We start from the raw sequence: 230,686 nt of genomic DNA, 5'->3' as shown, positions 1-230,686 counted from the left end.
GATTTTGTCTATGTACCATGGCGTAATGTACAATGGACCTTGACATATGACCGCATTAAATATATTGATGGAGATAAGCTAAATAATAGCTGGCAGTCAACCTTTAATTTCTTCTTCTAAATATAAAAGATTTTTGTAAAATTCATTATGTAGGCAACATCTTCCTACACAAAAAAGCGAACCCAATAAAGGACTCCGGAAAAGGGATCCCTTATTGAGTTCACTTTTTTACCTGTATTTTTGTTGAAAATAAAAAAGCTTTAGTATGAGTATATACTTAACATGATATAATATGGTAGGAAAGGAGGCATTGCTGTGAGACGCAACCTATTTCAAGTTATCATTTTTATTATGATGTTGACGATGCCTGCATTTGCGAAGGATATTACGCCGCAAGCAATGCAGCATTATCCGGTTCTAACCAAAGAAATCCCACCTTCTTCCAATGGTATGGGAAAGCAGTTGCAAGGTATTGATTCAGTGATAGAAAACGATGTTAAACGAGGATTTCCCGGAGCAGTTCTGCTTGTGGCAAAAGATGGAAAAATTATAAAAGAAACAGCATATGGCTGGGCAAAAATGTATGATCAAAAACAACTGCTCCCCGAAAAAAAGCGTCAACTTATGACTGTGGATACCCTGTTTGATATTGCTTCTAATACGAAAATATATGCTGCGATTTTTGCTTTTATGAGGCTTACAGGAGAGGGGAAAGTTCGTCCTGATGATTTGGTATCGACGTATTTACCTAAGTTTACCAGTGATGGTCGTGAGAAAATCCGCCTTTGTGATCTTATGGATCATACAGCTGGTTTTTCTCCGGAAATATGTTTTTATAAACCCCAGGCAGGCGCTTTTTATTCTTTGAATAGAGATAAGACATTAAAACTTTTAGATACTATTCCGCTTTCTTATCCTACGGGGACGAAGATACAGTATAGTGACACGGATTATATGATTCTTTGTGCGGTAATAGAAAAAATTACAAAGCAAAGACTGGATACATATACGGAGAATGTGATTTATCGGCCATTAGGGTTGACCCATACATTGTTTAATCCGCTGTGTAAAGGATTTAAGCCAGAAGATTGTGCTGCTACGGAACCTTGTGGCAATACGCGTTGGGGAATGGTAACTTTTCCCGGGATACGTACAGGCACTTTACAGGGACAGGTACAGGATGAAAAAGCATGGTACTCCATGAAAGGAGTATCCGGTCATGCGGGTTTGTTTTCACGGGCTGAAGATTTGGCTGTTTTGGCACAGCTTATACTTAACAAGGGGGGATATGGCAATTACACACTTTGCAGTCCTCACGTTATAGATGACTACATGCGCCCTCGCAATACCCGATTTGCATTGGGGTGGAATGTAAATTGTTTACAAAATCAGGAATGGGAGTTTGGTTCTTATGCTAGTTCTCAGGCTATAGCGCATACGGGGTGGACGGGAACGGATATTGTCATTGATCCTAAATATAATTTATGCATTATTCTTTTAACCAATCGGATTCACGAACCGAATGTACCAGGACAACTTAATACCTTTGTTACAGATGATTTTAAGACCGTAAGCTATGGCGATATCATTTCTATGGTATATAAAGCAGTACAATAAGAGACGGTAATTTTGTATTGACAGCACAAGGAGCGGCATGTTAGAATAGCAACAACAATTTCATAACGATATCATCCAGAGCAGTTGAGGGATTGGCCCTATGACACTGCGGCAACCTTCCGTAAGGAAAGGTGCCAATTCCAGCGAAATATTTCGAAAGATGATCGATTACGTTATTAATCTTCGTCTTTTTTGACGAAGATTTTTTTGTTAATTTTATTAAGGAGAGATGAAAATGAGATGTAAAAAAATTGTACTTGTTGCGCTTGCGCTGTTTACTGCGGCAAGCTTGTTTGCAGGATGTGGAAATCAAAGTAGCTCTGCTTCGCAGGAAAAAAAGGAAATTACTGTTGGTGTTACACCGGGTGCCAGTGAACAAATCATGGACTTGGTAACAAAAGAAGCAGCTAAAGAAGGCTTGACGGTGCATGTAAAAACTTTTTCCGATTATGTAACACCAGATCAGGCATTGGCCAGTGGAGATATTGACTTAAATTCTTTTCAGCATAAACCTTTTTTAGATGCTTTTAATGAAAAAAATGGTACACATTTAGTTAGTATAGGACAAACCTATTTAGCTCCGTTAGGGTTATACTCCCATAAATATAAAACCGTTGGAGATATACCCGATGGAGCGACGATTGCTATTCCTAATGATCCATCGAACGGTGGACGGGCGTTGTTGCTGTTGCAGAAACAAGGATGGATAACGCTGACAAAGGGAAAAGAACCAACGAAGGTAACCGTTCAAGATATTGTGGATAACCCTAAGCATCTTCGTATTATTGAATTGGAAGCAGCACAGCTTCCCCGTTCCTTGGATGATACAGCGGCCTCTGTTATTAATGCAGGCTATGCTATTTCTGCCGGTCTTAACAGTCAAAAAGATGGTATTGCCGTAGAAGATAATACGAGTCCGTATGTTAATATTATCGCTGCCCGCGAAGCAGATAAAGACAACCCGGCTTATAAAAAATTTGTTAAAGCATTTCAATCACAGGCAGTAAAAGATTATATTGACAAGGAATTTGCGGGTGTTCTTGTTCCGGCGTGGTAGAATAAAAAGGAAATCAATCTAAGTATTCGAGGTGCATGACATGAAGGTTACGAAAGATAAAAAAATGACAGCGCATTTTCAAAAAATAATTCAATGCGCTACCATATCCAATGAATATGGCAATAAAGTTGATTGGCGGGAATTTGGCAAACTGCATCAGTGGCTGCAGAAATTTTATCCAACGATTTATCGTGAATTTCGATTGACGGAAATAGGCGAAGCAGGATTGCAATTTTGTTTTAAGGCAGATAATCCGGTAAAAGAACCGCTTATGCTTATGGCGCATCAAGATGTGGTGGAGGTTGGTGATTTAGCGCAGTGGACATATGATCCTTTTTCAGGAGAATTAGTGGATGACTGCGTATACGGTCGTGGTACAACAGATTGCAAGCATTTGCTTGCCGCAGAGATGGAAGCGGTAGAAGATGTATTTGCTTCTGGTTGGCGTCCACCGTATGATTTATATATTTCCTTGGGATTTGGGGAAGAGATTTATCGGGCTGATGGTCCGGATGGTGCACGTTTATTATGCCAAAATCTGCAAACGGAAGGTGTGACGATTGGCTGTACCTTTGACGAAGGTGGTTCTATTGTCCGTGGCAAAGACAATAAGCTTGTTGCACGGATCGGGTTAGGTGAAAAAGCTTGTGTTAATATTGAAATTTATAAAGATTCCGCGGGGGGGCATGCCAGCAAACCTGGATTGGGAACCGCTTTGGGCGCAGTGGCTAAAGCAATTGTAGATATTGAAGCACATCCGTATCCGTATCGATTGATTCCATTGGCAGAAGCACAGCTTAAAGCAGCCGCGGCAGTTGAAGATGGAGATAAAAAAAGAATTTATCAAGAGCCGAAAAAATATTGGGAGGAGTTGTGTGCACTGGCACGTCAGGATCCTGAACTAGATGCTATGCTTCATACCACTTTTGCATTTACAATGGCGCAGGCCAGCAATCAGCCGAATGTCCTTCCTTCCCATGTAGGGATGACAATGAGCTGCCGCATATTGCAGGGAGATACCATAGAATCGGTCATGCAATATTTACAGCAATTTTTGCCTGAAGGAGTCCGGCTGCGCCATGTTTCAGGAGAAGATCCCATGCCTACCTCGACGCCGGATAGTGATGATTATAGAACGGTAGAAAGGGTACTTCATACGCTTTATGGGAAGAACATTATTCTTGTTCCGTTTCTTATGCTGGGAGCTACGGATACACATTATTATACACCTGTTGTCCGGCGCGTATTCCGCTTTGATGGGTTTTTGGTGGATCATCGCTGGGGTGGGGCTCATCAGGTTAATGAAAGAATTCCGGTTGATGCATTGCCGGGATCAAAACAGTTTTTCAAGACATTTTTGCTGGAATATTAAAAGCGGGGGCGGTATTTTCATGAAGAAGAAGGCTTTATTTACGGTGCTTACGGTTATAGCTGCCGGATGGCTTGCATATAGTGGTTTTACATTGTTGAATATGCTTATTCTTATTGTTATGCTAGGATTTTGTGTGGCATCTTTTTATAAATGGTAGTATGTATGATTTTATCGGCAGCGTATATTTCCTTAGAGAAAATGCGTTGCCGATTTTTAATATATTTTTATACAAGTTGCTGAGTTTAAATTTGAATAGGAAATTATATGTTAAAAAAATCACAAAGTTTGCGTTCGTAAAATGCGTTATTGTAATATATGAAAAGGATTTCTTTTTTTTTATCTGTCCGGAGAAACTTTTTTTATTATTCATAAAACCACATTTTGTATAAGTTTTTACTAAAATGTGGCATTATTACATAAGATATGCTTATCCTATAAATAAAACACATAGTTATAATGTGAATTTAACAATAAAATAGATGAATAAAATGCATAGCGTTATTGTAAAATTAACAATGAAATTGTATAATATAAGCATAATCTCAACGGAATTTATTTCAACAGAATAATTTAAGTAAGGAAAATTGCAAGATTTTTAATAGACTTGGACGTTATTGCCAAAGCCTGCCGGATGGTAGATATGTTAAACAATGTTGGCTGTACCTTATTTTTTAAGAATTGCCGATACTGCTATAGGCTTATAGGCTTTTTTATATTATAGTTTTATCTATTTTATGGACAATACGTAAAGAGACAGTTGTGATTTTACATGATAACAGTATTTAGGTGAAAGTATTAGTTGTTTTATACTACTTGTTTCTGTTGGTTTTAAATAAATTCCTTTTATTGCGTATGTTTTATTCTATATGGAGAAACGCTTTCCTCATTCTGTTGACGGGGTGAGGATTTTAGTGAGGTGGTATGGAAAAATCTACTTTAAAATTTCTTTGGGCTTGACATTTTTTTTATTTTATGTCATCCCCAGATAGAGGAATGACCTACGTTTTATCAGTGCTATTTTTATGAAAGAGGTGTGAAAATGGAAAAAGCAGATGAATTGTATCAGAGCTTTGAGGAAAAATTGACTGCCTTGAGTGGACAATGTGCACATTGCAGCAAGGCAGAATTGATTCCGACATTGAAGAAGGTATTTTCCGATAGAGGAGATACTACAGCAGCCGTTGTTCAAACAGAATACGTTAAGGAACTTGGCATTGCAGAAGGATTGAAGACTGCAGGCATTACGGTTCACACGGATCATATTCGTTTGAATTGCGAAACAGATCAGGTTGGTATTATTGATGCACAGTATGGTCTTGCAGATTTGGGATCGGTTATTCAGCTGCATCAAAATGTGGATGAACGTATTGCTGCTATTATGCCGCCGTTTTCTATTGTTATTATTAAACGGTCTACTATTTTGGATAACCTGGACACAATGATAGATATGCTTAGTGCAATGCCTGAAATGCCTAATTTTGTAGGTTTTATTACCGGTCCGAGCCGTACTGCCGATATTGAATGTGTCGGCACCGTTGGTGTTCACGGTCCGCTGGAAATTCTGGTAATTGTAGTGGATGATCAATAATAATAAAGGAGGATACTTGATATGGATAACGAAGAATTGAAGCAGGAGATCGAGTCAGCCATAGAGAATAATGCCCTGCAAAATGCCCTAACTAAATTTACCAGTGCCTATCCCGGCAATAGAGCTAAGGTTTATAAAGGGTACGATTTTGAAGCGATTCGTGAAAAAATTCATGAAGGTAAATCATATGCGGCTGAACATATTAACGAATTGGTAGATGAATTTGAAAAGAATTTCAATGCTAGAGGCGGACATGTGTTTCGTGCAGCCGATGGTGAAGCTGCGATGGATTATATTCGTAAACTGGCCAAAGAAAGAGGCGTTAAAGCCGTTGTAAAATCTAAATCCATGACGACCGAAGAAATCCACATGAATGAGTTGCTGCGTGAAGATGGTATTGATGTGCAGGAAACCGACTTGGGTGAATTTATCAATGCGATTACCGGGGATACTCCGGTTCATATGGTTATGCCGGCAATCCATCTTTCTAAAGAACAAGTAGCAGAATATTTCACGGAATACCTTCATGAACAAAATAATCCGGTTATTTTGGAATTGGTGCGTTCTTCGAGAAAATATATGAGGGATAAATTCCTAAATGCAGACATGGGAGTTTCCGGAGCCAATATTGCTGTAGCTAATACTGGTACCGTTATCACTTTTACAAATGAAGGAAACGGACGCATGACGGCGACATTGCCGCCCATCCATGTATACGTCGTAGGTATTGAAAAATTTGTGGCCAAGCTTAGCGATATCCGATATGCTATGAAAGCACTGCCGCGTAATGGTACAGCCCAGACACTTACCAGTTATGTTTGCATGTATACTGGGTCCAATGAAGTTGTAGTAAATAAAGACACAGATGAAAAGGCGCAAAAAGAATTTCATGTAATTATTTTGGATAACGGCCGCAGCAAAATTCTGGAAGATCCTGATTTTAAGGATATTTTCTGCTGTATCCGCTGTGGAGCTTGCCTCAATGTCTGTTCCGCTTTTCGCCTTGTAGGTGGTCATGTGTATGGCGGTAAGGTATACACCGGAGGAATTGGTACGTTATTAACGGCATTCCTGACTTCTCAGGAACGAGCTGAAAATATTCAGAATCTCTGTTTGCAGTGTAAAAAATGTAATGAAGTATGTGCGGGCAAACTGGATATTGCGGGCATGATTTTGAAACTGCGTACGAGATATGCAAAGCGTGATGGACTGAATCCGATTCATAAATTTGCTCTTGATACAGTGAGTGATCGTCATCTTTTCCACTCCATGCTGCGTATTGCTTCTGTTGCACAGGGAGCGCTCAGCAAAGGTGAACCGATGATTCGCCATATGCCGATGTTTTTATCCGGTCTTACAGCGGGACGAAGCTTGCCGACGGTTGCCAAAGTACCTTTCCGTGATGTTATTCTTACAATGAAACAGGACGTACCAAATCCTAAGGGCACGATTGGTATTTTTACAGGGTGTTTGCTAGACTTTGTTTATGTAGATATTGCAGAAGCGGTTGTTAAAGGGCTGAATGCATGCGGATATAAGGTGGAAATGCCTCAGGGTCAGTCTTGCTGCGGAGCCCCTGCGACTTATATGGGTGACGAGGATAATGCCAAAAAATCTGCTGTTATTAATATTGAAGCAATGGAAGCTGAAAAATACGATTATATCGTATCTGCTTGTCCGACTTGTACACATGCTTTAATTGATTATCAAAATATGTTTCAGGATGATCCGGCAATGCTTAAACGTGCAAAAGTTCTGGCTGAAAAAACTTTTGATTTTTCTAAACTTGTTTACATGCTCGGCGGTATTCCCGGTGACGGTGATGGTGTCCCGATGAAGATTACCTATCATGATTCCTGTCATATGAGAAGAACCATGAATGTTTGGAAAGAACAGCGTGAACTGCTTACGCAGACCAAAGGAGTGGAACTTACTGAAATGACCGAATGTGACAGCTGCTGTGGGTTCTCCGGGTCATATTCCATCAAATATCCAGAAATTTCGGCACCGATTTTGCAAGCAAAAATAAATCATATCCTTGAAACCGGAGCAGATACGGTTGCTGTTGATTGCCCGGGGTGTTTATTGCAGATCAGGGGCGGTCTCGATGCTCGTGGCAGAGATGATATCAAAGTTAAACATACGGCACAGATTCTTACGGAAAAACGTGGTCTTTAAAAACCAAATTTCTGGCTTAATCATTTCTGTAATAAATATACAAAATCTGTGATATTCACTGCAGAATTTCACTAAAACGAAAACATTCTCTGGAAAGGTGTACGTGAGCATATTGATGACCAAACAGGAGTTATTTGACAACAAAGTCAGCAAAGTAATGCCGATGCATATTGGGAATGTGTACGACAAGCGGATGAAAGCAGTGGAAGGGTATATTGATCTCTTTTCGGTTCATCCTTTTTCCGGATCAGAAGTGGGGACTGTATTAGATGATGTGGTTTCTACCCGGGGAAAGATGATCCGGCCCAGACTGTTATTGTTGGCAAGTGAGTTCGGATCGGCTTGCAAGACAGCTCAGGACCGGCTTTGTAAGCTGGCCGCTATTGTGGAAATGACACATATGGCATCATTGATTCATGATGATATTGTTGATGATTCGGATTACCGCAGAGGAAAACCTTCCATTCAGAAAAAGTATGGAAAAGATGCTGCCGTATATGCCGGAGACTTCCTCATGGGTAGAATCAGCTATTATATGATGAAGGAAGCTATGAATCGTGCGGGTATTGTTTTATCAAAGACCATCGAGGCGATGTGTGCCGGAGAAATAGGTCAAGCCATGTGCCGATATAAGGAAGATGTGACGGTTGAAGAGTATTTGAACAATATTCATGGAAAGACAGTTGCTTTATTTATGGCTTGCTGTCGGATAGGAGCTATGGAGAGCGGCTGTGATGAACGGATGGTTCGTAATTTGGAGTTATTCGGTGAGTGCCTCGGTTTGATGTTTCAGATTCGGGATGACCTGCTGGATTTTACATCGGATGTTTTGACCATCGGTAAATCGGCGCATAAGGACTTCCAAGAAGGTATATATACAATGCCTATACTTTGTGCTATGAAACAGCCAGGAGGACGAGAAGCGCTGATTCCATTCATGCGGCGTAATGCTGAAGGTGCATTGACATTACAAGAGATGTTTCAGATGGAAACGGCAGTAACTAGATTAGGTGGAGTCGAAGCGGCCTGGCAGGAGATAAAAAAGCGTCAATGGCAGGCAGAAGCAATTGCAGACGAACTTCCGCAATGCGAATATTCTCGGTTATTGTTAAAGTTGGTTCGCAAGCTGGGGACGGTGTGATATGGAACGATGGAATGTACTTACACCTAAGCTGGCTTTACGGCTGGCCGCACCGCATACTTGGCCTGCATCGATTTGTCCGGCTTTGTTTGGAGAACTGTATTGTGTACTGGCAGGATACGGACTACATTTTATAGTAGGGACACTGCTTTTATGTGCGTGTATATTGATGCAGTCTTCGGTAAATACGTTTAATGATTTCTTTGATTATGTTAAAGGCGTTGATAGTGCGGCAGATCATGTGGATGCCGACGATGCCGTGCTGGTGTATGAAAATTTAAATCCGGTACATGCGTTATGGTTGGCAGTGATTTATTTGGGAGCGGCTGTGCTGGTGGTCATGCCCGTACTGTTGACTGCCGGGATTGCACCTATTGTTGTTGGTGTTGCCGGTGGAGTTGCTGTTGTTTTTTATTCGGGAGGACCTTTTCCGCTTTCCTATTTGCCGGTGGGAGAATTTGTATCGGGACTTGTTATGGGCGGATTGATTCCTTTGGGAATTTTAGCAGCAATTACAGGCGATTTTCACTGGATCGTATTATTGGCAGCTTTGCCGTTTGTTTTAGGAATTGGCCTTATTATGATGACCAATAATATATGTGATATTGTAAAAGATCGTGAAGCTAAACGAAAAACGCTGCCTGTTCTTTTGGGGTATGAGCATGCCGTACGGTTGTATCGTATAGTGACGGTACTATGGATCCTGTTTCTCTGTATACTGCCGGTATGGTTGTTGGGCTTTTGGGGAATTATTTGTCCTATGCTGATGGTAGTATCGGCGCATAAGCTATTTAGGTTTTTACTTACTTCAAGCTTGACCCCCGGACAGCGTATTGTACAGATGAAAGGAATTCTTCGAGCCAATATATTCGGTAACGGTGCTTATATTGTTACGCTGGCCTTTTGCGTATTGATGGGAGCGAGTATTTATGGCTGAGGTATCAAAACGAGATCGGGTGTTTCAGGTGTTTCAGCATATTTCTCATTCTTATGACCGTGGAAATTACCGTATTAGTTTGGGATTGGAAAAGAGCTGGAAAAAACTTCTGGTTGATGCGGTTTCAAAAAGTGCAACAGGAGCGGTGCTGGATGTATGCAGCGGTACCGGTGATATTGCGATTGCTTTGGCAGCAAAGCGGCAGGATTTGCAGATTACAGGGTTGGATTTTTCTCCGTCGATGCTGGCAATAGCACAGGAAAAAGGCCGGATGTTAACTAACCTTGTCTGGCAGGAGGGGGATGCAATGAAACTTCCTTTTGCTGATGATAGTTTTTCAGCTGCTTGTATTTCTTTTGGTCTTAGAAATACGTCTGATTATGAACGGGTGCTGCAGGAAATGAGACGGGTTGTTTGCCCCGGTGGGTGGGTATATTGTTTAGATTCTTTTGTTCCTGATTCTCCGTGGGTCCGGCCTTTTTATGAGATATATTTTCGCATGATCATGCCTGTTTTAGGAGGAGGGTTTGATCATCATAAAGAGTATCAATGGCTGTGGCAGTCGACACGTAATTTTTTGCGCAGGAATCAGCTTTTGGCATTGTTTTGTAATGTAGGGCTGACGGAGGTGGGGTATAAAAGCCGTTTGTTCGGAGCCTGCGTATTGCACTGGGGACAAAAACCGTATGCTGTAAAAATGATGTAGTAACTATGTAAGAACGTATATACGCTGTAGAGATAAAAAGGAACCTGATTATACTGCGGATTTATAATGTCAACGGTTGATTGATATTAATCGTAAAATCAAGGAGGATAAGACTATGAGTGAAGAAAAGTTTGATGCCATTGTCGTAGGTGGCGGCTTGGCAGGATTATCTGCGGCCTATGCAATGGCCCAGGCGGGTCTGGATGTTATGGTTGTAGAGCGTGGCAAATTTTGCGGCGCTAAGAATTCCAGCGGCGGCCGCCTTTATGGTCATAGCTTAGAAAAGCTGATTCCGAATTTTGCAGAAGAAGCTCCTATAGAACGTAAAATCGTCAAAGAACGCATTGCTCTAATGACGGAAGAAACAGCTATGACGATTGAATACAGTTCAGGAAAATTAGGAGCACAACCTTGTGCCTCCTATTCTGTACTTCGTGCCAAATTTGATAAATGGTTGGCCGATAAGGCTGAAGAAGCTGGTGCTATGGTTGCTACGGGGCTTCTTGTAGATGATATCCTTGTAAAGGATGGACAAGCCGTTGGTATTTCCTGTGGTGGGGAAGAAGTATTTGGTGATGTGGTTATTTTAGCTGATGGGGTTAACTCTCTTCTGGCTCAGAAATTGGGAATGAAAGAAGAACTTGATCCGACGCAAGTGGCGGTGGGTGTTAAGGAAGTTATCGCTTTGGATCCACAGGTGATTAATGAACGATTCGGAGTTTCTGACGGAGAAGGGACCGCTATGATGATGGCGGGTGATCCAACTTGCGGCAACCTTGGCGGTGCTTTCTTATATACCAATACAGATAGCATTTCTCTTGGAATAGTAACAACTATAAGTGATATCGGACGAGTTGATACTAGTGTGCCAGATATGGTAGAACGTGTTAAGAATCATCCTGTAATCAAGCCCTTGATTGCTGGCGGCAAATTGCAAGAATATTCTGCGCATTTGGTAACGGAAGGCGGATATAAGATGGTGCCGGAATTGGTTAAAGACGGCGTTCTTGTAGTTGGAGACGCAGCTGCTTTTGTTATCAACCTTGGTTACACTGTCCGTGGTATGGATTTTGCTATTGAATCCGGCCGATTGGCGGCTGAAGCCGTTATCAAGGCAAAAGCAAAAGAAGATTTTTCTGCCGGTGGACTTGCTTATTACAAAACCTTGCTTGAAGATAGCTTTGTACTGAAAGAATTGAAGATGTACCAGAACTTCCCAAGTTTGCTTGAATGTCATGCGGTATTTAATGATATTCCTAAAATGGCAGATGAATTTGCATCTGAACTGCTTACTGTTGATGGCAGAACACCGATGGCGATTCCGATGATTGCTATGATGGTTCTGGCTAAAAATGGCGGGTTAGCAGGTTTGGTTGATCTTGGTTCTAAAGCATTGGAGGCGTTCTAATATGGCAAAAATGAGCATTGATGATAAATTGGGGACTCTCAAATTTACTACAAATGAGGAAAAATCCCATATCATCATTAATGAGGATTTTACTGATGAAAAAGAAATTATGCGTATTGTAAAAGCTTGTCCGGCTGAATTATACAAATACGAAAACGGGAAACTTGTTTTCAGTCACGAAGGGTGTTTGGAATGTGGGACTTGTCGTGTATTGTCGCATGGAAAAGTTATTAAAAGCTGGGAATATCCGGAATCTGGATATGGCGTAGAATTTCATCAGGGATAAAAAAAATTTCAGTAGATGTGATGGGACTGTGTGTCAAAATAAAAAAAGAAGAACTCGGGAACGTTATTGCCGAGTTCTTCTTTTTTTATAGCTATTGTCACAAAAATGTGATAATAGCGTAACAATAACGTAACATAATTGCAGTATATTGACTACGGATATATTAACTACGTATAATAACAGCAGATGTAAGCAAATCGTTATATATTTATACATAATGCTGTGATGAATACATCACATACAGGGGGAATATTATGTTAAAAAAGCCATCCAGAAAAGTATGTTTTGGAATTATGATATTTATTATGGCAGTCGGCATAGGAATAGCTAAGTCAGGGATACTGTTTCATTCTTACATACCTAAAGAGCCGCAGGCAGTAGAAGTGAAAGCCATGAAGGTAGAGGCGAAGGACACTCCGGTGACTTATGAATTTGTAGGAAAAGTAGCGTCTAAAAATGAAATCTCCATTATGTCTAAAATATCGGGAAATATCATAAATAAGATGGTTAAAGGCGGGGATGTTGTTTATAAGGGACAGCCTCTTTTTCAAATTGACGATAAGCAATATCAATCTAAAATTAATGCCGCTCGGGGAACTCTGTCAAAAGATACCGCAGCTTTACGGAGTACGCAGAGAGATTTAGAGCGGTATAAGATGTTAGCGCAAGTTCAAGGAATAGCACAGCAAACGGTAGATTCGTATGAAGCGCAAGCGGAAGAAGATCAGGCTACGGTAGATTCGGATCAAGCGTCGCTTAATGAAGCAATGGAAGATGAACAAGATACGTTGATTTTATCTCCCGTAGATGGTCGGATTGATGTGAATGATTTAAGCGTAGGACAATATGTTTCAGCTGGGTCATCGACGTTGGCGACCGTATCTTCTTTGGATCCGATATGGGTACAGTATACCATCAGCGAAAATGAATATATTACCTTAGCGCAAAATGGTCAGGCTTCCTTGCCGGAAGATTTTAAAAGTAATTTAAAGTTAATTTTAAGTAATGGCAGCGAATATCCACTGCGTGGGAAAATTGATGCAATTGATAAAGGAATCGGCAGCGATACGGGGACATTGACGATAAAAGCTGTATTTGATAATCCACAGCACTTCTTGGTACCAGGGATGTTTGCTAAAATCATTGCAACAGGAGAGATACGCCAGAATGCCGTATTAGTGCCTCAGCAATCGGTAAAAGATTTACTGGATAGCTCTTTTATATATATTATTAAGACAGATAATACAATTGAAACGAGAAAAGTAAAATTAGGGCCTAAAGTGGGTAATATGGTTATTATTGATGATGGAGTAAAAGCGGGAGAATCGGTTGTCGTGGATGGTGTGGATAAAATTAAGGATGGCAGTTTGGTAGAACCTACATTTGTTGCTGCAGATGACTTCAGTAATACGTAAACCGAAGTGAGGCGTAAAGATGGCTAAATTTTTTATTGAACGTCCTGTTTTTGCTATTGTACTGTCCGTTATTATTGTCCTTTTGGGAATCGTATCTATTTTGAATTTGTCTATTGCGCAATATCCTAAAATAACACCACCGACTGTTTCCATTAGCACATCTTATCAGGGTGCTAATGCTGAGGTTGTCAATGATTCTGTGGCACAGGTAATAGAACAAGAGGTAAATGGTGTTGACGGAATGGATAATATGACGGGAACGGTAGCTGATGACGGGTCGTATAAACTGCGGATCCAATTTGAAGCGGGCAAAGATCCCAATGTGGCAGCGGTACAAGTCCAAGATCGAGTATCGTCGGCAAATCCTTCTTTGCCTACCACAGTACAGGAAAAGGGTATTGCCAGCAGAAATTCATCAGAGGACATGGCCTTTGTTTTTCAATTATATTCTCCGAATCATACCTATGATGCAAAATTTTTGAAAAATTACGGCAGTCTATATTTAGTTGATGGATTGAAACGGATTGATGGAATTGGCGATGTCAATGCTTTTGGTGCTGATTATAGTATACGTGTATGGCTCCAACCGGATAAAATGGCAAAATTAGGAGTATCTACTAGTGACGTAGTATTGGCTATAAAAAAACAAAATTTAGAGGCACCGATAGGTGCTTTAGGAACCCGACCGACGGATGACAAACAGGCACTTCAATTTACGACGCGTATAAAGGGACGGTTGTCTGATGCGGCTCAATTTGGTAAATTAATTGTTTTGGCAAAAGCAGATGGTTCCATCGTTTATTTAAAAGATATTGCAAAAATTGAAATGGGGAGTGAAAACTATACTAATATTACCGAACAGAATGGCAATGAAAGTGCTGGCTTTGCGATTCTCTTAAATAGCAAGGCAAATACGCTGCAGTCTATTAATGAGGTAAAAAAGTATTTGGAAAATGCAAAAAAAGATTTTCCGCCGGATATGGATTATATTGTATCTGTTGATAATACAAAATTTATTCGGGAATCCATGTTGGAAGTGAGTAAGACTTTTGTGGAAGCGTTATTGTTAGTTGTATTGATCGTTTTTCTGTTTTTACAGAATTGGCGGGCTACTTTAATACCGTTGCTGGCTATACCGGTATCGCTTATTGGAACATTTGCGGCATTTATTATCTTACGATTTAATATCAATACGCTGACATTGTTTGCACTGGTTTTATCGATTGGGTTAGTAGTGGATGATGCTATCGTTGTCATAGAAGCGGTAGAGCATCATATGCGGTATGATTGTTTAAATCCCCATGATGCTACCTGTTTGGCTATGAATGAGGTATCTGGCCCTATTGTGGCCATTGCTTGTGTGTTGGCCTCGGTGTTTTTACCGGTTGCATTTTTCCAGGGTATGACAGGAATTTTATATCGCCAGTTTGCTTTGACTATTGTTATTTCTATGGCATTGTCAGCATTAGTCGCATTATCCTTGACGCCTGCTTTATGTGCAAAACTTCTTCGGCCGTATCAGCCGATTTCTGAAGAGAGTGTATTTGGTCGCTTTTTTAAAAAATTTAATGGTAAGCTTACAGCATATATAGAAAAATATGGGGTATGTCTGCGCCAATCTATGTTGAAGACTAAATTGAGTATTTGCTTTCTGGTATTTTTAGTTATTTTCAGCGGAGTTTTATATAAATTAGTCCCGACTACCTTTATACCGGAAGAGGATCAAGGACGGTATATTGTTGCGATAAATTTACCGGAAGCCTCCGGTTTGGGACGCACGAAGGAAGCTGTAGAAAAAGTTTCAAAGATGATACAACAACAACCGGGAGTCGCCCAAGTTATGTCTTTGACAGGAATGGATTTATTGGGGGGAGGTAATAAATCCAGTGCCGGAGCGGTGTTTGTTTCGCTCCATCCATGGGAAGAACGAAAAAACAGTGATTTGAGTGTCCAATCCGAGATAGGAAAAACAATGATGAGCGGAAAACATTTGCAAGAGGGTACCTTACTGGCCCTCAATCCACCAGCTTTGCCAGGATTGGGTGCTGTTGGCGGTTTTTCACTCATGTTGGAAGACCGGGCTGGCGGAACACTGAATAATTTAGATGCCGTATCGCAGCAGTTTATCGCAGCGGCTCAGAAAAGACCGGAGATTGGCCGGATTTCCTCTAACTTTAAAGCGAGTACTCCGGGATATGAATATAACATAGACAGAGATAAGGCCAAAGTATTAGGTGTATCTATCAGCGATATATTCTCTACGCTGCAAGTTTTTCTGGGAGGCAATGAGGTCAATGATTTCACACTGTTTGGGCGTAACTATAAGGTTGCTGTCCAAGCGGACGGCATGTTTCGCGGAGATGTGAGTGCTTTACAGTATTTACATGTGAAAAATGCAAGTGGTGATATGGTGCCGCTCAATACATTGATTACACCTAAGAAGGTATATGCACCATCCGTAATCAGTCGCTTCAACGGAGTAAAGGCAGCACGAATCAATGGAAGCCAGGCACCCGGATACAGTTCCGGGCAGGCAATGAAAGCCTTAGAAGAAGTTGCAGCTCAGACGCTGCCGGAAGGGTATACGTATGAATGGGCTGGACAAAGCCGGGAAGAGCAAAAGTCTTCATCTAAAGCACCTATTTTATTTGGGCTTGCATTCCTGTTTGCCTTTCTTTGTTTAGCTGCTTTATATGAGAGCTGGAGTGTTCCTTTTGCCGTTTTATTAGCTATACCGGCGGGTATATTCGGAGCTTTTTTCTTTCAATATCTGCGGGGGTTGGAGGACAGCATATACATGCAAATTGGATTGATTATGCTTGTCGGTTTGGCTGCCAAAAATGCAATCCTCATTGTAGAATTTGCTAAAATACGTGTAGATCAGGGAATGGTTGCATCCCAAGCTGCGGTAGAAGCGGCACAGTTACGAGTGCGGCCTATTATTATGACTTCTTTGACATTTATTATTGGCTGTTTGCCTTTAATGTTTGCGAGCGGGGCAGGAGCGGGAGCACGTACTTCTATGGGAACGGCTGTCGTAGGCGGCATGCTTGCGGCAACAGCAATCGGAATTTTTCTTATTCCTACTCTGTTTGTGGCAATTGAAAAGAAAACTGGAAAATTCCATTTTTGGCATAAATTATGATATTTGTCATTATTACGTAGTTACGTAAAAGGGAGAGCTAAAAGACAACATGGCTAAATTTTTTATTAATCGACCTATTTTTGCTATTGTAGTGTCTATCATTATCGTACTTTTGGGAATTGTATCAGCAGCGGGGTTGTCGGTGGCGCAATATCCTAATATTTCCCCTCCTACAATTTCTGTCAGCACTAAATACCAAGGTGCTAATGCCGAGGTTATTAATGACACCGTAGCGCAAGTAATAGAAGAACAAGTCAATGGGGTAGATGGTATGGAGTCTATGACATCTACGAGTACGGATACGGGGTTTTATACGCTGAATGTACAATTTGAAACTGGGACAAATTCAGACATGGACTCTGTTCAAACACAGAACCGCGTATCAGAAGTTAAGGCTTCTTTGCCTGATTCGGTACAGTCACAGGGGATTTCGACAACGAAATCATCAGATGATAGTGCACTGACATTTACCTTGTATTCCCCAAATAATACGTATGATGCTAAATTTTTAGAAAATTACGGAACTCTCTATTTGCTCGATGATATTAAGCGTATTAAAGGTGTCGGTGAAGTGTCCGCATTTGGAGCGGATTACAGCATGCGGGTATGGCTTCAGCCGGAGAAAATGGCGAAGTTGGGTGTATCGACAAGTGAAGTGGTTTCGGCGATTGAAAGTCAAAATGTGCAGGCACCTGCAGGTTCTCTGGGAAAGATGCCAACAGAAACAAAACAGCCATTTGAATATACGGTGCGTGTGCAAGGACGACTCATTAATGCAAAAGAATTCGGAAATATTATTATTACGGCGAAGGATACCGGTGCAGCAATACGATTAAAAGATATTGCCAAGGTTGAAATGGGAAGCCGGGATTATATTTATGATTCTAAACAAAATGGACATGCCAGTGCTGGATTTTCTATTAAATTAAACAGCGATGCCAATTCATTAGATACAATTGGGAAAATAAAAGCATTACTAACGAATGCCAAGGATAAATTCCCTGCGGACATGGATTATGCCGTTACCATTGATAATACTAATTTTATTTATGAATCTATTCTCGAAGTATGCCGGACATTTTTAGAAGCGCTGGTACTTGTTGTTTTAGTAGTATATCTATTTTTACAAAGCTGGAGAGCTACGCTTATTCCTCTTTTGGCAGTACCGGTATCATTGATTGGTACATTTACAGCTTTTACATTTTTAGGGTTTACAATCAATACACTGACATTATTTGCCATGGTATTGGCAATTGGATTGGTAGTGGATGATGCCATTGTAGTTATTGAAGCTGTTGAACGACATATCAAGGAGGATCATATGAGTCCGCGGGAGGCAACGGTGCAAGCCATGCAAGAAGTGTCTGGCCCCGTTATTGCGATCGCGTTTGTCTTGGCTTCGGTATTTTTGCCTGTAGCATTTTTTGGAGGCATCATGGGGGTGCTGTATAAACAATTTGCCTTGACGATTGCCGTTTCTATGGGATTATCGGCATTTGTGGCATTATCACTTACACCGGCACTTTGTGCACTTATCTTGAAACCGGATCGTGAATCAGAGAAAAAGAGTCTATTGAAGCGTTTTTTTAAATCCTTTAATGAACATTTGAGAATGATTACGATTCGCTATGGCAAAGAAATACAATATTTAATTCCCAGAGCAAAACGGTGTATGCTGTTTTTAGCGGGTATCTTGATTGTAACCGGATTACTCTATCAAGTTGTTCCCAGTTCCCTGGTACCAGAAGAAGATCAAGGATATTATATGGTGGGAGTCACACTGCCGGAGGGAGCCAGTTTGACTCGGACGATTCATGCAATGGATGCCATTTCAGAAAAAATCCAAAAACAGCCGGGAGTTACACAAGTTATGACCTTAGCGGGAACGGACCTTTTGACAGGGTCTTCCAAAACCAATACGGGAGAACTTTTTGTAGCATTAGCCCCATGGTCGGAGCGAACTTCTCCTTCATTACAAGTCAAATCGGAAATACAAGATACATTAGCCGATGCGTCTTCTTTTTTGGAAGGAAATGTGACAGTATTTAATCCACCGGCGCTGCCTGGATTGGGTTCAGTCGGTGGATTTTCGCTTATGATAGAAGATCGCAATGGGGGAACGCTTACGGATTTAGATAAAGTAGCGACACAATTTGTTGAACAAGCCAAAAAACGCAAGGAAATTGGAGCGGTATCCTCTAATTTCAGTACATCAACACCTAGTTATCGCTTTGATGTAGATCGTCAGAAAGCAGAAATTTTGGGAGTATCGGTAGATGATATTTTTTCCACCTTGCAAGTTTTTTTAGGTGCTGATGAAGTGAATGATTTTACGAGATTTGGACGGAACTACAAAGTTATCGTTCAAGCGGAAAGTCCGTATAGAAGTAATACTGATGCCCTGCGCTACTTATTTGTCAAAAGTGCTAATGGGGATATGATACCTCTTAACACCTTGGTTACAATGAAAAAAGTGCTGGCACCGGCCGTTATTACTCGATTTAATGGCGTACAAGCAGCTAAAATAAGCGGTACACAAGCCGGTGGCTACAGTTCAGGACAAGCCATGGAGGCATTGTCCGAAGTTGCAAAAGAAACGTTGCCGGATGGATATACTTATGAATGGACTGGTCAAAGTAGGGAAGAACAACAGTCGGCAGGACGAACTCCGATTGTGTTTGGGATGGCGCTTTTGTTCGCGTTTCTCTGTCTGGCGGCTTTATATGAAAGCTGGAGTGTGCCATTTGCTGTATTATTGGCTATTCCCTCAGGGGTTTTTGGTGCATTTTTGTTCCAATATCTTACGGGACAGGAAAATAGTATTTATATGCAAATTGGGTTGATTATGTTAATTGGTCTGGCAGCTAAAAATGCTATCTTAATCGTAGAATTTGCAAAAGTACGAGTAGATCAAGGCATGAAATTAGAACAAGCTGCTATGGAAGCGGCTCAGCTGAGGTTACGCCCGATTATTATGACTTCATTGGCTTTTATTATCGGTTGTCTGCCTCTTATGCTGGCGTCTGGGGCAGGTGCGGGGGCACGTACCTCCATGGGAACAGCTGTTGTCGGGGGGATGTTGGCGGCCACTGCCATAGGAATATTTCTTATACCTATATTATTTGTCGTTGTTGAAAACGTAGTAAGACGTTATAAATGATCTGGCGATAGACTTTGATATATTTTTTCTAAATTTTCCTCTTGTGTTTGTAGATAGGTTTTGTTGCTATCAGAACTTTCCAATGTATAAATACCTTCTACGTTAGCACCTACTTCGTGTGCCAGTGTTTGGGAAATTTTGGGACTTTCCATATCTTCTACAAAAATTGTTGAGATATGATGATTTAAGCAAAAATCAGCAAGTTCTTTTAGGCGGCGGGCACTTGGTTCACCAGAGGCAAAAACATTTTCCAGGCTATTTTGCTGCAGTCCAAAATCACGAGCCATATAAGAAAAAGCAGCGTGACCAGTAACAAATACCTTGTTCGGACTTTGGTCAAATTTTGTCTTATAGTCGGTATACAAATGATCTAGTTTGGCAGCAAATTCATCATAGTTCGCATCGTAGTAGGCCTTATTTGACGGATCTGCTTTTATAAACGCGTTATGGATATTCTTGGCTTCCCGTTTGGCACCCTGTAGACTAAGCCAGATATGTGGATCTATGTCGTGACGCTGAGATTGGTTATTCCAAAAAGCGGAAGAGGCAGTATCATAAATGGGGGTGGCGCCATTTGAGGCGATGACGAACAGCAAGTTTTTGTTTCCTGCGGTTTTAATTGCTTTTTCCGCCCATGCTTGTTCCATACCAAACCCATTGATAATAAAAACAGAGGCATTGGAAAGTGCTGTTACATCGGATGCTTTAGGTTCAAAATCGTGCGGCTCTACACCGTCGGGGATGATGGTTTTAATTTCTATTTTATTTCCGCCTATGGCTTGTGCTAATTCGCGCATGGCATTAAATGAAACGACAACTTGTAATTTTGGGTTATTTGAAGGGGCTTCCGAAAAGGGAGCCTTTTCTAGTGTACAGGAAGTTAATAGAAACAGAGAAAAAATAAATAGTAAAGCATAGACTATGCGTTTCAAGCAATCCCTTCTCTCTAAATGCGAATAACTTGCATTTGCACTTTAAAATAGGATATAATATGTTACGCAAGATGTCAAGAAAATAAAGATTTATGCATGGGGAGGGAGAACATACCATGATTTTGTTGGAACATGTATATTATGCCTATGAAACCGGAAGTCCGTATCTTCTCCGGGACTTGAATCTTATAATAAAAAATGGGGATTATATTTCTATTGTCGGTGAAAATGGCAGTGGTAAGAGCACATTTGTAAAATTGCTGCTAGGACTTTTGAAACCGGTGAAAGGAGCTTTGCGCAATGATTTTACGCGGACCGCTTATGTACCACAGCGTTTTGAATCGTTGAACAGTCAATTTCCTATTACCGTTCGGGAGGTCCTGAATTGCTATCGGAAGGTACTGCATATTAAGGATAAAGATTGCATTAACCATTATTTGGAGTTGATGGGAATGAAAGGATACGAAGAATCTCTTATCGGAACCCTTTCCGGCGGACAATGCCAAAAAGTTTTTATTGCAAGAGCTCTTATGGGGCACCCCGATCTTATTATTCTTGATGAACCGTCGACCGGGATTGATGTAAAGAGTCAAAGCGAGTTATATCCATTCTTGAAGAGCCTTAATCAAAAACACGGTATCACCATTATTACAGTGGAACATAATCTGCGTGCCGCTATTCGAAATTCCAAGCAGATGTATCATGTTGCCGGCGGCAGTGGTCATCTTTGCTCACCGGAAGAATACATCCGTGAATATGTATCCGAAAATACAGGAAGTGAAGCTTATGTTTGAATATGCGTTTATACAAAATGCTTTTATTGTAGCTTTATTAATATCTGTGGTATGTCCCTTGATTGGAATGTTTTTAGTGCTGCGGCGATATTCCATGATTGGTGATTCTTTGGCACATGCTTCTTTAGCTGGAGTAGCTGTGGGACTACTATTGAATATAAATCCGATTCTTAGCGCTTTTTGTCTTACCTCTTTTTTTGGCGTATTAATAGAAGCGTTGCGTCGACGATTTCGTCGCTACGCCGAACTTATTTTAGTAATTGTATTGTCTTTATCGGTGGGGATTGCTATTACAATTATCAGTTCCGGTTTGGTTCATGCAAATGTGGAATCTTTTCTGTTTGGAAGTATACTTACTGTTTCGCGCGAAGATGTCTGGTCTGTTTTTATTCTCAGCATTATTTCTATTTTTCTTATTTTGCGGCTGTATCCTCAATTGGTTTTTCTGACCTTTGATGAAGATGGAGCAAAAATTGCCGGAGTAAAAAGCCAGATTATTAACTATGTATTTGCGGTACTTGTAGCGGCAACAATTTCTGTTTCTATTCGAATTGTTGGAATTTTAGTTATTAGTTCATTAATTGCTTTGCCCGTAGCGACAGCACTGCAGTTGCAGCGGGGATTCCGAAGAACATTGCAGTTATCGGTACTGTTTAGCTTTATTGATATTCTTGCAGGACTTTTTGTTTCTTATTGGATAGATGCGGCGCCTGGCGGGGTAACGGCGATTGTTTCTGTTCTTCTTTTGATGATGGTTATGGCGTTTCAACAAGTCCGGTTAACTGGACATCATGCTGATATAGAAAGGGTGTGAAAATATGGTATGTTCGTTAGAGGATCATCGTGAATATTTGCATCAACATGGGATTAAAAGTACGCGGCCCCGTAATTTGGTATGGGAAATTTTGTTAACGCATGATGGAATATTGTCGGCAGAAGAAATTTATCAAACGGTCGTCCAACAGGGAGAAACTGTGAATTTTTCTACAATATATCGCGTTTTGGAACTTTTTGTTGAAAAAGGTCTTGTGGAAAAATCTTTTTTTCCCGGTACGCAGAAAAATGTTTTTTCTGTATGCCATGTAGGGCATACACACCACTTGATTTGCTTGCGCTGTCATAAGACTGTTGATATTTCACCGTGTCCTTTGTCTGATCTGGAAAAGCAGATTGCAGCGAAAACAGATTTTCAAATTGTCGGGCATCATCTTGAAATTTATGGGTATTGTCCAGAATGCAGAAAGATCATGAAATAGCGGTATAAGCCATTTCTTGTAAGTTTTTATTTTTTTGTACCTATCATACATCACGCGCAGCGAATAGTTCTTCGCTGCGCGTGATGTATGATAGGGGAGAGATATATATTGTGTTTTGCCGCAATATATATAATGTGTGGCAGTTAAAAAAATCGTATATCATATACGTGAAGATAATAATTTTTTTGTGTAGTCTTTCTGCGGATTTATAAAAATTTGTTCTGTGGAACCCTTTTCAATTAGTCTGCCATTATGCAGCACCATCGTTTTAGTACTGATCCAGCGGGCCAGACAAAGATCATGTGTAATAAAAAGACATGCAATGTGATGGTTGCAGCATATGTTTTTGATCAGGTCTGCAATTTTTCCTTGTGTGCTTACATCGAGCGCACTGGTTACTTCGTCACAAACAAGAAGTTTTGGATTAATGCATAATGCCCGCAGTAATGCTGCTCGTTGGCATTCTCCTCCACTGATTTGATGGGGGTAACGGTCTAAAAAAGAAGTATTCAGTTGTACTTCTTCGACAAGTTGATACCATGCTGATTGATTCATATGAATATGAAAATTTTGAGGTCCTGCCATGATACTTTTTCGCAAGGTTTTGCGTGGATGAAAAGATGCTATTGGATTTTGAAAAACCATTTGCATCTGGCTATATATTTTTTTGCAGTGTTGTTCAGAAATATGAGTGATATCTTGTCCATCAAAAAGGATTTCGCCCTCGTCGCTATTTATAAAACGGCATAAACATTGGGCTAAAGTGCTTTTTCCTGAACCGCTTTCACCGATTACAGCAATTATTTCTCCGGCATCTATCTGGAAAGAAATGTGATCTAACGCTTGTATCGGTTTATATTGATAATACGTTTTTGTTAAATTTTTAACAGTGAGCAGCATATTAGCAGTCCTTTCGTATTCCGGCCAAGAACAACAGCTCTTTTGTATACGGTTGCTGCGGATTTTTGATCACATTGCTGGCTTTGCCGTATTCGATCAGATGACCTTGCTTGAGAACAAGCAGTGTGTCTGCCATATAACGAGCCAAACGGATATCATGTGTAACAAAGATAATCGCCGTTTGGTGATAACGGCGCAGACGCAGTAGTGCATCCGCGATTTTTTGTTGTGTTAAACTGTCAACAGCCGATGTTGGTTCATCTGCCAGCAGCAGATGAGGAGGCATAATAAGGGGGAATAAAAGTTCCGCTCTTTGAATCATGCCGCCGGAAAACGTAATCGGATACTTGTGTAGACTTTCCTCGGGAAGTCCTAGCATTACGGCACGTTCTTTTACAATTCCCGTAAATTCCGAATGACTCATGTTCCCTGTAAGGCGTACGGCGTCCCATAATTGAGTTTGGATGGTTTGTACGGGACAAAAAGAAGATAATGCATCTTGAAACAGTATCGATAATTCATACCCGTATACTTTTTGCCAGTCGGATGGCTGCAATGCACGTCCCTTGTAACAAACTTTACCGAGTAGCTGCAGTGGAGGTGAAATCATACCGCTGGCAGCTTTTAGCAGTGTTGTTTTGCCGCTTCCTGACTCGCCGACAATAACAAGGATTTCTCCTTTACAGACAGTAAACCGGAGCGCATCTAATAAGACTCTATTTCCATCAGTGACAGTTACGTTTTGAAATGATAATATGGTAGACATTGTTAGGTATACTTCCTTATTTTATATCTAATTCAGGAGTTATTTCATAGTAGTCTGAGGGATGTGCTTCTAATCCAGTTACATTTTTTTTCATAACAAAAGACATTTTTAAAAATGCGGTGTAAATAATCGCGTTATCATCAAGAATATGTTGCTGAATCTGGACTGCTAATTCATTTCTCTTGTTAGTGTTAAATGTATTGCGCAGCTGATCACAGAGGTGGTCTACATCCGGATTATTATATGCTCCGTTATTATAAGGTGAATCAGACATGACATTAGAGGTAAAATAATATTCCGGATCTCCTGTGGGAGCAGTGACAATGGCCTTGGCATATATATCGAATTCGTTCCGTTTCAGGAAGTCCTTATAATTATCGGTAGCATTTACCTCTAACTTAATACCAATTTCTTTTAAGGCTGATTGTGCATATTCCGCGAGAAGAGGCAATTCCTGCCGGGAAGTGTAGGTAAGCCAGCGCAGTGTCAGCGGTTTCCCGTTTTTTAATACATAACCGTCAGCATCGCATTCTGTGTAACCGGCTTGTGTTAACAGACGGTGTGCTGCTTCCGGATCATACGGTGCAGCCTTAAGCTCTCGTCCGAAGGGCATATTGTCAGGAAAGGCGCCGGTGGCGGGTACGCCATTTCCATTTAATAGTACAGATACAAATTGGTCTTTATTAATTGCCATGGCAATAGCTTTGCGGACGTTGGCATTTTGAAGAACCGGGGTTCTGTAATTTATGAGTGCTTGATATACACGGGAGGTCGCTGCAGAACTGATTTTATATTTATTGGTATCTTGGAAATTTGATAAACTGGCATAAGGGAGACCCTGTGCAGCGTCTAGTTCCCCGCTTTGCATCGCCATTGAAAGTGCATCCCCGTCTGTAATGCTGCGGACAATAATCTTATCTAATTTTGGCTGCACTTTTCCCCAATAATGAGTGTTTTTCTTTAAATCAATTTCTGTGTCTGTTACTTTTTCTGCGACGTAAGGTCCCGTACCCACGACAATGCGGTCTTTTTCTCCCGCTGTCATGTCAATGATTGCCGCGTAGGGATCAGCCAGATAATGAAGTAAAGCAGGTACTTTTTCAGAAGATTGAATGGTTACCGTTTGTCCGTCTGCGATAATCTCTTTGATTTTCAAATCATGCGGAGCACGATCGTTTTTTTTCAATAAATCTTCCAAACATGCTTTTACATCATCCCCGGTTACTTTTTTGCCGTTAGAAAACATGATATCATTGCGCAGGGTAATTTTGACCGTATAATCATCTAGTTGGTTAGCAGATTCGGCTAACCAGGGTTCAATTTTCATTTCTTTGTTGAAACGGAATAATGTTTCACCAATGCCATATCGGACAGTACTCCAGCCGCAATATGTATCATGAGGATTTGTTCCGGCATCCTGCATAGCTGTTCCATATGCCATAGTGCCGTAGTGAAATATTTTTTCACTGTGGTGGGAAGTTGCCGCAGAATTATTTTGGCTGCAACCAGATAGAAGTAACATAATTCCTAATGCGGCAGTAAAAAAGATAGCTTTTTTGTTCATATAAATACCTCGCTTAATGGATATCAAAAAAATCACGCAGAGAATCTGCAAATAGCTGAAATAAAGAAACTGTGATAAATATGGCAATACCAGGAGCAAAAATAGTCCAAGGTGCTGTTTGCAATAAATTACGAGCTCCGCTCATCATTGAACCCCATTCTGCGGCTGGAGGCGCAGTTCCCAATCCTAAAAATGACAGACCTGCAATTTCGGTAATAATGGTACCGATATCGAGGGCTGCTGTAATACAAATGGGACCGATAATGACGGGCAAAATATGAAAGAACATAATTTGCCAAGAAGAGGATCCGCTCATTTTGGCGGCCTCTATGTATTCCGTCTGCCGTAAAGGTAGTGTTTGTGTACGTACTAGTCGGGTGTATTTCGGCCAGGAAACAAGCATAATAGCCGCAGCTGCATTAAACGTACCTCCACCCAGTAATCCGGCGGCGGCAATAGCAAAAACCATAGATGGAAAAGCTAAAAACACATCCGTAAGACGTAAAAGAATTGTGACTAGGCGGTTGCGATGATATCCGCAGAACAGACCGATAAGGGAGCCTAAAAAACTTGTTAGAAAGGTTATCATCAGTGCGGTAAATACCGTTATTTTAGCACCAGCAATTGTACGAGCCAGCATATCTCTGCCAAAACGATCAGTACCAAGCAGATGCGCCGTACTTGGTGGCTGCAACGCTTGCAATAAATTTTGATTATAAGCATCAAAAGGAAGAATATATTCGGCTGTCAATGAAAAAATAAGTCCGGCGGCAATCAGCAGCAAAAGAACAAAAAAGCGACGATTTTTAGCAGTGTGTATCATCTTAATGCCCCTCCTCATGAATCGTGATGCGGGGATCAATGAAACAGCAAAGTATATCGACGGCTAAATTAATAAGGACGTAGATAAGAGACATCCAAATTACATAGGCTTGAATAATAGGATAATCGCGCATAACAATGGCATCTACGGCAAGCTTTCCGATACCGTCCCAGAGGAAAATAGATTCAACGATAGCGGCGCCGCCCAGCAGAGAACCGACAGATACTCCCAAAAGTGCTAGCAGTGGAGATAAAACAGAACGCAACACATAATGAGTAAGAATATAGAAATAAGGTATGCCCCGTATGCGAGCTGCCTGTATATACGGTTTGTGCAGTTCCTCCAGCAGAATACCGCGTATTTGCCGCGTATATTTAGCGCTCATTGCAATTGCCAGTGTCAGGGCTGGAAGTATAGGAATCGTATTGCTGTCAGTACTGAAAAAAGAAAAAATAGGTATTTTAACAGCAAAAAAATAAAGAAGCAGCAATCCGATGAAGAAATCAGGCAAAGCATTGCCGGTAAAAGCTGAAAAACGTATCAAATAATCTATCCAGCTTCCTTTTTTTACAGCAGTTATCATGCCTAACGGTATTGATATAAAAAGTGTGATTAATACAGCGATAACCATCAGTTCAATTGTAGAAGGAATTTTTTCTATAATGACCGATGATACGGGTTGCCCGGATACAAATGAAGTTCCCATATTTCCCTGTAGTATATTACAAATCCAGTCACTGTATTGACCAAGAAAATCTTTATTTAAGCCAAGTGCGATTTTATGAGCTGTGATTGCGGCAGGAGAAGCACCGCCGTTTTGCTCATATAGTAAATCGACCGTGTCCGTTGAGGCTGTATGCATAAGAGCAAATGATAAAAAAGTAATGCCTATAAGTATGGGAATCAGATGGAGCAATCTGGTTTGTATGTAATGTTTCATTGCTATAAAAACTCCTTTATGTAAAACATGTTCTTTTATCATATTACATAGATGGGACTTCATGTCAATGGCGGTTTTAAATATATTTTGTTAAAAGAAGAATTTCTTGTATAATAGTACACAAAATTAAAGGAGAATCCGTATGGAACTTGATAAGCGAGTACAAAATTATTGGAATGCGCGCAGTAAAGAGTTTGGTGATACCCGGCGCGTAGAATTGGCAGGGCCTGACGCACAGGCCTGGCAAAATTTCATAACGTCCTATTTACCGAAAAAAAAGGACATCAGTGTCCTTGATGTAGGAACAGGAACTGGGTTTCTGGCTATTCTTATGGCACAATCCGGGTATTGCGTGACGGGAATTGATTTATCAAAAGAAATGCTGCGGCAAGCAGAACAAGTGGCGCAGATGAATGAAATGAGCATCCATTTTGAATGTGGCAATGCGCAGCAGCTTGATTTTGCCAGTAATACTTTTGAAGTAGTTGTTTCACGGAATTTAACGTGGAATCTGCCAAATGTAACAGCCGCATATATAGAGTGGCTGCGGGTTCTTAAGCCAGGTGGCATTATGCTGAATTTTGACTCTAATTACGGAGCTATCAATTTTGCAACTGAAGCCGAAAAAAAAGAAAATGTACATCATAAGTTAGATAAAAAAATATTGTGGGAATGTGAGAACTTGAAAAAAGGTCTTTCTATTAGTCAGGAAAATCGCCCGCAGTGGGATTTACAGTGTTTACAGCGTATCGGTTTTGTCAATTGTTCCTATCGTGCGGATATTCGTTCTATGGTACACTGTTTACAGAATATGCAATATGATACATTGCCATTGTTTGCTTTGTGCGGATATAAATCTGCACAAAGAAATATGTAAAAATTACATACGGAATATAATAAAAACAAATAAATAAACATAAACAAATTGCGAAACGTTTTTCCATCATATATAATGTTAACTGTAGATTATATAGACATAGTAAACAAGATGTTTTTTTACTGGAACAGATATATTCATTATGTTTTTTTATGGAGAATGTATTGTGAAGGAAGATGTTATCGAACAAGCAGAATTTGCAAAATACGATGGGTTGACGGGACTTTACAGCCGGCAATATTTTTTTGCACAAGCAGAAAAGGTATTATCGACTCATCAGCGGAAAGAATATATCGTTGTTTGCAGCAATATTGTCAAATTTAAATTGGTTAATGAGCTTTTTGGAACCTCTGCCGGCGATTATGTATTGAAAACACTAGGAGGAGTTGTCCGCCGTTGGCAAAGAGATTCACATGGCAGAGATGTATTTGGACGTTTTCATTCGGATCATTTTGTCGGATGTATGCCATTAGGCCGGCTGCATATGCAATCTTTTATTGGTTATTGTCAAGCGGTGTTGGAAAAACTGGATTTAAATATCAATGTTAATTTTACCTTTGGCATATATAAAGTAAACGATGAAAATATGACGGTCAAAGAAATGACGGATTGTGCTATCGTGGCTCTCCAATCCGTTACTCCGAACGGAAGTAAACCGTATGCTGTATATGATAATATTATGCAGGATAAAATACGGCGCGACCAAATGCTGGCGGCTTCAATGAAAAATTCATTGGATAGTGGCGAGTTCCAAGTATTTTATCAACCTATGTATGATTTTTCGACGAAACAAATTACTCGCGCGGAAGCCTTAGTCCGTTGGTTTCATCCTCAATTGGGGACAGTACGCCCCAACGAATTTATTCCGCTTTTTGAACGAAATGGTATGATTGTTTTACTTGACCTATATATTTGGGAAACTGTTTGCCAACATCAGCGGCAGTGCCTAGATGTCATGCGTCCCATAGTACCAGTTTCTGTTAATGTATCACGTGTAGATTTTTACCATCAGGATATTGTCGAGCGACTTACTATACTGCTGAAAAAGTATGACTTACCACCATGGGTATTGGAATTGGAAGTGACTGAATCTGTTTATATGGATGATCCACGGCAAATGCATGTTATTTTGATGCAGCTTAAAGAACTGGGCTTTCATATTCTTATGGATGATTTTGGCAGTGGGTATTCATCATTGAATATGCTGATGAATCTTCCCGTCGATACACTGAAGATTGATATGTTGTTTATTCGACAGATGGATATCTCGCAGCGGGCTGGAGATATTATCGGAAGTATTGTTCGTATGGCACAATGGTTGAATTTAGAAACGGTTATGGAAGGAGTAGAAACAAGGACACAGAGTGAATATTTAAAAAATATAGGTTGCAATACAGGGCAAGGGTATTATTTTTCGAAACCGATTTCGGAATCGGATTTTCTGCATTTGATGGATGAATATACACCGCCTGCATCGGAAGAGATTATCAATACAGATTATAATATGAGTTGTTACAAAACAATAATGGCATATGACAGAAAAATTATGGGATTGCTTGATTTGCTTAATGGCATTGGTTTATATGAACTTAAAAACAGTACATTAATTTTATTATGGGCTAATCATGGGTATGCACAAATTTGGGGGCGGCATACACTATCAACCAGTAATGATGGATGGAATCCGATCCAACCTGCCGATCAAATTATCGTGCAGCGGTCATTGGAACAGGCTAAATGGAAGAAAGAAACCGTTTCATTTACATATCACTCCATTCATTACGATGGACATTCTATGTTGATGTATGCACGGGCTCATTATTTGGGAATGCGTAATAACGGAGATGTATATTTGATAACATTTTTTGACTTGACTGATTGGAGCTGTTTGTAGATAAATCATTAAGAATTTATTGCAAATCAGATGATGTCAGATATTATAAAAGGTCCGTACCCGGTCATTTATGAAAAGGGACTTGGTTACGGACCCGTTGTGACATATTTGCTTTTTATCATTCGTTGTAATAGCTTTATTTTACATATACTACAAAATCCGATTTGCGCGGGGCTGCGGCGGGAAGCGGGCAGTCAGCGTAACCGAGGGTGCAATGGCCAACAGCTGTGAGATGTTCGGGAAGTCCCCATTTTTTAAGCAGTGTCTTGCCTTCTGGAGATTCGAATTCTTCTTTAGCGCGATTGATCCAGCAGGAGCCAATGCCGAGTGCTGCGGCAGCATTCATGAGATTACCCATGACGAGACACCCGTCGGACCAGGCGTTGACGGATTTTTTTGTATCTGTCAATACGAGGCAGATGGTAGGTGCTCCATAGAATGGATCACTGTTAGTACCCAAGATTTTGGCGTTCATAGCGGATAATTTGGCAATTAGGTCATGGTTTTGAATTACTACGATGGTAACGGGTTGCTGTCCTTTGCCAGAAGCGGCAAAGGTTCCGGCTTTGACGATTTCCTGCAATTCTTTTTCTTTTATTTGTTCAGGTTTGTACTTGCGGATGCTGCGGCGGGTGAGTAGTGTTTGAATCGTTTCATTCATAAAGGTCAGCCCCTTTCAAGGAATAATTAATAAATATTATAAACCATAATTAGTATACCATTATTTTATATTTTATGGGAAAGAAAAATGAAAGGAATATATCTGAAATATATTGATAGATTCAGAAGATTCAACAAAAACTAATGAGAAAATATAAAAATATCCGTAGTGGTACGGATATTAGAAAAGAGTTATGATATAATAAAATAATACTGGAGGGGATTTGCGTGATAGCAGCGAATATTTATGATTATTTTTTAATAAATAGAGGCGATAATGGTGAATCATGAACATACACATGGGAAATATTGCGGCATTGTGGAATTAGAAAAAAAAACCGTATCGCAGCCGAGTCTTCCCAAGGAATATATACAGCCGTTAGCGGCAATATTTAAGGTGCTTGGGGATCCTACACGATTACGCATACTTCATGCGTTAATGGAGGGTGAAATGTGTGTATGTGAAATTGCTGAACAGATTCGGATGGGGCAATCGGCGGTTTCCCATCAACTGCGGATTTTGCGGGATGCCCGGTTAGTACAATTTCGACGGGACGGTAAAGTTATTTGGTATTCATTAGCGGATAATCATGTATTTACTCTTTTGGCAGTGGGGTTAGAGCATGTTGCTGAATAGTAATACTAAAAGCGGGGAATAAACTATGTTTTTGTGTTTAATGCGTCATGGCAAAGCAGAGATATTTAAGCGTGGCAGTAATGATAGCCAACGGCATTTAACAGAAAATGGGCGGCAGCGCGTAACTACTATGGCTTCTTTGGTAAAGCGCTGGTGGCCTGCGGGAAATACGAGTATTTGGTCTAGCCCGTTGGTTCGGGCGCGTGAAACGGCGATAATTATGGGACGGGCAATCCATGCTGTTTCTATGGATATACATCCGTCCCTTGCCGTGGGAGACTTGCGGAGTTTTTATGAAGAAGTTTTAATTAAAGAAAGAAATGATGTTGTTTTAGTTGTTGGGCATGAACCTTTTTTGGGACATTGGGCTAAGGAAATAACGGGGACGCCCATAGATTTTAGAACAGGCAGTATAGCTATTTTTGAATATGATCCGGCATTAAAACCAACGGGACACGGTAAATTATTATTATATGTACAACCAAAAGCAGCAGCTTTGATTTTATAGGTACAAGGAGGATTTTCTAATGGTAATGAAACATCTTTTATCCATAGCGGGTACTGATCCCTCCGGCGGAGCGGGAGCACAAGCTGATTTAAAAACGTTTTGTGCTCATGGATGCTATGGTATGAATGTTATTACAGCAGTAGTTGCACAAAATACACAAGGTGTCATAGATTATATGGATATAACGCCGAATTTGATTGCGGAGCAGCTGGAAGCGGTGTTTGAGGATATTGTGGTGGATGCTGTAAAAATAGGAATGGTAAGCGTTCCCGAAACAATTCGTGTTATTGGTGAAAAGCTGAAACAATATAAACCACCCTTTATTGTTGTTGATCCGGTCATGGTGTCAACTAGCGGACACCGGTTATTAGCTCCAGAATCAGAACAGGTACTTAAGACCATTTTAGTGCCGTTGGCGGATGTCTTGACTCCGAATATTCCAGAGGCAGAAGTATTGGCAGGGCAGGAGATACATGATTTTTCTGATATGGAAACAGCTTGCCGCATAATTGCGGCGATGGGGGCAAAAACTGTTTTGATCAAAGGCGGGCATCGTATATCTGATGCTACGGATATATTTTTTGATGGAAATGGTTTTCATTATTTTAGAAGCCAGCATATTGAAAGTACGAGTACACATGGTACCGGATGTTCTTTATCTAGTGCTATTGCAGCTAATTTGGCAAATGGAATGGAACTGGAAACGGCAGTAGGCAAAGCTAAGGCTTTTGTGTTTGAAGGTATCAAGCATGCAGAACCTATCGGCAAGGGACATGGACCGATTCATCATTTTTATGAACTTTATAAAAAGGCTGGTTTGTTATAATTTTGCATGTTATATCAATTGTATAGGAGGTGATAGTATATGAAAAAAAAATATAGGCAGATAGTTTGTGCCGCAGCCACAGTCATCTTGATGAGCAGTGCCTGCTCGGCGGCTAATCCGGATACCGCATATAAAGAAGCAGTGCAAACCATGGCAGCTCATCCTGAAGGCGAGTATGTTATATTGCTTAATTTGAAGATGCCCATAACCTCAATAGCCTTAGCCGATACCATTGATTTGCAGGAAAAACCGTTTAAAGTCAAAAGTGTAGTCACGCTGTCTTCTTTAAATAAAACGGATAGTCCTTTTGCGGCTGTATATGTGGAACAGGACGGAGATCATCTGAATATTTATTCTGGCCGCAGTCAAATGGATAAGATGTTGTGGAATAAACAGGTACGTCCTTTGAAGAACAAGGCCCCGCTTGCGGATGCGTTTGGAACGGAACGATCTATTATGTCTGGCGTAAAAGCTGTGGATATTGTTGGTTTGAATCAGTATAAAGTTGTCTTTGATGCGCGGCGTATATATGATAACACTGATAAGGAAAACTTGGAAAAAGAAGGGCTCGGTTCACAGCAGGCGGAGATAGCAGCGCAAGCATTACAGGCTTTGCAGCAGGCGGGAGATGTTTCTTTTGTCGTGACGATCGATCCCAAAACAAAACGTATTATTCATGTCGATGGACTGTTGACTGATCAGGTACAGACAGTGGCTCGTGCGGTTGCTTCGAGAGTTAATGGGTCTGAAAAAGCTAAAGCTTTAGTAAGAGAAATGATCGATCATAGCTGTATGACAATTACCGTAGACAGCAAACCGCTTCCCGATGGTATTTCTATAGCGGTGCCGAAAATGGTACGGAAAGCTGCAGAGAAAAACTAGGAATTACATATGAAAAATAGAGAAAAATTTGAATTCGTGAAAAATCTATGCTGCTTTACGGGCAAAAAATTAAAATTAGACTAGATAATATTTGACATATAGCGTAAAATATGGTATAAGTGAACAATTGAAATATTTTTCGTTGATGTCCGTGAAAAGAACAGAGCGACAGAACCATCATGATGGTTGCGAGCGGTGTGATGGAACGGCCTGTTATAATTGGATAAGGATATAGCCGCAGCAGGAGTATGAAAGGTGCAGAGGATATTTGACTGAAAATGCGGCCGGAACGGGATATAGCAGTATAGGAGGTATATTATTTTGGCAAAAGAAAAATTATTGGTAATTCCCCTCGGTGGACTGGGAGAAATCGGGAAGAATATGACAGTTTTCCAATACGGTGAAGATATCATTGTTTTGGATGCAGGACTGTCTTTCCCCGATGATGACATGTTCGGGATTGATCTTGTTATTCCCGATATGAGCTATCTTATTGAAAATAAGGATAAGGTAAAAGCGGTTGTAATCACACACGGGCATGAAGACCATATCGGGAGTTTGGCATATCTGCTTAATGAGGTCAATGTACCTGTTTATGCAACAAAACTTGTATGTGGTCTTATTGAAGGCAAACTTAAAGAAAATCATATTACCCACTATGAACTTAATGAGGTTCATCATGGCGATGAATTCCAAATTGGAGTTTTTAAAGTGGGATTTATTCATACAAATCACTCGATTCCCGATGCGAGCGCCATATTTTTTAAGACACCGGTAGGTACGGTTGTTCATACCGGCGATTTTAAAATTGATCAGACACCTGTTGACGGGTTGGTTATGGATATCCATAAGTTTGCAGAACTGGGACATAGAGGCGTATTATTACTTATGTCGGATAGTACAAATGCGGAACGGCCTGGATATACAGAATCTGAGACCATTGTTGGCGGGGCTTTCCGCAAAGCTTTTACAGAAGCAAAGGGACGTATTATTCTGGCTACTTTTGCTTCTAATATTTCTCGTATTCAACAAGCCGTCAATACGGCGGTTCAGTTTAAACGCAAGGTTGCTGTATTTGGACGCAGCATGGTAAATAATGTACAGATTGCAATTGAGTTGGGATATCTGGATGTCCCTCAGGGAGTTATGATTGAACCGGACGAAATGAATCGCTATCCGGCAGATCAAATTCTTATATTGACTACCGGCAGTCAAGGCGAACCCATGGCGGGACTCAGCCGCATGGCTGCTAATAATCACCGCAGCGTGAGCATTATGCCAGGGGATACTGTCATTATTTCAGCTTCGCCAATTCCTGGAAATGAAACTAGTGTAGGACGCACGATTGACAACCTTATGAAATTGGGTGCGAATGTAGTAGCTGGTAAAGAAAAGAAAATTCATGTTTCGGGACATGCCAGCCAGGAAGAATTGAAAATCATGCTAAATTTAGTGCGTCCTAAATTTTTTATCCCTGTTCATGGTGAATACCGCATGTTGAAAAAACATGGTGAAATTGCAGAAATGATGGGGGTCAAAAAAGACCATATTCTGATTGGTGATAATGGACAGGTGTTTGAATTTACCAATCGTTCAGGCAAAAAAGCGGGACATGTTAATGCTGGCCGTGTATTTGTTGACGGGCTAGGCGTTGGTGACGTGGGTAATATTGTTATTCGTGATCGACAGCAACTAGCAATGGAAGGAATGGTTATTGTCGTAATGACCTTGGCTAAAGGGACTTGTCATCCTTTGGCGGGACCGGATATTGTTTCGCGCGGTTTTGTTTATGTGCGTGATTCAGAGGCGCTTATGAATGAAGCACATGATAAAGTTGCGGCTGTTTTGGAACGGTGTGAAGCCGGCAATATCCGTGAATGGGCGGTTATCAAGTCTCAGGTTCGCGATACATTGAGTCGGTATTTGTTTGAAAAAACGCGTCGTCGTCCTATGATATTGCCGATTATTATGGAAGTGTAATGGTTAACAGCCAATTCGGTATGCGACAGCGGAGGCATTACTGCCTCCGCTGTCGTGCCGTAGTGAAAGGGGAAAATTCTGTGGATCCACGCAATACAAATGTCAGAGCTATTACTACAGCAGGATGTTTTGCTGCTGTAATATTGATTTTAGCACTGCTTAGCAATTATGTTCCTTTTTTTTCTATTATAGGCTATTTTATCTTACCGGTTCCTATGGCCATTATCCATATGCGTTTTGGTCTGCGCTGGTCGCTTATGATGGGTGTTATTGTAGGAACTCTTATGGGGATGTTTATAGATCCGGTTACGGCGTTGTTGCAGATGGTGACGTTTTGCTGTGTGGGAGTAGCTTTGGGTATGGGATTCCGCAGCGATTGGCCACCGGCCAAAATGCTATTTGGCGTAACAATTGCATTGGGTGTGGGACTGGTGGCTTTGGTCGGGATGATGTATATTGTGCTCCATGTTGATGTGCTGCAACTATTGAATGGGCAATTTCAAATTCTTATGGATAGTGTTATTGAATCATATAAGGATAGCGGGATGTCGGAGGTACAGCTAGTACAGGGACGGCAGCAGATGGAGGAAGTAGCACGTCTCTTGCCGGCAATCATTCCACTTATGGTTTGCCTGGGACTCGCTATGCTGTCTTATTTAAATATACGAGTTGCACAGATTATTTTAACTCGTCTTGGCTATGCGGTGCGTCCTTTTTTACCGGTACGATATTGGGAAATTTCCAGGAGTATGCTATACTTATATGTGTTGGCAATAGTCGTCAAATATTGGGGGACGTCCAGAGGAATAGATGGATTGAGCGTTATTGGCTTGAATCTGGAACAGCTTTCCGTATTTTTTATTTGCATACAAGGTATTGCCTTTGTTCTATATCTGCTGGATCGCCATTTTAAACTTGGTTCGGTAGGTCAGGCTTGTATTGTTATTCTACTATTTATATTTCCTCTTTTCCAATTTTTAGTATTTGTTGCCGGTATCGTCGATATGGCGATGAATTATCGTAAAAAACATAACGCCGCATAACAAATACGGGAGGCAAGAAATGTTTAGAAATATGTTGGCGAAACGATATGATCAGCCGTTTATTCTGGTTATTGGAATATTGCTTCTTATTATCGCCGTTTATAACTGGATTGTGGCACTGTTGGCTCTGATTATCATAGGTGGAGTATATGTTTTGACACGTAAAAACATTATGGAGCATAATCAGGAAATGAGCCGTTTTTTCGATGCTATTTCTCAGAGTGTCGATCAGGCTTCCAGTTATGCTGTTCAGAATTTACCTATTGGTATTGCGATTGTTGATATGGAGTCGAGTTTATGCTGGGCTAATAGTGTTTTTCGCGATTGGATTGGAGATTTTGAAGATAATCAAAAACTTCAGGGAATCATGAAAAATCTTAATATTGACAAGTTTTGGGGGAAATTCGGATATTTTTTTGAGCATATCAATGATCGATATTATCGTGTAGTTTATAAGTATTTGCAAACCGATTCAGATAATGACAGTAACTATTTAATTCTTTATTTTGAAGATATTACAGATACAGAAAAACAAAAGATTGCTTGTCTCGAAGCCATGCCTGTATTCTGTGATATTGAAATTGATAATTTGGAGGAAGTTGCAAAGGGTATGTCTGATATGCAGCGAGCTACCTTATGGGCGGACGTTAATAATTGCTTATTGGATGAATTAACGGAATTGGGCGGATTTGTCCGATCTTATGGAGATGAAAACTATGTAGCTTGTTTGAGTCGACAGGCACTGGATGTGTTAAAGCATAACAATTTTTCTTTTTTGGAAAAAATTCGTGCTATTCATACGGTGAACCGTATTCCGGTTACCATTAGCATGGGAATTTCTACCTTTCCTAAAGAAATTGTAGAAAATGGTCTGTCTAATTTTAATGAATTAGCAGATAAAGCAAGAGCTGGGCTGGATTTGGCTTTGGGGCGCGGCGGAGATCAAGTTGTTGTGTATGAAGAAGATGGATCTGCTCATTTTTATGGAGGAAAAACGCAATCTGTAGAAAAAAATACCCGTGTCCGGGCTCGTGTAGTGGCACAAGCGATACGTGAGCTTATTGATTCCAGTGCGTTAGTACTTGTTATGGGGCATGAACGGGAAGATTATGATAGTATCGGTGCTGCTGTAGGTATTGCTCATATGGCTAAAATGACAGGCGTATCGGCTCATATTGTTATTAGTAAGGAAAGTAATGCTGTTATGCGCTTAGAAAAACAAATTGCGGATGTTCCGGAATTGCAGGATATATTTATTTCAGCGGATACAGCTGAAATATTGTGCAATGATCAAACCTTGTTGTTTATTGTTGACACGCATCGTTCTGATATGACGGTAGCACCTAAGTTGTTGGAAAAAACGACCCGCAGAGTGGTTATTGATCATCATCGCCGCAGTACGGATTTTATTCGACAGCCGCTTTTGACGTACATGGAAACATCAAGTTCATCTACAAGCGAATTAGTTACTGAATTATTACAATATTATAGTGATACTGTAGAACTGCAGAAGATTGAAGCAACGGCGCTGTATGCTGGTATTGTCGTGGATACGAAAAACTTTGCGGTACAGACGGGAGTGCGTACTTTTGATGCCGCAGCATATCTGCGTCGCAGCGGGGCAGATCCGCAAATTGTCAGAGAATTGTTCTGTACCGACTTAGAAACGGTTAAAATGAAATCACGACTTTTATCTCAGACTCAAATATTGGAAGACGGAGTTGCGATTGCCGTGTGTCCTAAAGATGTCAAAAATGCACCCATTGTAGCAGCCCAGTTGGGAGATATGCTGATTAATATTGATGATGTCAAGACTGGTTTTAGTTTTTATGAACTTCCGGATAATATAATTGGAATCAGTGCCCGTTCTGATGGAGATGTCAATGTGCAGTTGGTCATGGAGGCTTTAGGCGGCGGTGGTCATCGTACGGTTGCTGGTGCTCAATTGAAAAATACGACGATGGAGGCTGCGCAAAAGGCAGTTATCGATGCATTGCATGAAGTTATACATAAGGAGAATGAATAACATGAAGGTTATATTATTGCAAGATATCAAAAAATTAGGAAAAAAGGGTGAAATTATAGAAGTGTCTGAAGGCTATGGTCATAATTTTCTTTTGCCTCGTAAGCTGGCGGCACCGGGAACATCAGAAAATATTAACGATGCCAAGCAAAAACAAGCCTCGGCTAAGCATAAAGCTCAAGTAGCTTCGGAGGAGGCCGCGATATTGGCAAGCCAGTTAAAAAAGGTTGAACTTACCATCCCTGTAAAAGTAGGTGAAGGGGGAAAAATTTTTGGTGCTATTACAGGCAAAACTATCAGTGATGCTGCAAAAAAACAATATGATTTAGATTTGGATAAAAAGAAAGTAGAAATCAAAGATACGATTAAAACATTGGGTGATCATGATATTGTTATTCGGGTTCACCCTGAAATTACAAGTATTATAAAGATTCATGTTGTGGAAGGATAATATACCCTGAGGTGCGATATGAAAGAATTGTTGGATAAATTACTGCAACGTCATAAATATCTGGAACCAACGGCGGAAGAAGAACTTCGCCGTCAAGTTAATGTTCTTTATGGTGCTTTTACTGGACTTATCGGCCCGGAAAAAATGGTATTGCGTGCCAGTAAGTATTCGGCATTGTCTTATGTGCATTCCGAAGATCCGCGCCATCGCTTGGTTGGGCTTCAACGGCTCATTTATGAAGATGCTTCTTATGAAGCTATTCCTGATGATAATCAAGTTGTGGATATTTTAAATGAGTTGGAAATGGTTTTGGCTGAGATGTTGGCTCGCCAGGCGGTGGAAGAACGTTTGGAAAAGAAAATTTCTCAAAAGATGGAAGAAAAACAACAGGAATATGTACAGGAAATTAAGATGCAGGTCATTAAAGAGGAAATGAATGAAGTGGAAACACCTCAGTCAAAGAAAAAACTTCAGGATTTACAGAAACTGGATGGTATTAAACTTACAGAATCTATTATGGAACGAATGAGACCTAAGAAATTAAGTGCTATTGTAGGACAAGAGCGTGCTGTTGAGGCCATGCAAAGCAAGTTGGCGTCTACTTATCCGCAGCATCTTTTGTTATATGGTCCTCCCGGTGTTGGCAAAACTACGGCGGCACGTATTGTTTTAGATGAAGCAAAAGGACTACCTTTTACTCCTTTTGGCAATGATGCACCTTTTGTAGAAACGGACGGCACAACTTTGCGATGGGATTCCCGTGATATGACCAATCCTCTTATCGGATCGGTGCATGATCCGATTTATCAAGGTGCACGCCGTGATTTAGCGGAAACAGGAATACCTGAACCAAAGCCCGGGCTTGTCACGGAAGCACATGGCGGTATTTTGTTTATTGACGAAATAGGCGAAATGGATCCTATGTTGCTGAACAAATTATTGAAAGTATTGGAAGATAAAAAAGTAAAATTTGAATCAGCGTATTATGATGATTCTGATCCACAAGTACCGGCATATATTCGAAAACTTTTTGCTGAAGGAGCACCTGCAGATTTTATTCTTATTGGAGCGACAACTCGTGATCCATCAGAAATCAATCCGGCTATTCGGTCACGGTGCGCGGAAGTCTTCTTTGAACCTCTTGTACCGGGGGATATTCAGGAAATTGTTCGCAATGCGGCGGGAACGCTGGATGTACGTTTGGAAGAAGAGGTTCCTGAACTTATTAGTGAATTTACCATTGAAGGGCGTAAGGCCGTTAATATTTTAGCTGATTCATATGGGCTTGCTGTATATCAAGCGGGAAGTAAAGATAATATTATAATTACGAAAGATCATGTCCATCGTGTAGCACAAATTAGTCGCTTGATTCCATATGTGACGAAAAAAGCTTCGGCTATTCCTGCAGTAGGCAAAGTTTTTGGCCTTGGAGTGGCGGGATACTTAGGTTCGGCTATAGAAATAGAATCCATAGCTTTTTCAGCAAAAAATCCTGGTAAGGGATATTACCGATTTAATGATACGGCAGGTTCTATGGCTAAAGATTCAATGTTTAATGCAGCGGCGGTGGTCCGGGAAATAACGGGGCAGGAACTGTCTGATTATGATGTAAATGTTAATTTTATTGGCGGTGGGAATATTGATGGTCCTTCGGCGGGATGTGCTATTACTACGGCACTTGTATCGGCGGTAACGCAGCAGGCGGTCAGACAGGATATAGCTATTACCGGAGAAATTTCCGTTCAGGGTATGGTCAAACCGGTAGGCGGTGTTTTTGAAAAAGCTTATGGGGCACGTCAGGCCGGTATGAATGGCATCATTATACCAATGGCAAATGAACAAGATATTCCGAAAGATCATTTGAATTTGAATGTTTATCCAGTAGAAACTATTCGTGAGGTACTGGATATTATGCTTATAAAAAATATATAGGAGGATAACGATGGAACAACGCATACCGCCGCAAAATGTGGAAGCGGAGCAAGCGGTTTTGGGAGCGATGCTCATCGATCATAATGCTGTTATCGTGGCAATGGAGAAGCTTAGTCCCGAAGATTTTTACCGGGACGTGCATCGTATTATTTTTGAGGCTATGATCCAACTGCATCATGATAACAAGGAAATTGATGTCATCACGCTGCCGGAAGAACTGCGCCGGATGAAAAAACTGGATGACGTAGGCGGCATCGAGTATGTCCTCAGTTTGCCTAATATGGTTGCTACGGCAGCTAATATAGAATATCATGCAAATATAGTTGCGGATAAAGCGCTGGTCCGCAATATTATCACAACCTGTACGGATCTTACGACAGAAGCCTATGATGGTGAAAAAGAACCGGATGAATTATTGAATAATGCAGAACGTCAAATTCTTCATTTATCGGAGAATAAGGATAAAGGAGATTTTTCTTCGGTTGGTGAAGTTGTAGAAGAAACGTTTGATAAAATTACCAAGCTATACGAGAATAAAGCGGGTCTTACTGGTTTGCCTACGGGCTTTCGCGACTTAGATAAACTTACCTCCGGATTACAGCCTTCGGATTTGATTTTGGTCGCAGCGCGGCCATCTATGGGGAAGACCGCTTTTACACTCAATATTGCACAAAATGTTGGGGTGCGCCAACAAAAAACGGTGGCATTTTTTTCTTTGGAAATGTCTAAAGACCAGCTTGTACAGCGGCTTTTGTGTCAGATATCTCATTTAGATTCACAAAAATTGCGGACTGGGCAGCTTAATAGTGATGCAGAGTGGAGTAAACTTACTGACGCCTGCGATAAGCTATATCAATCACCTATTTATATTGATGATACACCAGGAATTACAGTTTCAGAAATGCGTTCTAAAGCGCGTCGGTTAAAATCGGAACATGGACTGGACCTTATTATTGTCGATTATTTACAGCTTATGCAGGGGTCATCGCGACGCAGCAATGAAAATAGACAACAAGAAATTTCTGAGATTTCCCGCTCTTTAAAGGCGTTGGCTCGCGAACTTAAAGTTCCGCTCATTGCACTGTCGCAGCTTAGTCGCAGTGTTGAAAGTCGCCAAGAAAAGAAACCTATGCTTAGTGATCTTCGCGAATCTGGGGCATTGGAACAAGATGCGGATATTGTATCTTTTCTTTATCGAGAAGGGTATTATAATCCTGAAAGTGATCGTAAAGATATTACCGAAGTTATTGTAGCGAAACATCGTAATGGACCAGTGGGTACAGTAGAACTTTTCTTTAAGAGTGAATGTACGTTGTTTATGAATCTTGATACCCATCATGGCGAGGAATGACTTGAATATAAAAAATTGATTGACAGCTTTTTCAGACTTGGAGGCTATAGATTTAATTTTCACTGTTTGCAATTGCTGATAAAATATATCTATGTCTGTAATTTTGTGAGTTGTTAAAAGACGTAATCTCTTGGGGATATATGATGGTTTTTTAAGGATGCTATGCGGGTTGTCTTTTTCTAACATAAAATGTAATTTTAATAACGGGAGGGATTAGTGGGTCTTGTTTTGATATATACAATATGAGAACCGTAAAAAATCCCGGTTTGATATATTTTTTCAATACTATGAACGATTTTTAAGTAAGTTTATTATTATATGACGTTCATATATGGCATCTGCGAATAGTTCGAGCGGAAAATTATATATATAAAAGGAGGCAATTAATATGATTATAAAGGGTGTTTATACACCGGTAATAACCATTTTGACAGAAGAAGGAAACATTGATTTCCCAAATATGTCGAAACATATTGATCATTTGGTCTCTGCGGGTATTAACGGATTATTGTTTTTTGGTAGTTTGGGTGAATTTTATGCTTGTTCTGTGGAAGAAAAGAAGAAACTTATAGATTTAGCCGTGAAAGTGGTGGATCATCGGACTCAAATTATCATTGGTGTAGGAAGTACCAGGATTGAAGAAGTACTTGAATTAGCACATTATGCAAAAAAAGCTGGTGCTGATGCTATCAATATTGTGGCACCCTTTTACTTTGGACCTACGGAAGATGCTGCGATTCAATATTTTGGTAAGATTGCTGAGCAAGTGGCCTTTCCTATTCAATTATACAATTTTCCTGCCCGTGTTGGTGCTGATTTAACGCCATATGTAGTTCGAACTTTAGCTGAAAGATATCCCAATATTATAGGCATAAAGGATACAGTTGATACTATAAGCCATACCCGTAAACTTATTGCGGCTGTTAAGGCGGTACGTCCTGATTTTTCTGTTGTGTCAGGATTTGATGAATATTACCTTGTTAATCGTGCAGCCGGCGGGGATGGTGTGTTATGTGGGTTAACTAACGTTGTTCCGGAATTATTTGTTCAATATCATCAGGCGTATGAAAATAAAGATTTTATTACGACAGAAATATGTGCCAAAAAAATATCAAAACTTATGGGCTTGTATGATGTAACACCTTTATTTGTTGTGGCAATTAAAGCTGCTGTAAAGGCGCAGGGATTAGATATTTCTACTTGTACAAGGGCACCGGGTCTTCCTATAACGGAGGAGCAGTATAAGACCGTCATCAATATTCTTGCGGAAGGATTAAGTACATAATAAGCTTGAACGATATTCAACAACGGTGTTGTCATTTTTGTTATTTACGTAAGTATTATGGGCGCTCATGCATTATTTGCGAGTTTCTTTTAAGTTGCTCGCGACATAATGTGTGGGCGTTTCTTTTATTATTATTAAAATATCTGTCGGTTAAAATTCATGCACATAGGTTTATATAAGAGTGTTTTTATGATAATAAAAAAATCATTTAACATGTTCATAGCTCCCTCATTTCTTTGTAGGTATTGCAAAACTTTGCGTTTTAATAAGGTGAGCTGTGTCGTTTTAATTGACCTGTTAGAGAAGTTGGTGATCATATATACGCATGTGAAAGACGTGTTACAATCTGATTTTTGCCCGTCTTCATCGAGTTTTTCATGTGATTTTTGATGTTTATGCCGGATATAATCGGTTCTGCTAAGGGATAGTATATAATAAATCGGCACTTGTTCATATATTTCAGTAGTATGCAGTGTTTTGATTATGAAATGGACATCAAAAATATCTGTTCTTTAGAATAGGTATAAGAAATGCGGAGAAAATGATCGGGACTGAAACGGTGAGAGACATATTTCAATGTTGCAGCCGTTTAGTATAGGCAGTATAATTTCCACGTGCAATAATTTTAGTTAAAATTAATTGCGATAAAGAACTTGCTTTATAATCCATTTGCATTTTTGTATCATCCAGCCGCTGGATGATTGTTTTAGCAGTGATAAACCAACTAACATGCAGTATGGACGCCAGGGATTTGAATGTGGTATTCAGATAGATAACCACATCGTTTTTATTAAAGACTTTGAATGGTTTGGGTGGTTTTGGTTCATAATATAAAGAACCGTAGACGTTATATTCAATGATGGGAAGTTGAAGATAGGTACAGAGTTCAATTAATTCATGCTAGAGGTTTATAGCCCGAATAAAAGAAAAATTATCTCGGAAACTTCCGGCGGATACGTGCTCCAGTTAATGGAACGATGCATAAGAAGAGTGATCAGGGATTACAGGAGACGTAGGTGTCGGTAGTATGATCTGCATCTGGCAATGTGTTCGCATATATATCGTACCATTTGTGTGTACAGCGGAATGGAAGATGTCTTATCCTTTTTTTGTATTTTTCTGCCTTGATGTGAGGAATACTCTTGTTTACTATCTAAACATGGCTATCGTTTTTTTCTTCTTCTTGTGGTATTATATGGAGTAACAAAGGAGGAATGCATATGGAACGAAAACAGAAGATCACAATTACGGCAGCTGCAGTAGCCATTATAGTGGCAGTTGTATGTTTTGCCGGTTTTTATACGAAAGCAGGTCCGGTGCATCAATTGGCAGAGAAAGGAAAAGTTGCAGTTATCCGTGTTAACGGACCTATTGTGGGAGGCGATGATGATCCCATGAGATTTAGCAGCTCTAATGTTACAACATCGGGAAGTCTTATGCGAGAATTCCGTAAGGCACGAAAGGATCAAGAGGTAAAGGCCGTTTTACTGCGTATTGATAGCCCGGGAGGCAGTGCTGCAGCAACGCAAGAGGCAGCGACAGAATTGGAGCGACTTAAAAAAAGCGGAAAACCGGTTATTGTTTCCATGGGAGATACCGCCGCTTCCGGAGCGTATTGGCTTTCTGTCTATGGGGATACGGTTTATGCTAATCCATCTACCATTACGGGCAGTATTGGCGTATACATGTCCTATTATGATTTGCAGGGTCTTAGTCAGAAACTTGGTGTTTCCGAAGAAAAAATTAAGTCGGGAGCTCATAAAGATATATTTTCTCCTTTCAGACCGATGACCGAGGAGGAACGACAGATGACACAGACTATGGTCAATGATATGTATGATCAGTTTGTAGCGGTTGTAGCAACGGGACGTCATATGGATGAAGCAAAAGTGAGAACCCTTGCAGATGGACGTGTTTTTACGGGAGCACAAGCTAAGCAACTGGGCCTCGTAGATAAAGTGGGGAATTATTATGATGCCTTGGCCGATGCGGGAAACCGAATCGGTGTAAATCCAGATGATGTGCCTACGGTGGAGTATGATCATTCGATATCTTGGAAACAATTGCTAGAAGGAAACAGTTCGTTATCACAATTTATACGTTCCCAGTTTAGTACGGATACGGCGGTACCACTGCCCTTACTTCTTATGAAAGGAGTGCTGCAGCGATGAGACCTTTGATTTTAGATACGCTGGAATATACGTATGACTTTATTACAAAGCCCAAAGTTACATTGGATAAAATCGTGAAGGAAAGGCGGCTTCGTGAAGGATTGTTGATTTGGATATTTACACTAATGCTTCCTTGTATATCAGCGATAATCCAATTGTCAGGCGCTCATATAGGGGCGGCAGTTGGGGCTTTGCTTTTTGGTGGTGTGTGTTTTATTCTGCAGATTATTTTTATCCATGGGATTTCCTGCCTTTTAGGAGGCAGCGGTACTATAAAAGCATTAGCGGCGGGTTTGGGATTTTCTAATATACCTCTCAATTTTGCTACATTAGCGGAAAGCTTACTATTTATTTTACCGTCGCTTCTGGTTCATTTCATTTCTATTGCATCTTTACTGTGGACGTTGGTACTATCTGTATTGACAGTGCGATCTACCTATGGTATGAATACTGCTCGCAGCACATTGGCGGTATGTATGCCAATGATTATTTTGGTTTGTGTGGTTGTTATTCTTGTTGTATGGTTTACTTTTAGTGTGTTGTCGTTAGTTAAGGGGTTTTAGATTTTTTATCTGTATACTCGAGATTTCGCAGTAATATTGATTTTCCCCGCCAAGCGAAAGCACGGTTTCCATACATCCTGCGGAATTGATTATTTGTCAGTGAAAGGAGATCCATCCGTTGTAATTGCAAAATTCGATTTTTGCGAAATTCTGGGATTGGAGTGATTGGAATATATTGATTATGGGGACAAACGCGCTGACATTCATCACAACCGAAAATGAGAGGAGTTTTTTTTATAATTGCAATTTCAGGCGGCGTTAAGTCGCCTTTTTTTTGTGTTAAATAAGATTTGCAGTATTCATAATCATAGTTAGAATTAATAAAACAACTTCCGGGACAGTTTTTATGACAGGCACCGCAGTGAAAACATTCTTTTGTAAGCGGTGTATCTGGAACTAAGGGTACTGTTGTCAATACACTGCCAATAAAACAATAGGATCCATAGATAGGATGTATAAAGCAATTGTTATCACCAATAAAGCCTAAGCCAGCTTGATGAGCAAGATATCGGTCGCAGAGAGGCGAGGTATCTGCACAAAGGTAATGATTGCTTTGCGGATATTCTTGTTCCATAAAATACTGGAGAAGTTTTAAGTAGTTTTGTATAATAAGATGGTAATCAATACTTTGTGTATACATAGACAAATTGCTTGGTACTTCTGTTGGTACATAATAAGGAAATAAAACGACGATAACAGCACGGCAATTTTCCAATAAAGTTTGCGGTGTATACCTATCTATACCTTGCCCGGCGGCCAGCGGACAAATTTTTTTCTCCTTTGTAGGGATGGCTAATTCGGAAGAGGCGATACCAAGACAATCCAATCCTAAGGAGCGGGCATAATCTTTAAGACGGTCACTATCCATGGATGTCTCCCTTTTCTGCGCTATGCTGCTTTTGGATTTCAGGACGGACAATGTAGCCGTATGCAGAGGTATAACAAATATCCAAGTGCTTCTCCATGGCTTTGCAGGCCCTGTCTACATCTTTGATTTCCAAGGCGTCCACGATTGCTGTATGTTCCGTAACAGCTTCGGCGATACGGCTTTTGCGGCTATATAGGGAATTTATACCGGTTCGTTTGATTTTGTCGCGAATTTCATCAATAATAGACCGCAGCATCATGTTTCCTGCAGCATCAATAATAATATTATGAAATTCTGTATCATAAAGAATAAATTTTTGATAATCGGGCATAGTCCCTTCTTTTTTCCCTGCTTGCTGAATCAACGACAGTCGCAGCAATTGAAGCTGGTCCGAGTTAATACGGGAGCAAGCCAATTTAACAGCTAAAATTTCCAAGGCGGTACGAATTTGAAAAATATGAATCAGATCACTGGCATCCATGCTTTTTACAATAATACCCTTGTTGCGGACATATTGAACCCAGCCTTCTTTTTGCAAACGCTGCATAGCTTCCCGAACGGGAGTACGACTGACATTAAGCTCTTCTGAGAGTTTTCTTTCTGTGAGAATCTGCCCGTCTTGATATATTTGATCTAATAATCTTTTTTTTATAATATGGTAAATTTGTGTTTTTAACGAATGTTGATTTGGGTTTGTCATGAATTATCCCCCTTAATGATACAAACAAATAGGTTTGCAATTATTATACCACACAAATACCACTAAAACAGACAGGGAATTCATAAATAGTGTAAAATAAAAGTGAGATATTTTAAATACATAATATAGCAAAGGGAGATCTTATGAATACATTAGGATTGATACAACGGTTTTCCTGTGGGAAAATAGAAGAAAAATATGAGAATTCCCGTATTTTTTCGATTTTTATGCAACTTATATTTACTCTTGTTGGAGCGTATTTTCTGTGGGATATGTTGCCGGAACCAACTTTTTTTTCAAAATTAGATAATATGGGTGTCCTTATTTTTTGTTTATGGCGTATTCATCGGCAGCGCGATATTATGTGCTATGTGACAGAGAAAGGAATCATTGTACGGAGACAATTTATGTCTCTTCGTGAATTTATAGATGAACAAATTCACGAAGAGAAGTCACTGATATTCATTCCTTATCAAAATATTTTTAGTATCTCAGATGATTGGCGGGAAATTCAACTGGGAGCGCCTGAAGAGGGAGGTATATCTGTATTGCCTATTCATCTGCAGTTTTTAACTTCTAAGCACAAACAGACAATTATTCAACGAATTAAAAAAGAACAGGAAAAATGAAAATAGTTTATAAAATGGAGAAAACCATCAAAAAGATTAGATAATAAAAGATAAATAGTTATAAATATATATTTTTGAATGGTAAAAATACTTTCTTGTTTTACCAAAATAAAGTACAATAATTATATTGATTCTAACAATATAAGGAGCGATGTCCTCATGAATTGGAAAAAGTTAGCTGTTGCCGGGCTTGCGGCAAGTATGGTTGTCTTTTTTGCTGTTGGCTGTGGTGATCAAAAGAATGCAGATTCTGGAGTAACGGCACAGAAGAATAAGATTGTTATCGGACTTGATGATAATTTCCCCCCTTTTGGCTTTCATAACGAAAGTGGTGAGTTGGTCGGCTTTGATATTGATATGGCTAAGGAAGCGGCAAAGCGCTTAGGAATTGAGGTTGAATTCAAGCCTATTGATTGGGATAGTAAAGAAACAGAGTTGAAAAGTAAAAAAATTGATGCGATTTGGAATGGGCTATCTATTACTCCTGAGCGAGAAAAAAATATTCTTTTTTCCCGCCCTTATGAAAATGGTCCGCAGATACTTCTGGTTCGTGCGGATTCACCCATCAAAGGAAAAGCTGATTTAGCTGGTAAAATTGTTGGTACGCAACAAGGCAGTACTGGACTTGAGGCAATTAATCAAGAACCGGAATTAAGAGATTCTTTTAAGGAGTTAAAAACATATTCTGATAATGTTACTTCTTTTATGGATCTTCAAGTCGGGCGCATTGATGCCGTTGTTGTTGCTAAGACTTCAGCAGGATATTTCATGACAAAAAATAAATCGGATTTTCGCATTATTGATGTAGGATACCCTGATATTCCGAGCGGAGTGGGTATGCGCAAGGATGATACAGAACTGAAGGCAAAGCTTGATAATGTTTTAGAAGAAATGCATAAAGATGGTACATCAACAACAATTTCGGAAAAATGGTTCGGTATGGATGTTTCCCTGTAATATAGGAGGATAATACTCATGATGAATTGGAAAAAAACGGTTTTAGCAGGTATGATTGCAGTTACTGCTGCAATTTTGATTATTGGATGTGGAAGTCAATCACAGAAACAGGATAGTCAAAAGATGCCTGATAAAATCGTTATTGGTCTTGATGATAATTTCCCGCCGATGGGCTTTCGGGATGAAAGTAACAATCTTATTGGTTTTGATATTGATTTAGCTAATGAAGCTGCAAAGCGGATGGGTGTAAAGGTTGAATTCAAACCAATAGATTGGGATAGCAAGGAAGCTGCTTTAAAGAGTAAAAAGGTAGATATGCTGTGGAATGGTCTTACTATTACAGATAGCCGAAAAAAACAAATTGCTTTTTCTAAACCATATATGAAGAATGCGCAGATACTTATTGTTCGGGCAGATTCACCGATTCAGACTAAGGATGATTTGAAAGGAAAAATCATTGGTACGCAGGAAGGAAGCAGTTCTGTAGATGCGTTGGATAAAGATCCAGATTTTAAGAATTCCTTACAAGATGTAAAATTGTATGGCGATTTTGTTGCAGCTTTGATGGATTTGGAAGTAGGACGCACGGATGGCGTGTTAGTTGATAGTGTCGTCGGTCGATACTATATGACTAAAAAGGAAGGAAAATTCCGCGTACTTGCAGGCAGTATGGGGGATGAAGAGTTTGGAGTCGGTATGAGGCAAGACGATGCGGTGTTGGTGAATAAATTAAATTCTGTATTGAAGGAAATGAGTACAGATGGTACAATGAAGAAGTTATCGGAAAAATGGTTTAAAACAGATATTACAATTCCTGTGCAGTAAATTAAAAGTATAGGTTTTGAATGCTGATAAATGAGGGACCAGACGGCCCCTCATTTAAGTATTTATAGGCTTTGCTTTTTTACCGGGATAGTGTATGTAAGGAGTGTTTACATGGATTATTTACTAAATATTGTACCTGCTGTTGCGGTGGGTTTGCAGATTACTTTGAAAATATTTGTAATAACAATTGTGTTAAGCTTGCCTTTAGGTATATTCATGGCATTGGCTCGTATTTCTGAACTGACTCCCTTGCGTAAGTTTATGGGTGCTTATATTTATGTTATGCGTGGTACTCCGCTTATGCTGCAGATTTTATTTATTTATTATGGGCTGCCGTTTATTATTGAAGGACTGAGGCTTCCTGATTTTCCGGCTGCCATTATCGCATTTGTATTTAATTATGCAGCTTATTTTGCGGAAATTTTCCGCGGCGGTATCCAATCTATTGAACGAGGACAGTACGAAGGAGCTAAGGTGTTAGGACTGACGTATGTACAAACTATGCGTCGCATTATTTTGCCACAGGTTGTAAAACGAGTCTTGCCGCCGATAGCAAATGAAACGATTAACCTTTTGAAAGATACCTCTCTGGTATATATCTTAGCAATGAATGATATTTTGCGTATTACACGTTCTATTGTACAGCGAGATTTCGACACAACGGCATTTATTGTTGCGGCCGTGTTCTATTTATTTTTTACATTCATCCTGACAAAAATATTTAGCTATTTGGAAGCACGCTATGCCGTATATGATGAATAAGAGAGGAATGTAAGTATGAGCTTAATTGAAATGGATCACATACATAAAAGATTTGGCAGTTTGGAAGTGTTAAAAGATTGTACCATGCATGTAGAAGAAGGCGAAGTTGTTTCTATTATAGGACCTTCTGGAAGCGGAAAAAGTACATTCTTGCGTTGTTTATGTAATTTGGAAATTATTGATGGAGGTACTATTACCATCGGTGGAGATGTTATGGCGCGGCAGCCGCAGGGCGTGAACAGATCCATTTATGCACCTTCTTCACAAGTGCATAAAATATGTCTTCGTATGGGAATGTGTTTTCAGCATTTTAATTTATTTCCGCATATGACGGTGCTCGACAATGTTTTGGAAGCCCCGCGTATTGTACAAGGCAAGAAGACAGAAGAAATAATGCCGATAGCAGAAGCACTGCTTAAAAAGGTGGGGTTATGGGATAAGTGCAATGTTTACCCTTCCCGATTGTCTGGGGGACAAAAACAACGAGTGGCTATTGCCAGGGCATTGGCAATGAATCCGGACATTATGCTTTTTGATGAACCGACATCTGCATTGGATCCAGAATTAACAGGAGAAGTCTTACGGACGATTAAACAGTTAGCTGATGACAATATGACGATGATTATTGTTACGCATGAAATGGCTTTTGCCAAAGAAGTTTCCAAGCGTATTTTATTTATGGCAGAAGGAATTATTGAAGAAGAAGGAACACCAGAAGAAATTTTTGAACATCCAAAATCAACACGGACTAAAAGCTTTTTAAAATCTATGCTGCGTTTTTGATAAAAAAGTGATTCGCCAATTTTGGCGAATCACTTTTTTATCAGTATACATTATTTTATTGGAGGTGTTAAAAAAAGATTAATATTTAATTGGAACTAATTTAAAAATGTCATTTAAAAATTAAAAAAATATGAAATGGATTGAATAAAACTAATATACATGATATATTGACTTAAAAGTTAAGAATAGTATATTAACAGATGTCGCATTTTTTCTGCGTGTTCCTTTTTGCTATGGTATAATAAAAGTAGAACATATCGAATGCGAAGGGTAGTGATTATATGTCGGGGATTACATTAGAAACAGGATTTGTTTTTGACACGGAAAATTTATATGGACCGGGAAAAATTACGGAAGAAGAACTGAGAAAATTTTCCCCGGTGTACACTGAGGCTCATAATACTGTAATGAATATCCGTAAAACCGGTATAGTATCCGGACATTTATCTAAAGACGGAGAACCGGAACCTGTGTTATATATGCAGCTTCCTTATATAGCTGAGGGAAATATAAACTGCCCGAAACGTATAATGGCACTTGAAGAATTAGGCCGTTCTGTCAAGGGACAAATGAATGCGGTGATTTTCTTTGGTATAGGCGGTTCATATCTTGGGGGAAAAGTTCTGTTCGATGTGCAGTGCGGTGAATTTTGGAATTTGAAAAGTGATGCAGAACGAAATGGGTGGCCTAAAATTTTTTTTGCCGGTAATAATGTCGATCCCCGTAAGCTCAGCGAATTGATTCGATATCTTAAATCGGACAGCCGCCGTAAAATCGGATATAAAGTCATGGCGGTTGTTATATCTAAGTCTGGGTCTACTATCGAGCCGATGTCAAATTTTATGATTTGCAAAAAGGAGCTGGAAGATAGTGGTATTGAACTAGAGGTTATAGCTGTTACCGATCCTCATTCTGGGAGCCGGGAAACGCTTCTTCATGAACTTGCCCGTAAATCAGGATGGCCTGTTTTCTGTGTGCCTGACGGAGTGGGCGGTCGGTTTAGTGTGTTTTCAGAGGTAGGACTTATTGTAGGTGCGTTGATTGGTTTTGACTTTCAATCTTTTCTTTCGGGAGCGCGAGCTATGGATTTGTTTTGCCAGTCTGCAGATATTTGGAAAAATCCAGCACTTCTTAATAGTGTTTTGAAATATTTGGCGGGAGTGAATCATGGACGTAATATTGAAGTTTTTATGCCCTATGGGGATTGCCTGAGATCTTTATCGGAATGGTATGTTCAGCTTCTTGCTGAATCGCTGGGAAAACGCGTAGATAAAGATGGTAATATTATTCATTACGGACGTACTCCGGTAGTAGCTGTCGGGACAACGGATATGCATGCTCAAACACAAGAACATCAGGAAGGGCCATTAAATAAAGTCGTGCAGTTTGTAGCGGTGAAAAAGTGGCAGCAAGATATAGTGGTTCCACATATTTATGATGAATATGGGGCCTTGTCTTCTTTTAGCGGCTTACCATTGAGTAGTATATTGGAGGCCGCACAAAAATCAAATGCGTATGCATTGGCAAAAGAAGAACGTTATAATGCGACATTTATTATACCGGAATTGACACCATTCCACTTGGGTGAGCTTATGTTTATGCTTTGCATATCTATTGCGTATGAAGGAGAGTTTGCCAATGTGGATGCCTTTGATCAACCGGGAGTGGAGATTTATAAATCTTTTTTGAAGCAAAAATTAAAAGAATTGCAGGAGGAATGATATAGATGCATATATTAGTGACTGGCGGGGCCGGGTATATTGGAAGCCATACTGTGAGAGCACTGGTGGCACAAGGTCATACGGTACTCGTATTGGATAATTTGTCTCGCGGACATCGTCAGGCTGTGCCGGCAGGGGTAACTTTGATTACGGAGGATATCCATCATATAGATACGGTTCGGAACATAATGGAAATGAATAAAATAGAAGCCGTTGTCCATTTTGCCGCACATAGTCAAGTTGGAGAATCAATGGATAATCCGACTATATATTATGACAATAATATTGTTGGTTCTTATTGTCTTTTGGAGGCGGTACGGCAGGCTGGAGTGAAATATTTTGTCTTTTCTTCGACAGCGGCGGTTTATGGTGAACCGGAAAGCATACCGATTACAGAAGATATGCCATATAAACCCACTAATGTTTATGGGCAGACCAAGCTTATGATTGAACACATGCTGGATCAATTTAGCCGTGCCTATGGGTTAAGGTATGCGGCGCTTCGCTATTTTAATGCGGCGGGGGCGGATCATGATGGTACAATTGGGGAAGATCATATGCCGGAAAGCCACCTTATACCACTTGTTCTGCAGACAGCGCTAGGACAAAGATCAAGCATTAAAATATTTGGAACCGATTATCCTACGGAAGATGGTACTTGCATTCGCGATTATATCCATGTGACTGACTTAGCAAATGCGCATTGTCGGGTACTGGATTATCTTAGTATGGGTGGAATATCGCAATATTTTAATCTGGGTTCACAGCAGGGCTTTAGTGTTCGGCAAATTATTGATGCAGCAAAAAAAATAACGGGAAGAGATTTTACTGTAGAAGAGGCACCGCGGCGTGCCGGAGATCCGGCTGTCCTTGTGGCGGGATCTCAAAAAATAAAAAAAGTCATCGGTTGGCAGCCACAATATAGTGATGTGGAAAATATTATTGCCGATGCATGGAAATGGCACAGCGCTCATCCTCATGGTTATGGTACTCCGAGATAAGTTACGGGCTATAATGCTTGGTGTTAAGCATTATATAGCCCGACAATATAAAAAATGGTTTCCTTATGGAGCCATTTTGATTTTTCTTATGGGCATATGCTTTTTTGGAAATGACAATTCTATAGATCTAATCCGACAGACAACAGGGGAAGTGAAACATTCAGAGAATGTTTCATCCCCTGTTTTTGTTTCCCAAGAACAACAAACAAGTTCGGAAAAGCATTATAAAAATGAAGGGATATCAGATATAGAAACTGTTGATTTGGCAATTTGCGTGTATGATGTATCTGCTGTGAGACGAAATAAACCTATGCCGGATTTGTTTGAAAAACATGTACAGCATTTGAAAAAAACAGTTAACAGCCAAACAGAAGAAAAGAATGCAGAAAAATCACAGAAAAAAATATCACAAGAGCTATTTCCTCGATATTGTGGGTTTATGGAATCTGCTGGTAGACGTTTGGTTTTGCTGCAGTCAGGAAAAGATACACGTCTTTGTGCTGTAGGAGACCAAATAGCCGATTGTACTGTGATGTATATTAATATCAATGCGATTGGATTAAAAAAAGAGGGAAAACTAATCGAAATACGGATATAGTACTAACCTACAACGGTAAATGCAGTGAAAATAAATGCATTTATTAATAAATATGACGGCGGATGACGAGAAGAATATTTTTTGTAAGAATAGGATATATAACATGCTAAAAAAGATTATATTGGCAAATTTTATTTTTTTATCTTATGTTGTTCAACTTAATGCTTCGACGATTCACATTGACGTACATGATGTACCTGTTCGATCTGTTGTAGAAGGACTTGCCCGCAGTGGAGGAATTAATCTTATTGTTGATGATACTGTACAAGGAAATATAACGATGTATCTTGTTGATGTAACTGTTGAAGAGGCATTAGCGGCTATCGCTTCCAGCCAAAATCTGTATTATGATAAAAGCGGTTATATTTACATGATAACAGCTGGCCGGAAAACAGAAGGAGGTAAAGAATTGCATACCTTTGGTCTTTCTTATACTTCAGCAGAGGAAGCACGAAAAGCGGTACAGGCGATTATATCTGATACCCATATTCGCTGTCATGGAGATACTAATTCTTTGGTTGTCCAAGGAAACAGCAGAGAGATTGCAGCTGTACAAAGTCTATTAAAAAAAATTGATATACCACCTCGGCAAGTTAATGTTGAAGTAGAGATTGCTGCTTTAAATCAAGAAGCTATTAAAGAATTAGGCATTAACTGGGATTGGCGGAATGCCGAGGGAGGGCCGGGACATGAAAGCAGTTTTGCTTATACCGCACAGATTCGGGCACTGGAAACCCAAGGAAAAGCTAAGATTTTGGCTAAACCGCATATGATGGCAAGTAATGGCAGAATGGCAAAAATTCTCATTGGAGATAAAATTCCTATACTTACAGAGCATTTACAGAATGGACAGACGACCACAACGACAGACTATACTGATGCAGGCATTAAACTTATGTATACGCCATGGATTCACGATGACGGTTCTATTACCGCACACATTCAGGCAGAAGTAAGTACGCCTGTTCTGGTGACAGAACTTAAGGCCTATCGATTCATGACTCGTCAGGCAGAAACGCAAGTGCGGATTCAACAAGGGAAAACTCTTATTATCGGAGGACTTATTGATAAAGAAGATATAGAAAATTTTCGAAAAGTTCCTATTTTGAGCAGTTTACCGTTTATAGGAAGGTTGTTTCGCAGTCATTATACATCCAGCAAGGAGACTGAAATTGTTATTATGGTCAAAGCTGAGATTGTGAAAGATTGACAAAAGTAAAATTTTAAAAACCCTCTGCCTTTATAATATGTTGATTCATAACCAATACGTATAGATGTTATCCATGATTTTTTCAATGCTGCTATACGTAATGTATGATATAATAATCGATAGATTATGGAAAGATAAGGGGATTATATTGTGGGAAGTATTAGGGTACAAAAATTAACAAAATCATTTGGTATACATACAATATTTCGAAATGTTTCTTTTGAATTGCGCCGTGGTGAACGAATTGGACTTATTGGTGCTAATGGTGTGGGAAAATCAACTCTTTTGAAATGTCTTATGGGACAAGAAGAATATGACGCGGGTGCTTTTGTCATTTCTGAAGGCGAAACGATTGGGTATCTGCAGCAAAATATAACGTTTGACACTGCAGTTACGCTGCGTCAAACAATTACCGAAGCTTGGCAGGATGTACTTCGTTGCGAAATACAGTTAAAAGAAACAGAACAAGCTATGCAGCATGAGCCGGATTCCCAGGAACTTATGAATCGATATTCCCGCTTACAGGAACGGTTTGAATGGCTTGGTGGCTATGAATATGAAGCAATGTCACGAAAAATTATTCATGGATTAGGTTTTGCGGAAGCAGATATGGATCGCCTTGTGCAAAGTTTTTCAGGAGGCCAGAAAACACGAATTAATTTGGCAAAAGCATTGGTATGTCGCCCGGATTATTTATTTCTCGATGAACCGACGAATCATCTTGATATGGAAATGCTTGAATGGTTGGAAAGCTATTTGTTGTCCTATGGGGGCGGTATCCTTATCGTATCTCATGACCGATATTTTTTGGATAGGGTAACAACCAGTATTTTGGAGATGGAAAATGGAACCATAACAAAATACAAAGGCAATTACTCCCGCTATATTCAACAGCGGGAGCAACGCCGCAAAGCGATGGAAAACGCTTATGAAAAACAGCAGGAACAGATCAAGGAAACAGAGGAGTATATTCGTAAATATAAAGCCGGTATTAAATCAAAGCAGGCTCGTGGGCGTCAATCTCAACTAGATCGTCTGGAACGCATTGAATTTACTTCAGAAAGAGATTCACTCCACTTTGCATTTAAGCCAGTAGAAGAGTGCGGACAAAAGGTACTGGTTCTGGATGATATTTGCGGTGGTTATGGAGATAAACAACTTTTTAACCATTTATCTTTACTGCTGCGTCGTGGGGAATCAGCGGCACTTATCGGACCTAATGGGACGGGAAAAACAACACTTTTTCAGATGATTATGGGTAAAAAAACGTTTGACAGCGGTCATATTACGTTGGGAAGCCGGGTGCATGTTGGTTATTTTGCTCAAGAACATACGGAACTTCATGGTACGTGGTCGGTTATGGAAGAAATTATGAACGAATTTAGTTATAGTGAAGAAGATGCTCGTGCCGTTTTGGGTAGTTTTCTTTTTCGCGGGGACGATGTATATAAACGTATTGATACGTTGAGTGGTGGAGAGCAGGCGCGGTTGGCATTGTTGGAATTGTTTTTACACGGACCGAACTTTTTGATTCTTGATGAACCAACGAATCATCTTGATATACCTACTCGAGAAATTCTGGAACAGGCACTTCTTGATTTTGGCGGTACGTATCTTGTTGTGTCTCATGACCGATATTTTCTTGATAAAATTGCTGGACGTATGCTAGTCTTGGAAAATAAAAAACTTAAGGAATATTTAGGAAATTATACATATTATCGAGAAAAAGAACAGGAAAAAGAAGAATTAGCTGCTCAAGAGTTACTAGAGAAGGCAGATAGTGTACAAAAAAAAGAAGATATTTTTCTGTCTGCTGAAAAAGATAAGAAAATAAGAGTTAAAAAAAGTAATGTAGAATCCACTGTTCGTAAGACCTCTTTGTATGGTGCAGCTAAAAAATTGGAAAATATAGAGATGAAGATCGCTGAATGGGAAGCGACTTTGAAAATGTATGATTTTCAAATGAATTTGCCTGAAAATCAAACCAACGCTGAAACAATGATGGCATTGACGGAACAGTATGAAGAAACACAAAAAAAACTCGATAAAGCCTATGAAAAATGGGAAACTTTGAGTGAGTAAAATAGAAATAAAACAATATTTTTGTAGTTTTAAGGAAGCGAGCGATATATGATAAACCAACAGATAATGTCTGCGAACGCTGTTCTTGGGCTGAAATGAATAATGATGAGTTAGAACGGATTATTGCTGATTATGGTATAGTAAAAAACAGAAAGAAAGTGTACTCTGTTCGTCAGAATGCATTGGCGGTTATTCAAATACAGAAAAAGTATGGAAGTTTTTCTTCTTATGTATGGGCCTATACTGAAAACCATATAGGTAAAGGAATCAAGGATACCGGCTAAAAACGAAATTTCGGAAAAAATAAGCAGGAATTTATACATAATATGTTATTTATAACGAGGCGATTTCAAATGAAAAATAGCAGGTGCAGTTGCCCTAGATACATTGTTATATTCACTGAGGAGCAGGGTATTGCTGCTAGTTATGCGGTGCCTCTTCCGGGGGAGTCATGGCAGCATGGATATGACGGGTATGGAGAAATCATAGACATGGATGGAGAGCGTGGTGTCGATGGCACGCTGATAATGGGGAGTGTGAATTTGTTGAATTTTTGTTTGGGATAATGTTTGGAATCCATGTGTTAATTTATAGAATTATAAATCAGATTATATTTTTAACATTAAAAATGCCATATATGAAGAAGCGCTCACCCTACAGGAATCAAAGGTGAGCGCTTCTTCATATATGGCAACATAACAAGTTTTGCAAATATAATACGCATGTATGTAAAATATAGTTGTTCAGATAATGTAAATTACAACAAATACGTGGAGTTGTTGTTTGGGAATTAATCGATATGGCGTTACTTTCATATATTAGGGTTATACATTGAAACGGAAGTACGTAATATCACCGTCACGCATAACATATTCTTTCCCTTCCAGCCTGACTAGCCCTTTTTCTTTAGCGACTGTTTCACTGCCGCAAGCAATGAGGTCATCATATGAAACAATTTCGGCACGGATAAAACCCCGTTCAATGTCGGTGTGGATTTTGCCAGCAGCATTTTGTGCTTTAGTACCATTAACGATAGTCCAAGCGCGGACTTCATCGGCACCTGCTGTAAAGAAGTTAATGAGACCCAATAATGAATAACTCGCTTTAATCAGTTTATCAAGACCGGCTTCGGGAAGATTTAATTCTTCTAAGAACATGGCAGCTTCATCTTCTGGAAGTTCTGCGATTTCTGCTTCGATCTTTGCTGATACAGCGACCACTTTAGCTCCTTCTTCGGCGGCAAATGTTTCAAGTTTTTTGACATATGGATTATCATTGGGATGACCGGCTTCGTCTTCCGCAACATTTGCAATATATATAATTGGTTTCAGTGTTAAGAGATTCAAATCTTTTATGATACCCATCTCGTCTTTGGTAAGGCTTGCTTTGCGGACAGGATTGCCAAGTTCTAAACAAGATAAAATTTTCATTAAGAGCGTATCTTCTATTTTAGCTTCCTTGTCACCGCATTGTGCAATTTTTTTGATACGGTCATCCCGCTTTTGGACAGTTTCTATGTCAGCTAAACATAACTCTGTATTAATGATATCAATATCCCGCAAGGGGTCAATAGAGCCTGAAACATGAGTTATATTAGAATCTTCAAAGCAACGGACAACTTCAGCGATCGCATCTGTTTCACGGATGTGACTTAAAAATTTATTTCCCAAACCTTCTCCTTTTGAAGCACCAGCGACAAGACCGGCGATATCAACAAACCGCATAACGGCAGGAATTGTCTTTTTGGGTTTATACATATCCGTAAGCACTTGGATACGATGATCAGGGACTTCTACAACACCTACATTAGGTTCTATTGTGCAGAAGGGGTAATTTGCAGCTTCTGCGCCGGCTTTGGTAATTGCGTTGAATAATGTGCTTTTGCCTACATTCGGCAGACCGACGATGCCGACTTCCAGATTGGTACTCAATGATATTCCACCTTTTTTATTTAATCAATTTTAAATCAGCAATACGATTGACTGCTTCAATAGTATTTTCTCTTGTGCCAAAAGCGGTAAGACGCAGGAAACCTTCGCCATGAGGACCAAATCCGGACCCTGGGGTAGTGACAACGTGTGCTTTTTTTAGGAGAAGATCAAAAAAGTCCCAGCTCTTCATGTTCGCAGGAGTTTTGACCCAGGCATATGGAGAATTGGTAGCGCCATATACTGTATAGCCGGCAGCCTGTAAGCCATCGCGTATAATATGGGCGTTTTCCATATAATAATCAACGTCAGCTTTGCATTGGTTCCGGCCTTCTTCTGAGTAAACTGCTTCGGCAGCGCGCTGAATAATATAAGGAGTTCCATTAAAGCAGGTACATTGACGTCGGTTCCAAAATTGATTTAAGGAAATGGCATTATTTTTTGCTGTATACGCTAAAACCGTTTTTGGGACAACAACATATGAGCAGCGAGTTCCTGTAAATCCTGCTGATTTGGAATAAGAGCGGAATTCGATAGCGACATCTTTAGCACCTTCTACTTCATAAATACTATGTGGTATATTCGATTCCGTAATGTAAGATTCATAGGCCGAATCATATAACAAGATAGCTTTGGTTTCTTTCGCATAGGTTATCCAAGCCGCAAGTTCTTCTTTGCTCATTGCGGTGCCTGTAGGATTGCTTGGATTGCAAAGGTAAACGAGATCAACATGTTCTTTCTTTTTGTTTGCAGGTACAGGGAAACAGCAGTTTTTTAATTCTAGTGCTTCAATTCGGTCTTTTGGAGGTTCTGCTTTAAACCCATTTTCTTCTGTACAGGGAAGATAAACAACATCTTTATAAATGCCCTTCAAATCAATGAATTCACCTGTGTGGCCAGCCATGACATTAGAGTCGAGATATACTGGATATACCGGATCTGCAACGGCAAATGTCAGATTTTTATCAAATATTTCCTGAATACATGCGACATCTGTTTTGGCACCATCACCAATAAATACTTCGTCTGTGTCGAGATGGATACCGCGTGTTTCATAATCCCATTCGATGATTTTGTTGATAAGGAATTCATACCCTTGTTCCGGACCATATCCACGAAACGTTTTGGCTTTACCCATTTCATCAACAGCTTTATGCATAGCTTCAATGACCGCTGGTGCTAAAGGTCGGGTCACATCACCGATACCTAGACGAATAATATTAGCATTAGGATTTTTTTGTGAAAAATCGGCTACTTTTTTTGCAATTGTTGCAAATAAATAGTTACCGGGGAGTTTTAAATAATTTTCATTAATATGTGCCATAATAAGCCCCTCCTTGTATACAACGATATTGATATAACGGCGTACAATTCATTTTACTACATTCGGAGAGCCTTGCAAAGAGAATTCTTGGCGATACAATTAAATAGTAAAAAGTGTAATATCCATGAAGAGAGATATATATGCCGATGATATAAAAAAGAAAAATGATAAAAATACTGACTAGGGCGAAAAGAAAAAATAAATTTTACTTTGTAAGATTTATTTCTACCCGATGATGGTAAGCTCCTTATAATGGTAAGAAACTTCTCGGATGACATTAATTCATCGGCGGGAATGATACAAATACGATGTGAGATATGATCCGCTTGACCAATGGAGAAACACGTAAGATTCATAGCATGAAGTTTATCGGGAGCAAGTACCACTTCCAAAAGGGATTCTGTAGGGACACAGTGTGCTTGGTGTGTGTTAGCGCAGCGTCATACAAATGCTTTTCCAATAGCGGGAACGATGCGGTAGATAGTCATGGCAGACAAGTCGTAAGAAGGTATACTTTGATAGATGAAACGATGACGGCGCAGGTCCCAAGCGATTTGTTTAAACGAGAGACATTGTATTAAAGCCTGTTGAATAAGGATACGTTTTGGAAAGGATAAATGCGAGCATATCATTACAAGGATTTCCTAACGAATCAGCATCTGCCAATATGTTCTATCTCAGATATTCTGGAAGAAGTTGCTTCTCCCTTCTTGTTTGTAAAAGTAATTATGTCAGGTGATGTTACTGGGGGTAGAAATCGTTATTGCAATTAACCTAGTAAAAAAACAAAGAAAAATGTAGAAATTGTAGGTTTGTCAAACATATGTTACATAGCGGAGAGAAAAGATCGGAGAACTTCATTGGGAGATTTCCAAGCCAGGGGACGCATAGGAAAATTATTGTATTCTCTATTACGGACAGCCAACTGTTTTTTGAAATCTTCAAAGGAATAAAAGCGATGATTCGCATAGAAATACTCGTTATCTTTTCGGTGAGATCGTTCTACCTTTCCGTTATGTCTTGGTGTATAGGGACGGATTTTTTGATGTACAATGCCATACGCTGCTAACTGCTGTTCAAATAAAGTTAATTTTTCCAGTTTGCTTGGACCAAATCGATTCGTAAATTCAAATCCGTTATCGGTTTGAATTTTGTGAATAGGGAACTTACATTTTCTGACAAGATGTTGGAGAAACACAGTAGAGGAATAGGTACTCTGTTCCTGAAACGCTTCCCAATAGCGAACACGGGTACATTCATCCATAGCGGTGTACTGGTACATCTTTTCACCCCGTGCATCCGCCTGCCCCACGATACAGGCAGAAGGAACGACTTTTACGTCGATCTGTACTTTTTCTCCAGGGAACAGCGCTTGTTGATAGGGCTTGGGGATGTATTTGGGGTTAGGTATCGATTTCCGTTTCAGTCCGATACGCCTCAGACAGCGATACAGGCCCGTGATGGAACGTGTGTAACCACGCTTTCTCAGTTTGACCCAAAACACGACCAGTCCGGCATGGGGATTTCGTCGTCGCATGTTCTGAATCAGTGTCATCTCTTGAGAAGTGTGTTGATTGGGATGATGGTGGGGACGTCTGGATCGAGGCTGTAACGATGCCGGGGTACCCTCATAGCGCCATTGCAAGCGATAGATAAACTGGCGATTCGTACGATATTTTATGGCAGTTTTTGTGACACCATGCTTTGTTGCATAGGAAAGAATAGATAGACGATATTTTACATCTTGTGTTATGCTGTTCATGAGAGGACTCCCTTTCTGTTATGGTTTTGCGTAGTAACTTAAGCATAACACAAAAAGGTGTTCTCTCTTTTCTGTTTTTGTAACATATCTATGGTAAACCTACAAAAAAACAAAGAAAAATGTAGAAATACTCTTGACAGAAATGACTCTGGAAAGTATAATTATTTATGTTCTGTTGAACAATATAGCGGAGCAATTGCCGACGTAGCTCAATTGGTAGAGCAACTGACTTGTAATCAGTAGGTTGTAGGTTCAAGTCCTATCGTCGGCTCCAAAATTGGTGGGGTTCCCGAGTGGCTAAAGGGAGCAGACTGTAAATCTGCCGGCGTTCGCCTTCGAAGGTTCGAATCCTTCCCCCACCACCATTTTTGTCGCGGGGTGGAGCAGTTGGTAGCTCGTCGGGCTCATAACCCGAAGGTCGTAGGTTCAAGTCCTGCCCCCGCTACCATATTTTTCACAACTTTATATCTGCTTTGAACGGTATAAGCTGTTGTAGCTCAGTCGGTAGAGCGTATCCTTGGTAAGGATAAGGTCACCGGTTCAATCCCGGTCAATAGCTCCACACATGGCGGCTTAGCTCAGTTGGCTAGAGCATGCGGTTCATACCCGCAGTGTCCAGAGTTCGAATCTCCGAGCCGCCACCATACTTCTTATAACCTCGTTCTAACGGGGTTATTTCTGTATACGGATGGATAGAATTACATAAGCAGCCAATGCCGCGTCAAAACTAGTAGAATAATTTTGTAAAATAATGTACAATAAGAAGTAGATTATTTTTTCCTAAAGGAGGAAGAACAGTAAAATGGCTAAAGAAAAATACGAAAGAACCAAACCGCATGTCAATATAGGGACGATCGGACACGTAGACCATGGCAAAACGACATTGACAGCAGCTATTACCAAAGTATTGTCGAAAAAGGGCTATGCCAAGTTTGAAGCGTATGCTGACATTGATAAAGCACCAGAAGAACGTGAACGCGGTATTACGATCAATACAGCACACGTAGAATATGAAACAGATAAACGTCATTATGCACATGTTGATTGCCCGGGGCATGCTGATTATGTAAAGAACATGATCACAGGCGCCGCACAGATGGATGGAGCTATATTGGTAGTAAGCGCCGCAGACGGCCCGATGCCGCAGACGCGTGAACATATCCTGTTAGCCCGCCAGGTAGGCGTGCCGGCAATGGTTGTATATTTGAACAAAGCCGATCAGGTAGATGATCCGGAATTGATTGAACTAGTAGAAATGGAAGTCCGCGAACTTCTTTCCAGTTATGATTTCCCCGGAGATGAAATTCCTATTATCGTGGGATCCGCGTTGAAAGCTTTGGAAGGGGATCCGGAAGCAGAAGCCAGCATTTTGAAGCTGATGGATGCCGTAGACGAATACATTCCGACACCGGACCGGCCGACCGACAAACCGTTCCTGATGCCGATCGAAGATGTATTTACCATTACTGGTCGCGGTACGGTAGCGACCGGCCGTGTAGAACGCGGAACGGTAAAAGTGGGAGACACGGTAGAAATCGTAGGGATGGCAAAGGAAGCGAAGAGCACGGTAGTCACCGGGGTAGAAATGTTCCGGAAATTGTTGGACGTGGCAGAAGCCGGGGATAACATTGGAGCACTGCTTCGCGGGGTTGATCGGAAGGAAGTCGAACGGGGACAGGTATTGGCGAAACCGGGATCGATCCATCCCCATACGACCTTTAAGGCGCAAGTATATGTACTGACGAAGGAAGAAGGCGGCCGGCATACCCCGTTTTTCAACGGGTATCGTCCACAGTTCTACTTCCGCACAACGGACGTAACCGGCGTTATCGAACTGCCGGAAGGGACAGAAATGTGCATGCCTGGCGATAATGTCAAGATGGATGTACAATTGATCACACCGATTGCGATTGAACCGGGTCTGCGTTTTGCTATTCGTGAAGGCGGCCGTACAGTGGGCGCCGGTGTTGTATCTGAAATTGAAGATAAATAAGCAGCTGCTGTAACGGCAGAACTGCAAAAAACCAGTCGTAGTCACGGCTGGTTTTTTTAGTTGAAGGGCATATAAACTGCAGATATTTGTCTTATGATAAAGAGGAGTTGATTTTTTAAGCTGAAATCTGTTATAATTAAATACAGATCAATAAAGTAAAATTTAATTATATACTATATTGCACTTTATGTAAATAAGTTTTTTAAAAATATTGGAGGTTTTATTATGTACACACTGAGCTCGGGTCGTTTTAAGAAATGTTGGGTCGGGCATAGCGTTTTAGGTAAGTGGCAATGGAATCGCTGTCCCTTGATTATGAATCAAAAACAGGATACAAAGAGATATTACAGCAGTTATTTAGGCTGATTCTTACAAACATTGATTTTGGTATTGTTTGTAAGGAGGTTTTATAATGAATATGGGAGCAAAACGCAGTGAGAAGAGATTGCTCATCTTGTCGGCAGCAATGATGGGACTTGTAGCGGTAGGAGGTACCGTAACAGGTATCCTGAGCAACTCCCAGGCAATCTTGTTGGATGGTATTTTTTCTTTTGTTGCTATCATTATTAAGGTATTGATGATGGTTACTTCGGAGTTGACACAACGTGAATCAAGCAAACGTTTTCAATTCGGTTATTGGCAATGTGAACCTGTAGTAATGTTCCTAGAGGGAACATTTACTTTATTAGTTGTTGTGTATGCTTTTTATGCAGGCATTGCAGGACTTTTAGATGGGGGACATAGCATGTCTTTTGGCATAGCGACATACTATGCCGCTTTTTTCGCTTTACTTGATTGGTTTTTTTATTTTTATGTTCGTCGCACCAATAAAAATATACAGTCTTATTTAGTTCATTATGATAATGTAAGTTGGTTTGTTGATGCCACCTTGGCTTCTGGATTATTGCTTAGCTTTGGATTTGCATGGGTTATGCAGTATACACGATTTGCATATTTAGGCATTTATGTAGATTCGTTGATTATGATAGTATTGGCAATTCAAATGATACCACCTGCCATGAAAATTTTAATTCCGTCTGTTAAGCAAATTTTAGGCGTGGCACCTATTGAATTGCATAATCATGTTCAGCAGGTTATGGATCGGTTTATGGAGCGATATGGCTTCAGCGATTATGTTTCCAGTGTGCAGGCGTATGGGCGGGCGAAGATTATTGAGATAGACATATTATTGCCACGTGATTATCCTATACAAAATGTGGCAGAGTTAGATCGAATTCGAACAGAAATTGATCATTCTATTGGATATCCGTCTTATGAAAAATGGTTGACTATCAGTTTTACAACAACAAAAACTTGGATGGCAAAGGATTATGAGCTGGGAGAGGCAGGATAACCGGCGTTGGGGGGGGTAAGCATGAATAAAAGTGACCGCTTTATGGGATGTATGCTTGGCGGTGCGACAGGTGATGCATTGGGTTTCCTAATCGAATTTGATAATTTAGATACGATTCGGAAAAAATATGGACCTTATGGACTGCGCACTGTATTAAAGCTTGAATCCAACGGTCGCCGCGGGGTTATTTCTGATGATACGCAAATGGCTTTGTTTACGGCAGATGGATTATTGTGGGCTAGTCATGATGATTTACTTCCGCAGGAAGGACTGTATCGTTCTTATATGCGGTGGTACTACACTCAGACAGAACACATTGTCCGACCAGAACAGGCTAAATGGATAAAAACGCAGGCTCATGAACAATATTGGCATTATGATATAATGAGTGACAAAGATTTATTCGTACGTCGTTCTCCGGGAATGACCTGTTTATCTGTTTTGTCATCGGGGAAAATTTGCAATGAAGATGCAACCTTAAATAACAGTAAAGGTTGTGGGACCGTTATGAGGGCTGCGCCAGTAGGGATGTTTTATGCCGGGGATCCGGAAAAAGCGTTTTATGTAGGATGCCAGTCTGCATCTTTAACACATGGGAATCCTACAGGATATCTGGCAGCAGGTACACTGAGTGCGGCTATATCCTTATTGTTGACAGAGAAGAATATCAAGTTTGTTATATCGGAAATGATGCATATATTACAGGGATATGAGAATCATGAAGAAGTATTGACTGCTCTTAAATTGGCAATTGATGAATCTGCAACAGATAGAGACCCAATTAAATCATTAGGGAGAATTGGGGCTGGATGGGTAGCGGAAGAAGCATTAGCAGCCGCAGTTTATTGCTTGCTTAAAACGGGAAAGTTAAAAGATGCTGTTATTATGGCATGCAACCATGATGGAGATAGTGATTCATGTGGAGCTGTCTGTGGTAATTTGGCAGGTGCTTTGTATGGTATTGAAGAAGTTCCGAAAAATTGGATCAGTCATTTGGAATGTCTGGATTTATTAAAGAAGATGGCGAAATGTTTGTATACGTATAATAATGATAAGGCATAAAGCTATTACAAAAATTAATAACAGAGAGCGTTGCATGTATTATGTTAGATAAGGCGCTCTCTGTTATTTTGTATTGACAAATATAATAGTAAGATATACCATAATTATATATACTTATTTTGGAACAGTATTGCATATATAGCAACTAAACTGAATTTTTAGAAGGAGGAAGGCGTGTGATAGGTTCTATTGATCGAGCGCTGCAAATTTTTCAACTTTTTCAACAAGAAAAAAAAGAATTAAGTGTTACACAAATCAGTAAAAAAATGTGTATTCATAAAAGTACGGTTTGCCGTACATTGGAAACATTGGAAAGTAGAGGTTTTGTTCGACAGAATCAAGAGACCGGTAAATATTGGCTGGGTTTGTCGGTATATTCATTAGGCATGTTGTTTCGTCAGCAGGAACCTTTGCAGAAACTTGCATATCCGTATGCCAAAGCGCTGGCTGAAAAATTTAATGAGGGAGTCCACATTACTGTTTTACAGCGGAACGGCGGGCCGTACCCGCAGCATATTGTTTTAGAAAAAATTCAATCGCAGCAAGTGTTAAATTTAGCCCCTCCCGTGGGTTCTGTCAGTCCTAGTTATTGTTCGGCATCAGGAAAATGTCTCATGGCATATGCTGACGATGCTTTTTTACGGCAATATGAGAACTGCATGCTGCCACGTTTTACGGAACATACAGTGACTGATTGGAATCTGCTGCGGCAGGAATTATCTCAAATCCGCACGGATGGATATGCTGTAGATAGAGAGGAATTGGAAATAGGTCTTACCTGTGTAGCGGCACCCATTTTTGGAGAAAATCATGACATTACCGCGGCGATTAGTTTATCTGGCCCAGTAACCAGAATATCGGAACGAGAATTGCCAGGGATTATTGCGGCTGTGAAAGAAGCAGCGGAAGAAATTTCACATCTTGTATAAGCAAGGTGATTTTTCTGCAATAAAAAGGGAACATCGTTGCATATAAAGCAACAAATATATAATAACATATATTTAAAGAAATGAGGGATACAGATGAAAAAATTATTGTCAGGAAATGAAGGAGTTGCTCGCGGTGCGTATGAAGCAGGAGTGGTCTATGCAGCCGCCTATCCAGGAACGCCTAGTACCGAAATCTTGGAAAATATTAGTAAGTATAAGGGGGATATTATAGCTGAATGGGCTCCGAATGAAAAAGTAGCTGTTGAAAGCGCTATTGGTGCTTCTCTAGCGGGAGGGAGAGCGCTTTCGGCTATGAAAATGGTCGGACTTAATGTTGCGGCAGATCCTTTTTTTAGTTGTGCATATGCAGGGGTAAATGGGGGATTTATTATTGTTGATGCAGATGATCCGGGACTTCATTCTTCGCAAAATGAACAAGATAACCGCCATTTTGCCGTAGCGGCTAAAGTGGCGATGGTTGAACCGAGTGATAGCCAAGAAGCTAAAGATATGGTCAAAACTGCACTGGAAATAAGTGAAAAATTTGATACCCCAGTGTTATTTCGGATGACGACACGTGTATGTCATAGTAAAAGTTTAGTAGAATTTAAGGAACGGGAAGAACTGGCAAAAAAACCATATGTGAAAAATTTTGCTAAGTACTCACTTATTCCGGCACATGCAAAAAAATTGCATTATGTTGTAGAAGACCGTTTAAAGAAATTAGCAGCGTATTCTGAACAAACATCATTAAATTATATAGAATGGAATGATAAACATATCGGAGTTATTGCCTCAGGCATTTCTTTTCAATATGCCAAAGAAGTTTTTGGGGATACGGTTTCCTATCTGAAATTGGGCTTTACCCATCCGCTGCCTATAGAAAAAATTAAAGCATTTGCTAAAGAAGTAGAGACGTTATATGTCATTGAAGAGTTAGATCCTTTTTTGGAAATACAAATTAAAGCGGCAGGGATTCATTGTATTGGGAAAGATAAAATACCTGGGATTGAAGAATTAAATCCTGATATTGTGGCTAAAGCTTTTTTGGGAGAAGGGCGTTCTACTCTCTCTTATGATACGGACAAAGTGATTGGACGTCCGCCGACATTATGTGCAGGTTGTCCGCATCGAGGTTTTTTTTATGTTTTGAGTAAAAAGAAAAACGTTATGATGACGGGTGATATCGGTTGTTATGGATTGGGAGGATCTGAACCCCTTAATGCTCAAGATACCTGTATTTGTATGGGGTCCAGCATCAGTACAGCACATGGGGCAAAAAAAGTGTTTGAAAAGTATGATGATTCTATGCGTGTTGTTGCAGTTCTTGGCGATTCCACTTTTTTCCATACAGGAATGAACAGTTTACTGCAGGCAGTATATAACAATAGCAAAATTGTTACTGTTATTTTGGATAATCGAATTACGGGGATGACAGGGCATCAGGACAATCCTGGTTCGGGATATACCTTGCAAGGAGATAAAACAAATGTTACAGATTTGCCGTTGCTGGTCAAAGCATTAGGAATTAAATATGTTCGAACGGTTAATCCTCTTCATTTAAAAGAAGTTGATGATGCCTTGGAATGGGCGATGTCGCTTGATGGCCCGTCAGTTATTATTACGCGGTGGCCGTGTGTTTTAAAAAAGCATACACCTGAAGATATTGCTGAATTTGGACATTATAAAGGAACCTGCCGGGTAGATACAGAAAAGTGCATTGGCTGTCGCAGGTGTACAACGACTGGATGTCCGGCACTTGTTTATAAAAAAGAGGATAAAAAAGTCAATATTGATGATGTACAATGTGACGGCTGCACTGTGTGTGCACAGGTGTGTCCGGTGCAAGCTATAGAAAGGGTCGGTGAATAATCATGACAGATGTAAAGAATATTTTATTGGTAGGTGTAGGTGGGCAGGGGACTATCCTTGTCAGTTCTATCTTGTCAAATGGATTGATTACCGCCGGTTATGATGTAAAAATGTCAGAAATACATGGTATGAGTCAGAGAGGAGGAAGTGTTAGTACGCAAGTGAGATTTGGAAAAAAAGTCTTTTCACCGATTATTGGCAAAGGAGAAGCCGATGTGCTGGTAGCTTTTGAACAAATGGAAGGACTGCGATATCTCGGACATCTTCGACCGGAGGGGAAAATAGTTGTCAATGATTATCAAATTCCTTCAGCGCCTATTCTCATGGGAGCGTGTGATTATCCATCACATATCATTGAGGAAATTATATCTCATGCAGATGCGACTGTAATCAAAGCAGGAGATATTGCCCGTGATATTGGCAATCCAAAGTGTATGAATGTTGTTCTTTTTGGGGCTCTTGTTAAAGCGATGGGACTCATACACATCGATTGGGAACAAGCTATACGTGATAATGTAAAACCAAAAACGATTGAGGTTAATATTCGTGCATATCATGCAGGGCTTGAAGCATAGGGGAAGCAAAGACATGAATTATATGAAGGAATATAAAAAAAAAATAAAGACTCCGGAAGAAGCCGTTAAGATTGTCCAAGATGGAGACTGGGTCGATTATTGTGCGGGAGCGGCATTTCCAGAACTTTTAGATGCAGCATTAGCTGCTCGGAAAGGAGACCTCCATGATGTAAATGTGCGGGGAAATCTAGAGGTAAAACCGGTGAAAGTAGCAGAACAAGATCCCGAGAATATATCGTTTACATATAATACGTGGCATTGTTCAGGATATGGACGGCACTATATTGACAGAGGAGGAGCTTTTTTTTCACCTATGTTGTTTCGTAACTGCGGCTCTTATTATACCCGTGGACTAGCTAACGTGGATGTTGTTATGATTACAGCAGCCCCTATGGATAAAAACGGCAACTTCAGTTTTGGACTTAATAACTGCGCTACTCAGGAAATTATTGATAAGGCTGCACATGTCATTTTGGAAGTAAATCCTAATATGCCGGTCATTTATGGTCTTGCTTGTGATCATATTCATATTTCAGAGGTGGATAGCATTGTAGAAAGCAACGTCCCGGTAGGGGGGGTGCCTAATTCTACAGCAACAGATATTGATAAAAAAATTGCAGCTTATATTTTTCCTTATTTGCAAAACGGTATGACGTTACAATTAGGAATTGGAGGAACGCCAAATGCATTAGGTGATTTAATTGCGCGTTCCGAACTGAAAGATTTGGGAATGCATGCTGAATTTATGAGTGATGGGTATTTGAGTTTGTATCAAGCAGGTAAAATTACTAATCAAAAAAAAGAACTGCAGCGGGGCAAAGGTGTTTTTTCGACATGTGCCGGGTCTCGAGAGTTGTATGATTATATGGATCATAATATGGATATAATGTCGGCACCTATGAGCTATGTCAATGACCCTTATGTTATTGGCCAGTTTAAAAATTTTGTTTCGATTAATGGCTGTATTGCAGTGGATCTATATGGCCAGGTATGTTCTGAATCGGCGGGTATGCGGCAAATCAGTGGTACCGGAGGACAACTGGATTTTGTGACTGGAACATATTTATCTGAACATGGACAAGCTTTTTTAGCTATGAGTTCGGCTTTTTTTGATGCAAAAGGACACATTCATTCTCGGATTTTACCAAGGTTTACAGCTGGAGATATTATTACTACACCGCGGACCCAAGCACCATGCATTGTAACAGAATATGGAATTGCTTCCCTTACAGGAAAGACTACTTGGCAAAGAGCAGAGGCACTTATTTCTATTGCCCATCCTGCATTTCGGGAAACATTGATTGACGCGGCAGCAAAACAAAAGATATGGCGGCGTTCTAATCATAGATAAGAGATAAATAATATGCGCTATGTTCTGGAAGGTACGTATATAAATTGTGAGTATTTTATTAAAATGGTAAGAGGTATTATTTAGATAGATATAAATACTATAAAATTTTTGCTAAAAATGATAATTATAATTACTTTTTAATTAAAAAAGAAAGAAAAGTATATTGTTATGCTTTTTTATTGTGAGAAAGTTCACTTTTAGGAATGCTGATTATGTGTTTGACGAAATAACTTTTTATGGTAGAATAAGATTGATATATAAGAATCTTTTATTTTGCCATCCTGGCAGTATTGTAACTGGTTTTTTTCCATGCAGAATGACAACGGGAAAGCGGAATAAAGATGTAAAAAAGATATGAGGCGATTGAAATGATAGATATTCAAAAGATTCGTTCGACGGATCCACTTCAGTTAAGGCATCCTTATAAAACTCGTGAAGGCGGCGCAACGGTCACCGTATTTGTCCCGTATAACTGCAATAACCACTGCCCCTTTTGCATCAATAAGGAAGAGTATAATAATATGGATGGCTTTTCAGTGGAGAAAATTTGTGATAGTATCAAACAGATGGATAGGATTACCCCTGATTGTGATTTTGTATTTACAGGAGGAGAACCTTTTGCCAATTTAGAATCCTTGCAGAAAATGCTGGATATTATTCCACATACACATAAAGTATACATTAATACGACACTTCCTGTATCACAGTTTCAGTCGGAAGAAGATATAATAACCTTTACACGAAGGAATAAAGATAAAATTACATGTATTAATGTGTCAAGACATATGCAGCATTATGTCCAAGAATCGAATGATCGGCTTTTGGGAAGATTGGCGGTTCCCTTTCGTATTAATTGTGTATTGTATAAAAATTATCCGGCTATTGAAATTGTTCCTTATTTGGAACGATTTCATCAGATTTCCGGGGCATCTATCCAATTTCGCTTTGATTATACGGAAACTACGCCGGATAATCTTTATGAAGAAAAAAATGATAAAATTTTGCGGGATTTAAAACGTATTGCTCGATATACAGGGCTAGATGGATGTCGTATGCGGTGTGGATTTCATTTTGATTATAAAGGGATGGAAATGACGTATCATAAGACGCTTCCTTATAGTACTATAATCGAACGGGATGAACGTAACGGGGTGACATATGCCATACTTTATGATATTTTAATTAAGCAAAATGGCGATATTCATTCTGATTGGGATGGAACGATGCTTGATGTTTCGGCATATGAATATGTGTCCTATGAGCCCTACGATTTAAAATGGTTGCAGCGGTGTGAAGTATCTGGCATGTTTGCTCACAAAGTATGTGCCGCTTTATAAAAAATGATAAAACCAGACCTCAAAGGAGTGTCTGGTTTTTTATTTTAATCAATTAAGAAAATAAGTAAAAATATTATATGTATTATTACAGTGGACAAATGATAAGAATATCGTAAATTTTTAATCCGTTTCTAATCTATAAAATAAATGGATATGATACAATACATGGAGAAATGTATTGGAAATGAGGTGACACGTTGGCCATTACAGTGCTGTTTGGAAAAGCTGGGAGCGGAAAAACAGAATATTGTTTTTCACAAATAAAAAATTGGGCCGTTTACGGCGGCAATGCATTATTACTTGTACCGGATCAGGGAACTTATGGTATGGAAAGACGATTTGCTGAGACCATGCCAGGAAAAGGTTTTGCAGGTATACAAATTTTAGGCTTTTCTCGACTGGCCTATCGTGTGTTTACGGAACGGGGGAAAGAGCAGCAGTCTCTCTCGGAATTAGCACGGAAAATAGTGTTGCAGCGTTTGCTGCATAAATATGAAAAACAGTTCACCCTATTGCAAACGGCTTCACGGCAATCCAATTTTGCCGATATGGTCGGCCAGTTTATTTGGGAATGCCGATCATTTTGCATTAGTGCTGCCGATTTGCGAAATGCAGCAGCTGGTTTAGATAATCAAACATTAGCCCGTAAACTGCAAGATGCAGCTGTTCTTTATGAAGGCTATTGTGATTTTCTTACAGAACGTTTTGGTGATGCCGATGATATAATGACGTTGTTGATCAGGGAGCTTCCGCATTATTCTTTTTTACAAGGTGCGCATATTTGGATTGATGGATTTCATTGGTTTACGCCGCAGCAAATGCAGGTTATTAAAGTATTGGGTGAAACAGCTGCTGCACTAACGATTACACTGACGACAGATCCGGAACATGTAGCGGAACAGCAACGGGAAACTGCTTTATTTCACCGATCCTACGAAGTATATTGTCAATTGCGGGAGTTATTTCCGGGATTGACAACGCAGGCAGTTGCCTATAATGATAATAAAAAGACAGAAGCTTTTGTCGATGGTTTTTTTCAAATTGTGCCTAGAAAGCAGGAACAGCCTGTTGAAAATGTGCATGTCATGGAATGTGCAAATTATGAAGTGGAAATAGATGCTGTTGCCCGCCGCATTCTGGAACTTTGCCGCCAGGGATTTAGATACCGTGATATACTGGTATTATCCCGAAACAGCGATTTATATAATCACATCGTAGAACGCGTATTTTGCAAATATCATATTCCTTGCTTCAGTGATTACCGGCGTCCCATGACAGAACATCCGGTAACGGAAGCTATTATAGCAGTTCTTGATGTTTTAAAATCTCATTGGGCATATGAACCTTTATTTCGTCTGTTAAAGACAGATTTACTTCCTTTACATCGGCATGATGTAGATACGTTGGAAAATTATTGTCTGGCTCATGGAATACAAGGATACCATTGGCTTCAGAATAAAAACTGGACATATTATACACGGAATTTTATTGATGATAACGTGATACATAGCAAAGATGAAATGGAGTATCTGGCACATATCAATGAAATCCGTCATGCAATATATGAATTAGTCAATCCGTTGTATGCAGCTTCTCAGGAACTACATACACTGCGACAGTGGTGTACCCTTTTATATCAATGGCTGCAGCATTCTGGCATTATAGAGACATTGCGCAGATGGAAACAAAGCGATGATAGGCAGGGACATGCACTAGAAAGTAAAGAACATGAACAAGTTTTTAAACAAATATTGGAGTTTCTTCAGGAATTAGTTGAACTGTGTGGGGATGATACAGTCGATTTAGAAGAATTTTCACAGATGATTGCAGACGGACTGAATAGCCTTACGTTCAGTATTATTCCCCCTACCTTGGATCATGTGACAATTACTTCTGTGGAACGTGGATATACGATGCAATCTAAGATTGTGTTTGTATGTGGTGTCAATGACGGAATTTTTCCAAAACGAAACAGTGATGAAAATTTGCTTACCGATAACGAGCGAAAAGAGCTGGGAGCGCTGGGACTTGTTTTGGGCCCCGGAAGTCGTTTTCGGTCCTTTCAGGAACGATTTTTATTTTATATTGCTGTAACCAGAGCAACAGAACAAATTTATCTTTCGTATGCATTAGCAGATGAAGAGGGGGCCGTACTGGAAGCATCTACTTGGATTCATCAAATGGTTGATCAGGGGTACGTGGTTCCCGGAAAAATGGAAAATGGCAGTATCCCTGCTGGCAGAGAGTCTGAGTATATAGTGTCTTTGCCAGTGGCACTGCGGTATTTGCCGGTTATGTTGCGACCTGCGGTAGAGGGAAAACCTGTTGCTGATTTATGGTGGGCGCTATACGACTGGTCATATGAACATGGCTGGCGTGAACAAACAGTACATGCTGTACAAGGGTTGTTTCATAAAAATGTACCGCAGCCATTGCCGTTGGATTTAGTGCGCAGATTGTATGCTCCACAGGGACAATTACGTGGATCTGTAACTAAGTTTGAGCGGTATCGCAGCTGTCCTTTTGCATATTTTTCTCAATATGGACTTGGTTTGGAAGAACGTCCTGTTTATCGTTTTGCGGCACCGGACTTAGGTATGCTGGTGCACGGTGCACTGCGTCTTATGGGGGAAGAATTATTGGCTCATGGACGTCAATGGCGTGATGTGGAAGAAAAAGAAATAGTTGTGATGTGTCGACAGGCTACGGAACAATTAGCTCCAGATATTCAGCATGATATTCTTATGACCAATGCATATTTCGAACAGATTAAAGAACGTCTGATCAAAACACTGATCAGAACTGTTAAGCGGTTGTGTTCCTTTAGTCAAGCATCACGATTCCAAATGGCAGCATTGGAAAAATCTTTTGGCTGCGGAAAGGACGCATGGCAGCCTTTCCGTTTTATGTTAGAAAATGGGATGGAAGTCATTGTAACGGGACAAATTGACAGAGTTGACATATTACATGAAGATGGACGTGATTTTATTGTTATTATTGATTATAAGTCAGGAAACAAGAAAATAGATTTGACGCAAGTCTACTTTGGATTGGAATTACAACTTTTAACGTATATGTATATTGCATTGCTTAATTTGGATGGTGATGCTGTTCCGGCAGCAATTCTTTACTGCTACGTCCGAGATGATAAAACTTTTTTAAATCGTCCGGTGACGGAAAAAGAGAAGGAAGAACTGTATAATAAGCGCAGCAAACTGAATGGATGTTATTTACAAGATAGCCAGGTTATGCAGAAATTAGATACTTCTATGGAAGGCATTTCCCAGTATTTGAATTTGCGTTTGAAAAGGGATGGTACATTAAGCACGCAGTCGGTGAATGTTTATAGTGAAGAAACATGGCAGTCCTTATTACTTCTTACATCGGATAGAATTCGTGCTATTGCGGAATGCATTGCTAAAGGCGACATTTCTATCCGGCCTATCCTACTGTCGCAGCGAACTCCTTGTCAATATTGCCCTTATGCCGCTGTTTGTTCTTTTGATCCAAAGTTGAAGGAAAATAAATATGCAGTAGAACAAAAACGTAAGGCTATTGAAATTATTAAAGAAATGGAAGGAGGAGGAGCTGCGCATGGCTTGGACTAAAGAACAGAAGGAAGCTATTAACAGCAGGGGGCAGACATTGTTATTATCGGCAGCCGCAGGTTCTGGAAAAACGGCGGTTTTAGTAGAACGTATAGTCCGGCGGCTTCTTGATAAACGAGATCCTTTGGATATTACAGAATTACTTGTCGTGACTTTTACAAAAGCCGCTGCCTCAGAAATGCGTGAACGTGTTGCTGCTGCACTGACACAGGCTTTGGATGAGCATAATGATCCAGTCGTGGAACGACAGCTGGCGCTATTGCCATCGGCTCATATTTCTACACTCCATTCTTTCTGTCAGACGGTAATCCGCCGATATTTTTATACTATTGATATAGATCCTAACTTTTCTGTCGCAGGAGAAGAAGAATTAAATTTACTGCGCAACAATGTAATGGAAGAAGTATTTCTTTCTTATTATGAAAATGAAAATAAGGCTGTTTTGTTATATCCGCTTGCTGATATGTTTGGTAATGACCGCGGTGACGACACATTGATGCATGTAGTGGAACAAGTTTATGATTATTCGCGAAGCTTGCCTTGGCCGTCTGACTGGCTTGAACATGCGGTACAGGACTATGATATTCCTTGTGATGCCAGCATTGACGACATGCGGTGGTGCCGGCCGATTATGTATCATATACAAGCTGTATTGCAAGAACAACTTCTGATATACGAAGAGATGTTACATGATATTGGTAATTTACCAGCCTTTCAAAGCATCCGGGGACAGTTGGAGCAAGAACGAGATATGATACAGCGGGCTGAAACGTGTAGATATTGGCAGGAAATGGCGTCAGCTGTGAATGGTATTTCCTTCGAACGGCTTAAAAGTTTACGGGGACTTTCGGAAGAAGATAAAAAACGGTGGGAACTTTGCAAGGATCGGCGGGCAGAGGTAAAGAAACAAATTAAAGAGGAATTACAGGCGTCGTACTTTTCGATTACAGCAGAGGATTGGCTGCAGGGAATGAGGACCATGTACCCTGTGATAAAAGGATTAGCGGCGCTTACTGTTGATTTTTCAAAAGCGTACCGTCTTGCAAAAAAAGAAAAAGGTTGGATTGATTTTAGTGATTTAGAGCATTTTTGTCTGCAGATACTACTATCTGTGCAATCACGGCCGGGATATCCGGTGCGTTCAGCCGTGGCAGAAGAACTAAGGCATACTTTTCGGGAAGTCTTGATTGATGAATATCAAGATACAAATGGAGTACAAGAACTTATTACAAAACTAGTGTCTTGTGATGATAATCGTTTTATGGTAGGAGATATTAAGCAGAGTATATATCGGTTCAGACTGGCAGATCCAACGTTATTTTTACATAAGTACAACACTTTTAGTAGAGAAACAGGGGCTGTAAGGCGTTGTATTGATTTATCAAAGAATTTTCGAAGTGCCCCTAATATTCTTGCAGCTGTTAATGAAGTATTTTCTCGGGCAATGACAGAAGATGCGGTGGGAATGGGATACGGAGAACATGAAAAACTGTATGCTGCCCGTTCTGTTATTGATGACCGGCGTTGGATCGGCGGACCTGTTGAAATTCATCTTTTAGATACCGCTTCACAGGAACGTATAATAGATACTCTGGATGAGGACGAAGAAATCGAAGCAGCAAAAGCAGGGGACGCCGACTTAACAGCATTTGAGCAGGAATGTCTGCTTGTTGTGAACCGCTTGCAGGAGCTAAAAGCAAGTGATAAGTTTGTTTCTCGTAAAGATGGTACGATGGAACCATTGTCTTGGCGGCATATAGTCATTTTAATGCGGTCTATGGCAGGTAAAGCAGATGTGATGCTCAAGGCTTTGCAAGCTGCGGGGATTCCCTCCTATGCAGAGCAAAACGGTGGTTATTTTGCTGCAGTTGAAGTACAAACCATGTTGGCTTTGCTGCAGTGTATTGATAATCCGGAACAAGATTTGGCGATGGCGGCAGTACTGCGTTCTCCTATTGTAGGAATGAATGAAGCCTCATTGGCTCGGTTGCGTTTGAGTGGTTCAGATACATTGTGGCAGAATTTGACAACATATATAGAACAAGTATCTGATGAGGCGGAACGTAATGCATTACAAAATTTTCGCGAGCATATGGAAGAATGGCGGACTTTTAGCCGCCGCTCCGGAGTAGCAAATTTGCTTCAACGTCTTTATACGGATACCGCTTATTTTCAATATATTGGCGGTATGACGGGTGGAATTTCCCGTCAAGCCAATTTGCAGGCATTATATGATCGTGCGAGACAATATGAAGAAGCCGGGTATCGCGGCTTGTTCCGATATTTAAAACTGATAGATAAAATGCGTGACGATAAACTTGATTTGGCACCTGCTAAAGTTCTTGGCGAGGGAGAAGATGTTGTACGCGTTATGAGTATTCATAAGAGTAAGGGATTGGAATTTCCTGTTGTTATTATTGCTGATATGGGAAAAAATTTTAATCGGCAGGACATGCAATCTCCTATTCTTTTTCATAATATACAAGGTATCGGTTTAAAACAATATGACCCGGAATGGCGTATGTTTTATCCTACATTTATTTGGAATGGTATTCGAACACAATTGGACTGGGAAGGAAAAGCAGAAGAGCAACGGATATTATATGTAGCAATGACAAGAGCTAGAGATAAATTAATATTGACGGGTCATAGCAGTTCAATAATGGGGAAATGGCAGCGTTGGGTGTCAGACATAAATCCAAGCCGGGCTGTTTCATATCTTGATTGGGTTATGCCGATTTTAGCAATGCGTAAAGAGTGTGCTCCTTTAGAATACGCGATGCAAGATGGAAAAGACGAAGTATGTAAGAGTGGAGTATGGCAACTGTTTCTTCATCACCAGGTTCCATGTTTTGAAAAAATAAAAAACAATGATGTGGATTTACGACTGCAGCTATTGCATCAGAATAAATTGACACATACGATGGTACCTGAATGGATGAAATCGCAATTGTCATGGCAGTATGAATATCCTCTGGCAGTACAGACTCCAGCAAAGTTTTCTGTATCTGAAATTAAACGTCGTATGTATACCGGACAGCAAGTAATACATTTAGAAGGAGATGAACTTGCTGTTACGCAAATGGCAGCCATAGCACCGATTGATGATGTGTTTGCACAGCTGCCGCATTGGTTAAGTGAAGAAGACGCTGTTATCACAGGGACACAGCGCGGTACGGTACTTCATAAAGTTATGCAATATGTAACGGTAAGTCCTGAGATAACGACAGCATCACTGCACGAAGCATTGGCAGACTGGGAAAGTAAAGGAATATTTACTAATGAAGAAGTGCGGTTGGTATATATGCCGACGGTATTACATTTCTGCCAATCTGATTTGGGAAGACGTATGGCAGCCGCTTCTATTCTGCATCGGGAATATCCTTTTACCATTCTCTTTGAAGGGGGCGGAGTGCTCCCGTCTGTGGAAAAGGGGGATTATATTTTAGTGCAGGGCGTTATTGATTGTTTGTTTAAAGATGAAAGAGGATGGGTGTTGGTTGATTATAAAACAGATCATCTCGATTCGGATGAAGAATTTCATAAACGATATGAAATACAATTAAATTTATATAAGCGGGCTATAGAACAAATTTTTGCAGAACCTGTTTCGGCAGTATATGTGTATAGTTTTTATTTACAGCGAATTATTGATTTTTAAAGGAGGATATATGAGTATTTTTGATATTGTAGGACCGGTCATGATAGGTCCGTCAAGTTCACATACGGCGGGAGCCGCGCGTATTGGTCTCATGGCCAGAAAGATATTAACAGATGAACCAATCCGGGCAGATATAACTGTTTATGGTTCTTTTGCTAAAACATACAAGGGACATGGTACAGATAAAGCTTTGGTTGCAGGGTTGCTGGGATTTTCCGCTGATGATATCCGGCTTCGTTCTTCTTTTGAAATTGCAAAGGAGAAAGGAATGACAGTTACGCTGACACGTTCGGAAGAGGAAACGGATCATCCTAATACGGTACGTATTAAACTGGAAGGAAAGACAGGAATTGTGATGGAGATTGTCGGTGTATCTTTAGGAGGCGGTCGTATTGAAATCCGGGAAATAAATAGTTTTCATGTTGAAATTACGGGTGAAGAATATACCCTTCTTACCTTCCACCATGATCAGCCTGGGATTATTGCTAAAGTAACGACTATCATGGCTCTTGGTGCGATTAATGTATCCACTATGAGAGTATTTCGCAGCGCAAAAAATGCCAATGCAGTCATGATTATATGTACAGATAGTCCTATACCTTCTGATTTGGAGACGGAAATCTGTAATATTTCTGCCATTCAATCGGTCATTGCATTATCACCATTATAGGAGGTTATTTATCATGAATACATATGAATATAAATCATTGGCAGAACTGTTGGATTTGACCGATAAATATACATTACCCCTATCAAAAGTAGTTATACTGCGTGAAATGGAAGAGTCAGAAAAAACAGAATCTACTATATTAGATATTATGGATAAGCGGCTAGATGTGTTTTATGAATCTATTCAGACTGGATTACATGATACAACTCAATCCGTAAGCGGGCTTGTAGGAGGAGATGCGGCACGTTTGGCGACAGCTGCTTCCATATTGTTGGGAGATGTATCAAGACGAGCGGCAGTGTATGCATTGGCAATTAATGAGGCGAACGCGAAAATGTTTCGAATTGTAGCCTGTCCGACTGCGGGATCTTGCGGCATTGTTCCGGCAGTCATTTTAGCTGTAGCAGAAGAAAAAAAATATGAAAGACCATCTTGTATACAGGCGTTTTTTACAGCGGCTGGCATTGGGGCTGTTATAGCACGGAATGCGTGTGTTGCAGGAGCTGTTGGCGGTTGTCAGGCTGAATGTGGTACTGCTGCGGCAATGGCTGCGGCAGCAGTTGTGGAATTGTGTGGAGGAACCCCGGTTCAAGCAGTGCAAGCGGCAACATTATGTCTAAAGAATGTATTAGGATTAGTCTGTGATCCGGTAGCCGGATTAGTAGAGGTTCCTTGTGTTAAACGTAATGGCTTTTTTGCTGTTCATGCTTTAACGGCCGCTGAAATGGCCTTAGCAGGAATCGTTAGTGTTATACCGCCGGATGAAGTGGTTTCAGCAATGTATGAAATTGGAAGAGCCATGCCTGTTTCTTTAAAAGAAACATCAGAAGGCGGACTGGCTCGTACACCTACAGGAAAAGCAATTTCTGAACGGTTGGAAAAAGCGATGCGAGAACAATAAATGAACGATATACGTAAACAGTGCACTAGATAGATATAGTATAAATAAAAAAATCGTATTGTTTCAAATGTTACCATATTTGAAACAATACGATTTTTTTTATTTATATCACAGATGTTGATTATTCAGATCAATCTGATACAGACATTCTTTTTATTTTTCTGAGACAGCAGCGGCTAAATGAGTATGAGAGTTTTGTGAGATGCGGACCCTATTTTTGGCGAAGACAGGTTTTCCCTCCAGTCTGCGTATAATGGCACGGCAAAGTGCCGCCGGTATAGGCGTATCCTTTGGCTGTTTAGCGAAGTTATAGACTAAATCACGTTCAAAATTGCTAAGTTCAACGCATTTTGTTTTCATAGTGTCATCCCTTTGTTATTAAGTATACGATCCATGACAAAATATTGTTTTTATACTATATCTTGTTATTAGTTTTAGCTATATTCTACTATAAATATGATAGATTGGCAAGAAAAGTATAGAGACTTTCTGTATCGGCAAATAGGAAAAAATGTATAAATAACATGTAAAAGATAAAAAGAAATTTAAAATTGAATTTATTTATTTTTGCAATAAACGTTTTACAAAAAGCATATATGTATTGACATTCAATACAAAACCTGTATAATTGTCCTCAACAATACATTTCCCCAAATGGTAATGACGGAAAAAAGTAGAGTTGCAAATATCTTCGCAGAGAGCCGATGTGTGGTGTAAATCGGCAGGTGTTGTAACTTGAAGTTCTTTCCTGAACCGCAAGGCTGAAGTAAGTAGGCCGAGCCGGCGTAGCTGTCGTTAACAAGCCATGAGTTGATCTGATTCGAGATTATTAGGGTGGTACCGCGGATATATCCGTCCCTTAGGTATCACCTTTTTTTATTTGTCTCTGTCATTGTTTGATGCTATCAGATTATTAGGGTGGTACCGCGAGCTAAATCGTCCCTTTCAGGGGCGATTTTTTTTATATCGGATATTGCTTGAGGGGGAGTATTGATTATATCCACAACAGGAGGGAAAAAAGTATGAATAGTTCGGCGATTATTGTAGGTGTATATATTTGTGTGATATTTTTGATTAGCTGGTATGCAAAAAGACGTGCTGCCGGAAAGACCGAAAATTATATCTTAGCAGGTCGAAAATTAACAACTCCCCTTATTATGGTGTCAATTGTAGGACTTGCCGTCGGTGGTGCATCTACAATTGGCGTCGCAGAACAAGCCTATAAGGCGGGCATTTCTGCCGGATGGTATACTTCTGCCTGGGGCATAGGTGCCATCGTAATGGGACTTACTGTTGCTAAAAAGTATCGCCGCCTCAATATTACTACTATACCGGAAATGTTAGAACGTTACTATGATACAAAAGGAATGGCTGCGGGTATTTTTTGCCAGATATTAGTCCAGCTGGTCATTATGAGTATGCAATATGTTGCAGGCGGGACTATTTTAGCAGCGCTTATGCCGGAACTTTTTACTCCTTTTACGGGCATGCTTATGAGTGCTATCGTCTTTATTGGCGTGACGCTTATTGGTGGAATGTGGTCGGCTAGTATTTCTAATTTATTGAATGTGACATTGAAGTATGCGGGAATCATTATGGCGGCATTTATTGCTGTTCGCATGGCAGGTGGTATGGAACAAATTCAAGTGCAACTGCCGGAAGCGCATGGACTTGATCTTGTTGCGGGAGTAGGTCCGATGACTATTATTACCTGGATTGTTGTTCTCGTCACCGTGAATATCTCATTGCAAAGCATTATTCAAATTTCTCTCGGGGCAAAAAATGTTCATATTGCTCGCAAAGGGTTTATTATAGGTGGATTAATCATGCTTCCCATTGGTTTTGTCAGTGCTTTGCTGGGGGTTATCGCTGCGGAAATGTATCCCCATATATCGGCTACCCTGGCCTTGCCTAAGATGATCATGTCTTTGAATCCATGGCTGGCAGGTATTACACTGGCAGCTCTTTGGGCCGCTGATGTAAGCTGTGCCTGTAATTTGCTTTTGAGTTCAGCAACACTTTATTCACATGATATTCATAAGCGATTCATTAATAAGAATATGTCAGAAAAATCATATATGCGTGTTACTCGTGCTTCTGTTTTTTTCTTTGGCCTGCTTACTCTTGGTTTTGCTATTACTATCAGCGGCATCATTTCTACGCTCATGGCTGGACTTAGCCTAATGGCTGCATTCAGTGTCATTGTGCTTATGACGCTCTATGCACCAAAATTATGTAGTCGTGAAAGTGCTTTTTATACTATTATCGCGTCTATTATTGTATTAATTGCATGGATGATGTTTCCTTCCGTACGAATTCTGCCACATGTTATTTATATGGAATGGATTGTTTGCGGGGGTGTCTTTTTAGGTACGAGTGCGTTAGTGCGTAATCCGATTAAAGAAGATGAAAATTTGCGTTTTGCTAAAGAAGATGTGATGGATACGGTGTCGGCAAATCATTAATGAAAGTAAAGATATCTGGAAAACTAAAAATAACAACCTCTATTAAATTAAAAAAGTTTAGTAGAGATTGTTATTTTTATAAAAATTAATGTATCTCATGCATATAGATCAGTTATAATGAAAAAATTAATTTAAAAATACATAGTATACACTATTTTATCGTCCTGTAAGGTGTGCAACGTTATGATAATGTAGGTTTGTCAAACATATGTTACATAGCGGAGAGAAAAGATCGGAGAACTTCATTGGGAGATTTCCAAGCCAGGGGACGCATAGGAAAATTATTGTATTCTCTATTACGGACTGCTAACTGTTTTTTGAAATCTTCAAAGGAATAAAAGCGATGATTCGCATAGAAATACTCGTTATCTTTTCGGTGAGATCGTTCTACCTTTCCGTTATGTCTTGGTGTATAGGGACGGATTTTTTGATGGATAATGTGATAGGCTGCCAATTGTCGTTCAAACAGCGTGAGTTCCGCTGTCTTACTTCGACCAAATCGGTTGGTGAATTCAAAGCCATTGTCGGTTTGGATTTTACAAATGGGAAACGAGAATCTTCGTACCAAGTGTTGGAGAAATATCGTGGAAGAATAGGTGCTCTGTTCTTGGAATGCTTCCAAATACCGAACGCGCGTACATTCATCCATAGCGGTGTACTGGTACATCTTTTCACCCAGCGCATGTGCCTGCCCCACGATGCAAGCAGAAGGAACTACTTTGACATCTACCTGCACTTTTTCTCCAGGGAACAGTGCTTGTTGATAGGGCTTGGGGATGTACTTTGGGTTCGGTACGGATTCCCGTGTGAGTCCGATACGCTTTAAACAGCGATATAGGCCCGTGATGGATCGTGTATATCCCCGTTTTCTTAGCTTGATCCAAAACACGACCAGCCCGGCATGCGGATTTCGTCGTCGCATATTCTGAATAAACGTTATCTCTTGAGACGTGTGTTGATTGGGATGATGGTGAGGGCGTCTGGATCGGGGCTGTAACGATGCCGGGGTCCCATCATAGCGCCATTGCAAGCGATAGATAAACTGGCGATTCGTACGATATTTTATGGCAGTTTTTGTGACACCATGCTTTGTTGCATAGGAAAGAATAGATAGACGATATTTTACATCTTGTGTTATGCTGTTCATGAGAGGACTCCCTTTCTGTTATGGTTTTGCGTAGTAACTTAAGCATAACACAAAAAGGTGTTCTCTCTTTTCTGTTTTTGTAACATATCTATGGTAAACCTACACCTGTAAGGTGTGCAACGTTATGATAAAATATTGTATTATATTTTACAAAGTGGTATCATAAAACATATATAGCATTGAATCGGACAACTGAAAAAGGATGTGAGAATATGAAAAAAATTCCATTGGCATGGGCGATGGTGTTGACTGTGTGTATGACTTCCTTTGTATTTGCTACTCCGCAAACACAGTGGAATCAAGGAGAAGCACAGATTGACCTTGGGACATGGAATGTAAAAGCAAAAAGCGGCGGAGAATCTTCCAGCAGTAAATGGAATGTGAACGGCGGAGTGATGTATGGACTAAACAATCAATGGGCAGTACAATACGAGTATTGGGGTTTAAAAACAAAAAATGATTGGACAACAGGTAATTCGCAGGAAATAAATGCAGTGTATTCGTTAAATAAGAATTTTGCTTTTTATGGAGGCTGGAACCGTATTAAAAATTCAACAAATGTTACTAGTGAATATAATGTTACAAACAATGTGCTTCAAGTAGGGGTTGTTGCTAAAGCGCCTATAGGTAATAATTTTGATATGTATGCCAAGGGAGAATTAGGAACAAAAAAGACATCCTTATGGGAAACTGGAGTTGGGTACGCAGTATCTAAAGATTTGGACGTCAATGTGGGATACCGCCATCTTAACACGGAAGTTAACAGTGACAATAATATTACTTACAAAGGATTTATTGCGAATGTGTCATACCGTTTTGGCGGTGGTTCAACAGCAAAGAAGTAGAAGGTGGGTATGCTTTATTTGACATGTATGATAGGGGAATATGCATTTTCAAGGTCTGCTATATATACTGGATCGCGACAAAATTGTTGCATTTTCTGGGTATGTAGCAGACCTTTGTCGTTTGTTGGATACTAGAATTTGATTCGTGATGTATACTGCGAAAATAATATATTTTATGGAAAGGTGAACAAACAGACTTATATGGATAAAAAATATTTCCGTATACTGGCGGATGGTATAATGAGTAATATTATATATATTTATATCAATAGCATTATCGTCATGTTTTGTACATGGTACGTATTTATTTCACAACCTGATAATATTTATGTTACAATAAGCTGTACATTTGAGAGAGGAGAATGTAGATGAGTTGGCGTATTGAACAAAAATTAGCGGAACGCCTTGCCGAGGAAAATGGATATTATAAATTCCCTTTTGGTTCTCGTCATACGATGGCGATTTGCTACCCCAATACGTATGAAGTAGGGATGAGTAATTTAGGAATGCAAATTATTTATCGTGAAGTTAATTGTCATGAAGGGTGGCAGTGTGAACGTGCATTTGTTCCAGATAAAGAGTTGGCTGCATGGTATGAAAAAGATCATACGCCATTGCTTACTATCGAAAATCAGCGGCCTCTTTGTGATTTTGAACTTATTGGATTATCCGTGAATTTTGAGATGGATTATTTTAATGTTCCTTATTTACTTACGCAGGGGCGGATTTCTCCTCTGGCAGCGGAACGGACGGAAAAAGATCCGCTGATTATTATGGGAGGACCGGTGGCTTTTTTTAATCCAGAGCCTTTAACTCCTTTTGTCGATGTTTGTATTGTTGGTGAAGGGGAAAAGGTAATTCATGATTTACTTAAAACATATACATTAATTCAAGAACAAGGAGGTACGCGTCAGGATGTATTAGATGCATTGGCCGGTGTTCCCGGACTCTATGTACCCTCTTTATATATACATGAATATGATAAGGAAGGCAATCTTTGCCGTATTATACCACAGAAAGGAGCTCCAGCCAGCGTTGCGCGGCAGTGGGAAGAATTAACAGAACCCGGAGAAACTGTTGTAACAACACCGCATACTGAGTTTGGGGCGATGTATCTTATTGAAATTGCGCGTGGCTGTGGTCGTCATTGTCGTTTCTGCATGGCTGGATATTGTTATCGTCGACCGCGGGTGCGGCCATTGTCATATGTAAAAGAAGCTGTTCTGCGTGGTAAAGCTTTAGGGAAAAAAATTGGTCTTATGGGGGCTGCCATTTCTGATTATCCCCAGATTGATGAACTTGTATCGTTTATCCGGTCAGAAGGCCTTTCTTTTTCATGTGCATCATTACGTGCTGATTCTATTACGCCTGCTATTGTAAAAGGTCTTGCCGAAAGCGGACAGAGAACCATTACCTTGGCTCCGGAAGCGGGCAGTAAACGCATGCGGGATGTCATCAATAAAGGGATTACCGATGAAGATTTATTTCGATCTATTGATTTGGCAACAGCAGCAGGTATTATGCATGTGCGATTATATATTATGATAGGCCTTCCTTGGGAGGAAGATGAAGATATAGAGGCTATTGTTGATATGACGCAAAAGGTTAAAGATCATATGAAACGTATTGGTAATACAGGAAAAATAACACTTAGTATCAATCCTTTTATTCCCAAACCGTGTACACCGTTTCAATGGATGCCAATGGCCAGTAAGAAAGTTGTTGAGCATCGGTTGGATATTATTAAAAAAGCGTTTCACCGGCAGCGGCAGATAGAACTGTTGATTGAGCCATTGCGGCAATGTTATATACAAGGGGTACTTTCTCGCGGAGATCGCCGTGTAGGTGAAGTAGTGGCGTTAGCCAGCCGTTACGGGGGAGTGAAAGGATGGAAGCGGGCTGTTAAAGAATATGGACTTGATGTGAAGAAATACTTATATGTGCCACGACCTCTTAAGGCAGTGTTACCTTGGCAGGTACTTGATATGGGACTTGCTCCTAACTATTTAATATATGAGTTGGGACGGGCACGGAAAGGTGAATTTACTAAACCTTGCTGGGAAGGGTGTCAGCGTTGTCATGTTTGCGGAGGTATTAATGAGTACTAAATGGATTTCACACACAAATGGAATATGCTGGGAAGAAAGTGCGCTTATGAATGCTGCTGGTTTTTGTCACGGAGTGACTGGACGTTCCGGGGGAGTGAGTATGAATGGATACGGTTCTTTGAATTTAGCATTGCATGTTGGTGATAATGCCGGCTATGTACGAGAAAATCGCCGCCGTCTTTGTAAAACGGCAGGCTTTAGCCTCTCGCGCTTGACAACATCACAGCAGACCCATGGAGATAATATTGTTGCAGTAGGTTTGACTGAAGCGGGCTGCGGTTCCGCCTCATATGAGGAAGCACTGCCTCATACGGATGCTTTAATGACTAATTGTACAGGGATACCGCTTGCGCTGTTTGTTGCTGACTGTGTTCCGGTTATTTTGTATGACCCGGTACATAAAGCGTGTGCGGTTATTCATGATGGATGGCGCGGTACAACTGCCAAGCTTGCTGCTAAGACTGTATTTGCTATGCGTATTGCCTATGGTACTCGGTCTTCTGATATGCTGGCTTATATTGGGCCCTCTATTTCATGGAACCATTTTGAAGTGGGACATGCGACGGAGCAAATATTTAATTCTATGGGAGCTGTTTTTTCTTCGTGTATTATTCGGAAAGATACAAAATGTTTTATTGATTTGTGGGCAGCCAATAAAATTATGCTGGAAGAAGCAGGAATTTGTCCTGAACATATAGACGTAACGGAAAATTGCGTGTATGATAATGAGGATAAATTTTTCTCGTATCGCCGTGATCAGGGAATAACTGGAAGAATGGCGGCATTTGCTAAGTTATGATAAAATGTAGATGTTAATTTGGGGAAATTTTGTCTAATAATTATACTTTTCACTATATATAATAGAATAAATATAATGGATGTAGTATAATTAAATCAATTAGTGTACAAGACGGAGGGGATATTTTTTGATCAAAGAAAATGTAGCGGTTATAGAAAAACAGATTGCTGATGCCGCTGCCCGTGCCGGAAGAACAGATAAAATTATTTTAGTAGCTGTTACTAAAAATCATCCGCTGGAAAATGTAGAAGAAGCAGCGGCTTGCGGAATAACTGATGTAGGAGAAAACCGGGTTCAGGAAGCTATGGAAAAAATAGAACATTTTCATGGCTGTTTAAAGTGGCATTTGATTGGACATTTACAAACTAATAAAGCCAAACATGCTGTAGAACATTTTGACTTGATTCATTCTGTGGATTCTGAACACCTATTGAAGGCTGTTGATAAGGCGGCCGAAAATTTAGGGAAAGTACAGAATATTCTGTTGCAGGTTAATGTGGCTGGAGAAGAAAGTAAATTTGGTATGGAAGTAGATGCTTTTCCAAAAATAATAGAAGTGGCTAAAGGACTGTCTCATGTGCGTGTTCAAGGGTTGATGTGCATTGCTCCTAATTATGAAAATGTAGAAGATGTACGTCCTGTATTTCGTATAGCACGGGCATTATATCAACATATGCAAACGAAGTTTCCTGCTGGGCAGATTCAATATTTATCAATGGGCATGACCCATGATTTCGAAATAGCAATCGAAGAAGGCGCCAATATGGTCCGTGTAGGAACGGCAATATTTGGACCGCGCAATTACTAAGGAGGACATGACATGGGAGTAAAAAATTTTTGGAACAAATTAGTGGGTACTGTAGGCGGAGTCAATGAAGATGACGATGAATTTGAAACAGATGAAGCAGGATATGAAGATGAAGTGCCGTCGCGGCAGGTGGCGCAACCATATCGTTCGTCTTCTTCTCTTAGCTCGGCGCAGCAGGATAAACCGCTGAAAATGATGATTGTCGAACCGGAAACGTTTGATGATGCGCAAGATATTGCCGATTACTTGCGTGATCGCAAACCGGTAGTTATTAATTTTGAAGCAACAGAACCGGATATTACGAAACGTGTTGTTGATTTTGTAAGTGGGGCGACATATGCTGTAGATGGCAACATACAAAAAGTTGGGAAAGATATTTTCCTTTGTGTTCCCAGCAATGTAAGCGTTGACCGCGGCAAACATGAGTACGATGATTTTGCATCAGCATTAACTTGGAAAAATCAAGACGGACAATAATCCGGCAAAGAGGGTTTTGCGTGAAGAATAGAGATAAAGTTATTAGATATTATAAAGGCAGCGATAATGGCGAATTAGCAGCACGGCTGATTGATTTGGCAGATGCAGCTGCAGGAAAGGGCCGTCCATACGTTGTAAGTGAATTTGTCTCTCCGGGAGAGGTTCAAATAGCAGAAACGATTCAAGCGCATATGGCATCTTTAACCGTACGAGCTTATGGTGGGTATCAAGGGGCGGAACGGGTAAAAATTGCATTTATCCGTGATGATTATGATGGCTCCATTGATTATGAAATAGCGGCATGCCGGATTACGTGGGATGTGCGGTATCGGTTGTTGGGACATCGAGATATTCTGGGGGCCCTTATGAGTTTAGGTATTGACCGGAAGTACTTTGGGGATATCCTTATGCAGGAAGATAATGCGATTTTATTGGTAGATACTCATCTGGTGCCGTATTTAAAACAAAATTTTGATAAGATTGCGATGGTTTCTGTCCGTGTTGAAGAAACATTGCTTGAAGAAATTGTACCTAAAGAAGAAAAAATTAAAGAAATAAAGACAACGGTTGCTTCTATGCGATTAGATGCGATTGTTTCTTCCGGATTTGGTATTTCTCGGACTAAAGCTGCAGAGGCAATTAATGGAGATCGGATTCAAGTCAACTGGCAATCGGCCAAGGGCCCGGCACAGACAGTTCGGGAAGGCGATGTTATCTCCTTGCGCGGACGAGGACGGATGGAAGTTACGGCGGTAACCGGCCAGTCTCGCAAGGGACGTACAGGAGTTTTGTTGAAACGCTATATGTAATGATGTATAATGTGCATGTATTTCATAATTACTTAGGAGGAAATCATACAATGCTCACACCAATGGATATTCATAATAAAGAATTTAAACGCGGTTTTCGTGGATACAGTGAAGAAGATGTAGATGCTTTCATGGATGATTTAGCAGGTGACTATGAAAAAGTCTATCGTGAATACTGTGAGTTAAAAGAACGCAGTGAAAAACTGCAAGATAAATTGTCTCAATATGAAAAAATGGAATCTACGATGAACAGTACATTGATGTTGGCTCAGCAAACTGCTGAAAATGTAAAGGTATCTGCTCGAAAAGAAGCTGATTTGATTTTACAGGAAGCAGAAAATAAGAAAAAACAAATGTTGGATGAAACTACATTTAATGTTCAGACAACGCAGAAGGATATGGACAAAATGAAAACGCAGGTTAATGCATTCCGGGCTAAAGTCAGGTCGATTCTTACCAGCCAGCTGCGGTTGTTGGATGATATGGTTCTTGAAGAAGAGGAAGTCCGGACAGAAACCGCTTCCAAGGAACCGGTTGTTGAAGAAAAAAAATGATTCCAACATATGCTCTCTTTCCGGTATGACAGAGGTTAAACCTGAGAGGGAGTATATTTTTTTAGGAGGAATAAGATGAAACGAAAGCTCGTGATTTTGGTCAGTTTAATGATGATGATGGCGGGATCAGTTATGGCATATAATCCATATGCACCCAACCCTTTTGATACGATGGAACGAACAAGCTGGGAATATAAAGCGGTTTATGACTTGACAAAAGCAGGGTTGACGGGTTCAGATATGAGCAAATTTTCTCCGGCATATTCATTGACCCGATATGAAATGGTACAAATGGTAGCTGCCGCTATTCAAAATCGCCAGAAAGCGACGGTTGGACAAAAAGAAGAGATTGACAAATTGCAGGATTCCTTTTCAGAAGAGTTATCATATGTAAATAGAGAGAATAGTACAGCGGCTCACAATACACCGCCGGCAGGACAGCTTTTTGACTGGAGACAGGGGATAAAAACAAAATGAATGAAATAAAAATGGTGGCCATTGATTTGGATGATACGTTACTTCGCGATGATATTACCGTATCTGATCATACGGTCCATACGATAGGGTTGGCGCGTAAAAAAGATGTTGCCGTTGTTATTGCTACAGGACGTATGTTTTCTACCGCTCAGCCTTACGGAAAACAGTTAAAATTAGGCGATATACCCATGATGCTTTATTCAGGGGCATTAATTCAGACTGTAGATACGGGAACAATTTTATATCATTGTCCGATTGATTCGCAAGATGCAAATACACTTTTGCTGTTAGCCAAAGAAAAACAATGGTTCTTGCAGACATATATTAACGACGTAGTTCGAGTTCCTTACTATAACCATTATATTGAAAATTATGAAAATATTACAGGAACAAAAGCTCTCATAGCAGGGGAAAGCTTTTATCATCCAGAAGGAAGTCCTTCTAAAATGTTGGTTCATGGTACGCAACATGAATTGGATCAAATAAAAGAAGAAATAGAGCAAGCGATGCCCGGCGTATTTAAATTAATGCGGTCAAAAGAAACGATGTTGGAAATCGTACATAAAGGAATCAGCAAAGGAACTGGTCTTTGTCAATTATGCAGCATATTTCACGTTCGGCCGGAAAATGTTATGGCTATTGGCAATTCTCAAAACGATATAGCTATGCTGGAAAGAGCAGGTTTTTCTGTTGCTGTAGCCAATGCTGAAAATGAAATACGGCAGGCGGCTGATTTTGTGACTACCTCCAATAATGATGACGGCGTTGCTGCCGCTATCGAGAAATTTATTTTGTGATAGTATAAAGGAGGCAACTATGGAGCAGTTTCACCTTATTATTGTGACCGGAATGTCCGGTGCGGGTAAGACACATGTAGTACAAGTACTGGAAGATATTGGATATTTTTGCATCGATAATATACCGCCTGTTCTTATTCCAAAGTTTGCTGAACTGTGTATACAAGGCGGAGAAAGAGTGCGACATGTAGCTCTCGTTGCCGATATTCGCGGCGGACAATTTTTTGATGCGATGAGTCAGTCGCTAAAAGAGTTGAAAGAACAAGGTGTGTCTTATGAAATAGTGTTTCTTGAAGCGAATGATAGGGTATTGGTACGCCGTTATAAGGAAACGAGACGGGTGCATCCACTGGCTCCGCATAATAGAATTAGTCAAGGAATAGCTGAAGAACGCCTTAAGCTTGCAGAACTTCGCAAAGAGGCTGATTTTATCATTGATACGTCAAATATGAAGCCTGGTGAGCTTAAGGAAGTATTAAAAAAGAAATTTGCTATTAGTGAACGGGGAAAGGGCCTTTCGGTAATGGTTGTTTCCTTTGGATTTAAACATGGTCTCCCCATTGATGCCGATATTGTAGAAGATGTTCGCTTTCTGCCTAATCCTTTTTATATTGAGGCATATCGACATAAATCAGGCAGAGTGCCTGTTGTACGTGATTATATTGAAGGATTTCCCATTACGCAGACTTTTATGCGTAAATGGTTTGATATGGTTGATTTTCTTTTGCCTAACTATGAAAGAGAAGGAAAAAGTCAGTTAGTTATTGCCGTTGGGTGTACGGGTGGTTTGCATCGCAGTGTTTGCATGGCAGAAGCCATGTACCGTCATTTAAAGAAAAACGGTATGGATGTTGCGATTGAGCATCGTGATATTGAAAAAAATGATGTAGAGGAAGACGTATCTGATGATGAGAAGCTTTGATGGAGGTGTAATTGATGCGATTATTTAGATGGTTGCATCCGGGTCTTCATATAAAACGATGGTTGTTTTTATTTGGTCTGGGTATGATGGCTACCAGTTTTGGTCTCGTCCTTACATTTAATTATCAGTGGCTTGGACAAATTGAAGAATGGGCTTTCCGGATGCTATATGAAGCAACGGGGCATTATAACTATACAGTGCTGGCTACAGTTGGCATTATCTGGCTGATTATTGGAGTATTTGTTATGGGCTGGGCAACACGGCGTCTTATCCGTACGATGTTGGATGCTATTATGCCGAATGAATCTGAAAATATCAGCGACTTGATTCTTTCTAATATGAAATTGTCCAAAGGACCTAAAGTTGTTGTCATTGGTGGTGGTACGGGATTATCTATCATGCTGCGTGGGTTAAAGACAAAAACATATAATTTAACAGCTGTTGTAACCGTTGCTGATGATGGCGGTTCATCGGGACGAATTCGACAGGATCTTGATATTATTGCTCCTGGAGATTTGCGGAATTGTTTGGTGGCGTTAGCCGATAAAGAAGGCTTGATGGAAAAACTGTTTGCTCATCGTTTTGGCGGTTCAGGGGAATTAAACGGGCATAGTGTTGGAAATTTATTTATTGCAGCACTGATTGAAGTTTTGGGTGATGTCGAGGGGGCACTAGATGCTTCCAGTAAAATTTTGAAGGTACGCGGCAAAGTTATTCCGTCTTCGGCAGATAAAATTCTGCTTAATGCAGAAATGGCCGATGGTACAATCGTACAAGGGGAATCACGAATTCCAGACGTACATGGTAAAATCAAGCGTGTTTTTACGACGCCGGAACATCCGCGTGCTATACAATCTGCGGTAGAGGCGATTATAAAGGCAGATGCCATTGTTTTGGGACCGGGAAGTCTCTATACGAGCATTATGCCTAATTTACTGGTTCCTGATATTGCCGCTGCCGTTCGCAATAGTAATGCTAAAAAAATATATATTTGTAATGTTATGACGCAGCCAGGTGAAACAGATGGATATTCTGTTGCAGATCATCTTAAAGCTATTAATCAGCATGCCGGTGCTAATATTATCGATTTTGTCCTTGCTAATAATGGTATGATTGAACCGGATATTTTGCAACACTATGCATTGGTCGGAGCCTATCCGGTAAAAATTGATAAAAAACAAATTGAAGCTACCGGAGCTACGTTGATTCTTTCTGATTTGGTAGACAAAAAAACGGGAGCAACTCATGATGCAAAAAAGTTAGCGAATATGCTATTTGATTTAATTAATGCGCTGCGAACTGATTTGTCGCCGGAAATATTGCGTTATTATTTAAAACGGTATAATATGACACACACGAAAGGGTGACATTCGTGTCTTTTGCAGAAGAAGTGAAGAATGAAGCTGCCCATTATAAACCAGAAAATGCTGCCTGCCGATATGCGGAGTTAGCGGCACTGCTTTGTATGGGCGGCTCTATTATTTTGGGTCCTAAACAAACGGCTGGCATAGAATTTAGTACATCCAATAATGCTGTGGCACGTAAGGCATTATCTATGTGGATGCGTATTTTTTCAATCCGTCCGGAAGTACTTGTGCGTCAGGGGCTGAAACTACGGAAAAAAAATATTTATATCCTGCGTGTCATTCCTTCACATGAAAGTACGCATATTCTCGAAGAACTATCTTTGTTTCCTCATGCTGGAGAATTTCATAATTTGCAGCTTAAAAAAGTGGATTGCCGGCGTGCTTTTTTAAGAGGGGCTTTTTTAGGAGGCGGTTCGGTAAATCAGCCAAAGGGAGATTATCACTTGGAATTAGTTACAGGTAATGAAATTTTTGCCAAGCGAATTCTCAAAATTATGCGACATTTTCAATTACCCGCTAAAATTACGGACCGAAAGGGTGAATATCTCGTCTATTTAAAAGAAGGAAATGGAGTTTCTTCTTTTTTGCAATATATCGGAGCGAATCAAGCTTATATGAAGTTTGAAAGTGTTCGAGTACTTAAAGACATGCGAAATAATGTGAATCGTATTGTTAATTGTGAAACGGCCAATCTGCAAAAGACCGTAGATGCTGCCATTCGACAGATTCAATATATTTATACTATCGAAGAAGCGGGATTATATGATCGGATGACTATGAAACTGCAGGAAGCAGCAAAGTTGCGGCTTGATCATCCGGAATCGTCATTGAGTGAATTGGCAGAGTTTTCTGGATTAACTAAACCGGGACTTATGCATCGGTTTAAAAAAATTGCTGATATAGCTAAAAATATAGAGGGACAACGTGAAAATGAAAATTAAGAAAATTGTTAAATTTACTGTAATAAGTATAGCTGCGGTTATGCCGTTTTTTGTATCGGCATCAATGGTATTCGCAGGCCCGGATGACAGAGATGTCATGCTTCAAATTATTCATTCACCCATGTTGCCTGCTGTAATGACAGTGCCTAAAGAAACAGGCACATTGCTTTTATCGGATAGTCCAGAATATGCGACGGAAGATGGTGTTCTTTATACGGATTTGATGAAAGGCGATTGTCGTGTTTATTTTTACCATGTGAACCAAATGAACGGACCTCGAAAAATTGCGGTCATGGCATATAATCCATCAGATAAAGCGGCAATGATATACGTGAATCGCTATCAGTTTTCCTGGCCCAGTGATGAATACTACCGTGTTGGGAAAGAACTATCTTTGATGTACTATGAAATGGTGCCAACCAGTAATAAGATACAAGTTCCGCCTCTATCCTATGCAGTTATTGGTCAACGGATCAATGCTGTTGCGATTCAGCCGGAAGCTTTGTATTCTGGAATTGTAGATATGACATTATCTGACATGATGCAGATTTTTACAGTTATTATGCCGTATGATGCTGATCCGGTCAATTTTGTCAAGAAATGTCGCTATTTAGAGAGTGATGCTGTGAAATTGAGAGGTAGTTTTCATGGTATGAATCGAGAACTAGGGTTAGTAACCCCTTATTTGCCAAGCGAGGGAATCCGCTATATAACCGTAGCTGATGGGCGTGTAGACCGCTTTGTGAAGGGAAAAGATATTATTGATAATCGAAATTCTGAAAACGTTGGTAATTATGGTGTAGATTACAATATTAATTTAAAAACAAAAGGAAAAGGAAAAATACATGTATATTTTAATCCGCAAGGCGGAGAATATGCCGGCGTTGTGGAAATGCTGTATCGTAATAATTGTAAATTGGTGGAAGTGCCGCCGGCTGGCGTATACAGTATGGGTGGTAATGATGCTGATGCCATGCAATATATTGACTCTTTTGACGCAGGAACAGATGTAAATATTCACTTGATGCCTCCCGGAGCTGCCAATTTGCCCGTTCGTCTTATTATTGTTCCCGATAATACAGTGCAACAATTTATAGATCAGGTAAATGCAGATAGATTACGGCAGAAACAGCAGCAGATAGTTCCAAAGCATGCAGACGTCAATGAATCGTTAACTTCTGGGTATAAGAAAAAAGATAAAAGTGAAAAAGATACAGTGAAGACAGAGCATATAGATGTACAGATTGCTTCGGCAGAAACATCTACCTCTCTTACGGATAAGAATACTCATGCAGGAGAATCAAATACCGGGATAAATTAAAAAATGAGTTGCTGCACGTATTACATGTGCAGCAACTCATTTTTTGCAGGGTGTGTCTTTTTAAACAAGCTCGCTTAATTTTTTTATAATACGGACAAATGGATATGATTCAAAATCAGCAGCCGTTGTAGTACCCGTTGTAATGCCGGTAAAATCAACCTGACTGTTTTGAGCCGTCTGTGCATCGATAAGGCTATCTCCGATATATAATATATCTTGCGGAGAAAGATTGTACCGTTTTTGCACTAATTTGAGACCGTACGGTGCTGGTTTTGGAAGATCTACATCTTCGATGCCAATGACAAAATCAATTAACTGTTCCAGATGTTCCATTTCTATTGTTTGATTAATGCGATGCCGTGTTTTTGTTGATACGATTCCACATAGTGCGCCTTGATTCTTGAGTTTTTCCAACGTGCTTCGGGTATCAGGAAATAAATAAGTATTTGGAGTCATGTATTTATCGGAATATCGAATTTTGTATAACCGGCATAATTCTAAAATATGGGACTTATCCGTTATACCTGTTATAATGCTCATAGACTCCGGCATAGATTTCCCGATCGTTTGACAAATTTTTTTACGGGAGACAGATGGAAATCCTTCCGCTTCCAATAACATTTCGAAGCACATAACAATGCCTTGTTCGGAATTTACTAATGTGTAATCAAAATCAAACACATAGGCTTTGTACATTAATTAGCATCCTTTGGTGGTTCTTGACCGAACCATTTTTTATATAATTTAGCATATGTTCCGTCTTTTTTCAATTCAGCAACAGCTTTGTTAACAGCTTCTAATGTTTCTGGATGATCTTTACTGATAGCAAGTGCGGAACCAGTCGAAATAATAGGCTCGCCTACTATTTTCAAATCTTTATCACCCCCTTGGGATAGATAATACATGGCAACGGCATTATCAATGACAACAGCATCACAGCTTTTGCTTCCCAGTTCCATCCATCCTTGGCTGTTAGCATCGTACTGTTTTACATTGGCACCTTTATTCTGAGCTATATCCACAGGTTTAGTACCTACTTGTGCTCCCACCGTTTTCCCAGCTAAAGAGTCCCAACCAGTAATGTCCGTGTTATCTTTACGTACAACAATAACATAGCCGCCGCGGAAATATACATCTGTGAACAGTACTTGTTTCTTACGTTCCGGAGTAGCATCCATACCGGCAGCAATCATATCGATTTGGCCGCTTTTTAAAGCCGGAATCAATGCATCAAAGCCCATACTTTTGATTTCAAGTTTCCGTCCCATTTTGTCGGCAATGGCTTGGGAAAAATCCATGTCAAAACCTACATACTTATCATCCTGTGTAAATTCAAATGGCGGGAATGTCGGTTCCGTGCCGACAACAAAAGTTCTTTCGTTCGGTGCGCCATCTTTTTTATCACCCGTTGAAGAACCGCAGCCTGCAATCATTGTCACAGCCGCCATAGATGCAGCGACAAAAGCGATACATTTTTTGTTCATTTCAAACATCTCCTAAAATATAATTTGTAAATATGTAAGATATTAATATTATACATAAATACAATAATGAAAACAATAAAAAGAAAAAGTGATGATAATAAATATATAGAAGAAAATAAATATTTTTTTCACATAACCTCTTGACGATATGCATTTCGAATGATATACTAATCAAGTCGTCGCGATGAGGGCAAGGAAACGAGGCTCCATCAAGGCTGATAAAAAAAGTGTAGGTTTGTCAAACATATGTTACACAGTAGCAAGAAAAGAACGAAGGACTTCGTTAGGAGATTTCCAAGCCAGAGGACGCATAGGAAAATTATTGTATTCTCTATTACGGACAGCCAACTGTTTTTTGAAATCTTCAAAGGAATAAAAGCGATGATTCGCATAGAAATACTCGTTATCTTTTCGGTGAGATCGTTCTACCTTTCCGTTATGTCTTGGTGTATAGGGACGGATTTTTTGATGTACAATGCCATACGCTGCTAACTGCTGTTCAAATAAAGTTAATTTTTCCAGTTTGCTTGGACCAAATCGATTCGTAAATTCAAATCCGTTATCGGTTTGAATTTTGTGAATAGGGAACTTACATTTTCTGACAAGATGTTGGAGAAACACAGTAGAGGAATAGGTACTCTGTTCCTGAAACGCTTCCCAATAGCGAACACGGGTACATTCATCCATAGCGGTGTACTGGTACATCTTTTCACCCCGTGCATCCGCCTGCCCCACGATACAGGCAGAAGGAACGACTTTTACGTCGATCTGTACTTTTTCTCCAGGGAACAGCGCTTGTTGATAGGGCTTGGGGATGTATTTGGGGTTAGGTATCGATTTCCGTTTCAGTCCGATACGCCTCAGACAGCGATACAGGCCCGTGATGGAACGTGTGTAACCACGCTTTCTCAGTTTGACCCAAAACACGACCAGTCCGGCATGGGGATTTCGTCGTCGCATGTTCTGAATCAGTGTCATCTCTTGAGAAGTGTGTTGATTGGGATGATGGTGGGGACGTCTGGATCGAGGCTGTAACGATGCCGGGGTACCCTCATAGCGCCATTGCAAGCGATAGATAAACTGGCGATTCGTACGATATTTTATGGCAGTTTTTGTGACACCATGCTTTGTTGCATAGGAAAGAATAGATAGACGATATTTTACATCTTGTGTTATGCTGTTCATGAGAGGACTCCCTTTCTGTTATGGTTTTGCGTAGTAACTTAAGCATAACACAAAAAGGTGTTCTCTCTTTTCTGTTTTTGTAACATATCTATGGTAAACCTACAGGCTCCATCAAGGCTGATAAAAAAAGTCTCTTGACAAACGGAAGAGATTTTGATATACTAATTAAGCTGTCGGACGACAGCAATGACCTTTGAAAACTGAACAATGTAACGAACAAACAAACGCCAGAGTGCGAGGTCTTGGAAACAAGACGTCAAAACGAGTAAGAAAACGAACCAAAAACAATAGCAAGAAGGAGCCGAATGGCTCTTCATATATCATGGAGAGTTTGATCCTGGCTCAGGACGAACGCTGGCGGCGTGCTTAACACATGCAAGTCGAACGAGGTCTTTCAAGAAGCTTGCTTCTTAAAAGACCGAGTGGCAAACGGGTGAGTAACGCGTAAACAACCTGCCCTCAGGATGGGGACAACAGCTGGAAACGGCTGCTAATACCGAATACGATCAAACGGCCGCATGGCCGGATGATGAAAGGATGGCCTCTATATATAAGCTATCGCCGGAGGAGGGGTTTGCGTCTGATTAGCTGGTTGGAGGGGTAACGGCCCACCAAGGCGACGATCAGTAGCCGGTCTGAGAGGACGAACGGCCACATTGGAACTGAGACACGGTCCAGACTCCTACGGGAGGCAGCAGTGGGGAATCTTCCGCAATGGGCGAAAGCCTGACGGAGCAACGCCGCGTGAGTGAAGACGGCCTTCGGGTCGTAAAGCTCTGTTATATGGGACGAACGTATCTATGGCCAATACCCATAGATAGTGACGGTACCGTAAGAGAAAGCCACGGCTAACTACGTGCCAGCAGCCGCGGTAATACGTAGGTGGCAAGCGTTGTCCGGAATTATTGGGCGTAAAGGGCGCGCAGGCGGCCGGTCAAGTCTGTCTTAAAAGTGCGGGGCTCAACCCCGTGATGGGACGGAAACTGGCAGGCTGGAGTGTCGGAGAGGAAAGCAGAATTCCTAGTGTAGCGGTGAAATGCGTAGATATTAGGAGGAATACCAGTGGCGAAAGCGGCTTTCTGGACGACAACTGACGCTGAGGCGCGAAAGCCAGGGGAGCAAACGGGATTAGATACCCCGGTAGTCCTGGCCGTAAACGATGGGTACTAGGTGTAGGAGGTATCGACCCCTTCTGTGCCGGAGTTAACGCAATAAGTATCCCGCCTGGGGAGTACGGCCGCAAGGCTGAAACTCAAAGGAATTGACGGGGGCCCGCACAAGCGGTGGAGTATGTGGTTTAATTCGACGCAACGCGAAGAACCTTACCAAGCCTTGACATTGATTGAACGAGGCAGAGATGCCTTTTTCCTCTTCGGAGGACAAGAAAACAGGTGGTGCACGGCTGTCGTCAGCTCGTGTCGTGAGATGTTGGGTTAAGTCCCGCAACGAGCGCAACCCCTATCTTCTGTTACCAGCACGTAAGGGTGGGGACTCAGGAGAGACTGCCGCAGACAATGCGGAGGAAGGCGGGGATGACGTCAAGTCATCATGCCCCTTATGGCTTGGGCTACACACGTACTACAATGGCTCTCAATAGAGGGACGCGAAGGAGCGATCCGGAGCAAACCCCAAAAACAGAGTCCCAGTTCGGATTGCAGGCTGCAACCCGCCTGCATGAAGCAGGAATCGCTAGTAATCGCAGGTCAGCATACTGCGGTGAATACGTTCCCGGGCCTTGTACACACCGCCCGTCACACCACGAAAGTCATTCACACCCGAAGCCGGTAAGGTAACCGCAAGGAGCCAGCCGTCGAAGGTGGGGGCGATGATTGGGGTGAAGTCGTAACAAGGTAGCCGTATCGGAAGGTGCGGCTGGATCACCTCCTTTCTAGGGAGACATGGGCAGGACCCCGACGGGGTGCCTGCAGTCATCTTTAGGTCGGCACTTTGGTACATGTACGTTACATTGTTTAGTTTTGAGAGGCCATTTTTGTATGGTATCTCACGCGTATCTTGACAACTGCATAGAAAAGTATTGAATAAGTAAAACCTCTTTAAATAAAGAGAGTCAAACTTAACGAACCGAAGAAACTCAAACATAGTAGGTGGGTACGAACGTACCAAGAGAAAGTCAAGTAAGTAAGGGCGTACGGCGGATGCCTAGGCCATGTCAGCCGAAGAAGGACGCGATAAGCTGCGATAAGCTGCGGGGAGGTGCAAGTAACCAGAGAGCCGCAGATTTCCGAATGGGGAAACCCGGCAGCAGGAGTGCTGCCACTCCACGCAAGTGAGAGAGGGCACCCGGTGAACTGAAACATCTAAGTAGCCGGAGGAAAAGGAATCAACAGAGATACCCCAAGTAGCGGCGAGCGAACGGGGCAGAGCCCAAACCGGGACGGGCAACCGACCCGGGGTTGCGGACTACCAACAAGCGCGCAAGGCGAGCCGAACCAGCTGGGAAGCTGGGCCAGAGACGGTGAAAGCCCGGTAGGCGAAACGGCGCGCGCGGGGTAGGATCCAGAGTACCACGAGACACGAGAAACCTTGTGGGAAGCAGGGGGGACCACCCTCCAAGGCGAAACACTGACATGAACCGATAGCGCATAGTACCGTGAGGGAAAGGTGAAAAGCACCCCGGGAGGGGAGTGAAAGAGAACCTGAAACCGTATGTCTACAAGCAGTCGGAGAGCGTATATATATCAGCTCGACGGCGTGCCTATTGAAGAATGAACCGGCGAGTTACTTCATCCAGCGAGGTTAAGCGGGAAACGTGGAGCCGCAGCGAAAGCGAGTCTGAACAGGGCGACAAGTTGGATGGAGTAGACCCGAAACCACAGTGATCTACCCATGTCCAGGTTGAAGCACAGGTAAAAATGTGTGGAGGACCGAACCAGTGAGCGTTGAAAAGCTTTTGGATGAGATGTGGGTAGGGGTGAAATGCCAATCGAACGTGGAGATAGCTGGTTCTCCCCGAAATAGCTTTAGGGCTAGCCTCATGGCGAGAGTACAGGCGGTAGAGCACTGAACGGGGTAGGGTCCTATCCGGATACTGAACCTAATCAAACTACGAATGGCTGTACTTATACATGGGAGTCAGACTGCGAGTAATAAGGCCCGTAGTCAAAAGGGAAACAGCCCAGACCAACAGCTAAGGTCCCCAATGCCGTACTAAGTGGCGAAGGATGTGGAATTTCGAAAACAACCAGGATGTTGGCTCAGAAGCAGCCACCATTAAAAGAGTGCGTAATAGCTCACTGGTCGAGAGACTCTGCGCCGAAGATGACCGGGGCTAAAGTACGGAACCGAAGCTTTGGCATGTGTCTGAGGACACATGGGTAGGGGAGCGTTCCTGCAGGGAAGAAGCCTGACCGGAAGGACAGGTGGACCGGCAGGAAGAGAGAATGCCGGTATGAGTATCGAAAAGAAAGGTGAGAATCCTTTCCACCGAAAGCCTAAGGTTTCCTGGGCAACGATCGTCGACCCAGGGTAAGTCGGGGCCTAATCCGAGGCGGAGAAGCGTAGGAGATGGACAACAGGTTGAGATTCCTGTACCACGACAGTCTGTTCGAGCGAAGGAGCGACACAAGAAGGAAAGCGCGCATGCGATTGGAAGAGCATGTCCAAGCTGGTAGGTTGGATGAGAGGCAAATCCCTCATCCGGAAGGCCGAGAAGCGATGGGGAGCTTCTGGAGACAGAAGCGAAGGGGCCGGACCTAAATTGTCAAGAAAAACTTCTAGTGAGGACTGTGGTGCCCGTACCGTAAACCGACACAGGTAGGCAGGAAGAGAATTCTAAGGTGCGCGGGAAAACCCTCGTTAAGGAACTCGGCAAAATATATCCGTAACTTCGGGAAAAGGATAGCCCAGAGTAGGTGAAGCGCAGAAGCGCGCGGAGCCGGAATGGGCGGCAGAAGAGAGGCCCAAGCGACTGTTTACCACAAACACAGGCGTCTGCTAAAGGGAAACCTGATGTATAGATGCTGACACCTGCCCGGTGCTGGAAGGTTAAGAGGAAGTGTTAGCGCAAGCGAAGCAGTGAATTGAAGCCCCAGTAAACGGCGGCCGTAACTATAACGGTCCTAAGGTAGCGAAATTCCTTGTCGGGTAAGTTCCGACCCGCACGAAAGGTGTAACGATTTGGGCACTGTCTCAACGAGGGACCCGGTGAAATTGAAGTACCTGTGAAGATGCAGGTTACCCGCGACTGGACAGAAAGACCCCATGGAGCTTTACTGTAACCTGAGATTGAATTTTGGTAAGAGACGTACAGGATAGGTGGGAGGCAGGGAAGTGAGTACGCCAGTATTCACGGAGCCGCTGGTGGGATACCACCCTTGTTTTACCGGAATTCTAACGAAAAGCGTAACAAGCTTGCGGACAGTCTCAGGCGGGCAGTTTGACTGGGGCGGTCGCCTCCAAAAGAGTAACAGAGGCGCCCAAAGGTTCCCTCAGCGCGGACGGAAACCGCGCGCAGAGTGCAAAGGCAGAAGGGAGCTTGACTGCGAGACGGACAGGTCGAGCAGGGACGAAAGTCGGGCTTAGTGATCCGGTGGCATCCGAGTGGAAGGGCCATCGCTCAACGGATAAAAGCTACCCTGGGGATAACAGGCTTATCTCTCCCAAGAGTCCATATCGACGGGGAGGTTTGGCACCTCGATGTCGGCTCATCACATCCTGGGGCTGAAGTAGGTCCCAAGGGTTGGGCTGTTCGCCCATTAAAGTGGTACGCGAGCTGGGTTCAGAACGTCGTGAGACAGTTCGGTCCCTATCCATCGCGGGCGGAAGAAACTTGAAAGGGGCTGCTCCTAGTACGAGAGGACCGGAGTGGACGGACCAATGGTGTACCAGTCATACCGCCAGGTGTGCAGCTGGGTAGCTACGTCCGGGACGGATAAACGCTGAAAGCATCTAAGCGTGAAACCAGCCTAAAGATGAGGTTTCTCATTACGCAAGTAAGTAAGGTCCCACAGAGACGATGTGGTTGATAGGCCGGGAGTGGAAGTACAGTGATGTATGGAGCGGACCGGTACTAATAGACCGAGGACTTGACTTAAGCACGAAACATCCGCTATGTAAGACCTTTAGTTCGCAGATACTTTTCTTTGTGGTTGTCAGGGTATGACCCTGAACGATTCAGTGGCGACAGCTGCGGGGATCCACCTGTTCCCATGCCGAACACAGCAGTTAAGCCCGCAAACGCCGAAAGTACTTGGGTGGAAGCGCCCTGGGAGGATAGGAAGCCGCTGATTGGAAGCCAGCATACTTTACCAGTATGCTGGTCTTTTTGTCGTATTGAGCTTTCTTATTTTTCGTGATATCCTTAATCTTTTTATGATTGTGCATAGTGAGAGGAAAAGTTTAAAATAGGGAACCTTCATTGACAGTGTATGAAAAACATGACATAATTAATTAGATATGCCTTAACACAAAGGCTTTCCGTATATGGCACGGGGAGCTTTTTTGATATGGGAGGAATAATATGGCAGATAATAGAATTATTGCAGCATTGGATGTTCACTCATTAGATGATATGCAAAGCATTGTGAAAAGGTTGGGAGAGAACATTTCTTTTTATAAGGTTGGCATGGAATTATTTTATAGTGCCGGGCCAGATTCTGTTCGATATTTGAAAGATCAGGGGAAAAAAGTTTTTCTTGATTTAAAAGTTCATGATATTCCTAATACGGTAGGTCAGAGTTTAAGGGCTCTCGTAAGATTGGGAGCTGATTTTATGACATTGCACGGAACTGGCGGCGAAGCCATGATGATGGCTGCTGTAGAAGCTGTAAAAAATGAAGCAGAAAAACTGCAGATATCTTCACCGCAATTATTGGCAGTTACCGTATTGACTAGTTTTGATGAAAGAAGCTGGCAACAGGTTGGCGGTGCAGTGCCGCTTAAAGATACAGTGAAACGATTGGCTCTCTTAGCCAAGAAATCTGGTATTGATGGGGTTGTGGCATCACCGCATGAAGCTATGGATATTCGTAAATGTTGTGGGGATGATTTCCTTATTGTTACACCTGGCATTCGGCCAGCTTTTGCGCAAATAAATGATCAAAAACGTATAGCGACTCCTGTTCAGGCGTTACTTTGCGGAGCTTCTCATCTTGTCATTGGGAGGCCTATTATGAAAGCAGACGATCCAGTGTTGGCTGTTGAAAAAATCATAGAAGAAATTCAGGGGGTATGATTGTATGATGACAGAAGCAGAAGTTAAACAATTATTAGTAGATACAGAAGCCGTATTGGAAGGGCATTTCTTATTAACATCTGGATTGCACAGCCCATTATATGTAGAAAAATTCAATGTATTGCAGCATCCGGAGTATACCGAAAAGCTTTGTAAAGAATTGGCAGCACGGTTTCAGGATAAACAAGTTGAACTTGTTATTGGTCCCATGACAGGTGGTATTCTACTTGCGCATGAATGTGGCAAGGCTTTGGGAACACGCGCTATTTTTACAGAAAGAGAAAAAGGTGTAATGACCTTACGGCGAGGATTCCGTATTGAACCAGGGACACGCGTACTCGTTGTTGAAGATATTGTTACTACTGGAGGATCAGTGCAAGAGGTTGTTAATGTTGTGAAAAATAGTGGGGGTGTCATTGTGGGAGTGGGACTTTTGGTTGATCGCAGCGGAGGCAAAGCTGAGTTTGGAGTACCAAAAGAAGATGTCCAGGCATTGCTTCACTTGACAGTGCCTACATATAAACCGGAAGAATGTCCTATGTGCAAGCAGGAAATTCCGATGACAGAACGTGGCAGTCACCATATAAAATAATATATTAGGAGATGTATGTATGGACTTATTATTTGCGATTCTTCCATTTTTTAATGCCGGGCTTGTCGGTTCTATAGCAGCCCGTATTACCGGAATCAACATGAGCATGTGTGTGTTGATGGGTATACTTTACATGGGTGCTACTCCGGTGGAAGCAGTAGTTGTTATGTTGACTTTTAACACATATACATATTTTACGATTTACTCTCAAGAACATCGTATTAGTTTTAAAAATTTTACTTTTTTTCCAGGAATACGTATTGTTATTCCTATTCTTCTTACGATAGCAGGTATTGCAATACAGCCTTTTATGGGAATTACATTCTTTGTAGCTATATTTTTATTAGAAATTTTTGCTATGATATATAAGCAAATGGAACCTAAAATACGTCCATCAATCAGAGAATTGCTGATTATGTGCGGCATTGCCTCTATACTTGTCGTAATTGGTTTGATTCTGGTGCAGTTTATACCTAAAGAATGGTATTTTGCTTTCGATGGTATTGTTATTATTGGGTTTGCTTATTTTATGTGGGCTGCTGGAAACCGCAATGCCATGCAGTCTATTTGGGATAAGATTTTGTATGGTGCTGCATTTATAACTGGAATTACGGGGATAGATGCTTCTGACTGGTTAGGGGCTATGCACCGCAATAATCGTTCTGTACTATGCCGTTGTTATCCGATTGTTATCAATACTGCACAAGTAGTAGCGTTGCTGATATCTTTTGTTTTGTACCGTTATTTTTCTCTGGGATCCTTATTTACAACGATTGGAGCCGCTATTGGTGTTCGGCTGTTCGGCGTTTATGTTCCATCGGATAAAGGGAAATTTTCTTATTTGGCGTTGGGATTAACTGTTTTAGCTGTTCTTATATTTATGTTAACACAGCCAGTTCCTTCGGGATTTCCGGAATTACCGCTTTTTTCGTAGGATACGTTCTGAAAAATTGCATGCATGCTGCTGATAAATCGTATATTTTTCTATAGACAAAAAACACAGATATTCATCTTTGTACTGACACCCATAAGTTAGACCTAGAAATCTAGCTTATGGGGTCACTACACTTTTTGGATGAATATCTGTGTTTTTTATTTATATATGTGAATATCAATGTCGGAGCGTAATAAGATAGACCGTAGTCAGAATACAAATAAAACCAAAAAAATCAGCAAGACAGAAGGGAGTATTAAGCCAAAGAAAAGAAGAGAAAGCAGCGGATACGGGTTCTAATGTTCCTATAAAAGTGGCTTTTACGGGACCAATATCACCTACACCGCGCAGAAATAGTGTAAAGGAAGCAACCGTACCAATCAGTATAATAAAGATAATAGCTAGTATTCCGTATATATCTAAAGAAACTGAGGCAGTCCAAGGGTGAGAGACAGAAGATAATAAGATGCCGCCTATAAGCATAGCACAACCGTTAACGGGGATAGTACCCCATTTTACAATCAGGCGGTTCGGAAGAATAGTATAAATTACGGAGCCTATAGCTGCACCAATGCCCCAAAACAATCCTTGTGGGGAGAGCAGCATATGAGAAGGTGTGCCTCCTGTTACCATAAGGAAGACCCCAACAAGTGCTAAAACAACGGAAATATTTTCTCGTAATGTCGGTAAGCGGCGAAAATGGAAACAAGATAAGAATGCCATCATAATCACATTTAGCGTTTGCAGTATAGTGGCTGTACCGGAATTAGAATATTGAATAGCAGATAAATACGTAATTTGACATAATAACAGACCGCAAACTGCAAATAGAAAAAGACGAAACCAATTTTGGCGAGTTTGTAATAAGTCGAACAATTGTTTACGCTGATTTGAGAGTGCAAATAATAAGAGGATAGTACCAGCCCCCAGAAGACGGCAATTTGTCAGAAAAATAGCATCAATATGATAATTAGAAAAAAGGTATTGTCCGCAAGTACCGGATATCCCCCAGCTTAAGGAGCCAAGTACAGTGCAAAGCATCCCTCGTTTGAAGTTTTCTTCAACCATAGAATACATTCCTTTCATAGCAATGTATTTATTATATCAAATGAGCTAATCTTGTAAAGTTATCGAGGGAAAGTTACAATAGAATTAAATGAATAAGAGTAGGAGAAATTACAATGACAGAAAAAGAACGCATGCTGTCAGGCCAATTATATAAACTTCCTGACAGTGAATTAAATGCTTTATTATTTCGCTCCAGAAAATTACGGCGACTCATTGCCGAATGTAAAGAGGGAGAAATAGATCGGAAAAATAGTTTATATAAACAATTATTAGGTTGTGTTGGAAAAAAATTTTGGATAGGTTCACCGTTTTATTGTGACTATGGAGGTAATATTTATATTGGTGAAGATTTTGTCGCTAACTATGATTGTATTATGCTTGACGTTTGTCCCATTACGATAGGTGACAATGTCTTGTTGGGGCCGCGCGTATCTATTTATACGGCAATGCATCCGCTGGATGCTGCTGTGCGTGATACTCGTGTCGAGTATGGAAAACCAGTAAAAATTGGCGACAGTGTTTGGATCGGAGGCAGTGTAGTTATTAATCCGGGTGTTACAATTGGAAATCGAGTTGTCATTGGATCAGGATCGGTGGTTACTAAAGATATTTCGGACAATGTTATTGCTGCGGGTAATCCTTGCCGTATATTGCGTTCCTTGACAGACGCAGATCGTCTTTATTGGGAGGGGCGGCTGAAAATATATGAAAGCAGTAAAAAAGATATATAGGGTGATAGCAATTCTTTGCTGGACGCAGACAGTGTGATTGACAGCCTTTGCATAAATTTATGATTCCACCTTAATATTTCCCTTGACTTTATGTCTGCATATGGATACAATAGATAAAGAAAATATGAAGACGGTTCAGTGAAACCGTTTTGTTTTTGGATAGAAGATGGTACCTTTAATATAGTCCAGAGAGGCTAAGAAGGGACATGTTTTTTTTGTATGTTCTTTATGACCTTTGCCTTTCGGCAGGGGTCTTTTTTGTTGGTGCCAGTTCTGAGTTCAATTTTTTGAAGGAGGATAACGGATGGTCAGTTTAAAAGGACAAAGCCTTTTGGGATTACAAGGAATGCCGAAAGAAAAAATTGATTTGATTTTGCGGGTAGCAAAAAAAATGAAAGAGGTTGTTAACCGAGATGACAAAAAACTTCCATTTCTTCATGGACGGTCTATTGTGAATCTGTTTTGGGAACCAAGCACAAGAACTCGCGGATCCTTTGAAATGGCTGCCAAATATTTAGGAGCAGATACTGTTATTTTTATTCCGAAAGGAAGTTCTATTGAAAAAGGTGAAAGTTTCCGTGATACGTTACTGACGATTGAAGCTATGGGTGTTGACGCTGTGGTTATGCGGCATAAACAAGAAGGATGCCATGCGTTTGCGTCACAATTTGTTACTCCTCCCATTATTAATGCCGGCGATGGAGCGCATGAACATCCAACGCAGGGATTGCTGGATTTATTTACTATACATGAAGCTAAAGGACACATTAATGGATTAAAGGTGGTTATTGTCGGCGATATTAATCATAGCCGGGTAGCACGTTCTGATATATATGGCCTTAAAACTATGGGAGCAGATGTACATCTTGTCGGGCCGCGGACCCTCCTTTCCCCAGAATTAGCACACATGGGAGTTACTGTTCATTATGACTTGGATGAAGCCTTAGAAGGGGCTGATGTAGTTAATGTACTGCGTATTCAGAGAGAACGCCAGGGAGTAGGATTTTTTCCAAGTACTGGAGAATATGCATCTTTTTATGGTATTAATCATAAACGGCTGCAGCAAGCTAAGAAAAATGTACTTATTATGCATCCTGGTCCGATGAACCGCGGTCTGGAGATAGAACCGGATGTGTGCTATTGGAGTCAATCCGCTATACAAGAACAGGTTAAAAACGGAGTTTCTGTACGAATGGCAGTTCTTTACTTAACGATTATAGGAGGCGATGATGTTGACATTACTCATTAAGGGAGGCCGAGTAGTAAATCCGGCATTACAACAAGATGAAATTTGCGATATCCTGATTGAAAATGATAAAATAAAAGAAATTGGTAGAGATATTCAGGAACCGGAAGCACAAATATATGATGCGGAAGGATTGATTGTCGCACCGGGATTTATAGATATGCATGTCCATTTACGCCAGCCCGGACAATCAGACAAAGAAGATATGAAATCAGGAACAAGGGCGGCAGCAGCCGGCGGCATTACGTGTATTGCAACAATGCCGAATACTTCTCCCGTTATTGATAAAGCGATTATTGTAGAGGGTGTGAAATATAAAGCAGAAAAAGAAGGGGTTATAAAAGTTGAAGTGATCGGATCCATTTCCAAAGATTTAAATGGGAAGGAGCTATCCGGTATGGGAGGGATGGCAAAAGCCGGTGTCGTTGCTTTTTCTGATGATGGGCGATATGTTGAAAATTCAGATTTTATGCGGAAAGCGCTGGAATATGGCAATATGTTTGATAAGGTGTTAATTGATCATTGTGAAGAAGCAACCCTTGTCAAAGAAGGAAATATGAATGAAGGCATCGTATCTAATGAGCTGGGAATAAAAGGACGTCCAGCTGTTGCGGAGGACATTGCTGTCGCACGGGATATTCTTTTGTCAGAAGCCACAGGAGCGGCAGTACATATTGCTCATATTAGTACAAAAAAAGCAGTTGACATGGTGCGCAGGGCAAAAAACGCCGGAATTCGTGTTACGGCGGAAGCGACACCACAGCATATGATATTGACAGACGAAGCTCTTAAGACATTTGATCCGCGTTTTAAAGTCAATCCGCCATTACGTTCGAATGATCACAGGAAAGCTGTTGTGGCCGGTCTTAAAGATGGTACTATTGATGTTATTGCAACGGACCATGCGCCCCATACATGGGAAGAGAAAGATCAGGAATTTAATTCGGCACCCAGTGGTTTTGTGGGATTAGAAACAAGTATAGGTGCAGTGTTAACTTTTTTATACCATCAAGAGAAAGTGGAATTGAAGACAATTATACAGGCTATGTCTACTGCACCGGCGCATATTTTACATCTTGATGCCGGAGTCATTGCAACTGGTAAATCTGCAGATTTTACAATACTTGATTTAAATAAAGAATGGGCGGTGAATGCAGAGGAATTTTATTCAAAAAGCCATGCATCTCCGTTTGATGAAATGATATTTAAAGGAAAAGCTGTCGCAACTATTGTTAATGGGGAATTTGTTATGAAGGATGGAGTGGTATTAAAATGAAAGGTGTCCTAATATTGGAAAATGGCCGGAAATTTTATGGTCATATGCTGGCACATGAAGCTGCAGTAGGAGAAGTTGTATTTAATACAGGCATGACAGGATATCAAGAAACCTTCACAGATCCTTCTTATGCTGGACAGATTATTACCATGACCTATCCGCTTATTGGTAATTATGGATTATTTCATGAAATCGAACAGGCAAATAAACCATATGCTAATGGGTTTATCGTCAGCGAGCTTTGTGATATGCCGAGTAATTGGCAGAATGAGGGGACTCTTTCTACTTTTATTATGACGCATCACATTCCATGCTTATATGGGGTTGACACGCGGGCGATTACTCGTTCGATTCGCCAGCAAGGTGTCATGAAGGGTGTTATTGTTCCGGCTGATATGGAAGAAAACGCTGTAAAAGAATTATTTGATACACCTTTGGAAACACAACTTGTTCAGCAAGTTACAACAAGAACTATCAGACACCAAGGAAGCGGACGTTTCCATGTGGCCGTCATGGATTATGGAGCGAAAACTAATATTTTAAAAGACCTTGAAAAAAATGATTGCCGATTGACTGTTTTCCCTGCGGCAACTAAAGCCGAAGATGTGTTGGCAATTAATCCTGATGGCATTTTCTTATCTAATGGTCCGGGAGATCCTAAGGATGTTCCTCATATTGTAAACGAAGTAAAGAAAATGATTGGGCAAAAACCTATCTTTGGTATTTGTCTGGGACTGCAAATGCTGGGATTGGCACTGGGAGGAACAAGCCGTAAGTTGACATTTGGACATCGCGGAGCAAACCATCCGGTAAAGGATGTTTGCACGGGCCGGGTATACATTACTTCGCAAAATCATGGATATGTCATTGATGAAGATTCATTGCCAAACAATGTTGTTGTAACGCACCGCAATCTTCATGATAATACATTGGAAGGATTTACATGTCCGGAAATGAATATTATGTGTGTTCAGTATCATCCGGAAGCATCACCAGGACCTACTGATAATTTGTATCTGTTTGAACAATTTATCAAAATGATGGAGGGGAAATAATATGGTTGAAGGATTGAAAAAAGTACTTGTTATCGGGTCCGGTCCTATTATTATCGGGCAGGCTGCAGAATTTGATTATGCTGGTACCCAGGCTTGCCGAGCTTTGAAAGAAGAAGGACTGGAGGTTGTCCTTATCAATAGTAATCCGGCTACAATTATGACAGATGAAGATATAGCTGATCGTGTATATATTGAACCGATTACACTTGACTTTGTAACTGAAGTTATTTCCAAGGAACGTCCGGAAGGATTACTGGCTACATTGGGGGGACAGGTAGGCCTTAATATGGCAGTGGAATTAGCTAAAGCCGGCGTTCTCGATAAATATAATGTACAACTTTTGGGGACTAGGCTGAGTGCTATCCAAGAAGCAGAGGATAGAGAACTTTTTAAAAAGGCTATGAATGAAATTAGTCAACCCGTTCCGGAAAGCGATATTTTTGAAGATGTTGATGCAGCAATTGATTTTGCGGATCGCATTGGATATCCGATTATTGTTCGACCGGCATATACGTTGGGCGGCACCGGCGGAGGAATTGCTCATGATGAAGACGAACTGTTCATGATTGCCACACGTGGAATCAAACTAAGCCCCATCAATCAAATTTTGGTAGAACGCTCTGTGGCCGGCTGGAAGGAAATTGAATATGAAGTTATGCGTGACAAAGCGGATAACTGTATTATTGTATGTAATATGGAAAATATTGATCCCGTGGGTATCCACACGGGAGATTCCATTGTTGTAGCACCTAGTCAAACCTTGAATGATTTACAATACCAGATGCTTCGGACGGCTTCACTGGCAATTATTCGTCATCTTAAAATTGAAGGGGGCTGCAATGTACAGTATGCATTGGATCCTAATTCGAACAATTATTATGTTATCGAAGTGAATCCACGGGTCAGCCGTTCATCCGCATTAGCTTCAAAAGCGACAGGGTATCCTATTGCCAAGGTAGCGGCTAAAGTTGCTACCGGATTGACTTTAGATCAGATACCCAATGCTGTTACAGGAAAAACAACAGCCTGCTTTGAACCCACATTGGATTATGTAGTCGTCAAATTTCCTCGCTGGCCTTTTGAAAAATTTGCACTTGCCGATCGTATCTTAGGCACACAGATGAAGGCAACTGGTGAAGTCATGGCATTAGATCGTACATTTGAAGGGGCGCTGTTGAAGGCCGTGCGTTCTTTAGAAATCGGCGTCAATTATTTAAGTTTGAAAAAATTGGAATCCCGGTCCCTTGTCGATATAGCCGAAGCCTTGAAGAAAGCGGACGATGAACGAATTTTTGTTGTTGCACAAGCGCTGCGGCTAGGTATCAGTGCTGAAAAGATTCACTATATCACCGGGTATGATATGTGGTTTATTCATAAATTGAAAAATATTGTTGATTTAGAACATCAGCTGCAGCTAAAAGGGCTTACGGAAGAAAACATAAAACTAGCAAAACGGTATAGCATGCCAGATGCTGTTGCGGCGCAATTTGCCAATGTAACGGAGGATGAAATACGAGCATTCCGTGATGCTATGGGCATTTATCCTACGTTTAAAATGGTAGATACCTGTGCGGCTGAATTTGAGGCAGCCACTCCTTATTATTATTCCTGCTATGCAGAGGAAGATGAAGTTAAGACGCTGGGGAAGAAAAGCGTCGTTGTCATTGGTTCAGGACCGATACGAATTGGACAAGGCATTGAATTTGATTATTGTTCCGTTCATTCCGCATGGGCTTTGCGCAAGGCGGGGATGAACAGTATTATTATAAATAATAATCCGGAAACGGTTAGTACGGATTTTGACACATCTGACAGTCTTTACTTTGAACCACTTACGGTGGAAGATGTAATGGCAGTTATTGAAAAAGAAAAACCGGTTGGGGTTATCTGTCAGTTTGGTGGACAAACAGCAATTAATTTAGCAGCTCCGTTGGCAAAACGAGGGGTAAAAGTTTTAGGGACTTCCGTGAATGGCATGGATATGGCTGAGGATAGAGAACGATTTGATGAATTATTAGCCAGTCTTGACATTCCACGTCCGGCAGGATGTATTGCCACCAGCGATGAGGAAGCTATGGCTGTGTCCAAGAAACTAGCTTTTCCTCTTATTGTTCGTCCTTCCTATGTATTAGGCGGTCGAGCGATGGAAATTGTATATAATGAAAAAGAGTTAGAAAGATATTTGAAGGAAGCTGTTATTGCTTCTCCAGACCATCCCATTTTGATTGATCGGTATATGGTTGGACGCGAAGTAGAAGTTGATGCAATTGCAGATGGTATAGATGTATTCATTCCGGGAATTATGGAACAAATTGAACGAGCCGGGGTGCATTCGGGTGATAGTATTGCGGTTTATCCGCCACAACATCTAAGTCAGCATATTATGGATCAGATCGTTGATTATACGATCCGTATTTCGTTAGCGCTTCAGGTAAAGGGGAGTGTCAATATTCAGTTTGTTGTATCTAATAATGAATTATATATTATTGAAGTGAACCCTCGTTCCAGTCGTACCGTTCCCTTCTTAAGCAAGGTAACACATGTGCCTATGGTAGAATTGGCGACACGTGTAACTCTGGGTGAATGTTTAAAAGACATGGGATTTACGACCGGATTAATGCCGAATAAAAAGCATGTAGCCGCCAAAGCACCGGTATTTTCTTTTAGTAAAATCGGTCTTGCAGAAATTGCTTTGGGACCGGAAATGAAGTCTACCGGAGAAGTCATGGGAATTGGGAAAACATATTCTGAAGCCCTTTATAAGGCTGTAAACGGTGCTAATATGAGAATCCCTGCCGGCGGTACGATTTTAATGACTGTAGCCGATAGAGATAAGGAAGAATCTGCAGTATTGGCAAAAGGATTTATGGACTTAGGATATCATATTATGGCGACAGAAGGGACGGGTAAATTTTTCCAAGAAAAAGGAATTAATGTTGAAATTGTTAATAAACTTCATGAACAGGGAAAAAACTGTGCTACGGTCATTCGCGGCGGCAAAGTGGATTTAGTTGTCAATACCTTAACGGCGGGCAAACGTCCTGAAAGAGATGGTTTTAATCTGCGTCGCATGGCGGTAGAACTAGCCGTTCCTTGTCTGACTTCATTGGATACAGCAAGGGAAGTGCTGCGGGTATTTGCCAATAGAGGCAAAGAAGGTTATCATCACGTGGCAGCGCTGCAGGACTACGATATGGAGGCATGAAAAATGGCAGGCATAAAGCAAATTGGGACTATTATTTATAATGAACCCGTTGCACAGTCTGTATATAAAATGGTAGTAAATGCACCGGACATTGCCAAAGCGGCAGTGCCCGGTACGTTTGTGCATTTTGGACTGATGCAGGATTCATCACATATATTGCGGCGGCCTATTTCGTTAGCGGAGACTGATAGCGAAAAAGGTACGATTACTATTATATACCGTCTGGCTGGTGAAGGAACAACCTGTATGAGCCAATTGTCGGCAGGGCAAGTTATCGACTGTCTGGGGCCTTTGGGAAGAGGTTTTACCCCTTCCGATAAACCGGCTATTCTTATTGGCGGAGGGGTCGGAGTGGCTCCGCTGCTTTTCTTGGCATCAAAACTTAAAAAAGAAAATGTGACAGTGATTATTGGCGGTAAAACAGCTTCCGAATTGTTTTGGACGGATATGTTTGATGTGCAGAACATAGTGACGACTACGGATGATGGATCAGCCGGGAAGAAAGGGGTTGCTGCAGATGTTTTGGCAGAGCTTATTCAATCTACTGGAGCGGCTATGGTTTATACCTGCGGTCCGACTCCGATGGTGAAGAAGGTCGCGGAAATTGCCAAAGCTTGCCGTATTTCCTGTGAAGTATCGCTTGAAGCTTATATGGGATGCGGCACAGGCGGTTGTTTAGGCTGCGTTATTGATGGCCGCGGCGGCAAACGCTATAAAGTCTGTCATGATGGCCCGGTTTTTGCTGCAGAGGAGGTGTTCTTCCGTGCTTGAAACGGTTTTGTGCGGTGTATCAATGAAAAGTCCGGTTATCGCGGCATCGGGAACCTTTGGATTTGGTCTTGAATATGCCGATTATTTGGATTTAAATACAGTGGGAGCTATTTCCGTAAAAGGGTTGTCCTTGAAACCGCGGCGTGGTAATGATGGAAGACGTATTTGTGAAACTCCTTCTGGCATGTTGAACTGCATTGGACTGGAAAATCCAGGAGTGGAATCTTTTATTAACGATATATTGCCACAATTATCCACATACGATGTTCCTATTATGGCCAACATATCTGGAAGTGATATTGAGGAATACGGAAAAATGGCGGCTCTTCTCGATATCGAGGGAATTGATTTTTTGGAAGTTAATATTTCCTGCCCTAATGTTAAAAATGGCTGTTTAGCTTTTGGAGTAGACCCAGTAAGTGCGGCACAGGTAACAAGAATAGTGAAGGAAAATACGCACAAGCCGGTAATTGTCAAATTGACGCCGAATGTGACCGATATTGTATCGGTAGCCGTAGCGGTTGAAGCCGCGGGGGCTGATGGTATATCACTGATTAATACACTTCTTGGCATGGCTATTGATGTTGATACATGGCAGCCATTCATGGGGAATCGTTTTGGCGGCTTATCTGGTCCTGCGGTTAAACCGGTGGCTGTACGTATGGTTTATCAGGCAGCGCAGGCCGTGCATATTCCGATTATTGGCATGGGCGGCATTATGAGTGGTCGTGATGCTGCAGAATTTATGCTTGCTGGAGCTAGTGCGGTATCTGTTGGTACGGCCACACTTTGCAGCCCGACGGCTATCGTCGATATTACCAAAGAATTAGAACAGTATGGTCAAGGTAAAGGACTGGTTAATATTGGTGAAATTGTAGGACAATGTAAATAATAAGGAACAATATATGTTGAAAGACCCTTTCCATTCTTCACATTCTATATCCTAATAAAAGAAAATAAGTGCATTTATAAACAAAGAGAACTTCGATTGTTTAATTTGTCCGGGATATATGAATTGTTGTTGATTTGAGAGGGTTTTTATTATGACATATATTCTTTCTTATATTAAAAAATATGTAAAATTTTTGCATAAATCCAACATAAATCTTGACAAAGGATTAAAATACATATATAATGTATAAAAATTCAAATACTATTTGGATTTATTTTTCAGACACAAAGGAGTGTTGAATGTGAAGACAAAGGTGTTTATTGACGGCCATGAAGGTACAACTGGCTTGCGGATACATGAACGGTTGAGCAAGCGCGGCGATATTGAATTAATTTCAATTCATGAAGAACTGCGCAAGGATACAGACGAGATTAAGAAATGTCTGGCTGCTGCCGATATCGCTTTCCTTTGTCTTCCGGATGCAGCTGCCATAGAAGCTGTATCTCTTGCAGAAGGCAGTACGGTTCGTATTATTGATACTTCAACAGCCCATCGTACAGCGGCTGGGTGGACTTATGGATTTCCTGAACTTTCGAAAGAACAGTATATACAGATTGCAGGAAGCAGTCGCGTTGGCAATCCGGGATGTCATGCCAGCGGTGTTATTTCTGTGGTTCAGCCGCTTCGAGATATTGATCTTATGCCGGCGGATTATCCTGTAACGGCGTTTTCTCTGACTGGATACAGCGGCGGCGGGAAAAAAATGATTACACAATATGAAGAAGGCGAAAAAACGGAGGAGCTTTTAGCGCCGCGTCAATATGGTCTCGGACAAAAGCATAAACACTTAAAAGAAATCGTTGATATATGCGGACTTTCGCAGGCTCCCATATTTTCTCCTATTGTTGATGATTACTACAGTGGGATGGAAGTGACGATTCCCATATTTACAAAATATCTTAAAGGGACTCCATCTTTTAAAGATGTATGGGAAATATATGCAGCGCATTATGAAAATTGTCCATTTGTTCATGTTTTGCCATTTGGTGAAGATAAAGGTGGTTTTCTTGCAGGTAACGGCAAGTCTGGGTACGACGATATGGAAATTATCGTGACAGGTAATGAGGATCGTCTGGTTATTCATTCTATTTTTGATAATTTGGGCAAAGGTGCTTCAGGCGCTGCCATTCAAAATATGAATATCATGATGGGCATTGATCCGGCAACGGGATTAAAATTAAGTAAATAATAAAGTTGATGACGTACAGGAGATGAGAGTATGGAACAGGGAAATGGCAGTATATGTGCCCCGGTAGGATTTTTTGCAGCTGGAACATACAGTGGTGTTTGCAATTGCCGCATACAGTTAGATTTGGCAATGATTCTTAGCCAAAATGATTGTTCCATCGTAATGGAAAGTTCTTTTGGAAATTGGCAGCACACAGGGCGAGTTTTGTTATATCATAACGGCTTAGCTCTGCCACCAAGCGGCAGGGGAAATGAAATTACTGCAGAAGTGTGTAAAGCTGCTGCAGAACACACGAATATTCCGGCCCAAGCGGTATCGCTTGCTGCAACGGGTATAAGCAATCAATACTTCCGACCCTCTCTCTTGATTAACAGCATTAGTACGCTAACGACATCCCTTTCACCTGAACATGATCATCTGGTAGAACGTGTAATGCAAAATGGCGGTGATATTGTAAGCGGTGCAGTATCTTTATCTGCGTCAGGCAGTAGTTATACGCTGGGCGGCATCATGACGGAAGAGGTCCAGGGCAATCCGGGTATGTGCCTGATGACGACTGATATGGCAGTTACACCGCAGCAAATTCAGCAAGCTATTCGCAGCAGCAAGGACTGCTTTGATCTGCAAGGATATACCATTATTGTTATGGCAAATGGGATGGCGGCAACGGGGGGCAGCAATAGCGAGCTCCTTGTTCAGGCTATGCGCTGTTTTATGGCAAAAGACGGCATTCATGCTGCACTTAAAGAGTGCAGTTGATTTATGAATGCAATTTTATTTAAGGTATCATTACAATTTCATATATAGGTAAGGTCATATTTTCTATCCAATTTCAAACAGATGTGGTACAATAAATCAGTTTTTCATATAGGTTGATTTGTTGTACCACATCGCATTCAACCACAAACTAGGGAGGAGATACAAGGTAATGAACAAAAAGGAACAAGTACAGGAAGTCATCGCACAGGCAGGAAAAGCTGTGACTAATGCGCAGAAAGCGCAGATTCTGATGAATGCGCTGCCGTACATCAAGCAGTACAGCGGCAAGACTATTGTTGTCAAATATGGCGGCAACGCGATGCTGAATGAGGACTTGAAGAAAGCTGTTATGGGGGATATCGTTCTTTTGTCACTCATTGGAGTTAAGGTAGTTCTTGTCCATGGCGGAGGTCCGCATATTGCAGAGGTCTTATCCTGGGTAGGGAAAGAGTCGAAATTTGTAAACGGGTTGCGAGTGACGGATGAAGATACCATGAAAATTGTTCAAATGGTGTTGGCCGGTCAAGTTAACAAGGATTTGGTTAATTTAATTGGCATGATAGGCGGTAAGGCTATTGGACTATGTGGATTGGACAGTCAGATGATAAAAGTGAAGCAACTGGACAAGGAATTGGGACTTGTAGGCGATATTACGGACGTTGATGTATCTTTAATCGAGGATGTTCTTTCTAAAGGGTATATACCTGTTATTTCTACGATTGGAACAGATGCAGAAGGACAAGCTTACAATATCAATGCCGATACGGCAGCGGCTGAAATTGCAGGGAAACTGAATGCCGAGTGTATGTTGTCCATGACAAATATAGATGGTGTTCTGCGTGATAAGGATGATCATACTACATTGATCAGGAAAATATCACTGGGACAAGCCGATGAATTGGAGCGGCAGGGAATTATAGCCGGTGGAATGATACCGAAAGTACACTGCTGTACAGATGCCATTCGGGCGGGTGTTAAAAAAGTATTTATTATTAATGGCACGGTACCTCATGCGATTTTAATTGAGATGCTTACAGAAGAAGGGTTAGGGACTATGTTTGTCAGCCCCCAATATGAACAGGAAAAATTATAGGAGGTGCGTTGGGATGGATTACAAAGCGTTAGATAAGGAATATATCGTTAATGTTTACAATCGGCTTGATGCAGTAATCGACCATGGCAAAGGGGCTGTATTGTATGATGTAAATGGCAAAGAATATATTGATTTAAGTGCCGGCATTGCTGTTAATATTTTTGGCGTTTGTGATGATGTTTGGAAAAATGCAGTTATTTCCCAACTTAATACATTAAGCCATATTTCTAATGTATTCTATACAGAACCGCAAATAATTTTAGCGGAAAAGCTTTGTAAAAAGACGGGTATGAAAAAAGTGTTTTTTTCAAATTCCGGAGCGGAAGCCAACGAATGTGCTATCAAGGCAGCTCGAAAGTATTCTCATGATAAATACGGTAATGGACGCTATACCATTATTACATTAAAAAATAGTTTCCATGGGAGGACTATGGCAACATTAACTGCTTGTGGACAAGACTCTCTGCATGAAGATTTTGGGCCATTTCTGGATGGTTTTGTGTATGCTGATGCTAATGATTTTAATTCTGTTGTGAAACTCGCTGAGGAAAATTCGGTTTGTGCTATTATGATGGAGGTAGTGCAAGGCGAAGGGGGAGTAAAACCATTGAATCCGACGTTTGTTCACCAGGTCAGCGAGTATGCCAAAGCACATGATATTCTCGTCATTATTGATGAAGTGCAAAGCGGCAATGGCCGGACCGGTGCGTTATATGCCTATATGAATTATGGCATTCATCCTGATATCGTATCAACGGCAAAAGCGATTGGCGGAGGACTTCCTATGGGCGCGACACTGTTTGCTGATACGACGCAGTACACCTTGACGGATCATACGCATGGATCCACTTTTGGCGGGAATCCTATTTGTGCAGCCGGTGCGATTACCATTATTGATCGTCTTGATGATGCTTTTTTAGCTGAAGTCAAAGAAAAAGGATTGTATATTAAAAAGGAACTGGAATCCTGCAAAAATGTAGAATATGTTTCAGGTATGGGATTAATGATTGGGGTAAAATTGAAAAAAAACCTCATGGATGTTGTTAACGAGTGTATTGATAAGGGCGTTCTCGTTCTTACGGCAAATGGACTTCTGCGTCTTTTACCGCCGCTTAACATACCCATGGACGTATTGAAAAAAGGGATTGCCATTATTAAAGAGGTTATTGAAGCATAACCTTTTGTTGTTTGGAAATATATAGCAGTCAAGCAAATCGGCGCAATTGCTGAAGTATGGTTACTTCAGCAATTGCGCCGGTTTTCAATTAGTAAAGATATAAAGACGGTACTTGTACACGATGTTAACGCTGGTAAAGTATGTTACATATCAAGACATGTGCAACGATAGTTAATCATGTAGACTATTTGATACATTGTGTGTGTTATGGCACGTATGTTTATATTTTTCTTGCTATTAGAGATATTTTTGCTTACAATTAGTTTGAGTTAAAAATTCAAAAGAAAAGGTCGCGGATAGATAGGAGTATAGCCAATGAAACATTTGAAAATAGCGTATAGTTTTGATGTACAATATTATTTTGTAGACAGTGATCGGGAAATAGTCCCTATTGAACAGACCGATTTCACCGATATTGCCGTTGCCGTGGTATCGGATCAAGACTTTGATTATATTGATAAGATTGACGCTGCCGGTTTTGGAGTACCTATTATGGTGATTATGCCGGGAGGAGAAAAGATGCCTTCCCAGTATGTGGATAAGGTAGATTGTGTAATTACAGAAGAGATGGTTAATAAGAGCCGATGCATTGAGATGGCGGAACGCTTGGCAAGTAATTATGAACAACATGTGCTGCCTCCCTTTTTTGCAGATCTTGTGGATTATGTCAGTGAAAAAAATAATCCGTTTGATTGTCCGGGACACCAAGACGGAGAATTTTTTAAAAAACATCCGGCAGGGCGATATTTATATGATTTTTATGGCCCCCATATTTTCCAATCGGATATTTGCAATGCTGATGTTACATTAGGAGATTTGCTGATTCACGAAGGGCCGGCACTAGAAGCACAAGATTTTGCGGCAGAAGTATTTCATGCTGATAAGACATATTTTGTCCTGAACGGAACGTCTTCTTCGAATAAAGTTGTGACTAATGCGCTTTTGACCCCGGGAGATCTTGTGCTTTATGATCGCAATAACCACAAATCTGTAGCATTGGGAGCGTTGGTACAGGCGGGAGCGACACCGGTATATTTAGAAACGGCGCGTAATCCCTACGGATTTATTGGCGGTATTGACGACCATTGTTTTAACGAAATGTATCTCAGAAAACTGGCAGCTGAAAGAAATCCGGAAAAAGCGAAACAAAAACGTCCTTTCCGTTTGGCTGTTATTCAGCTGGGAACATATGATGGCACACTGTATAATGCACGATATGTGGTGGATAAAATCGGGCCTCTCTGCGATTATATTCTCTTTGATTCTGCCTGGGTAGGATATGAACAGTTTATCCCCATGTTGCGGGACTGCAGCCCTTTGTTATTGCATTTAACACCGGAGGACCCGGGTATTATGGTGACGCAGTCTGTTCACAAGCAACAAGCCGGTTTTTCACAGGCTTCCCAGATCCACAAAAAAGATAGTCATATTAGTGATCAAGAACGGTATTGCAATCATAAGCGTTTTAATAATTCTTTTATGGCGAATGCCTCGACGAGTCCGTTTTATCCGATGTTTGCAACTATTGCTGTCAATGCAAAAATCCATTCGGGCGATGCGGGACGTAAAATGTGGAGGGATTGTGTTAAGATGGGCATCAAAGTCCGTAAAGATATTTTGCGGCGCTGTGAATATATTAAACCTTTCATATCTCCTATTGTACATGGAAAGCGCTGGCAGGATGGGGATACGGAGGCGATGGTTGATGATTTGGCTTACTTTTCCTTTGAGCCAGGAGCTAAGTGGCATGCTTTTGAGGGATATGGACCCGGGCAATATCTAGTGGATCCTTGTAAGCTTTTACTTACCACTCCGGGAATCAATCCGGAAACAGGACAGTATGAAGAATTTGGCATTCATGCTAATATTTTAGCAACTTATTTGCGTGGGAATGGCGTTATTCCAGAGAAATGTGATCTTAATTCTATTTTATTCTTGTTGACGCCGGCAGAAAATAAAAATAAACTACGTTTCCTCACATCACAACTTGTACGTTTTGAACGCTTTATTGAAAAGGATGTTCCTATGGAGGAAGTACTTCTTGGTGTGTATAATTTGCATCCGGCACGTTATGCAGGATATCATATACGGCAGCTTTGTCAGGAAATGCATGATTTTTATAAGGACCGCAATGTTAAAGATTTGCAAAAGAAATTATTTCGCCGGGAATATTTTCCGGAATATGTTATGAATCCGCAAGCGGCACAATATGCTTTTATTCGCGGACAAAGCGAACTTGTACCATTATCTGAGATAGAGGGGCGTATTGCGCTTGAAGGAGCCCTCCCGTATCCACCAGGGGTCCTCTGCGTTGTACCTGGAGAACGTTGGTCACAAACTGCTGTGCAGTATTTTCAAACACTGGAAGAAAGTATCAATATTCTTCCAGGCTTTGCTTCGGAAATTCAAGGCGTATACCTTGAAAAAGAAGACACTAAAACAAAAGCTTACGGATATGTATTGACAGAAAAAGCGGAAAAAGATATATTAAAGAAATAAAAATAAAAGCCGTTCATTATATACAAACTAATGAACGGCTTTTATTTTTATTCAGGACAGACAGGAATCTTATCATTTTATAAAATAGATAGCATAGCATTATCAGAAACTGGGAAGAATAGCTCCCTTATATTTTTCTTCGATGAATTTTTTGACTTCCGGTGATTGCAATGCCTTTATCAGTTTTTGAATTTCGGGACGATTGATGTCTCCTTCACGGACCACGAGAATGTTGGCATATGGAGAATCTTTTGATTCCAGATATAATGCATCTTTTAAAGGATTAAGATTTGCTTCCATAGCGAAGTTTGTATTAATGACGGCAATATCTACATCACTTAAGGAACGGGGAATTTGTGCAGCGTCTAGCTCAACAAACTGAAGTTGTTTTGGATTATTTGTAATATCTTGTACTGTTGAAGTAATGTTATCTTTGTCTTTTAACGTAATAAGACCGGCTGATTGAAGTATGAGCAATGCCCGGCCGCCATTGGTTGGATCATTTGGAATCGCTACTTTGGCATTGTCGGGAAGGTTCTTTAAATCCGTGATTTTCTTTGAATATACACCCATCGGTTCCAAATGAACTTTGCAGGCTTCTTGAAGTTTTAGACCATGTTCGGCATCGAATTTGTCCAAGTATGGTTTATGTTGAAAAAAGTTAGCATCTAGTTCTTTGTCGGCAAGAGCCAAGTTGGGTTTTACATAGTCCGTGAATTCAACGATTTTTAGATTTACTCCTTCTTTTGCAAGTAATGGTTTGATTTCGTTGAGAATTTCACTGTGAGGTACCGGTGTAGCACCGACGGTGATGGTGACATTTTTGGAACCGTCTTTGTTGTTCTCGGGAGTGCTGCTGCCGCAGCCACTGGCAAGGAGCGCTAGTGACAAAAGAGTTGTAGCAGCTAGAAAAGTGAGTTTTTTAAATTGTTTCATGCATGATTCCTCCTAGGGGGATAGATTTGACACCGAGCTTTTTCCATAAAAATAACCTCTTTCCCAAAAGAGAAAGAGGCATGTAAAACGTATCTTTATCTCTCGGAATTTCTTCCGCAGGAATTGGCACCGTGTTATCGGTTGCCGGGCTTCATAGGGCCAGTCCCTCCGCCTCTCTGGATAAAAGCATCTGTAATTGTCTTATAAACGAGTATATCATGAAAAAATAAATTGTCAAGAAAAAAAATTTTTTGACATGGTTACTGTTTACAGGTACAATACGTAAGTATGGAAGACTGCGGATGCTCTTGAAAGGAGCTTCGCTATATGTTAAAAAAAGGTATGCAGATTGGATTATTATTATTCGGCATTTTCTTTGGTGCCGGAAATCTTATATTTCCCCCGTCCCTCGGCTTTCAAGCGGGGAATCAGTTTATGCCGGCCATTATTGGTTTTATTGTAACCGGAGTTGGCATGCCTGTTATTGCACTTATTGTGGGAACTTTTAATCCCGGTGGTTTCCGTGCGGAAATGAATCGTAAAATTTCACCGTTATTTTCTTTACTTATACTTTCTCTTATTTATTTATCTATTGGGCCGTTAATGGCGATACCTCGTACAGCAGCGACATCATTTTCCGTTGGCATTCTCCCTATTGTAGGTAATGGAACTTGGCAACTGGCTGCTTATACTATTCTGTATTTTGGATTGGCGTGGTGGCTGGCTATTACACCCTCTAAATTATTATCGCGCGTCGGTAAGGTGTTAACCCCGATTTTTGCAATTATGATTATTCTGCTTTTTACTTTGGGGCTGACCGTTTTTACGACGCCGGAATTGGCGATTCCCATCGGTAAATACGCCGAAGCAGCTTTTGGCAGTGGTTTTATCGAAGGGTACAATACAGTAGATACACTGGCATCTTTTGCTTTTTGTATTATTGCGTTGAATACGTTGAAGCAATTGGGTTTTAATTCAATGAAAGAATATTATACCAGCGTGTGGTCTGCCGGTATATCCGTGGCAGTGCTTATGTCGGTTTTATATATGGGACTGGGGTTCTTAGGAAATCATTTTCCTATTCCAGCAGCAGTGTACCATGATCCGGCGGTCAATATTGGTGCATATGTATTGACGCAGGCTTCGTATGAGCTGTTTGGCAGCATAGGTGTATGGTTTTTGGCGGTTATGGTAGTTATTACTTGTTTTACGACCTCCGTTGGACTTATTACATCTGTTGCAGAATTTTTTTCTCAGGAATTTCCCATTATATCATATAAACAGTATGTTACTATATGTTCTTTGGTAAGCTTGGCAGTGGCAAACTTGGGACTGAACCAAATTATTAAAGTGTCCCTGCCGATGCTGTTGTTCTTGTATCCTATTGCTATTTCTGTTGTGGTATTGATTATTGTCAATAAATTTGTACTATTGTCTCGTATAGGTATGAGATTAACCATAACCGTAGCAGCAGGTATTGCGGTAATTGATATATTGAATCAATTTGCTCACCTTGCGTGGGCACAATCTTTTATATCCATGCTGCCTTTGGGTACAAGCGGGCAAGGGTGGATTGTTCCGGTTATTGTTTGTGTTTTTCTTTCTCTTATACTGCCGCATAAGATCAGCGGTGATGTGGAAAAAGTCATAGATATTTAAAACTAAGGTGAGAGAGCTCCGTAGGTTTTCCAGTTAAAACTATTGACATACGTTAAAAATCAGGTATAATTATAAGTAACTTAAAATAAATCGATGAACGAAACGAGTACATACAAAACGACAGTTGCAGCGAGCCGATGACAGTGAGAGTTCGGTACAGGTCAATGAATGGAATGGATTCGGGAGATGCGGCCTGAACGGGAACAAGTAGGGCACGACGGTGTATTTCCACCGCTATCAAAGAAACGTGTATCGCTTAGGCCGTACATGTAAAGCCGGACTAATCATAGTCAATTGGGGTGGCACCGCGGAAGAATTATAAGCCTTTCGTCCCTTGCTTAATAAGCAAAGGATGAAAGGCTTTTTTTGTATAAATAGGAGGCTGAGATAATGGAACATATTGCGGATATTTCAATATTAGAATTTCATCACAGACAAGGTGGTCAATATAGATGGATTACGGTGAGTACATTGCTTTTAGCGATAGCGACTATTCTTCGTCTGGTATCTCCGAGTGTGGCTGGGTTTACTCCTAATTGGGCGATTGCGATGTATTGTATCGCGATTCATCTGACTAAGCCTACATATAAGCAATCCTTCGGTATTGGCATGGTATATGCTTTCGTTGGAGTTCTTACGTCCAAGGCGGCATTTCCCTACGGGGATTTCATTAGTGAGCCGGTTGCGGCGTTGCTTTGTTGTTTTGCAGTAAAACATTTGGATATCATTAAGTGTAAAGGGCATACGGTTCTTCCCGCTTTTACGGGATTGATTTGTACCATCATTTCCGGAACCATATTTTTAACAACTTTTAAATTAGCGTTGAATATTCCAGATTCAGTTTTTTTTAATGTGATGCTCCCGGCAGTATGCATTATAGGCCTTATCAACGGAGTGACAACCCCGGTATTGTATTATCCGGCAGAAAAATTGTTTGCCATGAGAGGAATCATTGACGTCAAATCAGAAGAAATGGAAGTATCCGATCATAGCCGATTTAAGTTAAGTCCATTGCGTGAAGGACTTATTTCTATGGAACATTTATCTTATACCTATAATAAAAAGAGTAAACCGGCATTGGATAATATTAGTCTTTCTATCCATCAAGGGGATTTCCTTGTCATTACAGGTGAAAGCGGAAGCGGCAAAAGTGCTTTGTGCATGGCGATGTCTGGAGCCATTCCACATTACTATGGAGGCGTTATGAAAGGAATGGTCTTTGTAGATAACAAAGCGACAACGCAAGTTAGTATTGCTGATCTTGTTTGTCATGTAGGCATGATGTTGGATGATTATGATAGTCAGTTGGTAGCAATGACGGTAGAAGAAGAAATCGCATTTAGCTTGCAGAACCAGGGGATTGCTCCGAACAAGATAGAAGAAGCAATCGAACATGCGTTAACAAAGGTCAAACTTACAGCGTATCGAAAACGTGAAATCAGTAAACTTTCGGGAGGACAAAGACAACGTTTGGTTATTGCGGGAGTTTTAGCTACCAATCCGGATATTTTGGTGTTTGATCAGCCGACATCTGCACTTGATCCGGAAGGAACACGGGATTTTTATCAATTATTGCACGATTTAAATGTTAATTACAAACATACTATAATTGTGGTAGAACATACATTGGAGGCTGTTTTGCCGTATGCGAACCGCCTGATTCTTATACAGAAGGGACGTATTGCTTGCGATGGGGACGTAGTGACAACGCTGCGTTTTATGTATGAAAACAATATATACGCAACGGCGGTTCCACAAGTGTTTGCTTGTCAAATGACGCTTGAGAAAGCAGGGTGCAATGTCGGAGATATAGCATGGCTTGATTTGGATACCGCTATAAATAGTTTAAAGCAGTGTTGCCCGAATGGAGGTAGAATAGCATGTTAGAAATGAAAAATGTTAATTTCGATTATGGTAATGGTGTTCCTATATTAAAAGAGGTAAATTTAACTATCGGTGAAGGCGAATTTATCGGCCTGGGCGGACGTAACGGCTGTGGAAAAACAACGGTTACGCGGTTGCTGATGGGATTAGAAAAACCTGTGCAGGGAGATATTCTTAAAGATGGGAAAAGTATTATTAAGCAGGATGCTTCTATACGCAGCCGGTTTATTGGCTATGTGTTCCAACGCCCGGAACGGCAAATGTTTCGTCCTACCGTAGCACAGGAAATTGCCTACGGTCCACAGCAATTAGGGATGACAAAAAAGGAGACCGGAGAAGCCGTTGCAGAGGCTATGGAGGCAGCCGGGCTGCAGAAACTGGCATACGCATATCCGCCGAATTTGAACCGTGGGGAAAAACAAAGAGTGGCAATCGCTTCAGCATTAGCTATGCATACGCAATATCTGATTCTTGATGAACCAACCAGCGGTCAGGATAGTGCGGAAAAGGAAAAACTTATGATGCTGCTTACAAAACTTAATGACGCCGGATTGACGATATTGCTTATTACACACGATATGGATATTTTGGCGCAATATTGTAAACGTGTTATTGTTATGGGGCATCAAACAAAATATTTTGATGGGACCCCTCAAAAATTATTTACCGAATGCGATGAATTAATGGATTTAGGATTGACTAGGCCGCAGTCTGTTACCTTATCGATGGCTGTTGCGGGAATGAAATATTGCAAATCCATGGCTGAATTTCAAGATGAAATGATAAAAAGATTAGGAGGAAATGCATGATGATTAAAAACATGGTACCTGTAACAAAATTAATTGCGACGTTTGCATTTTCTTTTTGGGCGCTTGTCATGCATACTACAATACCGCTGATTATTTTGGTTGCGGCAGAGTTATTGATACTCGCGGTTTGCGGTAATTTACAGCGTAACAGCAAAGCCGTAGGCAGTCTTGCTGTTTTTGCTGTTTTTCTTGGGTTTGTCCAGCTTTTAGGCGGCGGTTCCGTAGAATCGGCTTATGTTACGGGGCTGCGTATGATGGCGATGACTGTTGTTTTTATTATACTTTTGACCACAACGCGGTTACAAGATTTGACAGCGGCGATGGTTACACAAATTAAGATTCCTTATGAATATGCGTTCATGTTTACAGCAGCACTCCGTTTTGTTCCCGATTTTATTGCTGAAAGTAAAGCTGTGCAAGAAGCACAAGCTTGCAGGGGACTTTCCGTAAAGGGAAATGTGTTTAAACGCATGATTAATTATATGAGTGTTATCCAGCCGCTTATGTTAAAATCGTTAAGTCGGTCAGAAACAATGGCTCTCAGTTTAGAATTGCGCGGTTTTGGCAGTCAGCAGCGTCATAGTTTTATGAGTAATGTACAACCAAACGCGATGGATTATGGCCTGATCGGGGGTATGATACTTATCAGTGCCGTTGTTATATATTTGCGTATTCATGGTATCGTATAAGGAGTCGGCAGATGATACAAATACATGATATTTCTAAATTGGAATTTCATCATAGGCAGGGTGGGCAATTTCGTTGGATTACAATTAGTACATTGATGTTGGCAATCGGCACCATTCTCCACCTTGTCTCCCCAAGTGTGGCAGGGATTACTCCTAACTGGACGATTGCTACGTATTGCGTAGCAATTTGCCTGACCAAGCCTACATATAGGCAGGCGTTGGGAATCGGCCTGGTAGCTGCGCTTGTTAATGTTCTCACCTCTAAATCGGGATTCCCCTATGGGAATCTTATCAGTGAACCTATTGGAGCGTTATCCTGTGCTTTTATAGTTCATCATTTTTCGTTTCTTCGTTTCAGGGGACATTCTCTGTTGCCTGTGATAACGGGAATTATTTCAACCTGTCTTAGTGGAGGCGTATTTGTTACCATTTTGAAATTTGTCATGGATTTACCCATGGTTGTATATACCGCCGGAATGCTTCCTCTGGTAGGTGTTATTGGTCTGCTTAATGGAATTGTTACGCCGGTTATGTATTATCCGGCTTTGCGGCTTTTTGTATCCCGCGGAGTTTTGGATTCCTTAGAAGAACAGATGGTCATTTCTGATCATAGCCAATTTGATTTAAAACCGGTACAGGAAGAACTCATTTCGCTTGAACATGTATCTTATATATATAATAAGCAGAAGATACCTGTTTTGAATGATATCAATCTTAATATCCATGAAGGTGATTTTTTGGTTATTGCCGGAGAAAGCGGCAGTGGTAAAAGTTCTTTATGTATGACGTTGACGGGAGCGATTCCTCATTACTTTGGCGGAGTTATGAAAGGCATGGTATATGTAGATGGCAAGGCAACAACGCAGACGACGATTTCTGATTTAGCATGTCATGTAGGCATGATGCTCGATGATTATGATAGCCAGTTGGTAGCTATGACCGTAGAGGAAGAAATTGCATTTAGCTTGGAAAATCAAGGAGTAAATCCGAAAATAATCAAAGAAGCGATTACCTCTGCGCTGGATAAAGTAGGTCTTACAGAATATCGTACGCGAGAATTGAGCAAGCTTTCCGGCGGTCAGCGGCAGCGTTTGGTGATTGCGGGTGTTTTAGTTACTAATCCAGATATTTTAGTATTTGATGAACCGACTTCAGCATTGGATCCGGAAGGAACAAATGCTTTCTATAAACTGATTCATACGCTCAATACACGGTATGGTCATACGGTTGTGATTGTAGAACATACCTTGGAAGCGGCACTTCCTTATGCCAATCGAATGGTACTTATTGATCACGGCCGTATTTTGTGTGATAGTGATGTAGAAACAGTATTGCGTTATATGTATGATACACATATTTATGTTTCGGCAATTCCTCATGTTTTTGCTTGTCAGTTAAATTTGGAAGAGATGGGGTATAATTTGGGAAGCGCATGGCTTTCAACGGAACTAGCTGTACAGGAGCTTCAGGAAGTACAATAAGTGTGTATTAATTAAAAACACTGTGGTTTTAAAGTGTAGTGACCCCATAAAGTTAGACCTAACCGTAGTAGCATTTATTGCTGCTACGGTTTTTATTATGCTGCGACATGACGTAACCGATAGTTTACCGGACTTAACCAGCCAAGCTTTGATTTGATTCTACGGTTGTTATAATAGATGATGTATTTCTCAATTGCTTTTTGTAACTCTTCGAAGCTGTGATATGTACGGCCATAATATAGTTCCTGTTTTAAGAGTCCAAAGAAATTTTCCATCACGCTATTGTCAAGGCAGGTTCCCTTTCGGGACATGCTCTGATAAATCCGTTCTTCTTTTAAGCGACTAACATATCCTCCCATTTGATAGGCCCAACCCTGGTCGGAGTGAAAGGTCCGGCGATAAGGACAGTCGCCGGTTACCTCAATGGCCCGTTCCAAGGCAGACATGATTCCCTGTGATGACGGGCGTTTCGTAAAGCTGAAGCTGATAATCTCACGATTGAATAGATCCAGGAATGGATCAAGGTACGCCTTACGTGTAATGATGGTTCCTTTTGTGTCGATCTCATAATATTTAAATTCTGTCGTATCCGTGGTGATTTTCTGATGTGGGATACAGGTGTCGAATCGTCGGCGCAGACGGTTAGGCGCGACGCGGCCCACGGTTCCTTTGTAGGAATTATACTTACGGTTTTTGTGTATAAATGACGTAACCTGCAGCCCCAGCTTCTGAATCAGTCGTTGTACACGTTTTCGATTGATGAGAAGGCCCTCTTCATGCAGTTTCCCCCAGATACGACGATAACCAAAGTCCTTATCACTTTTACGGATGGCTATAATCTTTGCTTCTATATCTGCATCTGGAGAAGGCAGATCGAAGCGCTTCTGCCAGTACATATACGTTGCCTTGGGAAGCTTGGCAACGGCAAGGATATCTTTTAGTTTGAATGATCCTCGGAGACTGTGGATGATCCTTGCTTGTTTTTCTGCGCCTCTTCCGCTAAACGCAGTCTCCTCACTTCTTTTAAATATGCTACCTCAATTCGTAATTTGAGATTTTCTTCCTCGAGTTGTTTAAGTCTCTCCGTCTGCGCTTCTGGTGATGCTGGGTGGATAGTTGATTTATCTGACACCTTCGATCTCCTGCCTTTCCGTTGCGGTTTGAGGCCATCTACACCAACCGCACGATAACGCTGAACCCAAGAGGTTAGCATACTTGGCGTATGTATACCTAGCGAAAGAGCTAACTCGTTGTAAGATGACTCTGTACTTAGATATAACTCTACCGCATGTTGCTTAAATTGAAAAGAGTATGTTTTCTTCTGGCGTGACCGTTGAAGAGCTTGTGAACCGTTTTCACGATACACGGCAACCCATTCTCTGAGAACTTTGTTGCTAGGAATATGATACTTCTTTGATAATAGCATATAGCCTAATTTTCCTTGCAAATACTCGTTGACAACTTTCATCTTAAATTCAAAACTATATTTTGCCATAAAAAGCTGACCCCCATAAGCTAGATTTCTAGGTCTAACTTATGGGGGTCAGTACAAATTTTTTTGAAACCACAGTGTTTTTATTTTTTTTCAGATATTTTTCCAGCAATAAATTCTCGTAAACCACAGACGTGAACCATCATTGAATTATAGGCACTCACAGGATCTTTGTTAATGATAGCATCTATCGTTTTTCGATGGTAAATGAAAGTATTGCTGTCACGAAGAGCATCAGAAGTAGCAATAATTGTTTTTTTAACGGACATATGGAGAATATAGGATAAATTAATAAGAATTTTATTGCCGCTGGCTTCGCTGATTAACTTGTGCAGTTGAATATCTTCTTCTTCATAGGGCTGTTTTTGTGAAATAAGATTTTCTACAATCTTACATTGTCGTTTTAGGTTTTCGCATTGTATTGCTGTAGCATTCATAGCGGCCAGCATAGCGGTTCGAGGTTCTAGCATAGTGCGTACGTCAAGAAGATCAATTGCTAAACGGTCATCATCATAGATAAAGGTTAGACCTAGAGGGTCATCAGGAATACCTCTTTTTGGAGAAATAGAAGCACCAGAACCTTGCCGAATTTCCAGAATATTCCGGGCACTTAATATTTTTATAGCTTCACGAATGGTTGAGCGACTTACTTCTAAGCGTTCCATTAAATCTGTTTCTGTAGGCATACGATCACCAGGCAGCATTTGATTTGATGTAATAAATTCTATAATTTGTTTTGCGGCTTGTTCGGACATAGAAATACTTTTTTTGCCTGTATTCATAATAGGAACCTCCTAGGTAATGGTTAGCTTGTTTAATTTTCATGTATCACATACATTATATCATATAAAAAAATACAATTCATCATATAAATTATATAAAAAACACATATTATAAAATATAAATTGAAATAAATTATACATTATGCTATGATATTATCAAAATTCATCATATAAATTAATAACATACATATGATGAAAATTCGTTTCGAAAACTGTAATGAAAAATCAGGCATGGAGTTTTAATCGGGTAGAAAGGAAGTAACGAGAATGAAAATTTATGTTACCGATTATGATTATCCTTCATTGGATATTGAGAGAAGCGAAATACAAAAAATTAATGCACAATTTATACCGACACAAAGCCATACAGCAGAAGAGGTAATTGCTAATTGTCGAGATGCGGATGCACTACTTAATCAGTATACTATTATTACGAACGAAGTAATGGAAAAGTTAACACGGTTGAAAGTTATTTGCCGTTATGGTGTGGGGATAGATTCGATTGATATTGAAGCAGCTTCGGCACATGGTATTTGTGTTGTTAATGTTCCGGATTATTGTATAGATGAAGTATCGAATCACGCTATTGCACTTATAATGACTTGCTGGCGTAAGATTGCTTATTTGAATACCTGCATCCGAAGTGGGATCTGGGATTATACCGTTGCAAGACCTTTGCATAGGTTTCGCGGATGTAAATTAGGTATTGTGGGGTTTGGCAAAATAGGACGTGAGGTAGCACGTAAAATGCAGCCTTTTGGTTTGAAAATTATGGCCTATGATCCGTATTTTGATGCCGGGGACATGACTAATATGGGAGTCACTTCTGTTCCGTTTTTTTGGTTACTTCGTGAAGCTGATATTATTTCTGTCCATACACCGCTTACGGAGGAAACTTTCCATTTATTTAATGAGGAGACTTTTACTGCTATGAAAGAGACAGCGATATTTATTAATACCTCACGGGGGGCTGTTGTCGAGGAGGTCGCTTTAGTACACGCCTTGCAACAAAAAAAGATAGCCGCTGCAGCGATTGATGTATTGGAACAGGAACCAATTAATCAAGGAAATCCGCTAGCAGCTATGGATAATGTTGTATTGACACCGCATTTTTCTTGGTATTCTGAGGAATCGGAAAAAGAGCTCAAACATAAAGTAGCAATGGGAGCTTGCGAGGTTTTGCTTGGTAAGATTCCTACCTATTTAGTTAATAGAAACGTATTGGAAAATATATCCTTACGTTAATTTATTTTAAAGCTATTTTAAAGCTATTATTACGATTTATACTATTTTAAAGGAGGAGTGTTTTATGGATATTCGTTATTCAACAGGCCCGGAAGATTTTAAAAAATATACAACTGAGGAAATTCGCCGCGAGTTTCTTGTAGAAACGATCTTCAAACCGGATGAAGTAATTGCTACGTATTCACACGTAGATCGCATGGTGACAGTGGGGTGTATGCCCGTTAAGGAAGTTGTTCCTTTAGATAAAGGAATTGATTGTTGGAAGAATTTTGGTACGCATTATTTTTTGGAACGTCGAGAAATTGGAATTTTTAACGTGGGTGATGAAGGAAAAATTGTTGCCGATGGCGTGACATATACAATGGGATATCAAGATTGTATTTATATTGCTATGGGTACTAAGAAAGTTACTTTTTGTTCTGAAAATCCGACAAAACCAGCAAAATTTTATATGGTATCTGCACCGGCTCATAAATCTTGTAAAACGCAATTTATTTCTATTAAAGATGCCAATAAACGTCCCTGTGGGTCTCCAGAGTTAGCCAATGACAGGGTTATTAATCAATTTATTCATCCGGATGTAGTTGAAACGTGTCAACTATGCATGGGTATGACGTCATTAAAACCGGGTAGTGTTTGGAACTCTATGCCTTGTCATACCCATGAACGCCGTATGGAAATTTATTTTTATTTTGAAATTCCAAAAGATCAGGCTGTCTTCCATATTATGGGTCAAGGACAAGAAACACGACATATTGTTATGCATAATGAACAAGCTGTTATCAATCCATCGTGGAGTATTCATTGCGGTTGTGGTACTCACAATTATATTTTTATTTGGGCCATGGGAGGCGAAAATAAAGAATTCGATGATATGGACCACATTAAAATTGAAGATATGAAATAATCAACCTTATATTATCATTAACTTATGGAGGTCATTATTATGAAGATTTTACAAGGCGTAAAAAAAGTTCCTGGCGGTTTAATGCTTGTCCCATTATTGCTGGGTGCACTTTGCCATACTTTTACTCCCTGGGCCGGGAAGTATTTCGGATCCTTTACTAATGGTTTAATTACTGGAACCGTTCCTATTTTGTCAGTTTGGTTTTTCTGCATGGGAGCCAGTATTAACTATAAATCTGCTGGTACAGTTTTACGTAAGTCAGGTACGATTGTTATAACAAAAATTATTGTAGCATGGATTGTGGGCTTTATTTGCGTGATGTTTATGCCGAAAGGTATGATACAAACAGGATTTTTTGCTGGACTGTCAACACTTGCTATCGTTACTTCTATGGATATGACTAATGGGGGTTTATATGCTTCCCTTATGCAGCAATATGGCACGAAAGAAGAAGCAGGTGCTTTCGTTTTAACTTCTATTGAATCTGGACCACTTGTCACAATGATGATTTTGGGGAGTACCGGTGCAGCTTATTTTGAACCTCATTTATTTATTGGGGCTGTACTTCCTTTTATTATTGGGTTTGCACTTGGTAATCTTGATCCTGAACTGAGAGATTTATTTAGTCCGGCGGGCACTATTATGATACCCTTCTTTGCATTTGCACTTGGTAATACAATCAATTTAGCCGTTCTCGGACAAACAGGCTTGTTAGGAATACTTTTGGGACTTGGTGTTATTGTTGTAACCGGTGTGCCACTTATTCTTGCAGATATTTTTGTCGGCGGCGGTCATGGTGGTGCAGGGTTGGCCGCTTCCAGTACTGCTGGAGCAGCTGTTACGAATCCGCTTATTGTGGGTCAGATGATTCCTGAATTTCAACCGATTGTTCCAGCAGCTACAGCGCTTGTTGCTACCAGCGTAGTGGTAACTTCTATTGTTGTTCCGATTATTACTGCTTTTTGGTGTAAGAAGTTTGGTGGTATGACGGGTGGTAACAAGTCTGCTGGTGAAAAGATTTGATTTTGTTTTTAACTAGTGTGAAGGAGGTGCTTTTTATGAACTATTTAAACCAGTTTTCCTTAAAGGGAAAAGTGGCATTGATAACCGGAGGTTCCTATGGTATTGGTTTTGCTATTGCTAGCGCATATGCTAAAGCTGGTGCGAAAATTGCCTTTAATTGCCGCAGCCAAGTACACTTGAATCAAGCAATGGAAGAGTATAAGAAAGCAGGTATTGAAGCTCACGGCTACATTGCAGATGTTACTGATGAAGACTGCGTTGCAGAACTTATCACCGAAATTAAAAATACATTGGGCTCTATTGATATATTGGTCAATAATGCTGGTATTATTAAACGTATTCCTATGTGTGATATGACGGTAGAAGAATTTCGGAATGTTGTTGATATAGATTTGGTAGCGCCCTATATTGTAGCTAAGGCCGTTATTCCTGATATGATTCAAAAAAGACATGGTAAGATTATCAATATTTGCTCAATGATGAGTGAATTGGGGCGTGAGACTGTTTCAGCATATGCGGCAGCCAAGGGTGGATTGAAAATGTTGACACGTAATATTTGTTCTGAATTTGGTGGTCAGAACATTCAGTGCAATGGATTAGGGCCTGGCTATATTGCGACACCGCAGACGGCTCCTCTGCGAGAAAAACAAGCGGATGGGTCGAGGCATCCTTTTGACAGTTTTATAGTATCTAAAACTCCGGCGGGACGTTGGGGGGTTACGGCTGATTTAGAAGGCCCTGCTATTTTCTTAGCGTCTGAGGCTTCGAATTTTGTAAATGGACAGATACTATATGTTGATGGAGGAATTCTGGCATATATAGGCAAACAACCGTAAAAAGAGTATAATGATGTACAAGTTAGGAAGGAGTGCCAGTCGGAGAACCTAACTTGTACATCAGAAGAAAGGATGATACACTTATGAAATCAGGGCTGATTCTTGCCGGAGAACCAATGGGATTGCTCATTGCCCAGAGTGAAGGTTCTTTGGATAATGTTAGTGGATACGATTTGGCTGTAGCAGGAGCAGAATTTAACGTTGCCGTAGGAGTTTCCAGACTAGGACATCGTGTTACTTATATGACTAAACTTGGAAATGATCCTTTTGGCAAACGGATTATCCATGTTTTAAATGATAATAAAATTGGAAATGAATTTGTAGCATGGAGCGATACAAGGAAAACTGGTTTTATGCTAAAAGGTCGTGTTAGTAAGGGCGATCCGGATATTTTTTATTTTCGTGCTGGATCGGCAGCTTCTACGTTTTCTACAAAGGATGTGGAAAATGTAGATTTTGAAAATTACTCGCACATTCATTTAACGGGTATTTTGCCGGCCCTTTCTGATAATACACGTGCGGCTGTCAATCTAATGTTTGATAAGGCTCGTAAGGCAGGGCTGTTTATCAGCTTTGACCCTAATTTGCGTCCTGCGCTGTGGCCATCGAAAGAAATAATGATCCGTACTATTAATGAATTGGCAGCTAAAGCAGATATGGTTTTGCCGGGAGTTGCTGAAGGAAAAATCCTGATGGGCAGTGATGATCCCCATAAAATTAATGCATTTTACCACAAAAATGGGGCTAAGATTGTTGTTACAAAATGCGGGTCAGAAGGTGCACTTGTGTCTGATAGAGAAAATGAATTTATGGTTCCTGGTTTTAAAGTAGAAAAAGTCATTGATACAGTAGGGGCTGGAGATGGATTTGCAGCAGGTATTATTACGGCACTGATGGAAAATTTATCATTACAGGAAGCTGTGCGCCGCGGAAATGCAGTAGGGGCTATTCAGGTTATGAGCCGCGGTGATAATGAAGGATTGCCATATCCGCAGGCATTGAAAGAATTTATGGAACAACAATTGTAATCAGGAGGTTTTTATGATTAGCGAAAACATGAAAACGATTTTTGATATTGGTCTTGTACCTCTTATTGTGCTGGATGATGCGGCCGATGCCGTGGATTTTGGTAATGCTCTTGTAAAGGGCGGCATACCGGTTGCTGAAATTACCTTTCGTACGGCGGCCTGTCTTGACAGTATTCGGGCTATGGCGCAGCAAGTGCAGGGAATTATTGTCGGGGCTGGTACGGTACATACGGTGCAGCAGGCTAAAGAAGCGGTAGAGGCAGGCGCACAATTTATCGTGACACCTGCCTTTAATCCGGCAGTAACGGAATGGTGCGTTACGAATCATATTGATATTCTCCCGGGTACGGTTTCACCGGCAGATATGGAAGCAGCGTCAGCTTTTGGGCTTGAAGTTTGTAAATTTTTTCCAGCCGCAGCGTATGGCGGCATTACGACGTTAAAGGCTTTGTCGGGGCCCTTTGCAAATATTAAATTTATGCCTACCGGTGGCGTCAACTTTGATAATATGAATGACTATCTTGATCTTCCCAATGTAGCAGCCGTTGGCGGCAGTTTTATGACGCCGTCTGATATGATAAAGAACAAAAATTGGGATGGTATTGCGGCAACTTGCCAAAAGGCATTCAAACATCTTCTCGGATTTGAATTGGGACATGTGGGACTTCATGCACAGAATCGCAAGGAAGCAGAAGGCATTGCCGATGATCTTTGTGAATTGATGCTACAGGATAAAATTACTGGTGACGACAACTTTTTTGCCGGCCCTGTAGCGGAAATTTGTGATCATCCTATGCCTGGCTCTAAAGGACATATTTGCATCGATACGCGTGATATAGATCGGGCTATCGCTTATTATAAGCGGCAGGGCGTACTGTTTAACCCGGATTTTTGCTTTAAAGATAATAAAGGAAATATCAAAGTTGCCTTTCTTGAAAAAGAAATTGGCGGATTCACAATTCATCTGCGCCGTAAGGCAAAATGAAAAACATGTTTTATGCAGACATTCGGCTGGCTATGTCAGACAGGTGTCTGCTTTTTATATATAGTATATCTACGACTTGTTTTTATTTTACAAATATAGAAGAAATGATTATGATGTAAGAGAACCATAGGGAGGATAATATGAGAGTGGTATGTGTGGGAGATAGCCTTACTTATGGATATGGTGTCCCGTCTCATTATGCATGGATTTCCCTGTTGCGGAAATGGTCTGGCTGGCATATTATTAATAAGGGTATCTGTGGTGAAACAACTGCAGAAATGCGGCGGCGTTTTTCTCGGAATATAGTAATGATGCCGGATTTGATTTTTATTATGGGCGGCTCTAATGATGTTTTATTAGATGTTGCGCTTCGTGAGACCGAAGAAAATCTTTTAGCAATGATTATGGGTGCCCGGATGGCCTACGTGGAGACCGTTTTGGGGATTCCTCCGCTCACCAAAATAGAAAGCAGTCTTTTTGGTTGGCAGAAGGTTGATGATGTAAAACGGCACAATGAAATATTGGCTATGTACCGGCAGTGGATTATTACCAAGAGTGAAAGAGAAGATATTCCTTATGTTGATTTTTATGAAGCTTTGCAGACCGCAGATGAGAAAGATATGCAAGTATATGTGGACGGAATTCACCCGAATATAGCCGGATATAAGATTTTGGCACAAACGGCATGGAATATTTTAAAGGATATGGACAAATGAATGAAAGAAAAATATTGACAAGGAAACAAATACGTGGGCTGGATCGGGACTTGGAATCACTTATCGGCGACACGGGTTTAGGTGTTCCCGGATTAGCTGTCGTTATTTATAAAAATGGAGAGCAAGTATATGAAAAATTTTTAGGGCGGCGGTACATTAACGGCGTACAGCCGCAATTTGATTTGCCGGTTACGAAAGATTCACGTTTTCGTGTGGCTTCTGTTTCCAAACAATTTACGGCCTTGACGATATTACAATTGGCAGAAGCAGGAAAACTTTCTTTGGAGGAGGACATATGCAAGTATCTTGGTTTTACTCTGCGGCATCCCCGATATCCGGAACAACCGATTACGATTCGCATGCTTTTATCACATATTTCATCTTTATGTGATGGAAGCATATATGCTATTTCTCCAGACGAAGATATTATTGAGCTTTTTATGCCAGAAGGATTATATTATCGCGGAGGAGAACACTTTTCTGCTATCGGTGGGCCCGGAACGTATTTTCATTACTGTAATCTTAATTATGGCCTTTTAGGGACTATTATCGAGGTAGTTACAGGAGTACGTTTTGATATGTATCAACGCACACATATTTTAAAAGAATTGAATATTTCCGGTAGTTACAATATTAGTGATTTTGATACGGAAGATATGAAGAGACTGGGAACTGTATATCAAAAACAAAAAGCGGGCAGATGGGATGAGAATGGTCCGTGGTATCCTCAAATTGATGATTATAGAGGGATTGTTCAGCCGCGACACATCGTGCGTATATGCAATCCGGATCAACGGCAAAATGATGATTTTTACAATGTAGCTGGGTATGTGCCGGGAACAAACGGAACTATATTTTCACCGCAGGGCGGGCTGCGTATTTCAGCGCAGGAATTGACAAATTTATTGGATATGTATTTGCATAACGGTGTATATCAAGGGAAACAGATTGTGACAGAAGCAGTGTTGAAGGAAATGTTCAGCTGTCAATGGTACTATGACCGGCAGTGTCCTAATGGCGATACTTGTGGAGGAACATTGGAAACTTATGGATTGGGTGTGTACCGTATGCTAAGTGACGGCACATCGCGTCCCGTTTCAGATAGGTGCATTGATTTGGTAGGACATACAGGGGAGGCATATGGCCTTTTATCTGCGATTATGATATTTCCGGGGACAGGAAATGGCTTTTTGTATATTATGAATGGCGAAGCTATTGCGGAGGAGGATATGCGGGCAAGAGGAATATACAGCGGAAATTATCGATGGGAAGAACGAATGATGACGGCAATTATACAAAAGGCTTTTTAAATACATTTTTTTGATAATATGCGGAAAAAATACTTTGTTATTATTTATTTTATGTATTCTATTTGACGCGGAACAAGGCATTTTATATAATGAAGTCAATTATGTATATCTGTTATGAAAAGGGGAGAATCCGAGATTATGAATATTATTGATGAATTAACTTGGCGTGGAGCGGTAAACCAAGTCAGTGATGAAGAAGGATTAAGAAAGTTGACGGAGGAAAAAAGTATTTCTTTGTATTGTGGGGTGGATCCTACAGGAGATAGTATGCACATTGGCCACTTAATTCCTTTTATGATGTTGAAACGGTTTCAATTGGCAGGGCACCATCCTTACATCGTCATTGGCGGCGGTACCGGCGTCATCGGAGATCCCAGCGGACGTAAAACAGAACGACAGTTACAAACGATTGAAACCATCCATGCTAATGCTGATAAATTAAAAGCACAATTTATTCATCTTTTTGGTGAAGATTCCAATATCACGATTGTTAATAACTATGATTGGTTGTCCCGATTGGATTTACTTGGTTTTTTGCGTGATTATGGCAAACTTTTTAGTGTCAATGTCATGTTGGCTAAGGAAGTAGTAGCAAGCCGTTTGGACGCAGGGATTTCTTTTACGGAATTTACATATCAGATTCTGCAATCTATTGATTTTGAGCATCTTTTTGCACATAATGACATACAGCTTCAGATCGGGGGAGCAGATCAGTGGGGAAATATTACAGCCGGTATTGACATGATCCGAAAAATACATGGATCCGAAGCACAAGCTTATTGTTTGACAATACCTCTCATGCTGAAATCGGACGGAACGAAGTTTGGTAAAACTGCGGGAGGGGCAATTTGGCTTGATCCGGAAAAGACCTCACCTTTTGAATTTTATCAATTTTGGCTGAATCAGGATGATGCCGACGTTATTAAATACTTAAAATATTTCACTTTTTTGAGTCAAGAAGAAATTAATGATTTAGAACGGACTGTCCATACAGAACCTGAAAAAAGGATTGCCCAGCGCCGTTTGGCTGAAGAAGTAACTACATTTGTTCATGGCAAAGAAGCACTGCGAGAAGCACAAAATATCACGATGGCATTGTATCAAGGCAGTATAGCTGATCTTACGGAACATGAACTGGAACAGGCTTTTGGAAAAATGCCGACAGTAATGGTCGGTCCGGAAGAAAAAAATGTAGTTAACTGGCTGATTGATTCAACCATTTATACTTCTAAGCGGCAAGCTCGTGAAGATATTACGAATGGGGCAGTTACTATAAATGGTATTAAAGTAACATCTCTTGATGAAGTGGTAACGCCTCATAAGAATTCCAACGGACGTTTTGTTATTGTGCGTAAAGGTAAGAAGAAATATACTTTGGCTCGAGTACAGCACACGAATTGATTGGGGCGGCAGTATGAAAATTAAAGAAATCCGGATAGGCATGGTGCATATTCCGCTGAAAAAACCATTTATTACTGCGTTGCGCCGGGTGGAGGCCGCTGAAGATATCATTGTGCAAATTCTTGCGGATAGCGGTGAAAGCGGATTCGGTAATGCGCCGCCGACATATAAAATTACGGGAGATGGGCACGGATCAGTGGTGGGTGCTATATATGATGTGTTGACACCTGCACTTATTGGTCGCGATATAGATGATCTGGAGGATATTTGGCATATTTTGGATACTTCGATGCAGGGAAACACTTCGGCGAAAGCGGCTGTGGATATAGCTGTATATGACTTATTTGGCAAACAATACGGAATCCCTTTATACCGACTATTCGGGGGCAGGACCGCATCATTAACTTCAGATTTGACAATTAGCTTGAATAAACCGGAAGAAATGGCGCAGGATGCTATACAAGCAGTACATCGCGGATATACCGCATTGAAGATTAAAGTAGGCGAAGATATTTTGCTTGATAAAAAACGGGTTCAAGCAGTGCGAGAAGCAGTGGGTCCGAATATTACTCTGCGTCTTGATGCTAATCAAGCGTGGAAGCCAAAGGAGGCAGTTCGGATTATACGCGAATGGGAATATGACGGAATGGGTATTGAATTGGTGGAACAACCAGTCCGGGCTGATGATTTTGATGGCTTGAAGTTTGTCACAGATCATGTTGTGACAAATATTATGGCGGATGAAGCGGCATATACAGTACAGGATACATGGCGGCTATTGGCTATGCGGGCTTGTGATATGATCAATATCAAATTAATGAAAGCAGGAGGGCTTCACAATGCTCTGGATATGGCCGCTATGGCGAAGGCTGCGGGTGTGGCCTGCATGGCTGGATGTATGTTAGAGAGTAAGGTAGGTATTACGGCCGCGGCTTCGTTAATGGCGGGCAAACGCTGCATGCAATTGGCAGATTTGGATGCGGCAGATTTATTGGCAGCCGATCCGGTCCGAGGCGGCGTTTCTTACAATCATAGCGAACTTATATTGCCGGAAGCCTCAGGATTAGGTATTACGGGAGTTGAAGGAGTATGCTGGCTTGAAAAATGACAACCGCTTTTGTTTTAATAAAAAATATGTAGGTTTGTCAAACATATGTTACACAGTAGCAAGAAAAGAACGAAGGACTTCGTTAGGAGATTTCCAAGCCAGAGGACGCATAGGAAAATTATTGTATTCTCTACTACGTACTGCTAACTGTTTTTTGAAATCTGCAAAAGAATAAAAACGATGCTCCGCATAGAAGTACTCGTTGTCTTTTCGATGAGAGCGCTCTACCTTTCCGTTATGCCGCGGCGTATACGGCCGTATTTTTTGATGGATAATGTGATAGGCTGCCAATTGTCGTTCAAACAGCGTGAGTTCCGCTGTCTTACTTCGACCAAATCGGTTGGTGAATTCAAAGCCATTGTCGGTTTGGATTTTACAAATGGGAAACGAGAATCTTCGTACCAAGTGTTGGAGAAATATCGTGGAAGAATAGGTGCTCTGTTCTTGGAATGCTTCCAAATACCGAACGCGCGTACATTCATCGATAGCCGTGTATTGGTACATTCTTTCACCCAGCGCATGTGCCTGCCCCACGATGCAAGCAGAAGGAACTACTTTGACATCTACCTGCACTTTTTCTCCAGGGAACAGTGCTTGTTGATAGGGCTTGGGGATGTACTTTGGGTTCGGTACGGATTCCCGTGTGAGTCCGATACGCTTTAAACAGCGATATAGGCCCGTGATGGATCGTGTATATCCCCGTTTTCTTAGCTTGATCCAAAACACGACCAGCCCGGCATGCGGATTTCGTCGTCGCATATTCTGAATAAACGTTATCTCTTGAGACGTGTGCTGATTGGGATGATGGTGAGGGCGTCTGGATCGGGGCTGTAACGATGCCGGGGTCCCATCATAGCGCCATTGCAAGCGATAGATAAACTGGCGATTCGTACGATATTTTATAGCAGCAATAGTCACACCATATTTTCTGGCGTAAGAAAGAATAGATAGACGATACTTTACATCTTGTGTTATGCTGTTCATGAGAGAGCACCCTTTCTGTTGTGGTTTGGTATAGACAACTTAAGCATAACACAAAATGGTGCTCTCTCTTTTCTGTTTTTGTAACATATCTATGGTAAACCTACAAACCGCTTTTGTTTTAATAAAAAATATTTGTTGACTTTAAAAAAAATGTATGCTATAATAACTAATTGCAAATGCTAATGATTATATAAATACATGGAGGAGCAGCTTCCGTTAAACAAAAAAGTTAAGCAAGGTTCGGTGAGTAGGTTGAGCCTTGCTTTTTTGTCGCCTAATGGGACTGCTTTTTTGCCTTCCAGTAATAGCTTTCATTTTTTATAAGGGGTGAAGTAAAAGCATGTTCAAACCTGTACAAGTAGGGAAAAGGACTCGATACACATATGCAAAGATCAACGAAGTCTTGAAGATGCCGCATTTATTGGATTTACAGATTAAATCCTATGAATGGTTTCTGGAAAAAGGATTAAAGGACATATTTAAAGATATTTCGCCGATCGAAGATGCCTCGGGAAATCTGTCTTTATCCTTTGAAGATTTCAAATTGGGTGAACCCAAGTATGATATTCGTGAATGTAAAGAACGGGATACGACGTATGCCGCTCCGCTTCGCGTCCAGATTCGTTTGGTAAACCATGAAACAGGTGAAATCAAAGATCAGGAAGTGTTTATGGGGGATTTCCCGCTGATTACGGATACAGGTACATTCATTATTAATGGGGCGGAACGTGTTATTGTTAGTCAGCTCGTACGTTCTCCCGGTGTATATTATGGCCGTGAAATTGACCCAATGGGTATTCGTTTGTATAATTCAACAGTTATTCCTAACCGCGGAGCCTGGATTGAATTGGAAACAGATGCCAATAATATTGTTTATGCGCGTATTGACCGCAATCGTAAAATTCCTGCCACTGTTTTGATTCGTGCATTGGGGTGGTCTTCCAATGCTGATATTTTGGATTTGTTCTATGATGACAAACGATTGCAGAATACATTTGAAAAAGATACGACAGAATCACAGGATGAAGCACTGGTAGAGATTTATAAAAAACTTCGACCGGGTGAACCGCCGACAGTGGAAAGCGCACGTAACCTTTTTGAAGGGTTGTTTTTTGATCCCCGACGGTATGATATGGCTCGTGTCGGCCGATATAAAGCTGGGAAAAAATTAGGATGGCAGCGCCGATTATTTGGACAAGTTTTACATGAACCTATCGTTAACGCTGAAACGGGTGAAGTTATTATTGATGCGCATACGGAAATCGGGTCTGCTGAAATCAAGAGAATTGAAGACAGCGGCGTATTCAGCGGAGAAGGTCTGGTCGAACTATTTGTTGAAAAACAAGACGGTTCTGCATATAAGATGATTTGCAATAATAGTAATCTTCCCTATGAACACCGGACGATTACAAGAGAAGATATCATTGCTAATATTGATTATCTGCTCAACCTTATGGATGGGTTTGGTAATGTTGATGATATTGACCATTTAGGTAACCGCCGTCTGCGTTGTGTAGGCGAATTGCTTCAGAACCAGTTCCGCATTGGTCTGACACGAATGGAACGCGTTGTCAAGGAACGTATGACGATTCAAGATATGGAAGCTATTACGCCACAGGCTTTGATTAATATTCGTCCTGTTGTAGCCTCTATTAAGGAGTTTTTTGGTTCCAGCCAGTTATCGCAGTTTATGGATCAAACGAATCCGTTGGCTGAATTAACACACAAACGTCGTCTTAGTGCATTGGGGCCTGGTGGTTTGTCCCGCGAACGAGCTGGTTTTGAGGTTCGAGATGTGCATCATTCTCATTATGGACGCATGTGTCCAGTGGAAACGCCGGAAGGACCGAATATTGGATTGATTTCTTCATTGGCCTGCTTTGGTAAAGTCAATGAGTTTGGCTTTATTGAAGCCCCATATCGCCGGGTAGATAAGGAAACACATATCGTTACTAACGATGTACATTATATTACTGCGGATGAAGAAGAACAGTATATTATTGCACAGGCAAATGAACCGTTATCGGAAGACGGTCATTTTGTAAATGAACGAGTTGCCTGCCGCCATGGTGAAGATACTCGTGAGTTTCAGCGCAACCGTGTTGATTTTATGGATGTTTCACCAAAAGAAGTTGTTTCTGTTGGGACGTCTATGATCCCATTTTTGGAAAATGATGATGCGAATCGTGCCCTTATGGGGGCAAACATGCAGCGGCAGGCAGTACCGCTGCTCCGTACACAGGCACCCCTCGTCGGTACAGGAATGGAATATAAGGCCGCATGTGACTCGGGTGTCTGCATTTTAGCAAAACATGCCGGCATTGTCAGCCGTGTAACCGGTGATGAAATAGTTGTTACAACGGCAGCTGGCTCAGAAGATTCGTATCGTTTGATTAAATTTATGCGTTCTAACCAAAGTACTTGCATAAACCAGCGGCCACTGGTTTATAAAGGTGAAAAAGTAATAGAAGGGCAAGTACTGGCTGATGGTATGGCTACAGACGGTGGTGAACTGGCTCTCGGCTATAATATTCTTGTTGCATATATGCCGTGGGAAGGGTACAATTACGAAGATGCGGTACTTCTTAGTGAAGATTTGCCGAAGAAAGATTTATATACCTCCATTCATATTGAAGAATATGAATGTGATGCCCGTGATACGAAATTGGGCTCTGAAGAAATAACTCGTGAGATTCCGAATGTCAGTGAAGACAGCACAAAAAATTTGGATGAAAATGGCATTATTATGATTGGTGCTGATGTATATCCAGGCGATGTTTTGGTTGGCAAAGTTACGCCGAAGGGTGAAACTGAACTCACCCCGGAAGAACGACTGTTGCGTGCTATTTTTGGCGATAAAGAACGGGAAGTTCGTGATACATCACTGCGTGTACCTCATGGAGAATCGGGGAAAATTGTTGATGTACGTGTATTTTCTCGGGAAAATAATGATGAACTCCCACCAGGCGTAAATCGCTTAGTACGTGTATATATTGCTCAAAAACGTAAAATTCATGAGGGCGATAAAATGTCTGGCCGTCATGGTAACAAGGGGGTTGTTTCTCGTGTAATGCGTCAGGAGGACATGCCGTTCCTGCCGGATGGTACGCCGGTACAAATTGTTCTTAATCCGCTGGGTGTTCCTTCGCGTATGAATATCGGGCAGATTTTAGAAACTCACTTGGGTTGGGCTATGCATGAAATGGGCTTGCAAATAAAAGGTATGGATTCGACACTGGAAGGTAAATTGCGTGAAGCTGGGTATGATGTGGATTCCTATGGCATGCCGAAGCCTGATGATGCCGGTATTCATATTGCAACACCTGTATTTGACGGTGCACATGCAGAAGATGTTTTTGAAGCATTAAAAATGACAGGACTGCCGGAAGACGGTAAAACGGTTCTCTATGACGGACGAACAGGAGAACCCATGGATCGTCGGGTCACGGTGGGATATGTATATATGCTGAAGCTGCATCATTTGGTTGATGATAAAATCCATGCACGTTCTACTGGACCGTACTCCTTGGTTACACAACAGCCTTTGGGTGGCAAGGCACAGTTTGGCGGTCAGCGTTTCGGGGAAATGGAAGTTTGGGCTTTGGAAGCATATGGTGCTGCGTATACATTGCAGGAAATGCTTACGGTTAAGTCAGATGATGTCGTTGGCCGTGTTAAGGCTTACGAAAAAATCGTTAAAGGCGAAAACATTCCAGAACCGGGTGTTCCGGAATCCTTTAAGGTATTGCTCAAGGAGTTGCAGGCGATTGGTCTTGACGTCCAGATTTTGAATGAAGATGGCGAAGAAGTTGTGGTTCGTGAACTGGATGATGAAGATGAAGTGGAAACGGAACAGGATCAAACGGATGAAATTCGCCAAGTTATGGAAGGCGAAACCGCAGTAGATGATGAAACACCTATGATTGAAAAAAATACCGTGCCGGATGATTATGTAAACAACGGTGGCGAAGATGATGTGATCGGTGAGTTGGGTGGATATACAAATACCGATGATACAGATGATAGTGATGAATAATCAGTACATGAATAGAAGGGAGCGGTATTTGTGCTAGATGTGAATGAATTTGATTCTATGCGAATAGGGTTGGCCTCGCCGGAAAAAATCCTTGAATGGTCTCATGGAGAAGTTAAAAAACCGGAAACAATCAATTACCGTACATTGAAACCGGAACGTGACGGGTTGTTCTGTGAACGTATTTTTGGACCTACGAAGGACTGGGAATGTCATTGCGGCAAATATAAACGTATTCGTTATAAGGGCGTTGTTTGTGATCGCTGTGGTGTAGAAGTCACGCGGGCTAAAGTTCGTCGGGAACGCATGGGCCATATTCAGTTGGCTACACCTGTTTCTCATATTTGGTATTTTAAAGGCATTCCCAGCCGGATGGGATTGATTTTGGATATTTCTCCGCGTTCACTGGAAAAGGTTTTATATTTTGCATCATATGTTGTTTTGGATCCAGGAGATACACCTCTTATAAAAAAACAACTTTTGACGGAAACAGAATATCGTCAGTATTTAGATATGTATGGTGAAAAATTCCGTGTTGGCATGGGTGCTGAAGCGGTTAAAGAGTTACTGCAAGAATTGGATCTGAATAAGCTGGACAGCGAATTGCGTGCCGAATTGAAGGATTCTTCCGGGCAGCGCCGCGTACGGGCTATCCGCCGTTTAGAAGTGGTGGAAGCATTCCGTCATTCCGGTAATAAACCAGAATGGATGATTATGGATGTCGTACCGGTTATTCCACCGGAACTTCGTCCTATGGTACAGCTTGATGGCGGTCGTTTTGCAACCTCTGATTTGAATGATTTGTATCGCCGGGTCATTAATCGTAATAACCGTTTGAGCCGATTGCTTGAACTGGGAGCGCCGGATATCATCGTCCGCAATGAAAAACGTATGTTGCAGGAAGCTGTTGATTCCTTGATTGATAATGGCCGCCGGGGACGTCCTGTTACAGGTCCTGGCAATCGTCCTTTGAAATCTCTTTCCGATATGCTTAAGGGGAAACAAGGTCGTTTTCGTCAGAACTTGCTCGGTAAGCGTGTTGATTACTCCGGTCGTTCCGTTATCGTTGTCGGCCCGGAATTGAAAATGCATCAGTGTGGGTTGCCAAAGGAAATGGCTTTGGAATTGTTCAAGCCCTTTGTCATGAAGAAACTTGTTGAAAAAGGCATTGCTACTAATATAAAAAATGCAAAAAAGAAAGTAGAACGTGTAAGCAATGAAGTGTGGGACGTTTTAGAAGATGTTATCAAAGAACATCCTGTCTTATTGAATCGCGCACCTACGTTACATCGTTTGGGTATTCAAGCTTTTGAACCGATTCTTTGGGAAGGCCGGGCGATTAAACTGCATCCTCTGGTTTGTACAGCTTATAATGCCGATTTTGATGGAGACCAGATGGCCTGTCATTTGCCTTTATCTGTAGAAGCACAATCTGAAGCTCGTACACTTATGCTTTCCGCACATAATATTTTGGCGCCGAAAGATGGAAAGCCTGTTGCTGTACCAACCCAAGATATGGTTCTTGGTGCATATTATTTGACATTGGTTAAGCCAGGGGCTAACGGAGAAGGGAAGATTTTTTCCAACTATGATGAGGTTATGCTGGCTTATGATGCGCATGTTCTTGACATAGAGGCGTTGATTAAAGTCCGTATTCCCGGACGGGGATTGATTGAAACAACAGCTGGAAAGTTGTTATATAATCAAGCTTTGTACGAAGAATTACGGATGTATCATACGGATAAAATTATGGTATTTACCGATCCCCAGGATGCGATATTTGCTTATACCAACGGCTTGATTGATCCAATGCATTTGATAAAGATTCAAGATAAAGAAGGCCGTATTCTCGATTATGGATTTACTGCACTGAAAGAACGTTTTGGAGTAGATCTTCTTACGATACGGCCGCTGCCTTCCCACAAGGTAGATAAGGAAGCAGCAGCAGCTTTCAAAAAGGATAAAACATATGTTGATGTTGAATGCCTTGGCGTTTTGATGAACAAAAAGCAAATTGGAAAGCTTGTTGATGCTTGTTTCCATTTGGTGGGAAATACTAAGACAGCAGCATTATTGGACCGCATTAAGTCTTTGGGGTATCATTATGCTCGTCAGGCAGGAATGTCCATTGCTATTTCCGATATTCAAGTACCAAGTGAAAAGAAAGGGATTCTTGATGCCACGGAAGAACAAGTTATTAATGTTACTAAGATGTTTCAACGCGGTTTGATTACTGAAGATGAACGATATCGTAAAACAATTTCCTTATGGGAAAAAGCCACAGACGATGTAACGGACGCTATGATGGATAATATGGACCCTTTTAATTCCATTTTTATGATGGCAGATTCTGGCGCTCGTGGTAATAAGCAGCAGATTCGTCAGGTTGCGGGTATGCGTGGATTGATGGCGGATCCTTCTGGACGTATCATCGATTTGCCGATTAAGGCTAATTTCCGAGAAGGCTTATCTGTGTTGGACTATTTTACATCCAGTCATGGGGCTCGTAAAGGGTTGGCAGATACAGCTTTGCGTACGGCTGACTCAGGGTATTTGACCCGTCGTCTTGTCGACGTATCTCAGGATGTTATTGTTCGTGAAGATGATTGTGATGTGTTTGGGATTGATCTTGTACGTGAACGGGCTCGTTTAGCCGGTTCCTGTAAAGCGGCCGTAGCACTGTTGAAAGATAAGCTTATTGGACGTGTCTTGGTTCATCCCGTGTTAGATCCGGCAACGGAAAAAGTTCTTTTTCCTGAAGAACATTTGCTGACAACTGATGATATGGACATTATAGTTGAACATAATATCCCGCGGTTGTCATTGCGTGGCAGCCAAATGGACATTAATGATGACTTGAACCATACTAATGTTATTGAAAGCGTATTTTTGGGCGAACCGGAAGAAAAAATTCGGGAAGCACTACGTCAGGCTATGATTGACAATATGCTTGGCAAAACGATTGAAGATGCTGTAGTAGAAGCGAATGGTTTTGAAATTTGCCCAGCTGGTACACCGCTGACCGAAGATGCTATTGATAAAATTCTGGCCAGTGATGTAAAGGAAGTAAAAGTCCGCAATAATGATATTAGAGGAATTGAAGTCGGCGCCATTGTTGAAGGTAATGGCGTGATTGAATCATTAAAGGATCGTATTGTTGGTCGTACAGCCGCACAAGAATTGGTTAATTCCGATACGGGTGAAGTTATTGTTCCTCTCAATCAGGAAATTACAGAGGATAAAGCAGATGAAGTTGTAAAATATTATAAAATAGTCCGTATCCGCTCTGTTCTTACCTGCCGTTCCCGATACGGTGTATGTGCAAAGTGCTATGGTCGTGATTTAGGTACAGGCGGTAAAGTCAATGTCGGAGAATCGGTGGGTATTATAGCTGCACAGTCTATCGGGGAACCGGGCACACAGTTGACAATGCGTACATTCCATACTGGCGGCGTTGCATCGGCCGGTGATATTACACAAGGTCTGCCGCGTGTTGAAGAATTATTTGAAGCACGTAAACCTAAGGGGAATGCTATTGTAACGGAAATTACCGGTAAAGTTGAAATTACGGAAAAAGAAGATCATCATGATATCCATACCGTGCGGGTTTTAGCCGAAGACGGTGAGGAACGATCATACGTTGTTCCATATGGAGCGCATATTGTTGTGCATGAAGGAGATGTCATTGAAAAGGGAAGCCGTATTACCGCGGGATCTATTAATCCCCACGACATTCTTCATATTCTTGGAGTTGAAGCAACACAGCGGTATCTTGTTTATGAAGTTCAAAAGGTGTATAAGTCCCAAGGTGTTGAAATTAATGATAAACATATCGAAGTTATCGTACGCCAAATGCTTCGTAAAATCAAGTTGGAAAATCCTGGTGATACAGGCTTGCTCCCGGGAGATTACGTAGACGTAAATGTATTTGAAGATTCGAATCATCGTATTCAGGCGGTAGGCGGCAATGTGGCTTCCGGGAAAAATATACTTTTAGGTATTACGAAAGCGGCACTTGCTACGGATTCATTTTTGTCAGCAGCCTCTTTCCAAGAAACGACCCGTGTTCTTACAGATGCGGCGATAAAAGGAAAAATAGATCCACTGCTAGGATTAAAAGAAAACGTTATTATAGGTAAGTTGATTCCGGCAGGTACTGGAATGAGCCGATATCGTAAGGTTAAAGTACTTAAGACGATTCCTGCTGTAGCATATGAAGATGAAAGCGGAGAACCTTTAGATCCAAAAACTTTTGGTGAATCCAACACGGGACTATCTGAATAAATTGAAAACATCCCCCTTGAAAGAATAAAAAAGACAATCTTTCAAGGGGGATACTGCATGAAAAGAAACACCCGGAATAGTGTAATAAAAAATGTATTGTTTACGCAGTTTTTCAGAAAAATACATTGACATACAAATAGGGTGATGATAAAATAACTAAGTGTCACAGTACCATATCTGTGTCTTATTTAGTATATGATTAGTATGTTAGGAGAGAGTTTCCGTGAGCTTGGATGTATTAGCAGGTTTGCGCAAGACAGTAGGTGCAAAGCAAACCTTAAAAGCAATGAAACGAGACGAAATAACGAAACTGTTTATCGCCAATGATAGTGATGAACAAGTTACTACCCCGCTGGAGGTATTTGCTTCAGAATCGGGTATTCCCGTAGATAAGTCGTACAGCATGGCTGACCTGGGTGTGGCATGCCGCATCAAAGTCAAAGCAGCGGCTGTTGGCTTGTTGAAATAATTTTGGTAGTCTCATCTTATAGGTAATGCCTTTTGATGATTCATTATAAATCTAATTGTTTGGAGAGGAGGTGCCCATATGCCAACAATCAGCCAATTGGTTCGTAAAGGACGTCAAGCTTCGGAACACAAATCCACAGCCCCGGCTTTGAAAAACTGCCCGCAAAAGCGCGGTGTTTGTACTCGTGTGTATACCGCTACACCGAAAAAACCTAACTCTGCTTTGCGTAAAGTCGCTCGTGTCCGTTTGACCAATTCTATCGAAGTAACTGCGTATATCCCTGGCATTGGCCACAATTTGCAGGAACATAGTGTTGTATTAATCAGAGGTGGTCGTGTAAAAGACCTTCCTGGTGTACGTTATCATATCGTTCGCGGCGCATTGGATACAGCTGGCGTGCAAGATCGTCAGCAGGCTCGTTCTAAATACGGTGCTAAGAAGCCTAAAAAATAATCGCTGTAAGAACAAATAAGTAATTGATAACCTACATATATAAGGAGGAATTAGACATGCCAAGAAAAGGCCCAGTGCCGAAGCGTGATGTACTTCCGGATCCGGTGTACCATTCCAAATTGGTTACGCGCTTCATTAATAAAGTAATGCTGGACGGGAAAAAAGGCGTTGCAGAAACGATTGTTTATGATGCTTTTGATATTATCCGTTCCAAGACAAATAAAGATCCTTTAGAAGTATTTGAACAGGCATTGAACAATGTTATGCCTGTATTGGAAGTTCGTGCTCGCCGCGTTGGCGGTGCCAATTATCAAGTACCTGTTGAAGTACGTGCTGACCGCCGGTTGTCCTTGGGCATCCGTTGGACTGTTGGATATGCCCGTAAACGTGGTGAACGTACAATGAAGGAAAAACTTGCTGCCGAATTAATGGATGCATTTAATAATACGGGTGCGGCTATTAAGAAAAAGGAAGATACGCATAAGATGGCAGAAGCTAATAAGGCTTTCGCACATTATCGCTGGTAAGAAGATATTAAAATTTGAGGAGTGGAAGAAATCGTGGCAAGAGAATTTTCCTTGGAAAAAACGAGAAACATCGGCATTATGGCTCACATAGATGCCGGTAAAACCACGACAACCGAACGTATCCTTTTTTATACCGGTCGAGTTCATAAAATCGGTGAAGTCCATGATGGCGCTGCTACCATGGACTGGATGGCCCAGGAACAGGAACGTGGTATTACTATCACGTCTGCTGCGACGACGGCACATTGGAAAGGATATCGTATTAATATCATTGATACCCCTGGGCACGTTGACTTCACTGTAGAAGTTGAACGGTCTCTGCGCGTACTTGATGGCTCGGTTGCGGTTTTCTCTGCAAAAGGCGGTGTAGAACCGCAGTCTGAAACTGTATGGCGTCAGGCTGAACATTATCAGGTTCCCCGTATTGCCTTCATTAATAAGATGGATACAACAGGTGCAGATTTTCTGAACTGTATTGAAATGATGAAGGATCGGTTGCAGGCTAACGCTGTTGCTATTCAGCTTCCTATAGGGGCTGAAACGGAATTCAAAGGTATTATTGATTTGATTACTATGCAGGCAGAAGTGTATGGTGATGATCTCGGCAAAGATATCGAAATTGTGGAAATTCCGGATGATATGAAAGAAGAAGCCGAAAAATATCATCAAGTTATGATTGAAGCTGTTGCAGAAACAGATGATGAATTAATGATGAAATATTTGGAAGGCGAAGAACTTACCGTTGATGAAATCAAAGGTGCTATCCGCAAATCCGTTGTAACAAATAAAATGTTCCCCGTACTTTGCGGTTCTGCGTATAAAAACAAGGGTGTACAAATGCTGCTTGATGCTATTGTTGACTACATGCCGTCACCGCTTGATATTCCAGCTATTAAAGGAACAAATCCTGATACAGGTGAAGAAGATCACCGTGAATCTGATGACAGTGAACCTTTCTCTGCTCTCGCTTTCAAGATTATGGCCGATCCTTTTGTAGGTAAGCTTGCTTTCTTCCGGGTGTATTCCGGTACTATGGCAGCTGGCTCTTATGTATATAATTCTACCAAGGGCAAAAAAGAACGTATTGGTCGTATTCTTCGTATGCATGCTAATCATCGTGAAGAAGTGGATATGGCTTATAGCGGAGATATTGGAGCTGCCGTAGGCTTGAAAGACACCACGACAGGGGATACACTTTGTGATGAAAAACACCCCATCATTCTTGAAAAAATGGAATTTCCAGAACCGGTTATTTCTGTTGCTGTTGAACCAAAGACAAAGGCTGATCAGGAAAAAATGGGCGTTGCGTTGTCTCGTTTGGCAGAAGAAGATCCGACTTTTCGTGTTAAGACAGATGCGGAAACCGGACAAACTATCATTTCCGGTATGGGTGAACTTCATTTGGATATTATCGTTGACCGTATGTCGCGTGAATTTAAAGTAGACTGCAATGTAGGCAAACCTCAGGTTGCGTATCGTGAAACAATTCGCAAGACGGTTAAGCAGGAAGGGCGTTTTGTTCGTCAGTCCGGCGGTCGCGGCCAGTATGGTGATTGTTGGTTGGAATTAGTTCCGCAAGAACCGGGTGCTGGTTTTGAATTTGAAAATAAAATTGTTGGCGGTGCGATTCCTAAGGAATATATCGGACCTGTTGAATCTGGTGTTAAAGAAGCTATGGAAACAGGTGTTCTTGCTGGATTCCCAATGGTTGACATTAAAGTCATTGTATATGATGGCTCGTATCATGATGTTGACTCTTCGGAAATGGCATTTAAGATTGCAGGTTCCATAGGGTTTAAAGAGGGCGCCAGAAAAGCAAATCCTGTTCTTTTGGAACCATATGTTAAGGTTGAAGTTGTTGTTCCCGAAGACTACATGGGTGATGTAATCGGTGATTTGAACTCTCGCCGTGGACGGGTGGAAGGTATGGAAGCACGCAGTGGTGCACAACATATCAATGCATTCGTTCCGTTGGCAGAAATGTTTGGTTATGCAACGGATTTGCGTTCTAAAACGCAAGGCCGCGGTAACTATTCGATGACTTTCGACCACTACGAAGAAGTACCGAAAAACGTAGCAGAAAAAGTTATCAGTGCTAAAGGTTAATATATCATTATTTTTGGCGTTGGAGGAAATGTAAAATGGCTAAAGAAAAATACGAAAGAACCAAACCGCATGTCAATATAGGGACGATCGGACACGTAGACCATGGCAAAACGACATTGACAGCAGCTATTACCAAAGTATTGTCGAAAAAGGGCTATGCCAAGTTTGAAGCGTATGCTGACATTGATAAAGCACCAGAAGAACGTGAACGCGGTATTACGATCAATACAGCACACGTAGAATATGAAACAGATAAACGTCATTATGCACATGTTGATTGCCCGGGGCATGCTGATTATGTAAAGAACATGATCACAGGCGCCGCACAGATGGATGGAGCTATATTGGTAGTAAGCGCCGCAGACGGCCCGATGCCGCAGACGCGTGAACATATCCTGTTAGCCCGCCAGGTAGGCGTGCCGGCAATGGTTGTATATTTGAACAAAGCCGATCAGGTAGATGATCCGGAATTGATTGAACTAGTAGAAATGGAAGTCCGCGAACTTCTTTCCAGTTATGATTTCCCCGGAGATGAAATTCCTATTATCGTGGGATCCGCGTTGAAAGCTTTGGAAGGGGATCCGGAAGCAGAAGCCAGCATTTTGAAGCTGATGGATGCCGTAGACGAATACATTCCGACACCGGACCGGCCGACCGACAAACCGTTCCTGATGCCGATCGAAGATGTATTTACCATTACTGGTCGCGGTACGGTAGCGACCGGCCGTGTAGAACGCGGAACGGTAAAAGTGGGAGACACGGTAGAAATCGTAGGGATGGCAAAGGAAGCGAAGAGCACGGTAGTCACCGGGGTAGAAATGTTCCGGAAATTGTTGGACGTGGCAGAAGCCGGGGATAACATTGGAGCACTGCTTCGCGGGGTTGATCGGAAGGAAGTCGAACGGGGACAGGTATTGGCGAAACCGGGATCGATCCATCCCCATACGACCTTTAAGGCGCAAGTATATGTACTGACGAAGGAAGAAGGCGGCCGGCATACCCCGTTTTTCAACGGGTATCGTCCACAGTTCTACTTCCGCACAACGGACGTAACCGGCGTTATCGAACTGCCGGAAGGGACAGAAATGTGCATGCCTGGCGATAATGTCAAGATGGATGTACAATTGATCACACCGATTGCGATTGAACCGGGTCTGCGTTTTGCTATTCGTGAAGGCGGCCGTACAGTGGGCGCCGGTGTTGTATCTGAAATTGAAGATAAATAAGCAGCTGCTGTAACGGCAGAACTGCAAAAAACCAGTCGTAATCACGGCTGGTTTTTTGATATCGATTTACAATGTACAGCGGTACTATTATCCAAACATATAAAATATTTTTATGCAATCTTGCATTACTACGAAATTTTTATTTTATGGATATTGTAGTAAATATAAAATGAGCAATACTTTATACAAACTAGTATTTTAAAAATAAAATATATAATATACAGCATACAGATAAAATGAGATAAAACATAAAATTGACCTTGCTTAATGAGAACATTTGTAGTAAACTATTAAGGTACGTGACAGAGAGGGATAACTGTGTCTATTTTTATCTGCACGATATAAACTATGATATAGGATGTTGCTCGCATGAGCGGGGAAACTTCTATGGAGCAGTCTGTTCAAAGAAATGGACGTTAGGAGGAATTAAGTAATGGCAAAACAGGAACGAATCAGGATTCGCCTTAAGGCTTATGATCATAAAACTTTAGATCAGAGCGCGGCGAAGATCGTCGATACGGCGAAACGGACAGGTGCAATGGTATCTGGCCCTATTCCGCTGCCGACGGAAAAAAACATTTTCACGATTCTCCGTTCACCTCATGTGAACAAGGATTCTCGTGAACAATTCGAATTGCGTACGCACAAACGATTGATTGATATACTGGAAGCATCCAGTAAAACAGTTGATGCGTTGATGAGATTGGATCTTCCAGCCGGCGTAGACATCGAAATCAAATTATAGGAGGAGGTGCGATTATGTCTAAAGCTATTTTGGGTAAGAAGTTGGGAATGACGCAAATCTTTACAGAAGAAGGCGCAGTTGTTCCAGTAACGGTAGTCGAAGCTTCCCCGAATGTTGTTGTTCGTGTAAAGACCGTTGATACGGACGGATATAACTCCATTCAGTTGGGCTACGGCGAAGTAAAAGAAAAACATTTGACCAAACCGGTCAAAGGGCAGTTTGATAAGGCGGGAGTTGCTCCTGTCAAATATTTGCGTGAAGTACGTTTGACGGAAACACCGGAATATACAGTAGGCCAAACTCTGGCAGCTGATATTTTCGCAAGCGGCGATATCGTCGACGTAATTGGCACCAGCAAAGGCAAAGGGTTTGCTGGTACTATCAAACGGCACGGTTTTCACCGCGGACCTATGGCTCACGGTTCCAAATCTCATCGTGAACCTGGTTCCCTCGGCGCTATGTCTAGTGGCGGTTGCGGTAGAGTCCTTAAAGGTAAGAAACTTCCTGGACAAATGGGTGGAAATCAAGCAACTGTTCTTCATCTCTCTGTCGTAAAGGTCGATATGGATAAGAACCTGCTATTGATCAAAGGCGGTATTCCTGGTGCAAAGGGTAGCCTGATCATGATTCGTGAAACGGTAAAACCGCTCTAATATTTGTCTAACAGGAAGGAGGATAATTAATAATGCCAAAAGTAAGCACATATGATATAACCGGTGTACAAACCGGTGCAATGGAATTAAACGATAGCGTTTTTGGCGTTGACGTAAATGAAGCTGTTATGCGACAAGCTGTTTTGCGTCAGTTGGCTAATGAACGATTAGGTACACATTCTACAAAGACCAGAGGTCTGGTTCACGGCGGCGGTAGAAAGCCTTGGAAACAAAAAGGAACCGGCCGGGCCCGTTGTGGTAGTATTCGCAGCCCATTGTGGGTTGGTGGCGGTACGGTTTTCGGTCCCCATCCTCGTGATTATGCACAGAAGATGCCCCGCAAAGCTAGACGCCTTGCAGTAAAATCTGCATTAAGCGATAAAGTCAATACGGGTGAATTATTCGTTCTTAATGAATTAAAACTTGAAGCAGCAAAGACTAAAGAAATTGTTAATATTGTTAATAATTTCAAATTTGCTGATGAAAAAGTATTGTTCATTACTGATGGTGATGATATTATGACACGTTGCACACGCAACATTAAAGGGGTAAAGTCCGTTTCTGCTGAAGGTATGAATATTTTTGATTTGCTCCACTACACCAAGCTGTTTGTAACAAAGAGCGCTGTAGCTAAGATTGAGGAGGTGCTCGCATAATGGATATGCATGATATTTTGTTAAAACCGGTCATCACCGAAAAAACGACAATGATGATGTCTGATGGCAAATATACATTTAAGGTACCGCTCCATGCCAATAAGATTGAAATCCGCAAGGCTGTTGAAAAGGTTTTTGGCGTTAAAGTCAAAAGCGTTTCCACGCTGCGTACGATGGGAAAAATGAAACGCATGGGTAAATATGAAGGCAAACGCCCGGATTATAAAAAAGCCATCGTAACGCTCAAGGAAGGCGAATCCATCGAATTCTTTGAAGGCGCTTAAGGTATAGAGAATTAAAGGAGGAGGCACCAAAATGGCCATTAAATCATTTAAACCGTATTCCGCTAGCCGTCGTTTTATGACTGTTTCGACTTTCGAAGAAGTTACGACGAACAAGCCGGAAAAATCTTTGCTGGCTCCGTTGACCAACAAAGGCGGTCGTAATAACACCGGTAAGATGACAGTACGTCATCAGGGCGGTGGACATAAACGCCGGTATCGTTTGATTGATTTCAAACGCATTAAAGACAACATTCCGGCAAAAGTAGCTACGATTGAATATGATCCAAATCGTTCAGCAAATATTGCACTTCTGTTTTATGCAGATGGAGAAAAAAAATATATTCTTGCTCCGAACGGACTAAAAGTTGGCGATGTAGTTGTCAGCGGTCCTGATTCGGATATTAAAATCGGTAATGCATTGCCGTTGAGTAAAATTCCTCTTGGTACTCAGGTACACAACGTGGAACTGAAAATTGGCAAAGGTGCTCAGTTTGTACGCTCTGCAGGTACTTCTGCACAGCTTATCGCCAAAGAAGGAAATTATGCTCTTTTGCGCATGCCTTCTGGTGAATTGCGCCAAGTTCATGTAAATTGCCGTGCAACCATTGGTATTGTCAGCAATACTGATTATGAAAACCAAACAATCGGCAAAGCCGGTCGTTCTCGCTGGAAAGGCATTCGTCCCGGCAACCGCGGTGTTGTTATGAATCCGTGTGACCATCCGCATGGCGGTGGTGAAGGTAAGTCTCCTGTCGGCCGTAAACGCCCGGTTACTCCTTGGGGTAAACCTGCATATGGTGTTAAAACGCGTGATTCTAAGAAAGCTTCCAGTAAATTTATCGTGAAGAGACGTAAATAATAGGTCCGGAAAGGAGATAAATAAGTGTCCAGATCCATAAAAAAAGGTCCATATGTAGCAGATCATCTTCTTAAGAAGATTGATGCTATGAATGAAGCCAATGAAAAAAAAGTTGTTAAAACCTGGTCTCGTGCATCTACTATTCTGCCTAGCTTTGTAGGTCATACCATTGCGGTTCACGACGGCCGGAAACATGTTCCTGTATATGTTACAGAAGACATGGTTGGTCATAAATTAGGCGAATTTGCTCCTACACGTACTTTTAAAGGCCATTCTAAAGCCGAAAAAGTTACGGGTGCGCAATAATAAGGGAGGTAACGAACGATGGAAGCAAAAGCAATTGCTAAACACATCCGCATAGCTCCCCGTAAGATCCGGATTGTTGTTGATTTAATTCGGGGCAAAAACGTCGGTGAAGCTTTCAAAATTTTAAAATTCACACCGAAAGTTGGTTCCCGCGTAGTAGAAAAGGTATTACACTCTGCTGTGGCGAATGCGGAACACAATTATGATATGAATGTTGATAGTTTATATGTTTCTGAAATCTTTGTTGATCAGGATTCCACGATGAAAAGAGTTCATCCTCGCAGCCGTGGACAGGCCTTTAAGATTTTGAAGCATGCCAGTCATGTGACTGTTGTAGTAAAAGAAAGAGCATAAGGAGGGAAACGTAGTGGGTCAAAAAGTTAATCCCCATGGATTACGTGTTGGTGTTGTAAAACCTTGGGATGCCAAATGGTATGCTGAAAAAGATTATGCAACACTTTTGAACGAAGACGTTAAAATCCGTGAATTCTTAAAGAAACAGCTGTACATTGCAGGAATTTCTCGTATAGAAATTGAACGTTCTGCAAAAAGAATAAAATTGATTATCCACACTGCAAAACCAGGTATGGTCATTGGTCGCGGTGGTGCTGGCATCGAAGATATCAAGAAGGCATTAAAGGCCTTTACGGATAAAACAGTTGATGTAAATATTGCTGAAATCAAGCAGGCTGAGTTGGATGCTACTCTTGTAGCTGAAAATGTTGCCAGCCAGTTGGAACGCCGTATTGGCTTCCGACGTGCTATGAAGCAGTCTGTTACTCGCAGTATGCGTATGGGAGCCAAGGGTGTTAAGATTATGTGTTCCGGTCGTCTGGGCGGTGCTGAAATTGCTCGCCGTGAAAGCGTCCGTGATGGCTCTATCCCTCTGCATACAATTCGTGCCGATATTGATTACGGTTTGGCCGAAGCCCATACAACCTATGGTTGCATTGGTGTAAAATGCTGGATCTACAAAGGTGAAATCTTGCCGGAAGCTAAAAAAGCTCCGCAGAAAAAGCATGAAGGGAGTGAAGCCTGATGTTGATTCCAAAACGTGTTAAACATCGGAAGCAGTTTCGTGGACGTATGAAAGGTAAGGCTATGCGCGGTAATACCGTTGCACATGGCGAATACGGTCTGATTGCTTTGGAACCGTCCTGGATTACTAACCGTCAGATTGAAGCTTCCCGTATTGCAATGACTCGTTATATCAAACGTGGTGGTAAAGTTTGGATCAAGATTTTCCCGGATAAACCAATCACGAAAAAACCGGCTGAAACTCGTATGGGTAAAGGTAAAGGCGCACCAGAATACTGGGTAGCTGTAGTTAAACCGGGTCGTGTTCTGTTCGAAATGAATGGTGTAACGGAAGAAATTGCTCGCGAAGCTATGCGTCTTGCCGGTCATAAATTACCGATTAGAACTAAATTCGTTAAAAAAGGTCAGGAATTAGGTGGTGACACAAATGAAGGTTAAAGAAATCCGTGCTCTGAGTGCTGCCGAAATGGACGAAAAGGTGGTTAGCCTTAAAGAAGAATTGTTTAACCTCCGTTTCCAACATGCGACCGGCCAATTAGAAAATCCAATGCGCATCCGTGAAGTTAAGACAACTATTGCTCGCATTAAAACGGTACAGCGTGAAGCAGAACTAAAAGCGCAAGCGTAGTATTTTATATAATTGGAAATCTAAAAGGAGGTCACAGGCACATATGGAAAGAAATGAACGGAAAATCCGCATAGGTAAAGTTGTCAGCGATAAGATGGATAAGACTGTTGTTGTAGCTGTAGAATATAAAGAACAACACAAATTATACAAGAAACCGATGATTACAACTGTAAAATTCAAGGCTCATGATGAAAACAACGAATGCCATATGGGAGATATCGTACGCATTGAAGAAACTCGCCCTTTGTCTAAACAAAAACATTGGAGAGTTGTAAATATTGTAGAAAAAGCTCAATAAGCTTGAGAAATTAGGAGGTAAAGCCATGATTCAGCAAGAAACTATGTTGAATGTTGCCGATAACACCGGTGCCAAGAAAATTTTGTGCATCCAGGTCATGGGTGGTTCATATCGCAAGTTTGGTAACATTGGCGATATCATTACTGCTTCTGTTAAAGACGCAGCACCCGGTGGCGTTGTTAAGAAAGGTGACGTAGTGAAGGCTGTTATCGTTCGTTCGAAAAAGGGATTGCGTCGTGCCGACGGTTCTTACATCCGTTTCGATGAAAACGCAGCTGTTGTGATAAATACAGATAAGAGTCCTAAAGGGACTCGTATTTTTGGGCCCGTTGCCAGAGAATTGCGTGATAAAGATTTCATGAAAATTATCTCCCTGGCTCCGGAAGTATTATAAGCGGGGAGGTGTTGTCAATGGCAAAATTGCGTGTTAAAACAGGAGATACGGTAATCGTTATCGCTGGTAAAGAAAAAGGCAAAAAAGGTAAAATCATTGCGGCATATCCGAAGAAAAACCGCGTTGTAATAGAAGGCATTAATCAGGTTAAGCGCCATACTAAACCGACTCAGAACAATCCTCAAGGTGGCATTGTTACAAAGGAAGCAGCTATTCATGTTTCCAATGTCATGCTCGTAGATCCTGAAAGCGGCAAACCGACTCGTGTAAAAATGGTACAACAGGCCGATGGAACAAAGATTCGTACTGCTGTTAAGAGCGGTAAAGCTATTTAATATATAAGAAGAAGGGAGGGCCTTGAGAGTGTCCAGATTAAAAGACAAATACCTTTCCGAGGTTGTGAAAGGATTACAGGAAAAATACAGTTATAAAAATGTTATGCAGATTCCTAAGATTACGAAGGTCGTTATCAATATGGCTATTGGTGAAGCTGTTACTAATTCCAAAGCTTTGGATGCTGCTGCAAGTGATATGACTATCATTTCCGGTCAGAAACCGATTATTACGAAAGCAAAGAAATCTATTGCGGCGTTTAAAATTCGTGAAGGAATGCCCCTTGGGTGCAAAGTTACATTGCGAGGACAACGTATGTATGAATTCCTTGATAAATTGATGAACTTGTCTTTGCCTCGCGTTCGTGATTTTCACGGCGTAAGCGCTACCGGGTTCGATGGTCGTGGTAATTATACACTCGGTTTGAAGGAACAATTGATTTTCCCGGAAATTGAATATGATAAAATTGATAAAGCCCGTGGCATGGATATTACCATCGTTACAACAGCTGAAACGGACGAAGAAAGCCGTTATATGTTGACGTTGATGGGCATGCCTTTTGAAAAGCAATAAGGAGGAAATACATACATGGCAAAGAAGTCTATGCTTGAACGTGAAAAAAAACGTGAAAAAATGGTTGCCCGCTATGCGAAGCTCCGTGCTGAACTGAAGGCAAAGGGTGATTATGAAGCACTTTCTAAGCTGCCTGCCAATGCTTCTCCGGTGCGCCTGCACAATCGTTGCCAGGTAACCGGTCGTCCTCACGGTTATATGCGTAAATTTGGTATCTGCCGTATTACGTTCCGTGAATTGGCTTATAAGGGACAGATTCCTGGCGTTAAAAAGGCCAGTTGGTAACTCGATTAATGGAGGGAGGTTTTTAGATTATGGTAATGTCCGATCCGATTGCGGATATGCTCACCAGAATCCGTAACGCTAACTCGGCATATCACGAAAAAGTAGAAATGCCTGCTTCGACGATGAAAGCTGCCGTGCTTGATATTTTGAAAGAAGAAGGTTTCGTGAAAAATTACGAGTCTGTAAATGAAGGCAAAACGTTAAAAGTTACGTTGAAATATGGTTCAAATAAAGAAAAAGTTATTACCGGCATCAAGAGAATTTCCAAACCGGGTTTGCGTGTATATGCAAAACAGGAAGAACTTCCACGTGTTCTCGGTGGTTTGGGAATTGCGGTTATTTCCACGTCCCAAGGTGTTATGAGCGATAAAAAAGCTCGTAAACTAGGTTTGGGCGGTGAAGTTATCGCTTACGTCTGGTAAATTATTTGGAGGTGTCAATATGTCACGAATTGGTAGAATGCCTATTGATATCCCGGCAGGCGTAAAGGTAACCTTAGATGGCCAGTTTATTGCAGTAAAAGGCCCGAAAGGCGAATTAACCCGTACACTCCACCAGGATATGAAGGTTAATATACAAGACAATGTTATTACCGTTGAACGTCCTTCTGAAGAAAAACAACACCGTGCACTCCACGGTTTGACTCGTGCACTGATCCATAATATGGTTGTCGGTGTTACCGATGGTTTTAAGAAGGAATTGGAAATTCAAGGGGTAGGATACAGAGCACAGATGAAAGGTAAAAAATTGGCCTTGACTCTTGGTTTTTCCCACCCGTTGGAATTAGATGCCCCGGAAGGCATTAGCGTTGAATGCCCATCAGCAACATCAATTATTATTTCCGGTGCAAATAAAGAACATGTTGGTGAATTTGCTGCCAAAATCCGCGGATATCGCTTACCTGAACCGTATAAGGGCAAGGGTATCAGATATGTGGGCGAACATGTTCGTCGTAAGGCTGGTAAAGCCGGTTTGAAAAAATAATTAACGTTTTAAGTTTTAAATAGAAGAAAGGAGTGAATTCCTTGAAGGCTAGTAAGAATGTAATTCGTGTAAAGCGTCATTGGCGTATACGTAAAAACATAGTTGGCACGGCAGAACGTCCGCGTTTGAACGTTTTCCGCAGCCTTTCCAATATTTATGCACAGATTATTGATGACGAAAAGGGTGTTACACTTGTATCTGCCAGCTCTTTGGATAAGGTGATCAAAGAACAGGCCGCTTACGGTGGCAACGCTGCAGTGGCTAAGTTAGTTGGTAAACTTGTTGGCGAACGTGCATTGGAAAAAGGTATCACTACGGTCATTTTCGACCGCAGCGGGTATGTATATCACGGCCGTGTAGCTTCTTTGGCTGACGGTGCTCGTGAAGCAGGCTTAAAATTCTAATAAGGAGGAAATAACACATGGCTAGAAATGACCGTGAAGCAAGTGATTTGCAGGAAAATGTAGTATTTATCAACCGTGTAGCTAAAGTAGTAAAAGGCGGCCGTCGTTTTTCCTTCAGTGCTCTTGTAGTTGTCGGAGACGGCAATGGTAAAGTGGGCGCAGGATTAGGTAAAGCCGGCGAAGTTCCCGAAGCTATCCGTAAAGGTGTCGAAGATGCTAAGAAGAATATGATTTTTGTTCCTCTTAAGAATGGTACTATTCCTCACGAAATAACAGGTGTATTTGGGGCCGGTAAAGTTCTTTTGAAACCGGCTGCTGAAGGTACCGGTGTTATTGCTGGTGGCCCTGTTCGTGCCGTATTGGAATTGGCAGGTGTTCGTAATATTCTTACAAGATCTCTTGGTTCCTCTAACCCGAACAATATGGTACAGGCAACCTTGACTGGTTTAAGCGAACTTAAAGATGTTAATAAGGTAGCTGAACTCCGTGGTAAGACTGTAGAAGAAATTTACGGTTGTTAAGAGGAGGATTATACGTAATGGCTCAGGTAAAAATTACTCTTACCAAGAGTGTTGCCGGGCGTCCTCAGGACCAGCGTGCAACAGTTATAGCTCTTGGGCTTCATAAGACAAATTCGCAAGTAATTAAGGAAGCTACCCCTCAGATTAATGGGATGCTTCATAAAGTAAGACATTTAGTAACTGTAGAAGAAATTTAATATAGAAGGAGGTGCGCTGAATGAAACTTCATGAAATGAGTGTTGTTCCGGGTTCGACAAAAAAACGGACTCGCATTGGCCGTGGTTTGGGTTCCGGTAACGGTAAAACTGCCGGCAAAGGCATGAAAGGGCAAAACTCCCGTAGTGGCGGTGGTACACGTCCGGGCTTTGAAGGTGGCCAGATGCCGTTGTATCGGTTGCTCCCAAAACGTGGTTTCAAAAATGTTTTTGCCAAACAGTATGCCGAAATTAACGTTTCTGTTTTGAATCGTTTTGAAAACGGTGTTACGGTTGATCCCGTTGCTTTGGTTGAAGCAGGTATTCTAAAAAATGTTCGCGACGGTATCCGTATCTTGGGTAACGGAGATTTAGAAAAATCTCTGACTGTTCAAGCTCAAGGTTTTACTAAGTCGGCGCAACAGAAAATTGAAGCAGCTGGTGGTAAGGTAGAGGTGATCTAATTGTTAGAAGGCCTCTCGAACATCATACATGTTGCGGAACTCCGTAAGCGTGCGGTGTTTACGCTGATTATGTTTGTAATCTTTCGACTTGGTGTCCACATTCCGGTTCCCGGAGTGGACTCCTCTGTAATCGAAAACTTATTCAGCAGTGGTAACTTGTTCGGATTGTTGGACTTGTTTTCAGGCGGGGCCCTCAGTAAATTCTCTGTATTGGCCATGAGCATTACGCCATATATCAACGCGTCCATTATTATGCAGCTGTTGACATCTGTAGTGCCTACGTTTGAACAGTGGGCAAAAGATAACCAAGACGGCCGCGAAAAGATTCAAAAGGTTACGCGTTATGGTACGGTTTTTCTTGGCTTTATACAGGCATTTGCCATGAGTTATGCGCTTAAGGTCAACAATGCTCTTGTTGATAACAGTTGGGCTATGGTATTGATGATTTCTATCATATTAACAGCTGGAACTTGTTTTCTCATGTGGCTGGGTGACCAGATTACAGCCGGTGGTATTGGTAATGGGATTTCTCTTATTATCTTTGCCGGTATCGTAGCACGCTTTCCTGATGGAGCGGTAACAGTTTATAAGTATATTCAGGCAGGAACAATCAATATTTTCCAAGCCTTGTTGTTTGCGGTCATTGCTATTTTAATGATTGTCGTTGTTGTAGAAGTGACGCAAGGTACGCGTCGTGTTTCCGTTCAATATGCGAAACGAATTGTTGGACGAAAAATGTATGGCGGGCACACGACACATATTCCGTTGAAAGTAAATCAGGCGGGCGTTATTCCCATCATTTTTGCTTCTTCTGTACTTATGTTTCCGATTACCATCGGTCAATTTGTTCAAATCGGCTGGGTACAGACGTTGGCGAGTTTCTTTGCTTGGGGTACAATTAGCAATACAATTATTTACGCTTTTCTGATCATTTTCTTTACTTATTTCTATACGGCTATTACGCTGAACATACCGCAAATGACTGAAAATATGCAGAAATACGGTGGATTTATTCCTGGTATACGACCAGGCAAACCGACGGCAACGTATATTGATAGAATTATGACGAGAATTACTCTTGCCGGTGCATTTTTCTTGGCGTTTATCGCGATCCTTCCGAACTTTATCGGGTGGCTTACGGGAATCCAAGGTGTTTATTTTGGTGGTACAGCGCTGCTGATTGTTGTTGGTGTTGCTATTGACACAATGAAGCAGGCGGAATCTTTGGTTCTGACAAAACAGTATCAAGGGTTCATGAAATAAGGAGGAATTGGGATGTACATTCTTTTAATGGGGCCTCCGGGTGCTGGTAAAGGTACGCAGGCTGAACAATTGATTGAAAAATATGGTATTCCCCAGATTGCAACGGGTGATATGTTCCGGGCGGCAGTGAAAGAACAAACGCCGCTTGGACTCGAAGCCAAAAAATATATGGATAATGGCCAATTAGTCCCAGATGCTGTTACAATAGGTATTGTAAAAGAACGGCTGGCTAAAGAAGACTGCAAAAAGGGATTTATCCTTGATGGGTTTCCACGTACGACGGCGCAGGCGGTGTCACTGGATGCTATTCTTAGTGATTTAGGGATTAAGCTTGATGGAGTTGTGAACATTAGCGTCCCTGATGAAGAATTGATTCAGAGGACAGCAGGCCGCCAAATTTGCCGTTCCTGCGGGGCGACGTACCATATAACATTCAAGCCTGCAAAGGTACACGGTGTTTGTGATAAGTGCGGTGGTGAATTATATCAGCGTGACGACGATAAAGCCGACACGGTGAAAAAACGCTTAACTGTATATGCAGCGCAAACGAAGCCCCTTATTGATTATTATAAAAATTCTAACCTGTATATCGAAATTGATGGAACGCAGGGAATGAAAGCAGTCTTTAAGGCTATCGTAGAAAGCCTTGAAAAGAGTAAAAAATGATTATTTTGAAATCTAAGCATGAAATTGAGTGTATTCGCGAAGCCGGACGTATTACAGCGGATGCGCTGGAACTTATGCGTAAACTGGCACAACCCGGTGTTACGACAGGGGAGCTTGATCGTCGCTGTGAAGAATATATCCGCAGCCGAGGCGCATTTCCAAGTTGTAAAGGTTATTATGGGTACCCGGCTACCATTTGTGCCAGTGTAAATGAAGAAGTTGTACATGGTATTCCTGGACATCGAAAACTCAAAGATGGCGATATAATCAGTATTGATTTGGTAGTTAACAAAAATGGTTATCATGGTGATTCGACAGTAACACTTCCTATCGGACATGTCGACGATGCTAAGCTTCAGCTTTTAAAAGTAACTGAAGAATGCCTTTATAAGGGTATTGAACAGGCTGTAGTAGGGAATCATATGGGAGATATCGGACATGCTGTACAGCAATATGCCGAATCATTTGGGTATGGTGTAGTGCGTGATTACGTTGGGCATGGCATTGGAACAGACATGCACGAAGATCCGGAAGTACCAAATTATGGTTTGGCCGGTCATGGTGAATTGTTGGAATCGGGATTGGTTTTGGCAATTGAACCGATGATTAATATGGGGACTGAGAAGGTTCATTCATTAAAGAATGGCTGGACCGTTGTAACGCGTGATAATAAACCGGCAGCCCATTTTGAACATACAGTAGCCATTACTGAAAATGGTCCGGAAATCCTGACCTTGAGGTCTTAATGGAAAAAGTTACAATTCCAGTCGGTACAGTAGTAGAAAGCTGTGCAGGAAAAGATAAAAAAGGTTTATATGTAGTTGTTGGTAAATTGGATTATCCGTATGTATGGATTGCTGACGGTAGAAAGTACAATCTGGATAAGCCGAAGAAAAAAAATTACCGGCATCTCCGCGTAGTAGGGACAAACGCAGCCATATCGGATGTTGTTTCCTGCAGAATCAGCAATGAATGGGTGCGGTCAGTCTTAAATCGGGCCAAGGATGAAATGACTAGGGAGGTATTACATGTCTAAGGAAGATGTCATTGAAGTAGAAGGCATCGTCGTTGAAGCGTTGCCTAACGCCATGTTTAAAGTAAAATTGGAAAACGGGCATATTGTTCTTGCTCATGTTTCCGGTAAAATGCGGATGAATTTTATACGTATCCTGCCAGGTGACAGAGTTACGATGGAATTGACGCCGTACGATTTAAATCGCGGTCGTATTACGTATCGCTTTAAGTAAGATTGATTATGCAGGAGGTTAATTATGAAGGTTAAACCGTCAGTAAAGAAGATTTGCGAAAAATGCAAAATCATTAAGCGCAAAGGCCGTGTTATGGTTATTTGCGAAAATCCAAAACACAAACAAAAACAAGGTTAATAGATAGGAGGTGGATGAATAGATGGCACGTATAGCCGGTGTGGATTTACCACGTGACAAACGAGTTGAAGTTGGCTTGACTTACATTTTTGGTATTGGCCTTTCTTCTTCCCAGAAAATTTTGAAGAAAACAGGCGTCAACCCTGATACGCGCATACGCGACTTGACGGAAGATGAAGTATCTAAAATCCGTGAAGTTATCGGTGCTGATTACAAAGTAGAAGGCGATCTTCGTCGTGAAGATGCTTTAAATATTAAACGACTTATTGAAGTCAATTCATATCGTGGCAAACGTCATCGTGCAGGGCTCCCTGTTCGTGGACAACGCACAAAGACAAATGCCCGGACTCGTAAGGGGCCGAGAAAAGCAATAGCAGGTCATAAAAAATAATTTTGAGTAAGGAGGGAAACGGTCTTGGCTAAAAACGTAAGAAGCAATAAAAAGAAAGAAAAGAAACATGTAGAATCCGGTGCAGCACATATCCGTTCTACTTTTAATAATACAATTGTTACCATCAGTGATACGAAGGGCAATGCACTTTCGTGGGCCAGCGCAGGTGGCCTTGGTTTCCGCGGGTCTCGTAAAAGTACACCGTTTGCTGCTCAGATGGCTGCTGAACAGGCTGCAAAGGCAGCCATGGAACATGGCCTTCATCAAGTAGAAGTATTTGTAAAAGGTCCTGGATCTGGTCGTGAAGCTGCTATTCGTGCTTTACAGGCAGCAGGATTGGAAGTCAATAGCATTAAAGATGTTACTCCGATTCCGCATAATGGCTGCCGTCCGCCAAAACGCAGACGTGTCTAATCGTTGCTAATTGACCGATTTGATTTGATTCTGAAATGGGAGGATTTTCCTAATGATAGATGATAATAAATTTAAGATTGAAGTTGTCGAACGAAGCGAAGACAACACCTATGGAAAATTCGTATGTGAACCTCTTGATCGGGGTTATGGAATCACGTTGGGTAACAGTTTGCGGCGTATCCTTTTATCGTCTTTAGATGGTGTAGCAATTACTTCCATTAAGATTGATGGAGTATTGCATGAATTTTCAACGATTCCTGGTGTGCGTGAAGATGTAACCGATATTATCTTGAATTTGAAGCAAATGTGCTTAAAATTCAACTATGATGGAATTGATGAAACTGATATCATTGTAGACGTAACCGGTGAATGTGAATTAACCGCAAATGATTTCGCAGTAAGCTCAGACATTGAAATTTTAAACCCGGAACTTCATATTGCTACTCTTGATAAGGACGCTCATATTCGATTGACTGCCCATATTGAACGAGGTAAAGGATATGTTCCTTCTACGAAAAATAAGAAGGATACCGATATGATTGGCGTCATTCCTATCGATTCAATTTTTTCGCCTATTACGCGGGTGAATTATGAAATTGGCGATATCCGGGTAGGCAACGAAATGGACTATGATTCGTTGTCATTGGAAGTTTGGACAGATGGGAGTATTACTGCTGAAAATGCAGTAGCAAAAGCATCTTCCATTATGGTCAGCTATTTGGAATATTTCAAGGAACTGGCTTCTGATCCAGCTGCTAATGAAGCTGCTGGTGAATTTACCAGTAAGGATCCTGACAAGGAACCGGAAGAACCTGAAGTTGATCTTACAAAGATTAAAATCGACGTATTGGATTTATCCGTGCGGGCATCTAATTGTCTCAAACGTGCCAATGTGTACACGTTAGCAGATTTGGTTGAACGGACGAAGGATGATTTGTCTAAGATTCGTAATCTTGGCAAAAAATCCGTTGATGAAATTATTGCAAAATTAGAGGATTACGGATATGATCTGAAATCCCATGAAGAATAGTTTGAGGAGGATGAACGATGGCTTATAGAAAGTTGGGACGCGACAGCTCCGCACGTAAAGCATTATTGCGCAGCATTGTTACCTCTTTATTCCAACATGAACGCATTGAAACTACGGAAGCAAAAGCAAAAGAACTTCGCAAAATTGCGGATAAGATGCTAACGCTGGCTAAACGTGGCGACCTTCATGCGCGCCGTCAGGTATTGGCGTATATGATGGATGAAGATGTAGTAAAAAAACTGTTTGACGAAGTTGCACCTAAGTACAAAGATCGTCAAGGTGGTTATACACGCATCATCAAAACTGGTGTTCGCCAGGGTGATGCAGCTCCGATGGTTATCATCGAATTAGTATAAACTACATAACAAAAATCCCGATGCGGCAAATGCCTGTATCGGGATTTTTGGTATATTATTTACGGCATGTAATCTTTTGTGAGTACTTCGAAAAATTTATGGGCAGCTAAACTTAAAGGACGTTGCTTGTCCCAAAGAATACAAATGGAACGAGTCGGCATTTTTTCGGCCAGAGGAATTACAGATATTTCACCTGAATGGAGATATGGTTCTACAATTTTTTGTGGTATAAACCCTATAGCCAGACCGCGTTGAATGACAGGAAGAATAAGATCAATAGAACTTACCTCAATGTCAACTTTAAATTGGAGACCTGCTTCATAATAGAAGCTTTCATAAAATCTTCGTGTGCTTGTTGAATCAGGAAGTGTGACCATAGGATAGGAGCATACATCTTTCAGTGTGTAGGGTGTATTTTCCGCAAGGTTAATGTATCCTGTTTTGCAAATCAGGACATCTTGCAATGACATGACTTTGTGCATAGCAATCGTATCTTTGATATCAATTGGGGTGGTTATTAAATTGAGTTCATATTTTCCAGATAGTAAGTTAGAAACAGATTGAGGGGCTGTATCACAGGATATTTTTACTTTGATATCAGGATAACGTTGTCTAAAAATATGAAGTTTGTTAAGTAAAACAGTACGGAATGCAATTTCTGTTGTTCCGATTAAAAGAGTCCCTTCTTTTAAGTCTTTTACGGCATGCAATTTTTCTTCACCTGAAAATAATGATTCGCAGGCAGGTGCTACGTGTTCGTATAATAAATCCCCCTCTGGTGTCAGTTTTACACCCTGTTTGGAACGTATAAACAGTCGACAGCCTAATTCTTCTTCTAATAAGTGAATATAACGTGTAACGGATGGTTGATTTATGTATAAGACCTGGGCAGCGTGTGTAAAATTTTTATATTTTGCTACATAATAAAAAATCTTATAATATTCAAAATTAGTTGACATAAGGGCACCATCCTGTATAGTTAAAGCAAAGACATTTAATATTATCAACAGAGAATAGGAGTGATTGCTATGGCTTTAAAAATGATATTAGCAATAAATTTTATGCCCGAACGCATAAAACAATTAAAACTCTTGGCATTATTGGCTAAGTCTCAGATTCGAATCGTAACGGAAAGCGATATGGATAAAACCGTAGGGGAACTGTTAGGATTTACAGAAGAAGAAATTGAAAATATATCTGCTTTAAAAAAACAAGCAGATAAAGAAGAAATTCCGGAAAATCAGGAAATAACGACAACCATGAAAGTTACCAAAGAAGCAATTATTTTGTGTGGGTTTGATTCTTCCGCATTAAATGTATTGCTCAATGGTATTCGCCGCGGACCGCTTAAGAGCATTCCTTTAAAAGCAGGAGTAACACCTAATAATATTTCTTGGAATATATACACGATACTCCAAGAAATATCTAAAGAACATGACTATTTTGAAGCGCAGAAAAAGAAATAAAGTACTATGGTTTATACAGGAACGTAACGACAGAAAGCATTGGTTTATCTGGTGCTTGTCCTGATGAATACGTTGGTTCTGCCGTTGTGGCAGCAGATTGGCCGCCAACGGTTATATTACCCTGAAATAACAACTGATTCGTTTCACTTTGTGTTCCTTCCAGGTAAAGATGATATATTCCCGGTTTGACGGGTGTATTGTTTTTATCTGTTAAATCCCAATAATAGTGTATAGTCCCGGTTTTGGGTGTAGCTCCGGCGGCAGTGTCTATTTCTTGGGCGTTGGCACGGGCACCGGAACGTTCACTCCAAATAGGAAGGCAGAAAGTATATTTGACGGCACCTTTTCTGGCAGCATATTGTGTGACAACCAATGTGCGTACAAATTTACCATTAGAATCTTCTATCCAAGCTGCAAATTGATCACTACCCTTTTTATTGGAAGAGCGATTGAAGTTAAACGTAATTTCTACATAAGATCCTTGAGGAACGGCCGCGGCAGATGTTGCTTGTGTGGACGATTCAGAAGAAGCTTTTTTGGAAGCCTGTGTAATGATATTCAGTGTAGCAGGGCGCTGCATTCTAAAAATGGTAAGAGCAAAGGATAGGGCTAGTATAACCATTAATATAAGACAGACATATTGTTTTATAGAATATTTTTTCATTATATAAACTCCTTTGTAGGAAAAATAATAAATATTTCATTTGTGAACATATTATATCATATATAGTAGGATATATCGAGTTTGAATGAGAAAGTGTAATCGTAAATTAAAAGAAAATCCTTGACAATTTTACATGATATATAGTACTATATTATAGTCAGCTGACGTGATGGAGTGGTACTCAAGCGGCTGAAGAGGACGGTTTGCTAAATCGTTAGGGGTCGTAAGGCCCGCCAGGGTTCAAATCCCTGCCACTCCGCCATTTTACTAATACGAGCGAGTTTGGATATTTTTCCAAGCTCGCTTTTTTCTGTTTTCTGCCGTGCCAATAGCCGTGCAAATGGAAAAATAATGTATTTCTATTCCAATACAAAAAAGTATTGTTTTTGTCTGTTTAAAGCTGATAGGTATCAAAAGGAAAAGAAGAATGAGTCTTTTTTGCACGTTTTTGTCGAACTTTTTTATTAACTTTGTGGCTCTATGTCAACTGTTGGGGTGGTTCAATACGCCGCCGGAAGTGAGTGGAATGAAATCCATTCACATGATACGGTAAGCCATACCACTATCTATTGTGCGTTACAATGAAAGCTGTTACCCAATGGCTCTCGTAAAAAGAATCTCAGTCTCCACGGTGAATAAATGCGCAATCGGTACAAAGATCATACCTGTAACACCATTCATCCAGATACCGAACGACTTGCACAAGCCAATGCCCGTTCTGGGTTTAGTGATTGGGAAGGAGACACCTTGTATGGTGTTGTCGGGCAAGGATTAATCATAACCTGTGTTGATCATGCCAACCGGTTTATGCGCATGATTTTACTAGAAAACCGAAATCAAGAAGCGACAAAAGATGTGATTGTTAAGGTATTATTCGAATATGTAGTACATACGTTGACATTGGATAACGAATCCGAATTTGCAAAATTCAGATCCGTTAAACAGATACTTTATACTACTGTATACTTTGCACATCCCGCTGCACCTTGGGAACGTGGTAGCGATGAAAACATGAATGGCAAAATTCGTGTCTATTTTCCCAAAAGAACTAATTTTCATAAAATAACTCAAGAACAACTAGATAAGGTGACTTTCATTTTAAATTCAAGACTTCTAAACACTGTTGATAAAGACGGTACGCAAGCACATACGAGAACCATGGATATAGATGTATATTAAAGGATGGTTAAAGGCACCATTTGTGGACTCTGCGAGATCATGGTCAAACGAAAAAAGTGAAACGCCTTAAGACGAGGTGATAAGTCTTGTACTTGCAAATCTATTCTGTATTATGCATTTGACATGGTGATATTGTCAATATCTCTTTACACTTTTTTCTCGAGGATATTGGATCTACGCTGCATCCTTCAATGAGCGGTAATACTGTTGTCTCTTAATCATTGGAGGTAATCCTCCATTGGTGGAGCAGATTCTTCGGTTATTCCAGTAACTAATGAAATATCTCCATATAATTGTTTTCATATGTTCAACAGTTGTTTTTGAAGCATTATATCGATTATAGATTAATTCTTCCTTTAATCTTGCCCACATGCTTTCGCAACGGGCATTATCATGGCATCTGCCACCTGCACTGTTCATACTTTGTACTATTCCGTATTGCTTAATTGCATTACGGTACAGCTCACTGGTATACTGTGTTCCCCTATCACTATGCAGGATACAGCCCCGAATTTCTGGATATGCTTTATATGTATTAATTATTGTTTGTTCACATAACGTGGCTTTCATATTTGTATCCATTGCTAATCCCAGTACTGCAGAATCGAAGCAGTCAAAAACTGCGGATACATACAGTTTTCCATCCAGACACTTTATTTCAGTCATATCTGTTACGCACTTGCTTAACGGTTTATCAGAATAGAAATCACGTTTAATTAAGTCATCAGATTTTCTGGCTTCTTTATCAGCTTTTGTGATTCCATTAGGTTTTCTTTTTGGTCTATGGCTAATACCGATTTCTTCCATAACACGGTATACAGTCCGTTCACTCGGAATCTCAATACCAGCAGGGTTTTTTAGCTCTAAAGCTTGATGCATTCTGATTCGTCCGTAAGTATCATTGCATTCATCTTCAGCACAGATATCTAACATAGCATCTGCAAGAGACTGATATTTCCAAGGCTTATCTTTATATTTAAGATAATTGTGAAATCCCTGTCTGGTTACGCATAGGCTTTTACAATAGAATGAAATTTTACCTTTAATAGTGCCGTCTTCAGTTTTTATTGCAATAAATATCAATCTCTGTTTTTTGTTGACTTCCGACGGCTGGCGGCGAAAAAAGCGCTTGCTTCCTCAAGAAATTCATTCACTTCTTTAAGATGGCGATTCTCTTTGTCCAGTTCTTTAACACGCTTTTTAAGTTCAATAAGTTCCTCGTTAAGAGATAAGGCATTGGAAGGAGTATGAACAGCGTCTTTTGCCTCCAACCTACCTCCTTTGAAGGCTTTAACCCATGTATAGATAGTACTATCAGGAAGCCCCAGTTCCGTTGCGGCTTTGTGTCCACCAATCTCCTGAGCTAATTTTACAGCCTGTGATTTAAATTCTTGGTCATAAGTTTTTATAATTCGTTTTGCCATCTTATTTCTCCTATTCTCTATCAATTATATATCACAATCCTTGAGAATAGGGTGCCAATTTTTATTGTACAACATCATGGGGATGGTAAGAACAAATCCGCAATCACCGTTCGAACGGTATTCTGTTATAGCCTCGTGAGTTGTGAGGAGCTATATGTGGAAAAACTGCACACACTTCTGTGAAGTGTGTTTGCCTACTCGATCCAATATCAAAAAATATTATTGCGGGTTATTGACATTATTTTATAAATAAGCTATACTATGTCTCATAATACCGATAAAGTAAATATTGGTACTGTTGAGGTGTAAAAAGTGCAGGAAAAAATAATATTAGCCGTATTAGAAGAAATAAAAATACATGCGTTACGATTTCGTATGATTGATGTAACAAAACGTCTGCATATGAGTAAAACTTCGTTATATCATATGGTAGATTCCAAAACAAAATTGATCAATGAAACGATAGATTATCTTATGGAGCGTTTCAATAAACAAGAACAGGAAATCCGTTCACTGGATGTATCAACCCGGCAAAAAGTCAGTATGCTGATTCAATTGTATACCAAATCATTCACACATTTTGACCGAAGTCTTTACTCTGATTTACGAGTTGATTACGAACTTGAATGGAAGCGGTGGGCAAAATTCAGAGAGGAAAAAATTAATACGTTGCTGGAAATCTTGCAGGAAGGAATAAATAAGGGGGAATTACGCAATGTCAACTTGAGTGTGATGAAGGAATGCCTTCTAATGGTTTCAAAAGTATTGTTTGATTCTGAGTTTTTGCAAAAAAACAACTTAACGATCAGTATGGCAATGGAAAGTTTTAGTGATATCTTATTTGTAGGAATTGAAAAGAAATAAATCATCCAGGCAGTTTATGTAAAACTGTCTGGAAAAATTTTCCACTAAAATACCCAAATGAACGTTATAAGTATTATTGGTACGAAGGAGAGAGAAAATGCGAACGAAAAAGACAGATATAGGAAAATACCGAAGGTTATATGTCGGCCTGACAGCAATGTGCTTATGTATTATTCTGCTAATGATTGCTACAGGATGTAGTTCACAAAAAGAGGCAAAACTTCCAAATCAATTTTGGGGCCGTGCAGATGCAAAAGAAATCGATATTAATTCCAAAATTGCTGGCCGAGTCGTTGAATTGGATGTGAAAGAAGGTGATCTTGTAAAAAAAGATCAAATTCTGGTACATATAGATCAACGTGATCTTCAGATACAAGCAGCACAAGCACAGGCAAATATCAATGCGTTGCAGGAACAGCTAAAACAAGCATCTACAGAAACAACTATGCAAAACCAAACGACACTTTCAACAGTAGATGTATCCCACGCAAATCTGGATTCAATGAACTCCAATCTGCAACTCGCCAAGAATGATTATCTCCGTTATCAAAAGCTTTTAGGCGAAGGCGCTGTATCCAAGCAAGATTTTGATACCTATCGAACCAAGTACGAAACGGCACAGGCAGCCTATGCGCAGGCAGCGGCAGGGGTTTCATCCGCAAACGCCGGGCTGATGCAAACAGATGTAGATCAGGAAAATGAACAAGCTATACAGAAAAAAATTGAACAAGCCGAAGCAAGTCTTGAACAAATTAATATTGCGTTGGATGAAACCCTTATTCGAGCACCTTACGACGGAGTTATTACTGAAAAATATGTAGAGGAAGGCTCTATGGTTTCCACAGGGACTCCTATCGTTGCTGTGCAGGATTTTACCGATAATTGGGTAGATTTCAAGGTGCCTGAAACCAATTTGTCGAAATATGCAGTGGGAGAACAAGTCGTACTAGAAGCTCGAGACGGAAAAACCCATGTAACAGGAACAATTACAGATATCAGTAAAAAATCGGAATTTGCTACACAGCGAGCAACAAATGAACGTGATGATGAAAGTGATATTGTCAGTTTTAATGTAAAAGTACAAGTAAATTCCAACCAGTTAAGACCCGGAATGCGCTTTAGATTAATCGAGGATATCGCGTCATGAAGAATTTTTCAGAAATTGTACGCAGAGAACATCACGTGCTTTGGCAGCACTCGAGCCCTGTTGCTTTAGTCTTTTTGACGCCGCTGATTTTTTGTATATTGTTTGGGATAGTCTATAAAGAAAATACGGTTCGCCACATTCCCATAGTAATTTATGATCAGGACCAAAGCAGCGTAAGCCGCAGCCTGATTCAAGTATATGATGATTCGGAACGCTTTGATGTGAAATATTATGTGAATACGCAGGAAGAAATGTCACAGCTGCTGAAGGAAGGAAAAGCTCAAGTAGCACTGGGAATTCCAAAAGATTTTTCCAAACAAATTAAATTGGGATATGGCACCGATGTTGTACTTGCCATTAATTCAACAAATAATATTTTTGCAAATTCTGCGTTATCCGCTATTGAAGAAAACGACAGGACCTTTTCAGTAAGTATAGCACAAAAACTTGTGGAAAGTGCCGGCGTATTACCATCCGAAGCGATGAATACAGTAGATCCGATCCGCATCGGAGTACGTATCCTAAACAATCCGACAACAGGATATACTTCCTTTATGTTACCCGGCATTGTCCTCAACGGAGTACAAATCGCCCTGCTTTTGACAGTCCCCTCGTTAGCTTCGATCGCTAAACAAAACATGTATGGACCGGAATACTCTTCACTGGGAATCATGTTAGCAAAAGCACTGCCGTATTGGGGTATGGCAGTCCTGTCATACATAGTGTCGCTGGGCGGCCTGTCCTTGTTTTGGGCGGTCCCTATCCGTGCGCAATTCTGGCAGTTATTATGGTTGGGCTGCTGTTTTTCATTTGCAGTTATCGGCATATTATACTTGTTTTTCTCTTTATGTCCAAACGAAACATTAGCAGTACAAATCCCTTTATTGTACATCATGCCCGGGCTTTTATTCAGCGGATTATCCTGGCCTCTTCTCTCCATGCAGGGATTCGGCCGTTGGTATGCCGGTATTATGCCGATTACCTACACCGCTGATAATATGCGTGATTTAATGCTTGCAGGCTATGCCCCGTCTTTAAACGACGGAATACAAGCGTTATTGATCATGGGAATTATTGCTGAAGGACTTGCCTGGGGCGTTTTTTCCCTGAGCCGGTATTGGAAACAAAAAAAACAACCAGTAAAGCAGGGAAATCTATCATGAATGTATGGCAAATCATAAAACGTGAAATCAAGGAAATTTTCATACAAGACCCCCGGCGTATTATTTTCGTCTTTGGAGCCATATTACTTTATTTGTTTTTGTTTGGTTTTTTGTATGGACCTGGCGTAGTAAAACATATTCCGACGCTTATTTGCGATGAAGACCAGTCTCATCTAAGCAGAGAATTAATACGAAATCTGGAAGATAATGAAAGTCTGGACATCCAACAGGAAGTTTCTTCTGAAGAAGAGCTGCAGCAGGCTCTCATGAACAAGGAGGTGTATGCTGCAATTCAAATTCCCAAAAATTTTTCCAAAGACATTACGCAGGGACATTCTACTACCGTACTGTATATGGTCAATGGTTCAAATCTTGTATTTGCTAATACAACGTCATTGGCAGTACAGGATACGGTTAACGAATGTTCTGATAAACTCGCTGCCCATTATGCATCGTTGCGCCTGGGAATGGATGAAAGTATATTAAAAAAAGAAATCACCCCCGTTCACTATAATCTGCGTGTTATAAACAATCCAACACAGACATATTTGCTCTTTTTCTGTATTGGTCTTGCTATGACCGCTTATGAACAAGGATTGTTTTTTGCTATAGGAGCTTCCGTGCATTATGATTTCAACCATTGGACCGAATTGGAGAATACCTCGCTGCATACATTGCTCTTTGGCAAAATACTGATTCATTGGCTGTTTTCAATGATAGCATTTGCCGGTTTTTTATTTTTTTCCGGCTATACCTGGAACATCCCAATCAAAGCATCATTTTTAAAATTGTTTTCCCTTACAGGCGCATTTTGCTTTGCTGTACTTCTCCTTGGAATGCTGACCTCTGCATTATTCTCCACAGAACTTAAATATGTGAAGGCATCCCTCCTATATGTCGTCCCTGCCTTCATTTTATCTGGGTATACCTGGCCGTTAGAATCTATGCCATTTTATATCCAATGGATGGCAAAAATCTTTTTCCCTTTGACGTGGATTGCAAGTGCCATGCGAGATCTGCTTTTGTCAGGTACAACCAGATATTTACCAGAAAGTATTATCGCGCTTTTAACAATGGGAGTTTGCTGTCTGTTGTTTGTTAAAAAAATATTCAAATACGGTTGCAATTCACATCTTCTTAAAAAATACGAATAATTAGTAAGATTGACTATCATGAGTGCAGATGCAATTGTTATGGCAATGCCTGTTTATTGGTATTCTGTGCCTTTTTAAATTAAGGCAATTATAGATCATTTTTGCTCATTGTGTTGCCGGAAAAGATGAGCGGAAAGAAGTGTGTATTCATTGTCAGGATCTGCCTTGTGACATCTTGAGAAAGTGCCATCAGAGACAGACGATTAGAATACAAAGACAATTGTGACCACGTGGAAGTTGAACGCGCTTTCAGTTTAGCGAAACGTCGGTTTGGCCTTAGCCAAATCAGAACATATCTGAAAGGAACGACACAAAGTGTGATAGCGCTGTCTATTTTAACACTGAATCTGAGGAAACTCCAGGCTATTCCGTGTACACCAACTTTATTTTACGTATATTTACAACTGTGGAAAGTAAAACGGGCCTTAAAATAGTTGCCGTGTCGAAAAGTAGTTTTTGTGCAGTAGATATCATCTAGATCAACACATTTACCGAGAACTTCTTGATACATAGAGCTAAAGATGGTTTATTGAATAATAATAATCAGTAGTATAATAACTGATGCTAATACTAGTTATAAACGAGGGGGACTATATGCTAAAAAGCTATTCAAAACTTGTTGGATTAGGGGCATACGTACCTAGTCAAAAAATGACGAATCATGATTTAGAAAAAATGGTTGATACAAATGATGAATGGATAGTTCGCAGAACAGGTGTAAAAGAAAGACGGATATCAGGAAAAGACGAATTTGCAAGTGATATGGCTGTAAAAGCAGTTGAAAATTTGATTGAAAGATATCATGTGCAGGTTGAAGATGTTGATATGATAATTGTAACGACATTTACGCCAGATCATTTGGTACCGACAGTTTCTGCTTTAGTACAAAGTCATTTTGATATAAAGGCAGCCGGAACTATGGATTTAAATGCAGGATGTACAGGCTCAATTTATGGATTATGTGTTGCAGATTCATTGATAACTTCAGGTCACTGCAATAAAGTATTAGCCATTTCATCGGAAACAGTGTCTAAAGTTTTGGATTATACAGATCGAAATACTTGTATTTTACTTGGTGATGCAGCTGTAGCGATGTTATTGGAAAAAACTAATGGAAAAGGTAGTTTTATAGCATCTTATTTTGCTACAGAAGGAAAATTTGCACCATATGCTACATGCAGTAATTTATCACAAACCGTTAATGGAGAAGTTATAAAGAAAGAAAAATTATTTGAGCAAGAAGGCAGTGGGTTATATAAATATGTTGTTAAAAACATTCCAGTAGGGATTTCGTCATTATTAAAAAAAGCTCATTTAGATATAAGTGATATAGATTGGTTTGTCCCTCATAGTGCTAATCTGCGCATGATAGAAGCCATTTGCAAAAGAATTGATATGCCTATTGAAAAAATGTTAGTAAGTAATGAGTATTATGGCAATACTTCTTCTGTATCAATCCCATTAGCAATATGGCTAGGACAGGAAGCTTTAAAAATTAAGTCAGGTGACAAGTTACTTCTGTATGGCTACGGCGCAGGATTGACTCATGCTGGTCTTATTATCGATTGGGATTAAATTTATATATGGTAAAGAAAAATTTCAATTTCATTTTGTCCCGGATGATTAAATACCATGCAGACATTATCATCAGAATAGTGTTTGAATAGCGTAGTAATCATGTAATTGGATATTGAAAAATATTATTGATGTCGAGATACCGCAATATACAAGAAGTACACCGATCCAAAAAACAGAGCATTTCAAAGCTGATTGTCTGTTTAGGATAATAGGGGATACCCGGCATTTAACTATTCACTGTTTTATCGGTCGGTTACTTTTATTATGTGTAATACATATTTCCTTTTTTGTTATATCATTTATAATAAAAGGATTAACAGGATTATTCTAATTTGTGCCATTCACATGTATTTGAATGCAGATAAGCTGATGGATAAGTATTATAGGGTTGAGTTGGCTAAGTATGAGGAGCGTTTTTATGAATGATTATTGTACGAATGATGATGATGCTAATAAGAAATACGAGGATTTTCTTTACAATACCAGACAGTTTTATAATAACCTTTCGGTGCATTTTTATGGAGTAGGGTTACCCTTTCCTTTTTATTCAGAGAAGGAATAGTATAAATCAATGGTATATTTCGCTGATAGTATATTTAGAAGTACCACAGAAAATGTGAATCAAGCAGTCAATAACTTTGTTTACTGGATTTCGAATTCTTCAATTATAGTGAAAAAGTTCGGGAAAATAGAACAATTACAACATAAAAAGAATCAATCTCCCAAACAACTTACAAAAAAATTAAGAAAAATTGTAAAAATTTCAAAGAAAATACTTTAAAAATAGAAAACAATCAAAATGAAGATGTATATCCAATGATTTATCAAAAACAGTTTAAAGAACTCATTAAAATACCCTTTTGGTTACCTGTGATTAGAGATGTACATGGTGCATTTTTTCTTGAGTTTTATTTAGAGCATGATGGTAAATCAATTTTTGATTATTGTAATAGCGCCTTAAAAAAACTGTCCAGTTTATTGTAGCCTATTCACCTACTTGTTTTTAGTGAGGCAGAACGACATATGTGGAAAAAAGAATGATTGTGGCAATAGTTTGTCATTTGTTCTTTTTGTTAGTGAAGAAGGTAATTTAACAATTGATAATCGGAAAGAGAAGACAACTATATGGACTTTTGGGGGATTAGGCATGTTGATTGGTAGTGGCGTTGTGGGGACGATTGTATTTTGAATATTGTTGGCAAATAGCTTTATTGTTAATCTAAGCCTGAAAGGAATGTTCGGTCTTTTTGGGGGGTGTCGGGACTACATTTGTTAGGTGCATTTTGTTGAGTTGTCTGGCGAGTGCAGTGGGTGATTCATTTTGTCGAAAAAGCTTATATGTATATCATCGGTATATTAGTTGTTTTTTTTGGTATCCGAATTTGGGAAAACAATGATATTACTAGTATATCGCTTTCGCATTAAATGGTTAAGCACTCGGAACATATCATAAATCTTACGGTGGTAAAGATAATTGATGCTATAAGAAAGGTGGTATTTTATTGCGACACATTGCAAAATTAGTAGCACAATTTTAAAGGTATCGAAAGAAGTTTATTTAGAATTACATTTTCATATGCAGAGTGATTCAGAATTAATAGTCATAAATCAAAACAATGTTTTATTTATGCTAAACAGAATACTTATATAGATGCAGTCTTGTTGAATTTCAATCATATCGGAATAAATTTTATAAGGTTTGATTTTTGAGTTCTATAGTGGTTGCATGCTGTAATCTTCTATGGATTTGAAATATATTAAACTAATAATTGAAATATTAATACAATACTATTGAAAATTTGGTATTGCATAAAAGACTTAGTAGTGGTATTCTAGAAAAAGATAATTTCATTTTGTCGACAATAGACAATATTACCAAAAGGAGAATTCTTGTATGAATTTACAACTTACGGGTAAACCAGTTCTGGTTATGGCATCAAGTAGTGGTTTGGGTAAAGCAACGGCTACAGAATTTGCCAAAGAAGGAGCAAAGGTTTTTCTATTTAGCCATAATCGAGAAAAACTAGAAAAGGCTAAAAAAGACATTCATGAACAAACAGGTATTGATATTCAATATATAGAGGGAAGTATGTTGTACAACGATGATATATGTCATGCGGTAGATACGGTAGTTCGTGAATGTGGGTCTATATATGCTCTTGTCAATAATAGTGGCGGACCACCAGCTGGAACCTTTGAGAAATTTGAAGATGATAAATGGCAATTTGCATTTGAAAACAATCTGTTGTCATATATTCGCGCTATCAGATATGTACTTCCGTATATGAAAAAGAATGGAGAAGGTAAAATTGTCAACTTTGCTTCTTCATCTGTCAAACAAGTCTTAAATAATTTAATTTTATCAAATACCTTTAGAATGGGTGTTATGGGATTATCTAAGTCTTTGTCACAAGAATTAGGCGAATATAACATTTTAGTCAACGTCGTTGCACCAGGCAAGATAGCGACAGACAGGGTACACTTATTAGATGATATACGTGCTAAGAATGCTGGTACGACGCGTCAGGTGATAGAAGCTAAGACTGAATCAACTATTCCATTAGGACGATATGGGACACCGGAGGAATTTGCAAGAATAGTTGTGTATTTATGTTCTCCAACTAATACTTACATAACAGGACAGACTATCTTGGTTGATGGGGGATTAACCAAAACATTTTAAACTGATGGGTGGCTAATAATTTAAATTTATATAGGATGAGTGGTAAGTATGGAACCTGTTTTACAAGATTTAAGTCATACACTGTCTTTAAAAGATCAAGTGTATGAAAATATAAAAAAGCAGATTGTTATAGGAAATTTTAAGCCAGGATCACGACTCATTGAAGATAATATTGCAAAAGCAATGAATATTAGTCGAGCACCTGTGAGGGAAGCTTTAAATCATTTGGAACGTGATCGGTTCGTTCAGTTAGTGCCACGAAAAGGTGCATATGTTACACAAGTAACGCAACAGGACATTGTAGATAATACGGAGATGCGAATACTGATGGAACCATATGCAGCAAGATATTCGATTAATGATATCCCAGAGTGCATGATTCAGGAAATTGAGAAGAAGTTGCTATATGTATTAGAGCATCCCGATGATATTGAAAATTATATCGAGTCCGATATAGCTGTTCATGCATTGTTTTACAAATATTCATCTAATCGTTTATTGGTCAATGTATTGGATAATTTGATTGATTATTCATTACGTATAAGATATCTACCTGAAACTATGAAAAATGGTGTGGATATCAATGTTATAGTTATTGCAACCAGGGAACACCTGAAAATTATCGAAATGATGAAATTAAGGGACGGTGCACATTTATCTGATTTAATTAAGAAACATTTACAAAATGCAGAAAAAAGAACGGAAATGAGTATTATATAATTAATTGACGTTATAACAATTATATGGTACAATTCATGCCAGTAAAAAGTTAATAATTGCAAGTATGTACGTTAATGAATTTAAAGAGACAAGGATGTCTTCTGTAACAGGAGGATGACCTTGTCTTTTTTTTAGTTATAATTGTCGACAATATACAAATTACCATTCATTATTAATTGAGATATAGGGGAGATTTTAATGACTTTAACACATAAAATTTTAAATATGACACCATCAGCAACAGAAGCTATGACCACAACGGTTGGAAATTTAAAACGAAAAAATATCGATGTTATTGATTTTAGTGTAGGAGAACCCGATTTTCCGACACCGGATAATATTAGTACAACAGCAATACAGGCAATCAATGAGCATTTTACAAAATATACAGCTGTTTCAGGTATTTATGAGTTGAGGCAGGCTGTATGTGAAAAATTTAAAGATGATAATCAGGTTACATATACTCCAGAAGAAGTCATGATTTCAACGGGAGCAAAACAGACACTATTTAATGCTATATTCACGTTGTGTGAAGAAGGTGATGAAGTTATTATACCGGCACCCTGTTGGGTCAGCTATGTTGAAATGGTTAAGTTGGCAGGTGCCACTCCTGTTATTGTGCCATTACATGAAGAAGATGGATTTCAGCTAGATGTAGAAGAAATAACACGATGTATTACTGAAAAAACAAAAATGATTATTATCAATAATCCTAATAATCCAACAGGGACGGTATACAGAAAAAAAGACCTAAAACAATTAGCAGACGTATTAATGAAGAATAATATATATATACTATCTGATGAAGTGTATGAAAAGCTGGTTTATCAGGACAACAAACATTTATGTATGGCTTCTTTTATGGCAAATAACCGGTCATTGCTTTTGTTGGTCAATGGAGTTTCAAAATCATATTCTATGACAGGATGGAGAATTGGCTACATTGGTGCAGATAAAGCAATCATTTCGGCGATGGATGGTGTGCAGGGACACGTTACATCTTCAGCTAATTCTATTGCACAAAAAGCTGCATTAGAAGCATTAACAGGAAGTCAACAAAGCGTTACGATCATGCAAAAAGAATTTGAACGAAGAAAAAATATCATGGTTCAATTAGTAAGAGAGATACCGTTGTGGGATCTGTCTGTAGAACCGGAGGGTGCATTTTATGTTTTTCCTAATGTATCAAAAATGTTTGGTAGAACAGGTAAGGGTATTAGGATAAATGATTCTGTTGATGTCGTAGAGTATTTGCTTGAGGTTGCGCATGTTGCTGTTGTTCCCGGTAGTGCTTTTGAAGCTTCTGGCCATATACGTTTATCGTATTCTAATTCGCTGGACAATATAAAGCAGGGAATGCAAAGAATCAAAGATGCGATTTTACTATTAGATTAGAGGGTGTTCTTATTATGAAGACAACAGATGAAGTTATTCATTTATTGAGTGAGTTGGTTTCCGTACCAAGTATGAATGGGAACGAGGCTGGTGTTTCGAAATTGGTTTATCAGTATACTCAATCTCTTGGTATGGATGTGTATTATGAGGAAGTGGAACAAGACCGCAGTAATGTTATCGCTAAAAAGAAAATTGGAAAAGGTGGGAAGACAATCGTTTTGAACACGCATATGGATGTGGTGCCTGTTGTTAATGGATGGGCATCCGATCCTTTTCACTTGACCATTCGCCAGAACAAAGCATATGGCAGAGGTGCTTGCGATGCCAAGGGGCCATTGGCATGTATGTTACTGGCAATACGTAATGTCATTAATGATCCGGGTAATATTCATGGAGAAATTATTATGACGGCAGTTGTTGATGAAGAAGATTTTAGTCATGGTGCGAAGAAAATGGTTCAGAATGGGTTCAATGGCGATTATGGCATTGTAGGTGAGCCTACAAGTTGTAAAATTGCTCCTTGCCATAAAGGAAGCATGCGGCCCATTATTCGCGTTACTGGTAAAACAGCGCATGCTTCTCTTCCAGAGCAAGGTATTAATGCTATTGAAGGCGCAGCTGTTTTTACGATGGAAATGAAAGAATATTCAAAACAATTGAAAAAAATAAATCATTACTTATTGGGTAATCCAACAATGGCAATCACAAAATTAGTAGGCGGGGTAAAAGAAAACGTTATTCCCGACAGTTGTGAATTAATTGTGGATCGACGAATGGTTCCCGGTGAAACGGAAGAAGAGGTAGTGGATAGTTTCAAGAAGATATGTGCTTTGACAGAACGTAAAATGCCAGGAATAAAAGTGGATATAAAGGCTTTAAAGGAAACCACAGGGGGACCGACAGAAATCAGTCCAGAGTGTAAATATACACAAGCTGCGCTTGATATAGCAACGGATGTCACTGGAAATGAAAAGACATTTTATGGTCTCACTTGCGGATGTGATATGGTGCATTTAATGAAATGTGGCATTCCAACAATTGTTGTTGGACCAGGATCTCTGAACCAAGCACATCAAACCGATGAGTTTGTGGATATTACACAGTTAGAAAGATGTATTACAATATATGAAAATATTATTCGATGGTGTTTATCATAATAATAGAAGGGACTGTTATACATTGCATATTAATCGCGCTGTAATATACCAAAATAATTTGCCATTAAAAATACCGTTCAAACACGCCTCATCAGGATATATTGATAGCTTGGAAGAAATTTATTTAAAACTAGAGGCAGATGATGGCACTGTTGGGTTTGGCGAAGTCAGAGGCAATTGTTCTTATTTCACAGGAGATACGACAGAAGCTGTCATTGCTACATTGAAGAGTGCCATTCTTCCTGTATTATTTGAGATAGATTTGACTAATATCAATCAGACACATGACAAGATCGAGAATGCCATTGTTGGTAATATGGCATCCAAAGCCATTGCGGATATTGCTATTTATGATCTGATTTCGAAATATTATGGATTACCTTTGTGGAATTTATTGGGTGGTGCCCGTAAAATGCGTTTGCCTACTGAAGAAAATATACCTTTTTGTAGTCTTGAAGAAACAAGAAAAAATGCGAAAGCTTTACTGGATGACGGATGCAGGTTTATAAAAGTCAGAGTAGGACTCAAACCTTTTCAAAAAGATGTTGAACGGGTAAAAGCTGTTTATGAAGTAGTAAAACAACTCCATTTGGAAAGTGAGACAGAAATTGCCATTGATGCAAACCAATCATGGGAAACAAAAGAAGCACTGGTCAATATCAAAGTATTGCAGCAATATGGTTTGAAAATCGTGGAACAACCCGTTCCCGCTAAGCATGCTGACTCATTAAGGATGTTGCATGAAAATTTGGATGTAAAGATATTTGCTGATGAGGCTGTTTTTAGTGTTGATGACTTAGTTAATCTTATTAACGAGAATGCTATAGATGGTCTCCATATAAAACTCATTAAATCGGGTGGAATTTATAATGCTGTTCGTATGATGGATATTGCAGAAGCACATCATTTGTCATACATGGTAGGTGGTATGGATGAGGGTATGTTAGCTGTAGCTGCTGCTGTTCAATGTGGAGCGGTTTCCAGGACCAATTTGTTTGAATTGAATGGGCATTGCAGAATCAAAGAAGACCCTTGCAGTGGATTGGAAGTTTCCCATTCAACGGTAATGGTTCCCACAGGGATTGGACTGGGAATTCATGTAAATGAAAAACAGTTACATGAAATATATAAAGAAAATAGAAATTAGAATATGGAGGAGTTTACGATGGGAAAAAAATTAACAGGTTTTTCAAAGGAAGAATTTGATCAACGGCTGGCAAACGTAAGAAAAGAAATGGCACATAGAAAACTTGACATTTTTCTTGTGAATACGCCGGAAAATGTTTTTTATCTGACCGGACACAAATCACCTGGCTATTATATGTATATGTGCTTGGTTATTCCTATGAATGGTGAAGTCACGTTGGTTTTGCGAAGAGGCGAATTAGGCAATGCAGGCACGTTTTCTTGGCTTGGAAGCGATGCGTTGGTTGCATATGATGATACGGACGATCCTCTGCAGAAGACAATTGATGTAATACATCAGAAAGGTGGCCAGAAAAGCAAAATCGGAGTCGAATATACATCTTGGTTTTTAACGACTAAAAACTATCTTGGATTAAAAGAAAAATTAGAAGGTTCGGAGATCGTTGATGCATCCGGAATTGTTGAACAGGGGAGGCTCATCAAATCACCTAAGGAAATTGAATATATAGAACAAGCCGGAAAAATTTGTAATGCGGCTATGCAGAAAGCCTTTGCAACAGTACGAGTAGGAAATACTGAAAATGATGTTGCTGCAGCCATATTTTCTGAAATGTGTGTGCAAGGCAGCGAGTTCTATGGTACAGAACCGTATGTTGCTTCAGGATATCGGGCCGGTGCGATGCATTCTTCCTGGACGAGTAAGGTGATGAAAAATGGAGAAACAGTATTGTTGGAATTATCTGGGACAGTCAATCGATATAATGCAGCATTGATGAGAAGTGTTTCACTGGGGAAACCGTCACTGGTAATGCAGGAATGGTCAAAAGTATGTTTGGAAGCCTTAAATGCGGCAATTGATGCTATCAAACCTGGCGTTACTTCGGAATCTGTTGACTCGGCTTGTTTAGATGTTATTACAAAAGCGGGATTATATGAAAACTATCGTAAAAGAACAGGGTATTCGATAGGCATTGCATTTGCACCCGATTGGGGTGAAGGACATATCATGAGCCTTCAGCAGGGGGATCAACGGATTTTACAGCCTGGTATGACATTCCATATGCCACCAGCTATCAGAAAATTAGGGAGTTATGGTGTCGGGTTCAGTGAAACTGTTTTGGTCACTGAAACAGGTTGTAAAGTGATTACCCATGTTCCAAGAGAATTGCATATTGTTGAATAATATTATAGCAATGGCGCTATTAGTAGGAAAGGGGTCCTGTTAATAGTGCACTGTTATTAGATGAGGGGGAAGAACGATGAATACGAACAGAATGATAAGAGTTTTGGGGATGGTAATGTTGGTTGGAACGTTGATGGTTACAATTGCTGGATGTGGAAATACTGGTTCCGGTGGCAATCAAAGCAAAGCGGAAGTAAAAGCACCGGAACAATTAGCCGAGTCAGGTAAATTGACCTTTGGTACGGCAGCGACTTTTCCACCTTTTGAATACATGCAAGGTTCGAAGTATGTTGGTTTTGATATTGAGATGGGAGAGGCTTTAGCAAAGGAAATGGGGCTTGAATCTAATATTCAAGCTATGAATTTTGATGGGCTTATTCCAGCATTAAATGGCAAACGATTAGATATGATCAATTCAGCTATGTATATTAAACCGGAACGGGAAGAACAAGTTGATTTCATTCCGTATTTAGTATTGGGAAATTCTATTGTTGTTAAAAAAGGTAATCCAGAAAACATTACAACGATGGATAATTTATCTGGAAAAACTTGTGCTGTTACCCGTGGGGCTGTTGAAGAAATTTATTGTAGAGATACCAATAAAAAACTGGAAAGTAAAGGTAAGTCACCGATCACTATATTGGCATTACCTACCGCAAATGATTCTGTCCTAGCCACAGAACAAGGTCGAGCAGACGCATTCCTAGTATCATCACCTGGAGCAGCATATTTGATGGAAAAAAAGCCTGATACCTTTGAAATTGCAGGTACTTTTGCAGCTGAAACAAAAATAGGTATTGCTGTGCGTAAAGGTGATACAGAAACAAAAGAAGCGGTTGAAAAAGCATTGAAAAAACTGGTCGAAAACGGCACTTTTGAATCTTTGATGAAAAAATATAATCTTCCGACTGAAATGAATTACTTTGCGAAATAGAGCGTATTACTTATTTTATGTAGATTGGGGCGAATATTATGGAAGGGTTGTTTAATTATGTATGTTCACCAGATTTTTTGAACGGAGCTGTCTCTACATTAAAACTAACAATTTGTGCTCAGATCGCAGGCGTTTTATGTGGATTTCTTCTGGCGATTTTCAGAATGTCAAAATTTAAAATATTTCAAGGAATCGCAAGTATTTATATTTGGATTTTTAGAGGAATTCCGGTTTTGGTTCAATTAATTTTTGTTTATAATGCGTTACCACAATTTGGGTTAAAACTAACCTCATTTCAGTCTGCAATGGTTGCGTTGACATTAAATGAAGCCGCATATATGGCTGAAATTATTAGAAGTGGACTGAAATCGGTTCATCCAGGTCAGCAACGTGCTGGGTATGTGCTGGGTATGTCCAAGCTTCAGATTATGCGACATATTACATTGCCACAAGCATTGCGGACCGTTGTCCCACCTACGACGAATCAGTTCATTGCCATGTTAAAAACTTCGTCTTTGGCTTCGGTTGTTGGCTACGGTGATTTGCTGCTGACGGCACAACAGATGGCAAGTGCCTCGTTTGATTATATTCACACTTTAATAGCGGCAGTTGTGTATTATTTGTTTTTTACTTCAATCTTTACTATTGCACAAATTAAAATTGAACATCACCTGGATATATCTCGACGATTTGATCAAGCAAAATCTCCGTCCTTGTTTTCTTCATTTCTTAGACAGTGCTCAATTGTCATTTTAGGAGGTGTGCATACTTATGAAGGGATTAATAGAAGTACGAGATGTAAATAAAAGTTATAGTGGTAATGAAATTTTGAAATCAGTATCTCTTAGTGTTCATGAAGGTGAAAAAGTAGTTATGATTGGACCTTCCGGTTCGGGGAAATCAACATTATTAAGATGCATGGCAGGTTTGGAAAATGTGAATGGAGGGCAAGTATTATATAAGGGAAAAGATATGAGCAGCAGAAAAAATTATAGCCGGACCGAAATAGGCATGATTTTTCAATCATTTGATCTTTGGAATCATCTGACAGCATTAGAAAATGTCATGCTGGCACCGCGAATTGTATACAAGGATAATAAAAATAAGGCAAAAGCAGATGCCATGGTTTTATTGGACAAAGTACATTTGAGTGACAGGGCAAATCATTATCCGGAACAGCTTTCAGGGGGACAACAACAACGTATCGCCATTGCCAGAGCATTAGCAATGCATCCCAAGCTGATGTTTTTTGATGAACCGACGAGTGCGCTGGATCCTGAAATGACATCGGATGTATTGGATATTGTTGTAGACTTGGCAAAGAGTGGGATGACTATCGTCATTGTTACACATGAAATGGAATTTGCTCAAAAGGTAGGTGATAGGGTGATTTTTATGGATAACGGCAGTATCATTGATGATTTACCTGCTAAAGATTTCTCGTTATCTGGCTCTTCTCATCCGAGAATTCAAAAATTTCTGCGTCAAATAACTCAATATTAGAGGACTAGGAGAGAGTTCAATGAATATCATTTCCATTGCGTTGGTTCAACCGATAACCTATTTTGGCAATGTACTGCAAAATGTAGGGCATTGTGAAACCTTTATTGACCGGGCCGGGAAAGAAAATGTGGATTTAATAGTCTTTCCAGAATTATATCTGTCGGGATATGATTTGAATTTTCTAAAACAATCGAAGTGTTCTTTGCAATCTGAAGCTGTTCAATATATAACAGAAATTGCAAAGAAAAATAAAATCTATGTTATCTTACCTGTTGCATTACAAGAAGGATCTCAATTATATAATGCAGCTATCCTTATTACCAGAAATGGAGATGTAGAAGGAATATATCGCAAAGTTCATCTGTGGAGTGAAGAAAAAAAATATTTTCAGGCTGGAAATCGATATCCGGTTTTTCAAACGGATTTTGGGAAAATCGGGATTTTAATTTGTTACGATGCAGGTTTTCCTGAAGCTTCCCGTATGTTGGCATTACATGGAGCCGAATTAATAGTATTTCCTGCTGCGTTTGCCGATACACCGATATTTCGTCAACGATGGAATATGTATTTTGGAAATAGGGCATTAGAAAACACTTGTTTTGTAGCTGCGGTTAATTCCATTGGTTTAAATAGTAACGGTGAAAGATTTTTTGGTAATAATTTAATGTATGGTCCCGATGGTTTGCGAATTGCTGCAGGGACAGATTTTGAAGAGCAGATGGAAATAGTAAAAATTAATTTGGATACTGTAAAAGAAGAAAGGGAAAATTCATATTTAACTGATTTACGGATGGATACATATGAATATAGGAGTGAGTAGTCAATGAGTCATATATTAAAAAAACAAATTAAAGGTATATATATTTTAGCAATAACGCCATTTAATCAGGACTTTTCATTGAATTTGGAAGGATTGCAAAAAAATATTGATTTCTTCATTTCGTCAGGTGTTAATGGTGTTGTTGTCGGTGGTACTTATGCTGAATATCCAAGCATGACAATTGAAGAAAGAAAACAATTGTTTAGAGCCGCTATTGAAGCTGTTAATGGAAGAGTACCTATTGTATGTTGTACTGCTGATAGCGGAACACAGAATGCCATTGATTTAACAAACTATGCAGATAAAATTGGTGCAAATGCTGTAATGGTAACTCCTCCTTATGTTTCGGAGGTCCGCTCAACTGATATGATATATCATTTTGAACAATTAGATGCCAATGTGGATATTCCTATTTTAATTTACAATAGTGCCAGTATTGGCGTTAGTTTGACACCTCAAGATATAAAGGAAGTATCTAAACTTAAGCATATTTATGGAGTTAAACAAGGGGCAACCGATTTGAATGTTTTAGTAAGGACATTAGCTTATGCCGGTGATAAAATTTCCGTTATGTGTGCATCAGATGGATTGATTCTAGGGGCATTAGCTTCCGGGTATCCTGGTTGCACATCAACTAATGCTAACTTTATGTGTGATGAATATGTAGCTTTATATGATGAAGTCATGAACAATCAATTAGCAAAGGCTCAGAAACGTTACTATAGATGGCAACCAATGCGCGACTTAGCTACTCGATTTGGCCAACCTGCGATGGTGAAAGCGGCAATGGAATTAAAAGGCCTCAGTGCAGGACCAGTTAGGCCGCCATTTCAATCTTTAGATGAGAAAGAAAAGGAAGAATTGACAACCGTATTGGAACAGTGTGAGTTGTTGTAATCTGATTAGTTGAGGTAGTTATGAAACTGGAATTCATAAATTATTAGACCAAAGACCAGCTCATTCCTTGGGATAAGATGGAAAGGATGTATGCTTTTTTGAAGAAATTAAATTTATGCAGTAGATAGTGGTCAAGTGAATAAGTGTATAAATTTTGCATATGTGTTGTTAATACGTTTTTATTGTAAAAGTTTACAATAGTTGCTTATACTATCGCTTAAATGTAAGAAAATAGATTAAAAGAGACAGTAACAGAAAGAAACGAAAAGTAAGAGAAGGTGGATTATAACTGCATTCATGGCATTGAAACAAAATGAACAAGAAGAGGCAGTTCGAATTGCTAAATCGTTAGGGGGCGTAAGGCCTGCCAGGGTCCAAATCTCTGCCACTCCGCCATTTTACTAATACGAGCGAGTTTGGATATTTTTCCAAGCTCGCTTTTTTTCTGTTTTCTGCCGTGCCAATCGTTGTGCAAATGAAAAAATAACGTATTTCTATCTCCATACAAAAAGGTATTGGTGTTTTTTCGTCTTTTTAAAACTGATACTCACCAAACGGAAAAGGAAAATGAGTTTTTTTCTGCATGTCCTTGTCGACGTTTTGTCAATATATAATATTGACAATATCACTGCTCCGGTCAGCAGCACTTTCCGTGGGACGATGAGATGAGTCATGCGGAAGATTCTCTTTCAAACGCATGTAGGGGTTCATCACGGACGCATGCAATACTGGCCCATCCAGCAGTGCCATAAGGAAGTTAGCTAACAGCTTTTCAACGTCTGCATTTTTGTAAAAAAGCGAAGTCGATGAGGCTAGCTATTATCTGGGTCAATACATTTACCGAGAACTTCTTGACACATACAACACATACAGAAGATTTTACCTGTATGACTTTATATGGTATAATACACTATACATAGGTAGTGATTCATCTTTTGATTATTTTTGGTAATCCTTTCTATTTACACGTATTAATGCATGCTGTAGAGTCGGATTTTCTACAGCTTCTTTTTATGTAAAGGAAGTGTTTTTATTATATGTAAATAATGGTATGGCAGAATGGTTGTCTTGCAATAGGAGAACTCATTTGTCTGATGGAAATTAGGATAATAATAGGGAGATATTGCCAAGAAATATTTTGGATATGTTATCATGAATAAGTGATAGAGATATAATGGATATGAATTACCACAAATATTTAAGCCTATTATTTTGAGATAAGGTATACAGACAGACCTATTATTCGATTTTATATTGTGAGTTGGTAAAGCAGATAGCTTTAAATAATCAACAAAAAGGGAGCATTGGATGATATTTCGTTTAAAAAGAACAAGTATAGCTTGTATTGTCTTCATGATGACACTAACTTCTTCAGTAGGAGCTACTTTTCATCCAGGAGACAGAGGAGATGAAATTTTAGCAATACAACAGCAATTAAACGCTATGGGTAGAAATATTGTTGCTGATGGAGATTATGGAACACAGACAACTGAAGCTGTGCGGAACTTTCAAACGTCACAGGGACTGGATGCTGATGGAATTGTAGGAGCCATGACGTACCAAGCCTTAATGGGAACAAATATGCCGGATAATACGTGTACTCATTTTGTACAGCAGGATACAGATTCAAATAGCAGTACTTCGGTTCCGGTTACCGCAGATAATGTGATTATGATAGTACAACAAGCGTTAGTTCATAATGGATATACAGTTTCTGTTGATGGGGTATTGGGAACAGAGACAGATACGGCAATTCGTCAATTTCAAGCTGATCATGGGTTGGAGGTGGATGGAATTGTAGGAGGGCAGACTTTTTATGCGTTAACTGGTCAGACGTTGTCAACAGCACCTTTTTCTTATGGCAATACATCGGAATCCTCTGAAGGGGAAAACATTGTAGCCGCAGCTGATCAATATCTTGGCGTTCCTTATGTGTACGGCGGTAATACGCCTGATGGATTTGATTGTTCCGGTTTTACAAAATATGTTTTTTCATCTATCGGCATTACATTGCCCCGGACTGCGGATGAACAATATGATATAGGGACTCCAGTGGCATATTCTAATTTGCGTCCTGGTGATTTACTGTTTTTTGATTCTGGATATTCTGGAATATCTCATACAGGTATATATGTAGGAAATCATGAGTTTGTCAGTGCTACCACCTCGCAGGGTGTTGTTGTAGCTGACTTGGATAATACATATTGGTCTTCGTGTTATGTGGGAGCAAGACGTGTTGTATAAATAAGCTTATTTATACAATGATTTATAGCCGCATCCATGAATGATATTCGGTTTCAAAAGCGGGAGAAATTACGAATGCCAAAATAAATCCGTTTTACTATTTTTATCTTGTTGATGTGTCCTTCCATAAATTCATTGAAGTAATGGAATCGAGTGGCATTAATAATGTCGTCGAATTAATCCGAGAAGGAGTGCAGCAAGGATTTAAATTCTATTAATCCGTAAGTCTGTACCAATTCGAACCAAAATCGCAGGAAATACATCGAGAATTTTTTTTTGTTGTATTTGAAATTGAAAGGGCAATGATTATATGGGTACTGTATCCGTTTTCGTGTATTTTTCATGGCCAGATTACCTGGCAGATGATATTTGTCGCAGATAATCATGGCATTGAAAAACAGGTGTTGTGCTACCAAGCGGAATACGGAAGAAGAATCCATTACTACACAATATAGTTTTACGCAAGGCATAGAGATAGGACGCAAACTAGTTCGTTAATTTTAGATATCCCGCACTGCGGCAAGATATCTAAGACAGTCTTGCCGCAGCGGGATTGAACAAGGTAACTTGGCATATCTGATCTTGTGTGTTTTCCAAAAATTCATCCAGCGACAACATAGCGGGAAACGCGGCGGGTTTGTTATAGGGAATAGAATCGGTCAGCCATATCGGGTAACATTTTATTTGCGGGCGCATTTCCAGATAACGATAAGGTATTGGCGTTGACTACATCGTTGATTGGCTGGACTAGGGGAGTGGCGGGATCAAGCGAATGATTGCAAGATTATAATTATCTGCATGGAGGTAATAGTATGTCTTTCACTGTTCGAAAGGCGCTGCAGATGGATCACATGAAAGATGCCGAATTAATCGGTGGATCCGGAGGCCTTGATAGAATTATCAGTTGTGTTGATATTTCAGAAACTCCCGATTCGTATGAATGGTTGAGGCCAAATGAGTTTTTGATTACGACGGGATATTCCATACGAGATAATTTGGAATCACAGATGAAACTGCTGCGTTCTTTATCACAAAAACAAGGAGCTGCACTGGCTATTAAGTTTGGTCGTTTTATTGGCAGTATTCCTCAAGAACTAGTTGGTTTGTCTGATGAACTGGACATTCCGCTTATTTCTTTGCCTAATAATCTTCCTTTTATTGATATTACATATCCGCTTATGCAGCGTATTGTCAATAATCAAGCACGACAGCTGGCATATTCTGAGAAAATTTATAAAATGCTGACAAAAGTCGCATTAGAAACGAATAGCTTGGAAAGTATTTCTTCAGCATTAGAGTCGATACTCGCTAAAAAAGTAATTATCTATCCTTATAATCTTCGTGCTTCTAGTTTGAATACGCAGCACCAACAGGTGATTCCTGTACAGGTTAAGAAACGGGTATATGGATACATTGTTGTTAATACTCCGGAACCTTTGAGTGACAAAGAATTAATTGCTGTTCAACATGCCGAAGTGCTAGTGGCTCTCCACCTTGTTAATTATGAACTGGCAACAGAAGCGGCATGGAATGAACGACGTGATTTATTAGATGATTTGATTAGCGGTAAAATCCATAGTATGGCTCTTCTGCAAGCTCGAGCAGATGAATTCAGTTTCTCTTTAGAAGGAGAAAAGTGTGTTTGCATCGTCGATATTGATGATTTTACAACGTATCTGTTGCAGCATGATTTGACGGAACAACAGGCTTTGACTTTTCGCCGCTCCCTTTTTCATTGTGTTCAGGGAGCTATGCTGCGTTTGGGGAAATGTAACCGTAATTTTCTTACAGCACAGCAAAGTGATAAAGTTATTATTCTCGGTTCATTTTATCAAACGGACTGGGAATCTGTTTTGCCGGAAATACATACACAGGTGTCCCAACTTTCCGAAGAACTAACAGCAACTATTGTTATCAGTAATCCTGTTAATATGTTAGCGGAGATACAGAAAGCATATGAGACAGCTCGACGTCTTATTGGTATTTCCCGTAAGATTCATGGACCGGGAAAGGACTTATATCAAAAGGATGCTGAGTTATATTTAATTTTAGAAAAAATGGATGCAGCGTCTTTAGATAGTGCGTTGCTTGGGAAAATTTTGAAATCACGAAAGCGAAAAGAATATTTGAGAACACTGCAAGTTTATTTAGACTGCCAGGGTAATCTTTCAGAGGCGGCGCAGTTGTTATTTATTCATCGCAATACGTTGCGGTACCGTTTAAAACAGATTGAATTGCTGTTAGGTAAAAAATTAGATGATCCAGAAATACGAGTAATACTCTGGTTGTTATTAAAATCACAGCAACTGCAATAGATTTTTGTGCAAAATGTACAAAAAATATTATTTTTTTGTACTAAATAGCGGTTGTTTGTTAAATTTACTTAAGGTAAGCTATTGTTATGAAATATAATAGCTTGCCTTATTTTTTATAGGCAAAAGTGAGGGGAACGAAAATATGTTAGGAATTATCAGAGTATTGACAACGGATGATTCAAAAGTTTTTGAAAGTCACGGGGTGATTATCAAAGAGAGGTATGGTATTCATGTGAAAAGTTATTGTATTCCTGATCAACCTTATGGTATTCATGATGAGGTTACGGAAACAGCAGCTATTCCTAAAATTATAACATTAGCTAAAAATATTGAAGCCGATGGGGTTAAAGCAATTTTAATTAGTTGTGCTGCTGATCCAGGCTTACAGCAAGTCCGGGCAAGCGTACATATCCCTGTTATAGGGGCCGGTACATGTGCGGCAGCTTTAGCTTTGACTTTGGGAAAACGGGTAGGCGTACTTAACTTGACTGGACATACTCCCAGTTCACCTGCAGCTATATTGGGTGAACGGCAGGTCATGGAAGTTGCACCTGAAGGGGTAGATAATACGACTGATTTAATGACACCTTCAGGAAAAATGGCGGCCATAAAGGCCTTAGGGGAACTGGCAGCAGCATGTGATGTTATTATGCTGGCTTGTACAGGTTTTGCGACTATTCATTTTGCTGAAAAAATGCGCAAACATGTGCCGATTCCTATTGTAGATGCCATAGAAGCCAGCGGTGCTGTGGCCCAATTAATTCTTCGGAATATATAATAGAAATGAGAGAGTGATAACTATGGCACAAGAAAAAGCAAGAGAGGTACATCCTAATGTTTTTGAGCCGGGGATGATGCTCATGAATGTATGTTTATCGTTTTTTGGAGCAATTATCGGTTTACAAATTATAACTACTCTGGGGGTAACTCCAAACACAGCTATTATTGGGGTGTTAGTAGCACTTATTGTTTCCCGTATTCCCCTTGCTTCTTTTGCAAAATTCAGAAATATTCATCGACAAAATATGGCACAGACCGCTATTTCCAGTGCTACCTTCGGGGCAGCGAATTCGCTATTACTGCCAGTTGCTATACCGTTCGTGTTAGGACGTGTAGATCTTGTTTGGCCTATGTTGATTGGAGCTACGCTGGGTATGTCTATTGATATGTGCATGTTGTACTGGCTATTTGACTCTAAAGCTTTTCCTGGTAAGGCAGCTTGGCCCGCAGGAATTGCGGCAGCTGAAGCGATTAAAGCAGGAGATAAGGGTGGAAAACAAGCCATGCTTCTCGTTTGGGGTATTGTTGGCGGAATCGTCGGTTCCTTTTTTAAAATTCCTATGTCGGCATTGGGAATTACTATGATTGCTAACATGTGGGCTATGTTGATGTTTGCTGTAGGACTTCTGTTGCGTGGGTATTCCCAATCCATTTTTGGTCTGGATCTTAATGCTATGTATATCCCTCATGGTTTTATGATTGGGGCGGGGCTTGTTGCCGGCTTTCAGATTCTAATGGTTTTTTTGAATAAAAAGAAAAAAACAGATGGGAGTCCTGAACAGGATGACTACGAATACACTCGTGATGAAAACAGTGTACGGGTCAGTTTGATTCGAGGTTTTATATTATATATTGTTGCAGGGGTTATTTTAGCTGTTTTAGCCGGTTTATATACAGAAATGAGTATTGGCATGCTGGTTGTTTGGGTTTTGTATGCCGCTTTTGCTTGTATTATGGCGGAATTTATTGTAGGGTTGTCAGCGATGCATTCTGGATGGTTTCCCGCTTTTGCTACGTCGCTTATTTTTTTGATTATCGGTATTTTAATTGGATTTCCGCCCGTAGCACTGGCACTGATGGTAGGATTTATTGCCAGCGGCGGGCCGGCTTTTGCTGACGGTGGGTTTGATTTCCGCAGCGGTTGGCTTTTGCGTGGCATGGGGAAAGATCCTAAATTTGAAGTAGAGGGTAGATACCATCAGTTTGTTTCGGCTTTTGTTGGTTTTGGTGTGGGTGCAGTAACCGTTGCTTTAAGTCATAATATGTATTTTGAGCAAGGCCTGGTACCTCCGGTTGCCAAGGTGTTCGTGGCAACGATACAAGCGGGTGTTGATCCAGCCATTATTAAGAGCTTGGCCATCTGGGCTGTTCCAGGTGCGATATTGCAAGCTGTTGGTGGATCGACACGTCAAATGGGAATTATGATGGCAACAGGGCTTTTGATTTTAAGCCCGGCTGCAGGAATCACTGTTTTAGTTGGACTGACGGTACGTTTTCTTATTGAAAAAATAAAAGGTGAAAAAGCGATGATACCTGTGACGGTAATGGCAGCAGGATGTATTGCTGGAGATGCATTGTACGGCTTCTTTAATTCTCTGATAAAAGTAGGTGTTAAAAAATAATGAGCTATTCTCGCATACTTACTAAACAAGATGCGACTGCTGCTGCTTTGGGTGGTGCTGTTCTTGGTGGCGGTGGCGGCGGATCCCGTTTTTTAGGTGAAAGATTAGGTTTACAGGCTATTGACACGGGGACCGTGAAGTTAGTTCCTATTGAAGAAATTCCCGATAATGCAATCTTATTGACGGTTTCCGCTGTAGGTGCTCCCGCTGCATTAAATGCTTGTGTTACAGCCACAGATTATGTAAATACTGTTCAACGTTTTGCAGCATCCTTTGATTGTAAACCAGCCGGTATTATAACTAATGAATGCGGCGGCAATGCAACTTTGAATGGTTGGATACAGGCAGCAACATTGCATCTTCCACTGGTCGATGCCCCTTGCGACGGCAGGGCTCATCCCACAGGCGTGATGGGAGCGATGAGCTTGCAGCGGCAAAAAGGATTTGTATCCCGGCAGGTAGCTATTGGCGGTAATCGGGCAGAAGGAAGTTATTTGGAAACTATTATACGTGGATCTTTGGAGCATGCTTCTCAGATAATTCGATGTACATCCATAGAAGCAGAAGGGTTAGTTGCGGTAGCCAGAAATCCTGTTACAGCCGCTTATGCCAAGGAGCATGCTGCTATAGGAGCCATTGAACAGTCTATTTCATTGGGTAAGGTTATGCTGGCAGCACAAAATCAGGAAGCAGATATTGTTGCAAGTGCGGTAAATTTTCTTCATGGAGTTATTTGTATGACGGGCCGGATTCAGCATTTAAAACTGGAAACAAAGAATGGTTTTGACGTGGGTACGTATCAAGTTACGAATGAACGGCAGTCCGTGGAACTAACTTTTTGGAATGAAAATATGACACTTACTTTGAATGATATACGATTGGCGACTTTTCCTGATTTAATCATGACTTTTTTAACGGATACAGGTATGCCGGTTACTTCATCAGAAGTACGGGAAAATATGAAAATTACGGTAATTTATACAGATAAATGCCATCTTCGTTTAGGTTCTGGTTTACGCGATAAGGAATTGTATATAGTTGCTGAGCAAGCAGTGGGAAAGGAAATCATTTCGTATTTATAATTTGTGAGGAGACGATAGTATGGCGTTGAAACAAGTATTGGATGTATATGAAATTATGGATGACATTCATGTGAATGGGAAAGCTATTGTAGCATATGCAAAAAAAATGGGGATTGAAGATGCAATTTATGAACGGGTGGAAGAAGGAAAAGGGGCGACTGATTTTATTCGTATGCTTATTCCCGGAAAAAATGGTAAGACTGCAGGAGGAGCGGCTCCTACGTTAGGCATTGTAGGTCAGTTGGGTGGTGTTGGTGCACGGCCGGAACGGAAAGGATTTGTTTCCGATGGCGATGGGGCACTGTCAGTTGTTGCAACTGCAATTAAGCTAGCGGGGATGGCACAGAAGGGAGATCAGCTGGAAGGTGATGTTATTGTTACGACGCATATCTGCCCCACGGCGCCGACGCAGCCGCATAAACCTGTTCCTTTTATGGGCTCACCGGTTTCTATGGCAACCAATGTTCATATTACGGTAGATTCGGCAATGGATGCGGTTTTATCTGTTGACACGACAAAAGGGAACCGTGTTATTAATAAGAGAGGTTTTGCTATTTCTCCAACAGTTAAAGAAGGGTATATTCTGCATATCAGTGAAGATTTGCTGCAAATCATGCAGACGTCTACAGGAGACTACCCGGTGACGTTTCCGATTACAACTCAGGATATTACTCCATATGGTAATGGACTATACCATTTGAATAGTATTTTGCAGCCATCTGTTGGGACTACGGCACCTACGGTAGGAGTTGCCATTACGACGGTTACGGCTGTTCCCGGCTGCAGTACCGGAGCATCTCATGAAACGGATATAGCTGAAGTAGTGCGTTTCTGTGTGGAAGTGGCCAAAGAGTATACTCAAGGAAACTGCAGCTTTTATGATAAGGAAGAATTTGCTTTGGTGGAAAAATTGTACGGTTCTATGAAACACCTTCAAACTTCGGGGAAGCAATCATGAAAGCACAGATCACACTAACTGTTAGTGTGGCCAAGGAAATAATTGCGGCGGCGATTGTCGAACGGCAGGATGTTAAGCAGGCTCAGAAAAGCGGCAAGATCTTATTGAAGGGTGGGACGACAGTGGCAGCTGTAGCCAGACGATTAGGACTTTCGGGATTACGTATTTCAGGACGTATCAGTCCGAGAGGAACAAAATCTTCTGGAAACCAGAATACCATAGCAGAACATAGTGTTCTTTGGGAAAAAGGGCGGGTATCCAATATAGACGAAGAGTTTTCAAAGGCGGCGGCATCGATGCGAGCGCAGGATGTTGTAGTGATAGGTGCTAATGCCATTGATGCGCAAGGGTATGCGGGAATTTTAATAGGCAGTTCTTTAGGTGGAATGCCTGGTCAGGGGTTTACGGGTCTTATGGCGCAGGGATGTAAAATTATTATTGCCTGTGGTTTGGAAAAATTGATTTATGGTACTATTGCCAAAGCTTGTCAGGCTGCTGGCCGGGAGAGTACTGATTGGAGTATGGGAATGAGCTGTGGTCTGGTTCCCTTGATAGGTGAAATTGTGACAGAACAGCGGGCTTTGGAAATGTTGTTTCCCGTTACGGTTACACTTATTGCTTCCGGGGGCATAGAAGGTGCTGAGGGTGCTAAAACTTTTATACTGAAAGGGAAACCGGAAGTTGTTCGGGAGGCTGTTGAATTTGTATTAAGAATTATAGAAAATATAGACAAGCATCCGGCATACGGCGTAGAATGTAAAAAGGGCAGTATCGGGTGCGGACGGCATAAAGCTTGTGCTTGGCGCAAAGCGGAAGGAGGTAAACTGACATGGTAGGAAAGATAGGTGCCATTACAGTAGGTCAGGCTCCCCGAGTCGATGTGATGCCAGATCTAGAGCCGATACTGGATGGGATTGAAGTTATTCAGCGTGGGGCGTTGGATGGCATGACAAAAGAAGCGTTAAAAAATATTGAACCGGCAGAAAAGGATTATATACTTGTAGCACGCTTATCTGATGGTTCATCCGTGCAGATCGCGGAAAAATATATTTTGCCGCGAATCCAAGAACGTATTAACGATTTGGTAAATTATGAAAAAGTAAAGGGTATACTTATGCTTTGCACAGGGGAGTTTCCTTCCTTTGATTGCCCTGTTCCTCTGCTATATCCACAAGTGCTGCTGCAATATTTTACCATGGCTGTTTTAGGTAATCGGACGCTGGGGGTTTTAACTCCTGCTTATGGGCAAATTCGACAAGCCGGTCAGCGTTGGCATCGAAATGGTGCTGCAAAGGTCCTTGTTAATGCAGCATCTCCATACGAATCTTTTGATTTGGTCGTGGACAAGGCAGTTGCACTTAAAAATTCAGGAGCACAGCTTTTGGTCATGGATTGTATCGGGTATACGAAAGCGATGAAGGAAACTATTCGAACTAAAACGGGAATTCCCGTTATTTTAGGAAGGACTGTTGCTGCTCACGCAGCAGCAGAACTCTTTGGTTAAACAGGATATTTTAACATATAATATGCAGAAAGGAAGCTGGATGATGACTGCAAAAATTATATCACAAGATTTACTGGAATTTTTAGGGAAATCGACGTCTTCATACCATGCAGTAGCTGCCAGTGCTGATATTTTGAAAGCAGCAGGATTCATGGAATTAAAAGCAGGTGAAACATGGAATTTACAAGTTGGAGGAGCCTATTATCTTCGTATTTATGATTCCAGTCTTATTGCGTTTCATATTACCTGTATACCTCGCGCCGGTTTACGTATTGCTGAGGCACATACGGACTTTCCTTGTTTGAAAATAAAGCCAACCGCTTCTATATCAATGCATGGATACGGTAAAGTCAATATAGAAGTTTATGGGGGGATGATTCGCAGCAGCTGGCTGGATAGGCCTTTATCTGTTGCAGGTAAGATCGTTTTGCGGGGAGCAAGTCCTTTTCATCCCGTAATAAAATTAGTTGATGCCAAACGGCCTGTAATGACGATTCCGAATTTGGCTATTCATATGAATCGTCAGATGAACGAGGGTATTGAATTAAATCCGCAAAAAGATATGCTTCCTCTTATGACGATGACGGGAGAGAAGAAGAACGAAGAATTTTTTCTTGATTTTCTGTCATCAGAGTTTTCTTGTGAAAAAAAAGATATTCTGTCTTATGAACTTACTATATATCCAACAGAAACAGGTTGCCTTATGGGGTTGCAAAATGAATTTATTTCTTCACCGCGGTTAGATAATCTGACTTCTGTTAAAGCTTGTTTGACTGGCATTATTGAAGGAAACCGGAAAGATGGGATAGATGTTATTGCCCTTTTTGATAATGAAGAAGTAGGTAGTAATACAAAGCAAGGAGCAGGTTCTTTTGTCCTTCCTCATGTTTTGCAGCGTGTGTATACTGCATTAGGATTTACTGCAGAGGATTATTTGTCTGATATAGCACGAGGATTTATGCTTTCTCTGGATGTAGCACATGCTATGCATCCCAACGTGCCGGAAAAAAACGATGTTACTAACTTTCCGGTTCTCAATGGTGGGGTAACTCTTAAAATTGCCGCTAGTCAAGCCTACGCCGGTGATGCGGAGGCGATAGCTGTTGTTACAGCGCTTTGCCAAGATGAAAATATACCTTTCCAATATTTTGTGAACCGTTCGGATATCAAAGGCGGTGCCACACTTGGTTCCATCTTATCGGCTAATCTTCCTATCCGAACGATGGATGTAGGTGTGCCTATCTTGGCAATGCATTCGGCGAGAGAAACTATGGGGATAAAAGATCAAGAAGCAATTGAAAATCTTCTCTGCAGATTTTTTTCATAAATAAAAATGTGTATGCATAGCATATTTTATATTCTATTCCGAGTTCATTTGATTATTATAAATTTTGGGGGCATATAAAAATAATATGCCTCTTTTTTTTGCAGTAATAAATATTGATAATATTTTATTTATGATTGACCAATAGAAATCCTTTGCATTACAATATAAGAAAGATAAGTCATATCTGTATTTGTACACTTGCATAAAATTTGTTTTTTTATAAGGAGGACGCATATGAAAAAAATGCCTGTTCTATTTATAGGTCATGGCAACCCGATGAATGCCATAGAAGAAAATGACTATGTGAAAACGTGGAGATCTATACCTTCTTTTTTTGAAAAACCGACAGCGATTCTTGCTATTTCTGCTCATTGGTATACAGATGGCAGTTATATTAATAATTTGCTTAAACCACAGCAAATCTATGACATGTATGGATTCCCTAAAGCCTTATATGAACTGCAATATCATGCTTCTGGTTCTCCTGCATTAGCGTCACAGGTACAACAGGTGCTTGGTGACGATATTGCAGTTGATAATTCCTGGGGTATTGACCATGGGAGTTGGTCTGTTCTGCAGGCAATGTATCCTGAGGCCGATATTCCCGTTGTTCAAATGAGTGTGAATAAAAATATAAGTTTGCAAAGGCAGTTTTTATTGGGTAGAGCATTGCGGCCGCTGCGAGACCGGAATATTTTAATTTTAGCCAGCGGTAATATAGTACATAATCTAGCCATGTTAGATTGGGAATTGCAAGCGGGGTTTCATTGGGCGGATAAATTTGATCATACTGTTCGTGACTATGTTATTCAACACGATTATGATGCTGTATTTCGCTTGATGCAGGAAAAATCTTTATTTCAATTCTCCGTACCGACATTAGATCATTTTTCTCCGCTTGTATATGCGATGGGAGCATCATCGGACGAAGATGTTATAACTGTTTATAATGATTCCCGGACAATGGGAGCGTTATCTATGACTAGTTTTGTGTTTGCATAATTTTTTGTCAAATAGTCTTTGATGGGTGTGTTTATCGGAAGGAAAGATGCAGAGAAAAAAAGAAACAGAAGTTGTTTTAGATATAATAAAACAATCTTTTCTGCTGAGGGCATGAATATACTGTGGATCACATTGTTACTTGGAAACAGGCAGGAAGAAATTCAACATAGATAGATCCATATACCTGACAGATAATGATTATACAGGGTGCTTTTGGAATATGTTAAAATTGGAGTAGCGCGTTTAAGATACCGTGCTGTTTATTCATCTTTTTTTATGCCGTGCATACAATGATCATGATTTTATAGAAGATATGAAACTGAAGCCAGTTGTTAAATTTGATATTTTCCGAATGAATCAAAAGTGTAATTTTTTTATAAGAATATGTTTTTGCTAGGTACGAATCAAGAATCTTATGCAGTGCAAACGTTGACGGCGAAAGATATAGAGAGGATGTTTTCTGTAAATACAGATATAAAAATAAAAATTTTTAAAGACAAGGAAAAAAGAAAAAATCCGAGACAATATGTTTTGAAAAGAGTTTAAATTGAATCACGTATGCCACATATTTATCAAGAATCAGCTCATAGATTTAGAAGTAATGAATATGAAAAATAAGCATATTATGGATTTTCGTTAGAAAGACGAGAAATAATAGACTTAAAAAGCATATCACGCAGGAGCGCTTGCGTTTTTCTATTATGACTGAACAGCAATCTACTCGATATGTATGTAAAATATGCACATGTGCGCAAGTGGAACATACTTCTGCCCGCATGTTGAGTATTATTTGTTGGCAACCGCCGTACGGAACAGATAAAAAACGGAATAGTATACAGTCGATTAGTTTTAAAAGCGTATACTTAGGAGGTAGGTGTACAACCAATGATGCAGGTTTTCGAGGAATATCCAAAAATAAAAGAATAATATAAAAATTATCATGAGTATACAATAGAAGGACATGTGATACAAATGATTTTTCGTATAAGAAGGTTGATATAGGAATCTATGCCAGTTATGAGAAGAGATGTAATGGAATTCATTGACATAACACATGCGTAAATAGTAATTCGATGCGTTTTTTTAGCGGTTTCCTAAAAAGGATTAAAATATATATACAATCCAATTCTGTTTGCAATAGGGCAAGCAGTTTTTTTATCTATAAAATACACAGAATGCTTATCAATATAAAATAATATAATCGATATTTTTATTGACATATGTCAACAAAAGAGATAAACTGAAATAAACGACATATGTCAATAACTTTGCTTATTGTGCGGATAGAAGCGGTTTCACTATACTGAAATATCCGAGACAGTTATTGGCAAGAATATTGTTGTTGAAAATAATTATAGCATATGGAACTGTATTTATAAGGAGTTATTTATATGAAATTGAATCAAGCTACAGACTATGCCTTTAGGCTCATTTTGTATTTTTCGACATTGCCGGAGGGAACTAAAGTCAGTGCGACAGAGTTATCTCAAAATCAACATATTCCTAAACGATTTTTATTGAAAATTATGAGAAATCTTATTTTGGCAGGAATTATAAAATCATATCGGGGAGTTGATGGTGGTTTTTCTTTACAACGAAAACCCTCGGCTATTACGTTATTTGATATTATTGCAGCGGTAGAGGGAGAACCTGAATTGCTGCGCTGCTTGCCGAATATGGAAAATTGTACTCGTGATTGTGCCGGTATGTGTGCTGTATATGATGTTTTTCGGGAAATTCAGCAGGAGTTGATTCAACATTTGCAACGTATTGATTTTGAGTTTTTAGAAAAACAAGAACATACGACAGATATACGTGTTTAGTAAAATGTACTAAATTTCATCAGCTGCAGTATCTGCCAATCTATATGTATATTATACTGACTATGTGGATTTTATATTTAATAGTATGAGAGTACGACGTATTGCTGAGTACTGGGTTTGGATGTATCCTGCAGGAAGGACAATGTAGTAGCAGTGTATATCTTTTTGTTTATAGTAACTATTATAAAAGGAGTATGTTGTAATAGCATCATATTGGCGGCGGTGATAGATGATATACGATTTCTTTTAATTAACTGATCTATATGGAGAATACTATTTTGAAAAAGTAAAGATGCAATTTCCGATTCAACCAGAATATGACTCACATAATGACAGAGCGATATTGCAAACTCCCTTTTAATATAACGTTGGGCACGGAAGTTTGATTCCAAAGTTATCTATTTACACCGGAGCGGATGTCAATCTATTTTTGTTAATGAAGTTATTTCGTAGTACCTTTGTCGACTGTAAGAAAATGTTAGTGAACAAGAACTTATATAATTTTTAACTGGATATAGCGAGGATGGGTATGTATCTATATATCAAAATACGATACGATGGAACGTATAGCAGCAACATTAAATATACAAAATTTTGATAGTATTTGCAGACATATATTTTTACAATTACGGTTATATGCGGACATAGTTCATTTTTCTTTTTTATTGTTTTGATTAAATTAGAAAAGGTAATTATGTCTTTTTTTAAATGATAAAGTAAAGCATACATGTGTTCATCGCAGGATAAACATGTAAATAGATTGTTTTTAATAATGACGATAAGTATTTACCTATGTAATACATAGTAAAATAATATTTTACATATATTTATTGTTAGACATATAATTATAATAATATTACATAGATTTTTGTTATTCAACAAGAACGATAGACTGATAAATTTTAAAATTCTGAAGGTATTTCTACGAAAAGGAGAATTTTTATGAAACGAGTCTTAGTTATTGGAGGTGTGGCGGCAGGAACCAAGACTGCAGCTAAATTTAAACGTCTTGATCAGAATGCAGAAGTGATTCTTTTGTCTAAGGGGCAGGATATTTCGTATGCAGGATGCGGACTGCCCTATTATATCGGCGGTGTTATTAACAGTTATGATGAACTTATCGTGAATACACCACAGAAATATACCGCATTAACGGGTGTAACTGTTTATACAGGTTGGGAGGCAGTTGCTGTAGATGTGGGACATAAGGTTGTTACTGCACAGAGTCAAGAGGGAATCAAACAATTTTTTTATGATCAATTAGTTATCGCGACAGGTGCATCAGCTAGTGTGCCGCCTATTGCGGGTATCGATATGCCGGGATTTTTTACGCTGCGGACACCAACGGATGCAGCACAGATTCTGGATTATATAGAAAAGCAAAATGTACGGCAGGCTGTTGTCATTGGGGCTGGTTTTATTGGGCTGGAAGTCGCGGAAAATCTTTTAGCCAGACATATTCAGGTTCGTGTAGTTGAAGCCTTGCCGCAAATTATGGCAAATGTGTTTGATTCAGATATGGCCCTATTAGTACAACGTCACCTGCAAGAAAACGATATACAGATTTTGACGGGTGTTAAGGCTTCGGCAATGGTAGGCGAAAAAGTTGTACAAGGTTTGCAGACCGATGCGGGAGTATTGACGGCGCAGCTTGTTATTTCTGCGGCTGGGGTGCGCCCTAATACCGATTTTTTAAAAAATACAGGAATTGCGATGGTTAAGGGTACTATTCTTGTTGATGAAACATTGCAGACGAATGTTCCTGATATTTATGCTGTTGGTGATTGTGCTATGGTTTCCAATCGATTGACTGGACAAGCGCAGTGGTCTCCCATGGGATCCAGTGCTAATATGGAAGGCAGGGTATTGGCACAAATACTGCATAATGGGGTGATACACTATCCGGGGGTATTGGGGACAGGCGTTATTAAGCTTCCGCTATTGAACTGCGGCAGAACGGGCTTAACGGAAGAAGCGGCAGTAAAAGCGGGTTTCCAGGTTTGTACTGCGACGATGGTTACGGATGATAAACCCCATTATTATCCGGGATCGGCTTCTTTTATCATAAAATTAATTGCTGATAAAAACACAAGGAAAATACTTGGAATGCAAGTTATCGGTGCGGGTGCTGTCGATAAAATTACAGATATTGGGGTAACTGCTATTTCGATGGGAGCGGCTTTGGATACTCTGGAATGTTTGGATTTAGCATATGCGCCGCCTTTTTCGACGGCAATTAACCCTTTCGTACAAGCTGTGCATATCTTGCAAAATAAAATAAACGGCTTATATCATAGTTTAACTCCGTCAGAGTATAGAAGTGGGAAAGCTAAAGATTATGAAATCATTGATGTGTCGATACAGCCGGCGATTCCGGGAGCTCGTTATATAAATTTAATTGACGTTACCGGGCCTATTGCCGAGATTCCCTTAGATAAAAAACTTCTCCTTGTTTGTATGAAGGGAAAGCGTTCGTATTTACTGCAAACTCGGTTACGAGCGTATGGCTATACCCATACATTAGCTTTGGAGGGTGGCCTTGCTGTGAATGATGTGAAAATTTCTTTTACAGGACGCGGTATACCTGAAGAAGAAATTAAACGAGTCAAAGGACTTGGCTTTCTTCGCGATAAGACAACATCGGATTGCTTCAATGCACGAGTGATAACACGAAATGGAAAAATTACAGCGGAGGAAAGCTACGCTATTACGAAAGCGGCTGAATTATATGGCAATGGACAAATTGCAATGACAACTCGGCTTACTATAGAAATACAGCATGTACCCTATGTTAATATCGAACCACTTTGCAATTTTCTGGCCAAAGCAGGACTGGATACAGGTGGTACAGGATCTAAAGTCCGGCCGGTTGTATCTTGTAAAGGAACTACTTGTCAGTATGGATTGATAGATCCGTTTTCTTTGTCAGGAAAAATTCATGAACGTTTTTACAAGGGATATCATGACGTATTATTGCCTCATAAATTTAAGATTGCGATTGGCGGTTGTCCCAATAATTGTGTCAAACCGGATTTAAATGATTTAGGCATCGTGGGCCAGCGGGTGCCGCTTCTTGATAAGACACAGTGCAAGGAGTGTAAGAAATGCATTCCCAGAGACACTTGTTCTATTCATATTTTGCAATGTGATGAAGCGGGAAAAATTGTTCTGGATACAACGCGCTGCAATCACTGCGGGCGATGTATAGGAACCTGTTCTTTCCATGTTTTTGATGGATATACGGAAGGATATAAAATATACATAGGAGGTCGCTGGGGGAAGCAAATTAAACATGGAATTCCTATGGAAAAGATATTTGCTACGGAGGAAGAAGTATTGGAAACAATTGAAAAAGCAATTCTTCTCTTCCGGGAACAAGGAATCACAGGAGAACGATTTGCTGATACAATTACACGACTTGGCTTTGAAAATGTACAAAAACAGCTTCTTACAAATTCTCTTTTGCAGCGTAAGACAGAAAATCTTCAAGCTCGTGTTCATCTTAAAGGAGGCGCGACTTGCTAAAATGAACAGAAGAAAATGTATCTATCATATGGTGAAAGGCAGGGAGGAAGCATGATTTGGAATATGTTGTTTCATATTGATGAAATAAAAAAGTGGCCTTTGGTGATCGGTAATATTAATAATTTTTTAAATGAAATAAAAGAACAGCCACATCATATTTATGTTATTGCAAATGCAGACGCCGTAGCGGGAGTTATGGAGGAAAACCTGCGCTTACAGGAAGTGATGCATGTATTACGTATGCAAGGCGTGTATTTTGAATTTTGTAGAATTGCGCTGCGGGGGCATGCTATACAAGAAGCTGATTTGCCAATAGAAATAAAAGTTGTACCCAGCGGAGTCAAAAGAATAGTGGAATTGCAAATGGATGGCTATGCGTACATAAAACCATGACATCCTAGTGAATTATATATTAGATACTTTTTACGGGTTATTATGTGTATAATACGTAAGAAAGGCGGAGATATAGTGCATTATAAAAATATAGGAATTTACGTTTTAGTACTGGTACTGCTGGTTATCGGACTATACCGGCATGACTATGTATATGTTTGGCAGAAGGCATCTACTATTTGTCTGGAGTGTATCGGGATTGGGTAAGCGTCAAATTATACAGTGCATTACAACCGCTGCTTATAATTTTAATATTTCTGGGTTTATGAATGGCCGTATTTTTCGAGAGGAGAGCAAGGCTGTTTGTGTACCCGGGTTAAATTGTTATTCTTGTCCGGGAGCCGTTGCGGCATGTCCGTTGGGGGCATTGCAAAGTGCTTTCAGCGGGACTGTACTGCGCATACCTTTTTATATCTTAGGTACATTACTGCTGTTTGGCATTATATTTGGGCGATTTATTTGTGGTTGGCTTTGCCCTTTTGGCTTTATTCAAGATTTGTTATACCGAATTCCGGGACCCAAAATAAAACATGTACCGGGAGTATCTGTATTGCGCTGGTTTCGTTATATGATTGCCGTTTTGTTTGTATGTATTCTGCCAGTTGCGGCTTACTTGATCAGCGGTATCGGTGAACCTGCTTTCTGTAAGTATATCTGTCCGGCAGGAACACTGGAAGCGGCAGTTCCGCTGTTATTTCTGGATCAGTCTCTAGCCGCGGCAGTGGGATGGATAACTGCTTGGAAATTTTTCCTTTTAGGGATTTTTCTGGTTTCTATGATTTTTATTTATAGACCTTTTTGTCGATTTGTTTGTCCGCTGGGTGTTTGGTATGGATTATTTAACCATCGGGCTGTGTTGGGGATTTCTGTACTTGAAGAGCATTGTACACGTTGCGGCATTTGTCATCAAGTATGTCCTATGGAAGCGACTATTGCAGGTAATGCAGAATGCATTTCCTGCGGAAAATGCACAGATAGTTGTCCCTCTTCAGCAATTTATTTTCGTAATCCTATTAGGCACAGTGGAATTATGGAGGAAAAAACTAAATGAAAAAGATTATCGTATTTTGTATAGCGGTTATATTGTCGGCATCTATAATGGGATGTGCTGCACAGGAATCCCCTTCTAAGGAAAGCAGCAATTCACAGCGTCAGACGGCGGCTAATACAACGGTTGATAAGACAGCTCCTGATTTGCAACTGAAAACTTTAGATGGTAAAAGTATTTCATTGAAGCAATTATACCAAGATAAACCTGTATACTTAAATTTTTGGGCCTCATGGTGTCCGCCTTGTGTTCAAGAAATGCCGCATATTCAACGTTTACAAAAACAATATGGAAGCAAGATTCATTTTGTAGCGGTTACTGTTGATGAGAACTCAAGTGATGCGGCCGATTTTATTCAAAAAAACAGTATAACTATGCCAATATATACAGGAGATTTAAAAGCTATAACACAGGAATACGGTGTGTCAGCAATTCCCGTGTCAATTATTATTGATACGAATGGAAAAATTTTAGCAAAGCGTGTAGGGGGGATGGATGAACAGGAACTGAAAGAATTTTTGGCACCTGTTTTAACCAAATAGTATAATAAATATTTGATGCTCTATTATAAATAATACGACTTGACCAGTAAAGAGAACAGTGTGATAATAAAAAAAAGCAAAGGTGCTTGCAGGCGCCTTTGCTTTTTTTTGTTTTTTGGTAATATGTTTTAATATTGAAATATATAATAAATACATTGAAAATACTCCTGCATTATGTATGAGGAAAGAGACTGTTACATAACACAAGAGATTTTGTGTTTACGAGGGGGAATAATCGATATGAACATTAAACAGTGTGTACATGATAATGTTGGTGAAATCACTGGACTACATCAGTATTTTCATATGTATCCGGAATTATCTACAGAAGAATTTAGCACGATGGAATATATTCAAAAAAAGTTAAAAGAGTACAACATTCCGTCAGTACATATAGAAAAGGGTGGAATACTGGGGATTATTGATAGTGGTAAACCGGGGAAAACATTATTATTACGAGCTGATATAGATGCTTTGCCAATTACAGAATCAGATATTAATATATCAAAACAAAAAAAATATATATCCCAGAATAAAGGAATTATGCATGCCTGTGGGCATGATGGTCATACGGCAATGCTATTAGTGGAGGGAAAAATATTACAAGAAAATCGTAATGAATGGGAAGGCAAAGTCGTATTGATGTTTGAAGAAGGCGAAGAAAACGGCAGCCGGTATTTGCTTCAATTTTTTGCATATTTTAAGAAACATGCTATTCATGTAGATGGATGCTACGGTACACATGTCAGATGGGATATCCCTTCGGGAAAAATAGGTATTATAACCGGACCGGCAATGGCGGGTGTATTTGCTTTTGATATTACATTGATGGGAATAGGTGGACATGGTTCCCGTCCTGATTTAGCTGTTAATCCGATTGATTGCTTTGCAGCTATTTATAACGGAATCAATACTATCCGTATGCGAAATATATCTCCGCAGCATTGTCTGACTGTATCTATAGGAAAACTCAAAGGCGGTGAACGGATAAACGTTATATCTGATATGTTAGAATTTGGGGGAACTGTACGATATTTTGATGAAAATGATGGCAAGCAGTTTAAAGAAAAGTTAGAACGTATTTTAGAAAATGAATGCAGCAACTTTGGCTGCCGGTATATCGTCAATAAAAAATCCTTGAATTATGTTTTGCGCAATAATGAAGACTGTGCCAGAATTGCTTGTAATTCAATTGCGAAGAATTTGGGAGAAAATGTTTTATATGCGGTACAACCTTGGATGGCTTCAGAAAGCATGGCTCTTACACTTCGGGTGTATCCGGGTGTGTTTTCATTTACCGGTATTGCTAATACGGAAATTGGCAGTGGAGCCAATCATCATACGGCCGCTTTTGATATAGATGATGCAGGTTTGGTGACGGGTGTTGCTGCGGCTATTTCTTACTCTTTGGCATTTCTGGCGTATACACAGCCTATTCCCTTTACGGCGCAGTCTATAGAGCAAGCTTGATTTTTATCATATAAAAATGATATTTTAGAAATTAAAATGTTATAGGGCGCGCTCAGTCAAGGATAGACATTCAGCATGGACAGCATCTTCGCAGGAACGTATAATAGACACTGTTTTTTGAAAGAGTGTGGAGGTATCCAGTCGAGCATTTCTGCACCTTGTTTCAGGGTATTATGAGAACAGTCGGAAGCAAAATTTTTATCTTTAAATTTTTTATTAATGCTTTTTAGTTCCATGTGTTTTGTTCTTTGCGAGAGTCTCATTTTTGCAACGGCCCATATTAAACCTGTTAATTTATCAATTGTAAAGAGAATTTTTTTCATTTTCCTATTATTCGTCAAATTTATCATAAAATTCAGAATTTAATATTGAGTGCAACGCGGAAAGTTGGAGATAAATTACCTTCTTCACATATGCTGGCAAGAAATTTTCATGTCTCCAAAAATGTAGTTATTCCCTTGATTTGGAACGGGTTATTTATGTAGAAACTTTCAGTAAGATTTTATTTCCTGCTATACGGATTAGGTGTGCTATTTTACCGAGAGCATTGCAGAATCTTTCATAGCATGTAAAAGGTATAGTGATCTATTTTAATTCAGTATACAATTGACTTGCATTAGCGCGCTTTCTAAAGTCAGGATATGATTGATAAACATATATTTAAAATGAAAAAAATATACCTAAAAAAAAGACCTTGCCTATAGAGGCATTAAAAAAGTATTTTGGTACTAGTTGTTGCTATTGTAAGAGAAAATACAGGATTACACTTAATTACGGAATTTTTTGGTATAGAATTTATAAAAGCATGCATTGATTTTTTTTATAAGCAACATATTATTATTTATCCAGATTGGAAATATTCTATGTTCCGGCATATTTTAAGAATCAACTACGGATTAGGTGCCGTCATTTTCCGGAAAGTTGTATTGCACAATACACTGAAATTTTTATTGGACAATAAAATGATACAAGGGGGGGATCCTATCTTTGTATGTTTGCAATATACTTGTATATGTAGTAATCTGGAATTAAATATATTTATATGAGGTGAAATACATGAAATTGGTTGTTCTTGTTGATAATAATACCATAATTGATCATTATTTTTTAGGAGAACCAGCCTCGTCCTATTATTTGGAAGAAGGGGATATAAAATTATTATTTGATGTCGGGTATACGGATATTTTTATTAAAAACGCTCAAAAAATGAATATAAATTTAGATAATGTCAACACTATCGTATTGTCTCATGGACATAATGATCATGTTGGCGGGTTAGCAGATTTAATTCGATATTATGCGGCTGCTTTTGTAGAGCGAGGGAAATATAATAAACCGCGATTGATTGCACATCCGTTGGCCTTTTGTGATAAATATGAGGGGAAAAACGAGATAGGATCGGTAATTAAAAAACATACGCTGCAAAAACATTTTAATGTTACTTTAAGTAAAGATGAAATATGGTTGACAGATAAGCTTGTTTTTTTGGGAGAGATTAAGCGAAGAAATAATTTTGAAAATAAGCAGCCTATAGGAAAAGTTATGAATCAAAATAGCTGGGTAGATGATTTTATGTTAGATGATTCTGCGTTAGTATATAAATCTTGTTATGGATTAGTTATTATAACAGGATGTTCACATGCGGGTATTTGCAACATTATAGAACAAGCAAAAATAATTTGTAAGGAGACAAGAATAGTCAATGTCATAGGTGGATTTCATTTACTTAATCCGGAGGAACACATTCTTGAGGCTACTTGCCACTATATGAAACAAAATAATATACAAAATATCTCTCCTTGTCACTGTACTGATTTAAATTCTAAAATAGCGTTATCTAAAGATATTCCTATTCGTGAAGTGGGAGTAGGTACCTTGTTTGAATATAATTAATGTAAACTGCACAAATCGGTAACGTGTATTACTTCAGTATTTATCTGCTAGGATTACAGATGGATTCCAACAACTGCTGGATTAAGAATCGGAATTGATTCTAGGGGACTCGGTAAAAAAATATAAAAATATTCAAGGAGAAATTCAAAGGCCAATATTTAGTATGCGTTAATTTTATTGTATGTATATGTCTACTGTGAAAAGCATAATGAGCCTTCAAATGGCTATCGTATCAAAAAGTAGTTTTTGTACAGTAGACATTAAATAGTATACTCCGGTATTTAAGAAAATATATCTTAAAATGATAAAACGAGCCAATGATGTATTAGTTGACTCGTTTTATCGTTTATTATTTTGAATAATATATTACATATAAGCTTTTTGATATATTTTAATACAATCATTTATCGTTAATTCCAAACGGTCACTTTGAAATAAAAATCCCATAGAAGTTTTGGCATTTTCTGCCATAGCAGGAAATTCAGCGGGAGAAATTCCATAATCGGACATTTTTAAATTGGCAACACCACAATCTTGTTTCAGTTTCGTTAAGGCTGTAAGAAAATCAGATGGGTGAGATGTTTCCTGCATACCCATGATCTGCGCTAACCGGATAAAACGGTCATCACATGCATGGTGTTCAATAAACCAGGAAAAATAAGAGGTACTTAGCATAATTAATCCTGCACCATGAGGCAGCTCTTGATGATAGGCACTGAGAGCATGTTCTAAAGAATGTTGACTTGATGTGGAACAAACGCACATTTCTATGCCGCCTAAATAATTACCGAAGGCTATTTTTTCCCGCGCATCGATATTAGCACCATTGCGTATGGCCTCCGGTAAATTATGACTAATGTATTCAATGGCAGTTAAGGCGATCATGTCGCTCATAAGGCTGGCTTTTTTAGAGATGTATCCTTCAATATTATGGAATAAAGCGTCAAAACCTTGCAAGGCCGTGAAATGAGGAGGAACAGAAACCATAAGTTCAGGATCAATAATGGCTAATACGGGAAATAATAGTTCATCCTTAATGGGTGTTTTTTCTTTTGTTTCCGGATTTGTGATAACACCACCCATGTCTGTTTCTGAACCAGTGCCAGCAGTTGTTGTAATCGCTACGATGGGCAGTGGTTTATTACTGATAGGTTTGTTTTTCCCTGTACCGTTTGTGATATAGTCCCAAAGATCGCCCTCGTTTGTAGCTACGACAGCGATTCCTTTAGCGGCATCTATGCAGCTGCCGCCGCCAAGTGCTACGAGAAAATCACAGTCAGCATCTCGGGCAGCTTTGCCGCCGGCCATGACGGTTGATTTCAATGGATTAGCTTCTACTTTGTCAAATAAAATTGTTTCTATGCCGGACATATGAAGCTGTTCCTCTGTCCTGGATAAATATCCGTTGACCTTGACCGATTTTCCGTTTGATGTAATAAGCATCGCTTTTTTACCGGGCAATGGTTGCTCGTGCAGATGATTTAATTGTCCGGGTCCAAATAACGTCTTTGTTGGTACAAACATTTTAAAATTCATATTATATACGCCTCCTTTGTTGCAGCATATGTTGTTTTTTTATTATACCGTAATACTATCAAAAAATCTTGGAAAAATCAGACATAACTTAACCTGCTTTTGATTTTTTAGAAAAAAGAATTTACTATAGGGGAAATTATAATAAGGCTAATCAAACTGCATGCTTATACTTTCCTGGTTATTCATAGAATAACCACCTTTTTCAACATCATCAAAATCTAATATTTCGTCTTCTGTTTTCAGCGGACTTAATTTTTTTATTATTCCATACGAGTTTTTTAGAGAGAGGTGATCCCCTTTTCCTGATAAAACCCATAATGTTTTGTATTTTTCAGGAGGGATGAGAAGCTCGTTTTCCCCCAGTCCATCTGTAAAATATACGAGCAAATCAATTTTTTTTGTATTCGCATATTCGAACACAGGAGAGAATTTTGTTCCGCCTCTGACATTGATACGTTCTTTTAGGTCATGAATTGTTTTGACAACGTAGGTTCGTCTGATTTCATCATCACATTCAACGATGGTAATTTCATGATTATAATTTTGTACAATACGTAATACTTCCTGCATGGCTTGCTTAAATTCACCATCACTGATACTGCCGCTAATATCAATGGCAATTATTATTTTAGCTTTATGATTTTTCAAATGACCAGGAAGGTCTAACCGTTCTGGTTGTCTCCTATTTCTTCGTGTTGTTGTTTTTTTTCGGTCACAGGTGATAGATCCCATCATTTTTTTTAAATATAAATTCCACGGCAATTCATATAAACTTTTTTTCAATGACGCAATCATACTTTCCAGATATTTTGGAATCATCCCTTTTTGCGAAGCGTCAATATATTTCTCTGTAAATTTTTTTAATGTTTGATTATCTAACTCATCAGAGTCATTCCAAATATCATGCGTTGTTTTTGGATCATATTTTGTTTTGATTTTTTCATTTGTTTTGCTGTCGGTATCGGGTATATTTTTTGTTTTTGTTAATGAATCCAGTGCGGTTTGGATATTGTCTGCATAATATTCAAAAGATTCAAACGGCAAAAGAAAAAGTGAATACGTCATGTTTATCCACTGCAAGGTTACAGCATCGGGAGGTAAATGTGTTAAGTATGTGTTTACGACAATGTCCATGGACATATTTAATGCTAACTTGCTATAATTATTTCTTAAATCTCTTGCCCGGAGAAGATGTAACGATACAATATGCAATATTTCATGTTTAATGGTAGTTTCCATTTGATCGGGTGTTAAGGTTAAGAAAATCAACGGATTAAAGTATATGACATATTTTGCATTTTTAAAGTTTACGGCGGTGGGACTGCTGATATCAAAACGAATTTTTCTTGTCATTTGAAATAAAAAATATCCGTAAAAATTATCCTTGTCTTCCATAAGTTTTACGTTGACTTTATCTATAAAATTAAAAAATTCTTTTTTATAATCTACCGGCACTATGATGGAAGCAGACGTATGATCTGACTGTTTTTTTTGGTAATCATCAATGAATGAATAGGTTCTTTGGTATAACAGGGAGGCTTCACTGATAAAATAATTTTCCATAAAAATCACCTGATTGAATGATAGGTTTCAAAATATGCAGCTATAAAGGCTTCATTTTCTTTTGCATGTTTATATACTTCAGGAGCATTGTTTCGAATATCCTTCATGATGCCGATCATTAAATCTACAGGATACATTTTCAAAAATTTCATTAAGCGGTTAATATACTCCTCGGGGTGACCGTTTTCTTTATCTATATCGGTATTTAATTGCTTTACTATATTTTTTGCTGCTAAATATAATCGAGTGTGGCTTTCTGCTGCTATTTTAGCAGGGAGGTCAGCGGAAATCGAATCTGTTGAGAAGACATCTGCATAGGAAATAAGCGGATGATAATCAGCTTCTGCAAAATTTACAAATTCTTCGGCAATGACTTTACCCACATTGCCTCGGATAACATTAAAAAATACAGCTCTGGGGATAGTATTTTTGTTTTGCTTATAAATTGAATACACTCTTGAAATCCGCTCATAACTTCTAGGTGTTGCATTAATATCATCTTCGTTGTTTTGATATAAATATTGAGGAAATGTGGAAATAAATTCCATAACCTTTTGTTCTATCCCTGTTTCTTCGGCCCAATCCAACCATTGTATATAATCGGGTTCCATATACAACCATACAAAGCGGTTTTCTTGTGCAGCATCCATGTCGACCGCTTGATAATCATACGTATTGGAGGGATTCATGGCGGCAACAATTTTCACATCTTTCTGTAATACATACCCATTGATTTCTCTATTGAGAATAAGATTCATCAGTTCTTGCTGTACCGCGTGTTCGCAACGATTTATTTCATCAATAAATAAAAGAACGGCGTTTCCTTTCTCTATTTCTGCATCTATTTCCAGCAGTTTGTGATGCACGGCATATACGGTTGTTTTTTTCTTAGCGGCTAAACCGTTTTCATTGGGTTTTGTATATGTATCGATGGTTGGCAGTCCGCCAATTTCTCCTTCTTTAAGGAGATTTCCATCAATACTAATAAGATGCCAGTTGTTTTTTTGCGCTATTTTTGCGGCTAATGCAGTTTTTCCAATGCCGGTTTCTCCAACGAGCAACGGAACTTCGCCAGCAGCTAATATTAAATCCACGCTTTTTAATGTATCTGTAAAATTCATTGTTATGTCCACCTATCTAAACTTTAATTTTTCATCAACGGTAATTTTTTTTGCTTTTTTACTTCCATACCGATATACAAGCATTATTTTGTCTATGGGTATGAGTGCATTATGTGTATCCAGAGCATTACAATTTATAAAATCCCGAATATATTTTTCTTCAACATCCTCCTTAGACAAAGTTTCTTTTAATACTTGTTCGATGTCTTCCTTTGACAAGATTATTTCTTTGGGAATATACTTAATAACCAAAATATTTATTTTTAAGAACTCTAATATTTTATTTTTATCTAAATTTTGGATAAAGCGGAGAGCTTGTTCATTATTTTTGATTGCGATGCATTCGGCTTCATGAGAAGGTGATTGTATATATCTTAATGCTTCGTAATCAATGCTTACAGCTGCTTTTTGTGCCTTTTTACATGGATTTTTAATGTATTTAATCGCATCGTAATTTTTTTGTACTGCCAGTAATTGTAATTCTTCACTGGGGCTTGTAACATATTTAATAGCCCAGCCTGATTGAGAAAGTGCAAGTTTGATTAATTCTTCCGATGGATTTTTGATATATTCTAAGTTATTCCAGCCGTTATGAATTGCTTTTACTAATAGATCTTTCGATGGGTTTTGGATAAATTGAATAGCACGAGCGGTATTGTTTATAGCTGTTTCCTGTATTTTTTTTGTGGGGTCAGCAATGTATTGCAATACAAGACCATTTTGTTCAACCGCTAATAATTTCATTTCATCTGTAGGATTTTCTATGTGCTTCAAAACATACGGATTATTTTTTATCATTTTTATATAGTTAGATTCGTCCATATAGTGCATTTCCTTTCATACTTTGTATATATAAATATTTATTTTATTATACCATAGAAATAAAATAGGTAGTATAAAATAAGCAACAGCGGACAGGGTATGACAGACAGTTATTTTTTTTATATTGTGATTTTTCCTGATTGATGATATGATATAAAAAATTTTAATATTAAGGAGGAAATCGCAATGGGACTGTTTACCGAAATTATTGATTATTTTGTTAGTCATATTGTGCATGGTGGGTTTCATGTTCATATAGCTTCTTTGATTTTTTGTGTTGTTATTGGTATCTTTCTGTTACAAACAGCATCAAAAATCATTTTTAGGATTATAGCAAGGAATAATGATGAATTATATAATTTGTTGCGTGAAATATGTGCGGGTACGCCAACGCTGTTAGGCATTTTAGGTGGTATCTATGTAGCGCAAGAATCGTTAGCGATACCACCGCGTCCGGCTGCTTTTTTAGAACATGTATTTCATGCGATTTTAATCATGACGATTGCTTTGGTCGTAGCACACATGGCTTCGGGATATTTGAAATACAAATTGGGGAAATCTTCGGAACAATTGGCTTCTACGTCTATTTTGGTGACAACCATTGACATAACAGTCTATGCAATTGGCGGTCTGGTCTTATTAGAATCTCTGGGAGTGTCTATTTCTCCGTTGCTGACGGCATTGGGAATCGGTGGATTAGCTACGGCACTTGCATTGCAGGATACGCTGGCAAACCTTTTTTCCGGTATTAATACATTATTATCTAAACAAGTTAAAATAGGCGATTTTGTTAAGTTGTCATCAGGAGAGTCTGGTCATATCATTGATATGAACTGGCGCAACACAACAATAAAAACTACTACAGAAAATATGATTGTTGTACCAAATCAAAAAATAGCATCTTCTGTTATTATTAATTATGCACAGCCTTTTGCGGCTTGTTCTATTTTGATACCTATAGGTGTCGGATACGGCAGCGATTTAGATCATGTAGAAACTGTTACGCTGGAGGTTGCTAAAAAGGTATTGTCAGATAATGAAGGCGGAGCAGCAGAATTTGAACCACTCGTTCGATATCATGATTTTGGTGATTACAGCATTAACTTTGATGTAGTTCTTCGAGTTAAAACAATTATGGATCAGAATTATATTCGGCATCAATTCATTAAAGCTATATATGAGCGATATGGGAAAGAAAAGATCATGATACCTGTAAAAAATGCCGTCTGATGATAGACAGCATAAAAATTTATATATTTTTTTTATCATTCCGGACGAATGGAGATTTGCAGGCTGTTCCTTTATTTGATGGTCCGCGGGCTAACGAAGCAAATATTCCTATAAAACAGGTAAAAGAAAGAATAACAAAGGACCAATGAACTCCCTGTGTAATAGCTTGTTCATAATTACTTAAATACGTCGTTGTATGGACAAAAATTAAACTTACTGCAGCCATACTAATTGCTTGTCCTAATATCCGCATCAGAGCTAAGACGGAAGAAGCAATACTATGCTGTTTTTCCGGTGCAGCCGTTAAAATGGCACTCGTATTAGGAGTCACAAAAAGTGCAGCACCTATACCTAAAAAAATTAAAAGCAATATTGTCAAAGCAATTGAGATATTCGGTAAAAAAGCGAATAAAAATAAGCAGAAAGCGGTAAGCGCCATTCCCATAGAGGCAATATATCTAGGCTCATGTCGATCCGCTAAGGAGCCAGCTTTTGTTGAACAGATAGCCATTGTAATCGGATGAATCAGTAAAATAAAACCCGTACTGGCTGCATTGAGATGTAATACCAGCTGCAGTTGGAAAGATAGTAAAAATGAGATTGCATAGGTAGCACTATAGTGTGCTAGTGAAGCTAGATTTGACATGGAAAAAGCAAGGTTATGAAATAGGGATAGCGGAACAATAGGGTAGGAAATTTGTTTTTCATGCCAGAGAAATACGATGATTAAGATAAGGCCTGTAAAAAACATATATTTTCCTATGGACATACTGGTAAATGCGGATATCCCGTATATGGTACAAATAATAGCAGTCATACTGAGCAAGCTTCCTGTCCAATCAAACCGTGTTTCCTGTTCGCCGAACCATTCTTCCTGTATGGCGGCCATGCAAATATAGGCGAAAAGTAACGCAAAAAATGAGAAAAAGAAGACAGCACGCCACGATACATATTGTGTCAAGATACCGCCTATGAAAGGACCGGCCGATAAGCCGAGATAGGTAGAAGCAGAACTGATTCCTATAACCTTTCCTTGTTCTGCTGGATGACTTTCCAGTAAAAGTGGCAGATAGGAAGCAAAGACCAGGGATAATGCAACACCCTGAAAGGCACGAAAACCAATCAGCAGAAAAATTGTTGGAGAACATGCGGCACCCAATGTAAATATGGCAAAAGCAACAACTCCAATCATAAAACTGTGACGACGCCCTAATGTGTCAGATAATTTACCGCAGGGTAAAAGAGTAGCGGCGGTGCTGAGTAGGAATACCGTTATGATCCAGCTGAGCTGAGTAGCGGGCATAGCAAATTCGGAAGCCATTGTTGGAATAGCAACATTGATAGAACTAGCCATAAACGGACCGACGAAACAAGTTATACAAGTTGCTGTAAGAATGCGCCGGGAAGTATTCATACTATAGCCTCATTTTTTGTGTAAATTGGGAAAACCGCTATTACGGTGGTACCAATATGGAGAGTACTTTCCAATTGCAATTTTGCACGATTGCTCTTAGCAATGTATTTAGCAATGGAAA

212 protein-coding genes, 6 tRNA genes, 3 rRNA genes, 2 riboswitches and 2 other annotated features (2 of these 225 only partly in view) are annotated in these 230,686 nt (G+C 40.2%); of the genes, 188 read left to right on the top strand and 33 right to left on the bottom strand.

Annotated elements, in window-relative coordinates; translation table 11 throughout:
- The 15 genes from NXG62_RS08585 to NXG62_RS08515 all read left to right on the top strand — a co-directional run.
- Nucleotides 1-120, top strand: the 3' end of a protein-coding gene (locus NXG62_RS08585) for an S-layer homology domain-containing protein (RefSeq protein WP_427112025.1). The gene continues 1,266 nt to the left of window position 1, outside the view; 120 of the gene's 1,386 nt are visible here — the last part of the coding sequence; its start codon lies beyond the left edge, outside the window; it ends in the stop codon at nt 118-120.
- A gap of 195 nt (nt 121-315) precedes the next feature.
- Entirely contained in the window at nt 316-1,617 is a 1,302-nt protein-coding gene (gene pbp4b / locus NXG62_RS08580) for a penicillin binding protein PBP4B (protein WP_427112024.1), read from the top strand.
- 68 nt (nt 1,618-1,685) lie between these two features.
- A riboswitch (SAM riboswitch) is annotated at nt 1,686-1,784 on the top strand.
- Nucleotides 1,785-1,852: 68 nt separating this feature from the next.
- On the top strand, nt 1,853-2,674 hold the full coding sequence (locus tag NXG62_RS08575; protein ID WP_427112023.1) for a MetQ/NlpA family ABC transporter substrate-binding protein: 822 nt from the start codon (nt 1,853-1,855) through the stop codon (nt 2,672-2,674).
- A 40-nt stretch (nt 2,675-2,714) separates the two neighbouring features.
- Nucleotides 2,715-4,046, top strand: coding sequence for a M20/M25/M40 family metallo-hydrolase (locus NXG62_RS08570; RefSeq protein ID WP_427112022.1), 1,332 nt, complete (start codon nt 2,715-2,717; stop codon nt 4,044-4,046).
- Nucleotides 4,047-4,065: 19 nt separating this feature from the next.
- Nucleotides 4,066-4,203 carry a hypothetical protein gene (locus NXG62_RS08565; protein ID WP_427112021.1) on the top strand — a complete coding sequence of 46 codons (138 nt, stop codon included), beginning with the start codon at nt 4,066-4,068 and terminating at the stop codon, nt 4,201-4,203.
- Nucleotides 4,204-5,085: 882 nt separating this feature from the next.
- Nucleotides 5,086-5,634 (top strand): LutC/YkgG family protein, encoded by a 549-nt coding sequence (locus tag NXG62_RS08560; protein WP_427112020.1) that lies wholly within the window; start codon nt 5,086-5,088, stop codon nt 5,632-5,634.
- 21 nt (nt 5,635-5,655) lie between these two features.
- Nucleotides 5,656-7,812, top strand: coding sequence for an L-lactate dehydrogenase (quinone) large subunit LdhH (ldhH, locus tag NXG62_RS08555; protein WP_322351527.1), 2,157 nt, complete (start codon nt 5,656-5,658; stop codon nt 7,810-7,812).
- 103 nt (nt 7,813-7,915) lie between these two features.
- A complete protein-coding gene (locus NXG62_RS08550; RefSeq protein WP_427112019.1) occupies nt 7,916-8,953 on the top strand; it encodes a polyprenyl synthetase family protein in 1,038 nt (345 codons plus the stop codon).
- A gap of 1 nt (nt 8,954) precedes the next feature.
- Nucleotides 8,955-9,890, top strand: coding sequence for a prenyltransferase (locus NXG62_RS08545; RefSeq protein ID WP_427112018.1), 936 nt, complete (start codon nt 8,955-8,957; stop codon nt 9,888-9,890).
- Entirely contained in the window at nt 9,883-10,596 is a 714-nt protein-coding gene (locus NXG62_RS08540; protein ID WP_322351528.1) for a ubiquinone/menaquinone biosynthesis methyltransferase, read from the top strand. Before NXG62_RS08545 ends, NXG62_RS08540 begins: the two co-directional genes overlap by 8 nt.
- A 115-nt stretch (nt 10,597-10,711) precedes the next feature.
- Nucleotides 10,712-12,004, top strand: a complete 1,293-nt coding sequence (locus NXG62_RS08535) for an FAD-dependent oxidoreductase (RefSeq protein WP_427112017.1) — start codon at nt 10,712-10,714, stop codon at nt 12,002-12,004.
- A 1-nt stretch (nt 12,005) separates the two neighbouring features.
- Nucleotides 12,006-12,290 carry a 4Fe-4S dicluster domain-containing protein gene (locus NXG62_RS08530; RefSeq protein WP_091649686.1) on the top strand — a complete coding sequence of 95 codons (285 nt, stop codon included), beginning with the start codon at nt 12,006-12,008 and terminating at the stop codon, nt 12,288-12,290.
- A 254-nt stretch (nt 12,291-12,544) separates the two neighbouring features.
- On the top strand, nt 12,545-13,705 hold the full coding sequence (locus NXG62_RS08525; RefSeq protein WP_427112016.1) for an efflux RND transporter periplasmic adaptor subunit: 1,161 nt from the start codon (nt 12,545-12,547) through the stop codon (nt 13,703-13,705).
- Between the two features lie 19 nt (nt 13,706-13,724).
- Complete coding sequence (locus tag NXG62_RS08520; RefSeq protein ID WP_427112015.1) at nt 13,725-16,850, top strand: efflux RND transporter permease subunit; 3,126 nt, start codon at nt 13,725-13,727, stop codon at nt 16,848-16,850.
- Between the two features lie 49 nt (nt 16,851-16,899).
- A complete protein-coding gene (locus NXG62_RS08515) occupies nt 16,900-20,010 on the top strand; it encodes an efflux RND transporter permease subunit (RefSeq protein ID WP_427112014.1) in 3,111 nt (1,036 codons plus the stop codon).
- On the opposite strand, the gene NXG62_RS08510 is transcribed toward NXG62_RS08515, so the two are convergent.
- Entirely contained in the window at nt 20,001-20,942 is a 942-nt protein-coding gene (locus tag NXG62_RS08510; RefSeq protein ID WP_427112013.1) for a metal ABC transporter solute-binding protein, Zn/Mn family, read from the bottom strand. The genes NXG62_RS08515 and NXG62_RS08510 overlap by 10 nt on opposite strands.
- Nucleotides 20,943-21,058: 116 nt before the next feature.
- On the opposite strand from NXG62_RS08510, the gene NXG62_RS08505 reads away from it, so the two are divergent.
- From NXG62_RS08505 to NXG62_RS08495, 3 genes are read left to right on the top strand one after another with little or no spacing between them, the layout of a single operon-like run.
- Nucleotides 21,059-21,736: a metal ABC transporter ATP-binding protein gene (locus NXG62_RS08505; protein ID WP_427112012.1), complete on the top strand. Its 678-nt coding sequence runs from the start codon at nt 21,059-21,061 to the stop codon at nt 21,734-21,736.
- Nucleotides 21,729-22,550 carry a metal ABC transporter permease gene (locus tag NXG62_RS08500; RefSeq protein WP_427112011.1) on the top strand — a complete coding sequence of 274 codons (822 nt, stop codon included), beginning with the start codon at nt 21,729-21,731 and terminating at the stop codon, nt 22,548-22,550. Before NXG62_RS08505 ends, NXG62_RS08500 begins: the two co-directional genes overlap by 8 nt.
- 4 nt (nt 22,551-22,554) lie before the next feature.
- Complete coding sequence (locus NXG62_RS08495; protein ID WP_427112010.1) at nt 22,555-22,992, top strand: Fur family transcriptional regulator; 438 nt, start codon at nt 22,555-22,557, stop codon at nt 22,990-22,992.
- A 159-nt stretch (nt 22,993-23,151) separates the two neighbouring features.
- Here NXG62_RS08495 and NXG62_RS08490 read toward each other — a convergent pair whose 3' ends face one another.
- From NXG62_RS08490 to NXG62_RS08470, 5 genes are read right to left on the bottom strand one after another with little or no spacing between them, the layout of a single operon-like run.
- The gene (locus NXG62_RS08490; RefSeq protein ID WP_427112009.1) at nt 23,152-23,892 is read right to left on the bottom strand and encodes an ABC transporter ATP-binding protein; all 741 of its coding nucleotides are present in this window, start codon (nt 23,890-23,892) and stop codon (nt 23,152-23,154) included.
- Nucleotide 23,893: 1 nt separating this feature from the next.
- Nucleotides 23,894-24,658: an ATP-binding cassette domain-containing protein gene (locus tag NXG62_RS08485; protein WP_427112008.1), complete on the bottom strand. Its 765-nt coding sequence runs from the start codon at nt 24,656-24,658 to the stop codon at nt 23,894-23,896.
- Between the two features lie 16 nt (nt 24,659-24,674).
- Nucleotides 24,675-26,222, bottom strand: coding sequence for an ABC transporter substrate-binding protein (locus NXG62_RS08480; protein WP_322351529.1), 1,548 nt, complete (start codon nt 26,220-26,222; stop codon nt 24,675-24,677).
- 13 nt (nt 26,223-26,235) lie between these two features.
- Complete coding sequence (locus NXG62_RS08475; RefSeq protein ID WP_427112007.1) at nt 26,236-27,045, bottom strand: ABC transporter permease; 810 nt, start codon at nt 27,043-27,045, stop codon at nt 26,236-26,238.
- Between the two features lies 1 nt (nt 27,046).
- The gene (locus NXG62_RS08470) at nt 27,047-27,985 is read right to left on the bottom strand and encodes an ABC transporter permease (RefSeq protein ID WP_427112006.1); all 939 of its coding nucleotides are present in this window, start codon (nt 27,983-27,985) and stop codon (nt 27,047-27,049) included.
- A 142-nt stretch (nt 27,986-28,127) separates the two neighbouring features.
- On the opposite strand from NXG62_RS08470, the gene NXG62_RS08465 reads away from it, so the two are divergent.
- Nucleotides 28,128-28,862 carry a class I SAM-dependent methyltransferase gene (locus NXG62_RS08465; protein ID WP_427112005.1) on the top strand — a complete coding sequence of 245 codons (735 nt, stop codon included), beginning with the start codon at nt 28,128-28,130 and terminating at the stop codon, nt 28,860-28,862.
- Nucleotides 28,863-29,028: 166 nt separating this feature from the next.
- Nucleotides 29,029-30,756, top strand: a complete 1,728-nt coding sequence (locus NXG62_RS08460; protein ID WP_427112003.1) for a putative bifunctional diguanylate cyclase/phosphodiesterase — start codon at nt 29,029-29,031, stop codon at nt 30,754-30,756.
- Between the two features lie 136 nt (nt 30,757-30,892).
- Here the strand turns inward: NXG62_RS08460 and NXG62_RS08455 are convergent, their stop codons facing one another.
- Nucleotides 30,893-31,417 (bottom strand): nitroreductase family protein, encoded by a 525-nt coding sequence (locus NXG62_RS08455; protein WP_427112002.1) that lies wholly within the window; start codon nt 31,415-31,417, stop codon nt 30,893-30,895.
- A 279-nt stretch (nt 31,418-31,696) separates the two neighbouring features.
- Between NXG62_RS08455 and NXG62_RS08450 the strand changes: the two genes are divergently transcribed.
- The 13 genes from NXG62_RS08450 to NXG62_RS08390 all read left to right on the top strand — a co-directional run bounded on the left by NXG62_RS08450 (nt 31,697) and on the right by NXG62_RS08390 (nt 47,068).
- A complete protein-coding gene (locus NXG62_RS08450) occupies nt 31,697-32,053 on the top strand; it encodes an ArsR/SmtB family transcription factor (RefSeq protein WP_427114265.1) in 357 nt (118 codons plus the stop codon).
- Between the two features lie 25 nt (nt 32,054-32,078).
- Complete coding sequence (sixA, locus tag NXG62_RS08445) at nt 32,079-32,561, top strand: phosphohistidine phosphatase SixA (protein WP_427112001.1); 483 nt, start codon at nt 32,079-32,081, stop codon at nt 32,559-32,561.
- 19 nt (nt 32,562-32,580) lie between these two features.
- Nucleotides 32,581-33,387 (top strand): bifunctional hydroxymethylpyrimidine kinase/phosphomethylpyrimidine kinase, encoded by an 807-nt coding sequence (gene thiD, locus NXG62_RS08440; protein ID WP_427112000.1) that lies wholly within the window; start codon nt 32,581-32,583, stop codon nt 33,385-33,387.
- Between the two features lie 39 nt (nt 33,388-33,426).
- The gene (locus NXG62_RS08435; protein WP_427111999.1) at nt 33,427-34,269 is read left to right on the top strand and encodes a hypothetical protein; all 843 of its coding nucleotides are present in this window, start codon (nt 33,427-33,429) and stop codon (nt 34,267-34,269) included.
- Between the two features lie 318 nt (nt 34,270-34,587).
- On the top strand, nt 34,588-36,249 hold the full coding sequence (locus NXG62_RS08430) for a ribonuclease J (RefSeq protein WP_427114264.1): 1,662 nt from the start codon (nt 34,588-34,590) through the stop codon (nt 36,247-36,249).
- A gap of 80 nt (nt 36,250-36,329) precedes the next feature.
- Nucleotides 36,330-37,292: a YybS family protein gene (locus NXG62_RS08425; protein WP_427111998.1), complete on the top strand. Its 963-nt coding sequence runs from the start codon at nt 36,330-36,332 to the stop codon at nt 37,290-37,292.
- A gap of 19 nt (nt 37,293-37,311) precedes the next feature.
- Nucleotides 37,312-39,318, top strand: coding sequence for a DHH family phosphoesterase (locus tag NXG62_RS08420; protein WP_427111997.1), 2,007 nt, complete (start codon nt 37,312-37,314; stop codon nt 39,316-39,318).
- A gap of 1 nt (nt 39,319) precedes the next feature.
- Complete coding sequence (gene rplI, locus NXG62_RS08415; protein ID WP_427111996.1) at nt 39,320-39,766, top strand: 50S ribosomal protein L9; 447 nt, start codon at nt 39,320-39,322, stop codon at nt 39,764-39,766.
- A gap of 18 nt (nt 39,767-39,784) precedes the next feature.
- Nucleotides 39,785-41,698 carry a Lon family ATP-dependent protease gene (gene lonC, locus NXG62_RS08410; protein WP_427111995.1) on the top strand — a complete coding sequence of 638 codons (1,914 nt, stop codon included), beginning with the start codon at nt 39,785-39,787 and terminating at the stop codon, nt 41,696-41,698.
- Between the two features lie 10 nt (nt 41,699-41,708).
- A complete protein-coding gene (dnaB, locus tag NXG62_RS08405) occupies nt 41,709-43,049 on the top strand; it encodes a replicative DNA helicase (protein ID WP_427111994.1) in 1,341 nt (446 codons plus the stop codon).
- A gap of 388 nt (nt 43,050-43,437) precedes the next feature.
- Nucleotides 43,438-44,334: a dihydrodipicolinate synthase family protein gene (locus NXG62_RS08400; protein WP_427111993.1), complete on the top strand. Its 897-nt coding sequence runs from the start codon at nt 43,438-43,440 to the stop codon at nt 44,332-44,334.
- A 1,220-nt stretch (nt 44,335-45,554) separates the two neighbouring features.
- Nucleotides 45,555-46,505, top strand: coding sequence for a signal peptide peptidase SppA (gene sppA, locus NXG62_RS08395; protein WP_427111992.1), 951 nt, complete (start codon nt 45,555-45,557; stop codon nt 46,503-46,505).
- Nucleotides 46,502-47,068: a YIP1 family protein gene (locus NXG62_RS08390; protein ID WP_427111991.1), complete on the top strand. Its 567-nt coding sequence runs from the start codon at nt 46,502-46,504 to the stop codon at nt 47,066-47,068. The genes sppA and NXG62_RS08390 overlap by 4 nt, the downstream gene beginning before the upstream one ends.
- On the opposite strand, the gene NXG62_RS08385 is transcribed toward NXG62_RS08390, so the two are convergent.
- Nucleotides 47,055-47,936 carry an epoxyqueuosine reductase gene (locus tag NXG62_RS08385; RefSeq protein ID WP_427111990.1) on the bottom strand — a complete coding sequence of 294 codons (882 nt, stop codon included), beginning with the start codon at nt 47,934-47,936 and terminating at the stop codon, nt 47,055-47,057. The genes NXG62_RS08390 and NXG62_RS08385 overlap by 14 nt on opposite strands.
- Complete coding sequence (locus NXG62_RS08380) at nt 47,929-48,636, bottom strand: GntR family transcriptional regulator (protein ID WP_427111989.1); 708 nt, start codon at nt 48,634-48,636, stop codon at nt 47,929-47,931. Before NXG62_RS08380 ends, NXG62_RS08385 begins: the two co-directional genes overlap by 8 nt.
- A 143-nt stretch (nt 48,637-48,779) precedes the next feature.
- On the opposite strand from NXG62_RS08380, the gene NXG62_RS08375 reads away from it, so the two are divergent.
- The 12 genes from NXG62_RS08375 (at nt 48,780) to NXG62_RS08320 (ending at nt 59,770) form a co-directional block, all read left to right on the top strand.
- A complete protein-coding gene (locus tag NXG62_RS08375; RefSeq protein ID WP_427111988.1) occupies nt 48,780-49,265 on the top strand; it encodes a hypothetical protein in 486 nt (161 codons plus the stop codon).
- Nucleotides 49,266-49,424: 159 nt separating this feature from the next.
- Entirely contained in the window at nt 49,425-50,222 is a 798-nt protein-coding gene (locus tag NXG62_RS08370; RefSeq protein WP_427111987.1) for an amino acid ABC transporter substrate-binding protein, read from the top strand.
- 21 nt (nt 50,223-50,243) lie between these two features.
- A complete protein-coding gene (locus NXG62_RS08365) occupies nt 50,244-51,047 on the top strand; it encodes an amino acid ABC transporter substrate-binding protein (RefSeq protein ID WP_427114263.1) in 804 nt (267 codons plus the stop codon).
- Between the two features lie 111 nt (nt 51,048-51,158).
- Entirely contained in the window at nt 51,159-51,809 is a 651-nt protein-coding gene (locus NXG62_RS08360) for an amino acid ABC transporter permease (RefSeq protein ID WP_427111986.1), read from the top strand.
- 15 nt (nt 51,810-51,824) lie between these two features.
- A complete protein-coding gene (locus tag NXG62_RS08355; protein WP_427111985.1) occupies nt 51,825-52,592 on the top strand; it encodes an amino acid ABC transporter ATP-binding protein in 768 nt (255 codons plus the stop codon).
- Between the two features lie 281 nt (nt 52,593-52,873).
- Complete coding sequence (locus tag NXG62_RS08350) at nt 52,874-54,313, top strand: glucose-6-phosphate isomerase (protein ID WP_427111984.1); 1,440 nt, start codon at nt 52,874-52,876, stop codon at nt 54,311-54,313.
- 5 nt (nt 54,314-54,318) lie between these two features.
- The gene (gene galE, locus NXG62_RS08345) at nt 54,319-55,314 is read left to right on the top strand and encodes a UDP-glucose 4-epimerase GalE (protein ID WP_427111983.1); all 996 of its coding nucleotides are present in this window, start codon (nt 54,319-54,321) and stop codon (nt 55,312-55,314) included.
- Entirely contained in the window at nt 55,238-55,912 is a 675-nt protein-coding gene (locus NXG62_RS08340) for a hypothetical protein (RefSeq protein ID WP_427114302.1), read from the top strand. Before galE ends, NXG62_RS08340 begins: the two co-directional genes overlap by 77 nt.
- A 103-nt stretch (nt 55,913-56,015) precedes the next feature.
- Entirely contained in the window at nt 56,016-57,122 is a 1,107-nt protein-coding gene (locus tag NXG62_RS08335) for a type II secretion system protein GspD (protein ID WP_427111982.1), read from the top strand.
- Nucleotides 57,123-57,272: 150 nt separating this feature from the next.
- On the top strand, nt 57,273-59,204 hold the full coding sequence (locus tag NXG62_RS08330) for an ABC-F family ATP-binding cassette domain-containing protein (protein WP_427111981.1): 1,932 nt from the start codon (nt 57,273-57,275) through the stop codon (nt 59,202-59,204).
- 17 nt (nt 59,205-59,221) lie between these two features.
- Nucleotides 59,222-59,488: a DNA-3-methyladenine glycosylase I gene (locus NXG62_RS08325; protein WP_427114262.1), complete on the top strand. Its 267-nt coding sequence runs from the start codon at nt 59,222-59,224 to the stop codon at nt 59,486-59,488.
- Between the two features lie 69 nt (nt 59,489-59,557).
- The gene (locus NXG62_RS08320) at nt 59,558-59,770 is read left to right on the top strand and encodes a hypothetical protein (protein ID WP_427111979.1); all 213 of its coding nucleotides are present in this window, start codon (nt 59,558-59,560) and stop codon (nt 59,768-59,770) included.
- A gap of 258 nt (nt 59,771-60,028) precedes the next feature.
- On the opposite strand, the gene ychF is transcribed toward NXG62_RS08320, so the two are convergent.
- The 3 genes from ychF to NXG62_RS08305 all read right to left on the bottom strand — a co-directional run bounded on the left by ychF (nt 60,029) and on the right by NXG62_RS08305 (nt 64,218).
- The gene (ychF, locus tag NXG62_RS08315) at nt 60,029-61,135 is read right to left on the bottom strand and encodes a redox-regulated ATPase YchF (RefSeq protein WP_427111978.1); all 1,107 of its coding nucleotides are present in this window, start codon (nt 61,133-61,135) and stop codon (nt 60,029-60,031) included.
- 16 nt (nt 61,136-61,151) lie between these two features.
- Nucleotides 61,152-62,456 carry an LL-diaminopimelate aminotransferase gene (locus NXG62_RS08310; RefSeq protein ID WP_427111977.1) on the bottom strand — a complete coding sequence of 435 codons (1,305 nt, stop codon included), beginning with the start codon at nt 62,454-62,456 and terminating at the stop codon, nt 61,152-61,154.
- Nucleotides 62,457-63,282: 826 nt separating this feature from the next.
- The gene (locus NXG62_RS08305) at nt 63,283-64,218 is read right to left on the bottom strand and encodes a DDE-type integrase/transposase/recombinase (RefSeq protein ID WP_427111976.1); all 936 of its coding nucleotides are present in this window, start codon (nt 64,216-64,218) and stop codon (nt 63,283-63,285) included.
- Between the two features lie 198 nt (nt 64,219-64,416).
- Between NXG62_RS08305 and NXG62_RS08300 the strand changes: the two genes are divergently transcribed.
- The 18 genes from NXG62_RS08300 (at nt 64,417) to sdaAA (ending at nt 83,531) form a co-directional block, all read left to right on the top strand.
- Nucleotides 64,417-64,492 (top strand) — tRNA-Thr (locus tag NXG62_RS08300).
- Nucleotides 64,493-64,497: 5 nt separating this feature from the next.
- A tRNA-Tyr gene (locus NXG62_RS08295) sits at nt 64,498-64,583 on the top strand.
- A 7-nt stretch (nt 64,584-64,590) separates the two neighbouring features.
- A tRNA-Met gene (locus tag NXG62_RS08290) sits at nt 64,591-64,666 on the top strand.
- Nucleotides 64,667-64,704: 38 nt separating this feature from the next.
- Nucleotides 64,705-64,780, top strand: a tRNA-Thr gene (locus tag NXG62_RS08285).
- Between the two features lie 5 nt (nt 64,781-64,785).
- A tRNA-Met gene (locus tag NXG62_RS08280) sits at nt 64,786-64,862 on the top strand.
- 158 nt (nt 64,863-65,020) lie between these two features.
- Nucleotides 65,021-66,211: an elongation factor Tu gene (gene tuf / locus NXG62_RS08275; protein ID WP_427111902.1), complete on the top strand. Its 1,191-nt coding sequence runs from the start codon at nt 65,021-65,023 to the stop codon at nt 66,209-66,211.
- Nucleotides 66,212-66,436: 225 nt separating this feature from the next.
- Entirely contained in the window at nt 66,437-66,577 is a 141-nt protein-coding gene (locus NXG62_RS08270) for a hypothetical protein (protein WP_427111975.1), read from the top strand.
- Nucleotides 66,578-66,623: 46 nt separating this feature from the next.
- On the top strand, nt 66,624-67,565 hold the full coding sequence (locus NXG62_RS08265; protein ID WP_427111974.1) for a cation diffusion facilitator family transporter: 942 nt from the start codon (nt 66,624-66,626) through the stop codon (nt 67,563-67,565).
- A gap of 21 nt (nt 67,566-67,586) precedes the next feature.
- Nucleotides 67,587-68,627 carry an ADP-ribosylglycohydrolase family protein gene (locus NXG62_RS08260; protein ID WP_427111973.1) on the top strand — a complete coding sequence of 347 codons (1,041 nt, stop codon included), beginning with the start codon at nt 67,587-67,589 and terminating at the stop codon, nt 68,625-68,627.
- Nucleotides 68,628-68,803: 176 nt separating this feature from the next.
- Nucleotides 68,804-69,556, top strand: coding sequence for an IclR family transcriptional regulator domain-containing protein (locus NXG62_RS08255; protein WP_322351592.1), 753 nt, complete (start codon nt 68,804-68,806; stop codon nt 69,554-69,556).
- Nucleotides 69,557-69,649: 93 nt separating this feature from the next.
- Complete coding sequence (iorA, locus tag NXG62_RS08250; RefSeq protein ID WP_427111972.1) at nt 69,650-71,428, top strand: indolepyruvate ferredoxin oxidoreductase subunit alpha; 1,779 nt, start codon at nt 69,650-69,652, stop codon at nt 71,426-71,428.
- Between the two features lie 2 nt (nt 71,429-71,430).
- A complete protein-coding gene (locus NXG62_RS08245) occupies nt 71,431-72,003 on the top strand; it encodes an indolepyruvate oxidoreductase subunit beta (RefSeq protein WP_427111971.1) in 573 nt (190 codons plus the stop codon).
- A 13-nt stretch (nt 72,004-72,016) separates the two neighbouring features.
- On the top strand, nt 72,017-73,354 hold the full coding sequence (locus tag NXG62_RS08240; protein ID WP_427111970.1) for an acetyl-CoA hydrolase/transferase family protein: 1,338 nt from the start codon (nt 72,017-72,019) through the stop codon (nt 73,352-73,354).
- Nucleotides 73,355-73,722: 368 nt separating this feature from the next.
- Nucleotides 73,723-74,691, top strand: coding sequence for a 4Fe-4S cluster-binding domain-containing protein (locus NXG62_RS08235; RefSeq protein ID WP_427111969.1), 969 nt, complete (start codon nt 73,723-73,725; stop codon nt 74,689-74,691).
- Nucleotides 74,692-74,888: 197 nt separating this feature from the next.
- Nucleotides 74,889-78,299 (top strand): helicase-exonuclease AddAB subunit AddB, encoded by a 3,411-nt coding sequence (gene addB / locus NXG62_RS08230; RefSeq protein ID WP_427111968.1) that lies wholly within the window; start codon nt 74,889-74,891, stop codon nt 78,297-78,299.
- A complete protein-coding gene (gene addA / locus NXG62_RS08225; protein ID WP_427111967.1) occupies nt 78,286-81,960 on the top strand; it encodes a helicase-exonuclease AddAB subunit AddA in 3,675 nt (1,224 codons plus the stop codon). Before addB ends, addA begins: the two co-directional genes overlap by 14 nt.
- Nucleotides 81,961-81,970: 10 nt before the next feature.
- A complete protein-coding gene (gene sdaAB, locus NXG62_RS08220) occupies nt 81,971-82,630 on the top strand; it encodes an L-serine ammonia-lyase, iron-sulfur-dependent subunit beta (protein ID WP_427111966.1) in 660 nt (219 codons plus the stop codon).
- 13 nt (nt 82,631-82,643) lie between these two features.
- Nucleotides 82,644-83,531: an L-serine ammonia-lyase, iron-sulfur-dependent, subunit alpha gene (gene sdaAA, locus NXG62_RS08215; protein WP_427111965.1), complete on the top strand. Its 888-nt coding sequence runs from the start codon at nt 82,644-82,646 to the stop codon at nt 83,529-83,531.
- Between the two features lie 153 nt (nt 83,532-83,684).
- Here the strand turns inward: sdaAA and NXG62_RS08210 are convergent, their stop codons facing one another.
- Nucleotides 83,685-83,891, bottom strand: coding sequence for a hypothetical protein (locus NXG62_RS08210; protein WP_322351531.1), 207 nt, complete (start codon nt 83,889-83,891; stop codon nt 83,685-83,687).
- Between the two features lie 291 nt (nt 83,892-84,182).
- Nucleotides 84,183-84,394, top strand: a binding site (T-box leader).
- Between the two features lie 159 nt (nt 84,395-84,553).
- On the opposite strand from NXG62_RS08210, the gene NXG62_RS08205 reads away from it, so the two are divergent.
- Entirely contained in the window at nt 84,554-85,996 is a 1,443-nt protein-coding gene (locus NXG62_RS08205; protein WP_427111964.1) for a sodium:solute symporter family protein, read from the top strand.
- A gap of 211 nt (nt 85,997-86,207) precedes the next feature.
- Here NXG62_RS08205 and NXG62_RS08200 read toward each other — a convergent pair whose 3' ends face one another.
- On the bottom strand, nt 86,208-87,143 hold the full coding sequence (locus NXG62_RS08200) for an integrase core domain-containing protein (protein WP_427111963.1): 936 nt from the start codon (nt 87,141-87,143) through the stop codon (nt 86,208-86,210).
- A 212-nt stretch (nt 87,144-87,355) separates the two neighbouring features.
- Here NXG62_RS08200 and NXG62_RS08195 point away from each other — a divergent pair, with 212 nt between their 5' ends.
- The 13 genes from NXG62_RS08195 (at nt 87,356) to NXG62_RS08135 (ending at nt 99,368) form a co-directional block, all read left to right on the top strand.
- A complete protein-coding gene (locus NXG62_RS08195) occupies nt 87,356-87,988 on the top strand; it encodes an outer membrane beta-barrel protein (protein WP_322351532.1) in 633 nt (210 codons plus the stop codon).
- A gap of 368 nt (nt 87,989-88,356) precedes the next feature.
- Complete coding sequence (locus NXG62_RS08190; RefSeq protein WP_427111962.1) at nt 88,357-90,096, top strand: radical SAM protein; 1,740 nt, start codon at nt 88,357-88,359, stop codon at nt 90,094-90,096.
- Nucleotides 90,086-90,895 (top strand): peptidoglycan editing factor PgeF, encoded by an 810-nt coding sequence (gene pgeF / locus NXG62_RS08185; protein WP_427111961.1) that lies wholly within the window; start codon nt 90,086-90,088, stop codon nt 90,893-90,895. Before NXG62_RS08190 ends, pgeF begins: the two co-directional genes overlap by 11 nt.
- 127 nt (nt 90,896-91,022) lie before the next feature.
- Entirely contained in the window at nt 91,023-91,703 is a 681-nt protein-coding gene (locus tag NXG62_RS08180) for a YggS family pyridoxal phosphate-dependent enzyme (RefSeq protein ID WP_427111960.1), read from the top strand.
- 12 nt (nt 91,704-91,715) lie between these two features.
- The gene (locus NXG62_RS08175) at nt 91,716-92,180 is read left to right on the top strand and encodes a cell division protein SepF (RefSeq protein WP_427111959.1); all 465 of its coding nucleotides are present in this window, start codon (nt 91,716-91,718) and stop codon (nt 92,178-92,180) included.
- A gap of 20 nt (nt 92,181-92,200) precedes the next feature.
- Entirely contained in the window at nt 92,201-92,989 is a 789-nt protein-coding gene (locus NXG62_RS08170) for an RNA-binding protein (protein WP_427111958.1), read from the top strand.
- A gap of 50 nt (nt 92,990-93,039) precedes the next feature.
- Nucleotides 93,040-93,543 carry a DivIVA domain-containing protein gene (locus tag NXG62_RS08165; protein WP_322351533.1) on the top strand — a complete coding sequence of 168 codons (504 nt, stop codon included), beginning with the start codon at nt 93,040-93,042 and terminating at the stop codon, nt 93,541-93,543.
- A gap of 75 nt (nt 93,544-93,618) precedes the next feature.
- Nucleotides 93,619-94,020, top strand: a complete 402-nt coding sequence (locus tag NXG62_RS08160) for a hypothetical protein (RefSeq protein WP_427111957.1) — start codon at nt 93,619-93,621, stop codon at nt 94,018-94,020.
- Nucleotides 94,017-94,817 carry a Cof-type HAD-IIB family hydrolase gene (locus NXG62_RS08155; protein ID WP_427111956.1) on the top strand — a complete coding sequence of 267 codons (801 nt, stop codon included), beginning with the start codon at nt 94,017-94,019 and terminating at the stop codon, nt 94,815-94,817. The genes NXG62_RS08160 and NXG62_RS08155 overlap by 4 nt, the downstream gene beginning before the upstream one ends.
- 19 nt (nt 94,818-94,836) lie before the next feature.
- Nucleotides 94,837-95,739, top strand: coding sequence for an RNase adapter RapZ (rapZ, locus tag NXG62_RS08150; protein WP_427111955.1), 903 nt, complete (start codon nt 94,837-94,839; stop codon nt 95,737-95,739).
- A gap of 14 nt (nt 95,740-95,753) precedes the next feature.
- The gene (locus NXG62_RS08145) at nt 95,754-97,106 is read left to right on the top strand and encodes a gluconeogenesis factor YvcK family protein (protein WP_427111953.1); all 1,353 of its coding nucleotides are present in this window, start codon (nt 95,754-95,756) and stop codon (nt 97,104-97,106) included.
- 5 nt (nt 97,107-97,111) lie between these two features.
- On the top strand, nt 97,112-98,047 hold the full coding sequence (gene whiA, locus NXG62_RS08140) for a DNA-binding protein WhiA (RefSeq protein ID WP_427111951.1): 936 nt from the start codon (nt 97,112-97,114) through the stop codon (nt 98,045-98,047).
- Nucleotides 98,037-99,368 carry a hypothetical protein gene (locus NXG62_RS08135; protein WP_427111950.1) on the top strand — a complete coding sequence of 444 codons (1,332 nt, stop codon included), beginning with the start codon at nt 98,037-98,039 and terminating at the stop codon, nt 99,366-99,368. Before whiA ends, NXG62_RS08135 begins: the two co-directional genes overlap by 11 nt.
- Before the next feature lie 60 nt (nt 99,369-99,428).
- Here NXG62_RS08135 and NXG62_RS08130 read toward each other — a convergent pair whose 3' ends face one another.
- The 3 genes from NXG62_RS08130 to NXG62_RS08120 form a co-directional block, all read right to left on the bottom strand.
- On the bottom strand, nt 99,429-100,064 hold the full coding sequence (locus NXG62_RS08130) for an HAD family hydrolase (protein ID WP_427111949.1): 636 nt from the start codon (nt 100,062-100,064) through the stop codon (nt 99,429-99,431).
- Nucleotides 100,064-100,852, bottom strand: coding sequence for a basic amino acid ABC transporter substrate-binding protein (locus NXG62_RS08125; protein ID WP_427111948.1), 789 nt, complete (start codon nt 100,850-100,852; stop codon nt 100,064-100,066). Before NXG62_RS08125 ends, NXG62_RS08130 begins: the two co-directional genes overlap by 1 nt.
- 249 nt (nt 100,853-101,101) lie before the next feature.
- Nucleotides 101,102-102,037, bottom strand: a complete 936-nt coding sequence (locus NXG62_RS08120; RefSeq protein WP_427111947.1) for a DDE-type integrase/transposase/recombinase — start codon at nt 102,035-102,037, stop codon at nt 101,102-101,104.
- A 319-nt stretch (nt 102,038-102,356) separates the two neighbouring features.
- On the opposite strand from NXG62_RS08120, the gene NXG62_RS08115 reads away from it, so the two are divergent.
- From NXG62_RS08115 to NXG62_RS08090, 6 genes are all read left to right on the top strand, one after another.
- Nucleotides 102,357-103,925: ribosomal RNA gene (locus NXG62_RS08115) — 16S ribosomal RNA — on the top strand.
- Nucleotides 103,926-104,166: 241 nt separating this feature from the next.
- Nucleotides 104,167-107,090: ribosomal RNA gene (locus NXG62_RS08110) — 23S ribosomal RNA — on the top strand.
- A 79-nt stretch (nt 107,091-107,169) separates the two neighbouring features.
- A 5S ribosomal RNA gene (gene rrf / locus NXG62_RS08105) occupies nt 107,170-107,286 on the top strand.
- Together the 16S, 23S and 5S rRNA genes form the textbook arrangement of a ribosomal RNA operon.
- 230 nt (nt 107,287-107,516) lie before the next feature.
- Nucleotides 107,517-108,230: an orotidine-5'-phosphate decarboxylase gene (pyrF, locus tag NXG62_RS08100; protein WP_427111946.1), complete on the top strand. Its 714-nt coding sequence runs from the start codon at nt 107,517-107,519 to the stop codon at nt 108,228-108,230.
- 4 nt (nt 108,231-108,234) lie between these two features.
- A complete protein-coding gene (gene pyrE, locus NXG62_RS08095) occupies nt 108,235-108,822 on the top strand; it encodes an orotate phosphoribosyltransferase (RefSeq protein ID WP_427111944.1) in 588 nt (195 codons plus the stop codon).
- Nucleotides 108,823-108,841: 19 nt separating this feature from the next.
- Entirely contained in the window at nt 108,842-109,756 is a 915-nt protein-coding gene (locus NXG62_RS08090; protein ID WP_427111942.1) for a hypothetical protein, read from the top strand.
- A 177-nt stretch (nt 109,757-109,933) separates the two neighbouring features.
- On the opposite strand, the gene NXG62_RS08085 is transcribed toward NXG62_RS08090, so the two are convergent.
- Nucleotides 109,934-110,824 carry a DMT family transporter gene (locus tag NXG62_RS08085; protein ID WP_427111941.1) on the bottom strand — a complete coding sequence of 297 codons (891 nt, stop codon included), beginning with the start codon at nt 110,822-110,824 and terminating at the stop codon, nt 109,934-109,936.
- Between the two features lie 113 nt (nt 110,825-110,937).
- Here NXG62_RS08085 and NXG62_RS08080 point away from each other — a divergent pair, with 113 nt between their 5' ends.
- From NXG62_RS08080 to speC, 12 genes are all read left to right on the top strand, one after another.
- Complete coding sequence (locus NXG62_RS08080; RefSeq protein WP_427111939.1) at nt 110,938-111,555, top strand: sugar O-acetyltransferase; 618 nt, start codon at nt 110,938-110,940, stop codon at nt 111,553-111,555.
- A 304-nt stretch (nt 111,556-111,859) separates the two neighbouring features.
- Nucleotides 111,860-112,804: an aspartate carbamoyltransferase catalytic subunit gene (locus NXG62_RS08075; protein WP_427111938.1), complete on the top strand. Its 945-nt coding sequence runs from the start codon at nt 111,860-111,862 to the stop codon at nt 112,802-112,804.
- On the top strand, nt 112,788-114,077 hold the full coding sequence (locus NXG62_RS08070) for a dihydroorotase (RefSeq protein ID WP_427114261.1): 1,290 nt from the start codon (nt 112,788-112,790) through the stop codon (nt 114,075-114,077). The genes NXG62_RS08075 and NXG62_RS08070 overlap by 17 nt, the downstream gene beginning before the upstream one ends.
- Nucleotides 114,074-115,132 carry a carbamoyl phosphate synthase small subunit gene (locus NXG62_RS08065; protein ID WP_427111937.1) on the top strand — a complete coding sequence of 353 codons (1,059 nt, stop codon included), beginning with the start codon at nt 114,074-114,076 and terminating at the stop codon, nt 115,130-115,132. The genes NXG62_RS08070 and NXG62_RS08065 overlap by 4 nt, the downstream gene beginning before the upstream one ends.
- A 1-nt stretch (nt 115,133) precedes the next feature.
- On the top strand, nt 115,134-118,337 hold the full coding sequence (carB, locus tag NXG62_RS08060) for a carbamoyl-phosphate synthase large subunit (protein ID WP_427111936.1): 3,204 nt from the start codon (nt 115,134-115,136) through the stop codon (nt 118,335-118,337).
- A gap of 3 nt (nt 118,338-118,340) precedes the next feature.
- Nucleotides 118,341-119,108, top strand: a complete 768-nt coding sequence (locus NXG62_RS08055) for a dihydroorotate dehydrogenase electron transfer subunit (RefSeq protein ID WP_427111934.1) — start codon at nt 118,341-118,343, stop codon at nt 119,106-119,108.
- Complete coding sequence (locus tag NXG62_RS08050) at nt 119,062-120,000, top strand: dihydroorotate dehydrogenase (protein ID WP_427114260.1); 939 nt, start codon at nt 119,062-119,064, stop codon at nt 119,998-120,000. Before NXG62_RS08055 ends, NXG62_RS08050 begins: the two co-directional genes overlap by 47 nt.
- Before the next feature lie 301 nt (nt 120,001-120,301).
- Complete coding sequence (argC, locus tag NXG62_RS08045; protein ID WP_427111933.1) at nt 120,302-121,249, top strand: N-acetyl-gamma-glutamyl-phosphate reductase; 948 nt, start codon at nt 120,302-120,304, stop codon at nt 121,247-121,249.
- A gap of 30 nt (nt 121,250-121,279) precedes the next feature.
- Nucleotides 121,280-122,008, top strand: a complete 729-nt coding sequence (locus NXG62_RS08040) for an arginine biosynthesis protein ArgJ (protein WP_427111932.1) — start codon at nt 121,280-121,282, stop codon at nt 122,006-122,008.
- 169 nt (nt 122,009-122,177) lie between these two features.
- A complete protein-coding gene (argB, locus tag NXG62_RS08035) occupies nt 122,178-123,101 on the top strand; it encodes an acetylglutamate kinase (RefSeq protein WP_427111931.1) in 924 nt (307 codons plus the stop codon).
- A 13-nt stretch (nt 123,102-123,114) separates the two neighbouring features.
- Nucleotides 123,115-124,278 carry an aspartate aminotransferase family protein gene (locus NXG62_RS08030; RefSeq protein WP_427111930.1) on the top strand — a complete coding sequence of 388 codons (1,164 nt, stop codon included), beginning with the start codon at nt 123,115-123,117 and terminating at the stop codon, nt 124,276-124,278.
- Between the two features lie 315 nt (nt 124,279-124,593).
- Nucleotides 124,594-126,777 carry an ornithine decarboxylase gene (gene speC, locus NXG62_RS08025; RefSeq protein WP_427111928.1) on the top strand — a complete coding sequence of 728 codons (2,184 nt, stop codon included), beginning with the start codon at nt 124,594-124,596 and terminating at the stop codon, nt 126,775-126,777.
- A 102-nt stretch (nt 126,778-126,879) separates the two neighbouring features.
- Here speC and NXG62_RS08020 read toward each other — a convergent pair whose 3' ends face one another.
- Nucleotides 126,880-127,713 carry a MetQ/NlpA family ABC transporter substrate-binding protein gene (locus tag NXG62_RS08020; RefSeq protein WP_427111926.1) on the bottom strand — a complete coding sequence of 278 codons (834 nt, stop codon included), beginning with the start codon at nt 127,711-127,713 and terminating at the stop codon, nt 126,880-126,882.
- Between the two features lie 92 nt (nt 127,714-127,805).
- Nucleotides 127,806-127,900, bottom strand: a riboswitch (SAM riboswitch).
- Between the two features lie 140 nt (nt 127,901-128,040).
- Between NXG62_RS08020 and brnQ the strand changes: the two genes are divergently transcribed.
- The 5 genes from brnQ to NXG62_RS07995 all read left to right on the top strand — a co-directional run bounded on the left by brnQ (nt 128,041) and on the right by NXG62_RS07995 (nt 134,235).
- Nucleotides 128,041-129,372 carry a branched-chain amino acid transport system II carrier protein gene (brnQ, locus tag NXG62_RS08015; protein ID WP_427111924.1) on the top strand — a complete coding sequence of 444 codons (1,332 nt, stop codon included), beginning with the start codon at nt 128,041-128,043 and terminating at the stop codon, nt 129,370-129,372.
- Nucleotides 129,373-129,456: 84 nt separating this feature from the next.
- Nucleotides 129,457-129,710, top strand: a binding site (T-box leader).
- A gap of 52 nt (nt 129,711-129,762) precedes the next feature.
- Nucleotides 129,763-131,259: an energy-coupling factor ABC transporter ATP-binding protein gene (locus NXG62_RS08010; protein WP_427111922.1), complete on the top strand. Its 1,497-nt coding sequence runs from the start codon at nt 129,763-129,765 to the stop codon at nt 131,257-131,259.
- The gene (locus tag NXG62_RS08005; RefSeq protein WP_427111920.1) at nt 131,253-132,065 is read left to right on the top strand and encodes an energy-coupling factor ABC transporter ATP-binding protein; all 813 of its coding nucleotides are present in this window, start codon (nt 131,253-131,255) and stop codon (nt 132,063-132,065) included. Before NXG62_RS08010 ends, NXG62_RS08005 begins: the two co-directional genes overlap by 7 nt.
- Nucleotides 132,066-132,067: 2 nt before the next feature.
- Nucleotides 132,068-132,754 (top strand): energy-coupling factor transporter transmembrane component T, encoded by a 687-nt coding sequence (locus tag NXG62_RS08000; protein ID WP_427114259.1) that lies wholly within the window; start codon nt 132,068-132,070, stop codon nt 132,752-132,754.
- Nucleotides 132,755-132,765: 11 nt separating this feature from the next.
- The gene (locus NXG62_RS07995) at nt 132,766-134,235 is read left to right on the top strand and encodes a tryptophan transporter (RefSeq protein WP_427111918.1); all 1,470 of its coding nucleotides are present in this window, start codon (nt 132,766-132,768) and stop codon (nt 134,233-134,235) included.
- Between the two features lie 95 nt (nt 134,236-134,330).
- Here the strand turns inward: NXG62_RS07995 and NXG62_RS07990 are convergent.
- Both NXG62_RS07990 and NXG62_RS07985 read right to left on the bottom strand, forming a co-directional pair.
- A protein-coding gene (locus tag NXG62_RS07990) for an IS3 family transposase (protein WP_427111916.1) occupies nt 134,331-135,730 on the bottom strand; the annotation gives its coding sequence in 2 pieces (ribosomal slippage) (nt 134,331-135,236 and nt 135,239-135,730; 1,398 coding nt in all).
- Nucleotides 135,731-135,810: 80 nt separating this feature from the next.
- Nucleotides 135,811-136,509 (bottom strand): FCD domain-containing protein, encoded by a 699-nt coding sequence (locus NXG62_RS07985; RefSeq protein WP_322351567.1) that lies wholly within the window; start codon nt 136,507-136,509, stop codon nt 135,811-135,813.
- Between the two features lie 267 nt (nt 136,510-136,776).
- Between NXG62_RS07985 and NXG62_RS07980 the strand changes: the two genes are divergently transcribed.
- From NXG62_RS07980 to NXG62_RS07935, 10 genes are all read left to right on the top strand, one after another.
- A complete protein-coding gene (locus tag NXG62_RS07980) occupies nt 136,777-137,754 on the top strand; it encodes an NAD(P)-dependent oxidoreductase (RefSeq protein ID WP_322351631.1) in 978 nt (325 codons plus the stop codon).
- A gap of 64 nt (nt 137,755-137,818) precedes the next feature.
- Entirely contained in the window at nt 137,819-138,661 is an 843-nt protein-coding gene (kduI, locus tag NXG62_RS07975) for a 5-dehydro-4-deoxy-D-glucuronate isomerase (RefSeq protein WP_322351566.1), read from the top strand.
- A 39-nt stretch (nt 138,662-138,700) separates the two neighbouring features.
- Nucleotides 138,701-139,684, top strand: coding sequence for a 2-keto-3-deoxygluconate transporter (gene kdgT, locus NXG62_RS07970; RefSeq protein WP_427111915.1), 984 nt, complete (start codon nt 138,701-138,703; stop codon nt 139,682-139,684).
- A gap of 35 nt (nt 139,685-139,719) precedes the next feature.
- Nucleotides 139,720-140,520 carry a gluconate 5-dehydrogenase gene (locus NXG62_RS07965; RefSeq protein WP_427111914.1) on the top strand — a complete coding sequence of 267 codons (801 nt, stop codon included), beginning with the start codon at nt 139,720-139,722 and terminating at the stop codon, nt 140,518-140,520.
- Between the two features lie 83 nt (nt 140,521-140,603).
- Nucleotides 140,604-141,548 carry a sugar kinase gene (locus tag NXG62_RS07960; RefSeq protein WP_427111912.1) on the top strand — a complete coding sequence of 315 codons (945 nt, stop codon included), beginning with the start codon at nt 140,604-140,606 and terminating at the stop codon, nt 141,546-141,548.
- A gap of 13 nt (nt 141,549-141,561) precedes the next feature.
- Nucleotides 141,562-142,533, top strand: coding sequence for a bifunctional 4-hydroxy-2-oxoglutarate aldolase/2-dehydro-3-deoxy-phosphogluconate aldolase (gene eda / locus NXG62_RS07955; protein WP_427111911.1), 972 nt, complete (start codon nt 141,562-141,564; stop codon nt 142,531-142,533).
- A 140-nt stretch (nt 142,534-142,673) separates the two neighbouring features.
- Nucleotides 142,674-143,249 (top strand): GDSL-type esterase/lipase family protein, encoded by a 576-nt coding sequence (locus NXG62_RS07950; RefSeq protein ID WP_427111910.1) that lies wholly within the window; start codon nt 142,674-142,676, stop codon nt 143,247-143,249.
- On the top strand, nt 143,246-144,559 hold the full coding sequence (locus NXG62_RS07945) for a serine hydrolase domain-containing protein (RefSeq protein ID WP_427111909.1): 1,314 nt from the start codon (nt 143,246-143,248) through the stop codon (nt 144,557-144,559). The genes NXG62_RS07950 and NXG62_RS07945 overlap by 4 nt, the downstream gene beginning before the upstream one ends.
- Before the next feature lie 138 nt (nt 144,560-144,697).
- Nucleotides 144,698-145,960 (top strand): tyrosine--tRNA ligase, encoded by a 1,263-nt coding sequence (tyrS, locus tag NXG62_RS07940; protein ID WP_427111908.1) that lies wholly within the window; start codon nt 144,698-144,700, stop codon nt 145,958-145,960.
- 13 nt (nt 145,961-145,973) lie between these two features.
- The gene (locus tag NXG62_RS07935) at nt 145,974-147,068 is read left to right on the top strand and encodes a dipeptide epimerase (protein WP_427111907.1); all 1,095 of its coding nucleotides are present in this window, start codon (nt 145,974-145,976) and stop codon (nt 147,066-147,068) included.
- A gap of 48 nt (nt 147,069-147,116) precedes the next feature.
- Here the strand turns inward: NXG62_RS07935 and NXG62_RS07930 are convergent, their stop codons facing one another.
- On the bottom strand, nt 147,117-148,052 hold the full coding sequence (locus NXG62_RS07930) for a DDE-type integrase/transposase/recombinase (protein WP_427089594.1): 936 nt from the start codon (nt 148,050-148,052) through the stop codon (nt 147,117-147,119).
- Nucleotides 148,053-148,392: 340 nt separating this feature from the next.
- On the opposite strand from NXG62_RS07930, the gene rpoB reads away from it, so the two are divergent.
- The 38 genes from rpoB to rplQ all read left to right on the top strand — a co-directional run bounded on the left by rpoB (nt 148,393) and on the right by rplQ (nt 176,274).
- Nucleotides 148,393-152,088 carry a DNA-directed RNA polymerase subunit beta gene (gene rpoB, locus NXG62_RS07925; RefSeq protein ID WP_427111906.1) on the top strand — a complete coding sequence of 1,232 codons (3,696 nt, stop codon included), beginning with the start codon at nt 148,393-148,395 and terminating at the stop codon, nt 152,086-152,088.
- A 30-nt stretch (nt 152,089-152,118) separates the two neighbouring features.
- Nucleotides 152,119-156,369 (top strand): DNA-directed RNA polymerase subunit beta', encoded by a 4,251-nt coding sequence (rpoC, locus tag NXG62_RS07920; protein WP_427111905.1) that lies wholly within the window; start codon nt 152,119-152,121, stop codon nt 156,367-156,369.
- A gap of 223 nt (nt 156,370-156,592) precedes the next feature.
- Nucleotides 156,593-156,838, top strand: coding sequence for a ribosomal L7Ae/L30e/S12e/Gadd45 family protein (locus NXG62_RS07915; RefSeq protein ID WP_427111904.1), 246 nt, complete (start codon nt 156,593-156,595; stop codon nt 156,836-156,838).
- Between the two features lie 78 nt (nt 156,839-156,916).
- The gene (gene rpsL, locus NXG62_RS07910; protein WP_091651393.1) at nt 156,917-157,291 is read left to right on the top strand and encodes a 30S ribosomal protein S12; all 375 of its coding nucleotides are present in this window, start codon (nt 156,917-156,919) and stop codon (nt 157,289-157,291) included.
- Nucleotides 157,292-157,347: 56 nt separating this feature from the next.
- Complete coding sequence (gene rpsG / locus NXG62_RS07905) at nt 157,348-157,818, top strand: 30S ribosomal protein S7 (RefSeq protein ID WP_091651391.1); 471 nt, start codon at nt 157,348-157,350, stop codon at nt 157,816-157,818.
- Nucleotides 157,819-157,851: 33 nt separating this feature from the next.
- Nucleotides 157,852-159,924 carry an elongation factor G gene (fusA, locus tag NXG62_RS07900; protein ID WP_427111903.1) on the top strand — a complete coding sequence of 691 codons (2,073 nt, stop codon included), beginning with the start codon at nt 157,852-157,854 and terminating at the stop codon, nt 159,922-159,924.
- Between the two features lie 35 nt (nt 159,925-159,959).
- A complete protein-coding gene (gene tuf, locus NXG62_RS07895) occupies nt 159,960-161,150 on the top strand; it encodes an elongation factor Tu (protein ID WP_427111902.1) in 1,191 nt (396 codons plus the stop codon).
- 433 nt (nt 161,151-161,583) lie between these two features.
- Nucleotides 161,584-161,895: a 30S ribosomal protein S10 gene (rpsJ, locus tag NXG62_RS07890; protein ID WP_048515385.1), complete on the top strand. Its 312-nt coding sequence runs from the start codon at nt 161,584-161,586 to the stop codon at nt 161,893-161,895.
- A gap of 14 nt (nt 161,896-161,909) precedes the next feature.
- Entirely contained in the window at nt 161,910-162,548 is a 639-nt protein-coding gene (gene rplC, locus NXG62_RS07885; protein WP_091650734.1) for a 50S ribosomal protein L3, read from the top strand.
- A gap of 32 nt (nt 162,549-162,580) precedes the next feature.
- Nucleotides 162,581-163,204 carry a 50S ribosomal protein L4 gene (gene rplD / locus NXG62_RS07880; protein WP_427111901.1) on the top strand — a complete coding sequence of 208 codons (624 nt, stop codon included), beginning with the start codon at nt 162,581-162,583 and terminating at the stop codon, nt 163,202-163,204.
- Nucleotides 163,204-163,488 (top strand): 50S ribosomal protein L23, encoded by a 285-nt coding sequence (gene rplW, locus NXG62_RS07875; protein WP_091650728.1) that lies wholly within the window; start codon nt 163,204-163,206, stop codon nt 163,486-163,488. The genes rplD and rplW overlap by 1 nt, the downstream gene beginning before the upstream one ends.
- A 31-nt stretch (nt 163,489-163,519) precedes the next feature.
- Nucleotides 163,520-164,347 carry a 50S ribosomal protein L2 gene (rplB, locus tag NXG62_RS07870; protein WP_427111900.1) on the top strand — a complete coding sequence of 276 codons (828 nt, stop codon included), beginning with the start codon at nt 163,520-163,522 and terminating at the stop codon, nt 164,345-164,347.
- Between the two features lie 24 nt (nt 164,348-164,371).
- Nucleotides 164,372-164,653 (top strand): 30S ribosomal protein S19, encoded by a 282-nt coding sequence (gene rpsS, locus NXG62_RS07865; RefSeq protein WP_427111899.1) that lies wholly within the window; start codon nt 164,372-164,374, stop codon nt 164,651-164,653.
- Nucleotides 164,654-164,671: 18 nt separating this feature from the next.
- Nucleotides 164,672-165,007, top strand: coding sequence for a 50S ribosomal protein L22 (rplV, locus tag NXG62_RS07860; protein WP_322351644.1), 336 nt, complete (start codon nt 164,672-164,674; stop codon nt 165,005-165,007).
- 13 nt (nt 165,008-165,020) lie between these two features.
- A complete protein-coding gene (rpsC, locus tag NXG62_RS07855; RefSeq protein ID WP_091650716.1) occupies nt 165,021-165,692 on the top strand; it encodes a 30S ribosomal protein S3 in 672 nt (223 codons plus the stop codon).
- Complete coding sequence (gene rplP / locus NXG62_RS07850; RefSeq protein WP_427111898.1) at nt 165,692-166,129, top strand: 50S ribosomal protein L16; 438 nt, start codon at nt 165,692-165,694, stop codon at nt 166,127-166,129. The genes rpsC and rplP overlap by 1 nt, the downstream gene beginning before the upstream one ends.
- On the top strand, nt 166,119-166,319 hold the full coding sequence (gene rpmC, locus NXG62_RS07845) for a 50S ribosomal protein L29 (RefSeq protein ID WP_091650709.1): 201 nt from the start codon (nt 166,119-166,121) through the stop codon (nt 166,317-166,319). The genes rplP and rpmC overlap by 11 nt, the downstream gene beginning before the upstream one ends.
- 43 nt (nt 166,320-166,362) lie before the next feature.
- Nucleotides 166,363-166,617 (top strand): 30S ribosomal protein S17, encoded by a 255-nt coding sequence (rpsQ, locus tag NXG62_RS07840; RefSeq protein ID WP_091650707.1) that lies wholly within the window; start codon nt 166,363-166,365, stop codon nt 166,615-166,617.
- Between the two features lie 25 nt (nt 166,618-166,642).
- Nucleotides 166,643-167,011, top strand: coding sequence for a 50S ribosomal protein L14 (rplN, locus tag NXG62_RS07835; RefSeq protein WP_091650704.1), 369 nt, complete (start codon nt 166,643-166,645; stop codon nt 167,009-167,011).
- A 17-nt stretch (nt 167,012-167,028) separates the two neighbouring features.
- On the top strand, nt 167,029-167,346 hold the full coding sequence (rplX, locus tag NXG62_RS07830; RefSeq protein WP_427111897.1) for a 50S ribosomal protein L24: 318 nt from the start codon (nt 167,029-167,031) through the stop codon (nt 167,344-167,346).
- A 28-nt stretch (nt 167,347-167,374) separates the two neighbouring features.
- On the top strand, nt 167,375-167,917 hold the full coding sequence (rplE, locus tag NXG62_RS07825) for a 50S ribosomal protein L5 (RefSeq protein ID WP_427111896.1): 543 nt from the start codon (nt 167,375-167,377) through the stop codon (nt 167,915-167,917).
- A gap of 15 nt (nt 167,918-167,932) precedes the next feature.
- Nucleotides 167,933-168,202, top strand: coding sequence for a 30S ribosomal protein S14 (rpsN, locus tag NXG62_RS07820; RefSeq protein WP_091650695.1), 270 nt, complete (start codon nt 167,933-167,935; stop codon nt 168,200-168,202).
- Between the two features lie 29 nt (nt 168,203-168,231).
- Nucleotides 168,232-168,624, top strand: coding sequence for a 30S ribosomal protein S8 (gene rpsH / locus NXG62_RS07815; protein WP_091650693.1), 393 nt, complete (start codon nt 168,232-168,234; stop codon nt 168,622-168,624).
- Nucleotides 168,625-168,643: 19 nt separating this feature from the next.
- Nucleotides 168,644-169,186: a 50S ribosomal protein L6 gene (gene rplF / locus NXG62_RS07810; protein ID WP_427111895.1), complete on the top strand. Its 543-nt coding sequence runs from the start codon at nt 168,644-168,646 to the stop codon at nt 169,184-169,186.
- A gap of 41 nt (nt 169,187-169,227) precedes the next feature.
- Nucleotides 169,228-169,590: a 50S ribosomal protein L18 gene (gene rplR / locus NXG62_RS07805; protein WP_427111894.1), complete on the top strand. Its 363-nt coding sequence runs from the start codon at nt 169,228-169,230 to the stop codon at nt 169,588-169,590.
- Nucleotides 169,591-169,607: 17 nt separating this feature from the next.
- Nucleotides 169,608-170,111, top strand: coding sequence for a 30S ribosomal protein S5 (gene rpsE / locus NXG62_RS07800; protein ID WP_427111893.1), 504 nt, complete (start codon nt 169,608-169,610; stop codon nt 170,109-170,111).
- 17 nt (nt 170,112-170,128) lie between these two features.
- Nucleotides 170,129-170,308 carry a 50S ribosomal protein L30 gene (gene rpmD, locus NXG62_RS07795; protein ID WP_091650681.1) on the top strand — a complete coding sequence of 60 codons (180 nt, stop codon included), beginning with the start codon at nt 170,129-170,131 and terminating at the stop codon, nt 170,306-170,308.
- Nucleotides 170,309-170,328: 20 nt separating this feature from the next.
- A complete protein-coding gene (gene rplO, locus NXG62_RS07790) occupies nt 170,329-170,769 on the top strand; it encodes a 50S ribosomal protein L15 (RefSeq protein WP_427111892.1) in 441 nt (146 codons plus the stop codon).
- On the top strand, nt 170,770-172,032 hold the full coding sequence (secY, locus tag NXG62_RS07785) for a preprotein translocase subunit SecY (RefSeq protein WP_427111891.1): 1,263 nt from the start codon (nt 170,770-170,772) through the stop codon (nt 172,030-172,032).
- Nucleotides 172,033-172,044: 12 nt separating this feature from the next.
- Nucleotides 172,045-172,698 (top strand): adenylate kinase, encoded by a 654-nt coding sequence (locus NXG62_RS07780; RefSeq protein WP_091650673.1) that lies wholly within the window; start codon nt 172,045-172,047, stop codon nt 172,696-172,698.
- The gene (map, locus tag NXG62_RS07775; RefSeq protein ID WP_427111890.1) at nt 172,695-173,444 is read left to right on the top strand and encodes a type I methionyl aminopeptidase; all 750 of its coding nucleotides are present in this window, start codon (nt 172,695-172,697) and stop codon (nt 173,442-173,444) included. The genes NXG62_RS07780 and map overlap by 4 nt, the downstream gene beginning before the upstream one ends.
- The gene (locus NXG62_RS07770; protein WP_427111889.1) at nt 173,444-173,734 is read left to right on the top strand and encodes a hypothetical protein; all 291 of its coding nucleotides are present in this window, start codon (nt 173,444-173,446) and stop codon (nt 173,732-173,734) included. Before map ends, NXG62_RS07770 begins: the two co-directional genes overlap by 1 nt.
- Nucleotides 173,727-173,945, top strand: a complete 219-nt coding sequence (gene infA, locus NXG62_RS07765) for a translation initiation factor IF-1 (protein WP_091650665.1) — start codon at nt 173,727-173,729, stop codon at nt 173,943-173,945. The genes NXG62_RS07770 and infA overlap by 8 nt, the downstream gene beginning before the upstream one ends.
- Nucleotides 173,946-173,969: 24 nt before the next feature.
- On the top strand, nt 173,970-174,083 hold the full coding sequence (gene rpmJ / locus NXG62_RS07760) for a 50S ribosomal protein L36 (protein ID WP_007391661.1): 114 nt from the start codon (nt 173,970-173,972) through the stop codon (nt 174,081-174,083).
- A gap of 22 nt (nt 174,084-174,105) precedes the next feature.
- The gene (gene rpsM, locus NXG62_RS07755; protein ID WP_427111888.1) at nt 174,106-174,474 is read left to right on the top strand and encodes a 30S ribosomal protein S13; all 369 of its coding nucleotides are present in this window, start codon (nt 174,106-174,108) and stop codon (nt 174,472-174,474) included.
- 24 nt (nt 174,475-174,498) lie between these two features.
- On the top strand, nt 174,499-174,888 hold the full coding sequence (gene rpsK / locus NXG62_RS07750) for a 30S ribosomal protein S11 (RefSeq protein ID WP_427111887.1): 390 nt from the start codon (nt 174,499-174,501) through the stop codon (nt 174,886-174,888).
- Nucleotides 174,889-174,940: 52 nt separating this feature from the next.
- Nucleotides 174,941-175,918: a DNA-directed RNA polymerase subunit alpha gene (locus NXG62_RS07745; RefSeq protein WP_091650658.1), complete on the top strand. Its 978-nt coding sequence runs from the start codon at nt 174,941-174,943 to the stop codon at nt 175,916-175,918.
- A 17-nt stretch (nt 175,919-175,935) separates the two neighbouring features.
- On the top strand, nt 175,936-176,274 hold the full coding sequence (rplQ, locus tag NXG62_RS07740) for a 50S ribosomal protein L17 (protein ID WP_091650655.1): 339 nt from the start codon (nt 175,936-175,938) through the stop codon (nt 176,272-176,274).
- A 59-nt stretch (nt 176,275-176,333) separates the two neighbouring features.
- Here the strand turns inward: rplQ and NXG62_RS07735 are convergent, their stop codons facing one another.
- Complete coding sequence (locus tag NXG62_RS07735; protein WP_427111886.1) at nt 176,334-177,233, bottom strand: LysR family transcriptional regulator; 900 nt, start codon at nt 177,231-177,233, stop codon at nt 176,334-176,336.
- Nucleotides 177,234-177,302: 69 nt separating this feature from the next.
- On the opposite strand from NXG62_RS07735, the gene NXG62_RS07730 reads away from it, so the two are divergent.
- Entirely contained in the window at nt 177,303-177,740 is a 438-nt protein-coding gene (locus tag NXG62_RS07730; protein WP_427111885.1) for a DUF3783 domain-containing protein, read from the top strand.
- Nucleotides 177,741-177,744: 4 nt separating this feature from the next.
- Here NXG62_RS07730 and NXG62_RS07725 read toward each other — a convergent pair whose 3' ends face one another.
- The gene (locus NXG62_RS07725; RefSeq protein WP_427111884.1) at nt 177,745-178,404 is read right to left on the bottom strand and encodes a DUF2271 domain-containing protein; all 660 of its coding nucleotides are present in this window, start codon (nt 178,402-178,404) and stop codon (nt 177,745-177,747) included.
- A gap of 171 nt (nt 178,405-178,575) precedes the next feature.
- On the opposite strand from NXG62_RS07725, the gene NXG62_RS07720 reads away from it, so the two are divergent.
- Nucleotides 178,576-178,666, top strand: a tRNA-Ser gene (locus NXG62_RS07720).
- A 377-nt stretch (nt 178,667-179,043) separates the two neighbouring features.
- Nucleotides 179,044-179,583 (top strand): IS30 family transposase, encoded by a 540-nt coding sequence (locus NXG62_RS07715; RefSeq protein WP_427111883.1) that lies wholly within the window; start codon nt 179,044-179,046, stop codon nt 179,581-179,583.
- 174 nt (nt 179,584-179,757) lie between these two features.
- Here the strand turns inward: NXG62_RS07715 and NXG62_RS07710 are convergent, their stop codons facing one another.
- Nucleotides 179,758-180,666, bottom strand: coding sequence for an IS3 family transposase (locus NXG62_RS07710; protein WP_427111882.1), 909 nt, complete (start codon nt 180,664-180,666; stop codon nt 179,758-179,760).
- Nucleotides 180,663-181,007 carry a transposase gene (locus NXG62_RS07705; protein WP_427111881.1) on the bottom strand — a complete coding sequence of 115 codons (345 nt, stop codon included), beginning with the start codon at nt 181,005-181,007 and terminating at the stop codon, nt 180,663-180,665. The genes NXG62_RS07710 and NXG62_RS07705 overlap by 4 nt, the downstream gene beginning before the upstream one ends.
- A 312-nt stretch (nt 181,008-181,319) precedes the next feature.
- Between NXG62_RS07705 and NXG62_RS07700 the strand changes: the two genes are divergently transcribed.
- The 18 genes from NXG62_RS07700 to NXG62_RS07615 all read left to right on the top strand — a co-directional run bounded on the left by NXG62_RS07700 (nt 181,320) and on the right by NXG62_RS07615 (nt 201,595).
- Nucleotides 181,320-181,871 carry a TetR/AcrR family transcriptional regulator gene (locus NXG62_RS07700; protein ID WP_427111880.1) on the top strand — a complete coding sequence of 184 codons (552 nt, stop codon included), beginning with the start codon at nt 181,320-181,322 and terminating at the stop codon, nt 181,869-181,871.
- 97 nt (nt 181,872-181,968) lie between these two features.
- Nucleotides 181,969-183,018, top strand: a complete 1,050-nt coding sequence (locus NXG62_RS07695) for an HlyD family secretion protein (RefSeq protein WP_427111879.1) — start codon at nt 181,969-181,971, stop codon at nt 183,016-183,018.
- Nucleotides 183,015-184,181 carry an ABC transporter permease gene (locus NXG62_RS07690; RefSeq protein ID WP_427111877.1) on the top strand — a complete coding sequence of 389 codons (1,167 nt, stop codon included), beginning with the start codon at nt 183,015-183,017 and terminating at the stop codon, nt 184,179-184,181. The genes NXG62_RS07695 and NXG62_RS07690 overlap by 4 nt, the downstream gene beginning before the upstream one ends.
- Complete coding sequence (locus NXG62_RS07685) at nt 184,178-185,335, top strand: ABC transporter permease (protein ID WP_427111876.1); 1,158 nt, start codon at nt 184,178-184,180, stop codon at nt 185,333-185,335. The genes NXG62_RS07690 and NXG62_RS07685 overlap by 4 nt, the downstream gene beginning before the upstream one ends.
- Before the next feature lie 188 nt (nt 185,336-185,523).
- A complete protein-coding gene (locus NXG62_RS07680; RefSeq protein ID WP_427114258.1) occupies nt 185,524-185,769 on the top strand; it encodes a transposase in 246 nt (81 codons plus the stop codon).
- Between the two features lie 160 nt (nt 185,770-185,929).
- A complete protein-coding gene (locus tag NXG62_RS07675; RefSeq protein ID WP_427111875.1) occupies nt 185,930-186,910 on the top strand; it encodes a ketoacyl-ACP synthase III in 981 nt (326 codons plus the stop codon).
- Between the two features lie 1,897 nt (nt 186,911-188,807).
- Nucleotides 188,808-189,596 (top strand): SDR family oxidoreductase, encoded by a 789-nt coding sequence (locus NXG62_RS07670; RefSeq protein ID WP_427111874.1) that lies wholly within the window; start codon nt 188,808-188,810, stop codon nt 189,594-189,596.
- A gap of 48 nt (nt 189,597-189,644) precedes the next feature.
- On the top strand, nt 189,645-190,316 hold the full coding sequence (locus NXG62_RS07665; protein ID WP_427111873.1) for a GntR family transcriptional regulator: 672 nt from the start codon (nt 189,645-189,647) through the stop codon (nt 190,314-190,316).
- A gap of 198 nt (nt 190,317-190,514) precedes the next feature.
- The gene (locus tag NXG62_RS07660) at nt 190,515-191,711 is read left to right on the top strand and encodes a pyridoxal phosphate-dependent aminotransferase (RefSeq protein ID WP_427111872.1); all 1,197 of its coding nucleotides are present in this window, start codon (nt 190,515-190,517) and stop codon (nt 191,709-191,711) included.
- A 14-nt stretch (nt 191,712-191,725) separates the two neighbouring features.
- Nucleotides 191,726-192,868, top strand: coding sequence for a M20 family metallopeptidase (locus tag NXG62_RS07655; RefSeq protein ID WP_427111871.1), 1,143 nt, complete (start codon nt 191,726-191,728; stop codon nt 192,866-192,868).
- Nucleotides 192,837-194,015 carry a mandelate racemase/muconate lactonizing enzyme family protein gene (locus NXG62_RS07650; protein ID WP_427111870.1) on the top strand — a complete coding sequence of 393 codons (1,179 nt, stop codon included), beginning with the start codon at nt 192,837-192,839 and terminating at the stop codon, nt 194,013-194,015. The genes NXG62_RS07655 and NXG62_RS07650 overlap by 32 nt, the downstream gene beginning before the upstream one ends.
- 18 nt (nt 194,016-194,033) lie before the next feature.
- Nucleotides 194,034-195,197, top strand: a complete 1,164-nt coding sequence (locus NXG62_RS07645; protein WP_427111869.1) for a M24 family metallopeptidase — start codon at nt 194,034-194,036, stop codon at nt 195,195-195,197.
- A 76-nt stretch (nt 195,198-195,273) separates the two neighbouring features.
- On the top strand, nt 195,274-196,131 hold the full coding sequence (locus NXG62_RS07640; RefSeq protein WP_427111868.1) for an ABC transporter substrate-binding protein: 858 nt from the start codon (nt 195,274-195,276) through the stop codon (nt 196,129-196,131).
- A gap of 38 nt (nt 196,132-196,169) precedes the next feature.
- A complete protein-coding gene (locus NXG62_RS07635; RefSeq protein WP_427111867.1) occupies nt 196,170-196,937 on the top strand; it encodes an amino acid ABC transporter permease in 768 nt (255 codons plus the stop codon).
- Nucleotides 196,903-197,634: an amino acid ABC transporter ATP-binding protein gene (locus NXG62_RS07630; RefSeq protein WP_427111866.1), complete on the top strand. Its 732-nt coding sequence runs from the start codon at nt 196,903-196,905 to the stop codon at nt 197,632-197,634. Before NXG62_RS07635 ends, NXG62_RS07630 begins: the two co-directional genes overlap by 35 nt.
- A 19-nt stretch (nt 197,635-197,653) precedes the next feature.
- Nucleotides 197,654-198,454 (top strand): carbon-nitrogen hydrolase family protein, encoded by an 801-nt coding sequence (locus NXG62_RS07625; protein WP_427111865.1) that lies wholly within the window; start codon nt 197,654-197,656, stop codon nt 198,452-198,454.
- Nucleotides 198,455-198,457: 3 nt separating this feature from the next.
- Complete coding sequence (locus NXG62_RS07620) at nt 198,458-199,351, top strand: dihydrodipicolinate synthase family protein (protein WP_427111864.1); 894 nt, start codon at nt 198,458-198,460, stop codon at nt 199,349-199,351.
- A 1,308-nt stretch (nt 199,352-200,659) separates the two neighbouring features.
- Nucleotides 200,660-201,595 (top strand): peptidoglycan-binding protein, encoded by a 936-nt coding sequence (locus tag NXG62_RS07615; RefSeq protein WP_322351627.1) that lies wholly within the window; start codon nt 200,660-200,662, stop codon nt 201,593-201,595.
- A gap of 53 nt (nt 201,596-201,648) precedes the next feature.
- On the opposite strand, the gene NXG62_RS07610 is transcribed toward NXG62_RS07615, so the two are convergent.
- On the bottom strand, nt 201,649-201,759 hold the full coding sequence (locus tag NXG62_RS07610; protein ID WP_427114257.1) for a hypothetical protein: 111 nt from the start codon (nt 201,757-201,759) through the stop codon (nt 201,649-201,651).
- 648 nt (nt 201,760-202,407) lie between these two features.
- Here NXG62_RS07610 and NXG62_RS07605 point away from each other — a divergent pair.
- The 18 genes from NXG62_RS07605 (at nt 202,408) to NXG62_RS07520 (ending at nt 222,879) form a co-directional block, all read left to right on the top strand.
- The gene (locus tag NXG62_RS07605) at nt 202,408-203,910 is read left to right on the top strand and encodes a PucR family transcriptional regulator (protein ID WP_427111863.1); all 1,503 of its coding nucleotides are present in this window, start codon (nt 202,408-202,410) and stop codon (nt 203,908-203,910) included.
- A gap of 142 nt (nt 203,911-204,052) precedes the next feature.
- Nucleotides 204,053-204,688, top strand: coding sequence for an aspartate/glutamate racemase family protein (locus tag NXG62_RS07600; RefSeq protein ID WP_427111862.1), 636 nt, complete (start codon nt 204,053-204,055; stop codon nt 204,686-204,688).
- Nucleotides 204,689-204,710: 22 nt separating this feature from the next.
- The gene (locus tag NXG62_RS07595; protein ID WP_427111861.1) at nt 204,711-206,312 is read left to right on the top strand and encodes an OPT/YSL family transporter; all 1,602 of its coding nucleotides are present in this window, start codon (nt 204,711-204,713) and stop codon (nt 206,310-206,312) included.
- Nucleotides 206,312-207,394, top strand: coding sequence for a DUF917 domain-containing protein (locus tag NXG62_RS07590; protein WP_427111860.1), 1,083 nt, complete (start codon nt 206,312-206,314; stop codon nt 207,392-207,394). The genes NXG62_RS07595 and NXG62_RS07590 overlap by 1 nt, the downstream gene beginning before the upstream one ends.
- Before the next feature lie 19 nt (nt 207,395-207,413).
- A complete protein-coding gene (locus NXG62_RS07585) occupies nt 207,414-208,352 on the top strand; it encodes a DUF1177 domain-containing protein (RefSeq protein WP_427111859.1) in 939 nt (312 codons plus the stop codon).
- Nucleotides 208,349-209,188, top strand: coding sequence for a hypothetical protein (locus NXG62_RS07580; RefSeq protein ID WP_427111858.1), 840 nt, complete (start codon nt 208,349-208,351; stop codon nt 209,186-209,188). The genes NXG62_RS07585 and NXG62_RS07580 overlap by 4 nt, the downstream gene beginning before the upstream one ends.
- Nucleotides 209,182-209,856 (top strand): AroM family protein, encoded by a 675-nt coding sequence (locus NXG62_RS07575; protein WP_427111857.1) that lies wholly within the window; start codon nt 209,182-209,184, stop codon nt 209,854-209,856. The genes NXG62_RS07580 and NXG62_RS07575 overlap by 7 nt, the downstream gene beginning before the upstream one ends.
- A 40-nt stretch (nt 209,857-209,896) precedes the next feature.
- A complete protein-coding gene (locus NXG62_RS07570; RefSeq protein WP_427111856.1) occupies nt 209,897-211,183 on the top strand; it encodes a M18 family aminopeptidase in 1,287 nt (428 codons plus the stop codon).
- A 234-nt stretch (nt 211,184-211,417) separates the two neighbouring features.
- Nucleotides 211,418-212,185 carry a 4,5-DOPA dioxygenase extradiol gene (gene ygiD / locus NXG62_RS07565; protein WP_427111855.1) on the top strand — a complete coding sequence of 256 codons (768 nt, stop codon included), beginning with the start codon at nt 211,418-211,420 and terminating at the stop codon, nt 212,183-212,185.
- Between the two features lie 1,391 nt (nt 212,186-213,576).
- Nucleotides 213,577-214,008 (top strand): RrF2 family transcriptional regulator, encoded by a 432-nt coding sequence (locus NXG62_RS07560; protein ID WP_427111854.1) that lies wholly within the window; start codon nt 213,577-213,579, stop codon nt 214,006-214,008.
- A gap of 942 nt (nt 214,009-214,950) precedes the next feature.
- A complete protein-coding gene (locus NXG62_RS07555) occupies nt 214,951-217,533 on the top strand; it encodes an FAD-dependent oxidoreductase (RefSeq protein ID WP_427111853.1) in 2,583 nt (860 codons plus the stop codon).
- Between the two features lie 51 nt (nt 217,534-217,584).
- Nucleotides 217,585-217,926 carry a DsrE family protein gene (locus tag NXG62_RS07550; RefSeq protein WP_427111852.1) on the top strand — a complete coding sequence of 114 codons (342 nt, stop codon included), beginning with the start codon at nt 217,585-217,587 and terminating at the stop codon, nt 217,924-217,926.
- Between the two features lie 75 nt (nt 217,927-218,001).
- The gene (locus NXG62_RS07545) at nt 218,002-218,133 is read left to right on the top strand and encodes a CD1871A family CXXC motif-containing protein (RefSeq protein WP_427111851.1); all 132 of its coding nucleotides are present in this window, start codon (nt 218,002-218,004) and stop codon (nt 218,131-218,133) included.
- On the top strand, nt 218,126-218,977 hold the full coding sequence (locus NXG62_RS07540; protein ID WP_322351582.1) for a 4Fe-4S binding protein: 852 nt from the start codon (nt 218,126-218,128) through the stop codon (nt 218,975-218,977). Before NXG62_RS07545 ends, NXG62_RS07540 begins: the two co-directional genes overlap by 8 nt.
- A complete protein-coding gene (locus tag NXG62_RS07535; protein ID WP_427111850.1) occupies nt 218,974-219,516 on the top strand; it encodes a TlpA family protein disulfide reductase in 543 nt (180 codons plus the stop codon). The genes NXG62_RS07540 and NXG62_RS07535 overlap by 4 nt, the downstream gene beginning before the upstream one ends.
- 240 nt (nt 219,517-219,756) lie before the next feature.
- On the top strand, nt 219,757-220,986 hold the full coding sequence (locus NXG62_RS07530) for a M20 metallopeptidase family protein (RefSeq protein ID WP_427111849.1): 1,230 nt from the start codon (nt 219,757-219,759) through the stop codon (nt 220,984-220,986).
- A gap of 296 nt (nt 220,987-221,282) precedes the next feature.
- Nucleotides 221,283-221,471, top strand: a complete 189-nt coding sequence (locus NXG62_RS07525; RefSeq protein ID WP_427114256.1) for a GntR family transcriptional regulator — start codon at nt 221,283-221,285, stop codon at nt 221,469-221,471.
- A gap of 571 nt (nt 221,472-222,042) precedes the next feature.
- Complete coding sequence (locus NXG62_RS07520) at nt 222,043-222,879, top strand: MBL fold metallo-hydrolase (RefSeq protein ID WP_427111848.1); 837 nt, start codon at nt 222,043-222,045, stop codon at nt 222,877-222,879.
- Between the two features lie 366 nt (nt 222,880-223,245).
- Here NXG62_RS07520 and NXG62_RS07515 read toward each other — a convergent pair whose 3' ends face one another.
- The 4 genes from NXG62_RS07515 to NXG62_RS07500 all read right to left on the bottom strand — a co-directional run bounded on the left by NXG62_RS07515 (nt 223,246) and on the right by NXG62_RS07500 (nt 227,921).
- The gene (locus NXG62_RS07515; RefSeq protein WP_427111847.1) at nt 223,246-224,415 is read right to left on the bottom strand and encodes an iron-containing alcohol dehydrogenase; all 1,170 of its coding nucleotides are present in this window, start codon (nt 224,413-224,415) and stop codon (nt 223,246-223,248) included.
- A 147-nt stretch (nt 224,416-224,562) separates the two neighbouring features.
- The gene (locus NXG62_RS07510) at nt 224,563-225,978 is read right to left on the bottom strand and encodes a vWA domain-containing protein (protein WP_427111846.1); all 1,416 of its coding nucleotides are present in this window, start codon (nt 225,976-225,978) and stop codon (nt 224,563-224,565) included.
- 5 nt (nt 225,979-225,983) lie between these two features.
- On the bottom strand, nt 225,984-227,099 hold the full coding sequence (locus NXG62_RS07505; protein WP_427111845.1) for an ATP-binding protein: 1,116 nt from the start codon (nt 227,097-227,099) through the stop codon (nt 225,984-225,986).
- 12 nt (nt 227,100-227,111) lie between these two features.
- Nucleotides 227,112-227,921 (bottom strand): hypothetical protein, encoded by an 810-nt coding sequence (locus tag NXG62_RS07500; protein WP_427111844.1) that lies wholly within the window; start codon nt 227,919-227,921, stop codon nt 227,112-227,114.
- Nucleotides 227,922-228,107: 186 nt separating this feature from the next.
- Here NXG62_RS07500 and NXG62_RS07495 point away from each other — a divergent pair, with 186 nt between their 5' ends.
- Entirely contained in the window at nt 228,108-229,151 is a 1,044-nt protein-coding gene (locus tag NXG62_RS07495; protein ID WP_322351583.1) for a mechanosensitive ion channel domain-containing protein, read from the top strand.
- 19 nt (nt 229,152-229,170) lie between these two features.
- Here NXG62_RS07495 and NXG62_RS07490 read toward each other — a convergent pair whose 3' ends face one another.
- Nucleotides 229,171-230,565, bottom strand: coding sequence for an MFS transporter (locus tag NXG62_RS07490; RefSeq protein WP_427111843.1), 1,395 nt, complete (start codon nt 230,563-230,565; stop codon nt 229,171-229,173).
- Nucleotides 230,562-230,686 carry the 3' portion of a sensor histidine kinase gene (locus NXG62_RS07485; RefSeq protein WP_427111842.1) on the bottom strand. The gene runs 1,321 nt beyond the window's last position, so 125 of the gene's 1,446 nt are visible here — the last part of the coding sequence; its start codon lies off the right edge, out of view; the stop codon is at nt 230,562-230,564. Before NXG62_RS07485 ends, NXG62_RS07490 begins: the two co-directional genes overlap by 4 nt.

Origin of the sequence: Megasphaera sueciensis (genome assembly GCF_050219315.1) — a bacterium.
Classification (GTDB): Bacteria; Bacillota; Negativicutes; order Veillonellales; family Megasphaeraceae; genus Megasphaera_A; species Megasphaera_A sueciensis.
This window is presented reverse-complemented; position numbering and strand designations above follow the sequence as displayed.

Bases quoted from the DNA above. Each gene is read 5' to 3' on its own strand.
- NXG62_RS07630 (WP_427111866.1), top strand. From the start codon at position 196,903: ATGAAGGGATTAATAGAAGTACGAGATGTAAATAAAAGTTATAGTGGT.
- NXG62_RS07600 (WP_427111862.1), top strand. From the start codon at position 204,053: ATGTTAGGAATTATCAGAGTATTGACAACGGATGATTCAAAAGTTTTT.
- rpsL (WP_091651393.1), top strand. From the start codon at position 156,917: ATGCCAACAATCAGCCAATTGGTTCGTAAAGGACGTCAAGCTTCGGAA.
- ygiD (WP_427111855.1), top strand. From the start codon at position 211,418: ATGAAAAAAATGCCTGTTCTATTTATAGGTCATGGCAACCCGATGAAT.
- NXG62_RS08260 (WP_427111973.1), top strand. From the start codon at position 67,587: ATGAATAAAAGTGACCGCTTTATGGGATGTATGCTTGGCGGTGCGACA.
- NXG62_RS08240 (WP_427111970.1), top strand. From the start codon at position 72,017: ATGAATTATATGAAGGAATATAAAAAAAAAATAAAGACTCCGGAAGAA.
- NXG62_RS08360 (WP_427111986.1), top strand. From the start codon at position 51,159: ATGGATTATTTACTAAATATTGTACCTGCTGTTGCGGTGGGTTTGCAG.
- NXG62_RS07660 (WP_427111872.1), top strand. From the start codon at position 190,515: ATGACTTTAACACATAAAATTTTAAATATGACACCATCAGCAACAGAA.
- rplP (WP_427111898.1), top strand. From the start codon at position 165,692: ATGTTGATTCCAAAACGTGTTAAACATCGGAAGCAGTTTCGTGGACGT.
- NXG62_RS07590 (WP_427111860.1), top strand. From the start codon at position 206,312: ATGAGCTATTCTCGCATACTTACTAAACAAGATGCGACTGCTGCTGCT.
- NXG62_RS07640 (WP_427111868.1), top strand. From the start codon at position 195,274: ATGAATACGAACAGAATGATAAGAGTTTTGGGGATGGTAATGTTGGTT.
- pyrF (WP_427111946.1), top strand. From the start codon at position 107,517: ATGGCAGATAATAGAATTATTGCAGCATTGGATGTTCACTCATTAGAT.
- NXG62_RS07500 (WP_427111844.1), bottom strand. From the start codon at position 227,921: ATGGACGAATCTAACTATATAAAAATGATAAAAAATAATCCGTATGTT.
- rpsG (WP_091651391.1), top strand. From the start codon at position 157,348: ATGCCAAGAAAAGGCCCAGTGCCGAAGCGTGATGTACTTCCGGATCCG.
- kduI (WP_322351566.1), top strand. From the start codon at position 137,819: ATGGATATTCGTTATTCAACAGGCCCGGAAGATTTTAAAAAATATACA.
- NXG62_RS08435 (WP_427111999.1), top strand. From the start codon at position 33,427: ATGAAAAAAAAATATAGGCAGATAGTTTGTGCCGCAGCCACAGTCATC.
- NXG62_RS08030 (WP_427111930.1), top strand. From the start codon at position 123,115: ATGGATTACAAAGCGTTAGATAAGGAATATATCGTTAATGTTTACAAT.
- NXG62_RS08010 (WP_427111922.1), top strand. From the start codon at position 129,763: ATGGAACATATTGCGGATATTTCAATATTAGAATTTCATCACAGACAA.
- NXG62_RS08420 (WP_427111997.1), top strand. From the start codon at position 37,312: ATGTTTAGAAATATGTTGGCGAAACGATATGATCAGCCGTTTATTCTG.
- NXG62_RS08355 (WP_427111985.1), top strand. From the start codon at position 51,825: ATGAGCTTAATTGAAATGGATCACATACATAAAAGATTTGGCAGTTTG.
- rplO (WP_427111892.1), top strand. From the start codon at position 170,329: ATGAAACTTCATGAAATGAGTGTTGTTCCGGGTTCGACAAAAAAACGG.
- NXG62_RS08155 (WP_427111956.1), top strand. From the start codon at position 94,017: ATGAATGAAATAAAAATGGTGGCCATTGATTTGGATGATACGTTACTT.
- NXG62_RS08370 (WP_427111987.1), top strand. From the start codon at position 49,425: ATGAATTGGAAAAAGTTAGCTGTTGCCGGGCTTGCGGCAAGTATGGTT.
- NXG62_RS07515 (WP_427111847.1), bottom strand. From the start codon at position 224,415: ATGAATTTTAAAATGTTTGTACCAACAAAGACGTTATTTGGACCCGGA.
- rpsM (WP_427111888.1), top strand. From the start codon at position 174,106: ATGGCACGTATAGCCGGTGTGGATTTACCACGTGACAAACGAGTTGAA.
- NXG62_RS07570 (WP_427111856.1), top strand. From the start codon at position 209,897: ATGATGACTGCAAAAATTATATCACAAGATTTACTGGAATTTTTAGGG.
- NXG62_RS07560 (WP_427111854.1), top strand. From the start codon at position 213,577: ATGAAATTGAATCAAGCTACAGACTATGCCTTTAGGCTCATTTTGTAT.
- NXG62_RS08210 (WP_322351531.1), bottom strand. From the start codon at position 83,891: ATGAAAACAAAATGCGTTGAACTTAGCAATTTTGAACGTGATTTAGTC.
- NXG62_RS07705 (WP_427111881.1), bottom strand. From the start codon at position 181,007: ATGGCAAAACGAATTATAAAAACTTATGACCAAGAATTTAAATCACAG.
- NXG62_RS08465 (WP_427112005.1), top strand. From the start codon at position 28,128: ATGGAACTTGATAAGCGAGTACAAAATTATTGGAATGCGCGCAGTAAA.
- argB (WP_427111931.1), top strand. From the start codon at position 122,178: ATGAACAAAAAGGAACAAGTACAGGAAGTCATCGCACAGGCAGGAAAA.
- NXG62_RS07735 (WP_427111886.1), bottom strand. From the start codon at position 177,233: ATGTCAACTAATTTTGAATATTATAAGATTTTTTATTATGTAGCAAAA.
- NXG62_RS07690 (WP_427111877.1), top strand. From the start codon at position 183,015: ATGAAGAATTTTTCAGAAATTGTACGCAGAGAACATCACGTGCTTTGG.
- NXG62_RS07950 (WP_427111910.1), top strand. From the start codon at position 142,674: ATGAGAGTGGTATGTGTGGGAGATAGCCTTACTTATGGATATGGTGTC.
- NXG62_RS07985 (WP_322351567.1), bottom strand. From the start codon at position 136,509: ATGAATACAGGCAAAAAAAGTATTTCTATGTCCGAACAAGCCGCAAAA.
- NXG62_RS08515 (WP_427112014.1), top strand. From the start codon at position 16,900: ATGGCTAAATTTTTTATTAATCGACCTATTTTTGCTATTGTAGTGTCT.
- NXG62_RS08380 (WP_427111989.1), bottom strand. From the start codon at position 48,636: ATGACAAACCCAAATCAACATTCGTTAAAAACACAAATTTACCATATT.
- NXG62_RS08480 (WP_322351529.1), bottom strand. From the start codon at position 26,222: ATGAACAAAAAAGCTATCTTTTTTACTGCCGCATTAGGAATTATGTTA.
- pgeF (WP_427111961.1), top strand. From the start codon at position 90,086: ATGAGTACTAAATGGATTTCACACACAAATGGAATATGCTGGGAAGAA.
- NXG62_RS07650 (WP_427111870.1), top strand. From the start codon at position 192,837: ATGAAAATATTATTCGATGGTGTTTATCATAATAATAGAAGGGACTGT.
- NXG62_RS07780 (WP_091650673.1), top strand. From the start codon at position 172,045: ATGTACATTCTTTTAATGGGGCCTCCGGGTGCTGGTAAAGGTACGCAG.
- NXG62_RS08495 (WP_427112010.1), top strand. From the start codon at position 22,555: ATGGTATGTTCGTTAGAGGATCATCGTGAATATTTGCATCAACATGGG.
- NXG62_RS08130 (WP_427111949.1), bottom strand. From the start codon at position 100,064: ATGTACAAAGCCTATGTGTTTGATTTTGATTACACATTAGTAAATTCC.
- rpsH (WP_091650693.1), top strand. From the start codon at position 168,232: ATGGTAATGTCCGATCCGATTGCGGATATGCTCACCAGAATCCGTAAC.
- map (WP_427111890.1), top strand. From the start codon at position 172,695: ATGATTATTTTGAAATCTAAGCATGAAATTGAGTGTATTCGCGAAGCC.
- NXG62_RS08125 (WP_427111948.1), bottom strand. From the start codon at position 100,852: ATGAACAAAAAATGTATCGCTTTTGTCGCTGCATCTATGGCGGCTGTG.
- rpmD (WP_091650681.1), top strand. From the start codon at position 170,129: ATGGCTCAGGTAAAAATTACTCTTACCAAGAGTGTTGCCGGGCGTCCT.
- NXG62_RS07995 (WP_427111918.1), top strand. From the start codon at position 132,766: ATGATACAAATACATGATATTTCTAAATTGGAATTTCATCATAGGCAG.
- brnQ (WP_427111924.1), top strand. From the start codon at position 128,041: ATGTTAAAAAAAGGTATGCAGATTGGATTATTATTATTCGGCATTTTC.
- NXG62_RS07685 (WP_427111876.1), top strand. From the start codon at position 184,178: ATGAATGTATGGCAAATCATAAAACGTGAAATCAAGGAAATTTTCATA.
- NXG62_RS08335 (WP_427111982.1), top strand. From the start codon at position 56,016: ATGCTAAAAAAGATTATATTGGCAAATTTTATTTTTTTATCTTATGTT.
- rpsE (WP_427111893.1), top strand. From the start codon at position 169,608: ATGGCTAGAAATGACCGTGAAGCAAGTGATTTGCAGGAAAATGTAGTA.
- NXG62_RS08085 (WP_427111941.1), bottom strand. From the start codon at position 110,824: ATGGTTGAAGAAAACTTCAAACGAGGGATGCTTTGCACTGTACTTGGC.
- tuf (WP_427111902.1), top strand. From the start codon at position 159,960: ATGGCTAAAGAAAAATACGAAAGAACCAAACCGCATGTCAATATAGGG.
- NXG62_RS07605 (WP_427111863.1), top strand. From the start codon at position 202,408: ATGTCTTTCACTGTTCGAAAGGCGCTGCAGATGGATCACATGAAAGAT.
- infA (WP_091650665.1), top strand. From the start codon at position 173,727: ATGTCTAAGGAAGATGTCATTGAAGTAGAAGGCATCGTCGTTGAAGCG.
- NXG62_RS08400 (WP_427111993.1), top strand. From the start codon at position 43,438: ATGATTATAAAGGGTGTTTATACACCGGTAATAACCATTTTGACAGAA.
- NXG62_RS08055 (WP_427111934.1), top strand. From the start codon at position 118,341: ATGGCAGGCATAAAGCAAATTGGGACTATTATTTATAATGAACCCGTT.
- NXG62_RS08090 (WP_427111942.1), top strand. From the start codon at position 108,842: ATGGACTTATTATTTGCGATTCTTCCATTTTTTAATGCCGGGCTTGTC.
- NXG62_RS08305 (WP_427111976.1), bottom strand. From the start codon at position 64,218: ATGAACAGCATAACACAAGATGTAAAATATCGTCTATCTATTCTTTCC.
- NXG62_RS07965 (WP_427111914.1), top strand. From the start codon at position 139,720: ATGAACTATTTAAACCAGTTTTCCTTAAAGGGAAAAGTGGCATTGATA.
- NXG62_RS08135 (WP_427111950.1), top strand. From the start codon at position 98,037: ATGAAAATTAAGAAAATTGTTAAATTTACTGTAATAAGTATAGCTGCG.
- rpoB (WP_427111906.1), top strand. From the start codon at position 148,393: ATGTTCAAACCTGTACAAGTAGGGAAAAGGACTCGATACACATATGCA.
- rplN (WP_091650704.1), top strand. From the start codon at position 166,643: ATGATTCAGCAAGAAACTATGTTGAATGTTGCCGATAACACCGGTGCC.
- NXG62_RS07490 (WP_427111843.1), bottom strand. From the start codon at position 230,565: ATGAATACTTCCCGGCGCATTCTTACAGCAACTTGTATAACTTGTTTC.
- NXG62_RS08390 (WP_427111991.1), top strand. From the start codon at position 46,502: ATGAGACCTTTGATTTTAGATACGCTGGAATATACGTATGACTTTATT.
- NXG62_RS07665 (WP_427111873.1), top strand. From the start codon at position 189,645: ATGGAACCTGTTTTACAAGATTTAAGTCATACACTGTCTTTAAAAGAT.
- NXG62_RS08455 (WP_427112002.1), bottom strand. From the start codon at position 31,417: ATGAATGAAACGATTCAAACACTACTCACCCGCCGCAGCATCCGCAAG.
- sixA (WP_427112001.1), top strand. From the start codon at position 32,079: ATGTTTTTGTGTTTAATGCGTCATGGCAAAGCAGAGATATTTAAGCGT.
- NXG62_RS08160 (WP_427111957.1), top strand. From the start codon at position 93,619: ATGAAACGAAAGCTCGTGATTTTGGTCAGTTTAATGATGATGATGGCG.
- kdgT (WP_427111915.1), top strand. From the start codon at position 138,701: ATGAAGATTTTACAAGGCGTAAAAAAAGTTCCTGGCGGTTTAATGCTT.
- NXG62_RS08505 (WP_427112012.1), top strand. From the start codon at position 21,059: ATGATTTTGTTGGAACATGTATATTATGCCTATGAAACCGGAAGTCCG.
- NXG62_RS07550 (WP_427111852.1), top strand. From the start codon at position 217,585: ATGATTTGGAATATGTTGTTTCATATTGATGAAATAAAAAAGTGGCCT.
- NXG62_RS08545 (WP_427112018.1), top strand. From the start codon at position 8,955: ATGGAACGATGGAATGTACTTACACCTAAGCTGGCTTTACGGCTGGCC.
- NXG62_RS08195 (WP_322351532.1), top strand. From the start codon at position 87,356: ATGAAAAAAATTCCATTGGCATGGGCGATGGTGTTGACTGTGTGTATG.
- NXG62_RS07770 (WP_427111889.1), top strand. From the start codon at position 173,444: ATGGAAAAAGTTACAATTCCAGTCGGTACAGTAGTAGAAAGCTGTGCA.
- NXG62_RS08005 (WP_427111920.1), top strand. From the start codon at position 131,253: ATGTTAGAAATGAAAAATGTTAATTTCGATTATGGTAATGGTGTTCCT.
- NXG62_RS08200 (WP_427111963.1), bottom strand. From the start codon at position 87,143: ATGAACAGCATAACACAAGATGTAAAATATCGTCTATCTATTCTTTCC.
- thiD (WP_427112000.1), top strand. From the start codon at position 32,581: ATGGTAATGAAACATCTTTTATCCATAGCGGGTACTGATCCCTCCGGC.
- NXG62_RS08575 (WP_427112023.1), top strand. From the start codon at position 1,853: ATGAGATGTAAAAAAATTGTACTTGTTGCGCTTGCGCTGTTTACTGCG.
- galE (WP_427111983.1), top strand. From the start codon at position 54,319: ATGCATATATTAGTGACTGGCGGGGCCGGGTATATTGGAAGCCATACT.
- NXG62_RS07980 (WP_322351631.1), top strand. From the start codon at position 136,777: ATGAAAATTTATGTTACCGATTATGATTATCCTTCATTGGATATTGAG.
- tuf (WP_427111902.1), top strand. From the start codon at position 65,021: ATGGCTAAAGAAAAATACGAAAGAACCAAACCGCATGTCAATATAGGG.
- rpmJ (WP_007391661.1), top strand. From the start codon at position 173,970: ATGAAGGTTAAACCGTCAGTAAAGAAGATTTGCGAAAAATGCAAAATC.
- rplQ (WP_091650655.1), top strand. From the start codon at position 175,936: ATGGCTTATAGAAAGTTGGGACGCGACAGCTCCGCACGTAAAGCATTA.
- NXG62_RS07580 (WP_427111858.1), top strand. From the start codon at position 208,349: ATGAAAGCACAGATCACACTAACTGTTAGTGTGGCCAAGGAAATAATT.
- sdaAB (WP_427111966.1), top strand. From the start codon at position 81,971: ATGAGTATTTTTGATATTGTAGGACCGGTCATGATAGGTCCGTCAAGT.
- NXG62_RS07530 (WP_427111849.1), top strand. From the start codon at position 219,757: ATGAACATTAAACAGTGTGTACATGATAATGTTGGTGAAATCACTGGA.
- NXG62_RS08080 (WP_427111939.1), top strand. From the start codon at position 110,938: ATGACAGAAAAAGAACGCATGCTGTCAGGCCAATTATATAAACTTCCT.
- NXG62_RS08320 (WP_427111979.1), top strand. From the start codon at position 59,558: ATGAAAAATAGCAGGTGCAGTTGCCCTAGATACATTGTTATATTCACT.
- NXG62_RS08385 (WP_427111990.1), bottom strand. From the start codon at position 47,936: ATGGATAGTGACCGTCTTAAAGATTATGCCCGCTCCTTAGGATTGGAT.
- NXG62_RS08310 (WP_427111977.1), bottom strand. From the start codon at position 62,456: ATGGCACATATTAATGAAAATTATTTAAAACTCCCCGGTAACTATTTA.
- NXG62_RS08485 (WP_427112008.1), bottom strand. From the start codon at position 24,658: ATGTCTACCATATTATCATTTCAAAACGTAACTGTCACTGATGGAAAT.
- NXG62_RS08375 (WP_427111988.1), top strand. From the start codon at position 48,780: ATGAATACATTAGGATTGATACAACGGTTTTCCTGTGGGAAAATAGAA.
- NXG62_RS07645 (WP_427111869.1), top strand. From the start codon at position 194,034: ATGGGAAAAAAATTAACAGGTTTTTCAAAGGAAGAATTTGATCAACGG.
- NXG62_RS08490 (WP_427112009.1), bottom strand. From the start codon at position 23,892: ATGCTGCTCACTGTTAAAAATTTAACAAAAACGTATTATCAATATAAA.
- NXG62_RS07715 (WP_427111883.1), top strand. From the start codon at position 179,044: ATGCGCAATCGGTACAAAGATCATACCTGTAACACCATTCATCCAGAT.
- rplD (WP_427111901.1), top strand. From the start codon at position 162,581: ATGCCAAAAGTAAGCACATATGATATAACCGGTGTACAAACCGGTGCA.
- NXG62_RS07495 (WP_322351583.1), top strand. From the start codon at position 228,108: ATGGGACTGTTTACCGAAATTATTGATTATTTTGTTAGTCATATTGTG.
- NXG62_RS08040 (WP_427111932.1), top strand. From the start codon at position 121,280: ATGGAACAGGGAAATGGCAGTATATGTGCCCCGGTAGGATTTTTTGCA.
- NXG62_RS07730 (WP_427111885.1), top strand. From the start codon at position 177,303: ATGGCTTTAAAAATGATATTAGCAATAAATTTTATGCCCGAACGCATA.
- NXG62_RS08520 (WP_427112015.1), top strand. From the start codon at position 13,725: ATGGCTAAATTTTTTATTGAACGTCCTGTTTTTGCTATTGTACTGTCC.
- NXG62_RS07670 (WP_427111874.1), top strand. From the start codon at position 188,808: ATGAATTTACAACTTACGGGTAAACCAGTTCTGGTTATGGCATCAAGT.
- rpmC (WP_091650709.1), top strand. From the start codon at position 166,119: ATGAAGGTTAAAGAAATCCGTGCTCTGAGTGCTGCCGAAATGGACGAA.
- NXG62_RS08065 (WP_427111937.1), top strand. From the start codon at position 114,074: ATGAAAGGTGTCCTAATATTGGAAAATGGCCGGAAATTTTATGGTCAT.
- NXG62_RS08500 (WP_427112011.1), top strand. From the start codon at position 21,729: ATGTTTGAATATGCGTTTATACAAAATGCTTTTATTGTAGCTTTATTA.
- NXG62_RS07520 (WP_427111848.1), top strand. From the start codon at position 222,043: ATGAAATTGGTTGTTCTTGTTGATAATAATACCATAATTGATCATTAT.
- NXG62_RS08350 (WP_427111984.1), top strand. From the start codon at position 52,874: ATGTCGGGGATTACATTAGAAACAGGATTTGTTTTTGACACGGAAAAT.
- rplV (WP_322351644.1), top strand. From the start codon at position 164,672: ATGGAAGCAAAAGCAATTGCTAAACACATCCGCATAGCTCCCCGTAAG.
- NXG62_RS07595 (WP_427111861.1), top strand. From the start codon at position 204,711: ATGGCACAAGAAAAAGCAAGAGAGGTACATCCTAATGTTTTTGAGCCG.
- NXG62_RS08365 (WP_427114263.1), top strand. From the start codon at position 50,244: ATGAATTGGAAAAAAACGGTTTTAGCAGGTATGATTGCAGTTACTGCT.
- rplB (WP_427111900.1), top strand. From the start codon at position 163,520: ATGGCCATTAAATCATTTAAACCGTATTCCGCTAGCCGTCGTTTTATG.
- NXG62_RS08270 (WP_427111975.1), top strand. From the start codon at position 66,437: ATGTACACACTGAGCTCGGGTCGTTTTAAGAAATGTTGGGTCGGGCAT.
- NXG62_RS08265 (WP_427111974.1), top strand. From the start codon at position 66,624: ATGAATATGGGAGCAAAACGCAGTGAGAAGAGATTGCTCATCTTGTCG.
- NXG62_RS07615 (WP_322351627.1), top strand. From the start codon at position 200,660: ATGATATTTCGTTTAAAAAGAACAAGTATAGCTTGTATTGTCTTCATG.
- sdaAA (WP_427111965.1), top strand. From the start codon at position 82,644: ATGAATACATATGAATATAAATCATTGGCAGAACTGTTGGATTTGACC.
- NXG62_RS07745 (WP_091650658.1), top strand. From the start codon at position 174,941: ATGATAGATGATAATAAATTTAAGATTGAAGTTGTCGAACGAAGCGAA.
- NXG62_RS07725 (WP_427111884.1), bottom strand. From the start codon at position 178,404: ATGAAAAAATATTCTATAAAACAATATGTCTGTCTTATATTAATGGTT.
- NXG62_RS07585 (WP_427111859.1), top strand. From the start codon at position 207,414: ATGGCGTTGAAACAAGTATTGGATGTATATGAAATTATGGATGACATT.
- sppA (WP_427111992.1), top strand. From the start codon at position 45,555: ATGGAACGAAAACAGAAGATCACAATTACGGCAGCTGCAGTAGCCATT.
- eda (WP_427111911.1), top strand. From the start codon at position 141,562: ATGATTAGCGAAAACATGAAAACGATTTTTGATATTGGTCTTGTACCT.
- lonC (WP_427111995.1), top strand. From the start codon at position 39,785: ATGAAAGAATTGTTGGATAAATTACTGCAACGTCATAAATATCTGGAA.
- NXG62_RS07675 (WP_427111875.1), top strand. From the start codon at position 185,930: ATGCTAAAAAGCTATTCAAAACTTGTTGGATTAGGGGCATACGTACCT.
- NXG62_RS07930 (WP_427089594.1), bottom strand. From the start codon at position 148,052: ATGAACAGCATAACACAAGATGTAAAGTATCGTCTATCTATTCTTTCT.
- NXG62_RS08145 (WP_427111953.1), top strand. From the start codon at position 95,754: ATGCGATTATTTAGATGGTTGCATCCGGGTCTTCATATAAAACGATGG.
- NXG62_RS07575 (WP_427111857.1), top strand. From the start codon at position 209,182: ATGGTAGGAAAGATAGGTGCCATTACAGTAGGTCAGGCTCCCCGAGTC.
- NXG62_RS08535 (WP_427112017.1), top strand. From the start codon at position 10,712: ATGAGTGAAGAAAAGTTTGATGCCATTGTCGTAGGTGGCGGCTTGGCA.
- speC (WP_427111928.1), top strand. From the start codon at position 124,594: ATGAAACATTTGAAAATAGCGTATAGTTTTGATGTACAATATTATTTT.
- rpsQ (WP_091650707.1), top strand. From the start codon at position 166,363: ATGGAAAGAAATGAACGGAAAATCCGCATAGGTAAAGTTGTCAGCGAT.
- tyrS (WP_427111908.1), top strand. From the start codon at position 144,698: ATGAATATTATTGATGAATTAACTTGGCGTGGAGCGGTAAACCAAGTC.
- NXG62_RS08470 (WP_427112006.1), bottom strand. From the start codon at position 27,985: ATGAAACATTACATACAAACCAGATTGCTCCATCTGATTCCCATACTT.
- NXG62_RS08245 (WP_427111971.1), top strand. From the start codon at position 71,431: ATGACAGATGTAAAGAATATTTTATTGGTAGGTGTAGGTGGGCAGGGG.
- NXG62_RS08205 (WP_427111964.1), top strand. From the start codon at position 84,554: ATGAATAGTTCGGCGATTATTGTAGGTGTATATATTTGTGTGATATTT.
- rplI (WP_427111996.1), top strand. From the start codon at position 39,320: ATGAAGGTTATATTATTGCAAGATATCAAAAAATTAGGAAAAAAGGGT.
- NXG62_RS07635 (WP_427111867.1), top strand. From the start codon at position 196,170: ATGGAAGGGTTGTTTAATTATGTATGTTCACCAGATTTTTTGAACGGA.
- NXG62_RS08020 (WP_427111926.1), bottom strand. From the start codon at position 127,713: ATGAAACAATTTAAAAAACTCACTTTTCTAGCTGCTACAACTCTTTTG.
- NXG62_RS08075 (WP_427111938.1), top strand. From the start codon at position 111,860: ATGGTCAGTTTAAAAGGACAAAGCCTTTTGGGATTACAAGGAATGCCG.
- NXG62_RS08525 (WP_427112016.1), top strand. From the start codon at position 12,545: ATGTTAAAAAAGCCATCCAGAAAAGTATGTTTTGGAATTATGATATTT.
- iorA (WP_427111972.1), top strand. From the start codon at position 69,650: ATGAAAAAATTATTGTCAGGAAATGAAGGAGTTGCTCGCGGTGCGTAT.
- rpsJ (WP_048515385.1), top strand. From the start codon at position 161,584: ATGGCAAAACAGGAACGAATCAGGATTCGCCTTAAGGCTTATGATCAT.
- NXG62_RS08175 (WP_427111959.1), top strand. From the start codon at position 91,716: ATGGGAGTAAAAAATTTTTGGAACAAATTAGTGGGTACTGTAGGCGGA.
- addA (WP_427111967.1), top strand. From the start codon at position 78,286: ATGGCTTGGACTAAAGAACAGAAGGAAGCTATTAACAGCAGGGGGCAG.
- NXG62_RS07935 (WP_427111907.1), top strand. From the start codon at position 145,974: ATGAAAATTAAAGAAATCCGGATAGGCATGGTGCATATTCCGCTGAAA.
- NXG62_RS07695 (WP_427111879.1), top strand. From the start codon at position 181,969: ATGCGAACGAAAAAGACAGATATAGGAAAATACCGAAGGTTATATGTC.
- NXG62_RS07555 (WP_427111853.1), top strand. From the start codon at position 214,951: ATGAAACGAGTCTTAGTTATTGGAGGTGTGGCGGCAGGAACCAAGACT.
- NXG62_RS08120 (WP_427111947.1), bottom strand. From the start codon at position 102,037: ATGAACAGCATAACACAAGATGTAAAATATCGTCTATCTATTCTTTCC.
- NXG62_RS08235 (WP_427111969.1), top strand. From the start codon at position 73,723: ATGATAGATATTCAAAAGATTCGTTCGACGGATCCACTTCAGTTAAGG.
- dnaB (WP_427111994.1), top strand. From the start codon at position 41,709: ATGGAACAACGCATACCGCCGCAAAATGTGGAAGCGGAGCAAGCGGTT.
- NXG62_RS07505 (WP_427111845.1), bottom strand. From the start codon at position 227,099: ATGAATTTTACAGATACATTAAAAAGCGTGGATTTAATATTAGCTGCT.
- NXG62_RS07945 (WP_427111909.1), top strand. From the start codon at position 143,246: ATGAATGAAAGAAAAATATTGACAAGGAAACAAATACGTGGGCTGGAT.
- carB (WP_427111936.1), top strand. From the start codon at position 115,134: ATGGTTGAAGGATTGAAAAAAGTACTTGTTATCGGGTCCGGTCCTATT.
- rplW (WP_091650728.1), top strand. From the start codon at position 163,204: ATGGATATGCATGATATTTTGTTAAAACCGGTCATCACCGAAAAAACG.
- pyrE (WP_427111944.1), top strand. From the start codon at position 108,235: ATGATGACAGAAGCAGAAGTTAAACAATTATTAGTAGATACAGAAGCC.
- ldhH (WP_322351527.1), top strand. From the start codon at position 5,656: ATGGATAACGAAGAATTGAAGCAGGAGATCGAGTCAGCCATAGAGAAT.
- rplF (WP_427111895.1), top strand. From the start codon at position 168,644: ATGTCACGAATTGGTAGAATGCCTATTGATATCCCGGCAGGCGTAAAG.
- NXG62_RS08050 (WP_427114260.1), top strand. From the start codon at position 119,062: ATGATGGCCCGGTTTTTGCTGCAGAGGAGGTGTTCTTCCGTGCTTGAA.
- NXG62_RS08570 (WP_427112022.1), top strand. From the start codon at position 2,715: ATGAAGGTTACGAAAGATAAAAAAATGACAGCGCATTTTCAAAAAATA.
- rplX (WP_427111897.1), top strand. From the start codon at position 167,029: ATGGCAAAATTGCGTGTTAAAACAGGAGATACGGTAATCGTTATCGCT.
- NXG62_RS07655 (WP_427111871.1), top strand. From the start codon at position 191,726: ATGAAGACAACAGATGAAGTTATTCATTTATTGAGTGAGTTGGTTTCC.
- NXG62_RS08165 (WP_322351533.1), top strand. From the start codon at position 93,040: ATGCTCACACCAATGGATATTCATAATAAAGAATTTAAACGCGGTTTT.
- rplC (WP_091650734.1), top strand. From the start codon at position 161,910: ATGTCTAAAGCTATTTTGGGTAAGAAGTTGGGAATGACGCAAATCTTT.
- NXG62_RS08475 (WP_427112007.1), bottom strand. From the start codon at position 27,045: ATGATACACACTGCTAAAAATCGTCGCTTTTTTGTTCTTTTGCTGCTG.
- NXG62_RS07960 (WP_427111912.1), top strand. From the start codon at position 140,604: ATGAAATCAGGGCTGATTCTTGCCGGAGAACCAATGGGATTGCTCATT.
- NXG62_RS07510 (WP_427111846.1), bottom strand. From the start codon at position 225,978: ATGGAAAATTATTTTATCAGTGAAGCCTCCCTGTTATACCAAAGAACC.
- NXG62_RS07620 (WP_427111864.1), top strand. From the start codon at position 198,458: ATGAGTCATATATTAAAAAAACAAATTAAAGGTATATATATTTTAGCA.
- NXG62_RS08540 (WP_322351528.1), top strand. From the start codon at position 9,883: ATGGCTGAGGTATCAAAACGAGATCGGGTGTTTCAGGTGTTTCAGCAT.
- NXG62_RS08560 (WP_427112020.1), top strand. From the start codon at position 5,086: ATGGAAAAAGCAGATGAATTGTATCAGAGCTTTGAGGAAAAATTGACT.
- rapZ (WP_427111955.1), top strand. From the start codon at position 94,837: ATGGAGCAGTTTCACCTTATTATTGTGACCGGAATGTCCGGTGCGGGT.
- rpsN (WP_091650695.1), top strand. From the start codon at position 167,933: ATGGCAAAGAAGTCTATGCTTGAACGTGAAAAAAAACGTGAAAAAATG.
- NXG62_RS08565 (WP_427112021.1), top strand. From the start codon at position 4,066: ATGAAGAAGAAGGCTTTATTTACGGTGCTTACGGTTATAGCTGCCGGA.
- NXG62_RS08190 (WP_427111962.1), top strand. From the start codon at position 88,357: ATGAGTTGGCGTATTGAACAAAAATTAGCGGAACGCCTTGCCGAGGAA.
- NXG62_RS07535 (WP_427111850.1), top strand. From the start codon at position 218,974: ATGAAAAAGATTATCGTATTTTGTATAGCGGTTATATTGTCGGCATCT.
- NXG62_RS07625 (WP_427111865.1), top strand. From the start codon at position 197,654: ATGAATATCATTTCCATTGCGTTGGTTCAACCGATAACCTATTTTGGC.
- NXG62_RS08530 (WP_091649686.1), top strand. From the start codon at position 12,006: ATGGCAAAAATGAGCATTGATGATAAATTGGGGACTCTCAAATTTACT.